This is a genomic window from Streptomyces sp. NBC_01217 (assembly GCF_035994185.1).
Lineage (GTDB): Bacteria > Actinomycetota > Actinomycetes > Streptomycetales > Streptomycetaceae > Streptomyces.
This window is the reverse complement of the sequence record NZ_CP108538.1, coordinates 7,615,608-7,846,293: the sequence shown is the minus strand read 5'-3', so window position 1 is coordinate 7,846,293 and position 230,686 is coordinate 7,615,608. Positions and strand designations below refer to the sequence as shown.

Below are 230,686 nucleotides of genomic sequence, written 5' to 3'. Positions count from 1 at the left end.
ACTGGCGATGAGTTCGGTGGCGAAGGCCGCCTCGTCCAGCGCCCATGAGCCGAGCTGCCGGGTGACGAGTGACCGGGCGGTGGAGACGACGGCCGGATCGCTCGGCAGGTCCCACGACGCGACCCGGCCGGGGCCCAGCGCGTGTGTCCGGACGACGAGCACCGCGGCGTCCTCGCGGGGGCGGGCGGGGACCAGGGCTTCGGTCAGCATGTGGCAGGTCTCGCGCACGGAGTCCGGCGGCCGGGCGAGCAGGCCGACGAGCCGGGCCCGGCCCGATTCGCCGGGCTGTTCCTGCAGCAGCCCGGCGGTGTAGAGCGCGAGCGTCGAACCCTCGGGCAGTTCGAGTTCCGTCTTTTCGAACGGGGGGCCGGGGTGGCCGAGCGGCCTGGATGCGGGCAGGTCCAGAGCCCTGGCCGTGCCGTCCGGCAGGGCGACCACCGGGTCCGGCGCTCCGGCTCCGGCGATGAAGCAGCACTGGGAGGTGGGGTCGTAGACGACGTACAGGCAGCTGCACCCGGTGTCGTCACCCGCCGGAGACAGCCCGGGCTCCTCTTCCCGCTCCGGCCCGTCGAGTGCGGTCTCGGGACTGCGGTCCCCCGCGGTGTCGTCCCTCGCGCCGTAGTCCCGCGCGTCGTAGTCCTTCGTACCTTCGCTCCCCACGAGGCGGTGTACCAGGTCGTCGAGGCGGGCGAGCAGTTCGTCGGGCTCCAGGTCCAGGTCCGACAGCGTGTGCACGGCGGCGCGGAGCCGTCCCATGGCCGCGGCGGTGTGCACGCCGCGACCGGGCACGCTGCCGGACACGAGCGCCACCCGCGCCCCGGAGAGCGGTACGACCTCGACCCAGTCGCCGCCCGCACCGGCGTGCACGTACTCGTGAGCCACCTCCACACCGTTGTGATGGGGCAGTTCCCGCGGAAGCAGACTGCGTTGCAGCGCCACGAGGGAGTTGCACTCGCGCAGGTACCGGCGGGCGTTGTCCATGCAGATGGCGGCGCGGCCGACGAGTTCCGTGGCCAGGATCAGATCGTTCCGGTCGAAGAGCGGCTGCTCGCCCCAGCGGTAGAAGGCCGCGAGACCCAGGGCGTGGTTCTGCGTGACCAGCGGCACGAACATCGCCGAGTGCACCTGCTCCTCCAGCATCCGCCGGCCGCGGACCGGGTCGCCGACCACCCATTCGCTGTCCGCCTGCACCTGACTGACCAGACGGGGCCGGAGATCGGTGAGCACCGGGACGCTCGGTCCGGCGAGCGGGAGCGTGCTCACCTCTCCGACCTCGTACACCCCGGGCGAGACATCGGGCCGGGAGGAACGGGAGGCCGCCCTGCGCAGCACCGCGCCAGGGGACACCGGCCCGGGCACGACCTCCTCCCCCGTGAGTACGGGTTCCAGGATCTCGACGGCCGCGCTGTCGGCCAGTCGCGGCACCACCACATCGACCAGTTCCTGCGCCGTACGCAACAGATCGAGCGTGGATCCGATCCTGGCTCCGCCTTCCGCGAGCAGAGCGAGGCGTTGCTGCGCCAGATGGCGCTCGGTGACGTCGACGACCGCGTCGGCGACCCCCAGGATCCGGCCGTGGCAGTCTTCGAGCCGGAACGCGGAGGCCGAGTAGACATGCTCGCGGCCGGGGTCGCCCGGTGGCCGCCCGCGCTTCTCGAATCCGATCACCGACTCCCCGGAGGCGAGCACCTCTCCCATCACCCGCTCGGTCAGTCGGGCGGTGAAGTCGGGCCATATTTCCGTCGGGCGCTTCCCCAGGGCCTCCGCCACCGGAACGCCGTGCATCCATTCGGCGGCGGTGTTGAACCGCCTGAACCGCATCTGTGGGTCGAGGACGAACAGGCCCACCGGGGACTGCGTGAACAGCGCCTCCAGGAGCGCCCGGTCGAGCTCCGGGTCCGGCTGCCGGTCCGTCAGGTCCGCCCGGGCCAGCAGCACCTCCCACCGCGGCGCGGCATCGGCTCCCGCACCGGTGCCGGGACTCTGCTCGGGGCGGATACCGACCCGGCAGGACACCGCCCTGCCGTCGCGATGGCGCACGGCGACCACCGCGCCGCACGGTCCGGCAGCCGATTGTTCCGCGGATGTCGCGGCCGTCGCAGAAGTCGCGGGAGTCACGGCAGTCGCCAGGAGCTCGGCCACCGGCCGGCCCAGCACCCGGTCGGCCGTGTGCCCGAGCAGTTGCTCGGCCGCGGCGCTCCATCCGGCCACCACACCGTGCATGTCGACCACGACACGGGCCCAGAACTGCGCCGGCGGGCCGCCCTGGCCGTCACTGCTGTACGTCACATCGGCTGTACCCATCGCCACCAGCCTCGTCCGGTCGAGCCGTGCCTGCTCCCAGTCTCCCGCGCGACAACGAGGCCACCACTCGGCAACGGACCGGGGCGACGGAACCGGGCCGGCGCACCTTCCCACGACGCGTACGAGCCCGCCGGGCAGCACGCGGACTACCCAAACTTCACCCCGCGAATTAGGTTAGGCTTACCTAAGTCATCGTATGGAGTCTCACCGCCCGCCTCTCTCCCTCTGGAGAACTTGGATGCGCCCCTTCCGCACCCGCGTCACGCAGTCGACCCCCGCCGAACGCGTACGGTCGATCCTGGCCTCGGCCCATTCGCTGACGGTGGTGAGCGACGGGCTCGAACCCACCGTTGTGCACCGCCTCGACAGCACCGGCCCGATGGGCCACTTCCACCTGCACGAGCCGTCGGCGACCGGCCCTTCCCAGTCGGCCACGCGTGTCCCGGTCCGGCTGGAGTTCACCGACATCGCACCGACGCCCGTACGCGACCGAGTGCGTGCCCGCGTCACGGTGACCGGGCTTCTGGCAGCCCCGTACAGCGCCCAGGCCACGAAGAGCACCTGCATGGAGTTCGGTCAGGCGGTCTTCGAAGACTCCGAAGGCCGTGCGTTCGTCACGCTGGATGCACTGCAGGCGGCGGACATCGATCCGGTCGCCGCGAGCGAGGCCGGCATGCTGACCCATCTCGTGGACAGCCACAGCGAACTCGTCCCCCTGCTCCTGCGCCTCGTGCGACCGCAGCCCGAACGGGGCATCGCGCGCGCCGTTCCGTTGGCGATGGACCGGTACGGCGTGACCCTGCGCCTGGAATACCCCCACGTCCACCGCGATGTCCGGCTGCCGTTCGCGACGCCCGTGACCGACATCGATGAGGCCGGCCCCCGGATCCACGCCCTCCTCGCCGCGGCCCATCGCGCTCCCCACCCCAACCACCTGCTCGCCTCGAGTGTCGGCCACGGGCCCTCGTCGAACGCCTTGCGGGCGGCGACGGCGGCGTCCACGTCCGCGGGGGCTGCCTGGGCGGCGCGGCCGACCAGGGAGTGGTCATGGGGTGAACGGACCTCTATGGGCTCGTCCAGAGAGGGGGCGGTCCAGCGGCCGCCGATGTACAGCCGGTCGTAGTTGATCATGGTGCCTTCTGTTGCTCGGGCCCTGGCTTCGATTGGCGGGGCGAGAAGCGGGATGAGGAGCGGGGCGCGACCCGGTGGCCGCCCCGTAGCCCTCATCCCGCATGCATGTAGGTGGTTACCTACGCGTGGACCATAAACCCGCCCTCACGTCTTTGCAAGTGGTCGCCTACTTACATAAGCTGCGGGTATGGCCCGCAACGCAGACGAGACCCGCCGCAAGATCCTGGAGGCCGCCACCGAGGAGTTCGCCCTTCATGGCATCGCCGGCGCCCGGGTCGACCGGATCACCAAGACCGCCGGAGTGAACAACGCCCTGCTCTACCGCTACTTCGGCAGCAAGGTTGAGCTGTTCGACACGGTCTACAGCCGCCTGGTGGTGGAGGTCGTGAACGCCGTTCCGATGGACGCCACCGACCTGCCCGGCTACGCGGGACGCCTCTACGACTACTACGAGGCCCGCCCCCAGGTGGTACGCCTGGCCGCCTGGCGGCAGCTGGAGCGCCCCGAGCACACCCTTCCCCAGGTGGTCTACGACGCCCAGCGGGAGAAGTCCGACAAGATCGCCGAGGCGCAGAAGGACGGCCTCGTTCCGGCGACGCTGCCCGCCGAGGAACTGCGGGACCTCATGATCCTGCTGTCCCTCAGCAACACACCGCTCGTACCGGCGATGGGCTCCGCCATCGACCGCGAGCAGCGCCGCGCCACCATCGTCGCCACGGCAACCGCCGCCCTGCGCGGCTGACCGCCGCTCCGGGCGGCCGCCCGGAGCGCGGACGCCCTCATTCGGTTACGCCATCGGCGTCCCCGGCCGGACCTGCCCTCATGCCCCGGCGGATGCCCCGTCCACGACGAGGACGATCTTGCCCGTGGTGCGGCCGGTCTCGCCGAGGGCATGGGCCTTGGCGGCGTCTGCAAGGGGGAAGACCGCCTCGACGTGGGCACGCAGCGCGCCGGACTCCACGAGGTCGGCAATGGCCGTCATCCCGGCGTGGTCGGCCTCCACGAGGAGGGTCTCCACGCGTACGCCCCTTGCGGCGGCCTTCGCCGGCTCGTCCGGGTCGGCGCCCGGGAGGAGGGAGACGAGAGTGCCTCCGGGGCGAAGAACGCCGAGGGAACGGCTGCGGGTGTCTCCGGAGAGCGGGTCGAGGACCATGTCGACGTCCCGGACGACCTCGGCGAAGTCGACCGAGCGGTAGTCGACGACCTCGTCCGCGCCGAGAGAGCGGACGAAGTCGTGCTTGGGGGCGCTCGCGGTGCCGATGACGTACGCGCCACGGGACTTGGCGATCTGGACGGCGAGGTGGCCGACTCCGCCCGCGGCCGCGTGGACGAGGACCCGCTGCCCGGGGCCGACCCCGGCGGTGTCGACGATCGCCTGGTAGGCGGTGAGGGCCGCGAGCGGCAGGGCGCCCGCCTGGACGTGGTCGATGCCGTCCGGCTTGTGCGTGAAGGCGCGGGCGGGGCCGGTCACGTACTCGGCGTGGGAGCCGGCGCCGTGAGGATAGGGCAGCATCCCGAAGACCTCGTCGCCCGGCTTGAACAGGGTCACGCCGAAGCCGACGGCCTCCACGACGCCGGAGACGTCCCAGCCGAGGACGAGCGGCAGGTGGCGGAGAAACAGACCGCTGGAGCGGTGCTTCCAGTCGGTCGGGTTGATACCCGCCGCGCGGACCGCGACAAGGATCTGGCTCGGGCCCGGTTCGGGCCGCGGCAGCACGACCTCATGGAGCACCTCGGGGGTGCCGTGGGTGTTCTGACTCATGGCGCGCATGGTGATGTGATCGGTCATGTCTCCAGCGTCGCCGCCCGCCCCGCCCCGTACCATGGCATGATTGCCATCTTTTGACAGGATCGTGCCATGGGAAACCTCCATCGTGTCGTCGTCCTCGCCCTGGACGGGGTGTATCCCTTCGAACTGGGAATCCCGAGCCGGGTGTTCGGTGCCGCGGCCGGGCTCTACGAGGTCCTGACCTGTTCGGTGGACGGCCGGCCCGTCCGTACCAACGCCGACTTCTCGGTGACCGTCGAGCACGGGCCGGAGGTGTTGCGCACGGCCGACACGGTTCTGCTGCCGCCCTTCGACACCTCCCTCCTCTCCCGCGAACTGCCCGCGGGGGTTGCCGAGGTGCTCGGGTCCGTACCCACGGGGGCCCGGCTGGTGTCCATCTGCACCGGCGCGTTCGTCCTCGCCGGAGCCGGACTGCTCGACGGCCGCTCCGCCACGACGCACTGGGCGCTCGCGGAGACCTTCCGCTCGTGGTTCCCGCAGGTCGTGCTGGACCCGGACGTGCTCTTCGTCGATGACGGCGACGTGCTGACCTCGGCCGGGGCCGCCGCCGGGGTGGACGTCTGTCTGCACCTCGTACGCAAGGACCACGGCGCCGCCGTCGCCAACCAGGTGGCGCGTGCATGCGTCGTGCCGCCCTGGCGGGACGGCGGGCAGGCCCAGTACATCGAACGGCCCGTGCCCGAGGCCACGTCGCACGGGACCTCGGCCACCCGGCAGTGGGCGCTGGAGAACCTTCACGATCCGCTCACCCTCGGCGAACTCGCCGATCACGCCCGGATGAGCCTGCGCACCTTCGCCCGGCGGTTCAGCGAGGAGGTCGGCCTGAGCCCGGGCCGCTGGCTGATCCAGCAGCGGGTGGCCCGGGCCCGGCATCTGCTGGAGTCCACCGACCTCGCGGTGGACGACATCGCCGGACAGGTCGGCTTCGCCACCGGAGCCTCGCTGCGCCAGCACATGCACACCGCGATCGGCGTCTCCCCGCTGGCCTACCGGCGCACCTTCCGCGGGACGGCGGCGGCGCCCCCCGAGGCAGCGAACGTCTGACTCCTTCCGCACGTCGGAGCAGTGCGTGTCTATTCCCGGGGATCCATTGGAGTTCCGATGGCACGCATTGGATTCCTCATTGGAAACCTGTCCGGGACGGGTCTACGTTCGAGGAAATCGCCGCACCGACGATCTGGATCCGCAGCGTCAGCGCTCGCAGAGCGTCCGGAGTGTGCGATCACCGTCCCTCGGGCCCGAAGCCAACCCGCACCCCTCGGAGACACACATGTCCAAGATCCTTTTCGTGATGACCGGCGTCGACCACTGGACGCTCGCCGACGGCACCAAGCACCCGACCGGCTTCTGGGCCGAGGAGGCCGTCGCCCCTTACGAGGCGTTCAAGGCCGCGGGCCACGAGATCGTCGTCGCCACCCCGGGCGGCGTCGTCCCCACTGTCGACAGGGGCAGCCTCGCCCCGGAGGTCAACGGAGGCCAGGAGGGCGCCGACAAGGTCACTGCCACGCTCGACTCCATCGCCGAGATCAAGAACCCGATCCGGCTGGAGGACGTGAACCCGGACGACTACGACGCCGTCTTCTACCCCGGCGGGCACGGCCCCATGGAGGACCTCGCCGTCGACGCGACCTCCGGCAAGCTGCTGATCGACACGCTCGACTCCGGCAAGCCGCTGGCCGTCGTCTGCCACGCCCCGGCCGCTCTCCTCGCCGCCACACGCGCCGACGGAACGAACGCCTTCGCCGGCTACAGGGTCGCCGCCTTCACCGACGCCGAGGAGGCCCAGGCCGGTTTCGCCGACAAGGCGAAGTGGCTGCTGGAGACCCGCCTCGTCGAGGCCGGTGTCGAGGTCCGGGCCGGCGAGCCGTGGGCCCCGAACGTGGTCGTCGACCGCAACCTGATCACCGGCCAGAACCCCTCCTCCTCCGCCCCTCTCGCGGCCGAGGTCCTCAAGAAACTGGCCTGACCGCCCCGATGACGTCCCCGTCGAAGTCGCTCATGCGCCCGTCGCCTCCCGGGTGATCCGGTCGAACTGGGCGCCCATGGCCTCGGACAGCGCCATGGCGGCGGACAGGGGGCGGACCATGACGGTGAAGTCGTCGATCTTCCCCTCCTCGTCGAAGTGGAGGAAGTCGCAGCCGTGGATCCGCTTGCCGTTGACGGTGGCGGTGAAGACGAAGGCGTGGTCGCGGCCGTCCGGGTTCGCGATCTCGCGTACGTATGTGAAGTCCTCGAAGACGCGCATCACGCCACGGAGGATCGCGGCGGTGATCGCCTTGCCCGGGTACGGCTTGAACGCCACCGGGCTGGTGAAGACCACGTTCTCGGCGAGCAGCGCCTCCACGGCGTCCGGATCACGGTTCTCGACTGCGTTGCGGAACGGATGCATGAATCCTCACTCACTCACTTAATCAATAAGTTGACTAGGCGAGTCGGAGATTATGACTCGCCGGTAGTGCTGTCCAGGCCTCCGACGGGGAGACATGGGCAACTTGTTCATTACTCAAGAGAGTGCCACGGTGGGGGGATGGCATTGCGCGACGCGGTGATGGCCGCGCTCCTGGAGGGGGAGGCGTCCGGCTACGACCTGGCCAAGGGCTTCGACGCCTCGGTGGCCAACTTCTGGACCGCCACGCCCCAGCAGCTCTACCGGGAACTCGACCGCATGGAACGGGAGGGCCTGGTCACCGCCCAGGTGATCCGCCAGGAGCGACGGCCCGACAAGCGGCTGTTCTCACTCACCGAGGCGGGGTACGCGGCCCTGCACGCCTACAGCGCCGAGCCGATCGGCCGGCCCGCCGCGATCCGGGACGGCCTCCTGGTGAAGGTCCAGTGCGCCGACGTGGGTGACATCGCCGCGGTACGCGCGGACGTCTCCGAGCGCATGGAATGGGCCCGGGCCAAGCTGGCCCGCTACGAGCGGCTGAGGCAACGGCTCCTCCAGGGGCGCACCGAGGACGAACACCTCGCCCACGCTGACCGGGTGGGCCCCTACCTCACCCTGCTGCGGGGCATCGCGTTCGAGGAGGAGAACATCCGATGGGGCGAGACAGCGCTGCGCGTCCTCACGGCGCGCAGCGCCCCCGCCACTCCCTGAGGCCCGCGCACCCGCACCCACCCACACCTACCTGCCATAGGAAATGGGTAGTGTTTCTTCGTGAGCCATAAGCATCCCAATGGAACCGTCGACGTGACGCAACCGGGTACGACGCCCGTGGCGGACCTGAATCTGCTGCGCACCTTCCTGGCGGTCCACCGCTCCGGCTCGTTCACCGCCGCCGCCGGGCTGCTGGGACTCTCGCAGCCCACGGTGACCACCCAGATCCGCGCCCTGGAGCGGCAGATGGGCCGCGAACTCTTCGAGCGCCTCCCGCGCGGCGTCGCCCCGACGAGCGTGGCCCACGACCTCGCGGTCCGCGTCGCCGCGCCGCTCGACGCGCTCGCCGCCGCGACCGGGCACGACACCGCACCCGACGAGCGGGCCGCCCCCGTCCATCTGGCGGGCCCCGCCGAGCTGCTCTGCACCCGCGTTCTGCCGTCCCTCGCCCCGCTGACCGCCACCGGCGTACGGCTGCGGGTGACCCCGGGCCTGACCGACCCGCTCCTCGACGAACTGCGCGCCGGACGCCACGACCTGGTCATCGCCACCTTCCGGCCTCGCGGGCGGGCCCTCACCTCCGTACCGCTGATGGACGAGGAGTTCGTCCTGGTCGCTGCCCCCTCCTGGGCCGACCGCGTCAAGGAGCGGCTGGCCGTGGAAGGGCCGTCCGTACTGCACACCGTCCCCCTGATCAGCTACGCGGAAGACCTGCCCATCGCCCGCCGCTACTGGCGCCACGTCTTCGGCACCCGGCTGTCCTGCCCCGCCGCCGTCACCGTCCCCGACCTGCGCGGCGTCCTCGCCATGGTCGCCGCCGGGGCCGGCTTCACCGTCCTGCCGCGCTACCTCTGCCAGGACGGACTGGCCTCCGGCGCCCTCGTGTCCCTGCACGAACCGGACGACCCGCCCATCAACACCGGCTACCTCGTCCAACGCCCCGGCCGCCCCGACAACCCCGACGTCACCCGGGTCCGGGATGCGCTGATCGAGGCGGGACGCGCCTGGTAACCGCACGGGGGATGCGGGTTCATCAGGGTGAACGTGCGGGAAGGACCGGCCGGGAGAAGGCAGTCGCAGGGACCGGCGGGAGTGGTCTCTTACGGGTCTTGCCGACCAGGTCTCCGTACCGGACGGCAGACCCACGCTGTCCGGCCCGGCCGGCGAACCCACCGTGCTGCGGGCGGAAATCCCGTGTGAACCGATGCCTCCGATTGTGGCCAACTAGGGCTGGTTGCGTGTGCGTTCCACATGGGACGCATGGTGACCCCGGGACTTGGGGGAGCCTTCCGCAGCGAGTCACCGCGCGTAGACCCGTACGACAGCACAGGCCGTCACCCTGATGGCGCTCCGTGCCACCGGGCACGGGGTACCCCACTGCCCTAATCCGGAGGCTATCCGCATGCGCAGTCGTCTGGCACTTCCGCTCGTCGCAGTCGTACTCACCCTCCCCGCAGCTCTATTGACGGCAGGTCAGGCCAGCGCGGCCCCCGCCGACAAGCCCCAGGTCCTCAGTAGCTGGACCCAGACCAGCGCGACCAGTTACAACGCCTGGGTCGCCGCACGGGCCAACCAGGGCGCCTGGTCCGCCTACGCCTTCGACTGGTCCACGGACTACTGCTCCAGCTCGCCCGACAACCCCTTCGGCTTCCCCTTCCAGACAGCCTGTGCCCGCCACGACTTCGGCTACCGCAACTACAAGCAGGCGGGCACCTTCAGCGCGAACAAGTCACGGCTGGACTCCGCCCTGTACGAAGACCTGAAGCGCGTGTGCAACAACTACTCCGGTGCCACGAAGGCATCCTGCGACGCGACGGCCTGGACGTACTACCACGCGGTGGACATCTTCGGCTTCTCGTCGGCGGTGGACGGCACCAAGTCCGTCGCCTGACGCTTCCGCGACCCCGCCGAAGTACGCAAGCGCGCGAGAAAGGGCCCCTCGAATTGGCGTTCACGAGGGGCCCTTTCCCTGTCTGCGCGCAGCCAAGGATTCGAACCATGCCCGGTTCGCCGACCGTTTCGGATCGTCCCACGGCGGCCGGCCCGTCACCATCCCCATACGGCACACACCACGGAATGCAGCCAACACCCCCGCAGCGTAAGGAACTTCTGCAGAGATCACTCCGACGAGCCGAAGTCAGTGATGCCCGTAGCGGGCGTGCCCTATGTGCCACACGTAGGAGGCTGCTACGGCTTCCACGGCGTGAGCGTGATCCCCGAGTGCGTTCTTGCTGTCGGCAGCGAGTTCGGTGATTCGAAGGCGTGCGGTGGAGGCTTGGTCTTCACACATGCGGGAGGCCAGGCGGAACGCCCCTTCGAGGTCGCACTCGCGGTGTCGGATCAGCAGTGCCGGCAGGCTCAGAGGAGTCGGGCCACCGCGATCTGCCTCCTTCGCGTACGAGGCAAGGTCGTTGATCCACCCGGCAAGGTCGGCAACGGCCTTCTCCAGTTCCCGCACTGCTGCCGAGGCTCGCTGATCCTCGGTGAGTTCGTATCCGAGCATGACTTCCGCGGTCGCCATGACGGTCCGGACGAAGACGGTGTGCGGGCGCATCGCGCAATAGTCGCTCAGGGTGACCTCGTCGGGCCTGTCGAGGTGATGGGCCTCCCAGAGGATGCCGAAAAGGTTGTCACGCAGGTGCGCGGTGAGCCGCAGGTACTGCGTGGGCGTGGCCCGTTCCCGGAACCGGCCAAGGAGGTCCCCAAGCGCAGCGGTGTAGACGCCGGCCTCGCCTGCCGGCTCGTCATGGCCGGCGAGGAGGTGGACACATTGACTGATGCGGCGGACCAGTCGCGCGGTGTCACGGGCTCCTTCGGTCTCGCCGTGTGTGTCGTCGAACGCGGTGAGCCACAGGAAGAGGTCGGCACAGAGGAAGACGCCGTCCCGGTCGGCCGCCGGGAGGACGCGGGCCACCCCCTGGGCCGTGATGTTGCAGAGGGTCTTCAGCTCGCTCGGTGAGCGGACCAGGGGGAAGCCGTGGAGCCAGTCGGCGGTGTGCTGCTCGATGGCTTCGGCATGCGGGCTGGTTGAGAAGGGACCGGGAAAGGAGTCTCGGAGGTCTGGCATCGGGAGGGGGGCAGTGGGCCAAGGAGCCGAAGCGCGGGAGGAGTCGTTCATACCGTGCTCTCCGCGACCGCATGCTTTCTGGGCTCGGCGATCATGTCGAGGGACGAGGGATGCACAGTGATCTCCGGCACCGGCCGGACGGTTGCGCCGGGTACCGGCCTCAGCCGCCAGCGTGACGCAATGAGCGCCGTAATGACGACGGCTTCCATCAGGGAGAACTGATCTCCGATGCACATCCGCTTTCCGACCCCGAATGGAATGAAAGCTCCCCTGGGTGGCTGAGGACGCTCGGGGAGCCAGCGGTCGGGGTCGAAACGCAGCGGGTCGGGGTACAGGTCCGGATCTCTGTGCATCGCGTACGGGCTCCACATCACGTCTGTCCCCACAGGCAGGCTGAACTGCCCGAGCTGCACGGGTGAGATGGTCCGTCGGGTCAGGATCCAGGCGGGGTTGTGCAGGCGCAGGGTCTCGTCGATGAGCCTGCGGGTGAAGGCGAGCCGGGGTATGTGTTCGGCGGCGAGCTCGTCTCCGGCGAGCACGGTGTCCACTTCTTCGTGGAGCCTGCGCTCCAGCTCCGGGTTGCGGGCGATCTCATGGAACAGCCATGCGAGGGTGACCGCGGTGGTCTCGGAGCCGGCGGCGAGCAGGGCGGTGATCTCCGCCGTGATCTCCTCGTCGCTCAGGATTCCGCCGGTCCCGTCCTGGACGGTCATGAGGAGCGAGATCAGGTCGTCGTACGCGTCAGGGCTCGCCCGGTGGTCGGCGATGATGTCCGCGATGGTCTTGTGCAGGACGGCGTTGGCGGCCCGGGCCCTGCGGTTGCCGGGGGTTGGCAGTCGCTCCAGTGCGGAGACGGGCACCATGGCGTGCATGAGGGCCGCCTTGAAGACCGTGTCGACGCTGTCGAGGATCGTCTGCGCCGCCCCGCGCTCAGGATTCGAGGAGAAGAGCGCCGCCATGACGACCCCCTGGGCCATGAGCTGCATCTCGTTGGACACGTGGAGGACTTCCTGATCGCGCCAGGCCGAGACCGAGGGTTCCGCCGTGGCCCGCATGGTCTCAATGTAACCCTTGACGTGTTCACGATGCAGGGCGGGTTGCATCAGACGGCGCCGCTTCAGGTGCGGTTTGCCTTCAGCGACCGGCAGGGGGTCTCCGCCGAAGATCTTGAGTTTGTCGAAGAGCAGTCCCTTGTTGAAGTGGTCGGACTTGCGGGTGAGCATCTCCTGGAGCAGCTCGAACGAGTTGATCACGGTGATCGTCTTCTTCGGGCCGATGACGAGTCGCACGATCGGCCCGTAGGTGCGCAGGCGTTGGACATAGGCCAGGCGGTCCCTGAGCAGAGGCGAGACGTGCCCGATGAGCGGTATCCGCCCGGGGGCGATCGGCGCAATACGTAGGTCGGCAGTCATGTGCCTGTCCCTTTCCCTCGCTTGTGGTTTGTGCGGTCCCTGGGCGCGATGACGGTCTGCTCAGCTACGACGGGTGCGCAGCCTCTCCCTCGCAGCGAGCACTTCCGCTTCGATCACTGCCGTGGGCGCGTACAGGGTTTTGTCATGCCACAGGGCGGGGTGCTGGTGGCTGGGGTGCGAGGCGGCGCGCAGGTATGTCTCGGCTCGGTCCAGGGCCCGGGTGTGCTGCGGCTGCGGTGTGGGTGTGGCCGCGCTCAGCAGGATCTTGACGGCGTATGCGGTCTCTTCGACCGTGCCGCCCCACACGCCCCAGGAGCCGTCGGCGCGCTGGGTGTCGGTTGTCCACTCGGCGGCCCTCTGGACGGCTTTGGAGGCGTGGTGGCCGCCGTACTGCGCGAGTGCGGTGACGCTCCGCTCGGTGGCGTAGTAGGGGGAGGCATGCCATTTGTCGGTCCAGTGCCCTTCGGGCTGCTGCTGGCCGGTCAGCCAGTCGCGCAGCTTCGCCGCGCGGGGGCCGTAGGTGTCGTATGCCGTCGGGCGGTGCCGCAGGTGGCTCACGAGGGCTTGCAGGGCGTGGGCGTTCGCGGTGACCGATCCGGTGTCCTCGCCGATGTAGCAGTCGTAGTGGCTGCCGTTGTGGAACAGGTCGAGCGGTGCCGGGTCGTGCGGCAGGCCGACGAGCGAGGCGACCAGTACCGCCATGGCGGTGTCGTCGGCATCGGTCATGAGGCCGGGCGCACCGCGCACGCCTTCAGGATCGTAGATCTCCCCGGCCCACCCGCGGACAGTGGGAAGAGCGGCAGCGGGCAGCTGGGCGCGCGCCAGCGCGACGGCGACCCACAGCCGTTCGACCACGCGGAAAGGCGCGGCCTCGGGGAAGAGACCGTCGTAGCGCTGCGCCACCGCAGTGAGGTCGGCGACGGCCCGAGCGGTAGCAGCGGGTGACCGTGCTGCCCGTGCCGCGGTGGCAGCCGGCGAACTGCCCAGCAGGCCTTCGACGTCAGGGACGAGATCCGGCGGTATGTACTCGTCTATGCCTTCGAACGTGTGGTGAAACTTGACGGGCAGGCTGCCCGCCGACTCGTACCGTCTGGCCACGTAGGCAGGTGCCGACCCGTCGAAGCCGCCCGGAACCGGCAGCGGGCGGCCGACGGAACCCGGCATGTCCTCGCCGGTGGTCAGGGAGCCCAGCTTCTCGTTGATCTTGGCTACCAGACTGGGAACGAGTATTTCTGCTGCAGCCGTGTCCGGCCACGGCAACACCGGTGGCAGTGACCGCAATACGTCGAGACCTCTGTCCACCGCGGTCGTGAGCCGGCCGGTGACCTCCGCGGTCGTGGTGCCCCTTCGCAGGACCGCCAGTGCTGCCTCCACCCCGCTGAGCGTCGGCAGGAGCCGGTAGGGCAGCGGCCCCTCCCCCCAACTGCCGTCGAGCGCCTGCTGTTCCAGCAGGTACTCGATCCGCCGTGGTTCCCCGGGCAGCCACGGCGCTGCGGAGAGGACACGGGCCGTCTCGTACAGGGAGGGGCGGACGCTTCCCCATCTGTCCTGGTCGGCCCTGGCCACCAGGCCGGCGGCTCGTTCGGCGTAAGACGTGCTGGTGGGCGTGCTGATGCTCATGGGGTGACTTCCTCCTCGGGGTTCTGAATCCGGTGTGCGACGACGCCTATGTCTGCCTGGCCGTTGCGTCCAGGGCGAGCCGGCGCAGGGCGGCTGTGGCACTTACCGGGAAGGGAGCGTTGTCCAGGGCGGCGAGGGCGGCCGCCCGTCGTGCGTTGATCATTTCCTCCACGGTCTGCCGGGCGCCGGTGGAGTTCAGGATCGTGCGGACCGCGGCGGCATGTTCCTCGTTGAGGTCGCTTCGGCCGACGAGCTCGCGCAGTGTTGTCAGTTCGGCGGTGGAGGCTCGCTGGACAGCGAGCGCCATCAGGACGGTGGCCTTGCCCTCGCGCAGATCGTCCAGTATCGGTTTGCCCGTCTTGGCGGGATCACCGAAGACCCCGAGCAGGTCGTCCCGCAGCTGAAAGGCTTCTCCCAGCGGAATGCCGAAGGCGGTGCAGGCGTCGAGTACGGGTGGGGTCGCTCCGGCCACGGCCGCCCCGATGTGCAGGGGCCGTTCTATGGTGTATTTGGCCGTCTTGTAGCGAATGACGTGCAGTGCCGCATCCACGTCGCCGGTAAGGCGGCCGGTGGTCTGCAGGTCCAGGAGTTGGCCGTACATGACCTCGCTCCGCATTTCGGCCACCAGGGGCAGCACCTGCGCCAGCCGTCCCGGACTGAGGTCCGCTGTGCGCAGGAGTTCGTCGGACCACACCAGGGCCAGGTCTCCGAGGAGGACGGCCGCGCCCAGACCGTGCGCCTCGGCCCTGCTGTGCGGGCCGCCGCTGTCGGTATACGCGGTGGCCAGGGCACGGTGGGCGGACGGCCGGCCGCGGCGGACGTCGCTGTCATCCATCACGTCGTCGTGCACCAGGGCGAAGACCTGGAAGAGTTCGAGGCTGGCGGCAGCGCGAAAGGCGGCGGTCATGTCGCCTGTTGCTCCGGCGGCTTGCCATCCGTACAGGCACAGCAGGGACCGCAGGCGTTTCCCGCCGGTCAGGAGTCCGCGCAGGGCGGTGGTCAGGTAGAGCAGCTCGGCTCCTGGCGCAGCACGTTCCTTGGCATCCAGGAATCCGGTCAGAGCCCCGCCCACCTCCTGTCGTAGGGAGGAGAGGTCGGGCAGTCCCGTGCGAAGGGTTTGTATCACCGGCGGTTGATCCTCTTTCGTTCGGGAACCGTCGTCGCGTACACGCGTCTCCTCCCTGGGGCTGTCGCGGTGGTGCCGGCCGGTTCCCGGGCGGCACCACCGCGACACGACGATCGACGGCAGGTGATACGGCTTCTACGCCTTGGTGCTGCCTGACGTCGGGGAGAATAGCGCGTCCCGCTCGGGGTGGGATGGGCTCCGGCTCCAGGGGGTGGCCCCGTTGGCGTCGGGGGTCAGCGGGGTGAATCGGGCCGGGAGTGCGGTGAGCGTCCGATGGACAGCACCAGGCCGGTAGGTCAGCTTTTCGGCGGGAATATCCAGTTCGATGTCCGGCAGATAGGTCAGGAGCCTCTCGATGGCGGCGGTGGCGATCAGCGTGGCGACGTCACGTGCGGGGCATTCATGGGGTCCTGCCGCGAAGGCCAGGTGCGCCTTGTTCCCGGAGCGATAGCCGTCCGCCGGCATGCCGGAGTGGGGGCAGGTGTTGGCGGCGGCGTAGGACACCATGACGGGCGAGCCTGCGGGGATGCGAGCGCCGTGGAAGGTCACGTCCTTCTTGGGGAAGTGCACGCTGTAGTTGGCCAGCGGTGCGTCGTGCCACAGCGCGTCATCGATGGCGTGCTGGATGGGCAGGCTCCCGGTGGTCAGGGTGCCGAAATAGCGGTCGTCGCTGAGCATGCGAACGAGTGTGTTGGCGATGAGGTTGCCCAGTGGCTCGTTCCCGGCCCCGAGGGTGATGAGGATCTGGTTGACGGCCTCTTCCTGGCTCAGCCCATTGGGATGATCGATGAACCAGGAGGTCAGGTCGTGGCCTCGCTGCGCCGCCTTGGTCCCGTAGAGGGTTTCGAGGTAGGCGCCGAACGACTGCCCGCCCGCTGCCTGCTTCTCCGGATCACTGTCCATCATCGCCTCGAGCGCCCACACAAGCCGCGGGCCCTCCTCGTCCGGCATGCCGAACAGAGCGTTGAAGACCATCAGGGGCAGCTGCTGCGCGTACTGGCGGACGAGGTCGACCGTTCCGGTATCAGCGAATTCCTGGAGAAGTGTGTCGGCGTAGCGGAATGTCAGGACACGCACATCATGGGGGTCCAGAAGACCGAAGCTGTCCGTGATGACACGTCGCAGGTGCGCGTGTGCCTCGCCGTCGGCGAAGAACAGGCTCGGCCGCCACTCGACCAGGGGACGGATAGGGCTGTCCTCCGGCACCTGCGGCAGCCAGTCCCGGGTGTCCTTGGTCCACGTGTCGGCGTCCTGCAGGAGGTCGAGGGCGGCCCGGTAATCGGTGACCAGGTGGACCATGAGGCCGGGGGCCACCTCGGCTACGCCGACCGGCCCCTGTCTGCGCAGCAGTTCATAGCTGCGCTGAGGGTTGGCGGCGTGTTCGGCCCCGTGCAGGGACACGGGGGCTTCGGCTGGTGTGAGCGTCACGAGGCTTCGACTCCGGCAACGGATATGGAATGGGCGGTCAGTTGGATGAGGGCGTTGAGGCCGCTGTTCTTCTCTCGTGCGTCACAGGTGACCAGTGGGGTCTCTGGGGCGAGGTCGAGCTTCGAACGGATGAGCGCCAGATCGTATTTGGGTGAGTCAGGGAAGATATTGACAGCGACGGCGTACGGCAAACCGCGCTCCTCGATGAGTTCCATCACCTCCCAGGAGTCCTTGAGCCGCCGGGTGTCGACCAGGACGAGGGCACCGAGTGCTCCGAACGCGATGCCTTCCCACAGAGGAAGGAAGCGGCGCTGCCCGGGAGTTCCGTACAGGTACAGAACGATCTTGTCGCCGGGCAGGGTCAGACGGCCGAAGTCGATGGCGACCGTGGTGGTGGATTTGTCACGCAGGACATCGTGGCTGAGGTCGTCGGTAGCGACCGCCGCGTTCGTCATGACCTCGTCGGTGTGCAGTGTCGGAATCTGCGACAGCGACTTGACCACAGTCGTCTTGCCGATGCCCAGCGGGCCGGCAACAAGGATCTTGATCCTTCGGTGTTCTCCCTCAGGCAGGTAGACAGGGGGCGAGCTAGGCGGCAAGGAGAGCGCGGAGTCCACTCAGAACCTCTTCCAGGACATCTTTCGACGGTCGGCCATCGTTCGACGCGCGCAGAGCGTCCGGAATCGGAACGCTGGCCTTTAACTGACCGTCACTGACAAGTTGTTCGGCGAGCACCAGGGTGACGCTGACCGGGAGGCCGAGATAGCCGGCCAGCTCGACGACGGTGAGAGACCCGTCGGTGAGCAGCTCGACCACGCGCTGGTGCACCGCCGTGTGGTACCTGGCCAGGGGCAGACCACTGGCACGCAGAGCGGCCAGCGAATCGAGGGTGCCCGAGAGGCCGGCACCGGGGCTGGTTCCGGTCGCAAGATAGGCCGGAAGCAGCCGTCGCTGTTCCTGGCCGCGGCTCATGACGCCCCGTCGCTGGTACGGGCGGGAACGGACATGATCTGTTCCCCGAGTTTCATTGCCTGGCGGGCCATCGTGGCCGCGACCACCCCCATGGGCATGTCCTCATCGCCCGCTGCTGCGATCAGGGTGTTGGTTCCTTCGCCGACCGGCATGACCATGTAGGTGCCCCGGTCGTTGTGTGAGGTGACGGTCGTGAGCGGAGTGCTTGGAGGCGCTCCCAGAACGGCGTTGGTGGCGGCGCGAGAGGCGGAGTGCAGCGCGGCGGTCATCGCACCGATGCCGTCTGCCTCGTCCTTGGTCAGGTTCTCGGAGATGACCTGGACCATCCCGTCGAGAGTCATGGTCAGAGCGTGCCGGACACCACGGATTTCGGTGATGGGCTTCAGGACCCAGGCGGACGGACCGGTCTCTTCGTGGGCTTCAGACATGGTCACAGTGTTTACTCCGAATCGGTGACGGACCGGCCGCTGGTGAGGCCACTTTGGAAATCGCTCCAGAGGGCGCCGGTGTCCTCCGGGTCCAAGGGGCGGGGCGCTACTACGGCGTCATCATCATGGATGGCTGTCGCCGAGAGACGACGACGGCGCTGCGGCAGCTCCTCCGCACCGGCCGGCGCGGAGGAGTGTGCGGGCGCGTCGACGGTGGGGGGACGCTTGTGGGCCTGAGGCGCCACGGCGGGTTGAGGAGCCATCACCGACGGAGGCGTGGCGTCTTCGTCGATCGAGGTCAGAAGGTTCTCGGGAACTGACACCACAGCGCGCACCCCGCCATAGGGAGAGGAAGTGTCGATGGAGACGTGGAGGCCGTAGTCGGCCACAAGGCGGCCGATGGCGGCGAATCCCATGGACGGCGGGTCACCGAGCTCAAGGAGCATCACCTCCTGCTGCTCACCCGATATCAGACCTCGGCCGCGGGTGAGCGCTTCCGAGGTCATGCCCTTGCCGGCGTCGTCGATCGTGATGCACACACTGCCGTTGCCGGTCTGGAACAGGCTGACGTCCACCATGAGGTCGTCACGGGAGTGCTCCAGCGCGTTGGCCATCAGCTCGGCGCAGACCACGGCAACGGGCTCGGCCGCGCGCCCGACCACGCCGATGTTGGAAAGTCCCAGCCGGGAAACAATGTTGATGCGGTCAAAGCCGCGCAGCCGGGAGGAGGCGCCACTGACGACCTCGCTCACATAGGTGTCCTTGCGGACGTGCCCCGGCCATCCTCCGCACACGATGGCGGATCTCTGCGTGAGGCGCAGGTTCTGCTCATTGAGGTGGTCGGACTCGAGCAGGCTCTGCGTCAGACTGGGCGGCGCGCTGAACTCGTGCTGCAGACCGACGATATTGGTCTGCAGACGGTAGGAAAGGGCCTGGGACTCCTGAGTCGCGCCGCGCAGGGCAGCCCGAGCAGCGGCGTCGATGCGGCGCCTTTCCTTGAGGACGATGCCAGAAACAACTTCGGGCAGGGCGTCAAGGAGCTGCGCGGCCTCGGACCCCGCGAGATCCTTGTGGAGCAGTCCGGGAACGGGGTGATGAGAGCTGATCAGGTGCAGTGCGAGAGCGGGAAGCCGCTCGGAGGCGAGGTGACGCACCTCGTCGAGAAGCTCCGCCTCCCGGGTGTTGGCTTTCTCCGTGCGGGACTCCGCGGTCTGCCTGTTCTGCACCTCGGCTCGGGCGCGGCCCTCGGCGGCCTGCACACGGGAATTGGCGGCCTGCACCTCCGCGGACAGATCCCTGCTTCGTCGTACGTGTTTGCGGCGCGAGCGCGCCAGGAGCAGCGCCCAGACTGCCAGGAAGAGGGACAAGGCGCCGAGCGAAAGGGCGATTTTTGAGGACAACGTCACGGATGGTGGTCCTAGGGTCGGGGTCGAGCCTTCGAAGAACGGCGCAGCAGTTCATTCCCGGGAGGGGGTGAGCGCCGGACTCCGGAGTACTGGCGGACAGGAGTAGCAATGCGGCAATCTGCGAATAGTGTGTAGAGAACTCGTGCAGGGCAAAGAAGTGACACTGCGGACAAACGCCCGCGAAGCCGGGACAGGTCCGGTAAACGGCCCGAGCCGGCCATGACTCCAACGGCGCGATCCCCCGGGCACCGTCGGCAGCCGTCCGGCCAGTCCTCATGCAACTCCCTGCCCCGGAACGGTCGCAGGGCGGAGCCCGCTGAACGCAAATGGATAAGTTCATCAGAGCTCCGTTAAGAACGGCGAACGCCGGCTACACCTGGTGCTTCCCGCCGTCGCACGTAGTCGACTCGCGGCTCTGCCACTTCCTAAAGCGCGGTCAGTTTACTGGAGTTGATCTGTACACGCAGCACTGATGGCCCGTGCAGTTGCGAACCGGACAATCTCTGACTGCCAGGTTCTCGACTCCGATGGCACGGCATGGACGTGACACTCTCCGCAACTCTCCGAGCGCACTTGGTCGGATCGCTCCGGGACTTTTGACCTGATCACGGACGCCACAGGCATCCCGCTCGCGGTCACTCCGACCGGCGGCAACCGCAACGATGTCACCCAGCTCATCCCACTGCTTCAAGCAGTACCGCCCGTGCGAGGCAAGCGCGGCCGACCTCGCCGCCGCCCGGACACCGTACTTGGGGACCGCGGTTACGACCACGACAAGCACCGTCGGCTCGTCCGGGACCTCGGCGTGAAGCCGGTCATCGCCCGCCGCGGCACCGAGCATGGTTCCGGCCTCGGTACCCAACGTTGGGTTGTCGAGCGCGCGTTCGCGCGCCTGCACTGGTTCCGCCGCCTGCGCATCCACTGGGAGATCCGCGATGACATCCACGCAGCCTTCCTCGCCCTGGGATGTGCGCTCATCTGCCGGCGGCGGCTTGTCTCCCTACTCTGACAGCATCGGAACCCAGTGATTCATCACCTGGTGCAGGCGTTGCCGGTGGTCAGCGATCCAGTCGTCCGGCGGTACGAGCGGCACCCGCACGGTGACCATGGACCCCGACTCGTCCTCCACGGTCACCTCCGGACAGTCACGCTCGCCGGTGAGTTGGATGGAGATGGACGGCCCTCTGTCCCACTCCATCCAGACGACGTCCTCGTCGGTGTCGAGCAGATTCAACGCAGTTGCCCAGCTTTCGAGCTTCGAGGTTGACAGCACCAGGTTGATACGGCCGGACACGAACGGTGTCCTGACCGTGATCTCGGCCTCCAGCCCGGCGGACCATCTGGGATCACGCCCCAGAACGTTGACGGTGACGCTGTTCCCCTCGTCATCGGCGAGGGAGATGAGCTCCCTCGGAGCGATGTCGCCCATAGCTGCCCCTTCATCGGCGAGTACCGAGCGATCGTCGCCCTGCGAGGAGTGCATCCGCCACTCCATTTCGTCGGGGGTTTTGAGCACCACCGGGGATCGTCAGGACTGTCGGTGGGTGCGTAAAGCCTGCCGGCCACCTTCCGGACTGCGAGCCGGCGCGCAGGACACGGATGCCGGTGCAGCCGGTCTCGACGGCGGTGGCCAGGGCCTCGCCGACGAATTTCGGGGCGGCGCGGGAGTCGGCTGCCCTGCCGCGGTGGAACGACCTGAGCGCGCGTCGTCGGGGGCGTTCTGGTGCGGGAGTTCGCCCTGCGCGGGCGGGAAGTGCGCGTAGGTGCTGACAACGACCCGTGTCCGTCGGAGGCGGCCGCAACACCTCAGGCCGAGGGTCAGTGGGCGCCGTGCCGTCGGTGGTGGTGCAGGCGCTGTTTCTGGTCAACCGCCTTCTGGCCGACGGATGCTGGGCCGCCTGCTTCAGCCGGGTAGCGCAGTCCGGCCAGGGTGACCGTGACGAGCCTCAGGGTCGCGGCCTCGGAGGGCAGGCTGCCGGCTGCGCCGAGGGCGTGGAGGCAGTAGTCGGCGAGTTCGTCGGGCGCGACATCGTTCCGCAGATCGCCGGCCTTGGCGCCCTCGGCCAGCAAATCGCTGATGAGTTCCCTGAGTTGCTGGTGCGCCCGGATGACGTGCTTGCCTTGATGCAGGAGTGCCGCGACCTCGGTGCCGTGGTGTCCGTGCCGCCCGTGGGTCATGAGCGCGTATGCCGTCAGCACGGCTTCGAGTCTCTCGCCCTCACTGTCGGCTCGGTCTCTCACGGCGGTGAGGTGTTCGAGGTGCTCGGCGATCTGGCGTTCGTGCCAGGCGGTCAGGATCGATTCGACGTCCGGGAAGTACTTGTACAGAGTCGCCCGCCCGATGCCGGTCTGCTGGGCGATTCGCGACATCGTCACGGAGAGCAGGCCGTGCTCGGCCACCAGCGTCGCGGCGGCGTCCAGGGTCGCTTCGCGCACTGTGTGGCGGTGTGCCTCGATCGTCTCGCTCCAGAGCTTCGGCATCCCCCAAATATACGCGACGACGACCCCATGACACTATGACTTGACAGAGACAGTCTGTATCGCAAAAGGTGACCGTCATGAAGGGCTCGGTAACCACGCGCGACAGCGAAGGACGCACTCATGGCCGACTTTTCCCCTGCTCCCCACTCAGGCGACGGGACGGACGCGGGGAGGCCGGGACCTACTCCGGCCACGGGTAGGCCGCGATGGGTGATCGTGTTCGCCGTCGTCGCTGTCGCCTTGGTCCTGGCGTTCGTGATCATGCACCTGGCCGGCGGCGGCATGGGGGGCCACCACTGATGGCCATGACGCCGCGCCCGCGCAAGGTCGCGCTCACCGCGCACATCACGGCCTCGGTGGGCTGGCTCGGTGCGGTCGCCGTCTTCCTTGCGCTCGCCGTCGCGGGCCTGACAAGCCAGGAGGCCCAGACGGCACGGTCCGCGTATATCGCGATGGACCTGACCGGCTGGTTCGTCATCGTCCCGCTGTGCTTCGCTTCGCTGCTGACCGGGGTTGTCTCGTCCCTGGGTACTGCCTGGGGCCTGGTCCGCTACTACTGGGTCGTGGTGAAACTCGTGATCACGACCCTGTCCACCATCGTCCTTTTGGTCCACATGCAGCCGGTCAGTTACATCGCCGGTATAGCGGCGGGAGCGGACTGGTCCAGTGGTGGACTCGACGGCTTGAGGACCCAGCTCGTGATCCAGTCCGGTGCTGCTGTGCTGGTGCTCCTCGTCGCGACGGCCCTGTCGGTGTACAAGCCGCAGGGCCGGACCCGTTACGGGCAGCGCAGGCAGTACGAGCAGCGCACCTCGTCACAGGCCACGGACGCAGCCGCGCCCACCCGGGCCCCGGGGCCGGCCCCGGCTCCGGGGCCCGGGGAATGCAATCGCGCCCTGATGTTTTGGTGTCCAGAGGGTGGAACGCCCGACTCGGCCAGGGCAATGTCGTTGCCCTGGCCGAGTCTTCCGCTTGTGTGGATCAGTGGCTGTCGCCGGCGGCGACCGTGAACCGCTTGGTGAAGGTCTTGCCGCCGTTCCGCGACTCGTACACGCCGTTCTGGGTGGCGGCCAGGATGTGCTCGGCGTCTACCGCCGTGAGCGCCTGGGCCTGTCCGCCGGGCACCGTGCCCGCCTTCTGCCAGGTGGCGCCACCGTCGGTGCTCCGGTTGAGCCCGCCCGAGTCGTCGATTCCGTACAACGTGCCGGGCTTTGGCCACGAGAGGAAGGCCATCGCCGGCTGCCGGCCTGCGGCGAAGGTTCTTCCGCCGTCGGTGCTCCTCGCGATGCCGTCGGCGGTGGTGGCCAGCATGGTGTCCGGGTCGTCGGGGCTGACGGCGATGTCCAGTGCCTGGAGGTGGGCCCGGTCGTCCCAGGCGGCTCCGTCCTTGCTGACGCGCAGCAGGGCATTGGTGCTGTCGTAGCCGTAAATGGTGTTGTGAACGTAGTTGAGGGCGTGGAAGTCGGCCTCGCCGGCCAGCGAGCGGGCCTTCCAGGTCTTCCCCGAATCGGTGCTCTCGATCAGCCCACGGTCGCTGGGGCCGGTACCGAGGGCGGGTTGTCCGCTGGCCAGGAACGTCTTGGCCTTGACCACGGTGAAGCCGATGAAATCGTCCTTGCTCCTGCCGACCCGCACGGCTTCGCCGCCCTTGCCCGTGGTGAAGATCCCGTCATGGGCGGCAACGTACAGCTGCTGATCGGCTGGGTCGATGCCGAGCCCGTGCACATGCCTGATCGGGGCGGAGGGCGTCTCTGGCGTGGCGGCGGAGGAGTCTGCACTGTTGTCGCCGCAGGCGGCGAGCAGCAGCGCGCTGCTGGCAATGGCTCCCACCGCCACCCGGCGGCGCAGCGGCCGGTTGACGGCACGCTTGAAGGCGGTCATGTCGTGTACCTCGTACGATCGATTCTGAACGAGCAGATGGGCAGGCGTCTGGCGGGCAGCCCGGGAGGGCGCACCCTGCGCAGGAGGACCGGCCTAGATCCGCAGAATCGACAGTTGCGCGAGATCGGGCGCCCCGGGCGGAGAGTTCGGACTTACGGCTGCGAGAACTCCGGTGACAAGCTTGGCGAACCAGTCGCGCCGGCCCATGAAGACTGCGCGCAGCAGTGCGGCCAGAGCCCACGTGCCGAGGACCGCCAGACACAGCGAGGCCATGTCCATGTCCGTACCGGGCTCATTCGACGATACGGCGGCACTGGTCCGCGCCGGGCCGGCATACGGGTTCGTGGCCGGCAGGTCATGGAGCGGGCCCGTATCCGTGACGGCATCCACCTGGCGTCCGTGCACGGATCTTTCGCCCATGCCGACCGTGTGCATGGAGGAGGACGTCCCCGCGCCGGATCCCTCGGCGGGGTGACCGACGGTGTGCATGACGAACACGCCGAGTGCCAGCACCACGACAAACAGAAGGCGCGCTGCCACGCCCACTACTCGTGTGTACTGATACATCATCGCGCCTACCTCCGCCGCCGACCATAACCGAGGGGCAAGGGCCCATGTCCTGGGGGCCGATCGGACTCTGTCGGTGGCTGTGGCCGTTCCTCCTCCTTCGGCGTCCTGACGTACTACGCGATCGCCGACGCCTCCGCCTGGACCCTGCCCCCGGAAGAAGGCCGCCCCGCACGGGTCATTCCCGTCCTCGGCCTGGTCGGCTGCCTGATCCTGGCCTTCGCCCTGCCCATCTCCTCGGTGATCTCCAAGGCCGCGGTACTGGCCCTCGGTGCCGTTGCCTACGGCATCACGCGCGGTCTCGCAGCCCGCGGCTGACCGTGTCCGGCCGCGCACGGATTCGCTGCGGTCAGCCGGCAGGCACGGTGCGGCGGGAACGGATCAGCGCCCGGCAACCGAGGACGATGGCGATCGCTCCCAACGGGATGGCCGCGACGGCTCCGACGAGCCCGTTGCCGGTGCCGGGACCGCCGCTGGAGGTGGCCAGGTGCAGCACCGCGAGGACCGTGCCGGCCAGCCCCACCGTCATGGCCGAGATGGCGCCGGTGCGCGCGCTGCCGGTGCGGATACGGCCGGCGATGCGGGCCAGCGTCAGCCAGCCGATGGCCACGCCGACCGCCCCTACCGCGAGGGCCAGGTTGGCACCGGTCCGCCCGTCGCCGATGACTCCGCCCTCGGCAGCCGCCATCACAACGTCTGATGCGTTCATGCCTCTCTCCATTCTTTTCGCTGGGCAGTCCCAGGGTTTCGCTGTGACTTGAGCATGTCTGCCGACCGCAGTGCCGGTCGTCCTTCAGGCGCAGGCACTTTGCGCTGCCGCTGATGCCGCAGACGCCTGCTGCGGATGCGGCAGGAGCCGCCCGGATACTGCGGGCGCGGTAGCCGACCGCTCGTCCACGAGCGGGACGTGCCCGCAGCGGCACCCGGTTAAGGTGCGCGCATGGACAAAGGTCGGTTCGGCGTTCCGGCCGGTGTCAGAGACTGGGCGATCGCCCTCGGTGTGGCGGCCCTGCTGCTGGGCACCGGGCTGTCCGGGGAGCCTCCCGGCACGGGCCCCGACATGCTCGGCTACGCGCTGCTGGCGGCCGGTGGCCTCGCGCTGGCCGCGCGTAGCCGCGCTCCGCTGACCGTCCTGGCCGTCACCGGGCTGTGTGCGGTGGGGTATCAGGCGGCGGGTTTCGACGTGCTCGCCGTCTCGTACCTGGTCGCGGTGTACGGCGCGGTGCGGGCCGGGCACCGGGCCGTCACCGTGACGGCTTCCGTCACGATGCTGGTCGTTCTTCTCCTCACTGCCCTGGTCTTCCACGATGGGCCTGCGGGTGAGGCGTTGGCGCAGGCCCGACATGTCCTGGAGATTGCCTGGTTGATCGCCGCGTTCGCCGCCGGGGAGGCGCTGCGGCAGGCCGAGCAGCGGGCGGACGAGGCCGAGCGCACCCGGGAGGAGACCGCGCGGCGCCGTGCGGATGAGGAGCGGCTGCACATCGCGCGGGAGCTGCATGATTCGCTCACCCACCAGATCTCGATCATCAAGGTCCAGTCGGAAGTCGCCGTCCACGTGGCCCGCAGGAGGGGTGAACAGGTACCCGAGACCCTGCTCGCGATCCAGGAGGCCGGACGTGAGGCGACCCGGGAGCTGCGCGCCACCCTGGAGGCGCTGCGCGATGACGACACCACCCCGCCCCGCGGCCTCGACCACATCCCGGAACTGGTGGAACAGGCAAGCAGGGCGGGCCTGGAGGCGACGCTGACGATCGAGGGGCAGCGGACCGATGTGCCGGCCGCGGTGGGCCGGACTGCTTACCGGATCGTTCAGGAGTCGCTGACCAACATCGCCCGGCATGCCGGTGCCGCAACGGCGTCGGTGCGCATCGTCTACCGGGCCGACTCACTGGCCATCCAGGTCGATGACGACGGCAAGGCCACGCCGACCGCAGTGCCGAAGCCCGGTCTGGGGCTGCTCGGCATGCGCGAACGCGTCACCGCCCTCGGCGGCCGGCTGCGCGCGCAGCCGCGCAGCGAGCGCGGCTTCACCGTCCAGGCCGAACTCCCCGTGGAGCGAGCGTCATGATCCGTGTCCTGCTCGTCGACGACCAGCCGCTCATCCGCAGCGGATTCCGTGCACTCCTCGATCTCGAAGACGACATCGAGGTGGTGGCCGAGGCAGCCGACGGCGAACAGGGCCTGGCGCTGACCAAACAGCACCTGCCCGATGTCGTGCTGATCGACATCCAGATGCCGGTCGTCGACGGCATCGAGGCCACCCGGCGCATCGCCGCGGACCCGGCCCTGGCCCCGGTGCACGTCGTCATCCTTACCAACTACGGCATGGACGAGTACGTCCTGGACGCGCTGCGCGCCGGCGCCGCCGGTTTCCTCGTCAAGGACATCGTGCCGGACGACTTCGTGCACGCTGTGCGTGTCGCTGCCCGCGGTGACGCGCTGCTCGCGCCGTCCATCACCCGCAAGCTGATCAACCAGTACGTCACCCAGCCGCTCCCCGCCGTCGCCGACACCGGGCTGGACGAGCTGACCGGCCGCGAACGCGAGGCCGTCACCTTGGTCGCGCAGGGTCTGTCCAACGACCAGATCGCCGGCCGCATGGTGATCAGTCCAGTGACGGCGAAGACCCACATCAACCGGGCCATGACCAAACTCCACGCCCGCGATCGCGCCCAACTCGTGGTACTCGCCTACGAATCCGGCCTGGTGACTCCGCGCAACTCCTGACGTCCAGGAACCCGGTCCAGCCGTGCACATCGAACGACAGCTCCGGCGGGTCGATCTTCGGAAGTACCTTCTCCACCCGCCCCGCAACCAAGCCGGCGAGTTCGGCTCGTCCAGCGCGCCGAGCTTGCCCACGCTCAGCTTCGCCCGGCCGCCCGGCGGGACCTCGATCGAAACCCTCGTGTCCTGGCCGGCCGCCTCCAGCTGCTCCGTCAACTGTCTGCACGGGGTCGAGGGGCCACTGGCCGACCTGACGGAGTCTCCAGTAGCGGGCTACCCTGCCGCTCAAATCTGCTCTGTCAACCCGGCCAGTCCTCGCCAGGAGTTACAGGGCCTTTCCAGCCATCCGAAGCGGTTACAGCCACCGCGCTGCCATCGCCAGTCCTCTGCGTGCACGAAGGACGCGAAGACACAAAGGTCTTCGCTCTGATCGAAGACAAGCACAGTGTTGGCAGGTAGGTCCATGCGAGGCATCCTCGCAGCTATCCCCCGCACTACCGCCAAAAGAAACCATGTCCAAAACCCTCCCTAGTAGCGTGTCGCCGCTTAGTTATGGTGCACCTGACTGGGAGGTTGGTGTCTGGCAGATTCCTTCCCCTTTGCCAGACAGGACTGTTGTCATGGGTTCGCAGAAGAAGCGGCCGGTCAGGTTGACCGCGCAGGATCGTGAAGAGCTGGTCCGGGTGACCACGACAGGTGTTCGTGGGGCCTCGATGATCATGCGTGCGCGGGTGCTGCTTGCGCTGGACAGCTCGGTGGGTGAGGTGGACACCAAGGAGGCGATCGCGGTCCGACTCGGCGTCTCCGGTGAGACGTTGCGGCTGGTCGCCAAGCGTTTCGCCGAGACCGGTGGTGATGTTCACGCCACGATTGCTCGGAAGAAGCGCGCCCTCCCGCCGGTGCCCTCGCCGGTGACCGGTGAGGTCGAAGCCCGGCTGATCGCGATGGCGTGCTCACAGCCACCCCAGGGCTATGCCCGATGGTCGCTGCGGCTGCTGGAGAAGCACGTCGCGCTGGTCGAGGACATCCCCGACCTGGACCACTCCACCATCGGGCGGATCTTAAAAAAACGCAACTGCGTCCTCATCTGAAGAAGTGCTGGACCATCCCACCGCGAGCGAACGCGGAGTTCGCGGCGCGGATGGAAGACGTGCTGGCCGTCTATGCCCGGCCCTATGACCCGGGACGTCCGGTGGTGTGCATGGACGAGAAGCCCTACCAGCTCCTCGACCATGCCCGCGACCCGCTCCCGGCCCGCCCTGGTCGCGATGCCTGCCAGGACAGCGAGTACATCCGCTGCGGCACGTGCTCAATCTTCGTGTGGACCGAACCCCTACGCGGGCGGCGTCGAGTTCAGGCACTGTCCCAGCGGACCCGGATCGACTGGGCCGGCCAGGTCAAGCAGCTGCTGAGCGTGGACTACCCCGACGCCGAGGCCGTGGTGCTGGTGATGGACAACCTCAACACCCACGGCATCGCCTCACTGTACGAGGCATTCGAACCAGAAGAAGCATTCGCCGGGATCTGTTTGTCCCGCAGGCGTACGACAGGCTCGGCGGTCGTGCCTCCGATGCCGCTCCAGCGGCATACAGGCTGCGTAGCCGCTCGGTACGAGCGCGCATTAAAGTGCGATGCGAGGTATGTGCGCGTCCATCCCACGTCGGAGCAACAGGCTCAGGATCCACGCCGCGCACTGGAAGGGAACGAAGCCGTGCATGGCGAGTACAAGGTGCCCGGCGGCAAGCTTGTCGTCGTAGACCTGGACGTCGAGGAAGGCGTACTACGCAACGTGCGCGTCGCCGGGGACTTCTTCCTGGAGCCCGACGAGGCAATCCTCGCGATCGACAGGGCCCTGGAGGGTGCCCCGTCCTCAACGGACGCCGCAGGCCTGGCGGCCCGGATCACGGCCGGGCTGCCGGAGTCGACCGTCATGCTCGGACTGACCGCGGAGGGCGTCGCCGTAGCCGTGCGCCGGGCCCTCGCGCACGCCACCGAGTGGAGCGACTACGACTGGCAGCTCATCCACGAAGCCCCGCAGTCCCCCGCCCTCCACATGGCCCTGGACGAGGTCATCACCGCCGAGGTCGCCGCGGGCCGCCGTCCGCCGACGCTGCGGGTCTGGGAGTGGGCCTCGCCCGCCGTGATCATCGGCAGCTTCCAGTCCCTGCGCAACGAGGTCGACCCGGCCGGCGCCGAACGCCACGGCATCACGGTCGTCCGCCGCGTGTCCGGCGGCGGGGCCATGTTCGTCGAGCCCGGCAACACCATCACGTACTCGCTCTCCGTTCCGGACGCCCTCGTCTCCGGCCTCTCGTTCGCCGACAGCTACGCCTACCTCGACGACTGGGTCCTCGAAGCTCTCGGCGACATGGGCATCAAGGCCTGGTACCAGCCGCTCAACGACATCGCCACGGAAGCCGGGAAGATCGCGGGCGCGGCCCAGAAGCGTGTGGTCGGCGGGGTGGGTGCCGTTCTGCACCACGTGACCATGGCGTACGACATCGACGCCGACAAGATGCTGGAGGTGCTCCGGATCGGCAGGGAGAAGCTCTCCGACAAGGGCACCAGGAGCGCGAAGAAGCGTGTCGACCCGCTGCGCCGCCAGACGGGGCTGGCGCGCGAGGCCGTCATCGAGCGGATGATCGAGTCCTTCCGCAACCGGCACGGCCTGACTCAGGGCAAGGTGACGGACGAGGAGATGGCCAGGGCCGAGGAGCTCGTACGTACGAAGTTCGGCACCACGGAATGGACCGCTCGGGTGCCGTAGAGCCGGTGCCGTAGAGCCGGTGCCGTGCAGAACGTCCGGTGCCCCTCATCCCTCCGTCGAGGGTAGTTCCTGCTCCGTCCAGATGATCTTGCCCTCGGGTGTGTACCGGGTGCCCCAGCGGCGGGTCAGCTGGGCTACGAGGAAGAGGCCGCGGCCGCCCTCGTCCGTGGTTCTGGCGTGACGCAGGCGGGGGGAGGTGTTACTGGTGTCGGAGACCTCGCAGATCAGGACGGACTGACGCAGCAGCCGCAGCCGGATCGGGCCGGTGGCGTAGCGCAGGGCGTTGGTGACCAGTTCGCTGACGATCAGTTCGGTCGTCATCTCCAGTTCCTCCAGGCCCCAGGTCCTCAGCACGCGGGCCGTCCGGGCCCGGGCGCCCGCGACGGCCGCCGGGTCGGAGGGCACGTCCCACGAGACGACGTGGTCGGCGCTGAGCTCATGGGTGCGGGCGAGCAGCAGGGCGACGTCGTCGGGCTGGGGCACGGGGAGCAGTTGCTCCACGACCTTGGCGCACAGTCTGTCCAGGGGCAGTCCGTTCTGGGCCAGGACGCTGCCCAGGTGGAACATCCCGAGTTCGGCGTCGCGGTCCCTGCCCTCGATGAGGCCGTTGGTGTAGAGGCCGATCAGGCTGCCTTCCGGCAGCTTGATCTCCGCTGTCTCGAAGGGCAGCGAGCCCAGCCCCAGCGGGGGGCCCGCGGGCAGTTCGGGGAAGCTGACGTGCCCGTCCGGGCGGACGACGACGGGGGGCGGGTGGCCGGCGCGCGCCATCGTGCAGAGCTGGGTGACCGGGTCGTAGACGGCGTACAGGCAGGTGGCGCCGAGCACGGTCGTACCGCTTGCCTCGTCATCGGGTTCCTCGTCGCTCAGGCGGAGTACGAGGTCGTCGAGGTGGGCCAGCAGTTCGTCGGGGGGAAGGTCCATGTCAGCGAGGGTGTGGACCGCGGTGCGGAGCCGGCCCATGGTCGCGGCGGCGCTGATGCCGTGTCCCACGACATCACCGACGACCAGAGCGACCCGGGCCCCGGACAGCGGGATCACATCGAACCAGTCGCCCCCGACCCCGTCCTTGGCGTCAGCCGGGAGATACGAGGAGGCCACGTCCAGGGCCATGCCTCCGAGGAGCATGTGCGGAAGCAGGCTGCGCTGCAGTGTGAGTGCCGCGGCGTGCTCGCGGGTGTAGCGGCGGGCGTTGTCCACGGAGACGGCGGCCCGTGCCACCAGTTCGCGGGCCAGCAGCACGTCGTCCGGTTCGAAAGGGACCAGATTCACCGATCGTACGAAGGTGGTCAGGCCGAGCACCGTGTCCCGGGCCCTCATGGGTACGGCGATGAGGGAGTGGAGACCGTAATCGCGGATCGTCGCCGCCCTGGCGGGTTGTTCGGCCTCCCACAGATCCTGGACGGACCTGAGGGCCGGGATCAGGACGGGTTCGCCTTCGCTGAGGAACCGGACGTCATGGGGCGGGGGCACGGAATCCACCACGTCCCCGACCTGGTAGATCGCCTCCGGACAGCCCTCCCGCACCGAACTCAGGCCTGCGCGGCGCAGATTCGGCCGGGGCGGCACGGCGCCGTCTCCGTCATCGGCTCCGGCACCGCGGCAGGCGGCTCCCCTACCGGAAGGCCTCGTACCGGGCCCGGTCTCGACGGGGCCCGTACCGGCGGGCCACGGGGCGGGCCCGTCGGGGCTGGCGACCGGCTCCAGAAGGTCGACGGTGACGAAGTCGGCGAACCGGGGCACCGCGAAGTCGGCCAGTTCCTGGGCCGTGCGCATCACGTCCAGGGTGCTGCCGATGCTGGTTCCGGAGTCGTTGACCAGGGCCAGGCGCTGCTGGGCCTTCCAGCGGTCGGTGACGTCCAGGACCATGTAGCAGATGCCGTTGACGGTGCCGTCGCCGTCGGTCAGGGGGAAGAACGACGTGGAGTAGGCGCGGGGGCGGTGCGGATCGGCCCAGCTCCAGCCCTGGTACTCGTAGTCCATGACGGGGACCCCGGATTCCAGCACGCCGCGCATCAGGGTCTCCAGGGCGTCGGCCTCCAGTCCCGGGAGCACTTCGCTCATCCGGTGGCCCACGCGCTGCTCGCGCGGGACGCCGCCGATTCGTTCCAGGGCGTCGTTCATCCAGACGTAGCGCAGCTGCGGGCTCATCACCGCCATACCGATCGGTGAGCTGGTCACAAAGGCGTCCAGCACCGACTGCCCGACCGTCCACTCCGGTCGCCGTTCGCGTCCGGAGACCAGGAAGCACTCCCGGCCGTCCAGGTTGAACGCGGCCGAGACCCGCAGGTCCACTTCGATGCGCCGGCCGTCGCGGCGCCGTACGTCGGCGGCGCCGCTCCACCCCGCGCCCGCACGGCAGCGCTCGGCGATCCCCGCCACCCGTACCGGGTCCTCGGGCATCGCGAGGAGGAAACCCGCGGAACGTCCTACCACCTCGGTGTCGCGGTATCCCAGCAGCTCCTGTGCGCTGTGCGTCCAGCCGACGACCGTTCCGCTGCCCGCGATCACCGCGGTCGCGTCGTTCGCCGTGTCGAAGGAGCTCGTGGGGGTGCTGGTGCTGGGCTGCGAAGGTTCGGCTCCGGGCGCCGACTGCGGGCCTGCGGACGCCATACTGGTCACCACCCATCCACTCCGTTGCGCTCCATGATCTCGCGTACGGCGCCCGGGGGCGAATGTCCACTGCCGTGGACGGGTGGTCAGGGCCCTTGCCGCAACGGATTCAGGGGCGGGGTTCCCGGGGTGCGACAAGGCCCGATTCGTAGGCGAAGACGACGAGCTGCGCCCGGTCGCGGGCGCCCAGCTTCGTCATGGCACGGCTGATGTGGGTTTTCGCGGTGAGGGGGCTGATCACCATGTGTGCGGCGATCTCCTCGTTGGTCAGTCCGCGGGCGGCGAGGGCGCTGACTTCGCGTTCCCTGCGGGTGAGGGTCTCGAAGCCGGGCGCAGTGCTCCGGTCGGGTGGTCTGGCGACAAATTCGCCGATCAGCCGCCGGGTCACGGCGGGCGAGAGCAGCGCGTCACCGCGGGCCGCGACGTGGATGGCCCTGAGGAGTTCGGCAGGCTCGGTGTCCTTCAGGAGGAAGCCGGCGGCTCCGGCACGCAGTGCGTCGAAGACGTACTCGTCGAGGCCGTAATTGGTGAGGATCACGACATGGACGTCGGCCAGCCGGGGGTCGGCCGCGATCTCGCGGGTAGCCTCGATGCCTCCCATGACGGGCATCTGTACGTCGACGAGGACGACGTCCGGGGTGTGCAGCCGGGCGAGCTCCAGGCCCTGGCGGCCGTCGGCGGCCTCGCCGATCACCTCGATGCCGTCCTCCGAGTCCAGCAGGGCCCGGAATCCGGCCCGCATCAGCGCCTGGTCGTCGACGATCAGGACCCGGATCGCCGGGGTGTCCGCGGCGGTCATCGGGCGGTTCCGGCCGGGTGCAGGGGAAGCGTCGCGCGCACGGAGAAGCCGCCGGCCGGACGGGGGGCGGCGTCGAGGGTGCCGCCGAGTGCGGTGACGCGCTCCCGCATGCCGGTGAGGCCGGTGCCCGCGGTGACGGTGTCCCCGGCGGCGCAGGGGCCATGGTCGTCGACGTGCACGGTCAGGGCCTGCTCGGTGTAGGTGAGGCGGACGGTGGTCCTGGCGCGGTCGGCGTGCCGGGCGACGTTGGTGAGGGCCTCCTGCACGATGCGGTACGCGGCCCGGTCGACGGCCGGGGACAGGGGGCGTTCGTCGCCGCTGACGGTGACGGCGAGCGCGATGCCCGCGGTACGGGCCCGCTCGGCAAGCTCGTCGATGCGGTCGAGGCCGGTGCCCGGTTCGACGACATCGGTTCGCAGCACCTCCAGCGTCGCGCGCAGTTCACGCATGGCCTCGCCGCTCGCCTCCTGGATGGCGAGCAGGGCGGGTTCCACCTCGGCGCCCCGTTTGCGGGCGAGGTGCACGGCGACTCCGGCCTGGAGTTTGACGATCGAGATGGAGTGGGTGAGCGAGTCGTGCAGCTCGCGGGCGATGCGGAGCCGTTCCTCGCCCGCCCGGCGCAGGGCCGTCTCGTCCCGGGTGCGTTCGGCGTCCAGGGCCCGCTGTTCGGTCTGGCGCAGATACGCCTGCCAGTTCTTGTCGATGAGTCCGGTGACCCCCGCGCAGAGGAACCAGCCGAGCAGCAGAAGGGTCCGCTCGACGGTGTCCTGGGGGGCGGGTGCGGTGGCGGCGAGGACCGTGAAGCAGCCGGTGAGGAAGAGGGCGCCCGCCGCGACGCCCCAGGCCCGGTGTCCGCTGCGGGCGGCCGCGTGCACGGCGGCCAGCACGGGGAACGCCGCCCAGCTTCCCGGCTGCGCGTGGATCACGTACCCGAGCATGCAGAGCGTGGTGACGGCGAGGACCGCGCGCGGGAACCTGTGGTGCCCGGCCAGTGCGAGTGAGCCGGCCGCGATGAGCAGCAGGTCGAGGGCGTCGGGCGTCGACGCGGCAAGGGCCGCGACGATGACCGCCGCCGCGATGACGGCGGCAAGTGCCGTGTGCAGCAGGCGAGTTCGCCGGTCGATACTCTTCGTGTCCCCCCGCATGTGCGGCACCCTAACCTCCGTACGGCCCCGGTGGCATCATCCGGAGGGACGGGGGCGTGGCTACTCCCCGGGGAGCAGCCACGGCCGCGACGCATCACGCCGGATCAGTGCCGGATGCCTCCGGGTGTACGACGACCGCGGGCCGGTGGGCGGGCGAGCATCGGTGCCATGACCGGACCTTTCCGTTACACCTCACCCGTTCCGCCGAAGTCGGCGACCGGCACGGTCGCCGACGTGTACACCCAGCTGTCCACCGATTTCGGCATCGACCGTGCCCCGACCTTTGCCGTCCTGTCCGTCGCACCGCCGCTGCTCGCCGGTGCCTGGGCCGTGATGCGGGAGTCCCTGCTGGCCGGGCGGGCGTCGCGCACCGAGAAGGAGGTGGTGGCTGCCGGGGTGTCGCTCGTCAACCGCTGCCCGTTCTGTGTGGACGCGCACACCATGCTGCTGCACGCCACCGGCGCCCACCGGCTGGCCGAGACGATCGCGCGCGGCGAGGAGCCGAAGGACCCCGTCCACCGCCGGCTGCTGGCCTGGGGCAAGGACATGAGCACCGAGCAGCCGTTCCCGGCCGGGCAGGCCGCGGAGTACATCGGGACGGCGTTCGCCTTCCATTTCATCAACCGGATCGTGTCGTCTCTGCTGACAAAGGACACGCTGCCCGGTGGCGTGCAGCGGTTCCACCTCGTACGGAGCGTGGCGGGCCGCACCATGGCCGGCACCGTGCGCCGCGAGCTGACACCCGGGACGAGCCTGGCGCTGCTGGAGACGGAGGGCGAGCCGCCGTGGTGGGCGGCGGGCACGGCGGTCGGTTTCGTCTCCAGGACGCCGGGGCTCGCCGTCTCCGATGCCACCCGGGCCTCGATGACGGATGTGCTGCTGCCGCACGAGACCCCGGAGGGTGTGCTGCTGCGGGCGGGGGTGTGGGTGGTCAGCGCCCGCCGCCCGGCCTGAGCTCGGGGGGCCGGTGTTCGTACCAGCGACGGTCGGCCTCCAGCTGGGCGGCGAGGGAGATCAGCCGTTCCTCGCTGCGGGAGGGGCCGAGCAGCTGGGCGCCGACGGGCAGCCCGTCGGCGGTGAACCCGGCCGGGACGTTGATGCCGGGCCAGCCCAGTACGTTCCAGGGCCAGGCGTACGGGCAGGCCTCGGCCATCGTCACATCGGTGCGCCAGGCGCTCAGCCCGTCGAACCTGCCGATCGGGGGCGGGGGCAGGGCGGTCGTCGGGGTGAGCAGCACGTCGTAGCCGGCGCGGGTCCGGGACGTGTGGAAGAACGCGCCGATCCTGCGGTGCTGGAGCACCTCCCGCTCCCTGGCCGCGCGCACCACCCGGCCGCCGAGCCGGGTGCCGGTGCGCAGGGCGCTGCGGGTGCGCGGGTCGAGAAGCGCGGGATCGGGGTGAAGGGCGGCGAGTTCGGCGATCCCGGCGGTGGCGCGGGGGACGAAGCCGAGGCCGATCAGCCCGTAGCGGGGCCTGGCCTCCTCGACGTCGTGGCCGAGGCGGGCGAGGACCTCGGCCAGCGCGGTGACGGCCCGTCGTACGTCGGGGTGGGGCGTGGAGCCGGTGAGGGTGAGCGGGGGGCGCCAGGCGAGGGCGATGCGCAGCCGGCCCGGGTCGCGGCGGGCGGCGGCCGCTGCCTCGACGGGCGGCGGGCGGTGCGGGTCGTCGGGGTGCGCTCCGGCGACGGCGTCGAGCAGCAGGGCCGCGTCGGCGACGGTCCGGGCCAGCGGGCCGTTGACGGTCAGGCCCTGGAAGGCGTCGTGGTGCGGGTGGACGGAGATCCGGCCGCGCTGCGGTTTGATGCCGACGAGATGGGTCCAGGCCGCGGGGATACGGACGGACCCGGCGCCGTCGGAGCCGAGCGCGGCGGGTACGAGCCCGGCCGCGACGGCCGCCGCGGAACCGCCGGACGAGCCGCCGGGGGTGTGCCCGGTGTTCCAGGGGTTGCGGGTGGCGCCGAAGGCGGGGCCCTCGGTGAACGGCCACTGGCCCAGCTCGCAGGAGTTGGTCTTGCCGACGATCACGGCGCCGGCGGCCCGCAGCCTGCGTACGGCCTCGCTGTCGGCGGTGGCGGGCGGCAGATCGCCGGCGCAGCCGAAGTAGGTCGGCATCCCGACGACATCGGTGTCGTCCTTGACGGCGACCGGAACCCCGAGCAGGGGCAGCCGCTCCCCCGCGGCGAGCCGGCGATCGGCCTCCGCGGCCTCGGCGAGCGCGGCCTCGGCGCGCAGGTGTCTGAAGGCGTTGAGGGTGCCCTGGCTCGCTTCGATACGGCTCAGGGCCGCGGACACCTGCTCGGCCGAGGTGGTACGGCCTTCGGCCAGTGCCTGTGCGCTGTCGGCCAGTCCGGGCGGGCCGGCCGGTTCGGTGGTTTCGACGGCTTCCGCTGAGGACATGGGCTGCCTGCCTTCCTCGTATCGGCAGGTGCGCGCGCCCGCACCTGTACGCCCGAACGAACTTACCGGAGGGTAACGAGTAGCGGGCGGTCTGCTCAACCGTTCGGTGGAGAGCGGCCGGAAACCGAGGCCGAGGACCGCGGCCGGAGACTGGCGGCATCGATGTCAGTGCCTCTTGCTACGTTCGCTGATGGGGGCCCGCGACGTGCGGGACTGGCTGGTGGACTGGGCCGCGTTCCACGCCGTTCATCCGTGGGTGGACGGCGATCCGGACCGGCTGCGGGAGCGGCTGGCGGGTGGGCTGGCACGGCTCCTGGACCGTGACGCCCCCTTGGCCTGAGGACCGGACCGGCCGCGCCGGGGAGGGGTGGGTCGCGTGACACCTTCCTCCGTCGCGCGGCCCCCCTGCCCCGGCGTACGCTCGAAAGGATCGGATCGCACACCTGAACAGGCCCCGACGGGCCCTTCGAGGGAGGCGCCGTGACCGGCCAACTCATCGGCACACGCCGGGCCGCCTGGGCGGCGGCCCTCGCACTGGGACTCACGGGCGGCAGCGTCATCGGCGGCGGTGCGGCACGAGCTGACGACGGCATCGACACGCTCACCGCCCAGCAGATCGTCGACCGCTCGCGTGACGCCCTGATGGGCGTACGTTCCCTGCACCTCAGCACGCACGGCGACCTCGACAGGGGCAACCCGTCGATGACCCTGGAGCTGACCCTGGACCGGGACGGCAACTGCAACGGTTCGGTGGATCTCGGCAACAAGCAGGGGTCGGTCCGGATCGTGAAGCGCGGCGACGACGTCTGGGTCAAGCCGGACGCGGACTTCTGGAAGAACCAGGTTCCGGGCGGTGGCGCGGCCTTCGCAGCGATCCTCGACGGGCGCTACATGAAGAGCTCGGCCACCGATCCGAGGTTGCGTCAGCTGGTGACCGGATGCGATCTGGACACGTTCCAGAAGATGGTGGGCGACAACGCGGACAACGACCGGGGAACGCTGAACAAGGGCAGGAAGACCACCCTCGACGGCGCCTCGGTGGTACCGCTGACCAGGCTCAGGGACGACCGGAAGCTGACGATGTACGTCGCGGCCACCGGCAGGCCGTACCCGCTGAGGATCACGATCGAGGACGGTGGGGCGCACGCGGTCATGGGCTTCTCGGCTTTCGACAAGCCGGTGCCCACGGCCACGCCGCCGCCGGACCGGACGTTCGACATCAATGCGATGCCGGGCCGTTCGACGCCACCGGTGTGACCGCGGACCGGCCGCTGAGCATCACGTACGGCACCAGCGACGAGGTCCGCCCGACCGCCCAGCCGTAGTCCGCGAGCGGCTTGAGGAACGGGATCAGACGCCGAGCGCCTGGCCGACGCCGCGATCCCCTCGCCGGCGCCGACCCGCGACGGCGTGCAGAGCAAGTCCTGCGACCTCGGCACGAACTCCTGCGAGGACAACCGGAATCAGTTCAAGGACATCCTCGTGCGGCACCTCGCCGACCTGGCGGACGCCACCGGGTCCGCCGCCCACCGGGCGTACGTCACGAAGCAGACCGATTCGATCCGGGCCACCGACCGTGACTCCCTCAACCGCCTCGGCCGGCGCTGGTCCGAAACGACTCCCGACCGGGCGGACCGGCGCTCCCAGGCCGGCCAGCCGGAGGCGCTGACGGCCGCGGAGCGGCTGCGGGGCTCGGACTGACGGCGGTGCGGCCCCGAGGCCATCCAACGGGACCAGGGGGTTGCCCGGCGAGAAATCGACGGCATCAACACCTGTCACCGCGGGCAGCATCCGGCGGTGCACACGCACACACTCGCCGGACCGCAGGCCAAACCGGCGGGCCGGCGCACATGGTTGCGGAGTATCCGTGGAGATGATGGACAGTCACGACCGTTCCCACCGTGCGGAGGAGTCGACGGGCCGCAGCCCCGAGGCGGCAGCCCCGCCCACACCCGGCAACCGTCTCCCCGCACCCCGCATCGCACGCACCATCCTCATCGCCGCACTCCTGGGCTACACGCTCCTCACCACCACCAGCATCCTCACCGCCGGAGTGTCCCCTACAGCCGAAGCAACCGGTCTGCTCCTGCTTCTGCCGATCACCGCCCTGCAACTCCTCCACTCCACACCCGGCAACAACCAGGCATCCCCGCCCCGCACACGCCTGACCCTCGTCCTCCAGGCACTCCTCACCTACCTGCCACTCGTCATCTTCCACGCCTACTGGGAAACCATGGCCGGCTACCTCGCCGGCTCCTTACTCCTTCTCCTGCCGCCCCGAGTGGCCTGGCCCCTCTACGCCACCGTGGGGCTCAGCATGCTCATCCCGCCACTGCTGACCGGCCATCCCCTGCTCCACGGCATCTACCTCACCCACACCACACTCCTCACCGGACTCGTCCTCTACGGACTCACCCGCCTGGCGCACCTCACCACACACCTCCACACCACCCGCGGTGAACTCGCCCGCCAGGCAGTCACCGGAGAGAGACTCCGCTTCGCCCGCGACCTCCACGACATCCTCGGCTTCAGCCTCTCCGCCATCACCCGCAAAAGCGAACTCATCGACCAGCTCATCCCCACCCACCCCGACCGCGCCATGCAGGAGGTCGACGAAGTCCTCGCCCTGGCCGGCCAGTCCCTCGCCGATGTCCGCAAAGCCGCCAGCGGCTACCGCGCCATCTCACTTCAGCAGGAGATCAGAACCGCACAATCCATGCTCCACGCCGCCGACATCCACGTACACATAGGAATCGAACTCCCAACAGTCGCCCCCCACATCGACACCGCACTCGCGACCACCCTGCGCGAAGCCGTCACCAACCTCCTCCGCCACGGCAACGCCACACGCTGCCGCATCACAGCCGTCCACCGCGACGGTGTCGTCCGACTCCTCATCGAAAACGACGGCGCCGATCCCGCCTACCACAACCCCGCATCCCACAGCGGCAATGGACTCGACAACCTTCAGGCGCGCATGACCGCCATAGGCGGACGCCTCGAAACCGGCCACGGAGGGGACGGCACATTCCGGCTCCTCGCCGAAGCACCCGCCAAACCGTCGGAATCACCCGCGGAACCCATGGGCGCCTCCGTGCCCGCCCCCGTCGGAAGGCCGCGCATGTCCTGAAGAGCCGACAGATCATTCTCCGTGACACCGAGTGAGGCCAGTGTCTGCCACGGCCATACGGTGCCGATCGCGCTGCCCAAGGTCGTGACATCGACATTCCTGGGCTCGCTCATGAGGGCCTCGCACTGAGTGGGGTGCGGGGTGTCGGCCGGGCGCGGCGGCGCGCGAAGCGCAGCCGCAGCAACTGGGAGAAGAGCCAGCGCCGCATCGCGCCGAGATGGGCGGGCGAACCGTGCACGTCGTCGAACGTCTTGAACCGGACGTCGTCGAGTGTGCGGCGCAACAGCTTCTGATCCGTGTCCGGGATGATCTCGTCGCGGCTGCTGGCGACGTACCGGACGGGTATCCGCACCTCCCGAAGCTGCTCCGGTGTGAGTGCGAACCGCGCCAGCCGGTGACGGAGTTCGGTGAGGTCCTCGCTGCCGGTGAGACGGCGCAGGGTGTCGGCCGTGATGCCGGGCACCCTGGGCCACCAGGCCTCGTCGGTGAAGAAGTCGGCGACGGGTGCACCCACGGTGAGGACGCGGCGGATGCGGGGGTCCTCTGCGGCGGCGCGCAGGGCGAGGTGGCCGCTGAAGCTGAGGGCGAGCATCGAGGTGTCGGAGACCAGGGCACGGTCGGCGAGCTGGTCGAGCAGGAAGCTGAGGGTGCGCCAGGAGTCGGGGCCGTAGGTGACGGTGTTCTCGCCGACGCCCGGCAGTTCGGTGACGACGGCGGCGAAGCCGAGTCTGCGCAGCAGGGGCAGCAGCGGCGCCCACTGTTCCTTGACGCTGACGATGCCGCCCATGACGACCAGCAGCGGGCGGGACCTGTCGAGCCCGGCGGCCCAGGCGGCCACGGTGCCGTCGGAGTGGTCGAACTCCAGGCGCTCGACACCGTCCTGGTCACGGCGCCACTGGTCGAAGGTGTCGACGCAGAGCCGCTGGGCGCGCAGGCGATCGGCGTCGGCGTGGTACGGAAAACGGGCGAGCGCGTAGTGCCGGCACGCGTCGAGGAGGTCGCCGTGGTCGGCGGCAGCCCGGCCCTCGGCGGTCCACACCGCGGCCCAGGAGTCCGGGTCCCCCGTGGTGTCGTTGGTGATACGGGCGAGGACACGCGTGGCGTGCTCGGCCGTCATGCCCTGGCCCCGGGCGTGCAGGCGGGCGAATTCCTTGAGCTCTTCCAGATGGTCCACGGCTGTCGGGTCACCGTCCCAAGTCAGTGGGTGGCGCCGTCGGGACGGCGCTGACCGAGGCCGGAGGCCCGGTCGACTGCGATGTGCGATGTCGTTCGGACGGCCCCGGACTTGACCGGGGCCGTCCGGCGTCGTACGGCCTGTGAGCGAGAGCCGTACGGCACCGGTGCGGGCCGGCCCGCGACATGGATCCGCGTCGCGGCGGCAGTGCTCAGCGCTGCTCGGCCAGGTACGCCTCGACGGCGTCGGCCGCGACGGCCGGACCGTTGACGGACCGCATCCGCTCCCGCATGGCCCGCACCCGGTCGGTCACGGACGCGTCGCCCGTGACCTGGTCCGCGACCTCGCGCAGGCGCTGCACCGTGACGTCCTCCTTGGCCAGAAGGAGGCCCAGGCCCAGCTCTTCCACCCGCAGGGCGTTGGCCCGCTGCTCGTTCGTCTGCGGCACGGCCACCATGGGCACGCCGTTGTGCAGCGACTCCATGGTGCTGTTCATACCGCCGTGGTTGATGAACAGCCGGGCGTGGCGGAGCACGTCGAGCTGCGGCGCGTACCGTCGTACGTCGACGTTCGCGGGCAGCGGTCCGAGGCCGGCGGGGTCGGTGTGCTCACCGACGGTGATGAGGACCTCCCACTCGGAGTCGCCGAAGGCCTCGATGGCCATCGTGAAGAACTCCGGCCAGCCCCTGGCCGAGGTGCCGAGCGAGATCAGCAGCACGGGCCGGTCCGCCGAGGCCGGCCGCCAGGTGCCCTGGTAGGGGCGTTCGGCGATGCAGGGACCGGTGAAGACGAATCGTTCGTCGAAGGTCTCACCGGCGTACTGGAAGTCACGCGGGAGGAAGATGATGCCGAGCTCCTCGATCTTCGAGAGGAAGCCCATCGGGTCGGCGGGCAGACCGAACTGGGGCAGCACGCCCGCCAGCTTCTTCACCGCGTCGATCATCCGCGGGTCGTTCAGCGCCGCCACCGGGAACTTCTCCCGGATCGAGAAGTGTTCGTTCGCCCCGAACACCGGATAGGTCCGGATCAGCGGGACGTCGTTCTTGGCGGCGAAGAAACGCGCGCCCCACGCCATGAAGTCATGGACGATCACATCCGGCCGGTTCTCCTCGTAGAACGGTGCGACCTGTTCCACGAGGGAGAGGCCCTCGTTCAGGCACCGCAGTCCCTCGCCCGCGTTCTCCTCGGCGGTCAGGGGGACGCGGTAGAAGCCGCCGAAGACCGAGTCGTACCTGACCGGTTCGGCACCGGCGGCCTTCACTACGGGGGCGAAATGGTCCGTCACGGTGCAGGTGACGCGATGTCCCCGTTTCACCAGTTCCTCGACCACGCCGACCGTGGGATTGACATGGCCCACGGCCGGAAAGTTGAAGAAAGCGATGTGGCGTTGCACGAATATCTCCTTCCATGTCCTGCCGGTGTCCTTCGGCCGGTCGTCGCCCAAAGGCCCGGGCAGCGGCCGCTCATACAGTTCTGACGGGTTCTCCGCGCGGGGCGGACCGGCGTGTGTCGTCGAGGAGTTCCGCCTGCCGCAGGGTGGCGCGGGGGTCCGGGAGGGGTCCGGTGCGCACCGCGGCGGCGAAGGCCGCGACGGTGGCCGCCACCTGATCATGCGGTTCGAGCCGGATCTCCTCGGTCTTCCCGCCGCGGTGCAGGCCGATCACGGGGACGTGGTCGGCGGGCGGAGTGAACGCCCGGTCGACGGTGATGCTGCCCTCGCTGCCCCACAGTTCGTACGCCGAGCGGTAGGCGTCGTCCATGCCGAAGGTGATCTGGGCCGTGACGGCGCCGGGAGTGCTCAGCAGTGCGGCGCCGGAGGTCTCGACCCGCCGTCCTGCGCCCCGGACGAAGCGGGCGCCGACGACGTCGAGTTCGAGGCCGAGGAAGTGCAGTGCGGCCCGGAGGGGGTAGACCCCGACGTCCGCCAGTGCCCCGCCGCCGAGTTCGGGGTCGTATCTGATGTCACCGTCCGGCAGCGGGGGGATGGTGAACGCCGCTCGGAACGACCGCAGTTCACCTATGGCGCCGTCGGCGACCAGGCGCCGCACAGCCCTGTGCCGGTGGTGATGGACGAACATGACGTTCTCCATGAGCACCAGGCCCTGGGCGCCGGCGAGTTCGAGCAGTTCCGCGGTGCGGCGCCGGTCCGTGGACAGGGGCTTCTCGGCGAGGACGTGCCGGCCGGTCTTCAGTGCCGCTTCGGTCCACTCGGCGTGCAGTGCGGCGGGCAGCGGCACGTACACGGCCTGGACGTCGTCCCGTTCGAGGAGCGCGTCGTATCCGTGGACGGGCCGGCAGCCGAAGCGCTCGGCGACCTGCCGTGCCTTGGCGGGGTCGCGGCTGGCCACAGCCGCGATCTCGATGCCGGGGTCAGCGGCGAAGGCGGGGAGCATGCGGCGCACCGCGATGCCCGCGCATCCGATCACCCCGACCCGCAGGGGGACGGTCATCGGGCCCTCACCGCGGTCGCGTTGAGGCAGGCGAGCATGGTGCGGGCCTGGACGTTGAGGTAGTGACCGTGCCGGACCAGCGTGGTGAGCTGCGCGAGGGTGACCCAGGCGTAGCCGGGCGGCGGGTCCAGCGGAGCGTCGGCCTCGTCCGCCTCGACGACGAGGTAGCGGCTCACCGCGTTGAGGAAGCGGCCGCCCTCCTCGGAGTGCACGGCCTCGTAGCGGATGCGGTCCGGGCCGGCGCGCAGCACCGTGTCCACGAACAGGGGGCGCTCGTTCTCGGGCAGGTGGGCGTAGTTGTCCGGCGAGCACTGCACGGTCGGCCCCAGTTCGACGGTGTCGAGGAAGCCGGCCTCGACCCGGGCGTTGACCAGGACGTGCGGGACACCGCCGAACTCCCGGGTGAGGAAAGCCGTGACCCCCGGGGCGACCGGCTCGAACAGGGGCTGGGTCCAGCCCGTCACCTCACGGTTACCCGCCTGCACGGACACGGCCACGACGTTGAAGTAGCGACCCACCTCGTGCTCGATCGTGCTCTCACGGCGCTTCCAGCCGGGCAGGCTGTCCAGCGGGACGCGCTCGGCGCGCACGCTGTGCCGGGTGCGCTCGCCGGTGATCCACGAGAACAGTTCGGTGTCGGAGAGCAGCGCGCCGCCGTCCCAGGCGTCACCGAACGGCAGGCAGGACAGCACCGTGCGGGAGTCCATGTTGACCACGTTGTCCCGGCGCATCAGGTCGGCGATCTGGCCGAGGGTGAGCCAGCAGAAGTCTTCGAGGAGCGGTACGTCGCCCACCGCCTCCACGACCATGTTGCGGTTGGACTTGTGGTAGAACCACGAGCCGTGCTCGGACTGGAGCACGTCGGCGACGATCCGGCCGCGGTCGGGCCCGACGAAGTACTCGAGGTACTTGACGTCCGCGCCCTTGTGGGCCTTGGTATAGTTGCTGCGGGTCGCCTGGACCGTGGGTGAGAGCTGGAGCAGGTTGGGGTTGCCCGGCTCCATCTTGGCCTGCATCAGGAAGTGCAGCACCCCGTCTACCTCCTTGACGAGGATCCCCAGGATGCCCACCTCGGGCTGTTTGATGATGGGCTGGTACCAGTCGGCGTGGGGACCGTCGCCGTGCGGTTGCCCCTCCTCCGTGACGTGCAGGCCCTCGACGGTGAAGAACCGGCCGCTGCGGTGAACCAGGTTCCCGGTCAACTCCTGGAACGACCAGCCGTCCAGCTCCGCGAACGGGATCCGCTCCACCCGGAAGGTGTTGGCCCTGCCCCGTTCGGCCAGCCAGCCGGCGAACTGCTCGGTGCGCAGGTGCGCTCCTTGGGTGGTGGCCGCCGACAGCGCGATGCGGTCCGGCAGGCTCGTGTTCTCACGCGTCTGGAGGGTGTGGGACAGCATCGGAGAGACTCCCTGTCTTTCTGGGGTTGAGAGTGCGGCCGGGTCAGGCATGGCCACCGGCCGCGATGAAGTCGTTCAGGACCCGGCGGTAGTAGTCGGAGTCGAAGCCCAGGTCCGCCACGTGCGGGACCAGGGCGTGCAACTTCTCGGTGGAGATGGCGTACCCGACACCCGTGTCCACGTACTTCTTGCGCGGCACGAGCCGCAGCGCGTGGGCGAGATGGTCGACGATGTCCTCCACCGGGGCGGCGAATCCGGAGGCGACGTTGACCGTGTCGGCCCGCACACCGGCGGCGAGCAGCCGGTCGGTGATCGTCAGCATGTCGCGGACGCCGATCAGGTCACGGGCCGCGCCCCGGTGCAGGGCCACCTCCCCTGCGCGGACCTGCCGCACGAGGGTGGGAATGAGCTGGTGGTGCCGCCCGTGCGGGCCCACCAGGTGCGCGAGGCGGAGGATGAGGTAGTCGACCCCGGAGTCGCGCAGTTGCTCCTCCAGCGCAAGTTTGTGTGCGCCGTAGGGGCTGGCGGGAGTCACCGGGGTGTCCTCCCTGCCGGGTCCCTCGGCGAGGCCGTACAGTCCGGTCGCGGCCGTCGAGAAGAACAGCAGCCGCTGCCCGTCGGCCGCGCACTGCTTCGCGACGTCGCGCAGCAGTGCGGCCTCTCGCGCGTAGTCCACGTCGGAGGCGCCGCTCGTCCTGGACTCCCCCGCGGCGAGGGCCACGATGCCCGGATGTCGTCCGGCCAGCGGACGCAGGCTGCGCGCCAGGAATCCGGTTCCCACTATGTCCATCGTCGTCCCGATCTCCCCCTGGGAGGTGGCCCGGCGCGCTCAGCCGCGCTGGGCCACGAACTCCTTGATCGTGGCGGTCATGTAGTCGAGCATTTCGTCGGTGAGACCCGGGTAGACGCCGATCCAGAAGGTGTGCTCGGTGATGACGTCGCTGTTGGTGAGGTCGCCGACGACGCGGTGGGGCTTGCCGATGTAGGCGGGCTGCCGGGTGAGGTTGCCGGCGAACAGCCGCCGGGTGCCGATCTTGTGCTCCTCCAGGTGGGAGACCAGTTCGGCACGGGAGAAGCGGGCTTCGGGGTCGACCGTGATGACGAAACCGAACCAGCTCGGATCGGACTTCGGGGTCGGCTCCGGCAGCAGCAGGCCCGGTACTCCGTCGAGCCCCTCGCGCAGTCGGCGCCAGTTGCGCCGCCGCGCCTCGATGAAACCGTCGAGCTTGGCGAGCTGCGCGAGGCCCAGCGCGGCCTGGATGTCGGTTCCCTTCAGGTTGTAACCGACGTGGGAGAAGATGTACTTGTGGTCGTATCCGGCGGGCAGGTCGCCCAGCTGGTACTCGAACCGCTTGAAGCAGGTGTTGTTCTTGCCGGGTTCGCACCAGCAGTCCCGGCCCCAGTCGCGCAGCGACTCCACGATGCGGGCCAGGCCCAGGTCCGAGGTGAGCAGGCAGCCGCCCTCGCCCATGGTGAGGTGGTGCGCGGGATAGAAGCTGACCGTGGTCATGTGGCCGAACGTGCCGGTGATCTGGCCGTCGTAGGTCGAGCCGACCGCGTCGCAGTTGTCCTCGATGAGGTAGAGGTCGTGCTCCTTGGCGAGCTGGGCCACCTCGGCGACCTCGAAGGGGTTGCCGAGCGCGTGGGCGATGATGATCGCCCGCGTCCTGGGCCCGATCGCCCGCGCCACCCGCTCCGCCGTGGTGTTGTACGTGGCGAGTTCGACGTCGACGAAGACCGGGACGAGCCCGTTCTGCAGGATCGGGTTGACGGTGGTGGGAAAGCCCGCCGCGACGGTGATCACCTCGTCGCCCGGCTTCAGCGCCCGGTCACCGAGTTCGGGCTGGGTGAGGGCCGAGACGGCCAGCAGGTTCGCCGATGAACCCGAGTTGGTCAGATGGGCCTTGCGGCGCTTCAGGCGCTTGGCGAAAGCGGACTCGAACTTCTTGGAGCTGGGTCCGGCGGCGATGCGCATGGTCAGCGCGGCCTCCACGAGGGCGACCCGGTCCGCCTCGTCCAGGACCGCGCCGGACGGCCAGATCTCGGTCACACCGGGCACGAACTCCCGGTCGGGTGCGGTCTCCTGGTGGTATTTGCGAACCTCGTCCAGCACCCGTTCCTTGGGGTCGCCGTGGTCGCCGTTGCCTGCGGGGTCGCTCATCGTCATGTCCTTCCGTTGACTGGTGCCGGCACCGCGGCCGCGAGCAGATCGCGCAGCGAGTCGTCGAGGGTGCGGCGCGGCTGCCATCCCAGGAGCCGCAGCGCCCGTGAGACGTCGAGTTGCTGCCACGCCACGTCGGTGCGCGGGGACGGGGTGGCGGCGGCCTCGACGACCGGGAGGTCCACGCCGCTGAGCTCGACCATGCGGTCGATCAGCGCGTGCATCGGGACGGCCTCGCCGCGGCCGACATTGATCACCTGGCCGCTCACGTCCGCCCTGGGCGCGGTGGCGGCGGCCCGTACGGCGTCGACGGCGTCGTACACGTCCACGAGGTCGCGATGGGCGCGCAGCGGCGGGAGCCTCAGCTCATCCGGCTTCTCGCCCGGGGACTGGAGTCGGGCGGCCTCGCCGAGGTGCGCGGCGACCCGGCCGAACAGGCTGCCGGCCGGCACCCCGGCACCGATCACGTTGGCGACGCGGAGGACCACGGCGTCCAGTCCGTCGTCCGCCGCGGCCTTCAGGACGGTCCGTGTGCCGAGGAGTTTGGTACGTCCGTACGGCGTGACGGGCGCGGGCTCCTGCTCCTCGCGGGTGCCGGCGCTCGGCGTACCGGCGCCGTACTCGTGGATGGTGCCCAGCTGGATCAGCCGCGGCGGGTGGGGCAGTCCGGCGAGTGCACGGGTGAGGCGGACAACCAGGTCGGCGTTGCCCGCGGTCATCTCGGCCTCGTCGCCCTGCCAGACACGGCCGGCGGCGTTGACCACCACGTCGGGCCGCAACTGGCGGAAGAACTCAGCGAGTTCCGCGGCGTCGGCCGTCAGCAGGTCCATGCGGACGTGGCACGCGTCCTTGGCCGGGCCCCGCGACACCAGGTGCACCTGGGCGCCGTCGGCGCGGAACGCCTCGCCGATACGGCGGCCCAGATAGCCGGTGCCGCCGAGCACCACGACGCGGAGCCCGGCCGCTCCGCCGCGCTCAGCCGTCCGCATGTTCGGCCCCGTACTTGACGGACTTCCACCAGTCGGGGTTGTCGCGGTACCAGGCCACTGTGGCGGCCAGGCCCTCCTCGAATCCGGTCAACGGCGCATAGCCCAGCTCTTCCCGGATCTTGGACTCGTCGATGGAGTACCGCAGGTCGTGTGCCTTGCGGTCGGCGACGTGCCGGATCATCTCCGGTCCCGAACCGGTCAGTTCGAGCAGCCGCTCGGTGATGGCGCGGTTGGTCCGCTCGTTGCCGCCGCCGATGTTGTAGATCTCACCGGCCCGGCCGCCTTCGAGCACGAGGTGGATGCCGCGGCAGTGGTCGTCCACATGCAGCCATTCGCGGATGTTGCGTCCGTCGCCGTACAGCGGCACCTGCCGTCCTTCCAACAGGTTGGTGACGAACAGCGGGACGAGCTTCTCGGGGTGCTGGTACGGCCCGTAGTTGTTGGAGCAGCGCGTGATGGAGAGGTTCACTCCGTGGGTGCGCCAATAGGTGCGGGCGACCAGGTCGGAACAGGCCTTGGACGCCGCGTAGGGGGTGTTGGGCAGCAGCGGCCGGTCCTCGGTCCAGGAGCCCGCCCCGATGGAGCCGTACACCTCGTCGGTGGAGACGTGCACGACCCGCTCGACACCGCTGTCCAGCACGGCGTCGAACAGCGTCTGGGTGCCCAGGACGTTGGTGCGGAAGAACTCCCCCGCGCCCTGCAGTGAGCGGTCCACGTGGGACTCCGCGGCGAAGTGCACCACGGCGTCGTGTCCGGGCAGCAGTTCGCGCAGCAGGCCCCGGTCGCAGATGTCGCCCCGGACGAACTCCAGGCGCGGGTGCGAGGCCGGCAGGTTGTCGCGGTTGCCCGCATAGGTCAGCTTGTCCAGGGCGGTGACCCCGGCGCCCTCCCACCCCGCGTAGGTGTCCGCGAGGAGGTTGCGGACGAAGTTGGACCCGATGAAACCGGCCGCTCCGGTGATGAGGATCCTCATGCCGCGACTTCCACTCGGGTGTGGTCTCCGACGACCAGGCGGTAACGGTCCGTGCTCTGTCCGGTGATGCCGACGGAGGCGGAGCGGCCGATGACGGAACTGCGCAGGCCCTGGACGCCGGCGACCGACGCTCCGTCCAGGGCTATGGAGTACTCCAGCCGGCTTCCGGTGACCGCGCAGCCGCGTCCGATGGACGTGTGCGGGCCGATGTGGCTGTCCTCCACGACCGTGCCGGCACCGATGATCGCCGGCCCCTCGATGCGGGAGCGCACGATGCGCGCCCCTTCTTCCACGACGACCGGTCCCGCGAGCACGCTGGCGTCGTCGACCTCACCGGCCACGGAGGGCCGCAGGCTCTCCAGGACGCGCTGGTTGCACTCCAGAACGTCCTCGACGTTCCCGGTGTCCTTCCAGTAGCCCTCGTACTGGCCGGCCCGCACATCCGCTCCCGCCGACACCAGCCACTGGATCGCGTCGGTGATCTCCAGTTCGCCGCGGGCGCTGGGCTCAATGGCCTGGACCGCCTCGTGGATGGCGGCGGTGAAGAAGTACACGCCGATCAGGGCCAGGTCGCTGCGCGGCTGCTGCGGCTTCTCCACCAGCCGCAGCACCTCGCCGCCGGGGCCCAGTTCGGCCACGCCGAAGGCCCGCGGATCCGGAACCTTGTACACCACGACATGGGCGGCAGGGCGGTGCGCGGCGAACTCCTCGGCGATGCCGGCGATTCCCTCGAGCAGCATGTTGTCGCCGAGGTACATCACGAAGTCGTCGTCACCGAGGAAGTCCCGGGCGATGGCGACGGTGTGGGCGAGGCCGAGCGGAGCCTCCTGCGGGATGTAGGTCAGCCGTGCCCCGAACCGCGATCCGTCGCCGAGCGCCTGGTGGATCTCGGGAGCGCGGTCGCCGACGATGACCCCGATCTCGGTCACGCCCACGTCCAGGATGTTCCTCAGGACGTGTTCCAGGACCGGCGTGTTCGCGATGGGGATGAGCTGTTTGGGCATCGAGTAGCTGAAGGGCCGTAGGCGGGTGCCCGATCCGCCGGCCAACACCAGAGCCTTCATGGCAGGTCCTCTCGATTCATGTGTTGATGCCTCTTCGGTCTGGTGCGAGGTTCGCGGCCGCTCGGCCGTGCACTCGTCGTCCCGGTGCGCCGACGGCCTGCAGGGCAGGGGTGTCGCCGCGTCAGGCGGTGTCGGAATCGGACAGCATGCCTGCCGCCAGGACCTCGGCCAGCGTGGGCGCCTTCGCGTCCTTGGCCGAGATCAGCGGTGTCCCGGCGCAGTCCCAGGGCAGGTCCAGGTCGGGGTCGAGCGGGTTGATGTCGATCTGTGTTCCGGGGACGTAGGTGCTGGAGACGACGTAACAGATGCAGCTGTCGTCGGTGAGCGCCAGGAATCCGTGGCCGACGCCCTCCGGGATGTACACGGACCGGCCTGTGGCGGCGTCCAGTTCGTTCACCTGGTGCCTGCCGAAGGTGGGCGAACCGACCCGCAGGTCGACGACGATGTCGCGCAGCACGCCCCGGACGCAGGTGACGAACTTGGCCTGCCCCGGAGGGATGCTCACGCTGTGGATGCCACGCAGGGTGTGGCGCCTGGAGACCGAGTAGTTGATCTGACGGGGCTGGAAGGCGATCCCCGCGGACCGCTCCAGTTCGTCGGACCGCATCGACTCGTAGAACACACCCCGGTCGTCGGATATGTGGTCCGGCTCGATCAGAAACGTGCCGGGGATGGTGGTTTCCTCGATGCGCACGGCTCGCTCGCCCTTTCGTCCTGAACTCGACTCATGCTGTGCAGGTGGAGGCCCGGCGGGTCCGGGCGCCCGCCCCGGGAGGGCCGCGGCCCGCAGTGGTGCGGCACGGGAGCCGTGCGACGGCGGACGCCGGCCGCTCAGCCGCGATGCTCCGCGGTCAGCCTCTCCAGGACCGGGACGACGTCCTTGGGCGCCGGGGCGGCCAGCATGTCCTCGTACAGACCGCGGGCCCCGAGCTGGAAGGACGGCTCCTCAAGCAGCCGGACGAGGTCCTTCTGCATGCTGTCGACGTCGGTCGTCGCCGGGTCGGCGACCAGTCCCGCGCCCCGGCGGACGACGTATCGCGCCGTGACCATCTCGTCCCACATCGGGAGCGGCACGACGAGCTGCGGCACCTTGAACGCGACGGCGGCGGCGAACGTCCCGCCGCCACCGTGATGGATGATCGCCGAGCTGGTGGGCAGCACCTGGTTGAGCGGTACGTACTCGATGGCGCGGACGTTGTCCGGGAGCGTGCCCACGGCGGTGAGCTGCTCGCTGTTCAGCGTCGCGACCAGTTCGAGGTCCAGGCCCGACACGGAGTCGAAGAACTCCCGCATCGGGAAGCCGCTGTGCCGACCGGCGAGCAGCCGGCGGCTCACACCCAGGGTGAGCACCGCGCGGGGCCGCTCGGGCTGGGAGTGCAGCCACTGGGGGAGCGTGGCGGCCCCGTTGTACGGGACCCGGCGGACCGGGACGTACAGCAGGTCCAACGGGTTGCGCATCCGGGACTGGGTCAGGTCCAGGGTCCACTGACCGATCAGCGTCTCCTCGGTGAAGTCGAGGCCGTAGCGCTCCAGCACCGGGCCCAGCCACGACATCCACGGGTCCTCGATCAGGCCCGAGGACGGATCGGCCAGCTCCTGCCGCGTCTTGGAACGGATCAGACCGATGTTGTCCATGCCGAACAGAAGACGCGCGTGGGCAGCACCGCAGGCGCGCGCGGCCACCGCCCCGGTCGGTGCCAGCGGGTCCCACAGCACCAGGTCAGGACGCCAGTCCTGGGCGAATTTCACCAGCTTGTCCAAGATCGGCCGAGGCCCGCCGCTCACCGGCTCCGGCGGGTAGTACGCGTTGAACATGCCCGCGAGGACGCCCCTGGCCTGACGCCAGGCGTTCTCGTCGGCGGGGTCGAGCGCCAGGACGGGCCGGTTGGGGCCCGCCCCGGCGACAAGGGGCGCCAGTGAAGCGGTGAGTTCCTCCTTGCCGCCCAGCGACACGGCGGTGAGGCCGGCCGAGGTGATGTTCGCGATCACCTTCGGGTCGACCACACCCTCGGGGCTCGCCACCACGACCTCGTGACCGGCGCTCTGCAGCGCCCATGCCAGCGGGATGACTGGATAGAGATGTGCCGATGTCGGAAAGATGGTGAAAAGAACGCGCATCGCTGACCTCTCCGAGACTGCCGGCCCGACGCCGACGCGTGCTGTTCGCTCGAATCCTGCGAGGGTGCTCTAAAGAGCCGCTTGTGCAGCGCGGGGAGGAAGTGGCCTCCCGTCGGCGGCCGGTATGATGGCCGGGTCTTCGTCCTCGCCCGGCGTTCCGCTTTCGCGGCGCGGGGTGACCGGCTCCCCGGGTGCCGCCCCGGGCTCCATCGGCCGGATCGGATCCGGCGCGACCGCAAACGCTTTCGGGGCGCCCGTATCCCCGACCACCGCGTCCCGGTTCCGCAAATTTGTGCCCACGAGACCCTGATCGCTGCAGAGTCTTCACCGCATTGACTTATCATCCCCGCAGGATGACGCACATGGTTGCGGGGAGACGGCGCAGATGATGGACAGTCACGACCGTTCCGGCAGTGCGGACGAGTCGAGGGCCCGCACACCCGAGGCAGTGGCCCCGCCCACACCCGGCAGCGGCCTTCCCGTCTCCCGGCCGGCACGCACCATCCTCATCACCGCGCTGCTGGGCTACGCGCTCCTCACCGCCATCCGCATCCTGAGCGCCGGAATGTCCCCGACGGCCGAGGCAACCAGCCTGCTCCTCCTCCTGATGATCCTCGCCCTGCAGCTCCTCCACTCCACACCGGGCATCAACCGGGTCCCCCTGTCCCGGAAATGCCTGACCCTCACCCTCCAGGCACTCCTGACCTACCTCCCCATCCTCGTGTTCCAGGCCTACTGGGAAACCATGGCCGGCTACCTGGCCGGCTCACTCGTGCTCCTCCTGCCGGCCCGCGTGGCCTGGCCGCTCTACGCCATCGTGGGCCTCAGCATGCTCATCCCACCACTCCTCGACGGCCGGCCTCTCATCGAGAGCATCCTCTTCTCCCAGACCACACTCCTCGCGGGACTCGTCCTCTACGGAGCCACCCGGCTGACGGAACTGATCACGCACTTACACACCACCCGCGGTGAACTCGCCCGCCAAGCCGTCACCGGAGAACGACTCCGCTTCGCCCGCGACCTCCACGACATCCTCGGCTTCAGCCTCTCCGCCATCACCCTCAAAAGCGAACTCGTCCACCAACTCATCCCCACCCACCCCGACCGCGCCGTGCAGGAGATCAACGAGGTCCTGGTCATCGCCGGCCAGTCCCTCACCGACGTCCGCAAAGCCGCCAGCGGTTACCGCACCATGTCACTCCAGCAGGAGATCAGAGCCGCGCAGACGATGCTCGACGCCGCCGACGTCGACGTACGGGTAAAGGTCGAACACGGCACGCTCTCCCCCCACGTCGAGACCGCACTCGCCACCACGCTGCGCGAAGCCGTCACCAACCTCCTGCGACACAGCAACGCCACACACTGCGGTATCAAAGCCGTCCAACAGGACGGTCTGGTCCGCCTCGTGGTCGAGAACGACGGGGTCGACCCCGCCTACCGCAACCTCGCGCCCCACAGCGGCAACGGACTCGACAACCTCCACGCGCGCATGACCGCCATAGGCGGACGCCTCGAATCAGGCCCCGGAAAAGACGGCACATTCCGCCTCCTCGCCGAAGCACCCGCGAGAAAGACATCGCAAACACCAGGCAAACTGTCCGCGGAACCAGGAGAGATCAGGTTCCCGCCCAATGGATCAGCCGCATGACCGCGCACCCTGCAGCAACGGTACGGACCACGACACCTCGCCATGATTCGGCCCCTCACGGACCGCAGACGGGAGCTCAGTGATACGGATACTGATCGCCGAGGACATGAACATGGTACGCGGCGCCCTGGTCGCTCTGCTGAATCTCCAGGACGATCTCGAAGTGGTCTGCGAGGTCGAACGCGGGGACGAGATCGTCGACATGGCACTCAGGCACCGGCCCGAGGTCGCCATCATCGACATCGATCTGCCCGGTGTCGACGGTCTTTCGGCCGCGACTCAGCTGCGCGAACGTCTCCCCCAGTGCCGCACCCTCATCCTCACCAGCCTCGGCAGGCCCGGCACCCTGCGCCGGGCTCTTGAGGCCCGGGTCTCCGGCTATCTCCTCAAGGACGCCCCGTCCGCCGAACTCGCCTCCGCCGTAAGGCGGGTGGCCGCAGGGCACCGAGCCATCGACCCGGAACTGGCGCTGGCTGCCTGGGGAGAGTTCGAGAGCCCTCTCACCGACCGGGAGGTCCAGGTACTGCGGCTCGCGGCGGAAGGCGCGGAGGCGCGGGAGATCGCCTCCATGCTGCGGTTGTCGGCGGGGACGGTGCGCAACTATCTGACCACGATCGTCACCAAGCTCAACGCACGTAACCGGATCGACGCGATCCGTATCGCCAGGGACGCGCACTGGCTGCCGTGACGGCATCCGCCGGTCGCGGTCAGCAGACTTTGGCCGGTCACAAGGGTCGCTCAATACCGTGCGGCGGCAGGCAGCCAGCTGCGTCGACGGGAAGGAGCGGCCGGTGGCCGTTGACACGACTCATACGAGTGGCACGAGCGCCCCCGGGGACACGGGCGGAACGACTCGTCCGGCCCACGGGGTCCGTCGCCTGGACCGGGTGATCATCCGGTTCGCGGGTGACTCCGGTGACGGTATACAGCTCACGGGTGACCGTTTCACCTCGGAAACGGCGTCCTTCGGCAATGATCTGTCGACCCTGCCGAACTTCCCCGCCGAGATCCGGGCGCCCGCGGGAACCCTGCCGGGTGTGTCCTCCTTCCAGTTGCACTTCGCCGACCACGACATCCTCACCCCCGGCGACGCCCCCGACGTGCTGGTGGCGATGAACCCGGCCGCGCTGAAGGCGAACCTGGCCGATGTGCCGCGCGGCGCGGAGATCATCGTCGACACCGACGAGTTCACCCGGCGCGCGCTGACGAAGGCCGGCTGGGCCACCTCACCGCTGGAGGACAGCTCGCTGGATGCCTACGCGGTGCATCCGGTGCCGCTGACGACACTGACGGTGGAGGCGCTGAAGGACTTCGGTCTGACCCGCAAGGAGGCCGAGCGCAGCAAGAACATGTTCGCGCTGGGGCTGCTGTCGTGGATGTACCACCGGCCGACCGAGGGCACCGAGGCCTTCCTGCGACGGAAGTTCGGCAAGAAGCCGCACATCGCCGAGGCCAACGTCGCCGCGTTCCGGGCCGGCTGGAACTTCGGCGAGACCACCGAGGACTTCGCGGTCTCCTACGAGGTCGCGCCCGCCGCCAAGGCGTTCCCCTCAGGCACGTACCGCAACGTCTCCGGGAACCTGGCGCTGTCCTACGGGCTGATCGCCGCGTCCCGGCAGGCGGACCTGCCGCTCTATCTCGGGTCGTATCCGATCACTCCGGCCTCCGACATCCTCCACGAACTCAGCAAGCACAAGAACTTCGGCGTGCGGACCTTCCAGGCCGAGGACGAGATCGCCGGCATCGGCGCCGCGCTGGGCGCGGCGTTCGGCGGTGCCCTCGCCGTGACCACCACCTCCGGCCCCGGCGTGGCACTGAAGTCCGAGACCATCGGCCTGGCGGTCTCACTGGAACTGCCGCTGCTGGTCGTGAACGTCCAGCGCGGCGGGCCCTCCACCGGCCTGCCCACCAAGACCGAACAGGCAGATCTGCTCCAGGCCATGTACGGCCGCAACGGCGAAGCCCCGGTACCCGTCATCGCCGCGCGGACGCCCGCCGACTGCTTCAACGCCGCCATCGAGGCCGCCCGGATCGCGCTGACCTACCGCACACCGGTCTTCCTGCTCTCCGACGGCTACCTCGCCAACGGCTCCGAGCCCTGGCGCATCCCCACCCTCGACGAACTGCCCGTCCTGCGCACGGAGTTCGCCACCAGCCCGAACCACACCCTGGACGACGGCACCGAAACGTTCTGGCCCTACAAACGCGACCCGCTGACCCTGGCCCGCCCGTGGGCCGTACCCGGCACCCCCGGCCTGGAACACCGCATCGGCGGCATCGAGAAACACAACGGCTCCGGGAACATCTCGTACGACCCGGCCAACCACGACCTCATGGTCCGCACCCGCCAGGCCAAGATCGACCACATCACCGTCCCCGACCTCACCGTCGACGACCCCCACCACGCCAGCACCCTCGTCCTGGGCTGGGGATCCACCTACGGAACCGTCACCGCCGCGGTCCGCAGACTGCGCGCGGCGCACGACACGGTCGCACAGGCCCACCTGCGCCATCTCAACCCGTTCCCCGCCAATCTCGGCGAGGTTCTCGGGCGTTACGGCAAGGTGATCGTCCCCGAGATGAACCTCGGGCAGCTCGCCGCCCTCATCCGCGCCAAGTACCTGGTCGACGTGGTCTCGTACAACCAGGTCGACGGAACGCCGTTCAAGGTCGAGCAGCTCGCCGCCGTTCTCAAGGAGGCCGTCCATGCCCGTTGAGGCACTGCCGCTGGTACCGAAGGCGGAAGTTCCGCTCTCGGTGCGCGACTTCAAGTCCGACCAGGAAGTGCGCTGGTGCCCCGGCTGCGGCGACTACGCGGTCCTCGCCGCCGTACAGGGCTTCATGCCCGAACTCGGCCTGGCGAAGGAGAACATCGTCTTCGTCTCGGGCATCGGCTGCTCCTCCCGCTTCCCGTACTACATGAACACCTACGGGATGCACTCCATCCACGGCCGCGCCCCCGCCATCGCCACCGGCCTGGCCACCTCACGCCGCGACCTGTCCGTCTGGGTCGTCACCGGCGACGGCGACGCCCTCTCCATCGGCGGCAACCACCTCATCCACGCCCTGCGCCGCAACGTCAACCTCAAGATCCTCCTCTTCAACAACCGCATCTACGGCCTCACCAAGGGCCAGTACTCGCCGACGAGCGAGGTCGGCAAAATCACCAAGTCGACACCCATGGGCTCCCTCGACGCCCCCTTCAACCCGGTCTCCCTCACCCTGGGCGCGGAAGCCTCCTTCGTGGCACGCACCATCGACTCCGACCGCAAACACCTCACCGACGTGCTGCGACAGGCCGCCGCCCACCCAGGTACCGCCCTGGTAGAGATCTACCAGAACTGCAACATCTTCAACGACGGCGCCTTCGAGGTCCTCAAGGACCGCCGGCGGGCCGAGGAAGCCGTCGTCCGCCTTGAGCACGGCCGGCAGATCCGCTTCGGCGCCGACCGTTCCCAGGGCGTCGTACGGGACTCGTCGACCGGCGACCTCAAAGCGGTCACGGTCACACCGGAGAACGAGGCACAGATCCTCGTCCATGACGCCCACCGCCCCAACCCCACCACGGCGTTCGCCCTGTCCCGCCTCGCCGACCCCGACACCCTGCACCGCACGCCCATCGGCGTCTTCCGGTCCGTCGCCTTGCCGGTCTACGACGCCCGGATGTCCGACCAGCTCGAAACCGCCGTCGAGCAGCACGGAAAAGGCGACCTCGCCACCCTCCTGACCGGCAACGACACCTGGACCGTGGAGACCACATGACGTACGTCATCGCCCAGCCCTGCGTGGATCTCAGGGACAAGGCCTGCGTCGACGAGTGTCCCGTCGACTGCATCTACGAAGGCCCGCGCAAGATGTACATCAACCCCGACGAATGCGTGGACTGCGGCGCCTGCGAACCCGCGTGCCCGGTCGAGGCGATCTTCTACGAGGACGCCCTGCCCGACGAGTGGTCCGGCTATCTCACCGCCGAACGAGAGGTCTTCGCCGCGACCGGAGCCCCCGGCGGTGCGAGCGGGGCGGAACCACTGACCCAGGACCACCCGATCGTCGAGGGGGAACCGGTCAGAGCGGGCTGAGCGTCCAGGGTGCGGGTGGCGCCGGCCCTCGCACTTCAGTGCGACTTCCCCGGTTCTTCAGCGGAGTCGGGCAACGTGCACCCCGTCAAACGCACGTACCCCGCAACCGCTTCTGCGGGGGCCGCCAGACACCGCAGCAAAGGAATCCCCCACCCCATGGACACCTTTACCGCACCCTCCCCCTCCCCATCCTTCCTCGGCGCGCACCATCTGGTCCACAGGCCGGCCAGCCCCGAGGCCTTTCTGCTCAAGGCGACCGAGCCGATACGGCAGAATTTCGCCTTCTCCGCAGAACTACCGGAGGAACACCCGCTGTTCGGCGGCTCCGTGTCGCGGTACCACGATCTTCTGTTCCCTCTGGAGTCACTGCGCCAGACCATGCTCTTCGCGGCACGCCGGTACTTCAGAGTGCCGGCGAGCCGGCACCCCGTGGTGGCCGCCGGCAGCGCCGAGATCACCCGTCTGGACGCTTGGCGCCGCGGCGACATGCGGGCCGGGATCGCTCTGAAGATCGGCATGACACCCCTCGACATCGTGGGCGGCGTGCCGCGCGGCCTGGAGTGCGAGGCCGCCGTCTCCATCGACGGCGAGCGCTGTGGCACCGCCTCGGCCCGGCTGGTCTTCCTCGCCCAGGGCGTCTACCACAGCCACCGCGAAGCCGGGCGACGGCAGAGCGAGGAGTCCATGGCGACCGGGCACGGTGATCCGGCATTTCCGGGCGTGCCGCTGCCCGAACAGGTGGGGCACCGGGACAGCCGTAACGTCCTGGTCGGGCTGCCCGAGCACACCGGAGCGGACGGCCATGACGAACTGGCCTTCTCCATCGACGCCAGGGCGGCCGCCGAGCTGCGGTTCGAGGCCGACGCACCGGACGACGTGCCGCCGATGCTGTTCCGGGAGGTGTCCCGCCAGGTGGGGCTCCTCGCCGCCGCGGAGCTGCGCGGCTTCGTCCCCTCGCACGCCGTACTGTCCCGATGGCAGGCCTCGTTCCGCAGCCTCGCGGAGCCCGGTCTGCCGCTGCACTGCACGGTGCGAGAGGGAGTGCGCCGCACGGACGGACGGGTGTGCCGGGACGCGGCGGGCCGACCGGTGGTGGAGCTGCGGCTGTCGTTCCTCCAGGGCAGCCGGGTCGTGGCGCGGGTCTCCGCGTCCGTGCTGCAGGACTGCTGAGCCGCGCGATGAGATACCGGGTACTCGGCCCCGTGCACATGACGCCTCGTACACCGTCCGCGGCCAAGCCGCGTGCGGTCCTCGCCACCCTGTTGGTGCAGAGCAACACGGTGGTGTCGACCCATACTCTGATCGACGAACTCTGGGGTGCGCAGCCACCGCGCACGGCCACCACCACCCTCCAGGTGTATGTGTCCCAGCTGCGCAAGGCCCTTCTGGAGGACACCGCCGGGGCCGCTGTGGAGACGGGCACGGTGCAGCCGCTGCTGACCCGGCCCCCCGGCTATCTGATGCGGGTCGCCCCGGAGGAACTGGACCTGGCCGTCTTCGAGGCGCTGCGGGCCGAGGGCCGGGCCGCGTACGGCCGGCGCGAGTACGAGGCCGCCTCGCGGGCGCTGAGCCGCGCGCTCGGGCTGTGGACGGGACCCGCGCTCTCGGGGATACCGCACGGACCATCGCTGGAAGCCTCCGCGATCCGACTGGACGAACTTCGCGCGGAGGTGCTGGAACAGCGGATCTCCGCTGATCTGCGGCTCGGACTGCACCACGAACTGGTCGGTGAGCTGATGGCCCTGGCACACGAACATCCGCTGCGCGAGACGCTGCACTGTGACCTGATGGTGGCGCTCTACCGGTCCGGCCGGCAGTCCGACGCCCTGCAGGTCTACCGCCGGGCTCGGCGCTCACTCGTCGACGAACTGGGGGTGGAGCCCGGGCCGGTGCTGAGCAGACTGCAGGAGCGCATCCTCGCCTCCGACCCCTCGCTGGCCTGGCACGGTGAGCCCGAGCGCCGGCTCGTTCCCGTCGGCGGATCCGACGACCGCCCGGCCGACGGGCCGGGCAACGGGCCGGGCAACGGGTTCGCGGGGTACGGCCGGGATGCGGGGCCCACGGTGTGGCTGCCGCCGGCCGTGGCGGACTTCACCGGCCGCGAGGACCAACTGGCCTTCGGTGAGCGGCTGCTGGCGGGCGATTTGCCCGGTCGGAACAAGGTGCTCGTGCTGTCGGGCCGGGCGGGCGCCGGAAAGACGGCGCTGGCCGTGCGACTCGCCCACGACGCCACCGACCGGTTCCCCGACGGACGAGTCCTGGTGACGATGCGGGACGACGACGGCCGAGCCGTCGAACCGAGGACTGCCATGGCGACTCTGCTGCGACGACTGCGCGGGCCGCAGGCAACGGGACTGGGAGCGGACTCGGGCCCGGGAGCGCTGCCGTCGTCCGAGACGGAACTCGCGGAACTGCTGCACGGACGTACCGAGGGCCGCAGGATGCTCGTCATCCTGGACGATGCCGTCTCGGAGGCACAGGTCCGGCCGGTGCTGTCGGCCGTACCCGACAGCGCGGTGATCCTGACGAGCCGTCATGTGCTCGGCGCGCTGGAGAGCGTGCGGCACCTGACCCTCGACGTGCTCTCCACGCGTGAGGCCGAGGCACTGCTCACGGCGTGCGGCGGCCGGCGGATGCGGGACGACCCGGAGGCGGCGGGAGAGATCGTCCGGCTCTGCGGCCGACTGCCGCTGGCCCTTCGGGTGGCGGCCGCCGGACTCGCGGCCCGCCCGCACTGGACCGCCGCCGGGCTCGCCCAGCGGCTGCGTGACAAGCGGACCCGGCTGGCCACGCTCGCACTGGGCGATCTCGACGTACGCAGCACTCTGCTGACCGCCTACCACGACGTGGACGAGGAGGCCAGGCGCGCCTTCCGGATCCTCGGGCTGGCCGCGCTGCCCGACTTCGCCCCCTGGAGTGGGACCGCACTGCTCGCCACTGACCCGGTGGAGGCCGAGCGGCTCACCGAAGAGCTGGTGCAGGCTCATCTGCTGGAGGCACGGCGGCAGCCGGGGCGGCTGGCACCCGTGCGCTACGGCTTCCACGCGCTGCTGCGCTCGCTGGCCCTTGAGGAGCTCGCCCAGGAGTCCCCGCAGGAAGGCCCCGCGGCCGTGGAACGGCTGTGCCGTGCCTTCCTGACCCTGGCCAGACACGCGGACGCGCAACTGGCGCCCGACAGAGAACGGCTCACGTACGAGGCCGAACCCCTGCCCGCGCTCTCCCCCGAGGAGGTGGTCGGCAATGCGCCGCTGCGGTGGTTCCAGGAGGAGTCCGCGGGCCTGTCGGAGGCTGTGCGGCAGGCCCACGCGGCCGGGTTGTGGAGTCTGTGCTGCTCCTTGGCCTCGGCCACGGCCGGCTACTACGAGGCGGGCGCCCTGTGGGACGAGTGGGAGGCGACGCACGACCTCGCGCTGGACGCGGCCCGGCAGTCCGGTGACGTCCATGCGGAGGCCGTGATCCTGCGCTCCCTCGGCGACCTGGCCTGGCAGCGACACCAGACGTCACTGGCGACCGACCGGTATCGCCTCGCCTGGCACCTGTTCACCCGCCACGGTGACCGGGTGGCAGCGGGCCGCTGTCTGTCCGCCGAGGCGGACGCGTTCCTCGCCATGGGACAGGTCGCGCGGGCCGGACGCGCCTATGCGCGCGCCCTGTCGGTGAGCCGGCTGGTCGACGACGCGCGTGGCTCGGCCGAGTCGCTGCGCGGGCTGGCCCTGGTGGCGCAGCGCGAGGGCCGCAACGAGGAGGCACTCGCCCGCCTGGAGGAGTGCGAGAGCGCCGCGCGCTCCGCCGGCGACCACCGCTGGACCGAGTATACGCGGCGCACGGCGTCCGCCCTCCGCGTGGCACTCGCGTCGGGCCAGTCGCCCGTGGCGTCCTCGGTCCCGCTCGAAGTCCGCCCCGGCGTCTGGCTCCTCCACCCGTCACGACCGGCCCAGCGGGTCGCGTGAGGTCCGCCCGCCCGGTGCCGGGGCGCTACCCCCGGCACCGGGCGGGTGCCTCCTGCTCCTCCTCGCCCAGTGCCGCCAGCAGGGTGTCGACGATTCCCGGGTCCAGTGCCGTGGCCGCCGCCAGGTCCGTCGATCGGCCGAAGCCGGCGTCGCCGACGGCAACGCCGAGGGTGTAGCGGCCGGCGAACGACAAGGTGTGGAAGGCCCACGCGCCGACCGTGCCGGGGGTGCCGTCGGGGCGCAGCACGTCCGTGGGCGCTCGGTCCGGGCTGAAGCCGAAGTCGGTGAAGCGGAACAGCATGCCGAGACCGATGGCCTTGCTGTAGGCCTCCTTCAGGGTCCACAGGCGGAGCATGGCGGGGTTGCGCTCCGCGACCGGCATGGCCTCGATCCGCTCCGCCTCGTACGGGGTGCACATGTGCCGGCCGAGACCGGAGCCGTACAGGACCCGGTCGCTGCACTCGGCGTCCACGCCGATGGCGCCGTCGGTGGCCAGGCCGACCAGCAGCAGGTCATCCGTGTGGCTGAGGCTGATGTGCACACCGTCGTAGCCGCGCAGGCAGGGGCGGCCGGTGAGGCCGTAGCCGAGTTCGACGGACTGGGGCCGTACGCCGAGCGCGGCCGCGGCGGCGAACTTCAGCAGGGCACGGGAGGCGGCGAACCGCGCACGGACCCGCGGCTGCGTCAGCTCCAGGTAACGCTCCCAGTCGTGGCCCAGGAGCGCGCGCAGCCGCGCGCCCGCCCCTTCCGGTCGCCAGTCGTCCTGGCGGGCACAGAGTACCGCGGCCCCGTGCCGGTCCAGGTCAGCGCGTACTCTGCTCCAGTCCGCCGAAGGGCCGGAGACCGCGATCGGCTCCCCGAGGGTCGGGCCCGGGGTCCGGCGCCCAGGTACCGTCATCAAAGCTCTCCATCGTGTGGTGAAGATCGGACAGCACGTCGGCCGCGATCGCGCCGTCGATCACCCGGTGGTCGAAGGTGAGGCCCAGTCGCATCATGGGTGCGGGCACCACGACGCCGTCGCGGACCACCGCACGGTCCACGATGCGGCCCGCGCAGAGAGTCACGGCGGTGCCGCCGGCCGAGTGGAAGCCGTCGACGTTCCGGTGGCCGAGCGAGCTGACCGAGACCGTGCCGAACACGCCTGCGCGCCTGTGCGGATTGCGCAGCGCCGCGGCGAAGGCGGCTCTGCCGAGCGGGACCGGAAGCCGGCCCAGCATCCGTACACCCTTGAACTCGGGCAGTTCCGCGGCCTGTTCGCCCCGGTAGCGGTCGATGCGTTCCTGGATCTCGCGCAGGTTCGCGGCCTCCAGGCCGGGAACGAGCGCCGAGAGCACGGTGCGCTCGCCCTCGACGGGCCGGTCCAGGGCGAGTTTGGCGGTGACGCCGTCGAAGCGGACGATTCTCGGGCGTCGCAGGAGTCCGGGCCAGCCGGGGGCCATGACGGCGTTGGCCTCCGGGTGACGGTCGAGGACCCGCCCTGCGGCGTACAGCAGATAGCCGACGACCGAATAGCGCCGGCCGCTGTCGCGGGCGGCGGCGCGGTGCGCCTGGATGCGCGTCATGTCGATGTCGGTGTCCAGGTGTACGGACCGCTGGGCCGCCGCCCACTCCAGGAAGTACAGAGTGTGGCGGCGGCGGCGTACGGCGGCGGCGGAGCTCACCCGGTCACCGCCAGTTCGTAGATCTCCTTGAGGCTGCGGGCCTCCAGGACCTTGCCGACCGGGACCTTGTGGCCGATGGCGGGTTCCAGGGTGGTGACGAGTTTGAGGAGATACAGCGAGTCCCAGTCGGGGAGTTCGTCGAAGGCGGCGGCCACCTGCTCGGGTGCGAGCGGCATGCCGATCTCGTCGTTGACGAGCCGGACGTAGTCGTCGAGGGTGAAGCCGCCCGCGGCGGGAACGGGCGTGGGGGCGGTGCTGTCGACGCTCATAGCTTCTCCAGGGCGAAGCCGGCCTTGATCCATTTGCTGGACTCGACGGCGACCGCGAGGGCCTTCTGGCCGTCGGACATCGACTCCAGCAACTTCTCGATCTGCAGGAAGGGCAGGGCGTTTCCGTTGTTGCCGGTGTCCGCGACGCAACTGATGTCCTTCGCGGTCGGCACGTCGAGTTCCTCGGTGATGCGACGGGTCATACGGCCGGACAGCTGCGGCGGCAGAAGGTAGTCCAACTGGTCGGCCTCCCACTCGAGTTCACCGAGCATCTCCCAGAGGATCTCGACCGCCATGACGGGCACGGACTCCTCGATGGCCTTGTAGTCCTCGGTGAGGGCCTGCCGGTCGTCGTACCGGTCGGCGAGCCCGAACCACTCGATGACCTGACCGGGCTTGCGGCCCAGCCCTGTGAAGCGGTTGAGGACATGGCGCAGCGCGACGCGCTGTCCGCGCGGCTCGTCGGTGACGACGGCCGCGCCGGCGCCGTCGCCGAACAGGACGTAGTTGACGAGGTCGCCGGGGGCGGCGCCGGACACGTCGCGCTGGAGGTCGAGGTGTTTGCTGCACACGTCGCCGCCGATGACGAGACCGCCGCGGTACTGACCGGAGGCGATCATCGTCCGGGCGACGCCGAGGGCCTGTACGGCGCCGGCACAGCCGGACTGGAGCTGGAAGGTGGGGACCTGGTCCAGGCCGAGCTGGTCGGCGACATGGTTGACGGTGGCGGGCATCAGGGTGTCCGGGGTGGCCGTGCCGAGGACGATGAACTCGATCTCGGACGGGTCGACACCGGGGGCGGCGAGTGCCTTCTCGGCGGCCTGCGCGCACAGGTCGGCGAGCGACCAGCGCACCACGCCGGTGCCGAGGTCCCGGGCGAAGTACCGCGTTCTGGTGCCGATGAAGACCTCGATCCACTCCTCGTTGATGCCGAGCACCTTGGACAGGGTGGCGTTGTCCACCGGGTCACCGGGCAGAGCGGTGCCGATGGAGGCCAGATGGGTCGTCGGAGTGGTCATGCCGTCCTCTCTTCTTCCATGAGCGCCCGGTTCTCCTCGATGCCGCCGGAGCTCACGGGACCGGGCACCGTCGCGCCGAGTTCGCGCAGAAAGGCAATGAGGTCGCCGACGGAGGAGAGCCGGGGCAGCAGGTCCTGGACCGTCAGGGTGCCGATGCCTGCGAGCCGGTCCTCCAGCCGGTTCTTCAGTTCCATGACCATGACGGAGTCGAAGCCGAGATCCTCGTAGAGCCGGTCGTGCGGGCCGATGTCGGCGTCGGTGTAGCCGCCGACCAGCCGGACGGCGCCGAGGACGGCGTCCGCGACCGGGTCCGCCGGGCCGCCGGGCCGGTCCGGAGCGTGGACGGCGGCGGGGACGGTCTCCGGCTGCGAGTGCGCCGCGGGCATCGGGGCGGCCGGCTCGGCGGCCGTTCCCCGGCTCCGCACCGGGTTCTTCGACCAGTAACGGTGTTCCGTCGAGAAGGTGTACGGCGGCAGCGGGTGCGCAACCCGCTCCTCGGGTGCGTACGCGGCGTCCCAGTCGGGGTCGACACCGCCCCGGTACAGCTCGGCAAGGGCCTCGGCGAGGTCCCGGCCGGCGGATTCGGGGCCGCGCACCGGCAGGACGTGCGCCGGGCCCGGGGCGCCGTGGCCGAGGCGGCGCACCATCTGGGAGAGCACCGGCTGGGGTCCTGTCTCCACCAGATGGGTCGGGCCGTCGGCGAGCAGCGCGCCGGCCGCGTCGCCGAACAGCACGGTGGCGCCGATGTGTTCGACCCAGTACGCGGCGTCCATCGCCTCGCTGTCGAGCACCCGTCCGCGCACCGTCGAGTACAGCGGGATCTCGGGCACCGACCCGCCGACCTCTTCGGCGATCTTCGCGAAGCGGTCCAGTACGGGCTCCATCAGCGGTGAGTGGAAGGCGTGCGAGACCTGGAGCGTGCGGGTGGTGACCCCCTCGGCCGCGAGTTCGGCACCGATCTTCTCCAGGGTCTCCAGGTCACCGGAGAGCACCGTGGACGTGGGGCCGTTGACCGCAGCGAGGCCGACCAGGGGTTCCCGCTCGATCCGCGCCGCCAGGTCTTCCCGGGCGGCCCGGGCGGACAGCATGCCGCCGCCCTCGGGGAGTTCCTGCATCAGGGCGCCGCGAGCGGCGATCAGCCGGGCGGCGCCGTCCAGCGGGAGCGCCCGGGCCAGGACGGCGGCGGCGAACTCGCCGACGCTGTGGCCGAGGAGCAGGCCGGGTTGCACGCCGAGTTCCGTCAGGCTCCGGCCGAGGGCGTAGCCGACGGCGAACAGGGCGGGCTGCGTCCACCGGGTGCTGTGCACCGCCTCGTCACCGCCGAGGACCAGGTCGCGCACGGACTTCCCCGTGTGCGGCAGCAGTGCGGCGTCGGCCTCGTCGAGGAAGTGCCGGTACAGCGGCGACTGTTCGTACAGTACGGCGGTCATCCGCGGGTACTGCGAGCCCTGCCCGGTGAACAGGAACGCGGTGCGGGGCCGCCCGTCGGGTCTGCCGGAGAGCCGGGCCAGCAGTTCGGGGTCGGCGGCCGACTCGCGGAGCCTGGCGACGAGTTCGGCGGTGTCGGTGGCGGCGGTCGCGAAGCGGTGGCGGTGGCCGGCCTTGACGCGGTTGCTCGACCTGGCCAGCGGTCCCAGCGATACCCGGCGGGCCGCCGCCGCGTCCGCCTGGGCCAGCAGGTTGCGGCGCAGCGCCTCGGCGTTCGGCGCGGTGAGGGTGAAGACGGCGGCGCCGATCCCGCCCGGCGCGGCGCCGTGCGCCGGTTCGGGGCGCGCCGCGTGGGCGGGCGCGGACTCCAGGACGGCGTGGGCGTTGGTGCCGCCCATGCCGAAGCTGCTGAGACCGGCGACGGTGGGTCCCGCGGGCAGCCGCAGCGGTGCCTTGAGGAGCCGCAGTCCGTGGTCGCGCAGTTTGAGCTGCTTGCTCTCCTTGGCCGCGAAACGGCTTGCGGGGACGGTGCGGTGGTGCAGGGACAGGGCGACCTTGATCAGTCCGGCGATGCCCGCGGCGCCCTCGGTGTGGCCGAGGTTGCCCTTGACCGAGCCGATCGCCATGGGCTTCGCGGCACGTCCCGCGTGGTGGTGGCCGAGGGCCTTGACCTCCATCATGTCGCCGAGAGCGGTGCCGGTGCCGTGCGCCTCGGTGAAGACGACGTCGGAGGGCTCGACGCCGGCCCTGCGGTAGGCGGCGGCGAGCACGTCCTGCTGGGACCAGCGGTTGGGTGCGGTGATGCCGTTGCTGCGGCCGTCCTGGTTGACGGCGGTGCCGCGGATGACGGCGTACACGCGCTGGCCGTCGGCGAGCGCGTCGCGCAGCCTGCGCAGCACGATCACGCCGACGCCCTCGCCGCGGCCGATGCCGTTCGCCTCGGCGCTGAAGGGCTTGCAGCGCCCGTCGGGGGCGGAAAGACCGGCCTGCGTGTAGAAGATCGACAGGGCTGGAGTGAGGGCCACGTTGACGCCGCCGACGAGCGCCGTGTCGCACTCCTCGGCGAGCAGTGCGTTCGCCGCGAGATGCGCGGCGACCAGCGAGGAGGAGCAGGCGGTGTCGACGGCGAGGCTGGGGCCCTTGAGGTCGAGGTGGTACGAGATCCGGTTGGCGGTCATGCAGTAGCCGTTGCCGGAGCCGGCCTGGGCGGTGACGTTGCCGTAGTCGGTGAGGTGCAGTTGCGCCCACTCGTTGCCCATGATGCCGACGAACACCCCGGTCCGGCTGCCGGACAGGGTCCGCGGCGCGATTCCCGCGTCCTCGACGGCGCGCCACGCGGACTGCAGCAGCAGCCGCTGCTGGGGGTCCATGGCGGCCGCCTCGCGCGGCGAGATGGTGAAGAACTCGTTGTCGAAGACGTCCGGGTCGGCGATGAAGCCGCCCTCGGTGGTGTTGGCGTGTCCTTCGTCCCCGGCCGCCGAGTGGAACTCCTTGGCGTCCCACCGCTGCCTGGGCACCTCCCCCACCCCGTCCGCGCCGCGCATCAGCAGGTCCCAGTAGGCGCCGGTGTCGGGCGCCCCCGGGAATCTGCAGTCGATGCCGACGATGGCTATGGGCTCCATCAGGCGCCGCCGTCCTTCGCGTCCCCGGCGGCGAGCTCCTGCATGAGATGGCCGGCGAGCGCGTGGACGGTCGGGTAGTCCCAGGCGGCCGTCGGCTCGATCACGAGGTCGAAGTCGTCCTCGATGTCTCCGCAGAGGCTGAGGGCGGCGACGGAGTCGAGGCCGTACTCGGCGAGGGGCACGTCCGGGTCGATCCCGGCGGGCTGCCGCTTGAGGTACAGGGCGATGCGCTCGGCCAACCACGTGGTCAGAGACTCGGTGGTGGGTCCGGTGGTCGGAACGGACATGGTGCACTCCTCGCTGGGGTGAGCGGTTGTCGCGTGCTGTCGTCGGGGGCCGTCGCGGACACGCCGTGGTCCGTGGGCGGCCGGCCGGTGTGCGTCAGCCGGCGAGCGGGGTGTCGTACAGGTCGTAGCTGGTGCGCGTGTGGAATCTGCGCAGTACTTCCTCGTGCATCCGGGCGTCCACCGAGGCCGGGAGCTCGGCGGGCCGCCGGCCGAGGCGCCGGACGAGCCGGTGCAGTGCGGCGGCGAGCCAGGCGGGGTCGGCGAGGAACGCGTCGCCGCCGTCGCGTGACGCCTGCTGCCACACGCCGATGGCCGAGGCGGCCGCGAGCAGGACGGCGTAGCGGTCGGCGAGGGCGAAGGTGGCGGGGCCGGCGAGGGCCGTACGGTCCCCGGGTGCGAGCGCGCGGCTCGCCTCCTGGACCTGCCGCAGCTCGTCCACCAGTTGGAGTGCGAGCATTTGGACGGCCCGTTCCTCGGGCGAGACGCCGGGCAGCCGGTCCACGGCGGCGACCAGGGTGGCGCTGAGGCCGTCGCGTCCGCTCGCCAGGGTGAGCCGGTCGTAGGGAAGGCCGGGCAGGTCCGTGCGCGGCTGGAAGAGCTCGGCGGGTGCCGGTTCGTCGCTGAACCAGGAGCGCCGGGCGAGCCGGGACAGCTGGGGGATGATCGTGGCCTGGCAGGCCGCGGAGCCGGCGTGGCCGAGGCTGAGCACCGGCATGTCGCGCAGGTGTTTCTGGAAGATGCCGTGTTCGCCGTCGCGGATGTAGAAGCGGGCCCCGAGCACGATGGACAGCTCGTGCATGGCGTCGGTGAGCACCTTCGGGACGAGGTACTTGGTGGCGGCGGCGAACACGCTGGTCTGCTCGGGGAGCAGGTGCACCGCCCGGGTCGCGGCCAGGGAGAGGCTGTCGCAGGTCAGCAGGTCGGCGAAGGCCCCGGAGAGGGTGCCCCTGGCGTGCGGGATCTCCATGACGGACTTGCGGTAGAGCTGCCGGCCGAGCGCGAAGCGTACGACGGTCCGCAGGGCGGTGTCGGTGGTGCCGACCGCCATGCCGGGGAGCGCGGACCGGGTGATCTGGAAGGCGCGCAGGGCGGTTTCGACCCCCTTGCCCTCCTCGCCGACGAGGGCCGAGGCGCGCACGGGGGTGTCGTCGAACCGGAGTCCGGACAGCAGGCAGCCGCGCACGCCGACGGCGTCGTAGCGGGGCAGCACCTGCCAGGAGCCGGTGTCGAGCCCGTCGCGCTCGACGAGAAGCACCGAGTGGCTGCGGCTGCCCGGTGCGGGACTGGTGCGGCCGAACAGGACCCAGGCGTCCGCGCGTTCGGCGTTGTTGATGACCTGCTTGGCGCCGTTCAGCAGATAACCGCCGCCCTCCGTGGGGCGGGCCTCGAACTCGTTGCGCACGAAGTCGTTGCCGTGCGCGAGTTCGTGGTAGGCGACCGAGACCTTGCCGCCGCGGTTGAGGATCTTCGCGAGGCGTGCGCGCTGCGCGGTGTCTCCGGAGGTCCAGACGTTGACGGCGGCCATGAAGGAGGTCACGCCGTAGCCGAGGCCGAGGGCGACGTCGCGGCGGAACACCTGCCGCATGACCCGGACCAGGGTGTCGAGCCGCTCCAGGCGGCCGCCCTCGGCGCGCGGCACGAAGTCGGCGCCCAGGCTCAGTTCGTCGAGGGCGCGCTCGCCGGGCTTGGAGAGTTCACCGGCCTCGTCCGCTTCGAGCAGCCGGGCGTAGGACAGTTCGTTGCTCTCGTCGGTGGGGTCGCCGAGCCGCCGGTCCAGTTCGGCGACGCGGGCCGCGGCCCGCGACTCCTGTCCGGGCGCCCGCACGGCGGCCTGGGCCTCTGTGCCGATCAGCATGACGTCCTCTCACTCTCACCGGCGGCCGCGCCGGGTGTCGCGGGCTGCCGCTCGGGGACCCGCTGCGGCAGCAGCGAGAACAGCCGGCCCGAGGAGCGGGCCGCCCGCAGCGCGCCGAGCAGTTCTTCGTACGTCCCCTCGCCGGCCGCCGGTGCTTCGCCGAGGCGGACCAGCAGCCGGTCCAGGGCGGTGTGCAGCCACCGGCCGTCGCGCCACAACTCCCCTGTGTACGGGTCGCCCTGGACGTGATCGGTGCTGCGCGTCCACAGGCCGAGGCAGGCCGCTCCCGCCCAGCACAGGGTGTAGCGGCGCGCGACCTCGAAGGCGGCGGGCGGGACCTCGGTGAGGACGCCCTGGTACTCCTCCATCTCGGCGTGCACCGCGGTGGTGACGGCGAGCAGCCGCCGCGCGGCCCCGGCCACCGGAGCGAGCGCGGGGTTCGTCTCCGCGCGCCGGGTGATCTCGTCGACGGAGCCGGCGAGGCCCGCCATGAGTCCGCTGCCGTGCCGGGCGACCAGCGTCAGCCGCGCGGGGTCCAGGGGCGGCAGCGGTGCGGCGAGGTCGCAGGCGGCGTCGGCCCCCGCCGTGTCGCCGGTGCCGCGCCGGAAGCCGCGTACCAGTGAACGGAACTGGTTGACCAGGGAGTTGAGGTTGACCAGGGTGTTGCCGTCGAAGAGTCCCACGATGCGGTGGTCGCGTACGACCTTCTGGAACCGGCCGTCGGCGTGGACGTCCTTGAGGAAGGCGCGGGCGCCGAGCAGCCCGGTCAGGTCGGCGAGGACCTGGTCGGTGCCGGTGGGCAGCAGGTACTTGGTGACGGCGGAGGCGACGCCGAGTTCGGCGGTCTGGGTCTGTACGGCGCGGGCGGCGACCAGGGCGACCGCCTCGTGCAGCAGGACGTCGGCGGCGGCGCCGGCCAGCACGTGGCGGGCCTGCGGGAGGTCGATCAGCCGCCGGCCGTACAGTTCGCGCTCCTCGGCGAAGTCCAGGCCGAGCCGCAGTCCGTGGTCGCCGGCGCCGAGCGACAGTGCCGCGCACATGGTGCGGGTGAGCTGGAGCGCCTTCAGCACGATCTCCAGGCCTGCGCCCTCGGCACCGACGAGGGCGCCTTGCGGCACCCGGGCCCCGTCGAAGGCGATGCCGGAGATGTCGGCGCCGCGGATGCCGTGGGTGCGGATCTTCGGGAGGTGGCGGTAGGTGTCCTCGTCGAGTTCGCGCTTGTCCACGAGAAGGACGCTGAAGCCGCGCGGGCCGCCGTCCGGGCGGGTGCGGGTCAGCAGGGACAGCACCGAGCCCCGGGTGGCGTTGTTGATCAGCCACTTCTCGCCGCTGACCAGCCAGTGGCCGTCGGCGTCCGGCGCCGTGTCGTCGGTGCGCACGTCACCGGCGAGCAGGTCGCTGCCGTGGGCGCGTTCGGTGAGCCCGAGGGAGACCGGGACCCCGGCCATGATGTCGGCGCCGAGCCGGGCGCCCTGCTCCGCGGAGCCCGCCACCCATACGCAGACCCCGCCGAGATAGGTCTTGCCGTGGCCGATGGCGCAGGTCAGATCGCGGCGGGCGACGGCGCGGACGAGCTGGAGCACCTGCTCGTAGTCGCGCAGCCTGCCGCCGTGCTCGACCGGTACGTACTGGTCGGGCAGGCCCCACTCCTGGAAGCGGCGGCAGATGTCGGCGGGGAACTCCTCCTTGTCGTCGAGTTCCGAGCAGTGCGCGTAGGAGAAGAGCTCGCCGGGGTCGTTGGGGTCACCGAGGAAGCGGTCGAACTCTTCCGCGAGCCGGTAGGGCAGGTGTTCCACGTCAGACCACCGATTCCAGGGACTCGGCGGCGCCGGTGGTGTCGCCGGCCCCGGCGGAAGTGATCAGTTCGCGGACGGCCGGCTCCAGGACCTCGTACAGCGCGGTGATCTGGCCCTCCAGGAACAGTTTGCGCATCAGGGTCCGCTGGATCTTGCCGCTGGTGGTCTTGCGGACGGTTCCGGGGCGCACCAGCAGGACGTTGCCGGCGGGGATGCTGAACTCCTTGCTGATGAAGCTCTGGACGCCGGAGGCGAGGGTGTGCAGGTCGGTGGAGACGCTGTGGGGGCGGACCTCCTGGACTGCCACCAGGTGCTCGCGGTCGGTCTCGACGGCGAAGACGGCGCCCGCGCCGGTACCGAAGACCTCGTCGCTGGCCTGGACGGCGCGTTCGACGTCCTGCGGGTAGAGGTTGCGGCCCGCCAGGATCACCATCTCCTTGAGCCGGCCGGTGACGTAGAGCTCTCCGTCCTGGAGTACACCCAGGTCGCCGGTGCGCAGCCAGCCGCCGCCGTCGTGTCCGCCCTTGCCGTCGCAGATCGCCGCGTCGAAGACCTCCTGGTTGGTCTGCGGCCGCTTCCAGTAGCCGGAGGCAACGCTGTCGCCCTTGAGCCAGATCTCGCCGACGTGTCCCCCCGGCTTCGCGACGTGGGTCTCCGGGCCGACGATGCGGACGTCGAAGTCCCGCGCGATCCCGCTGCTGACGAGGGAGCGGGTGGGTTCGTCCGCACGCGGGCCGGCCAGTTCTCCGCGTTCCAGTGCCTCGGCGTCGACGTCGAGCACGCGGGGGCCTGCGGTGCGCGGGATACCGGAGACCAGCAGGGTCGTCTCGGCCATGCCGTAGCAGGGGAAAAGGGTCTCGGGGCGGAATCCCGCGGGCGCGAAGCGCTCGGTGAAGGCACGGACCGTCTCGGCCCTGACCGGCTCGGCGCCGTTGCAGGCGGTCGTCCAGGAGGACAGGTCGAGCGTCTCCAGCTGCGCGTCGGTGACCCTGCGCACGCACAGGTCGTACGCGAAGTTGGGGCCGCCGCCGGTCGTGACTCCGTAGTCACCCATCATCTTCAGCCAGCGGTAGGGGCGCTTGAGGAAGGTGAAGGGTGCCATCAGGACGGCGGGGATGCCGAGGTAGAGCGGGTGGAGGATGTGCCCGATCAGGCCCATGTCGTGGTAGAAGGGCAGCCAGCCGCCGCACACGGTCTCCGGGCCGGTGCCGATCGACCGCTGGATCGCCGCCTCGTTGGCGAGCAGGTTGCGGTGCGAGACCACGACGCCCTTGGGGTCGCTCGTCGAGCCGGAGGTGTACTGCAGGAAGGCCAGGCTCTCAGGAGTGGGGGAGGGCGCGTGCCAGGCTCCCGCGTCGCCCTGGGCCGGATCGTCGGTGGCCAGGCACGGCACGTCGGAGAAGCCCTCCGCGGCCAGCCAGGCGGAGATCGCGGGGGCGTTGGCCGAGTCGGTGAGCACGGCGCACGCCTCGGCGTCGCGCAGAATGCCGAAGACCCGGGCGAAGTGCTGGCCCTGCTCGGTGGGCAGCGGTGCGGGGACGGCCACGGCACCGGCGTACAGGCAGGCGGTGAACGCCTTGATGAAGTCCAGGCCCGGCGGGTAGAGCAGGAGGACCTGGCGGTTCGCGGCTCCGTACTCCTGGAGCCATGATGCGATTCTGCGCGCCTCCCGATCGAGCCCGGCGGACGTGAGGTGCTGCGGCACCGAGCCACGGGCATCGTCGGGCAGGAAGATGAAGGCATCCGCGGCGCTGCGGGCTTCGGTGCGCTCCAGAACCAGTTCCGTGAAGGTTCGGAAGTTCGTCAACGTCTTTCTCCGACCTCTCCGAGTTCCGCTGGCGTGGCGCCGGCACGGGTTGTTCTGACTTCACGATCGTCGTCCGGGGCGCTAAGGAGACGCTTGTGCGTTCCCGGCACCCGGTGGGGCGGGGCAGCCCCGTGGACAGCACCGAGGTCCGCTGTCCGTCCTGGAGGGGCGGGGGGCTGCACCTGAGGGTGCGGCTCGGGTCATCCGGTGCCGCTGCGGATGGCCGCGTCGAGGGTCACATGCCCGGGTACTTCGGGCAGTCGGGTGAGCGGGTGCCTGAACTCGATCGTGCCGTCCGCCGATTCGGCGGCGTGCTCGAAGCCGAGCGACGGGTAGAACTCGCGCACCTTGTGGTTCTTGGCGGTGGGCCGGTAGCTCGCGCGAACCTCGGCCGCGCCCGAGTCCGTGGCCCACTCCAGCAGCGCGGCGATCGTGGCCTGCTCGATACCGCGGGCGAAGACCCGGCAGCTGAGCAGCATGTTGTCGATGCGCAGGGCCTCGTCCTCCCGGTACGCGAAGAGGGCGCCGACGACCCCGTTGTCGCCGAAGCGGTCGCGGGAGCGTACGGCCAGCACCAAGTGGCCGGGCGAGTCGCGCCGTTCACGGACATCGGGCGGCTGGAGCCGGCGGGTGGTGAGGTTGAACTGGTTGGTGCGCAGGGTGATCTGGGCGACCCGGACCACCTCGTGCTCGCGTACCGGGGAGACCTCGACGGTCACGTCGAGGTCGCGCAGGTACTCCTCCATCGAGCCGGTGACCCGCTGGAGGTCCTGCCGTTCCGCCTCCTGGCGGTACTGTCCGGCGCGGCCCCGGTCCTCGGTGGTCAGTTCCCGCACGTCGAACCAGCCGTCGGCGAGCAGCCGGTCGATGTGCAACGCCGGTTCCTCGTCGAGTCCGATCACGGCGATCTCGGGGAGCGCGGAGGCGACGAGGCCGCGCTCGAAGGGCGAGTCGTCGGCGAAGACGAAGCTGTCGGTACCGAGATTGAGCCGAGCGGCGATGTCCCGGATGTTGCCGTCCTTGGGTTCCCAGTCGGCACTGATCCGGACGAAGTCGGCCTCGTGCAGGGTCATGTCGGGGTGGTTGCGGAGCACGTCCAGCACCGGCTCGCGGTCGTTCTTGCTGCACACCGCGAGCAGCACGCCCTGGCCGCCGATCTGCTTGACCACCCGCTGGAACCGGCCGAAGGCCTCACCGCGGTAGGTGGTGGCGGCAGCGATGCCGTCGGGTCCGTCGTCGCCGAGGATGCCGTCCCAGAGGGTGTTGTCGAGGTCCAGGACGAGGACCTTCTTGGCCCGGCCGCGCAGCGTCCGCAGCAGATGGCCCGCCTCACGCGCGTACCGGGCGAGCACCTCCTCCCCCAGGTGCACCTTGGCGTACGCTGCGAGCCGCGGGTCGCGGACCGGGCCGCCCGCGGCGACCAGCGGCTCCAGGTCGACGACGTGCAGCCGCGGGTGCGCGGCGGCGAGTCGCAGCAGACCGACGTTGAACTCCCGCCAGATGACGGAGAGTTCGGTGCGGGACCGGTGATCGACCAGCTGCTGCATGTGCTGGGGCAGCAGCGGCAGGGTGTTGAGTACGAGCGTCCCGGTGCCGTGTTCGTCGTAGCGGGTGGCGAGCCCGTCGAGGAGGTCGAGTTTGCCGGTGGCGGTCCGGGCGACGTCCTCCGTCCCCCAGGGCAGCGGCAGTTCGTCGAAGACGATCTGGGCGTCGAGAAGGCAGAGGGCGAGTTCGGTGCCGGGGGCGTACAGGTCACTGCCGGTGTCCTGGAGGTCGCGCAGCCACGAGTCGTGATCGCCGATGCGTACGCGCAGCGGGATGCCGTGGCGGGCGAGTTCCGCGGTGAGCGGTCCGGTCAGCCCGTCGACGGTGCCGTGTCCCGTGACAGCGACGGTGGCGGGTACGACGCCGGGGTGGCGCTGCGCGATGTCCTCGGGAGCGACCTTGGCGAGCAGCCGGCCCGCGCGGGACAGCTGGGCGAGCCCGTCGTCCGGCTGCGCGAGTTCGGCGAGCAGTCCGGGCACCACCGGGTACTCGGCGGCGAGCCGTTGCTCGCCGTACAACGCGCGCAGCCGGTCGAGGGGGCCGGCGGGGCCGGTGCGCTCCGGGTCGGACGTCGTCACTGCTGTGCTCACGGTCGGTTCGCCTCTCTGCGGGGGCGGGCGGGCGCTTGGGAGCTTGAGCCCGGCCCCTAAAGACGGGCTTGCGCCCGGGTGCGCGGCCCGCCGTGCGGGCCGCCCGCAAGGGCTGCTTTAGGCGGGCTGCGGACCATCGGTGGAGGATGACTCCTTCTGAAAGGCAGCACTGACGATGACAACTGAGCTGACGGCAGAAGTGTGTGTGGTCGGAGGAGGCCCGGCGGGACTCACGCTGGCCGTCGAGCTCGCCAAGCGTTCGGTCTCGGTCGTGGTCCTGGAACAAAGCGGTCACTTCGACCGGTCGTTCCGGGGCGAGTCGGTCTCTCCCGACTCGGTGTGGCTGCTCGACCGGCTGGGGGTCCTCGGCCGACTGGACGGTGCCTACCAGCAGATGCACAGGATGGAGATCGTCGACTCCGGCAGCACGGTGCTGCGCGCCGACTTCCGCCGCTTCCCTTACCCGCATCCCTATCCGGTGGAGATGCCCCAGCCTGCGCTGCTCTCGGCCCTGGCGGGTCTCGGGCAGGAGGAGCACCCGGAGCACTTCACCCTGGTGCGCCGGGCGACGGCCACCCGTCTGCTGCGCGCGGGCGGCGAGAGCGGTCCGGTCACGGGGGTGACGGCGCGCACCCCGGAGGGGGAGCTGACCGTGCGCGCGGCGCTCACGGTGGCGGCGGACGGCCGGTTCAGCAAGGTCCGTGAGATGTCGGGCCTGCCGTACACGAAGCTGCCGCTGGACCGTGACGTGGTATGGCTGAAGCTGCCGTTCCCGCCCGGGTGGGACGATCGTACGTATCGCATCCGGATCCGCGGCGACCAGCACGGGCTGTTCATCCCGACCCACCCGGACAGTGTGCGCGTCGGTTTCAACATCCCCAAGGGCGGGCTGAAGGAACTGCGCGCCCAGGGTCTGCCCGCGCTGTACGAGCGGCTGGACCGGCTCGCTCCCGAGCTGGCCGGGTCGGTGCGCAGTGAGATCCGCTCCTGGTCCGACACCTCGATGCTGGACATCTTCACGACGCTGGTGCCGCGCTGGTCCATGCCGGGCCTGGTCCTGATCGGCGACGCGGCACACACGCTGACGCCGATCCTCGGGCAGGGCGTCAATCACGCGATCATCGACGCGGTGACGCTGGCCCCGCTGGTGCGTGACGCCGTCGACGCGGGCGGGGACGAGGCGGCGCTGCTGCGGGCGGGAGCGGAATTCCAGCGGGCGCGGGAGGGATCGGTCGCCACGTCACGCGGTCTGCAGCTGCGGCAGGAGCGGCTGTTCGCCCTGCACGGCGTCGGCGGTGTCGTCCGCCGCTCGCTGTACCGGGTGGTCGACCGGAGCCAGAAGCTGAAGGAGCGGGTACTGGGGGGCGCGTACTTCCAGCTGCAGAAGCCGGGGCCGCACGTCGTGGAGGCGCAGTCCCCCGCCACCCGGGTGTGACCGGTGTGTCCGCGGACCGGTGCGGGTCGGCGGACGGCACGAGGCCCCGGCCCGCACGGGAACGTGCGGGCCGGGGCCTTTGTCCTGCGCGACCCGCCGGGGCCGGCCGCTGTAGCGGGCAAGCGCGGTTGTACCGGACCGGCCGGTCGCGCCGCTGCCGGCCGTCAACCGGTGACGGCCGGCGGGCGTTCCGCCGGGTCCGTCACCAGGTGACGGGCAGCCGGGTCAGGCCATGCACCATCATCCCGGTCGTCAGTTCCAGGGCATCGACCTCCTCCGCGAGCCGCAGACCGGGGAAGCGGTTCAGCAGCGAGGAGATGACGATCTGCAGCTCCGCCCTGGCCAGCGCGGCGCCCACGCAGAAGTGCGGGCCGTGGCCGAACGCGACGTGGTGGACGGCCTCGGGCCGTGTGGGGTCGAACTCGTTCGCCTGCGCGCCGGGGAAGCGCGCGGGGTCCTGATTGGCGGAGCAGACCGCCGCCAGGACCGCGCTGCCCTTGGGGATGACGGTGCCGCCGACCTCGACGTCCTCCAGGGTGATCCGCAGCGGGCCTCCGTCACCGATCGGGTTGACGCGCAGCAGTTCCTCGATGGCGTGGTCGATCATCTCGGGGTGTTCGCGCAACCCGGCCATGTGCTCGGGGTGGCGCAGCAGGGTCAGGACGATCTTGCCGATCATGCTGACGGTGGTCTCGTGACCGGCGACGAGGATCGTCGCCGCCATGACGATCAGTTCGAACTCGTTGAGACTGCCCTCTTCGTCGTGGGCGGCGACGAGCGCGCCCATCAGGTCGTCCGTCGGCTCCTCCCGCTTGCGCTTGACCAGTGCCGCCAGGTACTCGATCATCTGCTGGCGCTGAGCGGCGGTCTCCTCCGGGGTGTGCGCGGTCAGCGAGACGAAGGCGTCCGACCACTCGCGGAAGCGGTCGCGGTCCTCGAAGGGCACACCGAGCAGTTCGCAGATCACCATCACCGGCAGCGGGAAGGCCAGTGCCGTGTTGAGGTCGACCGGTCCGTCGAGCTTCTCCATGTCGTCCAGAAGGCCGTCGGTGAGCTCCTGGATCCGAGGACGCATGTTCTGCACACGGCGGGCGGTGAACTCCCGGGAAACGAGCCTGCGCAACCGCGTGTGCTCGGGCGCGTCCGTGGTGAACAGGCTGCCCGGCACAGGAGGTGTGGCAGTGAGCTGCGGCGCGTCGGGGGCGATGGTGGCGGCCCGGCTGAACCTGGCGTCGGCGAGCACGGTGCGCACATCGTCGTAGCGGGTCACCACGTAGCCCTCGTCGCCGCTGGGCAGACGGACATGGGCGACGGGGCACTTGGCCCGCAATTCCTCGTAGACGGCAGGCACTTCGACGGCCGATGAGCGGTGGAACGGGTAGTCCAGTAGAGGTTGGCCGGTCTCCGGCCCGCCGTGCGTCGTGTCCGTCGTTTCCATGCGTCTCCTCCGGCAACAGATGCTCAGCGGTTACTTGTGTGCGGTGGTTCCAGTGACCGGCGCGCGGCGAGGGGCGCGGCCGGGGACCTGGATGAGCCTCGCAGCGAGGGCTTGTGCGGGGCCAAAGCGTCCCGGGGGGTATGTCAGCGCTGCCAGCCCTCGGCGGTGCGCAGGCCGAACCCGAAGGCCCGGTCGGAGGCGATGTGCACCAGCCAGGCCAGACCGAAGTTGAACAGGGGGACGGCGACGGCCGGGGAGTCGGGGACCAGGCAGGTGAGCATGAGGGCGATGGCGACGACGGGCCGGTGCAGAAGGTTGTAGACGGGAACGGCCCTGCGGGGCAGCCGGCCGTGCTGGTGCGGGCCGGAGATGCCGACGAAGAACGACAGGTCGGGTGCGATGAGACCGGCGACCGCCGCGACGATCACCCATCCGCCGTACTTCGCCGCCTCGAACACCGCCCAGATCAGCAGGAGGACGGACAGCAGCGCCCAGGCAGCGCGGACCTGCCGTGAGGCCGAGCTCCTGATGGCGCCTTCCGCGGCGTCGTGTGTCACGGGACTTGTTTCCTTTCGCGATGGATCCGTAAAGGCTCGGGAGGGGGCACGGCGGCGATGGTGGGCGGGCCCGGAAGGCCTGCCGTTCTCCGATCGACGTCGGCGTACCGGAAGCCGGCGGGAATGCCGCCATGGTTCGGCATGACACGGGAAGGACCGAAATATGAGATTCTCACGACCCCACCGCCGCGGTCGCGGTGCCGGCCGGTTACACCGCTACCCGCTCCGAGGCGTACCGGCGCGTCAGGGAAGCGAGTTCACGCAGGAAGGCGCCCTCGTCCGACCTGACGAAGAAGTGCCCGCCGGGCATCGTCCGCACATCGCAGCCGCGCCCTGCGTGCCGCCGCCAGGAGAGTACCTCGGACACGGTGACCAGCCGGTCCCCGCGTCCGGCGAACAGGTGCAGCGGTACCCGTAGCGGCTCGGTGTGCGCGGCGGTGCTGCCGAGGCACAGCCGGAGGTCGTCGCGGGCCACCGGAAGCAGCGCGGAGAGGAATTCGGGATGGTCGAGCAGCGCCTGCGGGATGCCGCCGAGTGCCACCAGGCCGGCGATGAGTTCCTCGTCCCCGGCGTCCGGGTCGGCGATCGCCGGGGCCGGCAGGTGCGGGGCGCGGTAGGCGCTCAGCACGAGTGCCCGGGGCAGGGCCGCGCCGCGCGACTGCCGCCGCCGGGCGAGCGAGTACGCGATGAGCGCTCCCATGCTGTGACCGTAGAGGATATGGGGCTCGGCCAGCTCCTCGTCGAGCTGTGCGTCCATGTCGTCGATGAGGGCTTCCAGATCGGTGAACCTGGGTTGGTCGAACCGTTCCTCGCGGCCGGGCAGTTGTACGGGCATCACCCGTACTCCGGCGTCATGGGCATCGAGGCCGCGCTGCCATCGCCGGTACGCCGAGGCGCCGCCGCCCGCGTACGGAAAGCAGAACAGCCGTGTCACGGGGTCCGGTTCGTAGCCCGGGAGCTTCCGGGACAGGTATCGCGTCATGTTGCTCCGTCTCGGTTCGGTCCAGGGTGTGCGGGTCGGCCGGGTCCGCGGTACGTCGACAGGTGGGGCAGGTCCGGCCAAGGCGGCCCCCACGGTGCCCGGGACCGCTAAAAGGCCGCCAAACTCGGCGCGGAGATGTCGAGCTGGGGGTCGGCAGCCAGGATTGCCCGATGCAGCCTCTGGACGCGCAGGGATGGCTCGATGCCCAGCTCCTGAGCGGTCGACGCGCGTAGCTTCCGAAAAGCTTCGAGCGCCTCCCACGAGCGTCCGCTTCGGTAGAGCGCCAGCATCAGCAGCCCGTGCAGCCTCTCCTGGAGCGGGAAGCGCTCGGTGAGCGCGAGGAGTTCGCCGATCACTTCGGCGTGTCTGCCGAGCCGCAGGTCTGCGGTGATCCGTCCCTCCAGCGCGGAGCGCCGTGCCTCCTCCAGCCGTGGCAGTTCGACGCGGAGCGCGGGTCCGATGCGTACGTCGGCGAGCGCCGGCCCGCGCCACATGGCGAGCGCCTCACCCAGCAGCTTCGAAGCGGTCCCGTCGTCGCCGCCGGCCAGGGCTCGCAACCCGCGACCGGTGAGCTGCTGGAAGAGGTCGGCCTCCATGACGGGCGCGGGCATGTTCAGCGCGTAGCCGGCATGGCTGCGGCTCAGCACCTCTTTCGGCGCACACTCGTGCTCCGGTCCCAGGGCGACGGCGATGGCCCGGCGCAGCTGCTTGACATAGGTCTGCACAACACCCGCGGGCCCGCTGGGGGGACGTGAGTCCCACAGCTCCTCCGTCAGCGTCGTCACATTCACATTCCAGCCCGCGTTCACCGCCAGCAACGCCAGCAGCTGCCGCGGCTTGGCCGCGCTCGGCACCACGGAGGTGCCGTCGATGCTCACCACGAGCGGCCCGAGAACTCCGATCTGCATGCCACTACTCCTTCCGCCTGCCGGAACACTGACACGTTGTCGCCTACAACGACACTTATCCGATCATGATTTCGGCCGGGAATCCGTCTGCTCCGGGGTGTGAAATTTTCATGGTCACGGCCTTCCGCGACGCGCTTTAAGCGATGCTTCAGGCCGAGCGGTGACCATGGGCGCCGATCGGGAGGCGTCTCAGGACGGCCTCGGGACCTGCTCGGGAGAAGAGGGGCGGCATGGGGCTGAGGTTCTGGCTCGGCAGGGCCGGCGCCGGCGCGTTCAACCTGCTCATCCAGTTCGGCGCCTTCACCGTAGGACCGCTGCCCGGTGTCCACTACCACGATCCCGACCCCGACCACACTCCGCAGGAAGACCGGCTGCCGGGTGCCACGCACGCCCCGCACGGGAGCGGCGGCCGGCCCCAGGGGCCCTCGGCCGGCCACCCGGAGCGGCGCTGTACGACGCCGCCGAGCCGGGTCGAGCAGGAGTTGTGGGCAGGACTCGGCATCGACGTGAAACGAACCGGAAGGTGACGAGCCGTCGCTTCACGTGCCCGGCACCGGGGTCGGCAGTGCTGGGGGCCCATGCGTGAGGCGCGCTCCGAAGAACACCACTCATCTGCGAGAACTCCCGGCATCCGCGTCGGGGTCGTACGGGAAGCAACCGGGTAATCGTCCACGGTCCCGGGCGCAGCCAGTCTCCGCCCACGTCCGTCTCCCGACCGGCACCGGTGCCGGTGCCAGGTCGTCGTTGGCGAACCGGGCGTCGCCCAGGACACCCCCCTCGGCGAGGGCGACACGGCCATCGGGGCAGGGTCAGGCGGACAGGGCGGGGATGATCTCGGAGCCGTAGGCGTCGATCGTCGCCTCGCGCGCATCGTGCATGTTGTAGACGGCGAACTGGTCGACGCCCAGGTCACGCAGTACCCGCAGCTTCTCGATGTGTGCCTCGGCAGGGCCCAGCAGGCAGAAGCGGTCGACGATCTCGTCCGGTACGAAGGTCGTGTCGGGGTTTCCGGCGCGGCCGTGGTGGCTGTAGTCGTAGCCGGAGCGCCCGGCGATGTACGCGGTCAGGGCCTCGGGGACGAGCCCGGAGTGCTCGCCGTACCGGGAGACCAGGTCCGCGACATGGTTGCCGACCATGCCGCCGAACCAGCGGCACTGCTCGCGGGCGTGATCGAGGTCGTCGCCCACATAGGCGGGGGCGGCGACGCAGATGGTCACCGAGTCCGGGTCGCGGCCCGCCTGCGCCGCCGCGTCCCGTACCGCCTTGATCATCCACTCGGTGAGGAACGGGTCGGCGAGCTGGAGGATGAAACCGTCGGCCTTCTGTCCGGCCAGGGCCAGTGCCTTCGGTCCGTACGCGGCCATCCAGACGGGCAGTCTGCCCTCCTTCACCCAGGGGATCTGGACCGGCTGCCCGTCGACGGTCGCCTCCCGTCCCTCGGCGAGGTCGCGGATGACGTCGATGGCCTCGCCGAGGCGGGCCAGCGTGTTGGGCCTGCGTCCGGCGACGCGCATCGCCGAGTCGCCCCGTCCGATGCCGCAGACGGTGCGGTTGCCGTGCATGTCGTTGAGGGTGGCGAAGGTGGAGGCGGTGACCTCCCAGGTGCGGGTGCCCGGGTTGGTGACCATGGGGCCGACGATGAGGCGTTCGGTGTGTTCGAGGATCTGGCTGTAGATGACGAACGGCTCCTGCCAGAGCACCGCCGAGTCGAAGGTCCAGCCGTAGCGGAAGCCGTTGCGTTCGGCGCGGCGCATCAGGCCGACGACGGCCGAGGCGGGCGGGTCGGTCTGGAGGACGAGTCCGAAGTCCATGACGGGTGCTCCTAGTCCAGGTACTGACAGGTGGCGCGCGAGGTGTACATGCCGTGGCCGGCCCGGCCGGTGAACTTCCGTCCGTCGATGACGACTTCACCGCGCGAGAGGACGGTCTCGACCTGGCCGGTGATCCGCTTTCCCTCGTACGCCGAGTAGTCGACGTTCATGTGATGGGTCTCGGCGGAGACGGTCTGTTCGGCCGCGGGGTCGTAGATGACGACGTCGGCGTCGGCGCCCGGGGCGATGGTGCCCTTCTTCGGGTAGAGGCCGAACATCCGGGCCGGGGAGGCGCAGGCGATCTCGATCCAGCGGCGGCGCGAGATGTGGCCGTCGACGACCGCCTGGTGAAGGAGGTCCATCCGGTTCTCCACGCCGGGCATGCCGTTGGGGATCTTCGAGAAGTCGCCGCGGCCCATCTCCTTCTGCCCGGAGAAGCAGAAGGGGCAGTGGTCGGTGGAGACGACCTGGAGCTCGTTGTTCCTGAGGCCCCGCCAGAGCGCTTCCTGGTGTTCCTTGGGGCGCAGGGGGGTGGAGCAGACGTATTTCGCGCCCTCGAAGTCCGGCTCGGCGAGATTGTCGGTGGAGAGGAAGAGGTACTGCGGACAGGTCTCGCCGAAGACCGGAAGTCCCTTGTGGCGGGCGGCCGCCAGTTCGGCGACGGCCTCGTCGGCGGAGACGTGCACGACGTACAGCGGGGATCCGGCGACGCGGGCGAGCTGGATGGCGCGGTGGGTCGCCTCGGCCTCCAGTGCCACCTTGCGGACGTCGCCGTGGTAGCGCGGGTCGGTGCGGCCCTCGGCGATGGCCTGTTCGACGAGGACGTCGATGGCGATGCCGTTCTCCGCGTGCATCATGATCAGCCCGCCGTTGCCGGCGGCTCGTTGCATGGCGCGCAGGATCTGGCCGTCGTCGCTGTAGAAGACGCCGGGGTAGGCCATGAACAGCTTGAAGGAGGTGACGCCCTCCGACACCAGCAGGTCCATCTCCTTGAGCGAGGACTCGTTCACATCGGAGAGGATCATGTGGAAGGCGTAGTCGATGGCACAGTTGCCGTCGGCCTTCGCGTACCAGGCGTCGAGCCCTTCGCGGACCGCGCGGCCCACGGACTGGATGGCGAAGTCGACGATCGTGGTGGTGCCGCCCCAGGCGGCCGCGCGGGTGCCGGTCTCGAAGGTGTCGGCGGCGTAGGTGCCGCCGAACGGCATCTCCATGTGCGTGTGCGCGTCGACACCGCCGGGGATGACGTACTTTCCGGTGGCGTCGATCCTCCGGTCGGCGCTCCAGCTCGCCGCGGCATCGGTGTCGTGCGCTGCCAGGGCGGCGATGCGGCCGCCCTCGATGAGTACGTCGGCATGGATTTCGTCGGACGCGGTGATGACGAGACCACCGTGGATGACGGTGCGGCTCATGTACCCCTCCTCACTCTGGCGGAATGGGTCTACGCACGTAGACAAGGTGCGTGGTGAAGAACGTAGAAGTGGGTTACCCACTGTGGCAATACCGTCGCGGCTAACCGCTGAAGACGTTTCTGTTTCATCCGCCCGGCACTCCACCGGCCCACAGCGCGACGCGGCGCGGCGCCGTTCCCGGGTGGGTAATGCCGCCGCACGACGTTGTATACGTGCGCGGGCCCGCGGCTTCGCGGTTGGTCCGGAGGGGAGGGTGTTGCGGCGTGGTGGTGCCCCTGGGCGGACACGCGGGGGCGTGATGGCGGCCACGCCGCACGGCCGCGTACCGGCCGTCGCCGACACGCCCCCGCCGCTCATGCCTCGTCGCTCACCCCACCGTTCGAAGCGCCCCGGCCAGGATCTCAGCGCCCTCCTCCGCCTCCGGGATGGTCAGCGAGAGCGGCGGTGCGATCCGCAGCACGCTGGTGTTGTGGCCGCCCCCCTTGCCGAGGAGCAGGCCGCCCTCCCGGGCTGCTTCGAGCACGGCGGCGGCCGCCTCCGGGTTCGCCTCGTCGGTGCCGGGCTTCACCAGCTCGATGCCGATCATCAGTCCACGGCCGCGCACCTCCCGTACGCACTCCGAGGCCGCGCCGATCGCGCGCAGCCGCTCGATCAGCAGTCCGCCGACGCGCCGGGCGTTGCCCTGCAGATCGTGTTCGAGGAGGTACGAGAGGTTGGCGAGGCCGGCCGCCATGGTGACCGGGGAGCCGCCGAAGGTCGAAATGGAGTTGGCGTCGAGGCAGTTCATGACATCGGCGCGGGCCACGACACCGCCGATCGACATGCCGTTGCCGATGCCCTTGGCGAAGGTGAGGATGTCCGGCGGCCCGTTCTCGCCGTGCGCCTGCCAGCCCCAGAAGTGTTCGCCGGAGCGGCCCCAGCCGGTCTGCACCTCGTCCGAGATCCACAGGATGCCGTGGCGGTCGAGCACCCGGCGGAAGGCCGCGTACAGACCGTCGGGCGGTGAGGTGAACCCGCCGACACCCTGGATGGGTTCGGCGATCAGGGCGGCGGGCGTGCGGGTGTGGCCGAGCAGGTCCTCCAGGTCGGCGACGCAGGCCGCGATGAACTCCCCGTCGCCGAGGTGCGCGTACGGCCCGCGGGTGCGGACGCCGCCGTGCACGTACAGCGTCTGCAGTGGCGACAGGTTCGTGGGCGACCAGGCGTTGTTGCCGGTGATGGAGACCGCCGAGAAGGACCGGCCGTGGTAGCTGTTGCGCATCGCGAGGATCTGGTTCGAGCCGCGGTACGCGGTGGCGAGCAGCAGGGCCGTGTCGTTCGCCTCGGTGCCGGAGGTGGTGAAGAAGACCCGGGCGTCCGGGATGCCGGAGAGCGTGGCGACGCGTTCGGCCAGCTCGACCATGGGCCGGTTGAGGTAGAGCGTGGAGGAGTGGATGATCCGCCCGGCCTGCTCACTGACCGCCTTGGTCACCTCGGGCAGGGCGTGGGCGGTCATCGTGGTGAGGATGCCGCCGAAGAAATCGAGATAGCGCCTGCCGTCGGCGTCCCAGACGTGACGGCCCTCGCCGTGGGTGATCTCCAGGGGATTCTTGTAGTAGAGCGCCAGCCAGTCGGGGCTGACGGCGAGATGGCGTCGATGCAGACTGCTCACGGCTCCACCAGTCCTTCGTACGCGTCGGGGCGGCGGTCCCGGTAGAACGCCCACTGCTGGCGGACTTCGTCGATGAGGCCGAAGTCGAGGTCCCTGACGACGAGTTCCTCCTCCTTGTCGCTCGCGACCTCGCCGACGAACTGGCCGCGGGGGTCGACGAAGTAGCTGGTTCCGTAGAAGTCGTTGTCGCCGTACTCCTCCTGGCCGACGCGGTTGATCGCGGCGACGAAGTACTCGTTGGCGACGGCGGACGCCGGCTGTTCCAGCTGCCAGAGATAGCTGGAGAGGCCCCGTGAGGTGGCCGACGGGTTGTACACCAACTGGGCTCCGTTGAGGCCGAGTTGGCGCCATCCCTCCGGGAAGTGCCGGTCGTAGCAGATATAGACGCCGACCTTGCCGACCGCGGTGTCGAAGACCGGCCAGCCGACGTTTCCGGGCTTGAAGTAGTACTTCTCCCAGAACCCCTTGACCTGGGGGATGTGGTGCTTGCGGTATTTGCCGAGATAAGAGCCGTCGGCGTCGATGACGGCGGCGGTGTTGAAGTAGAAGCCGGACTGCTCGATCTCGAAGACCGGCACGACGATCACCATGCCGGTCTCGCGGGCGAGGTCCTGCATCCGCCGGACGGTCGGCCCGTCCGGGACCGCCTCGGCCCAGCGGTAGTGCTCGGGTTCCTGCACCTGGCAGAAGTAGGGGGCGTTGAACACCTCCTGGAAGCCGATGATCTTCGCGCCCTGACGGGCGGCCTCGCGCGCATGCTCCTCATGCTTGGCGATCATGGATTCGGTGTCGCCGGTCCAGGTCGCCTGGACGAGTGCGGCGCGTACGACTTGGGACATGAGCTGCTCCTTCGACGCGGCGTCAGAGAGCCTCTACGCGTTTCTACGCCCGTAGACACGTGCGTAGAGGAGAACGTAAGCCCCGTCACACAGTGGAGCAAGACCATCGCCGTGAACCGGCGGAGTCGATCATGTTTCGCACCCGTGCGGTCCACATGCTCCTTCCCGGCGCTCCCCCGGACCGCACGCCTGCGAATCCGGAATGTTTGACAGCCTTTGTGCTCCAATATACGAAAAATCCGTGATAATCCCTTTCGTCAGGGGCAGGCCGCCTGCGTTCCCCAGCCTTCAGATCCCGGCCCCGCCCGGCCGTTGACCCATCACCAGCGAAAGGACACGCAGAATGTCGAATCACTTCACCGGTCTCAACCTCGGCGCACCGCTCGGGGACCAGAGGCTCGACCTCTGTGATCTCTACGCGTTTCAGTCCCCCGCCGACCCGGCGAAGACGGTGCTCATCCTCAACGCGAACCCGAATGCCGATGCCTTGCACCCTGATGCCATCTACCGTCTCAACATCGACAATGACGGGGACTGTCTCACCGACATGGCGATCAGTTACGTCTTCTCTCCACCGCAGGACGGCCGTCAGACATTCAGCGTCTTCATCGCAAAAGGCAACGAGGCCCGCTCGCCCGAAGCCGTCGGGGAAAAGGTCGTCACTGACGCCGAGGTGTCGTTCGGCACGATGGCGACCAGCGTCAGCTCCGGTCCCTACACGTTCTTCGCCGGCAGTCGTAGCGACGCCTTCTTCTTCGACTTCGACGGGATCAAGGATCTCTTCGACACCAGCGGCGGCAGGAACTTCACCGCGCCTCATCTCGGTGGCAAGTCCCCTTGGACCGGTGTGGACTCGAACACGGAAGCCAACGTGTTCTCGACGGTCGTGGAACTGCCGACGAGTGAGCTCGGGGCCGACCCCGACATTCGCGTCTGGGGCCGTTGCAGTGTGCGGGAGGACGGCCGGCTCGTCCATGCCGACCGTGCAGGCCACCCTTCAGTCAGCAGCTTCTTCAATACCGACGAGACGAAGCTGGAGTACAACGCCAGTGAGCCGGTGAACGATCGTGAGCGTTGGACCGATCAGTTCGTCCACCTCATGGGGCACACCGGAAACTACACACGAGAAGAGGCGATCGCGGCGATCGACGCCGACGCCATCCTGCCCGACATGCTGGTCTTCGACCCCTCGAAGCCCGCGCAGTATCCCAACGGCCGCATCTTCACCGACGACGTCATCGACCACCGGCTCTCATTCCTCTCGAAGGGCGACATCCCTCCCACCGGGCTCGAGCCACACACCGACCTTCTCAACGAGTTTCCCTACCTCGGCAACCCACACCCCAAGACGAAGTAGTGCCGCAGCAGGCAACGTTCGCCCGGTCGTGATGTGACGCACCGCTCGGATCCCCGGCAAGGCATGCCTGTGGCGAAGACGGCCGAGGTCGTCCTCGACACACTTCAGGGCGCGGCCACGATGCCCGCCACCCGCAGTGCGTGGACGACGTCCCACTCCCGTGCCGGTGATACCGCGCGGGCCGCGGCCAGCAAATACGGTACGAGCTGGTGCGGATCGCCTGCCGCGACGCGGGCCGCGTCCTGCGGAGTCCGTACGCGGATGAAGGCACCCAGCAGCGCCTGCGCCTGAGGCCCCCGACCCGCCCGGTCCAGCGCCACCACCGCATCGGCGATCTCCGCGGCCGGCCGCGCCACCCCCTGGCGCAGCAGGTGGTCGCAGTCGTCCGGGCGTCCCGCGGCGGCCAGCGCGCCCGCCGCCGCGGCGAGTTCGGCGGGCGGCAGCGAGGACACCTCCCACAGCAGGGTCACCCAGTCCGCGTCGAGGCCCGCCCGGTGCAGCTCGACGGCGAGCACCGGCAGCCGGTCCGCGGGCCACCCGGCCGCCTCGCAGAGCACGACGTGTGCCTCGCCGCTGCGGCCCTCGGCCCGGAGCCGGAGCAGCATCTCGACGGCGCGGGCGGCGGCACGGCGTGCCTCGGGGTCCGGGGCGGCGGCGGTCAGGTCCGGGGGTGCGTCGCCTCCGGCCTGGGCGGCGCCGAAGCGGGCGCCGCGCGGTACGGCGGCCGTCGTCGGCGGTACGGGCAGGACGGGTGCGGCCATGGCTCCGTCGTCATCGGCTTCGTCGATGTCCAGACCGGCGAACCGGGCACCGCGCGGCTTCTTGCGCTTGGGGGCGGCGGGCGGACGAGGAGTACGCGGGCCCTCATCGGGAACGCGCGCGGATTCGGCCTCCGGGGTGCGGGCAGGGGACGGAGCCGGGGTCCGGGACGCAGCCTGCGCCGGGTCCTCCGCGCGGAACCAGCCCTTCGGCACGGTCACCGCGGCCAGCCGTCCGCGCAGCTCCGTGCACCGGGCGGTGGCGCGTTCATGGTCGTCGCGCGCCCAGGCCAGCTCCTCCGCGTCCGGGGTCGTCGTTCCGCCCGCTCCGGCCGCCCGGAGCCGCTGGGCCGCGAACGTCTGCTCGCGCAGCATCAGCTCCAGCCGTTCGACGAGCACCTGCCGTCCACCGGGCCGCCGGTCATGGGCGGTCACCGAGGCGGAGTACAGCTCGGCGGCCCGTACCGATTCGCGCTGGGCGTACGCCGTGCCACGCACGGCCGCCAGGTCCTGGAAGAGCGATTCCATCACGTCCCAGGGCGGAATCTCGGCGCCGTCGAGACAGGCGCGCATTCCTTCTGGATCCCGTCGGCAGAAGACGCCGTACCAGCCGCTCCCGGGGTCGAGCAGCGTCACCACATTCCGTAGATACTGCGTGAACTCCCGTATTTCCCAAGCACCTTGATGCACCGTCATCGCAGCCCTCGCCAACGTCGACTGGAGCCTTCCAGTCCGCAGGCATTCGACCTCAGTCGTGTTACGGCACGGCTACGCGCGCTTTTCGACCACGGTGCGGTAGAAGCACGGTGCGGCGCGCGCCCCCCGTGAGCGCCCCCCTCGGGGAGACGCCACCGGGAGCCAGGCGGCGTTATCCGGCCAGCAGCACCACATCCGGCTCGGGGCCGCAGCGCGCGAGCAGCTCGTCCATCGAGAGTCCGAGCGTCCCGGCCAGTGCCGCGACGGTGAAGAAGGCGGGGGTCGGGGCGCGGCCCGTCTCGATCTTGCGCAGCGTCTCGGCGGAGATTCCGGCGCCGGCCGCGATCTCGACCATGCTGCGCCCGCCGCGCGCCTCGCGGAGCAGTGCTCCGAGGCGTTCGCCGCGGCGGCGTTCTTCCGGGGTCAGGGGCGTTCGTACCATGCCGTCATTCTAATACCGCTGCGACCGGTATAGTAATTGGTATGGTGCAGCTCAAGACAGACACATCCATCGAAGCGATGCGCGAGACCGGCCGGGTCGTGGCGCAGCTGCTGACGGCCGTACGGGAGGCGGCGGCGGTCGGCGTCTCGCCGCTCGAACTCGACGAGGTGGCCCGCGGGGTCCTCCGTGAGGCGGGAGCCGGTTCGCCGTTCCTGAACTACCGGCCGCACTTCGCCCCCACCCCCTTCCCCGCCGTGATGTGCGCGTCGGTCAACGACGCGATCGTGCACGGCATCCCGACCGGGCAGCGACTGCGCGACGGCGATCTGGTGAGCATCGACGCGGGCGCGACGCTCGGCGGCTGGGCGGGCGATTCGGCGATCAGTTTCACCGTCGGGCGCGCCAGGCCGGCGGACACCCGGCTGATCGACACCGCGTTCGCGGCGCTGGAGGCGGGGATCGCGGCGGCGGTCGTCGGCAATCGGATCGGTGACATCGCGCATGCGATCGGCTCGGTCTGCCGCGGTGCCGGTTACGGCATTCCGGAGGGGTTCGGCGGCCATGGCGTGGGCCGGTCGATGCACGAGGACCCGGGCGTCCCCAACGAGGGGCGACCGGGCCGGGGCATGCCGTTGCGGCACGGGATGGTGCTGGCGATCGAGCCGATGCTGATCGGCGGCGGCACGGACGCGTACCATGCGGACCGGGACGGCTGGACGCTGCGTACTCCGACGGCAGCCGGGCGGCACACGCCGAGCACACGGTGGCGATCACCGACGACGGTCCGCGCATTCTGACCGCCCTGTGATCAACTCCCGGTCGATGGGGCCTGGTTGTTCCGGATGAACTGCTCGGCAAGGGCCTCACCGGAAACTCTCCTTAACCGAAGCGGCGGCCAGGACGACCCCTGAGTCGCATCCCCGTCGAAACCGCGGGGCCGGTTCCTCGCGAAGCAACCGCGATGAACCAGCCTCGCAGAGACAATCATTGACGGATCGTCATGGGCGTCCGCTCGGTTTCACGACCATGGCCGAGCCCCCGCCCCGGCGCACCTTCTCCGCAGCCGCCAGCCACCGCCCGTCCGGCAGCCGCTGCACACCTGTCGCCGCCCCGATCTCCGGGTTCAGCTTGAACACATGCCCCAGCGACTCCAGTTGCGCCCGCACCGGACTGTTCCACAACCCCGGTTCGAGCTCCGTCGTCGCCGAATTGCGCTGGCTGGCGCGCGGCGCGGCGATGGCGTCGACCAGCGGCAGCCCCCGGTCGACCTGGCCGATGAGCGACTGCAGCACGGTCGTGATGATCGTGGCACCGCCCGGTGAGCCCAGGGCCAGCACCGGCTGACCGTGCTTCAGCACGATCGTCGGCGAGATGGACGAGCGCGGCCGCTTGCCCGGACCCGGCAGATTCGGGTCGTGGACCGCCGGATTGGCGGGCGCGAACGAGAAGTCCGTCAGTTCGTTGTTGAGCAGATAGCCACGCCCGGGCACGGTGATGCCGCTGCCGCCCGTCTGCTCGATCGTCAGGGTGTACGCGACGACGTTGCCCCACTTGTCGGCCGTCGTCAGATGCGTGGTGTTCTCCCCCTCGTACGTCGTCGGGGCGGCCGTTCCACCGGACTGACAGCCGGCCGGGTGGCTGGGGTCCCCCGGCGCGAGCGGGCTTGTCAGCACCGCGTCGTCCTTGATCAGGCACGCCCGCGAATCGGCGAACCGCCGGCTGAGCAGCCCCTGTGTCGGTACGTCCTCGAACGCCGGGTCGCCGACCCACCGCCCGCGGTCCGCGAACGCGATCCGGCTCGCCTCGATGTAGCGGTGCAGATACTGCGCCTCGCTCGCCTTCGAAAGGTCCGTGGATTCGAGGATGTTGAGCGCCTCGCCGACGCTCGTACCGCCGGACGAGGAGGGCGCCATGCCGTACACGTCGAGACCGCGGTAGCCGACCTTCGTCGGAGCCCGCCGCAGCGCCCGGTAGGACCGCAGGTCGCCGGCCGTGAGGTCGCCGGGGCGCACCACCCGGGTCGCCTTCGGGTCCACGGGCGGATTGCGTACGGTCCGTACGACGTCCTCGGCCAGCTCGCCCCGGTACAGCTCGTCGATGCCCTTGCGGCCCACCTGTTCGTATGTACGGGCGAGGTCAGGGTTCTTGAAGACCGTGCCGACCACCGGCAGTTGACCACCCGGCAGGAAGAGCTTGCTCGTCGCCGGGAAGTCGGCGAACCTGGCCCGGTTGCCCTCGGTCTGCGAGCGGAACGTGCTGTCGACGACGAACCCGTCCCTGGCGAGCCGCTCGGCCGGCTTCAGTACTTGCCGCAGCGGCTTGCTGCCCCAGGTGTCGAGTGCGGTGTCCCAGGTCGCCGGGGTGCCGGGGGTGCCCACACCCAGTCCGCTGGTGACGGCTTGATCGAAGGCGAGCGGCTTGCCGTTCTCCAGGAACAGGGAGGAGTCGGCGCTGCGCGGCGCGGTCTCCCGGCCGTCGATCGTCTCCACGGTGCGCTTCTCGGCGTTGTAGTAGACGAAATAGCCGCCACCGCCGAGACCTGCCGAGTACGGCTCGGTCACACCGAGCGCCGCGGCCGTCGCCACCGCGGCGTCCACCGCGTTGCCGCCCTTGCGGAGCACCTCGATGCCGGCGGCCGAGGCATCCGCGTCGACGCTGGCCACCGCCCCTCCGTAACCCACCGCCACGGGCGACTTGGGGGGTGGAGCGGCCGTTGGCACGGACGAGGACGGGGCGGCTGCCCCGACCGTGACGACAGCGGCGAGAACGACCGACAACGACATATTCCGTGCGACGGAACGTCGCATGCGCACCTCCAGTGAAGGATTGTCCGCCGCAGGGTAACTCCGTCCCGCCCGCCTCGTCAGGACCGCCCGCGAACACGAGTACGATCGCCCGCTAACATGCCCGCCCATGACACCTCGTCAACCACGACCATGTCGAAGGGCCGTGGGCGTACGTGCCGACGTGTGTCCAGCCTTTGTTCTGGATGTAGCGTGCGGTGCGCTTGCCGGTGTACGAGATGCCGTAGCCCTCGGTTTGCTCCTCCGTGGAGACCCGGAGGTAGTCCACGGCTCGCAATGTCGCCACTCGGGCGCGGAGCGCCGTTTCGACGGCGCGCGAGAGAGTTTTTCCCATGTCAGCCCCTTTCGGCTAGCCAGGCCCAGGGGTATTGCCATACCGCCGGGGTCACCCATGTAGTGGCATTCTTAGGTCGCAGAAGTGCCGATGCGGGGCCGAAAGAGGATCTCCAATATGCGGTGATAGGCGACGGGGTCGAGCTCCTCGTTTCGGAAGGTGATATCGATCCGCGGCGCCGGATCACCCTTAAAGTGTCCACGCAGCCACTCGCCGGCAGCCTCGGCCGCTATGGCTTCCCTGTTGTTCTGCATGGGCCCTCCCTTACGAGCCCTGGTGCTTCTCGGCCCACGGGCCGTGCTTCCATCGGGCGATCGACTCTGTGATGTGCTGCATGTCCGATGTCCTGTGCCATCGCGACGCAAGCGTGAATTCGTGTCAGCGAGCGGCGCTGCGGGATTTTTGGCGCAGCAGCGATAGCCTGCTTTCCGCCGTCTCGTTCCGAGAGCGCTCATGGAGTTTTCCGGTCGAGCCATTCATCGAGGTCCACTAGGCGGCAGCGAAGCGCGGTGCCGACTTCCCTAAAGGGAATCCCTTGGCCTCGCCATTTTCCGTATACCCAGCTTTTTTGGCTTAGAGGATGTCTCACGTGGTGATCTTGGCGAGTCTCTTGTAGCAGGTCAGGGCTGCGGCGAGGCCGAGGAAGGCGAGGAAGTGGCTGCCCTTTCGCTCATACCGGACGGTGAGGCGGCGGTAGCCGAAGAGCCAGGAGATCGACCGCTCGATCTTCCACCGGTGTCGGCCGAGGCGCTCGCCGGACTCGATGCCGGGACGGGCGATGCGTGGGACGAGGTTCCGGGCGCGGAGCCAGCGCAGGTGTTCCGCGGAGTAGTACGCCTTGTCCGCGCGGATCTTCACGGGCCGTCTCCGACGGGGCCCGCGCCGGGAGCGGACGGCGGGTATGCCGAGGATCAGCGGCTTGAACGCCTGGCTGTCGTGCAGGTTCGCACCCGAGACCGCCACGGCCAGCGGCAGGCCCTGGGCCTCGGACAGCACGTGCAGTTTGCTGCCCTTCTTGCCGCGATCGACCGGATTCGGCCCGGTCAGCGAGCCCCCTTTTCGCCCGCACCGACGCCGCATCGACGATCGCGGAGGTCCAGTCGAGCTCACCCCTGGCGCCGAGTTCATCCAGCACCGCCCGGTGCAATCGGCGCCACAACCCGGCCTCGGTCCACGCGGTGAACCGGCGGTGCGCCGTCGCGGGCGATACCCCGAACGTCTCCGGCAGGTGCCGCCAGGCGCACCCGCTGGTCAGCACGTACACCACCGCCGTGAACACGGCCCGCTCGTTCAGCGGCGCAGTCCCACCGCCCTGCGGACGGGAGCTGAACGACGGCAACAACGGGGCGACGAGTTCCCACAGACCGTCAGGAACCAGCCGCTGCGACAGATCGGCACTCACGAAGAGACATCATGCCGCAGCTCACACCATCACCACGTGAGACATCCTCTTAACCAGGTACGTCGCGACATCATCGAGAGACATGAGTACGAGCGAAGAATCGCTTCCTCTCACCTCTCCACTCGCCCCGGCGGGACCATTCGACCGAAACCGCATTACGTCACTCTCCATCCACAGAGGTGCCCTCGTGGCTCAGCGACGGGCACCGCGCTCATCTGGACAGCAGAAAGCGGCCGTCCCGGTGGCGAGTTCTCCGATGTCTCCCTCATCGTGGGCAGCCTTGGCCCTTCAGGGGCATTGCGTGATTGAGAATGGTGCGGTTCGCCGGTTTCATGAGTGACATGGCGTCATGCCCCTTGTGCGGCAGGGGACCCGGAGAGCAGAGCAGGCACGGTGCTGGTGATCACGTGGTTGTCGAGACCCATGAGAACGAGCGAGGCCGTGTCTGCCCGAACATCATCGCCCATCCTTTCCACACCGTTCGTCCCGACCGCGGAAGGGGGTCTCATGCGCGTTCGACGCCGTCTGGCCAGTGCGTACGCCAGTAGTGCACTGGCAGCCGGCGCAAGTGCGTGGCGGTGCCCGTGGGGAGATGGCCCGACGCGAGCGGCCCTGCCGCGAAGCACCCCTGCGCATGTAGCAAGATGAGCGAGCCCCGCCGGTGAACGACTCGTCGTTGCGGCGGGCCCCGCACATCCAGGACTCGAGCAGCAGGTGGCAGCAAGGTGACGACACATCACATATCGGGCGTACAACCCCTTCCCGGCACGACGGCAGGCAGCCGGTGAACCGGGACCTCACGCTTCACGACTGGATCGTCGCGGGCGTCTGGGTGGCCGTCGGGCTCGCGGCAGGCGTCCTGCTGCGCATCCTCCTGCGCTGGCTGAGCAAGCACGCGACCCGTACCCGGTGGAGCGGGGACGACGTCCTCGTCGACGCGCTGCGCGCGCTGGTGCCGATCGCGGCGCTCGCGGGCGGAGTGGCGGCCGCCGCGGCGGCGCTGCCGCTGACCGGCCGGGTCAACAACGCCGTCACCGAGACCCTGACGGTCCTGCTCATCCTCGCCGCGACCATCACCGCGGCACGCGTGATCACCGGCCTGGTGCGGGCGGTCACGCAGTCCCGTTCTGGTGTCGCCGGATCGGCCACGATCTTCGTCAACATCACCCGCGTCGTCGTCCTGGCCATAGGCTGCCTGGTCGTTCTACAGACCCTGGGCATCTCCATAGCTCCGCTGCTCACCGCCCTCGGTGTCGGCGGTCTCGCGGTCGCCCTGGCTCTCCAGGACACGCTCGCCAATCTCTTCGCGGGCATCCACATCCTCGCCTCGAAGACGATCCAGCCCGGCGACTACATCCGTCTCACCAGCGGGGAGGAAGGTTACGTCGTCGACATCAACTGGCGTAACACCGTCGTACGCAACCTCTCCAACAACCTCGTCATCATCCCGAACGACCAGCTCTCCAGCACCAACATGACCAACTTCAGCCGCCCGGAGCAGGAGATGACCCTCACCGTGCAGGTCGGCGTCGGCTATGACAGCGACCTGGAGCACGTGGAGCGCGTCACCTCCGAGATCGTGACCGAGGTCATGACGGAGGTCGAAGGCGCGGTACCCAAGCACGAACCCGCCGTCCGCTTCCACACGTTCGGGGACTCACGGATCAGCTTCACCGTAATCCTGGGCGTGGGTGAGTTCAGCGACCAATACCGGATCAAGCACGAGTTCATCAAGCGGCTGCACAAGCGCTACCGCGTGGAGGGCATCCGCATTCCCTCCCCGGCGCGTACCGTCGCCCTCCAGCAGAACGGCGTGGCGATTCCCCCGCAACGCGACGGATCCCTTTCGACCCTGTAGAACATCGTGGCGAGGCGGTCCTACCAAGGCCGCCCTCTGCCCAGGGTCATTACGTGATCGGGATCTCTCCGGGTTCATCACGTGAGGCCAAGGGTTCGTAGTGGCCGGAGGTAGTCGCGGCCTGTGCGGCGGAGTGCGGCGGCGATGTTGGTCTGGCCGTCCTGGCGGAAGACGCTGATGGCTAAGCGGCTTTGATGAAGTTCGCTGCTGATTCTTGGACGCGTGCGCGTCGACGGTTCAGGGCTCGGTCGACAGCGGTGCCGGCCGCGACGCAGTCTGGTACCCGGCGCCAGATCACGTGCCCGCAGACGCTCGCGCACCTCGCATTCCTGATCAGACGTCAACTCAGCGGGGCCTCCACACCGGCCCTTCCTCTATTCGACACGCTGCGACTTCACCCAACGGTCCACCTCACTGCGCCGATAGCGCACCTTGGCGGTACGACCACGGCCGAACTTGTACCGAGGAAGACCGAGCTGCGTCCCGTATTGATAGAGCCAGGAAGGCGATACATCCAGTTAGACCGCCAGCTCCTTCACCCCCATGAACTGCGAAGCCGCAGCATCCTCCGCACGACTCGCTGCCTGCGTCACCGCTCCTCCTGAACTACCTCGCCCGTTGAGAGGCGAAAAATGAACCACCGAGGTCTGACATTCGCGCGACCGCCCGGTTCCTGAGCCCGGATCCACCGGCTGATGTTTCCGAGGTCCGATTTCTCGCCGAGGGCTGATGGTGGTGTGGGGCTTGGGTTCGAGGGCGGGCGGCGCCCGCCGCGCTCGGGTCGCGGCCTGTCCGAGGTGTTTTGCGAGTCGGGGCTGGGGCGGTGGTGCCGGTGGCCGGTGCGGCCGTCAGGGTGCGGTGTCGATGGAGGCCGTCAGGGTGTCGACGGTGGGTGATGGACGGCCTCGAACAAGTCCTGGTAGGCGGCCTGCCAGGGCCAGTTGGCGGGCAGGTGGGCGGTCAGCTTGGTCCTCGCGGTGCGGGCGAGTCGGGCGGGGACGTGGATCAGGTGGGCGCGGAGTGTGGCGGTGGTGGCCTTGGCGTGGAAGGCCGAGGCCAGGGCGCCGGCGGCCCGCAGCAGGTTGTGCGACATGGCCCACAGGATCAGCCAGGCGGCGTTCGCCTGGAAGTTTCCCGAGGGCAGGTGGGCGAGCGCGGAGGACTTCCCGTCCGCGATCGCCTGTTCCACGACAGCGTGTTGCCGGTGGTGCAGTTCGGCCTGAAGCATGCCGAAGGGGCTGTTGGTGAAGATGGGATGGTAGCGCCAGGAGTCGAACAACTCGCCCTGCCCGGTGGCTGCTTGCGGGTTCAGGCGTCGCACCCGTCGCACGATCAGACGGGCGGTGACCTGCTCGGCCTTCTTGCGTCCGGTGAACGCGGTGTACTCGGTCTCGGCGACCTCGGCGTCGGAGACCATCTCGCCGGTGTCGGGATCCACGAACGCCTCGGGGTAGCGGATCGGGATCCAGGCGTCCTCGGTGATGCGGCCGATCGCGGCGGCGATGGAGGGGTTCATGCCCGTGGTGAGGGAGAAGTGGGCACCGGACCTGTGGCAGGCGGCGGCCACATCGGCGGTGTAGAACTTGCTGTCCGCCCGCACCATCCGGATTCCGGTTCCGCCCGCGTCCTTCGCGATGGCCAGGGCCTGGGCGACGAAGCTTTTCGCGCCGCGGACGTCGGCGGCCTTGCCGCGGCGCAGGCGGACCGCACCGATCACCGGCCGGGCGAGCGGGGTGGACAGGGTGGCCATGATCGGGTGCAGGGTGCGCTGCCCCTTCAGGCGCCCGTGCTCGGCGCCTTGCTTGGCCCGTCCGTAGACCCGGCGGTGGGTGGGGTCGATGTCGATGAACATCAGCTGCCCGGCGCCGGGCAGCAGCGGGGTACGGGTCGCGAGGCGGGCCAGGAATTCCCGGTGCACACGGTGGAGTTGCCGGTTGTGGCCGTGGGTGAAGGAGCGCAGGAAGGTGCCCAGCGTGGACGGGGCGCGTATCCCGGCGAAGGCCCGGTCCATTGCGCCGTGCCGCAGCCGGTCGGCATCATCGATGGAGTCGGCCCCCGAGCACATCGCGCCCAGCAGCGACATCACCTTGGCCGCCGGATGGGCGCCGCCGCTGTTGTCGGCCGCCTCGATGCGGACCTGGGCGGCCAGACCGGGCAGGCCGACCCGTTCGGCGAGCGCGATCAGCGGAAGCAGCCCCGCATCCGCGATCAGATTCGGCTCGTCGAAGAGTGCGGAGACATGGACGGCGGCATGGGAAGATTGCATCTCGGAAGAGCCTTGTCATCGTGCGTGCTGGAAGCCTCAAGAACTCCCATCATCGCAGGTCACAAGGCTCTTCCTCGTTCCCGGAGAAGTTGTCCACAGAGGTCAGCCGGTGGATCCGGGCTGAGATCAGGGATAGACGGACACGCATCCGCCTCGACGAGACCCTGCACATCTGCCTCAGCCTCAGCAAGACCCGGCGTGACCTTGGTCACGCTGCTTTTCGTTGTGTCCGTACGGAACAGCTTCAAGCCGACCACCCCCGTTATCGCATCGGAGATCGACAACGTCGGGCGAGCAGCGATTTGTTTCCGCGACGGCGGTTAAGCCTGTGAAGAACGTGTGCTGGGGGGCCGATCGACTGGGTCACTGCCTCCGACGCACGGCACGAGCGCCCCCGGCGCACGCGCGTTCCGTCGGCATCCAGCACGAATCCAGCACCTATCCAGCACGGTAAAAAATCAAGGGGCCTGACCCCGAAGAGTCAGACCCCATATGACCTGCATGTTTGCCAGTTCGGCGAAGTGGCGCTACGTCACCGGCTACACATTGAAGCGGAACTCCATCACACGCCCCCGCCGTGCGTGACGTACTCCTTGGCCTCCATATGGGCCGCACCGCCAGCCATGTATCAGCCTCTGGTGCGACAACCCGCAGGGGGCCGACCCGACGGTGGGACGCGTGACCAACGCGTGGCCAACAGCAGCCAGGAACAGGCAGAAACACCCAGACGGAGGCCGATCCAGGCGGCAATCGAGAACCTCCACCTGGACGACAAAGCGCCCGGTCAGATCCCCCTCATGCCGCAGCCGGGCCAGGGATGGCGGCCCTCACAGGACAGAGAACAGTTACAGCTCCAGGCGAGAACGGCTGCGAGCGCGATGACCACGACTGGGTAACCTCGGTTCAGACGACGAGGGCCGGGTACTGCCGCGCGGCCACAACGGTGCCACGCTGTACGCAGCTGACCCATATGGGGCTGCTGTCGGGTTCGGCGGCGATCCGTTCGACTCTGGCCTCGGACTCACTCCAGAGGTCGCCGGTCATAGTGGCCGGGCATTGAGAGCTTGCCGGCCGTGTTCCGACCGGCACGCGCATACTCCCTGCGTCCTCCGGGACCGGCGGCATACCGAACTCCTCGAAGGGTGGGTTCAATCTGGCGTACGTCTGCCCCTCAAGAGGAGGTACGACCTCGCCGACCAAAGCGCGTCCAGCGCCGAACGCTCCCTGTTATGCCCACCCAACGCCGCGCCCAGACACTCGCACAGTTCCCTCTCCTCGTTCCGCTTGTGGGACTGCTGCAGGAAGAGGCCGATCGCGGGCGGACCCAGCGTGAGCGGCCCCACACGACCACTGCCATGAAGCCCCCGGAAGTCCCCCGTCGCCACGGCCGTCTCGTCCGGACACCAGTCGCCTCACATCCCGCCGAAAGTGGGTCCGAAAGTTTCGAGACTTCGAAAGTTTCGGCGCCGCTGCATCGGCGACATTCCAGGCTCCCTCTCTCGATGCTTTACCCACACCCGTGTTGACCAGCGCGGCAGAGATCAATGGTGTCGCCAGAGTTTCGGAAAGGTTACGGAAACCGTTGACAACTCCCTTGCGAGGGCCGACTGTTGTGACGCTCCCCGGCCGTGCATGGGATACACACGACCGGGCTGTGCCACCTCATCGATGAACGCCGACGTGTGCTCGGCGTGTCTTTTGGTCACAGACCGCGCTATTCGCGAGGAGGAAACAACGCATGAGCGACACCTCCCACAACTCCGATCCACGTCAGGTCAGCCGCAGGAAACTCGTCCTCGGCGGTGCCGGGGCGCTGGTGGCGGCCGGGACAGCAGGGCTGCTGCTGCCCGGCACGGCGCGCGCCGCAACGGTCCTCACCAGCAACGCGACCGGTACGCACAACGGCTACTACTACTCCTTCTGGACCGACGACCCGGGCTCCGTCAGCATGACTCTGTCGGACACGGCCGGCTCGTACAGCAGCCAGTGGAGCAACACCAACAACTGGGTCGGCGGTCTCGGCTGGAGCAACGGCAGCCGCCGGGCCGTCACCTACTCCGGCTCGTTCAACCCGGGCAGCAACGGCTATCTGGCGCTGTACGGGTGGACCGCCAACCCGCTGGTCGAGTACTACATCGTGGAGAACTTCGGCCCGTACAACCCCGGTTCCGCCGGCACGAGGCGCGGCACGGTCACCGACGGCGGCGGTACGTACGACATCTACGAGTCCACCCGGACCAACCAGCCCTCCGTGGAAGGCACCAAGACCTTCCAGCAGTACTGGAGCATCCGGCAGAGCAAGCGCAGCAGCGGCACCATCAACACCGGCACGCACTTCGACGCCTGGCAAGCGGCCGGGATGCCGATGGGGGCGTTCAACTACTACATGATCATGGCCACAGAGGGCTATCAGAGCACCGGCAGCTCCAGCGTCAGCCTGGGCGGCGGCGGGACCACACCACCCACCACTCCGCCTCCGAGCGGGGGTACCACTCCCCCTCCGGGGACAGGTGCCTGCACCGCCACCTACCGCACCACCAGCTCGTGGAGCAACGGCTTCAACGGCGAGGTGACCATCAAGGCGGGCAGCAGCGGCGTCACAGACTGGAAGGTGCCGGTGACGCTGGCCAGCGGTCAGACGGTCACCTCGCTCTGGAACGGCACCTCGAGCCGGAACGGGAACGTTCTGACCGTGACCCCGGCCAGTCACAACCGCACCCTGAGCGCGGGGCAGTCGACGTCGTTCGGCTTCACCGTCAGCGGACCCAGCAGCCCGTCCCCGTCGGTCGGCAGCTGCAGCGTGGGCTGACCCCGGCGTTCCGCGTACCCACACGCTCCGGCGCGGTGCCCCATCGGGCACCGCGCCGTTGCCTGTCCTGGGGCTTGGCGAGCCGCTCGGACACGACTCCGGTCGCGAGCGGCCCTGTCGGCGACCGGGTCGCGGACGGCGGGGCGGCGGACGTCTTGAGCCGCGCAGCGTTCGGCGAGGCGCGGAGTATCTCTCGGCCGCTGGTCTCCGCCGATCGACATCTGGAGATGACCGCCAAGAGCAGGGCTGCCGCCCGGTATACGGCACCCTGCGCGAGGGCCGGGTCCGGATGGACGACGGAGTCACCAAGAGCTCCGCGTTCCGCTTCGACATCGAAGGTTCTCCGGCCGACGGTACCGGAGTTCCGCCGGGCGAATCAGTTCAGCGACCGGTACCCCACGGCCGAGGTCCAACCACCGGAGCCCGGACGGCACTCCGGCGGTCGCGTCCGGCCGATCCACCCACGTCTTGGCCGCGGTGCGCGACCTGACCCGCCTGGAGCTGATCACCGAGGCGGTGCGCGCCGTGTTGGAAGAAGTCGCCGGCACCGCTCCGTCGTCCGGCGCGCGGCTGGGCGCGCGCCCGAGGCGCCGGCACGCGAACTCGACACCGGCGAGCGGGCCCTGCGCCGCAGGTTGCGGGCCCTGTGCGACCTCCTCGACGTGGGACGCCGATCGAGGCGGTCGTCTGGGCGGTTCGCGGTGAGCACAGCTGAGATCGCCGCCGCCACGGCTCGACAATGTGTCGTTTCAATCAACGGTAAGCATGGGCTCGGTGGCGTGGTTGCGCACCTGGGCGCGGTCAAGTGCGGTGGCCGATGTTGTCCAAACCCTTGACATGTGACGGCCGCCACATCATTTTTGGAACGTTTCACCTCGCAGCGGGAACCGCGAGGGCCCCCTCTTGCCACGAAAGGCCCGTCGGCATGATGCCTGCCAGACCAGTTGCCGCACTCCCTGTCCCACCCGCCGCCCCAATGGGGCGCCGGTTCTTCGCGCTGCTTGCGGCCCTCGTCATGGTGGCCGCCGCCTTCCTGGTCGCGGACCCGGCGGCCGGTGCAACGAAGGGGCACGGCCTCGCGGTCGGCGCTCTCCAGACGAACGCCCGGACCGAGCCGCTCGGCATCGCGGGCAACGCCCCGACGTTCAGTTGGAAGTCGACTTCGGGCGCCCGTGGCGTGGTGCAGAGCGCGTACGAGGTCCGGGTCGGCACGAGAGCAGCCGCCGACGACGTGTGGTCCTCGGGGAAGGTCGAGTCGAGCGACCAGCTCGACGTGCGGTACGCCGGGCCGGACTTGGCCTCGCAGACCCGCTACTACTGGCAGGCCAGGGTCTGGGACGGTGACGACCAGGCCGGCGACTGGAGTGCTCCGAGCTGGTTCGAGACCGGCATCCTGGACGCCGCCGAGTGGACCGGCGACTGGATCGGCAAGTCCGCCGGTGGCGAGATGGACAAGTGGACCGACTACACCACAGACGTCGACTTCACCCTCGACAACCTGGCGTTGGGCGTCTACCTGCGTGCGTCGGACACCGCAAACGCGTACATGTGGCAGGTCAGCACCGCCGACGGGACCGCAGTCCCGAAGTTCCGGCCGCACAAGAAGGTCAACGGCGGCTACTCCCTGCTCGGGAACATCCCGATCACGACCCTGACATCCGCCCAACTGCTCACCGGCACACACCACCTGTCGATCACCGTCGACGGCCCCACGATCACCACGAGGCTCGATGGCGCCGAGATCGACAGCCGCACCGATGCCACGTTCGCCAAGGGCTTCATCGGTTTCCGCCAGGACCTCGCCAACGAGGGGCCCGAGACAGCGCACATCCACGCTGTCAAGGTCACCTCGAAGGCCGGCGACGTGCTGTTCCGGACCGACTTCTCCGGGCCCACCAACCCGTTCACCGGCGGCACCCTGACGCCGGACGGCCTGCTCGTGGAGAAGAAGCTCGACGCGATCCTGCGGACCAGCGACAGCAATCTGCCGCTTCTGCGCAAGGAGTTCACCACCGACCCCGACAAGACGGTCGCCCGGGCCAGGGTGTACGCCTCCGCGCACGGCACCTACGAGCTGGAGCTCAACGGCAAGAAGGTCGGCGACCAGTTCCTGGCCCCCGGCGACACCGACTACAGGAAGCGCATCCAGTACCAGACCTATGACATCACCGATCAGCTTGCCAACGGCCGGAACGCGATCGGCGCGGAGCTCGGTGACGGCTGGTGGGCCGGCAAGGTCGGCATGTGGGGCCCCGGCATGTTCGGCAACTCGGTCGGCCTGATCGCGCAGGTGCGCATCGACTACACCGACGGCACCCATCAGGTCATCAAGACCGACGGCACGTGGAAGAGCCATTCGGGTCCATACGTGGCTGCCGACAACATCGACGGTGAGACGTATGACGCAGGGGCCGAACAGCCCGGCTGGGACCGCCCCGCCTACGACGACGCGGCGTGGAACCCTGTCACGGTCGGCGCCTCCGACACCGCCAAGCTGGTGCCGCAGCCCGATGAGCCCGTGCGCGCGACCGGCGAGCTTCCGGCACTCACCAGGACCAGTCCTTCCGCCGGCACTTACGTCTACGACCTCGGCCAGAACATGGTCGGCGTCGCCCGGATGCGTCTGCAGGGCGTCACGGGACAGACCGTCAAGATCCGCTACGGCGAGGTCCTCAACAAGGACGGGAGCCTCTACACCGCCAACCTCCGCGCGGCCAAGGTCACCGACTACTACACGTTCAGCACGAGCGGCACGGTCGTCTACGAACCGAAGTTCACGCAGCACGGCTACCGCTACCTCGAGATCTCGAATGTCACGAGCGCACCCGAACTCGGCGATGTCACCGGCGTCGTCTGGGGTTCCGATCTCAAGGCGACCGGAACGCTGACGACCTCCAACGCGATGCTCAACCAGCTCCAGAGCAACATCTCGTGGGGACAGCGCGGCAACTTCCTGTCGATCCCGACCGACACCCCGGCCCGTGACGAGCGCCTCGGCTGGACCGGCGACATCAACGTCTTCTCGCCGACGGCGAGTTACCTGCGCGACACCCGCGCGTTCCTCGGCAAGTGGACGACCGACCTGCGTGACTCCGCCTATAGCGATGGCAACTACCCGGGCATCGCTCCATCGGTGCCGACGATCGACATGGGCAGTGGCCTCGGTTGGTCCGACTCGGCGGTCACGGTGCCGTACGCGGTATGGCACGCGCAGGGTGACAACGCCATCGTGCGGGACAACTACGCGTCGATGAAGAAGTTCCTCGGCTTCGTGAAGAACGGCGCGGGCGACGACCTCATCGACTCGGCGCGTGGCAACTGGAACGACTGGCTCAACCTCGACGACAACACCGGCACCGATGTCCTCGGCACCGCGTACTACGCCGAAGACGCGCGCATGCTTTCGGAGATGGCGAAGGCGATCGGTGAGGACGCCGACTCGGCGACCTATGCGAAGCTCTCAGCCGATGTGCGCGATGCCTTCACGTCGAAGCTCGTGGCGGCCGACGGCACGGTCCGAGGCGGGAGCCAGACGGCATACGCCATGGCGCTCGGCATGAACCTCGTGACCGATCCGGCGCTGCGCGAGAAGGTCGGCGAGAAGTTCGTCGCCAAGCTCAAGACCAGCGACTACCACCTCACGACCGGTTTCCTCGGAACGCCGTGGCTTCTGCCGGCGCTCAGCAGCATCGGGCGGTCCGACCTGGCCTACACGATGATCCTCAAGAAGGACTACCCGTCGTGGGGCTACGAGATCGAGCACGGTGCCACCACGATGTGGGAACGCTGGAACTCGATCAACCCCGATGGCAGTTTCGGCGATGTCAGCATGAACTCCTTCAACCACTACGCCTATGGCGCGGTCGGTGACTGGATGTATCAGAACATCGGCGGCATCTCGGCGATCAAGGCCGGCTACAAGGAGTCGAAGATCGCCCCGGCCATGGGCGGCGACCTGACCAGCGGCCATGGAACCTACGAATCCGTGTACGGGACGATCGGCTCGAACTGGGAGAAGACCGATCAGGGAATGTCCCTGGACATCACGGTCCCGGTCAACACGACCTCGAGAGTCAGCATCCCGGCCCGAAACATCGAGGCCGTGACCGAGGGCGGCACGCCGATCACGAAGGCCGAGGGTGTCAGCGATGTATCGGTCGGCAAGGGCGTCGTGACGTTCACCGTCGGCTCGGGTTCGTACTCGATCCACTCCGACACCAAGCGCGCCCTGTTCGGCGACATCGTCTCCGAAATCCACAAGACCGACGACCATGCCGACGACCTGGCAACGGCGGGTGACCTCGGTGCGGCGAGCCGCACCCACATCGGTGGGGCACTCGACACCGCGAGCGGCAAGGTCGAGGATGCCCTCGCGGCGGACGTCGCAGGCGATTCAGGTCAGGCGTCGCAGCGGCTGAGCGACGGCGTGGCGACAATCCGTACCCTCAAGTCCTGGCTGGCCGACTCGTCGGTCGACGGACCGGTCAAGAACGACCTGACGACCCGTCTGGAGTCGATCGAGGCGCTGTTCGGCAAGGCGGTCGCCGCGAATCTCGGAATCTCGGTGGTTGTCCCGCCCGTCGCCGAGCCGGGGCTGCCCGGAGCGAGCGTCCCCGGAACGATCGGGATCGCGAATGCCGGTGATGTCGCGATCAGCGATCTGAAGGCCGTCGTGACGGTCGACGACTGGAATGTCGACCCGACCAGCTCGACCAAGGACACGGTCGGAGCGGGCGACAGCGCACAACTGCCGTTCACGGTCAGTGTGCCGAAACACCAGAAGCCCGGCACGTATGACGCCTCGGTCAAGCTGACCTTCACCAGCCAGTACGGGACGTTCACCCTGAACGACTCGACGCCGTGGGTCTCGGTGACGTCGGGCGTTGACATCACCACCGTGACGTCGGCCAACCCGGTCGACGGCTCCGAGGAGAAGGCCACTCTGACCGCGACTGTCGAGAACAACAGCCGCTCCGCCGTGTCGGGCCAGGTCACGGCGGTCCTGCCGGAAGGGTGGAAGACCCCGCCCGCCTCCGACCGGGTCACGATCGAGCCCGGGGCGACCAAGGTCGTCGTACTCCCGCTGTTCCCCGGACTCGAGACCGTCGCGGGTGACCAGGACGCCGAGGTCGACTTCGTCGATGAGGGTGTGACGCTCGCCAGCAAGAACGCGACGATCAGGGTCAACCTCGCGGTACCGCCGACACAGGATGTCCTCGACTACGTCGACTTCGGCAACGCGGCTTCGGAGAATGCCCACGCAATCGTGGCCGCACCGGCCAGCGGGACGAACATCGAAGCCGGCCTCGACCGACGCTATGCGAACTCGGCCAACCCGGGCTCGTGGTACTCGGCCGTGGTGCATGTGACGCCGGGTAAGCCTTTCATGCTCCGCAACCGGGAGACGTTCGACGGCGCCAGGACGAAGAAGTACAACATCTACGTCGACGACACCCTGGTGAAGACGTACATGCTGAAGCGCACCGAGACCGGTATGGGCACGAAGACCTATCAGACGGTCATCGATGATCCCGCCGCGATCGACAACGACGGCACCGTACGGATCAAGTACGAGTTCCCGCTCGATTCCTCGGGCTACTTCGACCCGTCGATCGCTGACAGCTGGGTGCTGCCGGTGTCCGACGACAGCCTGGCTCCGCTGGCCTCCGCGACGGTGACCAGTGCCGCCGCGCCCGGCGACAACGGCTGGTACCGGGGTGACGCCTCCGTGGCCGTCACCGCCGTCGACAACCGGGACACCGCTCCCTCGGTCGAGGTCGGCCGGTCCGCCGGCTGGCAGGCGTACGTCGCTCCGGTCATGGTCAGCGGTGACGGCAAGCACTCGGTCCACTACCGGGCGAAGGACACGGCCGGCAACTCCACCGGTCAGCGGACCGCGCAAATATGGATCGACGGGACCGCTCCCGTCACCCAGCTCGCGGTCACCCGCGGGCCCGGGACGGCGGAGGCAGACCGGGCCACGGTCGGCTTCACCGCCCAGGACACGCTCAGCGGCGTCGCGACGACGACCTACCGGATCGACGGGAGCGCCTGGAAGGTGCTGGCCGGCGAGACTCCCGCGGTCGAGGGCTTCGGCCGGCACACGGTCGACTTCTTCTCCACCGACGTGGCCGGAAACCCGGAGCCGGTGCACTCGGTGGCCGTCGACCTGGCGGACGTGGACACCATCAAGGCCCTGGTCGCTCCCCAGATCGCCGGGACACCGAAGTACGGCTCGGTGCTGACCGCGACCACGGGTTCGTGGAACACCAAGGGCCTGTCGTTCGCCTACCAGTGGCGCCGCGACGGGCATCCGATCGGCGCCGCGAACGCCTCGACCTACCGGCTGGTCCGGGCCGACATGGGGCATCGGCTGTCGGTGACGGTGACCGCGTCCAAGGCCGGAAAGGCTCCGGCGTCGTCGACCTCGGCCGAGACCGCCAGGGTGACCGCGGCGAAGTCTCAGGTCGTCGTCGGCCTCTCCGCGACGTCGGTGAAGAAGAAGCAGTCGGTGACGCTCACGGTCACGGTCTCGACCACGGCGGGCACACCGGGCGGGAGCGTGCTGGTCTACGAGAACGGGCACCGGGTCAAGACCCTCACACTCTCGGCCGGCGGCACCGCCTCGACTGCGCTGACGATGAATCAACGGGGCCTGCGCACCCTGAAAGTGGTCTACGCCGGCGACGCGTCGGTCGAGGGATCCTCCTCCCAGGTGCACGTTCGCGTGCTCTGATCCACGAGCCCCGCCCGATCCACCGCCAGCCGACAGCCGAGCCGAGGAGTCCCCGTGAAGATCGCCCTGCGCGCCCGGTTCGTCACCTTCACTCTGGCAGCGGCCTTCGTCGTGGCGGTGCTTCCCGGCGTGACGCAAGTGGCGCAAGCCGCGTCCGCCGAGCCGACGTCCTGCGGGGACAACGCCGGCTCGGCGGGCTTCCAACGCCCAGCGTCGGATGCCGAAGGCGCTCGCCGTCACGGTGTTGTCGCCGACCGGGCTGAGCAACCACGACGGCTGCCACTTCGGCTGGTCGAACGGCTACAAGCTGTTCGTGGAGCAGGTGGCGGCGCCTCCTCCGCGGCGTATGACGCCGATGACGTGCCCTCGACTGGCGTGACGACTTCGGCGGCGCGCGTAATGGGCCCTCCCTTCATGACGAAGGCCGCCAAAATCGCGGCGGGTGATCAGCTTGTCGGGAGCGCACCGCTCATCCGCTCGCGCCGTACGCCAGGCAGGGGTACCTACCGCGGCACCAGCAATTGCCGCTGTTCCTGACGCCTCGTTCTCATGACGAAGGCTCCCACCGAAGCGGGAGCCTTACATTCCCGCAGGTCAGGGGGCTGATATGAAACTGAGTTCAAGGTGGGACTCTTGGAACACGCCTGAACCGGCGCATGGCCGCCCATCTGCACTCGCTGCTGCCGGGTGTGAAGGTGAACACCGATCCGGAGCCCGGGCCCGACCGGGGCGCCTTCCAGATCAGTTCGGAGCGCTACCGGGCGGAGAAGGGGATCGCCGAGTACGTGCTGCTGGCGCGGTTGACGGCAGGTCAGGAAGCGTGTCCGGTCTTTCTGTTCTGCGGGCAGCAGGCAATCACCAACCAGGCGGCCTCGCGCTATCTGGCCCGCAATTACGAGAAGCTGGCCCGCAAGCACGGCAACACCACCTTCTGTCTGTTGCTGAAGGTGGTCAACTCGCAGGCGTACGGCCCCGATGTGGTGGAGCTCGTCACCGATGTGACGCGGGCGGCGCAGACCCCCGCACCTGCACCGCGCACCTCGCACCTCGCACCGGGCGACGAGCTGAGCCAGGCCGCACAGGGCGGGGAGCCACCGGTCAGACGGTGCAGTGGGCCGGACCGATAACACCGTCGCTGCCGGTCACCTTCACCGCCGCGCTCCGGTCCGCCGTGCGGGCCTGCGCCACCGTGCAGATCAGCTGCTGCCGGGCGACCTCGGAGAGTTCCGTGACGGCGATGTTCACCCGGACCGACACCCCGCCAGGACCCAGGGTCAGACTCAACGCCGGGCGGGTGTCGGGGAGTTCGGTGCGCAGGCCCGTCTCTGCCTCGGCCTTGGTGGGCCCGTCGAAGAGCATGGTGATCGCCTTGTCCGAGACACTCCGCTCCTGGCCCGAGCCTGCGGAGCCGTCTTCCGACGTCAGGGCTATCGGCCGTACGACGGGCATCAGCAGGTTCGCGGACGACGAGGACACGAAATAGAGCAGCGTGCTCTGTTCGTCTCCCGGGGGCACCACCACGATCGCCGGTTCGCCGACCTCGACGACATCCGTCGCCTGTATCCCGCACCCGTTCGCCAGCAGTACGAAGGGAAGCAGGGCGCCCAGCGCGCGAATCCGCCTCACTGCCCCTCCAGTGGCAGCGTAACGGTCAGGACCGCGCCGCCACCGGGCCCGTTCGCCGCGTGCACGCTGCCGCCGTGCAGCCGTACGTTCTCCTGGGTGATCGCCAGGCCGAGTCCACTGCCCGCCGAGCGGGTGCGGGCCGCGTCGGCCTTGTAGAAGCGGTCGAAGATGTGCGGCAGCACGGCGGGGTCGATGCCCGGTCCGTTGTCCGCGACCTGGATCACCAGCCGCTCCGCCGCACCCGGCCGCTCGGTGCGCAGCCGTACGGTGACGGGCTGCGCGCCGTGCCGCAGGGCGTTGCCCACCAGGTTGGCGACGACGACGTCGAAGCGGCGTGGGTCAAGCATCGCCCGTACGCCGTCCGGGAGTTCGGTGCTGACCCGGTCCTCCCAGTGCCGGCCCTGGAGGGTCTTGCGGATCGTCTCGGCGACGTCGACCTCGTCGAGGTGGAGATCGGCGGCCTTCGCGTCGAAGCGGGAGATCTCCATCAGATCCTCGACGAGGGTGGCGAGCTTCCCGGTCTCGGCGCTGATCAGCCGGACGGCCGCCGCGGTGTCGGCGTTCAGCTGGGCGGCGTCCTCGTCGAGTACCTCGGTGACGGCGAGCATCCCGGCGAGCGGGGTGCGCAGCTCGTGCGAGACGTCCGAGGCGAAACGCCTGGCCCGCGCCTCCGCCCGCCGGAGCTCCTCCACCGACTCCTGGAGCTTGGTCGACGACTCGTTGAACGTCCAGGCGAGTTCGGCGAGTTCGTCGGAGCCCTTGACCTCGATACGGGTGTCCAGCTCGCCCCGGCCGATACCGGCCGCGGCCCTGCGCAGATCGCGTACCGGGCGCAGCACGCTGCGGGCGGCGAGCAGGGCCGGCACCAGGGCGACCAGGAGGGCGGGCACGGCGCCGTCGCGGGCCGCGGTGACCATCGCGTTGACATTGGCCTCCTCGGTGGAGAGCGGCATCACGGCGTACAGGACGAGTCCGGTGGGCTGGGGTCCGTCGCCCCGGTCGAAGAGTGCGGGCATCCCGACGGTGAGCCAGGGCTTGCCGCCCTTGACGACCCGCTGGAAGGAGCCGTGGGCGTTCGCCCGGACGGCGTTGCGCAGTGCCGGTGTGATCACGCCGGAGGTGGGCTGGTCCGTCGAGGAGACCTTGATGTTCCCGTATTCGGCGAAGACTCTCCAGGTGTGCGACTGGCCCTCCCTGGCCAGGGTCCGGCAGGTCCGCCGCAGCTGCTCGGTGTCCACCGGCAGGGTCACGGCCTGCTCGCCGATCCGGTCGCGGAACTGGGCGACGGCCGTGTCCTGGGCCTGCTGGAGGATCGCGGAGCGGGCCTCGCGGTAGGTCAGGGTCGCGGTGGTGACGGCGCTGATCGCCGCGACCAGGAGGAAGGCGGCTATGAGGCGGGTGCGCAGTCCGAACCGGGCGGCGAAGAGCTTCATGCGATCGGCCCGAAGCGGTAGCCGAAACCGCGCACGGTCTGGATGTAGCGCGGGCTGCCCGCCACGTCCTCGATCTTCTGCCGCAGCCGCCGCACACAGGCGTCCACCAGGCGTGCGTCTCCGTGGTAGCTGTGCTCCCAGACGTATTCGAGGAGCTGCTGCCTGCTGAAGACCTGCTCGGGCGAGGCCGAGAGGTGGAGCAGCAGCTTCAGTTCGGAGGGCGCGAGCAGGAGGCGCCGCCCCGACTTGGCGACCGAGAGCCCGGCGCGGTCGACGGCCAGTTCGCCGTGGAATTCGACGCCGCCGCGCCCCGCCGGTTCGGCGAGCCGGCGCAGCACGGCACGGATCCTGGCCTCGATCACTTCGGTGCGGGCGGGCTTGACGATGTAGTCGTCGGCACCGGCCTCAAGACCGACGACCACGTCGAAGTCGTCGCCGCGGGCCGTCAGCATGATGATCGGCAGCTGGCTGGTCTCCCGTATCCGCCGGCAGACCTGGACCCCGTTCATTCCGGGGAGCATCAGATCCAGGAGCACCAGATCGGGCCGGAACTCCCCCAGTGCGGCCAGCCCTTCCTCGCCGGTCTCGACGGCCCGCAGCTCATGACCGCGCCGCCGCAGCCCCAGCTCGACCCCTTCGCGTACGGAGGGGTCGTCTTCGATCAGCAACACGCGCGGCATGGCATCAGTATCCCAGCGATCAAGGAATGGATTCGGACCGGTGGCCGGAGTGCGTGCCGGGGGCTCAGGCCCGGCGCAGCCGCCCCCGGCCGGCCGCGATGGCGGCGCTGATCTCCCGCAGCCGCAGCGGCCGTGCCAGCAGCGCCACGGTGAGCAGGAGTACGACACCCCCCGCCCCCACGGCGGCGAAGTCCCCGGACCCCGAGCAGGCGCGAGCGGCCAGGTACCCCAGCAGTCCGGCGGGCGCACATGCCACGACCAGCCGGAACTGGGCCCACAGCCCTGGCGAGCGCAGCAGCGAGGGCCGGGCCGCGTCACTGCCGGACAGCCTGCGGTGCAGTACGTACGCGGTGACGCCGAAGCCCGCGAACAGTGCCACGGAGTAGGCCCCGGCCATGCCGGTCACGGCCCAGCGGACCGGGAGCAGCAGATACGCGGCCACACAGAGCCCGGCGTCGAGAGCGGCGATCACCAGGTTGAGGAAAAACGGGGTGCGGGTGTCGCTCATCGCATAGAACGCGCGGGAGAGCACGTACTGCCCGGAGTAGGCGATCAGTCCGGGCGCGAACGCCATCATCATCCCCGCCATGACCGCGATGTCCGCGTCGCCGGCGCGCCCGTATCCGTACACGGCTCCCATCACCCAGGGCGCGAGCGCGAACAGCAGGGCCACAGCGGGGACCACGGCCGCGGCCGAGGTGCGCAGGGCGTAGGAGACGTCGCGCCGCACTGCGGTCAGATCGTTGTCGGCGGCCGCCCGGCTCATCCGGGGCATCAGCGCGGTGACGAGCGAGACGGTCACGATGCCGTGCGGCACCACCCACAGCTGAAAGGCGTAGCTGTACGCGGTGTAGCCCACGCCGCCCGGCACATGCTGTTCGGCGGCGTGCTGGCCGGTGGCGGTGGAGAGCCGGGTGACCACCCAGTAGGCGAGCTGGTTGGTCAGCACGAGCATGACGAGCCAGCCGGCCGCGCGCAGCGGCCGGGTGAGTCCGCTGCCCCGCCAGTCGAACCGGGGCCGCCAGCGGAACTCCGCGGCGCGCAGCGCGGGCACCAGGGCGAGCGTCTGCACGGCGATCCCCGCGGTGGTCCCCCAGCCGAGCCATTGGGCCTGCGCGGGGGTCAACGTGCCGTCGGAGCCTGCCGCGACGGACAGATGGATCCCGAACACCGCGATGATGACGACGTTGTTGAGGACCGGTGTCCACATCATCGCGCCGAACCGGTCGCGGGCGTTGAGGACTTGGCCCAGGAGGGTGAACAGTCCGTAGAAGAGGATCTGCGGCAGGCAGTAGCGGGCCAGGGCGATGGTGAGTTCGGCCTGTTCGCCGTGGTAGTCGGGGGCGTAGACCGAGACGATCCATGGCGCCCCGAGGACCGTGAGCGCGGTGAGAGCGAGAAGTCCGATCGTGCAGAGGGTGAGCAGCCGGTCGGTGTACGCGGCTCCGCCGTCGGCGTGGTTCCTGGCGGCCCGCACCAGTTCGGGGACGAAGACGGCGTTGAGCGCACCGCCGATGAGCAGTGTGTAGAGGATGTTGGGCACGGTGTTGGCGACGTTGTACCCGTCGGCCTGGAGTCCGGTGCCGAGCGCGGCGACGACGACCGCCGAGCGTATGAAGCCGGTCGCCCGGGAGACGATGGAGCCGGACGCCATGACGGCGCCGCTGCGCAGCACCGAGCGCGGCCCCCGTTCCGCGGCCTTCGGGGCGGCCGCCTCGGTGGCCGTCATCGGCGCGCCAGGTACGCCTGGAACGCGCGGTACAAGGTGTTGTTGGCCGCTCCGCCCACCGATGTCTCCCACTCTCCGAGGGTCTCGACGACCTGACCTCCGGTGCCGAGCTTCCAGCGGAGCAGCCCGAAGGGGCGGTCGTCCGGGTCAAGGGTGGAGGGTACCCCGCGCATGTCGTACACATCGGCGCCGAGCGCATGGGCGTCCAGCATCATCTTCCATTGCAGCGCGTTGCTGGGACGGACCTCGCGGCGGTGGTCGGCGGAGGCGCCGGTCTGGTACCAAACCCGCCGACCGGTGCTGATCATGGTGTGGGCGGCCAGGATCTCGCCCTCGTGGACGGCGAGATACAGCTTCATCCGGCCGGGGTGTTCGGTGTTGAGCACGGCGTACTGCCGCTGGTAGTACGCCAGGGAGCGGCCGAGCCGGAAGCCGTCGCGTTCCTCCGTGATCCGCAGCAGGCGGTGGAATTGCGGCAGTTCGGCCGCACCGCCGACAATGATCCGCACCTCGGCCTTCCGGGCCCTTCGGACATTGCGGCGCCACTCCTGGTTGAGTCCCGACCACAGCTCCTCGGGGGTGCGTCCGGCGAGCGGCACCTGGAAGACATGGCGCGGCTGTGCGTCGGCGTCCCCTCCCCCGTCGCCGCCGCAGCGGCGCCAGCCGCGGGCCCTGAGCCGTTCGGCCACGGCGGTGCCGAGCGGGTCCACCTCGGTCGCGAGGACGTCACCGACCGTGCGGCCGGGGCCGGTGGCCGCCTTGAGCCGGGCCGCGTCCCAGCGGCGGTACGCCGGTGACGGACCGATCCGTACGGCGAAGGCCCCGGCCTTGCGCAGGTGCGCCATGAGCGGGCGCAGCCAGCGGTCGATGCCGGGGTCCGCCCAGTCGGCCACCGGGCCCTCGGGCAGATAGGCGAAGTACTTGCGGGTTCCCGGGAATTGCCGGTAGAGCACCAGCGCGGCCCCGGCCCAATCGCCCGAGCCGCTGTGCCAGCCGACCGTTTCGGAGGTCCACTGGTCCTTCACCGAGGCCCAGGACGGGTACTGCAGAAAGCTCGCCTCAGTGCGGGTGGAGACGAAGGCCCGGTGCTCGGCGGCGGTCAGGCTGCGTATCCGTAGCTCGTGGTCGTGGCTGTGGTCTCCGGTCGCGAGCAGCGCTGACATGGTCGTGGCCCTCCCTGGTCCGCCCCGTTGTCGGCTCCTCGGGGCTGCACAGGATGCTCACAGCGGTCCGTGACGGAGCCGAGCGGCGAATGTGACCGGACCATGACCGTTGCGCTGCGGTCCATGTCACACAGGAGATTTCCCGGTTTTCGGCCGATTTGCGGAACCTATCGTCGGGTGAACACCTCTCCACCGACGAGAAGCAATGCCTTGGAGGTTTTTCCGTTGATCTCTGCACGTCGGCGCATACGCCGTGCCGCCCCGGCCGTCCGCCCGGTCCGGCTCACCCTGATCGCCGGTACCGCGGTGCTCGGCGCCGCGCTCACCGCCTGTTCCGGCGCCCCGGCGTCGGACTCGGGCAAGGGTGCGGCCGGGGTCGCACCGGCGCACGACACCAAGATCTCGGTGAACCTCCAGGGCGCCGGCGCCACCCCCGGGAAGCCGGTGCAGGTGACGCTCGCCGCCGGAAGGCTCAGGGCGGTCACGGTGAGCGCGGCCGAGGGGGACGCGCTCACCGGCCGGATATCCGCCGACGGGAGGACCTGGACGTCGGACCGGGTGGCCGCGCCCGGCACCACGTACAGCGTCGAGGCGAAGGACACCGAGGGCGGCAGCGACAGGGCCGGATTCACCACCGCCGGGGCCGACAAGGTCAACAAGCTGACGCTCGCCCCCGGCAAGAACACCACGGTCGGCATCGCCCAGCCGCTGTCGGTCGTCTTCGACAACCCGGTGAAGGACAAGGCCGCGGTCGAGAAGGCCCTGAAGGTCTCCACCTCGAACAACACCGAGGGCTCCTGGGGCTGGCTGCAGGACTACTCCGGCAGGGACCGCGTCGACTGGCGGCCCGAGGAGTACTGGAAGCCCGGCACGAAGGTCACTCTCGACGCCGATCTCAACGGCATCGACTCGGGCCCCTCCGGCGGCTGGTTCGTCCGCGACTACACGACCACCTTCACGATCGGCGCGAACCAGGTGGTCAAGGTCGACCTCGACCGCCACCGGCTGGCGCTGAAGCGGGACGGGAAGACCGTCATGGACGTGCCCATGTCGGCCGGCACCCCCGGCGGCGAGAAGGCGTCGTGGCGCGGCACGGCCGTGCTGATGTCCAAGGAGGGCACGATCAACATGCGCTCCGAGACGGTCGGCCTGGGCGACGCCTACGACAAGATGGTCGACTCGTCGATGCGGCTGACCTGGTCGGGGATGTACGCACACGCGGCGCCCTGGAACGCCGCCTACTTCGGGGTGGCCAACCACAGTTCGGGCTGCGTCGGGATGAGCGATGCCAACGCCGCCGCGCTGTACCAGCGGGTGCGGGTCGGCGACCCCTTCGAGATCAGCGGCGCGGACGCCAAGGGCACGGTCGCGGAGGGCAATGGGTACGGGGCGTGGAATGTGACGTGGTCCGACTGGCAGGCGAAGAGCGCGCTGAAGTGAGTGGCAGTCCGAGAAGTACGCCTCGCCGCAGCACATCCGGGGCGGGGCCGGGTTCCACACCGCGCTGACCGGCAACAAGGAGAGCGGCACCTTCGTCGCACATCTCCACGACGAAGGGCCGCTCGGCCTCGGCAACCTGGTCAGCCACAAACCGACCGGCGCACAGCTGACCTTCTCCTCACGCACGGCGGACCCGTCGTACGTGTCCGTTGCCTTGCGCGAGAAGTGATCACCGGCTGCTGCCGGGCGGGCACTGCTCCTCGGGGGCCGCTTCGCAGCGGTCCCGGCTACTGCACTCCCGGCAGCAGCGTTCCTGGTCCGGCCGGTGCGACCTCCACGGCCTTCGTCTTCGGATTGCGCCGCTCCCGCTTGGCCACCCAGGTCGCGAACCAGGAGAGCAGCATGCACATCCCGATGTAGATCGGCGAGATCACCATCACCACGGGGATGAAGGGGAGATCGTAGTCGAGGTTGGAGGCGATGAGTTTGCCCGCGTGGAGGAATTCCTCGTAGGTGATCAGATAGCCGAGCGAGGTGTCCTTCAGCGCCACCACCAACTGGCTGATGATGGTGGGCAGCATGGCCCGCACCGCCTGAGGGGCCAGTACGAACGTGGTGACCTGCGTCTTGCGCATTCCCAGGGCGTACGCGGCCTCGCGCTGCCCGCGGTCCACCGAGTTGATCCCGGTACGGAACACCTCGGCGAGCACCGAGCCGTTGTACAGGGTCAGACCGGCGACCAGGGCCGGCAGCGGCTGCACCTTCAGGGCCACGAAGATGAAGAAGATCATCACCAGTACGGGCATGGCCCGGAAGAACTCGACCAGCAGCGTCGAGACCCAGCGCACGAACCGGTGGTCGGAGAGCCGCCCGACGGCGAGCACCGCCCCGAGCACCAGCGAGAGCACCGCGGCGTACGCGAACGCCTTGAGGGTGTTGCCCAGCCCGCGCAGCAGCAGCTCCTGGATGCCCTTGTACTCGAAGGGTGTCCACTTGGCGCTGGTGAACTGATCGGTGTCGAAGAGCAGATAGAGGACCCAGCCGATCAGGGCGAGGATCAGGGCCGTCGAGACGATCCCGTACACGCGGTGGCGTTTACGGGTGACGGGGCCCGGGATGTCGTAGAGCGCGGTGGCGGGCGGCGCGGTGCGGGTGGTCATCGGGCGACTCCCCAGCGCTTCTCCAGCACATTGAAGAGCGCACTGATGGACAGGGTGATGATCAGGTAGCCGACGGCGATCCAGACGAAGGTCCAGATGATGCTGTAGCCCAGCTCGTTGAGCGTCTTGTAGGTGCCGAGCAGCTCGGTGACGCTGAACGCCCCGGCGATCGCCGAGTTCTTGGCGAGGGCGATCAGCGTCGAGCCGATCGGCGGGATCACCGAGCGGAACGCCTGGGGCAGCACCACGGCGTTCAGTGTCTGGCCGAACGTCATGCCGAGGCTGCGGGCCGCCTCGCCCTGCCCCGTCGGCACGGTGTTGATACCGGAGCGCAGCACCTCGCAGATGAACGCAGAGGTGTAGCAGCCGAGCGCGAGGACCGCGAAGACCTTGAAGGGAAGCACCAGGCCGAAGCGCGGCAGTCCGAGGAGGACGGCGAAGAAGAGCAGTGTCAGCGGGGTGTTGCGCAGCACCGCCACCCAGACCGTACCGAGCGCCCGGAGCGAGCCGACGGGCGCCACCCGGAAGGAGGCCATGAGGAAGCCGAGGAGCAGGGCCAGGATCGAGGAGTAGACGGTCAGCTCGACCGTGCCGAGGAAGCCCTTGCCGTAGAGCGAGAAGTTCTCTGTGAGTACGTCCATGGTGCCCGCCCTCTCAGGTCGCCGGGTAGCGGTCGATGGGCGGCGGCGTCGGCGCGGGTACTCCGGACAGGCCGAGCGTGGCCTCGAACGCCCTCTTCCAGTTGCCGTTCTTCTCGTTGGCCTCCAGGGCGTCGTTGAGTGCGAACCGCAGCGCGTTGTCGCTGCGCGGGACGCCGATGCCGTATGGCTCCTCGGAGAACGGCTTGCCGACCACCTTCAGCTCCTTGGGTGCCTTGGCGGCGAAGCCCAGCAGGATCGCGTCGTCGGTGGTGACGGCGTCGACCTGGTAGGTCAGCAGGTTGTCGACGCAGATCGAGTACGTGTCGTAGGCGACCAGGACCGCCTTCGGGTAGTCGGCGGCGATCCGCTGGTACGGCGTCGATCCGGCCGCCGAGCAGACCGTCTTGCCGGCCAGGTCCTGCGGGCCGTTGATGTCGTGCTCGTCGGTGCGCACGAGCAGCGACTGCCCGGCCATGAAGTAGGGCCCGGCGAAGCCGACGAGCTTCTTGCGCATGGCGTTGATGGTGTAGGTGCCGACGTAGTAGTCGACCTGCCCGTTCTGCAGTGCCGTCTCGCGGTTGGCGGAGGCGATGGTCTTGAAGCGGATCGTCTTCGGGTCGAAGCCGAGCGAGGCCGCCATCATTCTGGCGATCTCGATGTCGAAGCCGGAGTAGACGCCCGTGGCCGGGTCCTTCTCACCGAGATAGGGCTGGTCCTCCTTGGCCCCGACCCGGAGGTATCCGCGCTTCTTGGCCTTCGCCCAGGTCGGTGATTCGGGCAGCCGGAAGCCGGTGTCGACCTTGTACACCGGCAGCTGCTCGGGCTTCGGGCCCTTCACCGGCGGGCTGCCCTCCTTGCCGCACCCGGCGGCGAGCACGGCCAGCAGGAGACCGGCGCAGGCGGCCAGAACTCTTCTCGTACGCAACACGGAAGTCCCCGTCAGTGCTTGAGGATCTTGGACAGGAAGTCCTTGGCGCGTTCGCTCTCCGGAGCCGTGAAGAACGACTCGGGAGTGCGGTCCTCGACGATGCGGCCGTCGGCCATGAAGACCACGCGGTTGGCGGCGGAGCGGGCGAAGCCCATCTCGTGCGTGACGACGACCATGGTCATGCCGTCCCGGGCGAGCTGTTGCATGACCTCCAGCACCTCGTTGATCATCTCCGGGTCGAGCGCCGAGGTGGGTTCGTCGAAGAGGAGCGCCTTGGGGTCCATGGCGAGGGCGCGGGCGATGGCGACCCGCTGCTGCTGGCCGCCGGAGAGCTGGGCGGGGAGCTTGTCGGCCTGCGAGGCGAGTCCGACCCGCTCCAGCAGCTCGCGCGAGCGCCGGTCGGCCTCGTCCTTCTTCCGTTTGCGGACCTTGAGCTGGGCGAGCGAGACATTGGCCAGTACGGTCTTGTGCGCGAACAGGTTGAACGACTGGAAGACCATGCCCACTTCGGCCCGCAGCTGGGCCAGCCCCTTCCCCTCCTCGGGAAGCGGTCTGCCGTCGATCGCGATGTGACCCGACTCGATCGTCTCCAGCCGGTTGATGGTCCGGCACAGCGTCGATTTCCCGGAGCCGGAGGGGCCGATGACCACCACCACCTCCCCGCGGCCGACGGTGAGATTGATGTCCCGCAGTACGTGCAACTGCCCGTAGAACTTGTTGACGTCCCGCAGCTCGATCAACGGATCGACGGCCATACGCTGCCCCACCCACTTGTCGCTATGTCGAGGTCAGCGCAAACTATCCAGCGCGAAAAGGGACTTCGCCGTCGACACGCACACGTGGGGCACAAGGCGTCTTATCTGGTTTTGGCGAAAGCCCTACCCCTCGGCCGACTCTGCATACACCTGTGAGAGCTCGGGGCTGCCGGCCATCGCCCAGTCCAGTCCGGCCTCGACGACATCGATCTCCCGCCCCGAGGAGAGCCGCACCACGGGCTGCCCGCTCGGCCAGATGTTCCAGACGGCACCGGGGACATTGCGCACCAGGACCGTGCCCAGGTACAGCCCCGCGTCGTTACCCAGCCAGGGCAGCTCCTCGGGGTCGTCGCGCCAGCGCGGCGGCAGCTGGTCGAGAGCCGCCAACGAGGCCGGGCTGTCGTCGAGTTCGAGCCCCCGCTGCCCCGCCCGGACCCGCAGCAGCTCGCACTCGGCAAGGAGCTGGGCCACGCCCTCGGGATCACCCGCGACGGCGGCGGCGAGCCCCGCCCCCCGCGTACCGTCGTGACGCTTACGCCAGTTGTCCAGGAAAGGGATGTTCATACCACTCAGGGTCGCATCCCAGGCGTGTTACGCACCATAGGGCGCGCGGCCTGTCGTTCGAGTGCTGAACCGGGCGCGAGCGGATCCGGGCTGGTAGGTTCGCGATCATGTCCAGCCCCGAGTCCGACAGAGGCTAGCCACCGGTCCGCCGGTGGCTGATCCGCTGTCGCACTGATCCCGCACGGCCGAGCGACGGCTGTGGGATCGATGCTGCCGGACCGCCGCCGCGGGACCACCGCGGTGTGGGCCGCGTTTTCCCGTATGCGCTCGTGCGCGAATTCTCCGGCTCGGGCGTCTGCCGGGGCGTCGAGTCGTCGAGCGCCCCGTGAGCTCCGTGAGTTCCGTAAGTTCCGTGAGTTCCGTCCGGGACACCCCGGACGTTCTTCCGTGTTGCCGCCCGCCATGACGGGCGGGCGCGGCCCACATCCCCTGTCCGGTCCACTCATCAGCCGTCCATGGGGTTCCTTCATGCCATTTGCTGTCTACGCGCTCGGGCTCGCCGTCTTCGCCCAGGGCACGTCCGAGTTCATGCTGTCCGGTCTGGTCTCGGACATCGCCGCCGACCTCCATGTGTCCATTCCGGCCGCGGGGCTGCTGACCTCGGCCTTCGCGGTCGGGATGGTCGTCGGGGCGCCGCTGATGGCACTCTTCAGCCGGAACTGGCCGCGCCGCCGTGCCCTGTGTTTCTTCCTCTGTGTCTTCAGCGCCGTCCATGTCGTCGGCGCGCTCACCCCAAGCTATGGAGTGCTTCTCGCGACGCGGGTCGTCGGGGCGCTGGCGAACGCCGGATTCTGGGCGGTGGCCCTGGTGACCGCGTTCTCCCTGGTCGGGCCCGGGGCCCGGGCACGCGCGACGTCCGTGGTGGTCGGGGGCGTCACCCTCGCCTGTGTGGCCGGGGTGCCCGCGGGGGCTGCGCTGGGCGGGCACTGGGGGTGGCGGTCGGCGTTCTGGGCCGTGGCCCTCGTCTGCGTACCGGCCGTCGTCGTGATCGCCAGGACGATTCCGGGGGCGCGGCCACGGTCCGTCCCCGCGCCCGCGCGCGAGGAGCTGCGGGCCCTGGCCCGTCCGCGGCTGCTGCTGACCCTGCTGACCAGCGCCCTCGTGCAGGGGGCCACGTTCTGCGCGTTGTCCTACGTCGAACCGCTGGCCACCCATGTCACCGGCCTCGGTGCCGCCTGGGTGCCCGCTCTGCTCGCGCTGTTCGGTCTCGGCTCGTTCGTCGGGGTCACCGTCACCGGCCGGATCATCGACGCACGGCCGGTCGCCCTCACCGCGGCCGGTCTGGTCGCGCTGGCCGCCGGGTGGACCGGGTTCGCGCTGACCGCAGGGAGCCCGGTCGCGACGGTCGTACTCGTACTCGTCCAGGGAATGCTCGCGTTCGGCACCGGTACGGCGCTGATCTCATGGGTGTTCCGGCTGGCGGCGGACGCACCGACCCTGTCCGGCTCGTTCGCCACGTCCGCGTTCAATGTGGGCGGCGCGCTCGGCCCCTGGTTGGGCGGGCTCTCGATCGGTGCGGGGTTCGGCTTCCGGTCGCCTCTGTGGGTGAGCGCGCTGCTGATGGTGCCGGCGCTGGGCGCTGCCGGGGCGTCATGGGCCGTGCACCGGGCCGCCGACCGGAGCGGGGACGGGGTCCTTGCGGTGTGACAGCCGGTGGATGGTGCCCCGCCCGGCGCTGAACGGGCGGGGCCGTCCTGGTCACAGCAAGCAGCCAGCAAGCGGGATAAGGACATGAACCACCGTAGCGGCGACCACTGACACCAGGATCTGCCCGCACACACGATGAGGGGGTCCGCAGTGGCCGAGGACCATGGCACGGTCGTCCACCGGCGGGGCGGCCGGGTGCCGGGGGCGACGGCTCGTCAGATGTCGAGGTCGACGACCACCGGGGCGTGGTCGGACGCGCCCTTGCCCTTGCGCTCCTCTCGGTCCACATAGCTGTCCCCGACCGCCGCGGCGAAGGGCGCGTTGCCGTAGACGAGGTCGATCCGCATGCCCTTGTTCTTCGGGAAGCGCAGCTCCCGGTAGTCCCAGAAGGTGTACGGGCGGTCGTACTTGAGCGGGCGCGGCATGACGTCGGACAGGCCCTCCTCGCGCAGTGCGGCAAGGGCGGCGCGCTCGGCGGTGGTGACGTGGGTCGCGCCCTCGAACAGCGCCGGATCCCAGACGTCCTCATCGGTCGGGGCGACATTGAAGTCGCCCAGGACCGCGAACGGCTGCGCGCCCGCGGCATCCGCGGCGACGGCCTTCTGCAGGGCCTCGAACCAGCGCAGCTTGTACGCGTAGTGCGGGTGCTCGATCTCGCGGCCGTTGGGCACGTACACCGACCAGACGCGGACCGGGCCGCAGGTCGCGGAGATCGCCCGGGGCTCCTGCACGCCTTCGTACTCGGGGCCGCCGGGCAGCCCCTTGACGACGTCGGACAGGCCGGCCCGGGAGACCAGCGCGACCCCGTTCCATCGGCCGGTGGCGTTGACCGCGGACTCGTAGCCCAGCTCACGGAGTTCATCCGCCGGGAACTGCTCCTGCGAGCACTTGGTCTCCTGGATGCACAGCACATCCGTGCCGGTGCTCTCCAGCCAGGCCAGCACCCTCGGGAGCCGGGCGGTGATCGAATTGACGTTCCAGGTGGCGATGCGCATGTACGTAAACCTAGCGGCTCCCACCGACAGTCGCCGGACCGGCGGCGGTCACAGGCCGGTCGAGTCCCCGGGCGTCAGCCGAGTGTGCTCGGCGCCGCCGAGGCTGCCGATCTGGTTGTCGTAGACCGGGCGGGCCAGATCGGCGAGCAGCGCGTCGTGGATGTCGATCGCGCGGCGCGGCTTGACCTCGCGTACGTAGTCGATGACCTCGGAGATCTTGTTCCAGGGGGCCATCACCGGGAGCATCAGGGTGTCGACCGGCCGGTCGGGGACCGTGAGCGCGTCGCCCGGGTGGAAGAGCGAATCGTCCACCAGGAAGCCGATATTGGTGATCCGCGGGATGTCCGGGTGGATCACCGCGTGCAGCTCGCCGTGCACCTGTACGTCGAAGCCCGCCGCCACGAAGGTGTCGCCGTGGCCGACGGTGTGGACGCGGCCGGGGAAGGCAGCGGAGAGCTGGTCGGCGACGCTGCGCAGGGTCCAGATCTCGGCGCCCGGATTGGCCTCCATACCGGAGCGCAGCCGCGCCTCGTCGAAGTGGTCGAAGTGCTCGTGCGTCACCAGGATCGCGTCGGCGCCGACGGCGGCGTCCTGCTCCGAGAGGCCGCCGGGGTCGATGACGAGCGTCCGGCCGTCCTTCTCCAGACGGACGCAGGAGTGTGTCTTCTTGGTCAGTGTCAGGTGCATGGGGTTCACGGTGTTCATGCGCCCCATCCTGCTACGGGCAGGGCGTCGTTTCTTCCTGAATCACCGTCCGGGCGATCGAGAAGGCGGCGCTCGCGGCCGGCACACCGCAGTACACGGCGGTCTGCATCAGCACCTCCTTGATCTCGGCCGGGGTGAGGCCGTTGCGCAGGGCGGCCCTGACGTGCGCGGCCAGGCTCTCCAGATGACCGGAGGTGACCAGCCCGGTGAGCGTGACACAGCTGCGGGTGCGGCGGTCCAGACCCTCCCTGGCCCACACCTCGCCCCAGGCGTAGCGCGTGACCAGTTCCTGGAAGTCGCCGGTGAATTCGTCGGAGGCGGCCATGACCCGGTCCACATGGGCATCGCCCAGCACCTCGCGGCGCACCTTCATGCCGAGCTCGTACGGGTCGGCGCGTCCGGTGGCGCCGGGCTCGGGCCGGGGCGCGGCGGCGGTGATCTCCGCGATGGGCAGCACGGGGGCGGAGAGCTGTGGGGCGAAGGGCGGGACGGGGATGGCGGCGAGGGTGTCCTGCCAGGCAGCGGAGAAGTGCGTGAGGAGCAGATCGGTGACGGCTGCGGGCTGCTCGACCGGGGCGAGGTGGGAGGCGCCGGGGACGAGGGCGAGCCGGGCGTCCGGTATGCCTGCGACCAGGGTACGGGCGTCACCCGGACCGGTGACCCGGTCCTCGGCGCCGACCAGGACGAGGGTCGGGACGGTGATGCGGCCGAGTTCGCCGCGGATGTCGAAGGCGGCGAGGGCCTCGCAGGCGGCTATGTAGCAGCCGGGGTCGGTGGTGCGGACCATCTGGACGGCCCACTCGACGATGGCGGGCTGAGCGGCGGCGAAGCCGGGGGTGAACCAGCGCTCCGGTGCGGTGCGGGCCATCGGCTCCAGGCCGTTGGTGCGGACGACGACCCCGCGCCGACGGAATTCGTCGGCGCTGGCGAACCGGGGCGAGGCGGCGACCAGGGCCAGCGAGGCGACCCGGTGCGGATGGCGCAGCGCGAGGTCGGCACCGATCGCGCCGCCGATGGAGCAGCCCGCGTAACCGAAGCGCTGGACGCCGTGCCCGTCCAGGGTGGCGAGCAGCCGGTCGGAGAGTTCACTGACGGCGGTCGCGGGGTGGGCGGGGGCGCCGCCGTGTCCGGGGAGGTCGAAGCGGAAGACTCTCCAGTGCTGGGTGAGCTCCGGTATCTGCCGGTCCCACATGTGCCAGGTGGTACCGAGATACGGGCCCAGAACCAGGGTCGGTGCGTCCTCTGGCCCGTCAAAGCGGTATTGCAGGGTGTTCGGTGGTGTCTCGCTCACCCGTCCGACCCTCTCATCTCTCACGAGATCTCACACGACCGACCCCAACCTAACGACTGCCGCTTGTCCCGCTTGCGTCAGGTTGGCACCGCTGGGGGCGCGAACGTTGCGATAGGAGACGTCCTGCGGCGGGCCCTGGCGTCCGTGTCGGCAGCCAGCCACCAGCCCGGACTACGGGTGGGCCGATGCGCTGCCCCGTCGGGCGGGCCGCACCGAGCGACCGGCGACGAGATCGTGGAGGCACCAGGTCGGCCGGGAAACTCCCCCAGAGCAGTGGGAGTCCGAACCGCGACGGGAGAGCCTCCTTGAACATCGCTGTGTCCATCGGCTTGATCTTCACGTCCCGCCGTTGCTCTCTTCAAGGTCCTGGCAGCAGGTGAAGGTCTCGAACCCGCACTCCCAGATCGTGGATGCGAGCTGCTCGTCGATCTGGACGCGGAGGCTGCCCAACCGGACGAGGACGGTGGGGTGCGAACCTGCGGATGGCGTCATTGCAGGCGCACGGAGGCGGGCTCGGAACGCCTGCACGATGGACGCGTGCCGGGCCGCCCGCAGGATGGCCTCCTCTGTCATCCGCCGATGTTCGCGACGTGAAGTGGGAGGCAGGGATGCGCTCGACCCAGCCACCCCCACCACGGGATCGGCACCTGCTCACATTGAGCAGGTGCCGATCGGACGGGTGCGCGGAATGCACTCCTTGTGCTGGGGCGGCGGTTCGGCGGAAGCGGCGTGGAGCTCCCGCAGCACTTGGCGTGAGCCGGGAGCGTCGGGCGGTCGGCATCGACGCGAGGCGGCACATTGGTGGTCGGCCCCGGCCCTGGCCTCCCTGCTTCCCTCCTCACCCTTGCGGGGAAGGCCGGGGATCCATCGTGCGAGAATCCCTCAGCCGGTTCCGGATGCACTGCTTCCGGCGGCCATCGCACTGGGAGAAAAGCACATGCGTACCACCGCAGTCAGAGTCAGACGGGCAGCGGCGGCCGCTGCATGGGTCGTTCTCATCTCCGGATGCGGTGGCGGCGTCGGGGGCTCCGCCCCGACCGCCGCTGTATCGTCCGCATCCTTCTGCCAGAAGGCGGTGCATGCGGATCTGGATGCGGCCATCAAGGCTGCTGGGCTGCCCGGAGGAAGGACAGAGACGGGATTCAAGGGCTCCCGTCCGACCCGCCCGGTAGCCACTGACAAGGATCGGAAGCTGGCCACCCTCGTGCCTCGACTGACACCGTGCGTGGCCTCTTGGACGTCCAATGCGACGTGGAGTTCCGCCGGGACCGACCCTGCCAAGCTACGCCGACAGCTCGACACCGTGCTCTCGGGCCTCGCGGCGCGAGGTTGGAAAGAGACGCGGCCTTCCGAGGAAGCGCCACTCAGAGGGGGCGGTACGTACTTCATGGCTACGTACAAGAAGCAGGGATGGATCCTCAACGCCCGGCACAGCAGGATGCAGTCCTTGAATCAGTCCAATGTCATGATCACAGAGGAAGCATGCTTCGGCAGGCTTACGGACGAGGAGCTGGCCCTCGTTGACGACGACTGACGAGCTCGTGCGCAGCCATTAGGTGGTCGGGGGCTTCGGTGCGGTGCGGCTCGGTGTTCACGTCTTTCGCGCCGAGTTCAGACCCATGGCGTGTGTGCCGCATGGGGCGACGTCCGCACGCACCGAGTGCCGGACCCGCGCCCGGCGGCGGGTGACTCCGCGGCCCGGGCCGAGTTGCCGGCCTCAGCGCGCCATAGGCTCCTCACTACCTGCCTGAGCAGCAACAGCAGCCTGCCTTGCGGCCGGTATGTGCTGGAGTGGCCCAGTTGGACCCACAGGCCCCGCCCGCCTCGAATCCGCGCTCACCTGCTCGTGGCACGGCACTGGCGCAAGCGCAGCGGCCAGCCCCTTTGTACGCAGGGGAGAGAGCGAGCTCAGTCGCTGGTTGCCCTGAGGTGCTTGGAGCCCTTGCGTCCGTCGGCGAGCGCATCGCAGAGTTCGGCAGGCTGCGGCCATACGCCGCGATTGAACCCAGCGGGCCTTGTCCCTCTCACGACGACAGGTCCGGCACTGCCGGAACCCTTGAGAGCCCAGGTACGTGTTCTCCGGCGTGTACTCGTGACCGTGTCGGCAGTGGGTCTTCCAGGCGCGCGCCCTCTCCCAGTCCCTACGAGCAAGAGCTTCCTCCTTGGTCACGGCTTCCAGGTGGTTCGGGTTGCAGCATCGCTTGTGGTGGCGCTGACGAGGCTCGGCATGACTCACCCCGAAGCCTTCCGGGATCTCGCCCACCAGCAGCCGGACTCCGAATCCAGCTCGATCTTGCTGGCCTACGGCTCGGCAAGTCGCTCGGCTGGTGGACCACGTGGCTCTTGCTCGCCCCTCCGTCGCTACCCGCACTGCCCCGCCCCGCCGGCTGACAACCCAACCCGTCCCGCCCGCCCACGACCCGAGGAACCCGGAGAACCCGGCCACCGCGACGGGACTCCGCCATACCCAGAAGCCGAAAGGGCCGCCACCGCCGACGTCACCCCACCACAACCGAAACGGCGAGGCCAGGGCGACAATGCCTTGGCGGGCCTCATTTGACCCCGGCCCCGGCTACAGCCGCACCCTCACACGCACGGGCCTTCGGAACGCCGGAAGGCAGGTCTTCTTCGGCCCAGACGACTTTGCCGCGCGATGCCGAGCGAGTGCCCCATCTGCGGGACAGTTGAGCGACCAGGAAGAGGCCGCGGCCGTTCTCGTCGATGGTGCGTGCGCGGCGCGGACGCGGGGAGTCGGTGTTGGTGTCGAACACTTCGCAGGTCAGGACTTGGTGCTTGATCAGACGCAGACCGATTGGGCCGGTGCTGTGACGGACGGCGTTGGTGATCAGTTCACTGACGATCAGCTTCGTGGCATCCTCGAGACCTTCCAGGCCCCATTCGGCGAGCTGACGGGCTGCCATGTGCCGGGCGCTGCGGACTGCGGTCTCGTCACTCGGCAGTGTCCAGGAGGCGACGTGGACCGGGCTGAGCGAGCGGGTGCGTACGAGGAGCAGGGTGACGTCGTCGCACGGTATCTGCGCCGGGATGGTTTCCATCGCGCGGGTGCAGAGGTCTTCCAGGGATCGGTGCGGTTGTGCCAGGGCGGTGCCCAGGCGGTGCATTCCCACATCGATGTCGTGGTCGCGGGTCTCGATCAGGCCGTCGGTGTACAGAGCGAGGAGACTTCCCTCGGGCAGTTCCAGCTCCACGGCCTCGAAGGGGACCCCGAGCCCGGTGCCGAGTGGGGTTCCTGTGGGAAGGTCGGGGAAGGTGATTCGGCCCTGCGGGTCGATGATCGCGGGCGGGGGGTGCCCGGCCCGTGCCATGGTGCACATCCGGGTGGCCGGGTCGTAGACGGCGTACAGACAGGTGGCGCCGACCACCGTGGGGGTCTGGTCCGGGCTGTCGGCGTCTTCCTCGGCCAGTCGCTGGACCGTGTCATCGAGGCGGGCCAGAAGTTCGTCGGGGGGCAGTTCCATGTCGGCGAGTGTGTGGACGGCGGTGCGGAGCCTGCCCATGGTCGCGGCGGCGTTGATGCCGTGTCCGACCACATCACCGACGACGAGGGCCACCCGGGCGCCGGACAGCGGGATCACATCGAACCAGTCGCCTCCGACGCCGCGGTCCATGTCGGCGGGCAGGTAGCGCGACGCGGCCTCGACCGCCGTACCGCCCCTCAAACGGTGCGGGAGCAGATTGCGTTGCAGCGCGAGGGCCGCGGTGTGTTCGCGCGCGTACTGCCGGGCGTTGTCCATCGACATCGCAGCGCGACTGACGAGTTCTTCGGCGAGGAGCAGGTCGAACTCCTGGAACGGCACCGGGTTCTCGGTGCGGATGAACAACGCCACGCCCAGCAGGGCGCGCCGCGCACGGATGGGTACGACCATCAGGGAGTGCATGCTGTTCTCACGGATCTTCTGCGCCCGTGCCGGGTCCTCGTCGATCCACGTGCCCGGAGCGGTGTCCAGGATCGCCTCCAGGTGGGACCTCCCGCTGCGCAGGACGTCGGTGACGGGTGAGGCGGGTGTCACGGGGACCGGCTCACCGCGTACCCACGGGGATTCCGGGACCCCTTGGTGGATCGAGGCCAGACCGGCACGCCGGAACACGGGGAGGCGCCCCTCCATCGGGCCGATGTGGACCGGGGGCCCCTCACCGAACGGGACCGACTGTTCCAGGTCGACGACGGCGTAGTCGGCGAGCAGGGGCACAGCGAGGTCGGCCAGTTCCTGGCTGGTCTGCATCACGTCCAGGGTGCTGCCAAGGCGCGTACTGGCCTCGCCGAGGATGGCGAGGCGCTCAAGCGCCCGCCGGCTCTCGGTGACATCGACGTTGATGGTGCACACCCCCAGCGCTTCGCCGTCGGCGTCCTGGAGGCAGAAGAACGAAGCCGCCATGGTGTGCTCCTGGCGCGGACTCGTCGGCGGCCACGTCCGGTACTGGTGGACCTTGGTGGTGCCGCTGTGGAGTACCTGCCGCATCACTGCCTCGACTGCTTCGGCCTTGACATCGGGCCGCGCATCGGTGAATCGCCGTCCGAGCCGTCGGTCACGGGAAATGCCGTCGTGGCGCTCCATCGTGTCGTTCACCCAGGTGCAGCGCAGTTGCGGGTCCCGAACGACGATGCCGATCGGTGCGCGGGTAAGCAGCGACTCCCGCACCGATCCGTTCATCGCCTCCACGGAGAGCGTGTCGATGTCGGTCACGGAGATGAGCCACCGGACCGTTCCGTCCTGCCCCCACAACATCGAGATCCTCAGGCTGACGTTGAGCACACGGCCGTCCCGGTGGCGCACTGCTGTCGTGCCCGACCAGCCATTCTGGGCACGGCACTGCTCGACGAACGCCGATATCGTCGGCGCTTCCTCGGAAAATGGCAGGACGAGTGCGGCAGACCGGCCCACCACGTCCCCGGCGGAGTACCCGACGAGCTGCTCGGCGGCCTGCGTCCATGCGACCACTGTCCCGAGCTCGTCGAACATCGCGACTGCCGACTCGGACGTCTCATGCCTGCCCGGTTGGTTACCGAGTGTTACCTTGCCAGTGCTGATCATCGTACTGCCGCCCTCGGATAGATGGGGGTGGTGGTGTGGGGTGCGGGAAGACGATGCGCGGACGACTGCGGCGACCGATACCGACGGGGTGGGGCAGAGAAAACAATCCGACCCGATTTGCACCTTTTGACCAAAGACCGGACAGCGCTCTGCTCTGTGACAGGACCGCAGCCGCGACTGACACCGGCTCGGTCACCAAGGTCGCTGTGGGGCCGCGAGGAACTGGATGCGCCCGCCGCGCCGCTGCGGCCGGACGGCCACGGGGAGTGGGTCGGCGAAGAGCGGCGGGAGACGGCCGCTCGTTGCCACGTACAGGGTCAGCTCGACTGTCCGGCTTCCCCTCGCGCGTCACCGAGGGGCAGTGCGCCGGTGGAGCGGGGTGGCGCATTTTGCTGAGGTGAGGTGATCCACGTCGCCACACTGCGTGGCAGCGCAGGCAAGGCCACCGTGAGCAGCCGGATGGACACCTTCCGCAGAGAATACTTGTCCCAGAGGTAACCCTGAGGGAGCTCTGTCCCGGTGAGTAAGGGTGGGCACACGTTGTGTTCCGCAGGAGCGAATGCGGCTGGACCTACGACGAACTCGCCCGCCGCACCGGCCCGGCCAGACGGACTCTCATCGAGATCGAGAAGGGCCGCACCATCGGATCCTCAAGACCTGGCTCGCACGCGCCAACCTCGTCACTTCCGCTTGGGCGACCGGCTCTCCGGCACGGTCCTGGGCAGGTCCGTCGCATGGCGGTGTCACAAACGGGGAGGCCGTCCTGTCCTTGCTGTGGACAGTCTTTGTCAGAGTGTCCACACCACCGGGGTCGCCTCACGTCGGGATGACCCCCGATACAGTCGCCGACATTGTGGGACGCACCGAGCCGGAGTGCGCCGAACTCGTCGACCGAGCGCGCCACGGCCTGCGGGCGCAGCGCTCACACCCCACGACGGCGGAACAGCACGAAACCTTCGCCCGGGCCGTCCGCCAAGCCTGCCTGACGGAGGATGCCGGGCTGCTTGCCTCGCTTCTCTGCCCGGACGCCACCGCGTTCTTCGACGGCGGCGCCAAGGTCCGGGCACTGGTCAGGCCCGTCCACGGCAACCGACAGGTCACGCACAGCCTCCTGACGCTCCTGGCCCGCCGCCCGCGCACCACACTCACCATCCAGTCCGTCAACGGCCGCACCGGCCTCGTCGCCCGCTACGGCCGCCAGGTCGCCGCCGTCATCAGCCTCGACATCGCCGACCAGCACATCGCGCAAGTCTGGGTCATGCTTATCCCCGACAAACTGCACTCCTGGAACCAGCCCACCACCCCCAACAGCCCGACATAGGCACGCTGGTTGGTACAGCGGCACCAAGGTGTGGTTCCACAACCCATACGGACGGAACACAACCCTCGACTGCCGCGCGACCGTGGTCGAGGCCGCCGTGCCCTCGCCCGCAGCGGTGTACGGCAGCAGCTACCCGGACAAGGGCGAATACCCCGCCGGGCTTTCGCCCTCCACCCAGGCTCCGCTGAGCTTCTACACCCTTCCCGCCAGTCAGGCGTACGTCGTGACCGGCGGCAAGAAAATGCACACCACTCAGCACAACCACCGCCTGCAGGGGCATTGCGCGATTGGGATTGGTCCGGTTCGCCGGTCTCGTGAGTGACGTGGCGTCATGTCCTTTGTGCGGCAGGGGATCCCGGAGAGCAGAGCAGGCACGGTGCTGGTGATCATGTGGTTGTCGAGACCCATGAGAACCGAGCGAGACCGTGCCTGCCCGTGCATCATCGCCCATCCCTTCCGCACTGGAGCAACTGGGCTCCCCGACTGATCCCCTCACCTCAAGCGATGTCGCTGACCTGCGGCGTTTCCTGATCCTGGTCGCCGATCCCCGCGATGCGGGAGGACTGCGGTATCCGGCCCTCGCGTTGCTGTGCGCGGCCGTCTCGGCGGTGCTGACCGGGGCTCGCTCGCTCATCGCGATCAGCGAGTGGATCACGGATGCCCCGCAGCATGTGCTGGGCATCCTCGGCTTCGCTGCCGATCCGCTTACCGGTCTGCGGCCGGTGCCGCACGCCGCGACCGTGCGCCGCCTGCTGCAGCGTGTGGACGGTGACGCGCTGGACGCGGCTATCAGCGCGTATCTGCAGGCCAGAACGCCGCCCCCGGTCGAGCCGGACGCGGAGAAAGGGCCGGTGCGACGGGTGATCGCGGTCGACGGCAAGGTCGTCCGCGGATCGCGAACCGCAACGGCCGCGGCGATCCAGCTGCTGGCGGCGATGGACCACCACGGCGTGGTCCTGGCTCAGCGGCAGGTCGCTTCCAAGAGCAACGAGATCCCCTCCTTCGCGCCGTTGCTGGACGGTCTCGAGCTGGAGAACACGGTGGTGACCGCCGACGCCCTGCACACCCAGCACGACCACGGGGCCTATCTGACCAGTCGCGGCGCGTACTACGTGGCCGTCGTGAAGAAGAACCATCCAGGCCTGTACGCGCAGGTCAGGAAGCTGCCCTGGCGGGACGTCCCACTCGGGCACCGCACTCGCGACCACGCCCACCACCGCGACGAGATCCGCCGGCTCAAGGTCGCCGCGTTCAGCCACCTCGACTACCCCGGCGCCCGCCAGGCGATCCAAGTCGTACGGTGGCGACGCGACTTGAGCATCGGGAAGCTGACCATCGAGCGCGTCTACCTGATCACCAGCCTGACCGTCTTCGACGCAACCTGCACCGAGCTCGCCACCTGGATCAGAGGCCACCGGGGCATCGAGAATCTCCTGCACCACGTCCGGGACCACACGTTCCGCGAGGACGACTCCAAGGTCCGCACCGGCACCCTGCCCCGCACCATGGCCTCCCTGCGCAACCTCGCCATCAGCGTCTTCCGCCAGGACGGCCAGACCAACATCGCCGCCGCCCTCCGCCACACCGGCCGCGACTACCACCGGCCCCTACGAACCCTCGGACTCAAGTGACGAACCCAGACAGATCTCGATCATGCAATGACCCTGCCACCGCCTGGGGCGGTGTACGAGTCCGACGTGATGACGGCGAACTGACCGGCCGACCGTGGACGTCCTGGCCGGCAAGGACCAATGAGCGACCATCCGGATACCGATCAGTCGCCACCGCTTCGTGCGGACACATGGTCGAGTCCGGTCCTTCGGGAGCACCTCCGGTTCTGGCCGACCTGTACATGCGGGCGCCTCGCCCGACACCACGACGAGTAGTACGCCTGACGTAAGAGCGCAAGCATCCGCTCGTGTGCCGCTTGCCGTTTCGGCAGAGCGGAGGCCAAGGTCTGCTTGCATTGTGTTGCCGGAGCATCCGTGAGCGGCGACACGCATCGTCACGATGCGGCCGGTCTTCAGGGGTGATCTCGTGCCGGTGGCGTGAAAACACTGCTGAGGGGCTTGCTCAGCCCTTGTCGGGACGCAGAACGACCCAACCACTGATCAACAACGTGTGAATGCTTTAGAGGATGTCTCACGTGGTGATCTTGGCGAGTCTCTTGTAGCAGGTCAGGGCTGCGGCGAGGCCGAGGAAGGCGAGGAAGTGGCTGCCCTTTCGCTCATACCGGACGGTGAGGCGGCGGTAGCCGAAGAGCCAGGAGATCGACCGCTCGATCTTCCACCGGTGTCGGCCGAGGCGCTCGCCGGACTCGATGCCGGGACGGGCGATGCGTGGGACGAGGTTCCGGGCGCGGAGCCAGCGCAGGTGTTCCGCGGAGTAGTACGCCTTGTCCGCGCGGATCTTCACGGGCCGTCTCCGACGGGGCCCGCGCCGGGAGCGGACGGCGGGTATGCCGAGGATCAGCGGCTTGAACGCCTGGCTGTCGTGCAGGTTCGCACCCGAGACCGCCACGGCCAGCGGCAGGCCCTGGGCCTCGGACAGCACGTGCAGTTTGCTGCCCTTCTTGCCGCGATCGACCGGATTCGGCCCGGTCAGCGAGCCCCCTTTTCGCCCGCACCGACGCCGCATCGACGATCGCGGAGGTCCAGTCGAGCTCACCCCTGGCGCCGAGTTCATCCAGCACCGCCCGGTGCAATCGGCGCCACAACCCGGCCTCGGTCCACGCGGTGAACCGGCGGTGCGCCGTCGCGGGCGATACCCCGAACGTCTCCGGCAGGTGCCGCCAGGCGCACCCGCTGGTCAGCACGTACACCACCGCCGTGAACACGGCCCGCTCGTTCAGCGGCGCAGTCCCACCGCCCTGCGGACGGGAGCTGAACGACGGCAACAACGGGGCGACGAGTTCCCACAGACCGTCAGGAACCAGCCGCTGCGAAAGATCGGCACTCACGAAGAGACATCATGCCGCAGCTCACACCATCACCACGTGAGACATCCTCTTAATGGCATCGCTGGGAACGGGACCACGACCCCGGGCTGAGAACTAGGCGCAGCCTGCTACCCATATTCGAAAACACTGTGTGTCTGCCTGCTGCCCCAGCCCTCTCACAGAAACGGGCCGATCCCGGCCTGTGGAAGAGATGCGATTGGAGCAGTGCCGTGGCTTTACTGACCACAGTTCCAACAGCACCCGAACAAACTATGCAGCGCGTAACACCCGGCAACACCACGGCTTCCAGGAGCGTGTCCCGGGACGGTTGCCGAAGCCGTCCCGGAACCACGCGGTCGTCGCGTGGTCCCGCCCATGGGCAGCCGCAGCCGGAGGAACGGAGACCGCAGGATCATGCATTTCGAACCGTCCCCCGCGACAAGTGGCCTTCAAGAGGCCGTTGCCGTCTTTGTGCAGCACCGGCCACGTCTCTTCGGAATCGCCTACCGTGTGCTCGGTAGCGTGGTCGAGGCCGAAGACGTGGTCCAGGAAGTGTGGCTGCGCTGGCAGAAGACCGACCGCTCCGTGGTGGTCAGCCCCGTGGCCTTCCTCTCGAGCACGACGACCCGCTTGGCGATCAACGTCGCGCAGTCTGCGCGGGTGCGTCGGGAAACCTACATCGGACCGTGGCTGCCCGAGCCCATCGACACAAGCTCGGACCCGGAGGTGGGCGCGCAGCGTGCGGAGGCCTTGGAGCTGGTTCTGCTGCTGCTGTTGGAGAAGTTGAATCCCACCGAGCGTGCCGCATACGTACTACGCGAGGCATTCGACTACGCCTATCCCGAGATCGCTGAAATCCTTCAACTCAGCGTCGTCAACGTGCGGAAGATCGTAAGCCGTGCTCGCATGCGTTTGTCGGCCGAGAGTCGAGAGAGCGTGGACACGGCGGAGCACCGACATCTCCTGAACGCCTTCGTCTCAGCGGCTCAAACGGGAGACGTGGCCTCGCTGGAAGCCTTCCTCACCTCCGATGCCGTGAGCCTGTCCGACGGCAATGGCATTCGGGGCGCCGCTCGCATACCCGTGCTGGGCCGTGCACGCGTGGCCAACCTGACCACCGCTTATTCGCGGTTCTGGCAGGGCGTGGACCTCAGGTGGGTCGATACCAACGGCCGTGCAGGCGTGATGATCTACCGAGATGGCGAGCCCGCCACGATCCTGACGATAGCCGCCTCGAAGGAAGGCATCTACAAGCTGATGTGGGTGTGGAACCCGAGCAAGATTGCCGCGTTCCTTGATTCGCGCTCCCGCTTCGCAGTGGCTCTCGGCTCTCCGCTGATGCTGTGATCCTGGCAGATGCCGGCGCGGTGAGCGCAAAGGGGCAGCCGATGAAGGCATGGGCTCTACGCGTCCTCGTCGGCCCCGGCGGCGGCCTCGGCCGGGGTCACCACGCGCAGGCCCTGCTCCTCGGCCTTGGCCTTGGACTTGGAGCCCTCGTGCAGACCGACGCGACCGTCGACACCCGAGTCACGCAACGACAGCGTGACCTGAAGCGAGTTGCGCGCCGGTCGCCCAGCATTGTGGAAAACACCGTGTGACTCGGTGGGACAGGGTTCATTGTCGGCTGAATTCACCACTGTCCGCCGTGTGCCCAGGTGGTCGGCTCACCCTTGTCGCCCTTGGGGCGGACCATTGGTGGTGCGGTGACCTGCCCTGTTTCGTGTCCCATCATTCAGTGCGGCTCATCTGTACGAAACACGTGTGGCCGTCTGGTTCGTCTTTTTTCCACGTGTACTACTGCATATGATGTTCGCGGGTACCCCTCCACACGTCCGGACCAAGCGGCACCGCAGATGGGCCGGGGATGGCGAGAAGGGGTTGAGGATGAGAGGAACACATGGTCTCTGTGACCCACACGGCGCGAAACATTGATCTCGCCGCTGGGAGCCTGCAGGAGGACTTGGTCCGCCTGCAGGCTCAGAAGCAGGCACTGGAGAGAGAACTGGCTGCCGTAGTAGCGCATCTCGGTTCGGTGCAGCGAGCGCTCAGTGCCCTCGAGAGCCTGATGCTCGACCCAGCTGCTGCGGCCGCTGCGGGCATCGTCGGTGATGCGAATGCGGAACAGGACCGGGCTTCGGCGCCCGTCGAGCCTCAGACCGACATCGCCGTCTCCACGGCCACGGACGTCACAGCGAAGGCCGAGGCTCAGGTTGCAGGGCCAAAGGGCCGCGAGGGCGCAGCACATGCCGTTTCAGGCGGCGCCAGTGCCGCCGCCGGCAGACAGAAGAAGTACGGAAAACTCACCGATCAGATCATGGAGTACGTCGCTGCGGTGGGCGACGCCGATGTGCGTGCCCGCGATGTGGCCGCGGCCCTTGGCCGCGACTCCGACAGCGGAAGCATCAACGCCGTCCGTAGCACACTCGATCGTCTTGTCGGCGCTTCCCGTGTCCAGCGAACAGGTCGAGGTCTCTACCGCGCCAAGCGTTCCTGAGGGCTTACCCGTAATCCCTGGTGGGCGCTCCGTATGGCGGCCGAGTGGCTCGGGCGGACGCGGAGAGCGCCGCCGGTTCCTGGCCTTCATCCGATGCCGTCAAGCCTGTGACGAACGAATTGCTCACTGTTCGTGTACCTCGGCAAACTTGTCACTGTCACGGGGGTTGCCCCGGGACACGAAGGCTTCCCTGGGGTGCTGCACCGAGGCCAGAGAGACGATGTCCCGCCCGAAGAGGGCCGCGGTGCACCAGACAGTGAGGACGCGGATTTTGCGTTCCCACGTGGGCACAGCGAGCACGTGGTAGCCGCGGTGCATGAGCCAGGCCGGCAAGCCCTTGATGACAAGGTGCCGGTACTGGAATATCCCTCGTCCCATGCCCAGTGTGGCCACCACTCCCAGGCTGCTGTGGACGTAGTTCTTGGTCGCCCGCCCATGCAAAGTCGCCACGATGTTCTTGGCCAGGCGTTTGCCCTGCCGTACAGCGTGCTGGGCGTTGGGCACGGCTTGTGCTCCAGGCCGTCCCGCCGCGAGGTCAGGCACAGCAGCGTCATCGCCCGCGGCCCACACGTCCGGTACCGCCTCCGTTTCCGTACCCACGCGAAGGTCGGCCCGCACGACGAGCAGACCACGCTCATCGACCGGTAGGTCCGTGTGGTTGTGAACGATGGGGTTCGACGCATTGCCGGCAGTCCACACGATCAGGCCCGAGTCGAACTCCTGCCCGTTCGAGAGCACCACGCGGCCGTCCTCGGCAGAGGCGAGCTGGGTGTTCAAGTGCACCTTCGCTCCTCGCCTCTCCAGAGACTGGACCACCCATGCACCAGGCTTGTCAGTGACCTCGGGCAGGATCCGGTCGCGCGCCTCGATCAGGTGGAAGTCGAGCTCCTGGGCGTCGAGTTCCGGATAACTCTTCAGCAGCGCAGCCGCCAGGGACAGCAGTTCCCCGAAACCCTCCACGCCGGAGAATCCGCCGCCGACGAAGGTGACCGTGAGAAGCTTCTTGCGCTCGGGCCCAGGCGGCAGTGCAGCTGCCTGGTCGAAGGAGGTCAGCAGCCGATCGCGGATGGCGACGGCCTCTTCGACGTGCTTCAGGCCAAACGCCTGTTCATTGATTCCCGGTATCGGGAACGTGCGGGTGACCGCCCCCGCTGTCACTACGAGCATGTCGTAGTTCAACTCATAGTCCGGCCCGCTCTCCGGTCGGACGGTGACGGTCCGGCTGCTGTTGCGGATATCCGTCACCGATCCTGCGATCACCCGGGTACGGCGCAGGTGCCGTCGTAGTGACACGGCAGCGTGACGGGCCTCCACGGACCCCGCCACGACCTCCGGCAGAAACGGCTGGTACGTCATGTACGGACGCGGGTCTACGACGGTGACCCGCGCTTCCCCGCGGCGCAGCCTTTTCTCAAGGCCCCTCGCGGCATAGAAGCCCGCGTAACCGCTGCCGACGATCAGGATCTCACGCACGCTGTCCTCTGTTCCTCTCGGTTCCACTCTCAAAGACAGGTCAGAACCGTCAGTTGTGACAGAGCCGCGTCCCGCAGCACGCCGGCCGCTCCATGACCCGCCTCACCTGAGCCGGTCGAAGGCCGTGGTGCGGCGCAGATCGTCCTCCGGTGGTTCACAATTCATGGTCAGTGGTGCGGGAGTGTCTGCTCGGCCCAGATGGGCTTGCCGTCCTGGTTGTAGCGAGTACCCCACTGGTTGGCGATCTGGGTGATGTTGAACAGCCCGCGACCGCCTTCGTCGACGACTCGTGCGTGCCGGACGTGGGGTGTGGAAGAGCCGGAGTCAGTCATCTCGCAACGACCTGGAACAGCACATACCGCAATACCTCCGGGTGGACGTGACAGCGGTGGCGGGCGGGAACCGGATCTTGAGAGGACACGGAGCAGCTGAGGACCGGCGCCCCTGCCGTCCGGCCGAAGTCAGTGTGTCGTTGCCCGTGTGCAGGACTTCGTAGACGCTTCGGGTCCGGAGGGACCCCGGCGCCGCGGTGCCGGCGGACACCTCCGCGACCTCTGCTCCGATCGCGTCGACGACATGCCGCAGTGAGGGTCCGGGCGTCTCGATGCGTACCGACGCGTCCTGAAAGGTCCGCCGGCGCGCTGCCGGGCCATGGCGGTGCCGGGGTCACATCGTCCTGGGATGTGCGCGGGAGCGGCGGGTTCACGGTGGCGGATGCGGAGCACACACCATGCGCGGGCCGGGTAGAAGGCGGCGTCCAGGGCGATTGCCCTGGCGGCGCTCAGTGCGGTGACCAGGAGTCCGCCCAGGTTGTTGCCGACCAGGTCTGCGAGCGAATTGGCGGCTCCCAACTTCGAGTTGCCCCCTTTGAGCTGGTCTCCGCGCCTGGGTCGCGAGATGTCGAAGTCGGCGGCGTCGGGTCCGCCAAGGCGTCACAGGCCCCGATATCGCGCCGGATTGCGCGTGGACGCCGTCTTGGACACGAACACCTACCCGCTGGGTGTGTCGGTCATGGTGACGGGTGTGCTTCGTCGAAGCGGCGTTCCGCTCTCAGCCAAGCCGGTCGCACCGGCGACGGTGCGGGCCACAGGATCGACACATGCAGCCGATCTTCGTTCTCGTGCACAGTCCGTCCGTAGGCCCCTCGACCTGGCACCCCGTGGCCGAACACCTGACAGCTGCGGGATACCAGGTGCGGGTCCCGTCGCTGCTGCACATAGGCGCCGGCGTTCCGCCATTTTGGCCCCGCATCACCGAGGCCGTCCGCGACGACCTTCGGCAGGTCCCGGCCGACAGCCCCGTCGCGGTGGTGGCACACAGCAACGCGGGCTTGTTCCTCCCGACGATCCGCTCGGGCCTCGACCATCCGGTGACCAGCTCGATCTTCGTCGATGCCGCACTGCCGGCCCGGACCGGTCCGACCCCGGTCGCTCCACCCGAACTGCTGGAATTTCTCCGCCCGATGGCTGTGAACGGCAGACTCCCGCGCTGGACCGATTGGTGGGATGAGGCCGACGTCGCCCCCATGTTCTCCGATCCGATGGTCCGGCAGAAAATCATCGAGGAGCAGCCCGCCCTGCCGCTGTCCTACTACGAGCAGCACATCCCGGTCCCCGAGGGCTGGGACGACCACCCCTGCTCCTACCTGTTGTTCGGCCCTCCCTATGACGACCTCGCCGCTGAGGCACGCGAACGCGGCTGGCATGTGGCACACCTGCCCGGCGCACACCTGCATCAGGTCGTCGACCCCGCCGCCACGGCCCGCCACCTCGTCAAACTCACCGCCACGACCTGATCCACTTCCGATACGCGCCCTGGACGGCGTGGGCGTCAGGCGCTGTGGGCCCGTTGTCTGAGCTTCCCCAGGTAGGCGGAGACGGCGTCCCTGTTGCGGGTGAGGACGTCGATGCGCTCGGTCAGCCGGTCGCGTTCGGCTTCCAGCGCCGTCACCGTTTCGGGCGTGACGCCGTCGAACACGATCGCGTCACGGGAGGATTCGATGCAGGGCAGGATGGCGCGGATCACTTCCGTCGACAGGCCGGCTTTCAGCAACTCACGGATCTGCTGGACGCGGCCCAGGGTCGTCTCGCTGTAGTCCCGGTAGTTGTTGGACTCGCGCGTGGAAGTGATCAGCCCCTTCGTCTCGTAGAACCGCACCTGCCGCGGGGTGGCCCCCGCCCGTGTGGCCAGCTCGCCGATACGCACGGCCGGAGATTACCACTTGACCCTGACACCAGTGTCAGGGTTTGAGGCTTAGGACATGACCGAACTGAACGGAACCGTCAACGCACCCTTCGAGCCCGTCCGCAACGCTGTTCTCGACCAATTGCTGAGCGGTGCCGAGGTAGGCCTGTCCCTCGTTGTCGACGTGGACGGCGAGAAGGTGGTGGACCTGTGGGGTGGCCACCGGGACGCGGCCCGCACGCAGCCCTGGCAGCGCGACACGATCACCAACGTGTGGTCCATCACCAAGACCGTGACCAGCCTCTTCGCCCTGCTGCTCGTCGACGCCGGCGAGCTGGACGTCCACGCCCCGGTGGCCCGCTACTGGCCTGAGTTCGCCGTGAACGGCAAGCAGCAGGTCGAGGTGCGGGACCTGCTGTCCCACACCTCGGGAGTGTCCGGCCTGGACCACCCTGCCCGGCTCGAGGATCTTTACGACGTTCGCGAGGCGGCGGCCCGGATGGCTTCCCAGGCGCCTTGGTGGCGGCCTGGCTCGGCCTCCGGATACCACGTCCTGAACTACGGCCACCTCGTCGGCGAGCTGGTGCTTCGCCTGACCGGTCTTTCGCTGCACGACTTCGTGCGTCAGCACATCGTCGAGCCGCTCGGTGCCGATTTCCGGATCGGCCTGGACGAGGCAGACCTCGGGCGGGTCGCCGACATCATTCCTCCGGCACTCGACTTCGACCCGTCGGTGCTCGACCACGACACCGCCGCGTACAAGACCTTCACGGGCCCTTCCTTCCGTGCGCCCACGGCCAACTCCGCGGCCTGGCGCGCCGCGGACCTGGGCGCGGCCAACGGGCACGGCAACGCCCTGTCCGTGGCCGATATTTTCGCGCCGCTGTCCCGCGAAGGCGCCGCCGCCCACGGCAGACTCCTGCGACCCGACACCGTCAAGCTCATCTTCGACGAGCAGTCGCGCGGGTCGGATCTCGTCAACGGCCTGCACCTCAGGTGGGGCATCGGATACGCACTGCCCGACCGGCACACCCTGCCGTGGATCCCTGACGGGCGCATTGCGTTCTGGGGCGGCTGGGGAGGCTCCATGGCCATCATGGACTTCGACCGGTGCATGACGATCAGTTATGTCATGAACAACATGGGGCCCGACGTCCTGGGCTCCCCACGGGCCTCCGCCTACGTCACCGCCGTCTACAGCGCTCTCGGAGTCGACGCTTCGTCCTGACGGCTGCCTCCCGGCCGTGTCGAGCAATGCTCAAGACCTTTGGATCGGGGCTCGGGTGGCACGCGAGGGGCGCACCTTCCCGGGTGATTGATTGAAGGCCACCGAGTAGGCCGGTGTTCACAGCGCCGGCCGGGAAGGCGCGCCCGTGCTCACGGTGGTCAATGCTGACGGTTCCCGCCGAACAGTTCCCTGATCGACGAGATCGTACGCGAGGCGGGTGTCGGCCGCCGCCCCCGGAGGCGGAAGTCAACGCCTACATAACCGAGTTGGCCGGTGGACGGGACGAGAGCGGTCACCGCCTGGTCGTGCGAAATGGCCATCACCAGCCGCGGAAGGTCACCACCCCCGCCGGAGTCATCGAGGTCAAGGCCCCGCGCGTGAACGACAAGCGCGGGCGCGGAAGTCCCCGAAGATCGGCGAGGTGCTGCCGCTGCTCTACCTGCACGCCCTGTCCTCCGGCGACTTCGTACCCGTGCTCAAGCAGTTCCTCGGCTCCTCGGCCCTCCTCTCGCCCGCCACCGACTACGTGTACGTCCGGGCTGGCGGCGTCCACCTGCGCATCCGCCCGGAGGGAGCGAAAGCCGCGGTCCTGGTGCTGATGGGCGTGCGGGCCGACGGCACGAAGGAACTGATCGCGATGACCGACGGATACCACGAGTCGCCCGAGGCATGGGCCGGGCTGCTGCGGGACGCGCCCCAACAACCCGACGTCCCCTGACGACACACGACGACAGGGTCGTTCCACAATGCTGGACTTGTCGAGGTGTCGCAATTTGCTGCTTCTCAGGCGCCGAGACTTACGGGCACCCACCCATTCCCATCCATCCGAGTGAAGTGCAGAGAAGCACCGACTGCTGGAAGGCGGCGCGCGACGCCGACACAGAGGCCAAGGACGAGTGGCTCGCCGCGTCGAGGGCTTCTCCGTCAAGTTCAGCGTGTTGTGGTCGGGGAAGCCCCAAGCCTGAGGAAGGCAAGACTGCCGCGCTGGCATCCTCCACTACTCGGTGATACCGTATAGTGGTACTCGGTACTACGCAGTACCACTGGGGCCGAGGAGGACTCGCGATGGACGACCTGACAGAGATGCTGAAGGGCACGCTCGAAGGGTGCGTGCTCGAAATCATCGGCAGCGAGGAAACCTACGGGTACGCCATCACCCGTCAGCTGAACGAGCTCGGCTTCGCCGACGTCGTCGAGGGGACGGTGTACACCATCTTGCTGCGACTGGAGAGGAACAAACTCGTCCAGGTGACGAAACGGCCATCCGGGGTCGGTCCGCCGCGCAAGTTCTACGCACTCAACGACGCCGGACGCGAGGAACTCGCGAAGTTCTGGGCGAAATGGCAGTACGTCTCATCACGCATCGACAGGCTCAAGGAGGGCGGGAGATGAACTTCTGGGAGACCATCACAGGCAGCGATCTCACCAGGGATTGGAAGGCTTTCGAAGCCCGGGCCGAGGCCCTGCCGGACGAGTACCGGGCGGCGTGGGAACAGATCAAGGGCCACCTCTTTCCCCATGGGGACTTCACCGGCCGCAACCTGATGCCGATCCTCGACGCCGCCCTGGGGCTGCTCGAAGAAACAGCGGCGGACGGGCAGAGCGTCCACGAGGTCTTCGGCGACGACATCCGAGGCTTTTGCACGGCGCTGGCCGGTGGAGAAGGGGCTCGAACCTATCGCGACCGGTGGCGCGAGCAGTTGAACAGGAACGTCGCAAGGAAATTGAACCGGCTGGGAGGCTGACGTGAGCATCCAAGACATCATCGAGGGCAAGAAGCAGTGGCGGGCGCACATGGCTCGGGTCAAGGCGCTCCCGCCGGACTACCAGATCGTCTACAAGGAGATGCAGAGGTACCTGTTCAAGGTCGGACCGGTCGACCTGCCTGACGGGCCCCTGCTCCCCGGGATCGTCGACTTCTTCGAGGAGGGCGCCGCCGCGGGCAAGGGGGTCTTGCAACTCATCGGCAACGACGTCGCCGCGTTCTGCGACGACCTGGTCAAGGACTCACGCACCTACGCGGACGTCTACCAGGAGTCCATCAACAGGGAACCCGGCACGGCCGAGAAGTAACACCCGTCGCCTCATGCCAGTGAGCGTAGCCCGCACGCGCGGTTCGTCCGCCTCGACGCAGCGCGAACAGGCATGGGCCGACCGGCCACCGGAAGCCGCCGCAGATCCTGTCCACCGAGGTGGTCGAGCAGGCCGGCGATACCTGGCTCAGTCCTGCCCACACCCCCGGCCAGCAGGTCTCCGGCGGCCGGTCGCTCGACACGATTCCCCAAGACGACACGACTGACGTGCAGCACGGACAGTCACTCGATCCGGGGTTCCGAAACAGCTTCCACTCCCCTGCGTCTCCAGCCTCCGAAAGGAAGCCGTCATGTCTTCATCTGTCATGCCCACATCCAGCCAAGGGGACGGTCATCCGTCGCCGACCGCCGTCTCCGCCGTCGGTCTGCGCAAGTCGTACGGCGACAAGCTCGTCCTCGACGGTATCGATCTGCGCATCCCGGCCGGGTCCGTGTTCGCACTGCTCGGCCCGAACGGCGCGGGCAAGACCACCGTCGTGAAGATCCTGTCCACGCTCATCACCGCCGACGCCGGTGACCTGCACGTCGGCGGGCACGACCTGGCCACCGACCCCCAGGCGGTCCGTGCCGCGATCGGCGTCACCGGCCAGTTCTCCGCGGTCGACGGGCTGATCACCGGTGAGGAGAACATGCTCCTCATGGCGGACCTGCACCACCTCTCCCGCAGCGAGGGGCGGCGCACCGCCGCCGAACTCCTGGAGCGCTTCGACCTGGTGGAGGCGGCGAAGAAGCCCGCCTCCACCTACTCCGGCGGCATGAAGCGCCGCCTCGACCTCGCCATGACGCTGGTCGGCAACCCGCGGATCATCTTCCTCGACGAGCCGACCACCGGCCTCGACCCGCGCAGCCGCCACAACATGTGGGGCATCATCCGCGGCCTCGTCTCCGACGGCGTCACCGTCTTCCTCACCACCCAGTACCTGGAGGAGGCCGACGAACTCGCCGACCGCATCGCTGTGTTGAACGACGGCAGGATCGCCGCCGAAGGGAGCGCCGAGGAGCTCAAGCGGCTCATCCCGGGCGGGCACGTGCGGCTGCGGTTCACCGACCCGGCCGCGTACCAGTCCGCCGCAGTCGCCCTGCGCGAGGTCACCCGGGACGACGAGGCACTGTCGCTGTCCGTCCCCAGCGACGGAAGCCAGCGCGAACTGCGCTCCCTCCTCGACCGGCTCGACTCCGCCGGCATCGAGGCGGACGAACTGACCGTCCACACCCCCGACCTCGACGACGTGTTCTTCGCCCTGACCGGCACCGCCGACATCCCCAACCAGCCCAGCCAGCCCGAGGAGACCGTCCGATGAGCTCTTTCTCCCTCGCCGTACGCGACTCGAACACGATGCTGCGCCGCAACCTCCTGCACACGTGGCGATACCCGTCCGGGACCCTGAACCTGCTGCTCACGCCGATCATGATGCTGCTGCTCTTCGTCTACATCTTCGGCGACGTGATGAGCGCGGGCATCAATGGCGGCGGCGCCGACCGCTCCGAATACATCGCCTACATCGTCCCGGGCCTGCTGCTGATGACCATCGGCAGCACCGTGATCGGGGCCGCGGTGTACGTCTCCATGGATATGACCGAGGGCCTCATCGCCCGCTTCCGCACGATGGCGATCCACCGCCCTTCGGTACTCATCGGGCACGTCGTCGGCAGCGTGCTGCAATCCGTCATGAGCGTGGTCCTCGTCGGCGCGGTCGCCGTGACCATCGGCTTCCGCTCCACGGACGCAACCGTCCTGGAGTGGCTGGCGGCATTCGGGCTCATCGTGCTCTTCGCCCTGGCGCTCACCTGGATCGCGGTCGGCATGGGCCTGGCCAGCCCGAACCCCGAGGCGGCCAGCAACATGGCCATGCCGCTGATCCTCCTCCCCCTCATCTCCAGCGCCTTCATCCCGGCCGACACCATGCCCGGCTGGTTCCGGCCGATCGCCGAGTACCAGCCCTTCACCCCCGCCATCGAAACCCTCCGCGGACTCCTCCTCGGCACCGAGATCGGCCACAACGGATGGATCGCCATCGCCTGGTGCGTCGGCCTGAGCGCGCTCGGCTACCGCTGGTCGACGACGCAGTTCAACCGCGACCCGAAGTAGACGAGTGCTTCGACGTCAGCTTCCAGTTGCCGGATCTGAGCGGATGGAGCCGGCGAAGTCCGGTGCCTGGGCTGCGGCCCGGATGGCACGGCGCGCGGCCGGTCCGGAAATCCCTGTACCTGCCGCGAGGCCCTGGTGGAGGGCAGTGAGGGTGTCGGCGGTGCCTTCACAGTGGAAGCCCGCAAACATGGCCGAACCGGACCTGAAGAGTGGCTCCGGTTCGGCCACGTCCGGAGCGTTCGGCGAGGGAGTGTTTCGAAGTACGGTGACGACCGTGCAGCCACAAGATGGGTGTCCCTGTCACGGGCAGCGCGTCGACCGGGTTCAGGATCCCGAGGTGTTGACCGAGATCATTCTCGCGAACGGCACTGTGGCCTGGAGGGGCTGGCATCGGCTTTATCCGGTGGGCTACGTTGTGCAGCCATGACCACCGGGACGGCATTGCGCCACACACGGATTGGTGACCCGGTGCTCTTCTGAGCGCCGTACGGGCCGGTGCCGGTCCGCTGTCGGATCGAGGATCTTGCGCTGCTGCACGGGCTCCGCCTCCGTCGTGTTGATCACAGGCTCGACACCGCAACCACGACAGGAGAATTCATGCCCACCAAGATGCTGCAGATTCCCACCGCGGACGGCCAGGCCGACGCGTTCGCCGCCTTCCCCGACGATGGCGGGCGGCACCCGGGGGTGCTGATGTACGCGGACGGCTTCGGAATCCGGCCCGTGCTGCGGGAGATGGCCCGCGAACTGGCCGGGCACGGGTACTACGTGCTCGTCCCCAACCTCTTCTACCGGCACGGCCCGGCACCGGTGATCGAGCTCCCCGAGCACATCGGAGAAGAGGTCCGGCCCGCGGTCTTCGCCCAACTGATGCCCTTGATCGAGGCACACACGCCCGAACGTGTCCTGAGCGACGCCGACGCCTACCTCAGCTTCCTCACCACCCAGCCCGAGGCCGGTGCCGGACCGGTCGCGGTGACCGGCTACTGCATAGGCGGCCTCCTGGCGATGCGCACCGCCGCGGCCCACCCCGGCCAGGTGGCCGCCGTCGCCGCATTCCACGGCCCCGTGGGCGCCGACGGGCCAGACCTCCTCTCCAAACTCACCGCCCAGGTCCACCTCGGCCACGCCGAAACCGACATGACACCCGAGGCCCTCGGCGAGCTCAACCAGACCCTCGATGCCGCAGGAGTCAACTACACCTCCGAGATCTACCCCGGCACCATTCACGGCTTCACCATGTCCGACACCGACGCCTACAACCCGGCCGCACTGCAGCGCCACTGGGACCGCCTGCTGCCCCTTCTCGGCCGCACCCTGGCCAACGGCTGAGGCTCCGGCCCGGAAACCACACCCGAAGTACACGTCTGCGGAGTCCTGGTGCCGCATCAAGCAACGTTTGCCCTGTCGATGCTGCTGCGAAAGAGCCCATCGGCGCCGGTTGGTCAAGGGATCTCTGCTCTTATCCTGTGACGCATGGCCGATGACATGGGGATGGAGCGCTACCGGCATCAGACCGTGGAGTTGACGGTGGGGGAGCTGCTCGAAGCCCTCAGCGGATTGCCTGCCGCGGCTCCGATACGTATCGACGTGCCGCTGCGTCCGAGGTCGGTCGAGATGAGGGACTCGGTCGACTCGGGCGCCGGCCACTTCGTGGTGAGCGGAGTCGTCCTTCATGACGCCGACTACCTCCACCGGGACGAAGTGGTCCTGCAGGCGGATTTCTGCTCGGAGTGGTACGTCCGCCCGGCCGAAACGGACGCAGAAGAGTGACCTGGCCCTGCCCGGGACGGCAGTTCAGGCGGTATCCGCAGTGATGACGATGCGTCGTCGGGGAGGGGGGCGGGACACCCGCCGGACCTCGGCGGTGTTCACGCCGGTCCCGTGATCAGTTCGGGCTCGGTGGCCGCGCGCACCTCGGCCTCGGTGACGCCCGGTGCGCACTCGGCCAGCCGCAGTCCGTGCTCGGTGACGTCGAGCACGGCCAGGTCGGTGATGATCCGATGGACCACGCGTCGGCCGGTCAGCGGCAGCGAGCAGTCCTTGACGATCTTGAATGCGCCGTCCCGGGCGACGTGCTCCATCAGGACGATCACCTTGCGGGCACCGTGGACCAGGTCCATCGCACCGCCCATGCCCTTGATCATCTTGCCGGGGATCATCCAGTTGGCGATGTCCCCCCGGGCCGAGACCTGCATCGCCCCGAGGATCGCCGCATCGATCTTGCCGGAGCGGATCATGCCGAAACTCGTGCTGGAGTCGAAGTAGCTGGCTCCCGGCCGGACCGTCACCGTCTCCTTCCCCGCGTTGATCAGGTCCGGATCCTCGTCGCCCTCGTACGGGTAGGGCCCGGTGCCGAGGATGCCGTTCTCGGACTGCAGCACCAGCTCGATGCCGTCGTCCACATGGTTGGGCACCAGGGTCGGCAGGCCGATGCCCAGGTTGACGTAGTCCCCGTCACGAAGCTCCCGTGCAGCGCGCTGTGCCATCTGTTCCCTGGTCAGTGCCATGGTTCACGCCTCCGGGTGCGCGGCCGGCCGGGGCCGGGTGATCAGTCGTTCGATGCCCTTGCCGACGGCCTGTTCGGCCGTCAGGGGCAGTACCCGGTCGATGTAGACGCCCGGGAGGTGGATCGAGTCGGGGTCGAGCTCGCCCGGCTCGACCAGGTGCTCGACCTCGGCGACGGCGATCCGGCCGGCCATGGCGCACACCGGGTTGAAGTTGCGGGCGGCCTTGCGGAACACCAGGTTTCCGTGCCGGTCGCCCTTCCAGGCGCGCACCAGCGCGAAGTCCGCCGGGAGCGCGTGTTCCAGCACGAAGGCCCTGCCCTCGAACTCCGCCGTCGGCTTGGGCGGCGAGGCGACGGCCACGGACCCGTCCGGCGCGTACCGCCAGGGCAGACCGCCCGCGGCGACCTGCGTCCCCGTCCCGGTCATCGTGTAGAAGGCGGGTATACCGACGCCCGCGGCCCGCAGGCGCTCCGCCAGGGTGCCCTGGGGGGTGAGTTCGACCTCCAGTTCACCGCTCAGGAACTGGCGGGCGAACTCCTTGTTCTCGCCCACGTACGAGGCGACGATCCGCCGGATCCTCCTGCGGTCGAGCAGTCGGCCCAGCCCGATGCCGTCGGTGCCGCAGTTGTTGGAGTAGATCTCCAGGTCCGTCGGGCCGGCGTCCACGATCGCGTCGACGAGAACGGCGGGGATCCCGCAGATGCCGAAGCCGCCGGAGGCGATCGACGCCCCGTCGGCGATGTCCGAGACGGCCTGCGCGGCAGTGGCGACAACCTTGTCCACAGTCCGGTCCTCCTTTCGGGTCAGGCGAGCTTGGCGAGTTGGGACAGGACGGTCTCGGGGACGGCGTCCGCGGGGATGTCGGCGACCAGGAAGTCGCCGGACGGAGCCTTCGCATCGTCACCGTGCCAGTACTCCGGCGGGATCCCGGCCCCGCTCAGCGGGGAGCCGGTGAGGGTGACACCGTCCGCGGTGCGCCGGCCCAGCGTCCACCGGTAGTGGTCGGTGATGTTGGAGAGCGGCAGGTGGGCCGCGTCGTCCACGGGCGGCAACCGGGATGTCGTGGGCCCGCGCTCGTCGAGCAGCAGCATCGACACCGGCAGGGCCGACAGCCGCCGGAGCCAGTCGGCGACGTACATGGCCACGTTCTCCGCGTGGTCGGCGGTCAGGTCGGCCACCGGGCCGGCGTTGCCGAGCTCGTGCGTCCGCGCCAGCCAGAGCATCGGCGACGGGATCTGCAGCACCAGTGGGGCACCCGAGGTCTGCGACACGACCTCCGCCAGCTCGACGGCACAGGCCGAGGTCGGGTCGTGGGCCAGCAGGGTCTTGAGGGCGTACCCGGTGCGCGTCCGGGCGGACAGGGCGGAGCGCAGCCCGTCCTGCTCGGCGAGGACGTGGTCGTAGAACGCGCCCAGGTCGAGCAGGGTCGTGTCCGGTCCGAGCAGGCCCTGGGCCTGCCCGGTGTACTGCGCATAGGCGACCGGGTCCGTCCAGGGGACGGGCCGGCCCTGGAGGATGACGGCCTGCGCGTACCGCTGGTGGTCGACGACCACCGCGGTCGGGCGGCCCGAGGGCGGGGCGGAGACGAGTGCGGTGAAGTCCATGGCCATGGGGGATCCTGGCGTTGAGAGGCGGCTCTGAGTACTGCGGGGTGCCGGACGGGGTGGCGCCCCCGGGCCGCTGTGCGATGCGGCCGGGGTGGCACCACGTGCGGCGGGTGGTGCGGTGATGCGATGCCGGGACGTGCTCGTACGGCCCGGATCGGTCAGCCGTTGAGGATGACCTTGAGGGCGTTGGTCTTCGCGGCGTCGGCGAAGGTGTCGTAGGCGTCGAGGACCTGTCCGAGTTCGAACCGGTGGGTGGCGAACCGGTCCACGGGCAGCATGCCGTCCCTGACCAGCCGGAGCAGCATCGGCAGGGTGTCGGTGTTCACCAGGCCCATGGAGATGTTGATGTTCTTGATCCACAGGTCCTGGAGGGCCAGTTCCACCGGCTTGCCGTGGACGCCGACGTTGGCGACGTTGCCGCCGGGACGGACGATGTCGATGGCCACCTGGAAGGTCTGCGGGATGCCGACCGCCTCCACGGCGACGTCCACGCCGTCGCCCTCGGTGAGCGCGAGCAGTTCCTCCTTCCAGCCGGTGCCGCCGGAGTTCACCCAGTGGGTGGCGCCGAACTCCAGGGCCTGCCGGGCGCGGTTGGCGTCGACGTCGACGGCGATCACGCGCGAGGCTCCCTGCAGGCCCGCGGTGGCCATCACGGCCAGTCCGACGGGACCGGCGCCGATGACCGCCACGGTGTCGCCGGGCTGCACCCGTCCGTAGCGGACGCCGATCTCGAAGCCGGTGGGCAGAATGTCAGAGAGCATGACGCCCTGCGCCGGGGTGACTCCCTCGGGCAGTCTGTGGAGCGACGTCTCCGCGTACGGCACCCGGACGTACTCCGCCTGCGTGCCGTGGATGAGATGGCCGAAGATCCAGCCCATGCCCGGTGCGCCCTCGCTCCCGCCGCAGTGCGAGTGCAGACCGCGCCGGCAGTAGTCGCACCGCCCGCAGTTCTTGATGCAGGCGATGATCACCTGGTCCCCGATCCCGAGGGTGGTGACGGCGCTGCCGGTCGCCACGACCGTCCCGACGCCCTCGTGACCGAGCACCCGGCCCTCGGCGACCGAGGGCACGTCGCCTTTGAGGATGTGCAGATCGCTGCCGCAGATGGTGGTGGCGTCGATCCTGACGATCACGTCGGTGGGCTGTTCGATGCCCGGGTCCGGGACGGTGTCCCAGGATTTCCGGCCGGCGCCGTGGTATACGAGTGCCTTCATTTCTCTGTCTCCTTGTACGCAGCGGTGGCGGCTCCGCCGGGCGGACCCGGCGGTCGGTGCCACCCCGGCCCGGCATCCGCTACTGCCGGGGCGGCACCACGGACGGCGGTCAGGACTTGCGGTGCACCTCTTCGCCGTGTTTGTCCTCCAGCTCGCGGACGCGCGCCTCCAGTTGAGCCACCTTCAGATCCCGGCGGTCCGGCAGCATGATGATCGGCAGCTGCCCGATCGGAGCCGTGACACGCTGCGGCCCGTCGATGCCGAACACCGTGGCGGTCAGCTCCTCGGTGTCGTCGCCCCAGGAGCCGTAGTAGTGCAGTTCGTCGGAGGGCTCGGAGGTGACGAACTCCTTGACGAACTCGGCGTACGGCTTGCCGCGCTCCAGACGGTCCTTGCGGGCCCGGGCGCGCAGGGCCCTGGTGCCCTCGACGTCCAGGACGAACGTCGCCGGGTCGTAGGCGACGGCGAAGATGTCCCGCGCGACCTTGTCGCTGATCCGCTTGAGTTCGACGTCCCGGACCACGGCCAGCGGGTCCCGCTCCAGGACGTCGCCGTACCCGCCGCCGGCGCCCTGGCTCATCATGTACAGCTCGCCGTCCTTGGCGACGTCGAACTGCAGCCCCATGTGGCCGGTCATGTAGCGGCCGCCCTCGAAGGGCTGCTCGTTCATGACCTTCTCGATCGACAGGTCGAACCGGCTCGGGTCATTGCGCAGGACGTCGTAGACGTTGACGCCCTTGACCCGGGCCAGCGGGTAGGTACCGCAGCCGTAGCCGCCGAACATGCCGTACACCGAGGAGAACTTGGCCCCGGAGGTGACGGTCATGAACCCCCACAGCGGGGTGCCCTCGCTGGCGACGATCATCTCGTAGCCCATGCCGCCGGTGTGCTTGCCGAAGCCCATGTTGTCGCGGACCAGGCGCTTGGAGACCAGTTGCATGAAGGGGACCTCCTCCTCCATGACCTCCTGCTCGGCCGTGTCGGCCATGGCGCAGAACAGCGGGGAGACCGCGTCCTCGCCGTCCAGGAAGGGCTTCGCCCCGCCGGGCATGCCGTTCAGGTCCGCGCAGAGGTTGCCGACCTGGTCGCCGTGCTGGGTGACGCCGCCCCACAGGAAGGTGTTGATCTGGTTGAACCAGGGGGCGATGACGTTGGAGAACTTCTCCGGGTTGGCGAACTGCATCTTCGCCCACGCCGACTGGAGCGCCGAGAACCCGCGGAAGGATGCCTGCAGGGACTGGCCCATCGGCGCGTCGTAGCCGGCGTCCGCCCAGGTGTGCTCGTCCGAGATGATCTCGATCGGGCTCATCGCCGAGGTGCACCGCGGCAGATCGGGCCACCAGAAGGCGAGGATCGCCTGCATGAACATCGACTTCACCGAGCACAACGGGGAGTTGATCGCCCGGTTGAGGATCTCCGGCCCTGTTCCCCGCAGGTCGACCGTCATCCTGTCGCCCTTGACGGTCACCTTGCAGGCGAACTTGATGAGGATGTTCTCCTTGAGGGTGGAGTCCATGAACTGGTTGAACCGGACGGTGCCGTCGGGCAGTTCGCGGATGCGCCGGCGGACCTCCTCCTCGACGTCCTCGACGGTGACCCGCAGGGCGGCCACGAAGGTCTCGACGCCGACCTCGTCGATCAGGAGGTCGATGCGCTCCATAATGCGCTGGACGGCGCCGATCTTGACCTTGAGGTCGGCCAGCTGCAGCTTGGGGTCGCGCACCGAGTGCTGGAGGAAGGTCAGCAGGTCCCGGCGCAGTTCGCCGCGTTCGACGATCTTGAAGGGACTCATCCGCAGCCCGTCGTCGAACGGGGTCTCCGAGCCGGAGGGCATACCGCCGGGCTCGCAGGCGCCGTTCTCGCCCTCGTGGATCGTCGCCGCGACCCAGGCGATGATCTCGCCGTCCCGGATGATCGGCATGATCATCGACTGGTCGGTGTTGTGGACGTTGCCGAACCGGGCGTCGTTGTGGATGAAGCCGTCACCGGGGTGGATCCCCACCGTCGGTTCGTCCTTCCAGTACTTCATGATGTACCGGATCGGGTGGTGCAGGATCGCCGAGAATGCGATCACACCGTGGCAGGACAGGTAGGTGACATCACCGGAGGCCGTGTAGACGGCGGTGGTCAGGTCGCCCCACTTGGCGCCGGGCGCCGCGCCCATCGCCTCGCACATCTCGTATCCCTCGTCGAGGGCGCCGGCCAGCCGCTTGCGGATCCGGTCGATCTGCAGCGGGTCGATGCCCCTGGCGATGCACTCCTCCTCCAGCACCGAGCGGGGCGCGGTGTGGTGGGATCGCATGATCTCCGGGTCGGGGCCGAGGAAGAGGGTGGTCTCGTCCATGAACTGGTCGACCCAATGCTGCTCCTGGGCCGTCAGCTCGTTGCGCGGGGGCTCGTGGACTGTGGTCATTTTCGCTACTCCTTGTCGTCGGCGGGCGTTCAGTCGCGCAGGAACCACACGGCGCCCTGAGGCGTGGGCTGCAGGCGCCACCCGGGTTCGACGAGGTAGGTGGTGTTCTCGGTGGTGACGATGGCGGGACCGACGATCCGGTGCTCGTGGGTCAGCGCGCCGGCGTCGTAGATCGGCGTGCTGACCGGCCCGTCGATGTCGAGGAAGTGGACGTCGCGGTGGCTGAGCGGCGCCGGGACCGTGCGCTCGCCGTCGGTGTCGAGGGAGTCGAACCGCACCACGTCGCCGTCGACGTACGAGGCGACCCTGACGGTCTGGACCCGGATGCCCGCCTCGGGGGCCTCGGAGCCCTTGCCGTAGCGCTGGCTGTAGATCTCGGAGAAGGTCCGGATCATGTGCAGGACGTCGCCGACGCCGTGCATCCGGTTGACGCCGAAGACCACGGCCGTGGTGACGAGCTGGTTGCCGTACCGCATGTCCATTTCGAGCCGGTAGCGGACGTCTTCGGGAGCGAAGCCCTGGCGGACCAGGTCCTCCAGCCCCTTGGCCTCCAGCTCGGCCACGATCGCGTTGAACTCCTCGTACTTGTCGTAGAGTTCGCGGGTGGTGGCGTTGTACATCACGACGTGCGCGCCGCGCTCGTGGATGTGCAGCTGCTTCATGTTCCCGGCGCCGCAGGCGGAGAACACCGAGGCGAAAGGCGGCGCGAGGATCTTCCTGATCCCGGCGTGGTCCGCGATGCCACAGGCGTGCAGCGGGCCGTTGCCGCCGTAGGCGAGCATCGTGAAGTCCTCGGGCAGGTAGCCCCGGACGCGCAGCTCCTTGCCGATGCCGATGGCCATCTGCTCGTCGACGCCGCGCTTGATCTCCTTGGCCACCTCGATGACGTCCATGCCGAGTTCGTCGCAGAGCGTCTCCTCGATCGCGAACACGGACCGCTTCGAGTTGAGCCGGATGAAGCCGTTGGCGTAGTTGTCCGGGTCGAGGTAGCCCAGCAGCAGGTCGGCGTCGGTGACAGTGGCACGCAGGCCGCCCCGGTCGTAGCAGGCCGGGCCCGGGTCCGATCCGGCCGACTCGGGACCGAGCTTGACGCCCTTGTGGATCCGGTCGTAGGACGCGATGGAGCCGCCGCCCGCGCCGAGGGTGAGCAGGTGGATCATCGGCACCGAGACCAGCCAGCGGTCGATCGTGGGCTGGAAGTCGTAGTGCTTGACCCCGCCCTCGGGCACCAGGCCGATATCGAAGGACGTACCGCCCATGTCGGTGGAGATGACGTGGCCGATCCCGGTCTCACCGGACAGGTGCTCCGCCGCGCCGACCCCGGCGATCGGGCCCGAGTGGATGGTCTGCAGGGCGTCCGTCGAGTTCATCTGCGCCATGCCACCGGAGTTGTGGATGACCAGCATCGGCTTGTCGTAGCCGGAATCGCGCAGGTTGTTCGCCAGCTGGCTCAGCGCGTGGAACATGATCTCGTGCAGGAAACCGTCCACGATGGTGGACATGGCGCGGACGTACTCGCCCTTGCGGCCGGACACCTGGTGCCCGAGCAGGACGGGGATGGCGCCGAGCTCGTGCGGCGGGTACTCCTCCAGGATGATCTCCTGGATGCGCAGCTCGTGCTCCGGGTTCTCGGTGGCGTTCGTCAGCGAGACGACCAGGGCTTCGGCGCCCGCGTCGACCAGCTCGCGCACCATGGTGCGCACGTCCTTCTCGTGCAGCGGAATGACGGTCCGGCCCGCCGAGTTGACCCGCTCCTTGACCGAGCGGATGAGCTCCCGGGGCACCAGCGGCTCCGGGCGCTCGGCCGCGGGGAGGTTCTGTTGCATCGACGGGTCGAGTCCCTCGCCGTAGCCGCGGCCGCGGGACAGCGGGATGGTGTCTTCGAACCCGTGGGTCACGATGGCGCCGACCCGGGGGCCCTTGCGCTCGATCAGCGCGTTGGTGCCCAGGGTGGTGGCATAGCGGACGGAGTCGACCTCGGAGAGGACCCGGTCGCGGTCGAGGCCGGCCCGGCCGCATGCCAGGTCGAGCGCCTCGTTGAAGCCGAGGGCCAGGTTGTGGTGTGTCGTCAGGGCCTTGGCCTCGACGTACTTCTCGTCCCAGACGAAGAAGCAGTCGGTGAACGTGCCGCCGATGTCGACGGAGATGCGCTTCATCGGACAGTCTCCTTTCGAGCTCGGCCGTCAGTGGGAGTCGGCGGCGTTCAGGTGTCGTTGGACGTCCTCGCCGGGGCCGTACGCGACGGCCGTCATCGGGTCCGTTGCGCGGGCTTCCCACTGGGCGCGGAGGGAGTCGATGTCCCAGAGCATGTCGACCGTCGGCGGGTGGCCCGGCGGCACGTACTCGGTCTCCAGCTGGGTGGCGCAGCCGGGGCAGTAGAACTCGAGGATGCGGCAGTACGCCGGGTCCGGGGAGAAGGTGAACTCGTAGCGCTCAGGGTCGATGATCGGCTGGTGGATCTCGCGGGGGTCGCGGTCGTGGACCAGCGTCCCCTCCTTGTAGTTGCCACGGGCGTCACCGAGGTCGTGGTCGCAGACCCTGCACGTCCACCGTTCGGTGTCCAGATCGATGAGCAGGTACTCGGTCATCGGAATTCGCATGGTGCGCTTGGCCTTTCGTGAGCGGGTGACCCGCGGTCAGCTGAGATCCGTGAGCATCAGGTCGCCCCCGGCGGTGACGTCGAGCCGCCAGCCCGACAGCACGCGCGCGGTGAAGAAGGGCCCCTCGACGATCGCCGGCCCCTCGGCCGTGGCACCGGGTTTCTGGTTCAGCAGGGAGTAGACGGGGACCTCGTCGGCCCGGCTCGCGCTCGATCGCACCCGGCGGGTTCCCGAGGCGACGGCCGGCCGGGGCGTGAGCGCCTCGTCGTCGGCCAGCTCGGCCTGCGGCAGCGGGGCGGTGACCTTGAGCTTCAGGGACCCGTGCCGGCCGGGGCCGACGGCGGGAGCGGCACCGAGGACGTAGGGCGTCTCCGACACCAGCGTGTCGTCCTCCTCGACGGCGACGCTCCAGGTCAGTTCGCACGCGGCCAGCTCGTGCCCCTCCTGGAACATGTCGCGTTCGGCCCGTTCCAGCAGGGCGTCGTGCACCGCCCGGGCGCCTTCGGCCGAGGCGTCGGGCAGGGCGACCTCGTAGTTCTGTCCGATGTCGGAGAAGCTGATCCCGAACGCGGAGAAGACCGCGGCGAGCCTGGGGACGAGCACGGTCCGCACGCCGGTGAGCCTTGCCGCGCCGCAGGCGCTCATCGGGCCGGCTCCGCCGAAGGCCGCGATGGCGGTCTCGTCCTCGACACTGTCGGCGAACGCGGCGGCCATCGTCTCGAAGTAGGCCGCCTCCATCCGGATCAGGGCCTCGTCCAGGCCGATGCCCAGCGGCTCGGCGACCGTGGCCGTGATGACGGCCTTCGAGCGCTCGGCGTCGAGCGTGAACCCGCCGTCGAGGTAGGTGTCCGGGTCGAGCACCCCCAGCAGGAGGTTGACGTCGGTGATGGTGGCGCTCTTGCCGCCGAAGCCGAAGCAGGCCGGGCCCGGCGCGGCACCGACGCTCTCCGGGCCGACGGCGATCCGGCCGCCGTCGACGCCGATGACCGAGCTGCCGCCGACGCCGGCGGAGCGGACGTCGCTCATCGGGAAGGAGATCGGGACGCCCCCGACCGAGCCGCGGCGCTGCACCGCGATCTCGAAGTCCTTGACCGATCCGACATCGGTGGTCGTCCCGCCCACGTCGATCATCAGCACATGGCTGAGGCCGTAGGCCTCGGCCAGCGCCCGGGTGCCCTCCAGACCGCCGCGGGGGCCCGAGGAGTAGGTCTTGAGCGCGACCGACTTGGCCACCCGTGAGGAGGCCCCGTCGTTGCGGTAGATGAGCAGCGGGTTGCGGACCCTGTGCGAGCGCAGGCGGTCCTCCGCGTTGTAGAGGAAGCGCTCCATCGTCGGGTGCAGGAAGGCGTTGATCACGCCCGACCAGATCCGCCGGGGCCGCAGGCGGTCGGCGGTGAGCTCCCACGCGTACAGGATCGGCACCGAACCCAGCAGGTGGCGGGGGAACTTGCGGAGCAGGATGCTGCGCAGCCGGGCCTCGTCGCGGCCGTCCGCAACACCGACCGCGACCACGATGCGCGCGGCGCCGTCGGTCGTCAGCCGGTTGACCCGCTGCACGAGATCGAAGGCGAGGCTCTCCTCGTCGGCGGCGCGGGGGTCGACGACCGCGACGCGCGCGCCGACGAGGTCGTCGAAGAGGGCGGCCTCGCTCCCGGTGGCCCGCATCTCGTCGACGACGGCCGGATCGTCCGTGATCAGGCCGATGCGCGGTCCTTTGCGCTCCACGAGGGCGTTGGTACCCTGGGTGGTCGAGTAACGGATGTGCTTGGTGCTGTGCAGCAGCGCCTCCAGGTCCGACTCGCCGAACTGGCTCACAGAGGCCTTGGCGATGCCGTCGAACAGGCACTTGGACAGATCGAACGGCGTGGTGAGCGTCTTCGTGTAGGTGAAGTCCTGCCCGTCCCAGACACAGATATCGGTGAGCGTCCCACCGTTATCGATGTTGATCAGACGTTCCATGGAGCGGTCCCTAACGTTTTCCGAGGGATGGTGGGTGGTTCAGCTCCTGTGCGGCTCAGGAGAACGTGTGGACCAATGTGCGCCGTGTCCCAGCGACGCGGGTGTCCCAGATTCGGACACCGCCGGCGGCACCCGATTCGGTGCCGCCTCTTCCCAGCGGTGGGGCCCGGCGAGACGATCTGTTCCCCCCGGAGCTGAAGGCCGGAACCGAAGGGCTGTCAGATGGACGTCGCAAATCAGAGGCTGCGGATAGCCGCGGCCCGGGCCGGGTTCCTCACCTCCGCCACGGAGGGTTCGGCCGTGGCGGACGCCGTTCCGGCCGTGGTCGCCGCCTCCTGGCGGCGTTCACGCAGTGCGGGCGTGGACGCGGAGACCGCCCAGGCGACGTACTTCGCCGATCTCGACACCTCCTCCCGGCTGGTCCGCTGCGCGCGGCCGATCATCGACCGGCTGAGCCAGGACACCGCGGACACCCCGCTGAGCATCGCCGTGACGGACTGGAAGGCCCGGGTGCTCACCCGGGTCGACACCTCGCGCACGATCGGGCTGCTCCTCGACAACGTGTCGTTCGCCCCCGGGTTCGAGTACGCGGAGGGCGGTATCGGCACGAACGGCGTCGGGACGGTCTTCGAGTCCGGCCTGCCGGTCCACATCGTCGGGCCGGAGCACTTCCACGAGCGCCTGCAGCCGTTCGCCTGCGCCGGAGCGCCCATCCGCGACCCGATCAGCCGCCGCATCGAAGGGGTCCTCGACATCAGCTGTCTGACCGAGCACTCCAGTCCGCTGATGCACTCACTGGTCAGGTCGGCCGCCCATGACATCGAGCGCAATCTGCTGCGCGACCGCAGCCACTGCCAGCAGGCCCTGTTCGAGGCCTTCATCCGCGTCGACACCCGCACCCGCACGGCGGTCATGGCCGTCGGCGGCACCGTGGTGATGGCCAACGCCGTCGCCCAGAGCCTGCTCACCCCGGCGGAGCAGCAGAGCGTCCAGGACCACACGCGCCACTTCATGGGCCGGCGCGACCGTGCCGTGGACCAGATCGAGCTGAGCACCGGCAAGGTCGTCCGCATCCGGGGCACCCGGGTCCTGGTCGGCAGCGATGTGGCCGGTCTGGTGGCGGAGGTCTCCCTGGTGTCGGAGCACGGCTCCACGCAGCCGGAGCCGCCGCCCGCGGAGCACGCCGTGCCCGCGCTGACCGTGGCGGCCGGGGACGACGGGCTGAGCGTGCCCCGGGCACTCGGCTCCGCCACGCTGAGCGGCAGCGGCCGGTCGCCGCTGTGGGTCCGTGCCTGCCGGGAGATCGCTTCGGCCCTGTCCCGCCACGAGCCGCTCCTCGTGATGGGAGAGACCGGAACCGGCAAGTTCTCGCTCGTCGCCGAGACCTACCACCGGGTCAACCCCGGCGGGCGGAGCCTGCTCATCGACGCCTCGGACCTGTCGCACGACACCGACGCGGAGGTCGCCCTGGAAGCGAGCACCCTCCCCACCCTGTACATCCTCAGGAACATCGACCAGTTGTCGACGGACTCGGCGGAGCGGCTGAACGCCTTCCTGCTGGCGCTGGCCGACAGCGACCGGCTGGTCTACCTGGCGGCCACCCTGTCCGAAGCCGGCCTGGACTCCGATCTGCCCTTCCACGACCTCCTGGTGCACTTCCAGCAGGCCGTGACGGTGCCAGCCCTGCGCCACCGGACCGAGGACATCCCCGCCGTCACCGCACAGGTGTGCCGGAAGAACACCGGGAATCGGGACGTCCGGGTAGGCCCCGCCGCCCTGCGGGTGATCGCCCGGTACTCCTGGCCCCGCAACATCACCCAGCTGGAGGAGGCCCTGTCCGCCGCGCTGCTGCGGCGTCCGGTCGGCGACATCCAGCCCGAGGACCTGCCCGGCTACTGCCACAACGCGGCCCGGCGCAGGCTCACCGGGATGGAGAGCATCGAGCGCGACGCGATCGTCAAAGCTCTCCACGAGGCCGACGGGAACCGCCTCCAGGCCGCCGCGGCCCTTGGTATCGCCCGCTCGTCGTTGTACCGCAAGCTCAAGAGCTTCGGTATCACGACCATCTGAGGCACCACCACGCCCCGTGCCCGACGACAGTTCTCCACGCCCCCCGGCGCGCGGTGTACCGGCCTGCGGTCAGGGGGTCGCCGCGGACACGACGTACACGACAGGGTTCATCGGATCGGTCATGTTCACGGTGATGTTCTGGGTGGGCCGCGGGTCCTTGTTGGTGTGTGTGGTGCCCGCCCACTCGACGCCGGGGCCGAAGCTCCAGCCCGTGATCTTCTGATCGCGGGTGCCGACGCTGACCTCGCCGGTCTCCAGGGCGGCGCGCCCGCTGCCCAGCCGGCTCAGGAACCGGTCGAGCCCGGCGGACGTGGTGCGGAACTCCACGTACAGCCGGCTGGCCTTCCAGTTGTTGGTCTCGTAGTACCGCATGTCCAGGGCGTTTCCGGGGATCGGCAGCTCGAAGATCCGGCGCTGCATCCGGGACGGCCAGCCCTCCCTGAGCCCCTGGGCGGAGGCCTCGGCCTCCTTGTTCTGGCCTGCGCGGCGGCTCTGCCCCGCGGAGATCAGCAGATAGCCGGCCGGAATGCCGATGAGCAGCACGATGATCGTCGCCGTGATCAGACGGCGGCGGATCACCCGGCGCCGGTCCTGCGTCGGCTTGTCGTCGTCGGGCGGCGAGGACTGGCGCGGCAGGACGGGGTGCTGGGCTGCGGTCATGTCTCTGGGGATCCCTAGGAGGTGCGGGTGTTGCGCGTGTTACGGATGGTGCTCGTGGCCTGGTCGTAGATCTGCGCGTACCGCTCGTACCGCTCGACGCGGCGGCGGTTGGTACGGCGGAATCTGCGGGCGACCAGCCGGGCGAGGTCGGCGGCGCCGACCATACCTGCCTCCGGGCCGAGCTGCGCCTTTGCGATCCGGGCCTCGGGGCGGTAGCCGCGGCCGGTGAGGTGGCGTTTGAAGGCGTCCCTGGCGGGGCCGATCAGCAGGTCGTCGGCGGCGCTGACGCCGCCTCCGATGACGAAGCAGGAGGGGTCGAGCGCGGCGGCCAGATTGGCGATGCCGACGCCGAGCCACTGCCCGATGTCCTGGAGGAGCTCGACGCACATCGCATCGCCCTCGCGGGCGAGTTCGGTGATGAGCGGTCCGGTGATGTCGGGGATGTTCCCCTTGACCCGCTCGATGATGCCGTGTGCCACCGGGGAGTCGGCCGCGGCCAGTTCCCTGGCCTCGCGGACCAGGGCGTTGCCGGAGCTGTACTGCTCCCAGCAGCCGCGGTTCCCGCAGGGGCAGCGGTGGCCGCCCGGCACCACCTGCATGTGGCCGAACTCACCGGCGACGCCGTACTTGCCGCGCTTGACCTGACCGTCCTCCAGGATCGCGCCGCCGATGCCGGTGCCGAGCGTGATCATGACGAGGTGGTCCTCGCCGCGGCCCGCTCCGAAGCGCCACTCCGCCCAGGCGGCGGTGTTGGCGTCGTTGTCGACCATGACGGGGACGACGAGGCGGGAGGCGAGGGCGTCGCGCAGCGGTTCGTCGCGCCAGGCGAGGTGCGGGGCGAACAGCACCTTGGAGCGGTCCGCGTCGACCCAGCCCGCCGCGCCGATGCCCACGGCGTGCACATCGTGCCGGTCGCAGAGGTCCAGGACCAGCTCCACGATGGTGTCCTCGACGACCTTGGGGCTCTTGGACTTGTCCGGCGTCTCGGCGCGCAGCTGCTCCAGGATGTTGCCGTCGGCGTCGACGACGCCGGCCATCACCTTCGTGCCCCCGATGTCGATGCCGACGGTGGGGACCCGTGGCGCCGTGAGGTGCGAGCGCCGCTCGCGGGTGCCTACGGTCCGCAGGACGGTGGCGCGGGCGGAGCCGCGGTGCGTGAAGTCGCGGTACGTGCTCATCGTCCCTGCGGGGTTGGAGGGCCGGGGCGGTGCTCCCGGCGGCGGACGGCGCCCGTCTGGCTCGATTCTGCCACTGCCGGGGCGCCGCGGCTGGCCGACCGGGTACGCGGGGGCCGGGACCGGCCGGGGCTACCGGGGGTCGTCGGTCACCGGGTGGCCGCCGAGGTGGGTCGGGCCGGGGGCCCGCTCCAGCTCGTGACTGAGCTCCTCCAGCTCGCTGCCACCCGCCATCTGGCGGGTCAGTTCGTCCAGGGTGATGCTCTCCCTGGTGTGGCTGCCGGCCATGGCGCCCCGCTTGAGCAGGACGAACCGGTCACCGACGAGATACGCGTGGTGCGGGTTGTGGGTGATGAGGACCACGCCGAGACCCGCGTCGCGGGCGGCCGCGACGTACTTGAGGACGACCCCGGACTGCTTGACGCCGAGCGCGGCGGTGGGCTCGTCCAGGACGAGGACCTTGGCGCCGAAGTAGACGGCCCGGGCGATGGCGACGCATTGGCGCTCACCGCCGGAGAGCGTGCCGATCGGCTGGTCGACGTCGCGCAGGTCGATGCCCATGCGCAGCAGCTCGGAGCGGGTCGTCTCGCGCATCAGCCGCACGTCGAGGCGCTTGAAGGGGCCCGCGCCGGTGGTCGGCTCGGAGCCGAGGAAGAAGTTCCGCCAGACCGGCATCAGGGGGACGACGGCCAGGTCCTGGTAGACCGTGGCGATGCCGCGGTCGAGGGCGTCGCGCGGGTTGGCGAGGGTGGTCTCCTCGCCCTCGATGCGGAAGGTCCCGGCGTCGTGCCGGTGGAGTCCCGCGATGATCTTGATCAGGGTGGACTTGCCGGCGCCGTTGTCGCCGAGCACACAGGAGATCTCCCCCGCGTGCACCTCCAGCGAGACGTCCGTCAGGGCCTTGATGTTGCCGTAGAACTTGCTGACGTGGTCCAGCTCGACGAGCGCCCGGTGGGGCGTCTCCGGGCCGGCCGGTGCCTGGGGGGCCGTCATTTCGTCGCCTCCGCGCGCTTGCGTACCCATGCGTTGAGCAGGGTGGCCAGGAGCAGCATGGCTCCGAGGAAGAACTTGAACCAGTCCGGGTTCCACTCCGCGTACACGATGCCCTTGCTGGTCATGCCGAAGATGAAGGCACCGACCGCGGAGCCGATGGCGGAGCCGTAACCACCGGTGATCAGACAGCCGCCGATGACGGCAGCGATGATGTAGATCAGCTCGTTGCCGACGCCCTCGCCGGACTGCACCACGTCGAACGAGAACAGCAGATGCTGCCCGGAGACCCAGGCGGCGAAGGCGACCCCGAGGTAGAGCCCGATCTTGGTGCGGATCACCGGGACGCCGACCGCGCGGGCCGCGCCGGCCTCGCCGCCGACCGCGAAGATCCAGTTGCCGAAGCGGGTGCGGAGCAGGATCCAGGTGGCGATCGCGACGAGCGCGGCCCACCACAGGATGGTGACCTTGAACTCGACGCCGCCGATGGTCCACTGCGAGGCGAAGACCCGACGGGCCGAGTCGAAGCCCTCCATGTCGGCGATGGTCTTCGTCGAGACGGTGTCGCTGATCAGCTTGGTGAAGCCCAGGTTGAGGCCGGTCAGCATCAGGAACGTACCGAGCGTGATGATGAAGCTGGGCAGTTTGGTACGGGTCAGCATGAAGCCGTTGAACGCCCCGATGGCCAGTGTGACCAGCAACGACACCAGGACGCCGACCCAGACGTTGGCCGTCATCTGGTAGCTGAACATCGACGAGATCAGCGCGGAGCTGGTGACCAGCACACCGGCGGAGAGGTCGAACTCGCCGCCGATCATCAGCAGCGCCACCGGCGCGGCCATGATCCCGATGGTGGAGGCCGCGTACAGCACCGTGCCGAGGCTGGAGGCGCGCAGGAAGCTGTCGGCGACGATCGAGAAGAAGATGAAGACGGCCGCGGCGCCGACGACCGAGCCCAGCTCGGGGCGGCCGAGGAGTCCGCGCAGCGTCGAGGTGCGCAGCAGCCGCTCGTCGGTCCCGGCCTGGGCGGGTGGTCCGGCGATCGTGCTCATCGGGTCCCCCGCTTCGTGTATTCCGCCAGCTCGGCGGCGTCCTTCGAGGTGATGATCTGCGGTCCGGTGAGGACCGGGCGGCCGCCGCCGAGCACATTGCCGTTGTAGCGGTAGAGCCAGAGCAGGTCCACGGCCTCGTACCCCTGGAGGTAGGGCTGCTGGTCGACGGCGAAGCCGAGGGTCTTGTCCTCAAGGGCCGTGGCGACCTTGGCGTTCAGGTCGAAGGTGTCGATCTCGGCCTTGCTGCCCGCGGTCCGCTTGGCCTTGACGGCGGCGTCGGCGAACGGCGCACCGAGGGTGACGACCGCGTCGATGTCCTTGTCGGCCTGGAGCTTGGCCTCGATGGACGCCTGGACGTCGGGCATGTTGGTGCCTTCGACGTACAGGTTCTGCATCTGTCCGTCGAACGTCTTCCCCGCTCCGGCGCAGCGCTGTTCGTGGCCCACGTTGCCCTGCTCGTGCAGGATGCACAGAGCCTTCTTGCGGCCCCGTGCGTTGAGCTCCTCGCCGACGGCCTCGCCCGCGATGGACTCGTCCTGGCCGATGTGGGTGAGCGCGCCGAACCGCTTGGACTCCGCGGAGCCCGAGTTCACCGTGATCACCGGGATTCCGGCCCTGGTGGCCTTGGCGACGACGTCCTTCATCGCGTCGGGCTTGGCGAGGGTGACGATCAGCCCGTCGACCTTCTGGTCGATGGCGGCCTGGACGAGCTGGGCCTGCTGCTGCGCCTCGTCGTTGTGCGAGTACAGGAACTTGATGTTGTCCTTGACGGCGGCCTGCTCGGCGCCCCGCTGGACGATGTCCCAGAAGGTGTCGCCGTCGCCCGAGTGGGTGACCATGGCGAAGGTCCAGCGGGGCGTGTCCACCGCGGACCGGCCCTCGGCGGCGGCCCGGGCCGCGCGCTCCTCCGCCCGCTTGCCGCCGGTGCTGCTGCATCCCACGAGGGAAGCCCCGAGCACCGCCGCAAGCACGGCGCCCATCGCACGTACCCCTGTCCGAACCCTTGCCACGACGCCGTGCCCTTCTTGTGCTGCTCGCTGTGCTGCCTGGTGGGGCCGGGGACTGTTCACACCCTGCCCGGCTGGCCAAGTATCCCCGAGCCGCCGACGGCCCCGCCCGGCAGGGGCGGGGCACGTGTGCCGGCACCGGGTGTGCGCAGCGGTGCGCGGGGCGGTCATCGGGTGCCGCGCGCGGTGTATTCCTCCAGCTGTGGTACGTCGTCGGCGGTGACGATCGCCGGGCCTGTGAGCACCGGCTTTCCGCCGCCGATGACGTTTCCGTTGGTCTTGTTCAGCCACAGTTCGTCGATGGCGAGATAGCCCTGGAGGTAGGGCTGCTGGTCGACGGCGAAGCCGACCTCCTTCGCCTTCAGCCGCCTGACGACCTCGGCGTTCAGATCGAAGGTGTCGACCTCCGCCGTGCTGCCCGAGCCCTCCTTGGCCTTCACGGACGCGGCGGCGAAGGGCGCGCCGAGGGTGACGACGGCGTCGATGCCCCGGTCCGCCTGGAGCTTCGCCTCGATCGAGGAGGTGGAGGCGGGCATGTTGGTGCCCTCGACGTTGAGGTTCTCGACGGTGCCCCTGAAGGTCTTGCGCACCCCGGCGCAGCGCTCCTCCAGCGACACGTTGCCCTGCTCGTGGATGACGCAGACGGCCTTCTTGCGGCCCCGCTCGTTGAGCTCCTCGCCGACGGCCTCGCCCGCGACCTTCTCGTCCTGCCCGATGTGTCCGAGCGCACCGGCCTCCTTGGAGAACTGCGCGCCCGAGTTGATGGTCACGACGGGTATGCCGGCCTTCACGGCCTTGGCGACGACGTCCTTGACCGCTTCCGGCTTGGCGAGGGTGACGACGATGCCGTCGACCTTCTGGTCGATGGCGGCCTGGACGAGCTGGGCCTGTTCCTTGCCCTCCTTGTTCGCCGAGTACAGGAACTCGACGTTGTCCTTGGCCGCCGCCTGTTTCGCGCCGCTCTGCACGATGTCCCAGAAGGTGTCGCCCTCCCCCGAGTGCGTGACCATCGCGATCTTCAGGCGGGGTGTGGAGGCCGCCTTGCCTCCGCCGCTCGCCCCCTGGGGCTTCTCCTCGGAGCTCTTGCCCCCGGAGCCGCTGCATCCGGTGACGGTGAGGCCGATGCCGATGGCGGCCGCGGTGATCAGGGTTGCTGTCCTGCGACTGGTACGCATTGGTGGATCCGCCCTCTCTCCCCGCCGCCCGAATGCGGCTGGGGGAGTTCTAGCGGTGGGCGTACGAGACGTCAACGGGGCCGTGCGGCCGTCGTCACCGTACGAGCAGCTGGAAATCGAAGGAGTAGCGCGAGGCCCGGTAGATGTGGGAGCCGAATTCGACCGCCCGCCCGGTGTCGTCGAAGGTGGTGCGCTCCATGGTCAGCAGGGCTGCTCCCTCGGCCTCGGCGAGTGCGGCCGCCTCGTCGGCGGTGGCGAGCCGGGCGCCGACGGTCTGGCGGGCGCTGTGCAGGGTGATGCCCACGCCGCGCATCACCCGGTAGAGGCCGGTGGTCTCCAGCCGCTCGGTGGTCAGGTCGACGATCCCGAGCGGCAGGTGGTTGCGCAGGAGTGCCAGCGGCTCGTCGTGCGCGTAGCGCAGCCGCTCGACGAGGTGTACGTCGGTGCCCTCCGCGACTCCGAGGGCGTCGGCGACCAGGACATCGGCGGGCTCGACGGTGTTGCGCAGGACGCGGGTCGTGGGGTGCCCGCCCGCGGCCTCCAGGTCGTCGTACAGGCTGCTCAGTTCGAGCGGGCGCCTGACCCTGCTGTGCACGACCTGGGTGCCGACGCCGCGGCGACGGACCATCAGCCCCTTGTCGACCAGTGACTGGATGGCCTGGCGGACGGTGGGCCGGGAGAGGCCGAGCCGGGCCGCGAGCTCGATCTCGTTGCCGAGGAGGCTGCCGGGGGCGAGCCTGCCCTGTTCGACGGCCGCCTCCAGCTGCTGGGCCAGCTGGTAGTAGAGAGGAACCGGGCTGGAGCGGTCCACACCGAGTTCGAGTGCGGCGGGGTCGGTGGTGGGTTTGGGCACGCGTGGAGGGTAACCCTCACATCAAGACCTCCGGTAGTCAGGTCGTTCTGTTGTCCGGACAGCCGGACAGCATGACCGGCGAACGGACTCGGTTTGTCAGGACATATAGTTGACAGCGCAGTCGGCGGGCGGCACGTTGGGTCCATGCGTATCGGACTCATCGGCACCGGCCGGATCGGTTCCTTCCACGCGGGCGTGCTGGCCCGCCATCCCGCGGTGGACTCCCTGGTGGTCACGGACACCGACCGGGCGCGGGCGGCCGGGGTCGCGGAGCGTCTCGGCGCGACGGCCGCGGACAGCGCCGGTGAGCTGTTCGGCGCGGGGGTGGACGCGGTGGTGATCGCCTCGGCCACATCGGCCCACGCGGAACTGATCGGCCGGGCCGCGCGTGCGGGGCTGCCCGCGTTCTGCGAGAAACCGATCGCCCTGGACCTGCCGGGAACGCTGAGCGCGCTGTGCGAGGTCGACCGGGCGGGGAGCGTGCTCCAGCTGGGCTTCATGCGCAGGTTCGACGCGGGATACACGGCGGCGCGTACCGCCGTGCGGGCCGGGGCCCTGGGCAGGCTGCACACCGTACGGGCGATGACCATGGACCCCGCGCCGCCGCCCGCCGCGTATCTGCCGCTCTCCGGCGGGCTGTACCGGGACTGTCTGGTCCATGACTTCGACATGCTGCGGTGGGTGACGGGCCGTGAAGTGACGGAGGTGTACGCCACCGGGTCGGATGCCGGGCCCGCGATGTTCCGGGCCGCGGGCGACGTCGACACGGCGGCGGCCCTGCTGACGCTGGACGACGGCACCCTCGCCACGGCGACGGCCACCCGCTGCAACGGCGCCGGTTACGACGTACGGATGGAACTGGCGGGCGAGCTCGACCAGATCACGGTCGGCCTGGACGACCGTACGCCGCTCACCTCAGCGGAACCGCGGGGCCCCGCCGCACCGCTCAGCCCCTGGCCGGGCTTCCTGGACCGGTTCGCCCCGGCGTACGAGGCGGAACTGGACGCGTTCGTACGGGTGGTGCGGGGCGAGCTGGCCAATCCGTGCGACGGGCGCGAGGCGTGGTACGCGCTGCTGATCGCGGAGGCGTGCGAGGTGTCCCGCCGGGAGCGGCGCCCCGTGGAGATCGCGGAGATCGCGGAGATCGCCGACGGGGCGGCCGCCCGGTCCGGCGCCCGCGCCGCGGGGTGAACCGAACCGGAGCCGGGCCGGGAGTTCAGGACGGCGTGGCGGACAGTACGGTCCCCTGGGCGACCGCGCAGAGCGTCTTCGCCCCGTCCTCCGCCACGGCGAACAGCTCGCAGCGGACCACGGCCTGGCGGCGGCCGGAGTGCACGACTTCGGCGTGGGCGACGAGCGTGCGCCCGGTGGCGGGCCGTATGTACTGGATGGAGAAGCCCCCGGTCAGTACGGCCGGTCCGAGGGTGGTCCCGGCGGCGAAGGTGATCGAGTTGTCGGCCGCGTAGGCCAGGACTCCGCCGTGCAGAAAGCCGTTCTGCTGCTGGAGTTCTTGGCGGATGTCCACTTCGAGGGTGGCGGCGCCGTCCCCGAAGGCGGTGATCCGCGCCCCGACGAGCCCGCTGAACGGCTGGCTGCCGAGGACCTTCCGCGCCGTCTGCACATCAAGTCCGGTCATGACAGAGCTTCTTACCTCACCAGCGGACGGGCAGCGCGCGCACCCCTCGGATCAGCATTCCCGGGAGCCAGTCCGGCTCCCCGGCGTCCGCGTCCGGTGCGAGACCGGGGCACCGCTCCAGCAGCGTACGGATCGCGATCCGGCCCTCCATCCGGGCCAGCGGCGCGCCCAGGCAGAAGTGCACGCCGTGCCCGAAGGCCAGGTGCCCCTGGGTCTCGCGGCGGATGTCGAAGCGGTCCGGTTCCGGGTAGCGGCCGGGGTCCCGGTCGGCGCCCGCCAGGGAGACCAGCACCGGATCGCCCGCCGGAATGACCCTCCGGCCGATCTCGACCGGTTCGCGGGCGAAGCGGAACGTGGCGGTCTCCACCGGCCCGTCGTAGCGCAGCATCTCCTCGACAGCCCCGTCGATCAGACCGAAGTCCGCGCGGAGCGCGGCCAGTTGGTCCGGGTGGCGGAGCAGGGCCCGTACCCCGTTGGAGATCAGGTTGACCGTGGTCTCGTGGCCCGCGACGAGCAGCAGGAACGCCATGCCAACGAGTTCGTCGGGCGAGAGCCCGTCGCCCTCCTCGTCACGCGCCCTCACCAGTGCGCTCAGCAGGTCGTCACCGGGCGAGCAGCGCTTGTCCTCGATGAGTTCGGTGAGGTAGGCGCCCATGGCGACCACTGCCTCGCCGTCCTGCAGCGGCGTGGCCGGGGTGACGATGTCGTTCGTCAGCCGGCGAAAGGTCCTGCGGTCCAGGTCCGGCACGCCGATCAGTTCGCAGATGACGGTCATGGGCAGCGGGAAGGCGAGCGCGTCCACGAGATCGGCGCGCCCGGCGGGCACCATCGCGTCGAGGAGTTCATCGGTGATCTGCTGGACGCGTGGGCGCAGGGACTCGACCCGGCGTGCGGTGAACTCCCGGGTGATGAGCTTGCGCAGCCGGGTGTGGTGCGGTGCGTCCAGCTCCAGCATGTTGGCGAAGATCGGCTGGTTCTCGACGGGCCGGTCCATCAGCCCCCGCCACTCCTTGCCGAGGCGCTGGTCGGCGAGGGCGGCGCGGGCCTCGCCGTACCCCACCACGAGCCAGATCCGGTCGAACTCGTCGGTACGGACGGTGTGCACGGGACCTGCCGCGCGCAGTTTCTCGTAGTACGGATAGGGATTCGCGGTGAAGTCCTCGACCCCGCGCAGATCGACGTCGACATCGGCACGGCCACTGGCATCGGACATGGGATCGCCCTCCCGGTCTGATCGGCTCGATCGCATGCGATCAACCGCTTCAGCCTATGTCGCCGGGTCGCTGCCGTCGTCGTCGAGCAGGCCCGCGTCGTGCACCAGCAGCGCGATCTGGACACGGTTGTTGAAGTCGAATCTGGCCAGGATCCGGGACACCTGTGTCTTCACGGTCGCGACGCTCAGGTAGAGCGAGGCGGCGATCTCGGCGTTGGAGCGTCCGCGTCCGACGGCGATCGCGACCTCGCGTTCCCGTTCGCCGAGCGCGGCGATCCGCTGGCGCGCCCGCTCGGCGCGGTCCACCCGGTCGCCCCGGCCGTTCCCGGTCCCGGCGACGCGGGCCATGAGCCGGCGGGTCACCGCGGGCGACAGCACCGGGTCACCGGCCGCCACCCGCCGCACCGAGTCGACGATCTCGGCCGGAGGGGTGTCCTTCAGGACGAAGCCGGCGGCTCCGGCGCGGATGGCCCGCAGCACCTGCTCGTCGGCGTGGAACGTCGTCAGGACGATGACCTCCGGAGCTTCGGGACGGGCCCGCAGTTCCTCCGCCGCCGTCAGCCCGTCCACGGTCGGCATCCGGATGTCCATCAGCACCACATCGGGGCGGAGCCGGTCGACGAGATCCGCGACCTCGGAGCCGTCGGCCCCCTCCCCCACGACGTCGATGTCGTCGGCGCCGCCGAGCATGAGGGCGAGCCCGGCCCGTACGAGCGGGTCGTCGTCGACGATGAGCAGCCGGACGGGCTGCGCCACTGGGTCCATGGGGGTCGGGGTGGTCATGACGACCACCGTAACCAGGCTGGTATGCCCTTGTCGGGCCCGTGTACCGAACTCGGCGGGGATTGTCGTGGCCGCCCGGAACCGTCCGGCGGTCAGGCCGGCCATGGCAGCCGGGCGCGGATGAGGAAGCCGCCGTCCGGCTCCGGCCCGTGGTCGAGGTGACCTCCGGCGAGCGTGGCGCGTTCCGTGAGGCCGATGAGCCCCTGGCCGGAGCCGGGGACCTGTTCGAACGGTTCGGTGGGCGCCGGATTGCGCACCTCGATGGTGAGCCCGTCGCCGGGGCCGCCGGTGACCGTGACGGTGACCTCGGCGCCGGGGGCGTGTTTACGGGCGTTGGTCAGGCCCTCCTGGGCGATGCGGTAGACCGTGCGGCCGGTGGCGGCGGGAGCCTCGGCGGGGTCGGCGACGCGGTTGTCGAGGGTGACCTTCATGCCGGCCTGACGGGATTCGGCGATCAGTGCGTCCAGCGTCGCGAGGGTGGGTTGCGGTCGGTTGCCGTCGCTCTCGTCGGGGCTGCGCAGGACGCCGACGATCTCGCGGAGGTCCTGGAGCGCCTCGTGTGCGCTGTCCCGGATGACCCCGGCGGCCCGTGCCACCTCGGCCGGGGGTGCGTCGGGGCGGAATTCGAGGGCTCCGGCGTGGACGCTGAGCAGGGTGAGCCGGTGGGCGAGGACGTCGTGCATCTCGCGGGCCATGGCCTCGCGGGCCAGCCGCTGCGCCTGCTCGGCGCGGAGCCCGGCCTCGGTCTCGGCCCGGCGGGCCCGCTCGCGCAGTGTGACGACGAGCTGGCGCCTGGACCGTACGACCATGCCGCAGCTGAGCACCAGCAGGGACAGCAGCGCACCGATGACCGTCGACGTGATGAACGAGGTGCCCGGGTCAGGGCGCAGATACGGCTGTACGGGAGCGACGGCGAGGGCGAGCGCCCCGACGGCCGCGACGGGCCGGAACGGACGGTGCACGGCGAGGCTGAACAGGGCCACGAGCGTGGCTCCGGCGGCGACCGGTTCGACGGTGGAGAGCAGGACCAGGGCCACCGCGAGGCCGACCGGCCACCGCCGCCGCACCCACAGGGCGCAGCAGGCGGCGGCCCCGATCAAGGAGTCGATGAAGACGACGCCGTCGGCGGTGGTGTGGTCGGCGTCGATCGCCGACGCCGAAAGCAGTCCGATTCCGGCCGCGACGAGGAAGGCGGTGATGTCGACGGCCCAGTCCCGCACGGTACGTCGCCTGCGGCCGCCCTGGTCGCCGGGCAGCTCGGGGTCTGCCATCGCCGAGGGCAGCAGCCAGCGGTACTCCGTACGCGTCATACGACGAAACTACCCAGGTCAGGCGCAGGCCCCGGCCATTCGGGCGCGGGGAGCGACCAAAGTCGCGCGACGCGGGACTTTCGGCCCACCGGACGGTGGTGCGGCGGCCGAGCGGCTCAAGCGGTCGCCGGAGCCATCGCCCGGCTCAAGGAGCGGCTCGGGTCACCGACCGGCGGCCCCAGGCGGTGCCCACGAGCACCAGGACCCCGCCCACCATGCCGAGGACAGCGAGCCGTTCACCGCCGATCGCGATGCCCACGGCCGCGGCCCACAGCGGTTCCGTACCGAGCAGCAGGCTGACCCGGGACGGCGAGGTGCGGCGTACCGACCACATCTGCACGAAGAAGGCGAAGAGCGTGCAGAAGACGGAGAGGAAGAGCAGCCCGCCCCATTCCCGGACGCCGAACCCGGCGGCCACCGTCCATGGCGGCTCGCCGGTTCCGGGCACGGCGGCGAGCACGGCGAAGACGGCGACCGCGCTGCCGAGCTGGACCGTGGTCAGCGACAGCGAGTCCGCGCCCTGCACCGACTTGATGCGGGCCATCAGCAGCACATGGACGGTACGGGCGAGTGCGGCCACCAGCATCAGCAGATCGCCCGCCGAAGGGCTGGTGAATCCGCCGCCCTGGGTCAGCAGCGCCACCCCGGCCACCGAGAGCCCGGCGGCGGCGAGAAAGGCCCTGGGCGGCCGGACGCGGGTGACGGCGGCCTCGGCGAGCGGGGTGAAGATCATCGTGAGGCTGATGATGAGCCCGGCGTTGGTCGCGGAGGTGTGCACGACGCCGTACGTCTCCACCAGGAAGATCGCGCTGAGGACCAGGCCCAGCAGACCGGCCCCCCGCCACTGCGCCGTGCTGAGCGCCCGCAGCCTGCGCCGCCCTGCCACGGCCAGCACGGGCAGCACGACGACGAAACGCAGTACGAGGACGGCGACGACGGTCTGCGCGGTGGTGATGCCCTTCGCCGCGAGATAGCTGGAACCCCAGACGACCGCCACGAGCAGCACCGGCAGATCGGTGAGCCAGGCACGGCGCGGCGGGGCGAGGGCGGGTACGGCGATCGAGGACACCTGGCTGGTTCTCCTGGTTCTCCACGGCGGAAAGGATGTGGGAAACGCTGTGGAGACCTCGACGGCTCACACGCGGAACGATCACCGTACCGGCACCGCCATGACCGGCAGCACCGGTACCCGCCCGGCGCCCCGGTCCGTCCTACCCTGGCCCCGAAGGTTTCCGAACGAAAAGGGAGATCATGACCGAGACCCCTGCTCACCCGCTGAACGACGGCCGCACCATTCCGGCCGTCGGGCTCGGCACCTGGCCGTTGGACGACGACGCAGCGGAGAAGGCCGTCGCCGGGGCGCTGGGCCTCGGCTACCGGCTCGTCGACACCGCGCTGAACTACGGCAACGAGACCGGCACCGGCCGCGGGATCGCCCGCAGCGGCGTGCCGAGACAGGACGTCTTCGTCACCACCAAGGTCCTGGGCCGGCATCACGGTTACGAGCCGACGCTGGCCTCGTTCGAGGAGTCCCGGCGCAATCTCGGGCTGGAGTACGTGGATCTGTATCTCATCCACTGGCCGTTGCCCCGGCTCGATCTGTACGTCGACACGTGGAAGGCGCTGATCCGGCTCCGCGAGGACGGTCTGGTGCGCTCGATCGGTGTCTCCAACTTCACCGCGGCCCAGATCGGCCGGCTGGAGCAGGAGACGGGGGTGCTGCCCGCCGTCAACCAGATCGAGATGCACCCGCGCCTCCCGCAGGACGAACTGCGGTCCGTGCACACCGCCAAGGGCATCGTCACGGAGAGCTGGAGCCCGCTCGGCCGCGGCCACGCCCTGCTGGCCGATCCCGAGCTGGTCGCCATCGCCGATGCGCACGGTGTGACGCCCGCTCAGGCGGTGCTCCGCTGGCACACGCAGCTCGGTGCCGTACCGATCCCGAAGTCGGCCGATCAGGGACGGCAGCGCGAGAACCTGGACCTGTTCGGGTTCGAGCTGACGGCGGACGAGCTGGCGCGCATCTCGGCGGGGCCGCAGGAGCGGTTCGGCGGGGACCCCGAGGTCCACGAGGAGTTCTGAGCGGCTGTCACATCGCGGCGTCCGCCGTGGGTACGTGGGTGTGTTCGCCTCGCCCGGCGCGGACACACCCGCGTACGGCTCACTGCGAGCGCGGGGTGAGCTCCGTCATCCGTGACCAACCCTCGCCCGGCACCTCGACGTTGATGATCTCCGGCGCCTCGGCGACGAGATCCGCCATGCGGTCCATCGCCGCCGCGAAGTGCTCCGACTTCACATGGGCCTCTCCGGCCTCGGGCGAGGCGAAGGCTTCCAGCAGGACGTACTGGTCGGGGTTCTCGACGCTGTACGACCACTCGAAGAAGAGATTCCCGGGCTCCATCCGGGTGGCGAGGGTGAAGTCCTCCACGGCCGGGAGCCAGTTGTCGCGTTCGGCGCTGTGGACGGTGAATTTGACGGCGATGAAGATCATGCCTCCAGGATCCCATATGCCATGGACGCGGACTCATCGGGCACACCGTGACCGGTGTGCCACCGAGGGCTCAGCCGGCCGACTCGCGGTGACGCGCGACCAGCCGTGCGGCTCCCTCCCGCGTCGGTGAGCCGAACAGCCGCAGTCGTGAGATGCCGCCGTCCGGGAAGATGTCGATCCGGACGTGCGTGGCCCGTACCGCCTCCGGCAGGACGAAGCGGTGGTTCGTGTCGGGCTGCAACCGTGTCCTGGGCAGCACCTCGGTCCAGTCGCCGCCCTCCCCGTCGCGGGCACAAAGGCTCGCCCAGCCCGCCGAGTTGCCCTTCAGATACGCGGTGTCGATCTCGACTGCGCGGATCTCCGCCTGCTCGACGAGGCGGTAGCGGATCCAGTCGTTGCCCCTGTCCCGTCGGCGGCGGGTCTCCCAGCCGTCGTCCATCTTGCGGGACCTGCCGGGCCGGATGGTGTTGGTGGCCGGGGAGTAGAAGCGGTCGGAGGCGTCCTCGACCGTGCCGCCGTTCTCCAGGGCGACCAGGTCGAAGGTGCCGAGGGCGGCCAGCCAGGCGGGGTCGGGGACGATCTCGCCGTACACCCGCAGGCGGGCGATCCCGCCGTCGGGATGCTGGTTCACCCGCAGATGGGTGACGCGCTGCTCGGCCGCGACGACGAAGCCATTGGCCGCGTGCCCGCCAACGGCCGTACGCGGCAGAAGCGTTGTCCACTTCACGCCGGGCGCGAGGAGTTCCTCGGGCGACGGGGAGCCGGGGACGCAGGCCGCTTCGACGGAGACCGCCTGCGGGTAGTTGCCTCGGAAGTGGGCGGTGTCGACGACGATGCCGCGTACGACTCCGGGCGCGCCGAGCCGTACCAGCGCCCAGTCGTGGTCCTCGTCCGTGGGGTGCGGCCGGCCGGCGCCCGTGCCGCGACGGCGGCGGGTCTCCCAGCCGTCCATGATCTTGCCCTTGTGACCGAAGCGCTCGGGGTCGAACTCGGCGGGCTCCGGCTTCAGCAGGTTCTCGCGCTCGGCGAAGAACTCGTCGTTGGCGGCGATCACGCCCGCGCCGAGGCGGCGGTCGGCGAGGTCGACGAGATCGGTGAAGGGGAGGTCGGCGGTGCGGTAGTCGGCATAGGGGTCGCCGCCGCCGTACGGATTCGCGTCGCCGGTGAAACGGGCTGTCGCCGTCATGGTCAGTGGTTCCTTTCGAGGAGGCGTCCGGTGGGTTCGGCGACGGCGTTGTCCGCCGCGATCCGTACGCCGCGCAGCCAGGTCGATCGCACGACGCCGTGCAGGGTCTTCCCGGCGTAGGCGGTGACCCGGTTGCGGTGGAGGAGTTCGGCGGGGTCGACGGTGAAGGTCTCGTCGGGGGCGAGGACGGCGAAGTCGGCGTCGCGACCGGCCTCGATGGCCCCCTTGCGGCTCAGTCCGGCCAGTGCCGCGGGGGCGACCGACATCCAGCGGGCGACGTCGTCGAGGGAGTGGCCGCGCCTGCGGGCCTCGGTCCAGATGGCGGGAAGACCCAGCTGGAGGGAGGAGATGCCGCCCCAGGCGGAGGCGAAGTCCGGTGTCTTGAGGTCGGTGGTGCACGGCGAGTGGTCGGAGACGATGCAGTCGATCGTCCCGTCGGCCAGTCCGTCCCACAGCGCGTCCTGGTTGGCGGCCTCCCGGATCGGCGGGCAGCACTTGAACTCCGTGGCGCCGTCGGGGACTTCCTCGGCGGTGAGGGTGAGGAAGTGCGGACAGGACTCGACGGTGATCCGTACGCCCTCGCGCCTGGCGGCGGCGATCATCGCCAGCGCGTCTGCGGAGGAGAGGTGCAGCACATGGACCCGGGCGTTCAGCCGCCTGGCGTGCGCGATGAGTCCCTCGATCGCGGCATTCTCGGCGTCCCGGGGCCGGGAGGCGAGGAAGTCGGCGTACGCGGGCCCGCCGCGCTGCGGGGCGGCGGCCAGACGGCGCGGGTCCTCGGCGTGCACGATCAGCAGTCCGCCGAAACCGGCGATCTCGGCCATGGACCGGGCCAGCTGCTCCTGGTCGAGCTCCGGGAACTCGTCGACGCCGGAGGGCGAGAGAAAGCACTTGAAGCCGAACACCCCGGCCTCGTACAGCGGCCGCAGGTCTTTGACGTTGGACGGGATCGCCCCGCCCCAGAACCCGGTGTCGATGTGCGCCTTGGGGGCGGCCACCTGCTGCTTGGTGCGCAGATGGGCGACGGTGGTGGTCGGCGGGAGGGAGTTGAGCGGCATGTCGAGCAGGGTGGTGATGCCGCCCGCCGCCGCAGCGCGGGTGGCGGTGAAGAAGCCCTCCCACTCGGTGCGGCCGGGGTCGTTCACATGGACATGGGTGTCGACGAGGCCGGGCAGCAGGACGTCGTCACCGAAGTCCTCCGACCGGGCACCGGCCGGCAGCCCGGTGTCGTACGGCAGGACGGCGTCGATTCTCCCGTCGGCGACGGCGACCGCTGCGGGGCGCGTCCCGTCCGGGGTGACGACACGCGTCGAGCGCAGTACCAGATTCACGTCCGCACCGGACACCCGTGCTCCTCACTTCGGACCTTTGGCCACTGGTTGACGGCTGACAGATTCAACGAACTGTTGAAGGAGTCTTCACTCGGGATCCGGAGCCGTCAAGGCCCCACTTTCCCCGCCGGGCGGCCGGCGGACCACCCGCACCCGAAACCAAAGATTTCCACAGGGTAAAAGAACGATTTCGCAGAGCGGAACGTAAGATGGGACCAATGCGGCACCGCAGAACTGCCCCACCGACCGCAGACACCGGGACAAGCATGCCCTGACCGGCCAGGACGCCGCGCCCGGAGCAGTGGGCCGATCGGGAACCGCCCGGTAGGCTGCTGGGTGCCTCGCCGGGCGGGGCACCCGCTCTTCCGCCTCGAAAGGACCGTTGACGTGCCGCCGTCCCACGCCAGCACTTCCGACTCCAAGCCCGCCGCTTCCAGCGGTGGTGTGCAGTCCCTTGAGCGCGCCTTCGATCTGCTGGAACGGATGGCGGACGCGGGGGGCGAGGTCGGGCTGAGCGAGCTCTCCGCGAGCAGCGGTCTCCCGCTGCCCACCATTCACCGTCTGATGCGCACACTGGTGGTCTGCGGGTATGTGCGCCAGCAGCCGAACCGGCGCTATGCGCTCGGCCCGCGCCTGATCCGGCTTGGCGAGTCCGCCTCCCGGCTGCTCGGCACCTGGGCCCGCCCGTATCTCGCGCGCCTGGTCGAGGAGACCGGCGAGACCGCGAACATGGCGCTGCTCGACGGCGACGAGATCGTGTACGTGGCGCAGGTGCCGTCCAAGCATTCGATGCGCATGTTCACCGAGGTGGGCCGCCGGGTGCTCCCCCACTCCACGGGCGTCGGCAAGGCGCTGCTGGCGCACACGCCCCCGGAGGAGGTGCGGGCACTGCTCGCCCGTACCGGAATGCCGGCCGCCACCGAGAAGACGATCACCACGCCCGACGGCTTTCTCGACGCACTGGAGCAGGTCCGCAGGCTCGGCTATGCGGTGGACGACAACGAGCAGGAGGTCGGGGTGCGCTGCCTGGCGGTCTCCGTCCCCAACTCCCCCAACTCGGCCGCGATTTCGATCTCGGGTCCGGCGGGCCGGGTGACGGAGGCGGCGACGGAGCGGATCGTGCCGATCCTGCAGCAGGCCGCGAAGGAGCTGTCCGACGCACTGGCCGGCAGCGGCACCACCGGCTGAGCGCGTCGAACGGCGCCGCCGGGGCCCGTTCGCCGGGGCCCGGCTCAGCTGCCGTACGTCAGCGGCGTGGCGGCTCGCCGAAGAGGTCCACGGCCACCCGTACGTCCCTGAGCGCGGAGGCCAGTGCGCTGACCGAGCCGATCGCCCCCGCGATCAGCAGCAGCGAACGGCGCAGCCGCGGAATCTCGGGGACGCCGCTCATCGCCATCGCGTCGAGCGCGGCCAGCTCGTCCTCGGCGATGCCCCGGTCCGGAAACTCCCGGGGATGCCCCGCCAGCTCACGACGGAGTCGGGAGACGGCCGTACGCAGCTCCGTCACCCTCGGATCCTCACCACTGCTGGTCACCAGCGTCTGCCCCACGCTTCGCAACAAAGCACTCCCCCTCGCACATCCTTGTGCCAGTGTTTCGACCGGGCCCCGGACCGCGGTCAAGTGTCCCGGGACGCGGGCAAGTTAACGCCATGACAGGTGTCGAGCGCCACTCCGGGGACAGAATTCAGGGCCTCCCGCAAGGGTGACGTACAGGTGTCCCGACGGAAGGCGCCGCCGCCGACCGCCTTCGCCCACTTGCGCAAAGTGGGTGTGTCCGGGGTATCCAGTGCGCATGACTCGAACCACACGAATCCCGGTGGTCGCCGGACTCCTGCTCGCCGCGGGCGGTGGGCGACGACTGGGCGGGCGGCCCAAGGCACTGCTGGAACACCGCGGCCGGCCGCTGGTGGAGCACGCGGTACGCGTGCTGCGGGAGGGCGGCTGCGACGGCATCCACGTGGTCCTGGGCGCCGCGGCGCAGGAGGTACGCGCCCGCGCCGACCTCTCCGGCTGCACGGTGACCGTCAACCCCGAGTGGACCGAGGGCATGGGCTCGTCACTGCGGGCGGGACTCGGGGCACTCGCCGGTACCGGGGCCGACGCGGCGCTCGTCCTCCTGGTCGACCAGCCGGGCATCGGCGCGGACGCGGTGGCGCGGGTGCGATCGGCGTATCGCTCCCGGACGAGTCTCGCGGCCGCCTCGTACGACGGGGAACGCGGCCATCCGGTGCTGTTCGGGGCCGACCGGTGGGCGGACATCACGGCGGAAGCGGTGGGTGACCAGGGCGCTCGGGTGTATCTGCGGGCGCACCACGATGCGATCACGCTCGTCGAGTGTTCCGATGTGGCTCAGGCGTACGACATCGACACGGTGGAGGACCTGAAGCACCTTGAATGAACGCACCGGCACTGCGCGCCAGTGCCGCACGACTTCTGTCGACCCGGAGAATCTCGACATCAACAAACCATTGAACTTCCACTATGAGGAAACTACTATCCACTGGTCAGAAGCCCTCTGCATGCCGGACGGCGCCCACCGCCGTATCCCGGAGCCCTGGCACGCCGTGCCGTTTCAGGCGACCCGGCGGCCGTGAGACGCCGCCCGCACCGCCCGCTGAAGGAGTGACAGCTCATGTCCGCACCAGCGCCGTCCCCGCTGGCCATCGTCGATGCCGAGCCCCTGCCCCGGCAGGACGAGGTCCTCAACCACGCGGCACTCGCGTTCGTGGCCGAGCTGCACCGGCGGTTCACGCCCCGCCGTGACGAGCTGCTCGCCCGCCGGGGTGAGCGCCGCGCGGAGATCGCCCGTACCTCCACGCTGGACTTCCTGCCCGAGACGGCGGCCATCCGCGCGGACGACTCCTGGCAGGTCGCGCCGGCCCCGGCCGCGCTGAACGACCGCCGGGTGGAGATCACCGGTCCGACCGACCGCAAGATGACCATCAACGCCCTGAACTCGGGCGCCAGGGTCTGGCTCGCCGACTTCGAGGACGCCTCCGCCCCCACGTGGGAGAACGTGATCCTCGGCCAGCTGAATCTGATCGACGCGTACAGCCGCACCATCGACTTCACGGACCCCGGCTCCGGCAAGTCGTACGCCCTCAGGCCCGCCGACGAGCTCGCGACGGTCGTCACCCGCCCGCGCGGCTGGCACCTGAACGAGCGTCACCTCCAGCTCGACGGCACCCCGGTGCCGGGCGCCCTGGTCGACTTCGGCCTCTACTTCTTCCACAACGCCCAGCGCCTCATCGACCTCGGCAAGGGCCCGTACTTCTATCTCCCGAAGACGGAGTCGCACCTGGAGGCCCGCCTCTGGAACGACATCTTCGTCTTCGCCCAGGACTACGTCGGCATCCCGCAGGGCACCGTCCGCGCGACCGTCCTCATCGAGACGATCACCGCCGCGTACGAGATGGAGGAGATCCTCTACGAACTCCGCGACCACGCCTCCGGACTGAACGCGGGCCGCTGGGACTACCTCTTCTCCATCGTCAAGAACTTCCGTGACGGCGGAGCCAAGTTCGTCCTCCCGGACCGCAACGCGGTGACGATGACCGCCCCGTTCATGCGCGCGTACACCGAACTCCTCGTCCGCACCTGCCACAAGCGCGGCGCGCACGCGATCGGCGGCATGGCGGCCTTCATCCCGTCCCGCCGCGACGCCGAGGTCAACAAGGTCGCGTTCGAGAAGGTCAAGGCCGACAAGGACCGCGAGGCCCACGACGGCTTCGACGGCTCCTGGGTCGCCCACCCCGACCTGGTCCCGATCGCCATGGCCTCCTTCGACGCGGTGCTCGGCGAGAAGCCGAACCAGAAGGAGCGCCTGCGCGAGGACGTCTCCGTGGCAGCGGGCGACCTGATCGCCATCGACACCCTGGATGCCAAGCCCACGTACGACGGCCTGCGCAACGCCGTCGCGGTCGGCATCCGCTACATCGAGGCGTGGCTGCGCGGCATGGGAGCCGTCGCCATCTTCAACCTGATGGAGGACGCGGCCACCGCGGAGATCTCGCGCTCGCAGATCTGGCAGTGGATCAACGCCGACGTGGTCTTCGAGAACGGCGCACACGCCACGGCGGACCTGGCCCGCAAGGTCGCGGCCGAGGAACTCGCCGCGATCCGGGCGGAGGTCGGCGAGGATGCCTTCGCCTCCGGCAAGTGGCAGCAGGCCCACGACCTGCTGCTCCAGGTGTCGCTGGACCAGGACTACGCGGACTTCCTGACGCTTCCGGCGTACGAGCAACTGGCCTGAGCCACGCGGCTACGATCAGCTGAGCTTCGGCCGCAGCCGCTGCCGTGTCCCGCACGCCGATTCCGGGGGTCCGTCAGCCGCCGAGCACGACCGTGCGCTGGGCGGAGAAGTCTCCCCACTTCCCGTCCGGCAGTTTGGCGCGGATCTTCATCGAGTAGCGGGTACCGCGTGGGTCGCTGACGGTAAGCCGGTAGTGCGCCCGGCCTGCGGGCGGGGTGGAGCCCCACACGATCGTGGTGGTCAGCCGGCCGTCCATGAAGAGCTGGTACGCCGGAATCCCGCCGCCCGTCTCGGGCTGCTTCCAGTCCAGGTCGATGGCGTACTCCTTGCCCTGGACCCGGTTGCTGATCCGCAGGTCGGTGGGGGCGGTACTGGCCGGTGCGCCCGGGGCGGACACGGTGGTGAGATCCAGGGCGTTGCTGTCCGGCGAGGAGGTGTCGGCGGCGTCGCGCGCGCGGACGGTGAAGGTGTAGACGGTGCCGGGGCGCAGTCCGGTCAGATGCGCCGTGGTCTGCGTGCCGGGCACGCTGTGGATCCGGGAGTCCTCCTGGTAGATGTCGTAGGAGGTGACGCCGACGTCGTCCGTCGAGCCGCCCCAGGAGAGGTCCGCCGCCCGGCTGCCGTCCGCCGCGCCGCGCAGTTTCACCGGGCGGGTCGGCGGTTCATGGTCGGCGGGGGTCGGGGCGGGCGTGGTGACGGCGGCGGCGGCGCTCGGCGCGGAGAGGTTCCCGGCGGCGTCACGGGCCCGGACGGTGAAGGCGTACGCGGTCGAGGCGGTCAGCCCGTCGACGTCGATCATCACCTTGGCCGCCGGGACGGACTTGACCCTCTCGCCCTCGCGGTAGACCTCGTAACCGGCGACCGCCTTGTTGTCGGAGGCCTGCTCCCACATGACGTGTACAGAGGTGGCGCTGCTGGCCTGCGCCGTCACATGGCCCGGCGTCGTGGGTTTCCGGGTGTCCGCCTCGGGGGTGGAGTCACAGGCGGTGAGCGCGGCGAGAAGCAGGGCGGCGGAACAGGCCAACGCGGCGGTTGCGTGGGGGCGTTGCACGGGCGTGCCTTCCATCCGGCAGCAATGGTCCAGACCTGTATCGCATGGTGTCGGGGTCACCGGCAAGAGGGTGGAGCGGAACGTTCCGCAATGTGCCGGTGTGCGCCGCCGCTCGTGTGCCGGCCCTCCGTCGGCGGGGTGTCGGATGTGACGTACGGTCGGCTGATGCTGTGCATACGCGGGATTGTTCTGCCGGACCGCGAGGAGCGCGAGTTCTGGATCGACGGCGAGGTGCTCCGCACCGGCGGGCCCCCGGGCGAGCTTGCGGGCCGGGACGCGGAGATGATCGTCGACGGCGGCTGGCTGCTGCCCGGACTCGTCGACGTACACACGCATCCCGGGGCACTGGAGCCCGGCTCGCCCTTCGACGAGGAGCTGCTGCGCAGGCAGTTGGGCGAGCACCGAGATGCCGGAGTGCTCGCAGTGCGTACCCCTGGCACCTCGCAACGAATGCCCGCGTGGGTGGACAAGGACCCCGAACTGCCGCGTGTGACATCGGCGGGGCGGTGGCTGGCCACGCCCGGCCGGTTCTTCCCCGGCTTCGGACGGGATGTGAGCGAGGCCGAGTTGGTGCGGGCGGCCGTGGAGGAGGCGGCCGCTTCGTCCGGGTGGTGCAAGGTCATCGGTGACTGGGCCGCCGACGAACCCGCCCTGCCGCTGCCGTTGTTGACCTCGGTGGTGGAGGCGGTGCACGCGGCCGGTGGCAGGGTGGCGGTGCACTGCCAGACCGCCGAGGGCACGCGCAATGCCGTACTGGCGGGCGCCGACAGCCTGGAGCACGGCATGCATCTGGACCCGGCGCTTCTGGACCGGATGGCCGCCCAGGGCACGGCGTTCGTCCCGACGCTGAGCGTCTTCGGCGCGAAGGCGGACGCGATGCGGGCGCGGGAGCAGGGCGTGCGCCGCGATCTGTGGCTGGCCGGCTGGGACACCATGCTCAGCAATGTGCGCGCGGCCCACGAGGCGGATGTGACGGTGCTGGCGGGGACGGACTCCTTCCCGTGCGGGACGGTCGCGGGCGAGATGAGCTGGCTGGTACGGGCCGGGCTGTCGGCCGAGGCGGCGCTGGGCGCGGCATCCTGGACCGCGAGGGCCTGGCTCGGTCTGCCGGGTCTCGTGGAAGGCGCACCCGCCGACGTCGTCGCGTACGCCACCGACCCGGCCCTGGACCCTGCCGCGCTGGATCACCCGAGCCGGATCGTGCTCCGGGGGCGCGTCGTGCGATGAGCGATGAGTTCCGGGCGTCGGAGCGGTCTGCCCTGTATGGATACGCACACGGAGACGACACCCACGGTCGATCTGGCGCCCGCGGCCCGGCAGATCGCCGACCTGCTCGGCGGTATCGACGAACGGCAGCTGGCCGGCCCGACGCCCTGTCCCCACTACACGGTACGAGAGCTGCTCGCCCATGTGGCCGGGCTGAGCGCGGCCTTCCGCGACGCGGCACGCAAGGATCTCGGACGGACGACCGACACCTCCCCGGACACCGCGCTTCCGGTCCTCGGTGACGACTGGCGCGCAGCGCTGCCGCCGCTGCTGGACGAGCTGGTGACGGCCTGGCGCGACCCCGCTGCCCGGCAGGGGATGACGAGGGTCGGCGGTGTGGACCTGCCGGGCGAGGCGGCCGCGGTCGTCGCACTGGACGAGCTGGTCATCCACGGCTGGGACCTGGCCCGCTCGACCGGCCAGAAATTCGAGGCGGACGAGGCGAGCCTGCGCGTCTCGCTGGCCATGCTGACGCCCGGCGACGCCGGCCCCCGGCCCGATATCTTCGGCCCGCCGGTTCCGGTCCCGGCCGACGCGTCCCTGCTCGACCGGACCGTCGCCATGAGCGGCCGCCGCCCGGACTGGCAGCCGGGCGACTGACCGCGACGAGGCGGCGGGCGGGGCAGGACGGAGCAGTCGCGTGTCCGGCCCGGGACGGCCGGTGGTCGGCCGGGCCCGGCCCCCCGCCCCTCAGCCGCCGCGCTCAGCTGGTGAAGAACTCCGTGATCTGCTGCGCAACCTGGTCGGCGTGGATCTCATGCACCCGGTGGCCGCCCCCGATCGTGATCAGCCGGCAGTCCGGGATCAGCGAGGCCATGTCCTGCAGACGCCCCTGGGGCATGGTGGACTCCGGGCCACCGGCGATCATCAGCGTCGGCGCGACGATCTCGCCGAGGCCGGACGCCCACTCGGGGTCGGGGTCGGCCATCTCGGCCCGGATGGGGGCCACGACGGCCCAGTCGTAGTCCACCGGCCCCTCCGGTTCGGCGACCGGCTTCAGCTGGCTCGGGAACGGCGGAGGGGTCTCCACCAGCACCAGCCGCTCCACCCGGTCCGCGTGCTCCTGGGCGAGCAGATGGGCGACGACACCACCCATCGAGTGGCCGGCCAGTCCCACCCGGTCGAGCTCGCACTCGTCGAGGAAGCCGAGGACGTCGTCCCGCATCAGCTCGACGGAGTACTCGTCCGGCCAGTCGCTCTCGCCGTGACCCCGCAGGTCGATGGCGTACACCCGCCACTCCTCGCCGAGCAGCCTCCCGGCCGCCTCCCAGCTCGCGGCGGAGCCGCCGAGGCCGTGCAGCAGGACCACGGGCGAGCCGAAGGGGTCGCCCCAGGTCCGATACGCCAGCCGTACATCGCCGACATCCACAACAGACTGATCTTCCATACCCATGACGCTACAGCCGAATGAACGAAGTCCTTTCCCCGATGCACGGCAGGGGTCGCCGCGGAAGTCGCCCGATCGTGGAGCAGGGCCTCATGGCAGGATCAACGGGTGGTGAAAACACCTGGCGCCGAGATCCTGCGGGCCCCGAAGATCGTGGACGGCGTGGTCGCGGCGACGCGCACGCTCGCACAGCCGCTGCGCCGCGGTCCGATCGCCGCGCACGATTAGGAGCACCACGATGCCCCGGCCCCGGCGCCTGCTCGCCGCCGTCACTGCCGCCGTCACGACCGTGGCCCTGCTCTCCGGATGCTCGACGAGCGAGTCCGCCAAGGGTGGGTCCGGGGCCGGGCTCGACGATCCGGCGAAGAAGGAGATCGCCATGCAACTGGTCTCCAGCGCGGAGAACTCCACGCTGGACTGGAAGGCCCAGTACGACTACATCGAGGACATCGACGACGGCCGCGGCTACACCGCGGGCATCATCGGCTTCTGCTCCGGCACCGGCGACATGCTGAAGGTCGTCGAGCGGTACGCGGCGGCGCGTCCCGGCAATCCGCTGGAACGGTTCCTCCCCGCCCTGCGCGCCGTGCGGGGCAGCGATGCGCACGACGGGCTCGGCCGGCCGTTCACCGAGGCGTGGGCCGAGGCGGCCGCCGACCCCGCCTTCCGGTCGGCGCAGGACACCGAGCTCGACCGGTCGTACTTCGCCCCGGCGGTCGCCCGGGCCGAGGCGGACGGCCTCGGCGCCCTGGGGCAGTTCATCTACTACGACGCCTACGTCATGCACGGTTACGGCGACGCGGCCGGCACGGTCGGCTTCCGTACGATCCGCCGATGGGCGGTCGCCGCGGCCGCTCCCCCGGCGCACGGCGGGAACGAGGCGGCCTATCTGAACGCCTTTCTCGACGCCCGCGTCGCCGCGATGCGGAAGGAGCCCGCCCACTCCGACACCAGCCGTGTCGAGACGGCCCAGCGGGTGTTCGTGAAGCAGGGCAGGTTCGGTCTTGAGACACCGCTGCGGTGGCGGGTGTACGGCGACAGCTACCGGATCGACGCCCCCTAAACCCATGATCGACGGGCGCGGGAAGTGTCCGCTCCGCCGACTGCGTACGCCGATGCACACACCCGGATGACCTGCGCTTTCACTGCTGCGTGAGAGGTGATCCGGACCCGTGAGCCGACGGTCGGCCGCTCCGTCGGGGCTGACGAGCGGCCCGGCCCCGCACCGCGCCCTTTGCGCGGTGCGGGGCCTTGCTGCATTCCGGGGACATCCCCAACTCCCGTGCGTCGAAGGGGTGTACGACACTCGCTCCACTCTGATAGGAAAGCTTCCTAACAGAGCGAAGGAACGACGAACTCCCTTTGGAGGACTGGTGCACGCTCCCCACAAGCGCACTGCACGTCGCAACACCCGTTCCGCACGCATCGCGGTCATCGCGGTCGGACTGACCCTCACGGCCATCCCGGTCACCGCCTACGCCGGTGCCCCCACTCACCCCGCGGTACATCAGCAGACGGCGATCGCCCAGCAGACCGCCGCCGCGACCGGGCTCGACGATCCGGCGAAGAAGGAGATCGCCATGCAACTGGTCTCCAGCGCGGAGAACTCCACGCTGGACTGGAAGGCCCAGTACAAGTACATCGAGGACATCGACGACGGCCGCGGCTACACCGCGGGCATCATCGGCTTCTGCTCCGGCACCGGCGACATGCTCGACCTCGTCGAGCTGTACACCCAGCGCAAGCCGGGCAACGTCCTCGCGAAGTACCTCCCCGCGCTGCGGGAGGTGGACGGCACCGACTCGCACGACGGTCTCGACCCGAACTTCACCAGGGACTGGGCGACCGCCGCGTCCGACTCGGTGTTCAAGCAGGCACAGAACGACGAGCGGGACCGGGTGTACTTCAACCCGGCGGTGAGCCGGGGCAAGGCCGACGGCATCGGCACGCTGGGTCAGTTCGCGTACTACGACGCCATCGTCATGCACGGCGGCGGCGACGACAGCACCAGCTTCGGCGCCATCCGCGAGCGGGCCCTCGCGACGGCGAGGACGCCGGCGCAGGGCGGCGACGAAGTCACGTATCTCAACGCCTTCCTCGACGCCCGGGTGTGGGCGATGCGCCAGGAGGAGGCCCACTCCGACACCAGCCGGGTGGACACCGCCCAGCGGGTCTTCCTGCAGAACCGCAATCTCAACCTGGATCCGCCGCTCGACTGGAAGGTGTACGGCGACAGCTTCCACATCGGCTGAGCCCTGCCGTGACACACCGGTGGCGCGTACGGCCCTCGCCGTACGCGCCACTGCCCGGTACCGGAAGCGCTCAGTGCGCACCCACCGGATCCGGCTTCCTGCCGAGGTGGTTGAAGGCCAGGTTGAGCACGATCGCGACAACGCATCCGGTCGAGATCCCGGAGTCGAGCACGACGAGCGCGTCCTTCGGGAACGCGTGGTAGAAATCCGGCGCGGCGATCGGGATCAGGCCGATGCCCACGGCCGCCGCCACGATCAGCGCGTTCTCACCCTTCTCCAGCGCGGCGGTCGCCAGCGTCTGGATGCCGCTCGCGGCGACCGAGCCGAAGAGCATGATGCCCGCGCCGCCGAGGACCGGCAGCGGGACGAGCGCGATGACGGATGCGGCCACGGGGACCAGCCCGAGCACGATCAGGATGCCACCGCCCGCCGCGACCACGAACCGGCTGCGGACCTTGGTCATCGCGACGAGCCCGATGTTCTGGGCGAAGGCGCTGCACATGAAGCCGTTGAAGAGTGGACTGATGGCGCTGCCCAGAGTGTCGGCGCGCAGACCGCCCTCGATGGTCCGCTCGTCCGCCGGACGGTCGACGATCCTGCCGAGAGCGAGCATGTCAGCAGTGGACTCGGTCATGCAGACCAGCATCACGATGCACATGGAGACGATCGCGGCGACCTCGAACTGCGGTGCGCCGAAGTGGAACGGCGTCGGGAAGCCGATGAGGTCGGCGCCCTTGATGGCGCCGAAGTCGGTGATGCCGACCGGGATCGCGATCAGCGTGCCGATGACCAGCCCCAGCAGGATGGCGATCTGCTGGAGGAAGCCGCGCAGCAGTCTGCGCAGCGCGATGACGATCACCAGTGTGACCGCGGCCATGATGATGTTGGTCGTCGAACCGTAGTCGTCGGCCGTGGCGTTGCCGCCCTGGGACCAGTTGAAGGCGACCGGCAGCAGCGAGACGCCGATCAGGGTGATGACGGTGCCGGTGACGACGGGCGGGAAGAACCGGACCAGCTTGCAGAAGTACGGGGCGAGCAGGAAGCCGAGCAGACCGGCGACGATGATCGCGCCGAATATGACGGCGATGCCCTCGTGTCCGCGGTCCTTTCCGATCGCCACCATCGGGGTGACCCCGGCGAACGAGACACCGTTGACGAACGGCAGCCGGGCGCCGATGCGCCAGAGGCCGAGGGTCTGGAGCAGGGTGGCCAGGCCTGCGGTGAAGAGGCTCGCCCCCATCAGGAAGGCGGTCTCCTTGGGCGTGAGACCCACGGCGGGTCCCAGGATCATCGGCGGGGCCACCACGCCCGCGTACATCGCGGCGACGTGCTGGAGGCCGCTGGTGAACATCCTCAGCGGCGGGAGCGTCTCGTCGACCGGATGTTTTCGGTCGGCGGAGGCCGGATCGGGGGCGGGGTGCGAGGCGATGGAGTGGGGGGCGGTGTCGGGTGCTGCGACTGCGTCGTTGCGAAACCTGGGCGTGGCTGCCACGGCGGTTCCTCCGGTCGGTTACACGTCTGCGGCGACGTGGATGTCAGGGAGGTGGTGCAAGTGGTGAGTTGGTGCAGGTGGGGCAGGTCGTGCAGCTGGTGCGGGCAGCTTTCGTCGCCGGTACGGGGGACACGTACGTACGCGTACGCGTCCCCTGCACCGGTTGCCGTGGGCCCCGCTCGGTGCCACGACGGCCGGCCGAGGGCCGTCCCCCTCGGCCGGCCGGTATCGGGGGAGTGCCCCGGAGCGTCAGGCTCCGGCGGCGATCCGCGCGAGGCGGCGGGCCTCGTCGCGGGTGGCGCGGGCGATGGCGTCCTCGTCCGCGGTGATCAGGTGGTTGCCCTCGACGACCGGCCTGCCGTTGACGAGGGAGAGGGTGACGGGGGCCGCGGCGCCGAAGACGAGTGCGGTCACCGGGTCCGCGATGGAGGCGTGGGCGAGGGTGTCCAGCTTCCAGAGCACCAGGTCGGCGAGCTTGCCGGGCTCCAGGGAGCCGATCTGGTCGGCGCGGCCGAGCACCTGGGCGCCGCCGTACGTTCCCAGGCGCAGGGCCTGACGGGCGTTCAGGGCCTTCTCGCGGTGGGCGCCGAGGCGGTTGATGAGGAGGGCGTTGCGCAGTTCGGTGTGGAGTTCGCCGGACTCGTTGGAGGCGGTGCCGTCGACGCCGAGGCCGACCGGGACGCCCGCGGCGAGCATGTCGGGCACCCGGGCGATGCCCGCGGCGAGCCGGGCGTTGGAAGAGGGGCAGTGCGCGACGCCCGTACCGGTGCGGGCGAAGGCGGCGATGTCGGAGTCGTTCATATGGACGCAGTGCGCCATCCACACGTCGTCGCCGAGCCAGCCGGTCGACTCGAAGTAGTCGGTCGGGCCCATCCCGAACAGCTCGTGGCAGAACTTCTCCTCCTCCACGGTCTCCGAGCCGTGGGTGTGCATGCGCACTCCCTTGCGACGCGCCAGCTCGGCGCCCTGTCGCAGCAGTTCGGTGGAGATGGAGAACGGGGAGCAGGGCGCGACGGCGATCTGGGTCATCGCGTCGAACGAGGCGTCGTGGTGTGCGTCGACGGTCGCCTCGGTGGCGGCGAGCGCACCGTCGAGGCTCTCCACGGCGAAGTCCGGCGGCAGCCCGCCGTCCTTGACGCTGCGGTCCATGGAACCGCGGGCGAGGGTGAACCGTACGCCCATGTCACGGGCGGCCCCGATGATGGCGCCGGACAGATCGCCGGCCCCCTGCGGGTAGACGTAGTGGTGGTCCATGGCGGTGGTGACGCCGCCGCGGGCCATCATGGCGAGCGAGCCCTGCGCGGCGGCGCGGACCATCGGCTCGTCGATGCGCGCCCACGTCGGATACAGCGCGACCAGCCAGTCGAAGAGGTTGTGGTCGGTGGCGAGGCCCCGGGTGATCCACTGGTAGAAGTGGTGGTGGGTGTTGATCAGGCCGGGGGTGGCCAGATGGCCGGTGCCGTCGATGCGGCGTACGACGTTCTCCAGGCCCTCGGGCGCCCGGCCCGCGCCGACGGATTCGATGCGGTTTCCCGCGACGACGACATGGCCCGAGGCGTACTCGGTGTCGTCGGCGTCGACGGTCGCGATCGAACAGTTCTCGATGACGATGCGTTCCACGGGCTCAGGGGCTGCCATGGTGCTTCCTTTTCTGTTGGGGCGATGTGGGCACGGCAGGACCCCCAGGAGGATTTGAGTGCCACGGCCGGGCGGCTGTGGGTGCCGAGATGGTGGACGTACGGATCGATGGCGGTGACGGTGACGACGCCGGTGTCATGGAAACTCCCTCCGGCCCGGCCGGTCCCGGCCCGGCGGCACGCGGGCGGGGACCGGCTCGGCGCCGCGTCAGAGGTTGGTCATGTCGACCGGGATCTGTGGCTCGACACCGTCCCGTATCACGGTGGCCTCGATCAGGCCGTACGGACGGTCCGCCGCGAAGTAGACCTCGTTGTCGTTCTTGAGTCCGAACGGCTCCAGGTCCACGAGGAAGTGATGCTTGTTCGGCAGCGAGAAGCGGATCTCGTCGATCTCGCTGCGGCTGTTGATGATGCGCGAGCCCATCTGGTACAGCGTCTGCTGCAGGGAGAGGGAGTACGTCTCGGCGAAGGCCTGGAGCAGGTGCTTGCGCGTCTGCTCGTAGGACTTCTCCCAGTTCGGCATCCGCACGTCGTCGCTGGTCCAGTTGTACCGCCACTTGGCGGACACCTCGGTCGCGAGGATGCGGTCGTACGCCTCCTTGAGCGTCGTGTACTTGTCCTTGACGTAGCCCCAGAACTCGGAGTTGGTGGAGTTCATCACCACCAGGTCCTTGAGGCCCGAGATGATCTGCCACTTCTCGCCGTCGAAGGTGATCTGGGTGGTGCGCGTCTCCTGGCCCTTGCGTACGAAGGAGTGCTTGACCTCGTCGGCGCCGATGAACTGCGAGTTGCCTTCGGAGGTGGCGATGCGCTCCCAGGCGTACTCCTCGATCCGGATCCGCGCGGTCCTGATCGGCTCCTGCGAGGTCACGAAGTGACGGGCGAGGTGGATGCCGAACTGCTCGGCGGACTCGATGCCGTGCTCCTTGGCGAACGCGTACACCGTGTTCTTCGTGGTGTCGGTCGGCAGGACGTGGGCGTTGGAGCCGGAGTAGTGGACGTCGTCCATGTCACCGGAGAGGGCGACCGAGACGTTCAGGTCCTTGATGTGGTGGGTGTCGCCGTCGCGGGTGATCCTGACGACGCGGTTCTCCGCTTTGCCGTACTGGTTCTGGCCGAGGATCACAGGGCGGGGGCGGTGGGAATCGGCGGTCATGTAGGTGCTAGCTCCCTCGGTAAACGGAGTAGCCGAACGGGTTGAGCAGCAGCGGTACGTGATAGTGCTCGCCCGGCTCGACGGCGAAGGTGATCGCCACTTCCGGGAAGAACGCACCGCTGTCCCTTACGCGGGGGGCGTCCTGCTGCGCCTCGGCTTGATTCTTGGAGAAGTACGTCTCGACGTCGAAGTCGAGTCGCACATGAGTCGTGCCTTCCGGCAGGGACGGCAGGTCCTTGCAGCGCCCGTCCGCGTCGGTCACGGAGCCGCCGAGCGCCGCCCACGCGCCTTCGCGGCCCGAGCGGGCGGCCAGCGAGACGGCGACACCCCCGGCGGGGCGTCCGACGCTGGTGTCCAGGATGTGCGTGGACACCGATGCGGTGGTTTCGGTGCTCATCAGTCCTTGAGGTCCTCTCCTACGAGCCGGGTGAGCCGGATGCGGTTGATCTTGCCCAGTTCGGTGCGCACGATGTCGCGCTCCTGCTCGGGCGAGTTCCCGGTCCGGGACTTCACCGCGTCGCGCATCTGCTCACCGGTGGCTCCGGTGGCGCAGATCAGGAAGACATGTCCGAACCGCTCCTGGTAGGCCAGGTTCAGTTCGAGCATCTCTGCCTTGAGTTCCTCGGTGGCACCGGCCATCCCCCGCTGTTCGCGGGAGGAGGTCGGGTCTCCGGGCTTCGGGCGGCCGATCGGCGGGTGTCCGGCCATAGCCTCGGCCAGATCCTGTGGGGTCAGCGCTGCCGTGGCGGCGTCACTGGCGAGGAGGAGGGCTTCCGCGGTGGCGTACGGGCGTCGGGAGAGGATCACTCTTCCCCATGCCGCACTGGCGCACACCTCGTGCAGCGCGGTGGTGGCCTCGTCGTCCGCCAGGGTGTTGAACCGGGCGAGGCCCGGTGTGGAACTCGAAGTCACGGGAGCCTCCGTGGCTGTTTTCGCTGCGCGTTTCTTCGCTCCGCGTCGGTCGGGCTGCGGACAGCTAACGCCTTCCACAACACCACGTCAACACTTTGTTGAAATTACGCGGATGTAAAAAGCCGTCGCCCGATGCTCCGGACGACGGCCTTCCGTGATCCTCCACGGCCTTCGCTCGCCTACGGCCTCAACTACTCGCCCTTGGCGGCATTTTCCCTGTTGAGGTAGTTGTAAACGGTGAAGCGGCTGACCCCCAGCGCACCCGCCACCGTCTCCACACCGTGCCGTACGGAGAAGGCACCGCGTGCCTCCAGGGTCCGCACCACCGACTGCTTGGCCTTGCGGTCGAGCTCGGCGAGCGGCTTGCCGTGGCGGCGCTCCATGGCCGCCAGGATGTGGTCCAGCGATTCCGAGAGCTGGGGCAGCCGGACCGCTATGACGTCCTCGCCCTCCCAGGCCAGCACGACGTCGTCGGCCTGCGCCAGCTCGGGCCCGAGCAGCTCGGCGCCGATGGCGTCGACGAGCGGCTTGACCGCGGTGACGAGCGGGTGGTCCGCCGGTTCGGTCACTTCGCCTCCTCCCCGATGACGTTGACCTGGAGCGACACCCGGGTGGCACCGGATACCAGGGCTCTGCGCAGCAGGGAGTCCACCGCGGTGAGCACCTCGTCGGCGCCGCCCTCCGCCGTGTTGCCGAAGGGGCCGACGTCCACGGCGTCCAGGTCGGCGGTCTGGATTACCTCGCGGGCCACGACCGCATGGGCGGGCGCCTCGTCGAGATCGAAGGGCTCGGTGGTGAACTCCACCCTCAAGCGCACTGTGCCTCCCTCATGCTTCGCCACGTCCGGGTGAACCCGCGGCTCGGGCCCGACCCTAACGGACGGGCGCCCGGGCCGTCCGGCGCCCGCTTCGCCCTCGGCCTCAGGCCGGGTCCGTGCCGCGGTACGGGAGCACGCAGACGGCGACCGGGGCGGGGAAGGCGTCACCGGTGCGGGTCAGGCCGCCGCTGCGGGCATCGACCCGGAAGACCGTCACCGTGCTCGACCTCTGGTTGGCCGCGAAGAGCAGTTTCCCGTCCGGCGAGAAGGCGGTCTGCCGGGGGAAGTCGCCGCCGACCGGGACGGTGTCGAGCAGCCGCAGTGCGGCCCCGTCGTCCTCGACGGCGTAGCGCGTCAGGCTGTTGCGGCCCCGGTTGGCGAGGTAGGCGAACCGGCCGTCTCCGGTGACCAGGAACTGCGCGGGATAGCTGGTGCCCGACCCGGTACCGGTGGACTGCGGGGCGCCCGGGGACAGGGTGCCGGTGCCCGGGTCGTAGCCGCAGACGACCGCGGTGTTGTCGACCTCGCAGGCCAGGTAGGCGAACCGGCCGCCCGGGTGAAAGGTGAGGTGGCGCGGCCCGGCCCCGGGGCGCAGGGCGGCGTGGGAGACCTGGCCGAGCGTGCCCCGGTTCTCGTCGAGCCGGTAGGTGTACACGGAGTCGTTGCCGAGGTCCACGGCGAGGATGTGGTTGCCGTCGGGGGCGGTGATGATCTGGTGGGCGTGCGGCCCGTCCTGGCCGGGGCCGGGCGGCGGTGCGGTGTGGGCGACCAGGTCCGTGCGCTCCCCCAGCGAGCCGTCGTCCCGGATGGGGTGCACCGCGACGCTGCCGGAGGTGTAGTTCGCGGTGAGCAGCCACCTTCCCGTGGGGTGGACGGAGAGATGGGTGGGCCCCGCCCCGCCGGTGTCGCGCGTTCCGAGCACGCGGTGGCTGCCGTCCGGTGACAGGGCGATGGCCGTCACCGCGCCACGGGCCTGTTCGTCGACCGCGTAGAAGGTGGCGCCCGAGGGATGCATGGCCAGGTACGAGGGGTTGTCGACGCCCCTGATCACGGGTCCGGCGGAGATCTTCCCGGTGGCGGTGTCGTACGAGGCCGTGCCGATCCCTCTGCCGCCGCCCTCGGCCGAGGTGTACGTACCGAGCAGCAGCCGCCCCGTGGTGCGCGGGCGCGGGCCGACCGCGGGCGCGGATTCGGGCGCGGGCCCGGCGGGGCGGGAGGAGCCGGGCGGGGCGGGGGCCACGCAGAGTGCGGCACCGGCGAACAGGGCTCCGAGGACGGCGCGCCGGCTGGTGGCGTGGTTCATGCGAGGCACCTCATGTGGGGGGTCGGTCGGCTGCATCGGCCGCGGTGGCGGCTGCATCGATGCGGCGGTCGGTCGCACCGGTTGCACCAGCCACCCTGACCCGCCCCGCACCCCCTCAGCAACCGGCGCAATCCGGCCGCACCTCACACAACCCGCACGAAGGCCCCCGGCCCGAATTCGGGACGCCCCCTTGACAGCTCTCCCCGCTCCGGGCAATCTTCCGTTACGTAGAAACTAACTTCCGCAATACGGAAGGAGCGCCGAAACCCTCATGGGCTACCCGGACCAGCGCTTCGATGTGAACCTTTCAATCCTCTTCACGGAACTCCCGCTCCTGGAGCGCCCCGCGGCCGCCGCCGCGGCCGGCTTCACCGCGGTCGAGCTGTGGTGGCCATGGACCGAGACCCCCACTCCGCCACAGGTCGAACTCGACGCCCTCAAGAAGGCGCTCGACGACGCGGGCACGCGGTTGGTGGGGCTGAACTTCTACGCCGGAGCGCTGCCCGGCCCCGACCGCGGTGCGCTCTCCGTGCCCGGCACGGAGTCGGACCGCTTCCGCGCCAACATCGAGGTGGCGGCCGGCTTCGCCGCCTCGGTCGGCTGCAAGGCGCTCAACGCGCTCTACGGCAACCGCGTCGACGGCGTGGACCCGGCCGTGCAGGACGAACTCGCCCTGGAGAACCTGGTCGTCGCCGCCCGAGCGGCCGACCGGATCGGGGCGGTCCTGCTGATCGAGACCCTCAATCAGCCGGAATCGCCGCGCTATCCGCTGGTGAGCGCACCGGCCGGGATCGAGATCGTCGACAAGGTCAACGCGGCGACGGGCCTCGGGAACGCGAAGTTCCTGCTGGACCTCTACCACCTGTCGATGAACGGCGAGGACCTCGGCCGGGTCATCACGGCGTACGCCGGCAGGACCGGCCATGTGCAGATCGCCGACAACCCGGGGCGCGGCGCGCCCGGCACCGGCTCGCTCCCGCTGGAGCAGCTCCTCGACGAGCTGACGAAGGCCGGTTACGACGGCTGGGTCGGCCTGGAGTACAAGCCGGGCGACCGGTCGAGCGCCGAGTCCTTCGAGTGGCTCCCGGCCGCCGCGCGGGCCGCCCGCTGAGGGCGGCGAACCCCCCTCGTACACACGCTTATCGGAAGGCACCCTCATGAGCAACGACCTCCCCAAGGTCGCGTGGATCGGGCTCGGCATCATGGGCTCCCCCATGTCCGAGAACCTGATCAAGGCCGGGTACGACGTCACCGGTCACACCCTGGAGCAGGAGAAGATCGACCGGCTGGTCGCCGCAGGCGGCACGGGCGCGGGCTCGATCGCCGAGGCGGTCCGGGACGCCGATGTCGTCATCACGATGGTGCCCGCCTCCCCCCAGGTCGAGGCCATCGCGTACGGCCCCGGCGGCATCCTGGAGAACGCCAGGCGCGGCGCACTGCTGATCGACATGTCATCGATCACACCGCAGACCTCCGTGGACCTCGCGAAGAACGCGAAGGAGATGGGCATCCGGGTGCTGGACGCCCCGGTGTCCGGCGGTGAGGCCGGAGCGATCGAGGCCGTGCTGTCGATCATGGTCGGCGGCGAGCAGAGCGACTTCGATGCCGCGCAGCCGGTCCTCCAGGCGCTCGGAAGGACCATTGTGCTGTGCGGTCCGCACGGCTCCGGCCAGACGGTGAAGGCCGCCAACCAGCTGATCGTCGCGGTCAACATCCAGGCCTGCGCCGAGGCCGTCGTCTTCCTGGAGAAGTCCGGCGTCGACCTCGCCGCCGCGCTCGACGTCCTGAACGGCGGGCTGGCCGGTTCGACGGTCCTGACCCGCAAGAAGGACAACTTCCTCAAGCGGGACTTCGCGCCCGGCTTCCGGATCGACCTGCACCACAAGGACATGGGCATCGTCACGGACGCCGCCCGCAATGTCGGTGCCGCGCTGCCCGTCGGCACCGTGGTCGCCCAGCTCGTCGCCTCGCTGCGCGCACAGGGCGACGGTGGCCTGGACCACTCGGCCCTGCTGCGCTCGGTCGAGCGCCTCTCGGGCCGGCCCGCCCAGGCCTGATCCGCCCGGCCCGAGCGGCCCGGCCATCCAAGACTTCCGGACGGCGTCGGCGCTGACACCTGTCCTGTCGCGCCCAGGCGTCGGCGCCGTCCGGAACACCAGACACTCAATTTCAACAAACTGTTGACGATGGGTTCGGGGCGTATTTACGCTCCTGGAGCCCCAGGCCGTCGCAGTTTCAGCAGCTCAGCAGCTCCCGTACGGAAGGTCGCCCCGACACCATGACGCAGCGCGTGCTTACGACCGAGTCAGGCGCCCCGGTCGCCGACAACCAGAACTCCGCCACCGCAGGCGTCGGTGGCCCGGTCCTCCTCCAGGACCAGCACCTGCTGGAGAAGCTGGCCCGCTTCAACCGGGAGCGCATACCGGAGCGCGTGGTCCACGCCCGCGGCTCCGGCGCGTACGGATACTTCGAGGTGACCGACGACGTCACCGGCTTCACCCGCGCCGACTTCCTCTCCGCCGTCGGCAAGCGCACCGAGACGTTCATCCGCTTCTCGACCGTCGCCGACTCGCTGGGCGGCGCGGACGCCGTACGCGACCCCCGCGGCTTCGCCCTCAAGTTCTATACGGACGAAGGCAATTACGACCTGGTCGGCAACAACACCCCGGTGTTCTTCGTCAAGGACCCGGTCAAGTTCCCCGACTTCATCCACTCGCAGAAGCGCGACCCGTTCACGGGCCGTCAGGAGCCTGACAACGTCTGGGACTTCTGGGCCCAGCGACGCACCAGGTCACCTGGCTGATGGGCGACCGCGGCATCCCGGCCTCGTACCGCCACATGAACGGCTACGGCTCGCACACCTACCAGTGGACGAACGCCGCCGGTGAGGCCTTCTTCGTCAAGTACCACTTCAAGACGAACCAGGGTGTGCGCTCCCTCTCCAGCGAGCAGGCCGCCGAACTCGCGGGCCGGGACGGCAATTCGCACCAGACGGACCTGCTGCAGGCCATCGAGCGCGGGGTGAACCCGTCCTGGACGCTGTACGTGCAGGTCATGCCGGCCGCCGAGGCCGCCGACTACCGCTTCAACCCGTTCGACCTGACCAAGGTGTGGCCGCACAGCGACCATCCGCTGCAGCGGGTGGGGCGGCTGGTGCTCGACCGCAACCCGGACAACGTCTTCGCCGAGGTCGAGCAGGCCGCGTTCTCCCCGAACAACTTCGTGCCCGGCATCGGCCCGTCCCCGGACAAGATGCTCCAGGGCCGGCTGTTCGCCTACGCGGACGCGCACCGCTACCGGCTGGGCGTCAACCACACCCGGCTCCCGGTGAACGCGCCGCGCACCGCGGTCGTCGACAACTACGGCCGCGACGGGCTGCACGCCACGCGCAACGGTTCCCGCCACGACAAGAACTACGAGCCCAACTCGTACGCGGGCCCCGCCCAGACCGACGCGGCGCTCTCCGCCCCGCTCGCGGTCCACGGCTGGACCGGCACCCACGAGGCGCCCGCCCACACCAAGGACGACGACTTCTTCCAGGCGGGCGAGCTGTACCGGCTGATGTCCGAGGACGAGAAGGGCCGCCTGGTCGCCAACATCGCCGGAGGGCTCTCCCGGGTGACCCGCGACGACGTGATCGAGAAGAACCTCGCCCACTTCCACGCAGCCGACGCCGACTACGGCAGGCGCGTGGAGGAGGCCGTCCGCGCCCTGCGCGAGGACTGAGCCTCCCGCTGAGCCCTGCTCGCGCCGTGTACCCGGATGAGGGGTGTCATGCGGCGCGGGCAGGACGAGGTCGCGGCGGCTGTGCGATGCCAGTGCGCTGGTGGGGCCGGAGTGCCTCCCTCGTCCCGTGACCTGAACGGGGCGAGGGCCTGCGGCCCGTTCGCCACCGCCGCGACCCCTGTTCGCGGCGTCTCCCGTGCCAGGGCGCGGAGTACGGATACGGTCCCGTACTCCGCGCCCTTCTTCGCGCTCCCGGCCCCCGCAGCAAGGGTCTTGTCCTCGAACGCCGGACGGGCTGGAAAGCGGCTGTGGCCCCCGCCCCCGGATCCTTCGGGGGCGGGGGCCACAGGTGGACCGGATGGGCGTCAGGGCGTGATGAGCGGGCGGATCGCGGTCGGGGCGTGGGACGGGTCCGTCGCGATGTCCTCGAACTCGTTGACGGACGCGATGTCCGTACCGCTCATCGCGATGTTCGTCACGCGCTCCAGAATCGCCTCGACCACCACCGGGACCCTGAACTCCGCGGCCAGCTTCTTGGCCTCCTCGAAGGCCGGCAGCAGCCGGTCCGGCTCGGTGACGCGGATCGCCTTGCAGCCCAGGCCCTCGACGACCTTGACGTGGTCGACGCCGTAGGCGCCGATCTCCGGCGAGTTGAGGTTCTCGAACTCCAGGTTGACCTGGAAGTCCATGTCGAAGTTGCGCTGGGCCTGGCGGATCAGCCCCAGGTAGGAGTTGTTCACCAGGACGTGGACGTACGGGATGCGGTGCTGCGCGCCGACGGCCAGCTCCTCCAGCATGAACTGGAAGTCGTAGTCGCCGGAGAGCGCGACGACGGAGCCGTCCGGATCGGCCGTGGCGACGCCCAGCGCGGCCGGGATGGTCCAGCCCAGCGGGCCCGCCTGACCGCAGTTGATCCAGTGACGCGGCCGGTAGACGTGCAGCATCTGCGCACCGGCGATCTGGGAGAGGCCGATCGTGGTGACGTACCGGGTCTCGGGTCCGAAGGCCCGGTTCATCTCCTCGTACACCCGCTGCGGCTTCAGCGGCACGTTGTCGAAGTGCGTACGGCGCTGCAGCGTGGCCCGGCGCTCCTGGGTGGACGCGGCCCACTGCGAGCGGTCCTTGAGCTTTCCCGCCGCCTTCAGCTCACGGGCCACCTCGACGAACAGCTCCAGCGCGGCCCTGGCGTCGGAGGCGATGCCGAGGTCGGGGGCGAAGATCCTGCCGAGCTGGGTGGGCTCGATGTCCACGTGGACAAAGGTGCGGCCCCGGGTGTAGACGTCCAGCTTGCCGGTGTGGCGGTTGGCCCAGCGGTTGCCGATGCCGAGGACGAAGTCGGACTCCAGGAAGTTCGCGTTGCCGTAGCGGTGCGAGGTCTGCAGGCCGACCATGCCCGCGTTCAGCGCGTGGTCGTCGGCGATGATGCCCCAGCCCATCAGGGTCGGGACGACCGGAACGCCCGTCAGCTCGGCGAATTCCACCAGGAGTTCGCAGGCGTCGGCGTTGATGATGCCGCCGCCCGCGACGAGCAGCGGGCGCTCGGAGGCGTTCAGCATCTCCAGGGCCCGCTCGATCTGCTTGCGGCTCGCGGCGGGCTTGTGCACCGGCAACGGCTCGTACAGCTCGGGGTCGAACTCGATCTCGGTGAGCTGGACGTCGATGGGCAGGTCGATGAGGACCGGTCCCGGACGGCCGGTGCGCATCAGGTGGAAGGCCTGCTGGAAGACGCCCGGGACCTGAGCGGCTTCGAGGACGGTCGTGGCGGCCTTGGTGACGGGCCTCGCGATCGAGGCGATGTCGACCGCCTGGAAGTCCTCCTTGTGGAGCACGGCGGTCGGGGCCTGTCCGGTGATGCAGAGGATCGGGACGGAGTCGGCGATGGCGGAGTAGAGGCCGGTGATCATGTCGGTGCCGGCCGGCCCCGACGTACCGATGCAGACACCGATGTTGCCCGGGCGCGCCCGGGTGTAGCCCTCCGCCATGTGGGAGGCGCCCTCGACGTGGCGGGCGAGCGTGTGATGAACCCCGCCGGAGGCCTTGAGGGCCGCGTAGAAGGGGTTGATCGCCGCGCCCGGCACACCGAACGCGTTGCTGACGCCTTCGCGCTTGAGGATCTCAACTGCCGCTCGGGCAGCGGTCATTCGAGGCATTGAGTGCTCCTGCTCGGACCTGGTGGAGTCGGGCTCTGTCGCGCCACCTGAGAGCACCAATTCCGCATTACGGAAACTCGATTCTGTTATACGGAAGTCAATCTAAAGTGCGGCCGGTCGACCGTCAAGAGAGCGCACAAGGGGCGGCCGCTGCGCTCACCGGTCCACGAAGTGGCCGAAGTCGCTCCCCGGGATCTCGCTCTTGGTGGACCATGGGGGTACGGAGCGGAGTCGGCCCGTATCGGTCGGCGCCGGCGCGTTCCGGTGCGCCGAGGCGGCCCCGTCCCCGGGGCGCGCGCCCGGAACCGGAGGGAGTTCATGGTGGAGTCGGTGCCGGTACGCTGCCCGGCCTGCCGCCGCGACCACACGTACAGCACGCCGGTCTATCCCTGCCCGTGCGGTGCGCCGACCGCCCCGCACGTGCTGCGCGGCGCCCCGGTCGTACCGATCACGCACCGCACCTGGAACGACGACTGGGTGACGGTGCGCTGTCGCGTCTGCGGGCGCCGCGACCAGTGGCCGCAGCCGGAGCTGTGCTGCCCGTGCGGAACGGTGCTGCGGATACCGGTCCTGCCGGTGACGGAGACCGACGACGCCCCGGGACCAGCCGACGACGCCCGGCCCGAGCGGCCGTCCCACATCCCGCTGCCGCGTACGGCTCCGTCGCCCCGGCCGGTGTTCCGGCCCCTGCCGATCCGTACCGCGCGCGACGCGGTCGACGGAGCCGCGCTGTATCTGAGGTGGCTGGGCTACCGAGATGTCGTGCAGCCGGCGCAGCCCACCCCCGCCCGGATCGATCTGCGGGCCACCGGGCTGATCGCCCAGGTCGACACGGCCGCCCGCCCGACCGCGCTGCGCGATGTCGAGTGCCTCTGGCTGAACGCGCTGAGCGCGTCGGTCATGAGTGTGTACTTCTCGCTCGCGGGGTACACGCAGGACGCCGAGGCACGCGCGGACGGCCTCGGCATCCCGCTCTTCGTCATGGACCCCACGGGAACGCCGCGGCCGCTCAACAGCCCGGCGGACGAGCTGATCAGCACCGGTGCCTGAGCCCCGCCCCGGGGCGCCATACTGGCCGCATGCGTATCCGTACCGCCCGCCGCTCCGATCTTCCGCTGCTTCAGGACATCGAGTGCGCCGCCGGTGAACCGTTCCGCGCGCTGGGTATGTCCGCCATCGCGGACGACGATCCTCCGCCGCTCGACCTGCTGGACGACTACCGCCGGTCCGGCCGCGCCTGGGTGGTCGCGGGCCCCGACGACCGCCCCCTCGGCTACTTGATCGCCGATCCGGTCGACGGCGCGGCCCACATCGAACAGGTCTCCGTCCATCCGTCCGCCGCACGGCGCGGCCTGGGCAGCACGCTCATCGACCACCTCGCCGGGTGGGCGCGCGAACGGCATCTGGGCGCGCTGACGCTGACGACCTTCTCCCATGTGCCGTGGAACGCCCCGTACTACGCCCGCCTCGGCTTTCGCACGCTGGGCGACGACGAACTCGGCGACGGGCTGCGGAAAATCAGGGCGGAGGAGGCGGAACACGGCCTGGACCGCTGGCCGAGGGTCTGCATGCGGCGCGAGATCCCGGACGCCGGGACCGGCCCGCACCTCAGCGGAACCGAACGGCGACGGTGAGTGCAATCGGTCACGTTCGGGCCGGGGGCCACATATGTTCGGTCCGTTGTCAGTGGTGGGCCTTAAGGTGGGTACATGGTCTTAACTCCACGACACACACCGCCTGTCGGCCCGTCGCACACGCCCGGGCCGACGCCCCCGTCCGCCGCCGAGGCGAACGAGGCGATACGGGCCCTGGTCGACGCGCGCGCCGGTCAGGACTGGTCCTCCGTGGAGTCCGCCGCCTACGAGGTGCTGCTGATCAAGTGGGCGGCCGCGACCCGGGGCGTCGCCGGCGACATCATCGAGGCCGCCTGACGGCGCCCGGGGCGATCCGGTCCTACTGTCCGTAGCCCTCCCGCAGTTCGATCTTCCGGACCTTCCCGCTGACCGTCATCGGGAAGGTCTCCAGGATCTGCAGCCGTCGCGGGATCTTGTAGTGCGCCAGCTGTTCGCGGCAGTAGTCCGCCACCTCCTCCAGGGTCGGCGGGTCCGCCGGGTCCCTGGGGATGACACAGGCCAGGATCTCCTCGCCGTAGGTCTCGTCCGGTACGCCCACCACCTGCACGTCCGCGATCTTCGGGTGGCCGTAGAGGAACTCCTCGATCTCCCGCGGATACACGTTCTCACCACCGCGGATGATCATGTCCTTGATCCGGCCGACGATCTGTACGTAGCCGTCCTCCCGCATCACCGCGAGGTCGCCGGTGTGCATCCAGCGCCCCGCGTCGATGACCTCCGCGGTGCGCTCGGGCTGCTCCCAGTAGCCGAGCATCACGCTGTAGCCGCGGGTGCAGAGTTCGCCCGCCGCGCCGCGCTCCAGGGTCACACCGGTCACCGGGTCGACGACCTTGACCTCGATGTGCGGCATGACGCGGCCGACGGTGCCGGTGCGGCGCTCCAGGTCGTCGTCGCGGCGGGTCTGGGTGGAGACCGGCGAGGTCTCCGTCATGCCGTAGCAGATGGACACCTCGTCCATGTGCATCTCGGCGACGACCCGCTTCATCACCTCGACCGGGCAGGGCGATCCGGCCATGATGCCGGTGCGCAGAGAGGAGAGGTCGTACGAGGCGAAGTCGGGGAGGTTCAGCTCCGCGATGAACATGGTGGGGACACCGTAGAGCGAGGTGCAGCGCTCCTGCTGGACGGCGGCGAGCACCGCGGCGGCCTCGAAGGCGGGGGCCGGGATCACGATGCAGGCGCCGTGCGAGGTGATGCCGAGGTTGCCCATGACCATGCCGAACGATCGGTACACCTTGGGGGTACCATGCCATTCATGCAACGCCGCGGGTCAGGGCAGGATGTCGAGTGCGACATCTACGTCCGCATCAGCCAGGATGTCACGGGCGAAGAACAGGGCGTCCAGCGGCAGGAGGAGCGCTGCCGGGCACTCTGCGCTCAGCTCGGGCTGAAGGTCCGGCACGTCTGGGTCGACAACGATCTGAGCGCCACGAAGAAGAACGTCATCCGGCCCGACTTCGAGGCCATGCTCCAGAGCAAGCCGCAGGCGATCGTGTGCTGGCACACCGACCGCCTCATCCGCGTAACGCGGGATCTGGAGCGAGTGATTGAGCTCGGCGTGAACGTCTACGCGGTCGAGGCCGGCCACCTGGATCTGTCCACGCCGGCCGGTCGAGCTGTCGCCCGCACGGTGACAGCCTGGGCCACGTACGAGGGCGAACAGAAGGCGATCCGCCAGAAACTGGCCAACCAGCAGGCCGCACAGCAGGGCCGCCCGTACACGGCGGGCATCCGACCCTTCGGGTACGCGGACGACCACATGACGATCATGGCGCAGGAGGCTGCGGCCATCGTCGAGGGTGCGCAGATGATCCTCGCCGGGGAGTCCCTGTCGGCCGTCGCGCGCAAGTGGACGGAAGCCAAGCTCTTGTCCCCTCGCAGCAAGGCCGCAGGCGCGCAGGCATGGACCCTGCGCGGAGTGAAGAAAGTGCTCACGTCCCCGCGCTACATCGGGCAGTCCACGTACCACGGCGAGGTGATGGGCGAGGGGCAGTGGCCCCCAATCCTTGACCCAGAGATCCACTACGGGGTCGTGGCCATCCTGAACAACCCGGAGCGGTTCTCGGGCGGCAAGCGGACTGGTCGGACGCCGGACAATCTACTCTCGGGCATCGGGCTGTGCGGATACGACGGCTGCACCGACACGGTAGGAGGTCGCGGCTACCGTGGCGTGCCGGTGTACGGCTGCACGGCTACGCACACGCGTACTCCTCGGAGCATCGCTGACGACCGTGCGAGCAAGGCGACTCTGGCCCGGCTGATGTTCCCCGACTTCCTGGGCCAGATCCTGGAGGCCCAGAACGCCCAGGACGGCGCCTCGGGGGCTCAGCTTCAAAGCCAGACCCAGGAACTGCGGCAGCGCCTCGACGGGCTGGCCCTGGCCTACGCAGAGGGCTCGATCAGCTTGTCTCAGATGACCGCTGGGTCGGCTGCGCTCCAGAAGAAGCTCGAAGCCATCGAGTCGGAGATGGTCAGCTCGGCCGGCATCCCCCCGCTCGACCCGGTGAAGGGCGTGGCTGGCCTGATCCAGGGGTGGCCCACTCTGCCGCTCCCGGCGGTCACCTCTACGGGACAGTCGAGGGCCAACTCCACCAATACCTGGTGTCACGAAAAGACCGGCCCCGAGCGGGCGGTTACTGCCACCGCCGGGGCCGGGACATGAGGAAGGGCAAAACTGCGCGGTCGGGTGACCAGCGGCTCAGCCGGCCTGCCTGTCGTCCTGCATGCCATAGATTCGGCGCAGCCTGCGCGCGGTGGTCGTCTCCTTGAACGGCCGGCGGCCGTGGAGCATCCGCCCGTTGTCCCACAGCAGGCCGACGCCGCGTTCGAGCAGTACGTCCCCCGCGTGCACCGCCGCGTCGGAGGAAACCTCATCGAAGGCGTCCATAGCGGCGACGAGCTCGGGCGGCACCGGCGTGCCCTCGGCAGCGAAACCCTGCTCGATGTACATGCGGACGTAGCGCAGCACGTAACCGCCCGCCGTCGGGGTGAGCACGGACTGCCGTTTGATCCTGATCCCGTCCATCTGGTCCTTCACGTCGAAGGGCACGGGTCGGCTCAGTTCGGCGACATGCGCCGGGTCGACCCGGGCGAGGTGCTCGACAAGGCCGTTGACGTCCATCAGCAGTGTCTCGCCACCTGTCGCGGCCGACAGGCCGAAGAGGAACGCGACGTCGGGCAGCTCCGGCAGCAGGGTGCCGTCCGTATGGTAGCCGCCCGCCTTGCTCGAATTCGAGTAGTGGCTGGTCTGCGCGGCGCCGGCCTTGACTTCGACGGGGTAGATGAGCTCGCCGGAGGCGTATTGCGGCACCGGACGGAAGAGCGTGGTGAAGAAGTTCCAGTAGAGGGTGCACAGGTCCTGGTCGCCGAGCCCGTCCGCAGCCACCCGTACAGTCACGCCGCCCGCGTCCCCGCGGACGGCCGCCAGGATGCCGTCACGCAGCGCCTTGACCTCGTCGCTGCCCGTGCGGAACGCCTCTGTCGGCCACTTGTCCAGAGGTGTGTCCTCGTTTATATCCCGTGCCAGCAGCGCTGGGATCGCCGCGCTGGGAATCGTGAATTCCGGGATCGTCGGTTCATCTGCCATGTTGGGCATCCACTTTCGTAAGGGGATCGGTTCCGAGAGTTCCAGCCGCGATCAACGCGGCCGGCGACGTGAAAGGGTTCGTTGAGTGCCGGGACACGGCTCATCCATCAAGCGGCCATCTGCGATAACGGCCCGACGGTACGCGCAGCACGTCGCGTTCGACGAGTTGCCATTCGCTTCGCACGGGGGGCTGCTCGGTCCTGCGACGCTCGCTCATCCGGCTCCGGTGGAACTCGACGACGTCGGAGCTGAACCTGAGCCGGCCCGTGTTCAGGTACCGCACCGCACCGCTGACGTCGCGAGCCGTCAGCACCTCGCCGCGGTTGTATACGCTGGGCGAGAACGGAACGTCCAGGTAACCGAGCGCGAACGCCTTGACCACGCCGTCCGTGAGGCTGCCGTCGCCGGCCAGCAGGACACTCTCCAGTATCTGGTCCACCTCCGCCCGCAGGACAGTCGTCTCCTCGCGTACGGTTCGCTCGTCCACCTCGATGCCGTCGGCCTCGATCGCGCCCGTCCGGCTCAGTTGCAGCCCCTCCTGGTTGTCGGTCACCGACGGAATGGTGGTCGCCTCGACCGGCGTCTTCACGATCAGCCGCGAGGCACCGGACAGCCGGCCGGTGGCGGCCGAAGCCATGATCAACTGGGTCGCCCGCGCCCGGTCCGCCGGGAACGCCGCCATGTGCTGGTGGAACACCGTGTTGACCTGAATCCCTGGATATCCGAGATTTGCCAGGTACTTCTGGCCGAGTTCGCTGAGGACCCTGATCGCCGCGATGTCCTGGGACCGGTTGCCCTGTTCGGCGTATCCGAGGGAGACCGAGCCCACCCCCTGGCTCGCCGCCAGCATCGCCTCGATCAAGTTGACGACGATGGCCAGGCTCGGTGGGACCAGGACTGCGGTGAGGGTGCCGAAGAACTCACGGTCGATCACCACACCGAACTTCTCCCGGTACAAGCCGACAAGTCGATCGACGTATTGCCACCGTCTGAGCGACTGGGCCAGCGAGTAGTCCTTGAAGTAGGGGATGTTGTACGTGATCGCGCCGCCCTCGAAACCGGTGACCCCGCCGGCGCACGAGATCTCCGCGAGGAGTCGTGGGTCGCGTGTGCTGTGGCGGGTCTGCAGGGGCGTCCGCACCTCCGCAATGATCTGCCGGAGAGCGTCGACCCCGTGGTTCACCATGGGGAATCCGTTGAGCGCGGAGGCTCTGCGCTCAACGCTCTCCGCGATTGCGTCGCTGGCTTGCCGGTAGTCGTTGTTCCTCGTCAGGGAATCGATCTGGTAGGACAGCACGTCCGCGCCGGCCCGACGTAGGGCCACGAACGCCGCTCGCTGCTTCGCAGCGAGCGCCACGCCGGAGCGCGGCTGCACCAGGAAGGGCGGTCGTTGCGCCCGGGCCCGCGGCAGGTGCGCGTGGGCGAAGGACGGCTGCCGCAGGAGGAACGCCGCGTTGTCCTCCAGGTTCCTTGCACCGGCGCCAGTCGGCCAGGATTCCAGGACGCCTGGCCGCTGCCGTTCCAGGTCGGCCACGGTGAGCCGTTGGTCAGGCGGGGCCGTGCCCGGGTGCACGGGCTCGGCGGGGGCGGCCGGCCTGCCGCGTACGGCATGCGGCCGGATCGTGAGATCCTCGGCCAGGGCGGTCAGGACCGTCGGGATGTCAACGTATGTGGGAAAGACCCGCCGGAAGCCCATGCGGCGTGCTTCGGCGCGTATCCGTTCGGAACTGCCTACGTCGAGGTTCCCACCGGCATACCAGAATGCGTCGATGCCCGGGCACTTGAGCACCAGGTCGGGAAATCGCTTCAGGTAGTGACGCAGATGACCGTCCATGCAGGAGATCATCACGATGTCCGCATCGGCCGCGCGCCTGAAGAAGTCGTCGAGGTTGTTCTGCGTACCCATGAAGTGGACCACGTGACCCGCCTCGGTGATGGCGTGTTTCAGCAGAGTGAGACCGACCGAATGAGCATCGGCGCCAATTCCGCCGAGCACGATCGTTCCTGGCGTCGGCAACCCCATGCTTTTCTCCATTGGCTTCTGCTCGCGTATCAGCCTCGAACTCCTCGGGACACCGCCGTGGTGCGGCACGGCCGGCGACGCCTCCCGCATTCCATGCTCATGCGGAGGAGGGCAAGACAAGTACCGTTGGAACACTACCCAAGAAGTGCACGTCCGGGCAGCGGCAGAAGCCCGGCAGATAATCTCAGTTCGGGCCGTCTAAATTGCCTCTCCGTACGGCTGGGCATGTCTTGCGGCCGACGACAGCAACCGGTACGAATTGAATGCATAAGAAACTGCCGGACCACAAGGTCTGTGCTCGGAAGGGTTTCTGAATGGGAAACACACTCAGCCAGGGGATCGACCGGGTGATGGGAGCCTCGCATGCCGCGCACAGTTGATCTCTCCCGTCCGCTGGAGCCGGGCATGCCGCACGCGCGCGGGATTCAGGCTCCCGAGTTCACGCCCGCCAGCACGTGGGCGGAACACCGGATGCGGGTCATGCGCCTGAACCTGCCGACCCACATCGGCACCCATGTCGACGCCCCGTCACACTTCGTCGAAGACGGCGCCACGCTCGACCAATTGCCGCCGTCGGCGCTGGTCGGCCGGGCATACTGCCTGCAGGTGCTGCGGGACGGTCCCGAGCCAATCACCGCGGCCCATCTGAAAGCCGCCGTTGGCCTCGAACCCGGCGACGCACTCCTGATCCGCACCGGCTGGGACGATCGCTACACCGATCCCGCCTATGTGGACAGGCACCCGTATCTTTCGGTCGACGCCGCCGAGTGGGCGGTGAGCGCCGGACTCCGCTTCATTGGCATGGACACGATCAGTCCTGATCTGCCGATGAGCATGCGTCCGCCGAACTTCCCGTACGACGTGCACCGCACGCTGCTGGGTGCCGGCACGCTGATCCTAGAAAACCTCGTGCTGCGGGAGATCGCGGACCAGTGGTGCACGCTGTTCGTCGGCGTCCTCAACGTGCACGGCGGCGACGGCGCGCCCGCGCGTGCGCTGGCCGTGCTGGATTGAGTCGGACGGCTCCGGACGCAGGAGTCACCTGCTGTGCCCGGCCGTGCGCTGGCACGAGCTCCGACGGCGCCCACGCCACCGCCTCGCCGGTTCCCTCGATGGACGAACCGGTTGCGGAGCGTCGTCGGCCACGGCCGGGCGCGGGAAACCGCGCCCGGCCGTTCGGTGCGGGACGGCCCGAACGGAGTCACCGCAGCTCCGTCGCATCGCCGACGCTCACGCCGAGCGACTCCCTGCCGTGCGGACCGCTCGGCAGGGAACCTCGCCGAGGCGGACGAACCGGTTCCCGAGCCGTGACGGAGGGTCCGCAGACCGCGGTCGGACGGGCCGGGCCAGGGTCTCAACAGGGAACCACCGCATACGTGCGAGCGTCTCGAACCCCGCACCGCTCCCAAGGCACCCGCGCCGCAAGCCATGTTCTGGCACAGGGATCATCCGAATTCGCTCGCCTGGGAGCGGACCGGCCTGTCGGGCCTGCCGCTGGCGTGGGCCGTGCCGACCCTAGTAGCGTGTCGCCGCTTAGTTATGGTGCACCTGACTGGGAGGTTGGTGTCTGGCAGATTCCTTCCCCTTTGCCAGACAGGACTGTTGTCATGGGTTCGCAGAAGAAGCGGCCGGTCAGGTTGACCGCGCAGGATCGTGAAGAGCTGGTCCGGGTGACCACGACAGGTGTTCGTGGGGCCTCGATGATCATGCGTGCGCGGGTGCTGCTTGCGCTGGACAGCTCGGTGGGTGAGGTGGACACCAAGGAGGCGATCGCGGTCCGACTCGGCGTCTCCGGTGAGACGTTGCGGCTGGTCGCCAAGCGTTTCGCCGAGACCGGTGGTGATGTTCACGCCACGATTGCTCGGAAGAAGCGCGCCCTCCCGCCGGTGCCCTCGCCGGTGACCGGTGAGGTCGAAGCCCGGCTGATCGCGATGGCGTGCTCACAGCCACCCCAGGGCTATGCCCGATGGTCGCTGCGGCTGCTGGAGAAGCACGTCGCGCTGGTCGAGGACATCCCCGACCTGGACCACTCCACCATCGGGCGGATCTTAAAAAAACGCAACTGCGTCCTCATCTGAAGAAGTGCTGGACCATCCCACCGCGAGCGAACGCGGAGTTCGCGGCGCGGATGGAAGACGTGCTGGCCGTCTATGCCCGGCCCTATGACCCGGGACGTCCGGTGGTGTGCATGGACGAGAAGCCCTACCAGCTCCTCGACCATGCCCGCGACCCGCTCCCGGCCCGCCCTGGTCGCGATGCCTGCCAGGACAGCGAGTACATCCGCTGCGGCACGTGCTCAATCTTCGTGTGGACCGAACCCCTACGCGGGCGGCGTCGAGTTCAGGCACTGTCCCAGCGGACCCGGATCGACTGGGCCGGCCAGGTCAAGCAGCTGCTGAGCGTGGACTACCCCGACGCCGAGGCCGTGGTGCTGGTGATGGACAACCTCAACACCCACGGCATCGCCTCACTGTACGAGGCATTCGAACCAGAAGAAGCATTCGCCCTGGCCCAACGCCTCGAGATCCACCACACACCCAAACACGGGTCATGGCTCAACATCGCCGAGATCGAACTCTCCGCGCTGACCCGGCAATGCCTCGACCGCCGGATCAGCAACCTCGACAACCTCAACACCGAACTCTCGGCCTGGCAGAACGCCACCAACACCAACCAACGTCAGGTGAACTGGCAGTTCACCACCCACGACGCACGCATCAAACTGCGCCACCTCTATCCCAAAAATTAGCCGCGACGGTCTACTAGGTCCCCGTCGGTACGGCCGTTGCCGTTCACCCGAGTGGTTGCCCGGCACCCAGCGCTCGCCGTCCGGCTCGTGTTCGGAGCGGCCCCGGGCTCCGCGACGTGTCCGGCGATCCGGCATCACCCCGGACGCGGCGACTCGCGTACCGCGCACAGCCGCTGCGACGGGGCGGCCCGCCACCGGACCGAGCCGGTGGCGGGCCGCCGGTCAGGGGGAGGCGCTCGCGGTGGTCATGGACCCGGCTCCTCCCCGCCGCCTCACCCTCCGAGGACGCTCGCTACGCACTCGTCGATGATCTGCAGGCCCTCGTCCAGTTCGTCGGCGCCGGTAGTCAACGGCGGTAGCAGTTTAACCACTTCGCCCTGGGCGCCCGAGGTCTCCACCAGCAGGCCCCGGTCGAACGCTGCGGCGCAGACCTTCGCGGCGGTTCCGGGTTCGCTGGCCGCGCCGAGGTCCAGGCCCCAGACGAGGCCGCGGCCCCTGACCTCCAGGCCGGCCGAGGGGAAGGCGTCCGCCGTGCGCCGGAGGGCGGCGCCGACGCGTTCGCCCTTGGAGCGAGTGGACGTCTCCAGCGTGTCGTCGCTCCAGTAGGTGCGCAGCGCCTGCGCGCCGGTCAGGAACGCGAGCGACACCCCGCGGAAGGTCCCGCTGTGGTCGCCGGGCTTCCAGACGTCCAGTTCGGGACGGATCAGCGTGAGCGCCAGCGGGATGCCGAAGCCGCCGACGGACTTCGACAGGCAGACCATGTCCGGGATGATCCCGGCGTCCTCGAAGCTGAAGAACGCGCCGGTCCGTCCGCACCCCATCTGGACATCGTCCACGATCAGCAGGATCGCGTGTCGCCGGCACAGCTCGGAGAGCCCGCGCAGCCACTCGATGCTGGCGACGTTGATCCCGCCCTCGCCCTGGACCGTCTCGACGATCATCGCCGCGGGCTTGTCCAGACCGCTCGCCGGGTCCGACAGGAGATGGTCGAGGTACTCCAGGTCCGGCCGATCGTCCTGGAAACCGCTGTCGATGTATCCGTCGTAGGGCATAGACACGGCGTGGGTCATCGGCAACCCGGTGGCGGCCCGCTTGCGGGTGTTGCCGCTGACGGCCAGCGCGCCCAGGGTCATGCCGTGGAACCCGCGCGTGAAGCTGACGACGAGCTGGCGGCCCGTCACCCTGCGGGCGAGTTTGAGGGCGGCCTCGACGGCGTTGGTGCCGCCGGGGCCGGGGAAGACGACCTTGTAGTGGGCTCCGCGAGGCCGGAGGATCAGTTCGTCGAGCGTCTCAAGGAAGTCGCGCTTCGCCGTCGTGAACATGTCCAGGGAGTGCGTGACACCGTCGTCGGCGATGTAATCCAGCAGCGCCTGTTTCTGCGCGGGGTCGTTGTGCCCGTAGTTCAGGGCGCCCGCGCCGGCGAAGAAGTCCAGGTACGGTCGGCCCTGCTCCGTGTACAGGCGAGCGCCCCGGCCGCGGGCGAACACGACCGGCCAGGCCCGGCTGTAACTGCGGACGTTGGACTCCAGGGCTTCGAAGATGTTCACCGGTCCCCCCGTCGGGCGTGCAGCACGAACCAGTGCCGGTCCATGAGGATGCCGCGCTCCTCGGAGGCCGCCTCGACATACCGGTCGAACGGCTCCCGGTCGCGCTCCTGATCGTAGTCCTCGAAGATCGGCACCGCCTGGAGGAAACGGTCCAGTTCGGCGGCCGAGTGGAAGTATTCCAGGTACGGGACGGACTGCTCGCGCAGCACGGTGAATCCCGCCCGCTCCAGCCGCGCCCGCTCTTCCTGAGAGACGGGGGCGCCCTCCCAGCGGCGGTAGAGCTGACCGCGCCCGAACAACTCCTTGAGCGCGCGGACGTCCTGCTCACCGATTCCGAGATGGACCACGGCTCCGCCGGGCCGCAGCAGACGGTGGAACTCCTCGGGGAACAGCGGACCGCGGCGCGAGGTGATCACGTCGAAAGAACCGTCGGGAAAGCCGGTGGCGGAGGCGTCACGCAGCGAGAACTCCACGTGGTGCAGTCCCGACGCGGCGAGCGAGAGCTCCGCCGACTCGAGCATCTGCGGTGCGAGGTCGATGGCGTGGACGTGGGCGAACGACGGAGCGATCGCGAGCAGGTTGCGCCCGTCGGCACACCCCACGTCCAGCAGCCTCGCTTCCGACCCACCGAGCCCCGTTGTGATCTGGTCGAACAGGGCCTCCGGGTCCCCCTCGGGATAGAGCGTCGTGCGTTTCGCTCCACTGGAATAGCCGCCGAACCTTGTGGCGACCTTGGAGTAGAACTCCGGATTCATTGGACCGTCTTCTCCTCTGCATGGTGCGGGCGATCCCGGTCCGCGCGATGACCAGGACCACGGCCGTCACGCCGGCGATCTCGGTGAGCCGGGGAAATGCGCCGCTGAACTCCCGGGTGGGGGCGGGCAGCAACTCCGCGCCGATCCTCATGACGTGTATGCGAAAGAGGACGACCACGCCTGTATTCGTCCTGCGAAGGAAGTTCGGCAGCGGAGACCGCACGGTATCGCGGGCTCGTCCAACAATGGCGGAACTCCCCTTCCCCGACGGCTGCCTATCGAGCGTAGGCGTCACTCGGGCGTCCATTCCACGAGCCCGGGTCGAACTGCCTCCTCCTTTCCCGTTCTGCCTGTTGCTGCCGCTGCCACCGATGTGGAGCGCCGGCTTCGCCTGGGGCATCATCGAGTCGGCGCGTCCGAGGCGCGTTCCGCCCGGCCGGCGCATCCACTCCCGACGAGGGGGGACGCCTCTTCTCCTTGGAGGGTGAACGAAATTGATGGATCTCGGCTTGCAGGGACGAGTCGCCGTGGTCTGCGCGTCGACCACGGGCCTCGGGGCGGCGGTCGCTGAGGCGCTGGGCGCGGCGGGGGCCAAAGTGGTGGTCACCGGACGGCGTGGCGACGTGGCGAGCGAGGTCGCGTCCCGGCTCCCGGCAGCCGCCGGTGTCGGGGTGGACCTCCTCGCACCGGGCGGGACCGACCGGCTGGTCGACTTCGCCGAGACAGTTTTCGGGCCGGTCGACATCATGGTCCTCAACGGCCCAGGTCCCCGCGCTGGCCGGATCATCGAGGTCGGGGAGGAGGAACTCGGCGAGGCGGTCGACTCGCTGGTCACCGTTCACCACCGGCTGCTCGCCCGCGTCCTGCCGCACATGCGGGGTCAGGGCTGGGGTCGGGTGCTCGCCATCGGATCCAGCGCGGTGGTCGCGCCGATCAGCGACCTAGCGTTGTCCGGCATCGGCCGGGCGGCACTGGCGTCGTACCTCAAGATGCTGGCCACAGAGGTCGCGCCGGACGGGGTGACGGTGAACATGCTGCTGCCCGGGCGTATCCGGACCGAGCGGGTCGAGCGCATCGACGCCGAGAGGGCGCTTCGGTCGGGGCGCCCGCTCGCCGCTGAGCGGGCGGCATCGGCGGAGGCGATCCCGGCACGGCGCTACGGCGCCCCCGCCGAGTTCGGCGCAGTGGCGGCGTTCCTCTGCGGTGCTCCGGCCTCCTACGTCACCGGTAGCGCGGTGCGCTGCGACGGTGGCGCCTCACCGGTATTGTGACCGTCACTCGGGTCTGGTCCGAAAATAACGCCTGAACGTGGGCGGGGCGGGTGAGCTCAAGCGGTCTCGATGGGTTCGAAGCGGACGGTGAGCCCGAGGGCGTTGGCCTGTCGGGTGATTCTGCGGAGGGCGCGTTCGGGGTCGTGTTTGGCGTAGTAGTCGCCGCCGAGGTCGTGGAAGGGGATGCCTTCGGTGTGAGGCGACCCCGGTGGTGTGGACACTCTGACAATGGATCTTGCAGATCCGAGGAAGGGTGTTTTGGTGGGACGGAAGTCTCCGTATCCGGCGGAGTTCAGGAACGATGCCGTCGCGCTGTACCGCGCGGCGGGTGGGAAGCGCACGTATGCGGCGGTGGCGGCGGATGTTGGGGTGACCGGCGAGACGCTGCGCAGTTGGGTGCGCCAGGCCGATGAGCAGGCGGGCCGCGGCAACCGCGACGAGCCGGTCGCCGAGGGCAGGGATGAGGAACTGGCCCGGCTGCGGGCGGAGAACGGCCGGCTACGCAGGGCTGAGAAGGAGTGGGAACTCGAGCGGGAGATCCTGCGCCGGGCGGCCCAGTATTTCGCGAAGGAGATGAGGGCATGACCCTCCGCTGGGGCTTCATCTCCGCCAACCGGGCCGACTTCGGCGTGCAGCGGATATGCCGGGTGCTTCAGGTCTCGCGCTCGGGCTTCTACCGGTGGATCGCCGGCGCGAAGGCCCGCGAGGTGCGGCAGGCCGCCGACGATGCCCTGGCCGCGGAAATCCGCGAGATCCACACCGACCACAAGGGAACGTACGGAGTGCGGCGTGTCCATGCTGAGCTGCGGGGCTTCGGACACACGGTGAACCGCAAGCGCGTCGAGCGGCTCATGCGCAAGCACGGGCTGGAGGGCCTCCATCTGCGGCGCCGTAAACGCACCACGGTCCCGGACCGCCTCGCACCGCCTGCCCCGGACCTCGTCCAACGTGACTTCTCCGCCAGGCAGCTGGACGAGAAGTGGTGCGGTGACATCACGTATGTGCAGGTCGGCGGGGCGTGGCTGTATCTCGCCTGCGTCCTGGACATCTGCTCACGCCGGGTGCTCGGCTACTCGATGGCCACCCATATGCGGGCCGAGCTGGTCATCGACGCCCTCAAGATGGCGGTGGCGGCCCGCGGCGGGCACGTGGACGGCGTGATCTTTCATGCGGACAGGGGCTCGCAGTACACCGCTGCCGCGTTCGCACAGGTCTGCGACGGTTTCGGGATCCGCAGGAGCATGGGCCGGGTCGGCTCGAGTTACGACTGTCATTCTCTTCGTACCGGATCCCGCAAGGATCGGGTAGTCCCGGCCGCGACGGTCTGACTCTTGCTTACGACCGACCCCGCGGGTGTCCTGGCGTTGATCTGTCGACCGTCCGGCCGGGCACGCAGCAAGCGCTGCCGCCGGACGGACGTGACCTCATAGGAGCCTGGAGCCAACTCGTCAAAGCGTCCCCGTGACAGTCCTGTCCGTCCGGCCGGCGACAGCGTGCACCCACGCTACCGGCCGGAAGGAACGCGGTGACCTCCAACGAGCAGCACAGGTCCGGGCACGTCGTGATCGGCGTCGACACTCACAAGCACGTGCACGTCGCAGCCGTGATGGACACCATCGGCGGGATCCTGGCTACCTTGACGATTCCCACCGACACCGGTGGATTCCAGCAACTCCTGGACTGGGCAGGCTCATACGGCAGGATTCTGGCCTTCGGAATCGAGGGCACCGGCTCCTACGGCGCCACCCTGGCCTCGTTCCTTCGACGGGCCGGGCACAAGGTGGTCGAGGCCGGCCGCCCGGACCGGCGACTGCGACGGATGAACGGAAAGTCCGACACCCTGGACGCCGAGAACGCCGCCCGAGCCGTCCTGGCCGGGTTCGCGACGGCCACCCCCAAGAGCGCAGACGGCGAAGCCGAGATGATCCGGCAGCTCAAGATCGCCCACGACCAGGCCGTCGGACAGCGCACAGCGGCGATGGTCACCATGAAAGCGATGCTTGTCCACGCTCCCGATCCCCTGCGCAACGAGACCGCGGGGAAAACGCAGATCGCCCTGGCCCGCCACCTGGCGGCCTTGCGCCCGCGCCAGCTGGAGGGCCCCGAGGACGCACTGCGTCATGCCCTGCGCACACTGGCCAAACGGTGGCAGTACCTCGACGCCGAGGCCAAGGACCTGACGAAAATGATCGCCGATCTGGTCCACCGCGCGGCCCCACAGCTGCTTGAACCCTTCGGCATCGGCGTCGATACTGCTGCCGAGATCCTCGTCGTGACCGGCGACAACCCCGAACGCATCAAGTCCGAAGCCGCCCTCGCCAAGCTCGCCGGCATCGCGCCCGTGCCGACCGGCTCCGGCATGACCAGCGGCAGGCACCGCATCAACCACGGCGGCCACCGACAGCTCAACGCCGCGATCTACCGCACCGTCATCGTCCGCATGCGATTCCACCAGCCCACCATCGACTACGTCGCCCGCCGCACCGCCGAAGGCAAGACGAAACGCGAGATCATCCGCTGCCTCAAGCGCTACGTCATCCGCGAGGTCTACCACCTGATCCGACCCGCCCCACGAACGACCGCCGCCGCGAGTTGACAACTATAGGAGCGTCAACGCCCTCGCCGAGTCATTCTGGCAGGGGCTCAAGAGGGAGACGATGCACCAGAGGCTGTTCTCGACGATGCGTCAGGCGAGGCAGGAAATCTTCCAGTGGCTGACCTACTACAACGCCCGCAGACGCCACAGTGCCCTCAACTACCTCTCACCGGTGGAGTTCGAACAGCAGCATCTGCGAGCAGCTAAACTCTCAATCGCGGCATGAGCCCCTGTGTCCACACCCCGGGGGACGCCTCACCGACGAACACCCCCGGACCCGGCGACACCACCCCCCAGGTCATGCCTTCGACAGGGGGCAACAGTCATACCGGGCCCGGAGGCCAGCGGCCCCGTTGCAGGACCGCGAAAAAGATAACGGGGCAAAAAAGAATCCTGGGCTTTGGCGACGCCAACAACGTCCACTACGACCTGCTGATGGCGGGAGCATGATCGCCAACGTGCCCGTCCTGCTGCAGTATGTCGTGGGCCGAGCGCTGGGTGATCGAGAGTGTCTTCCGGTCGGGTCTTAAGGAGTAGTGGCGCCCGCCTGCCACGACGGTTACCGCGTGCCAGTCGACCGGAGACCGCGGACGAACCTGTCGAAGCGTGAGCGGTACGAGCGGAAGCGCACCTCGGTCATGTGATGGTCACCCTGGGTGGTGCCGCCGTCGACCTCGATCTCGGAGAACCACCATTGCCCTCCGGCGTAGAGAAAGTCGACGCAAAGGTAGGGAAGTTCGATGTCGTCGGCCACCGCCCTGGCCGGATCGACCAGTGCATCGGGGATGGTTGTCCACCCTGCCACACCGCCCTGGCCCACGTTGCCCGCGAGCGCGTCGCCTCTCGGTTGACGCGTCAGCACGCGGTACGGCTCACCGTCGACGTAGAACACCCGGTAGTCGACTACGTCCCGTCCGAGCCACGGCTGTACCACGACCGTCATCTCGGCAGCGGCCATCCAGGTGAACACGGTGTCGAGTTCTCCGGCGTCGGAGGCGACGAACACGCTGTTCCCGCCTCCCCAGCTGGAGGGCTTCACGACCACCGGGAAATCGATGTCGTTTGCGCGCATCTCGGCGGTACACCAGTCAAGATGGTCCGGGCCGTACCCACGGGTGCCCAGGCGCACCGTCGGCAGCCGCCGGACCGCACTGCCGAACCGCCGAAGCCCGGTGAGCAGCTTCTCGTTATTGATCAGGCTCAGTCCGACAGGGACCGTGGTGAAGAAACCGGCCGCTGACAGGGCGGCGTAGGTCGTCAGGTGCCGCCAGTAATCGAACCGGTCGACGGGCCACGTGACCAGCTTCGTATGGAAGAACGCCGAGTCAGGTGCGATGAGGTCGCCGCGCACGCGGACCGAGGCCTCGCCCTTCGTGGTGCCCACGACGACGTCGTCGACACTGATCCGTGACAGCAGTACGCCGGCTTTGCGCGTGGCGGCGTCGTAGCGCGAGTTGATCTCGGCGTCGAAGGGATTCGGTGACTTGCTCTCGCGCTCGGAGCGAATCCAGAACATCGTGACGGGGTCGGGAGCAATGATCATGCTCCTCCTCCCAGTGCCGAGGCCGAAACCGCGTCACTCTCGGCACGGAACCGATGGAACGCTTCGCGGTAGGCGGCCAACTGGACTCCGACGGCGTCGGCGTCGAGGTCGGACGCGAAGCCCGTGCAGTCCACGTGGGACAGCCAGAACCGATCGGCGTCCTCCACGAACCCGATTCGGACGTAGGCGAGCCCAAGTTCGGCCGCGACCGATCGCGCAGGGAGGGACAGCCGCTCCCCCAGCTTCCCCTCTAGACCGGTCGGCTCCCCGTCGATGCACACCACGACGTGCTCGACGACGTGCTCGCCGAGCCACGGCTGCACGAGGACTGTCAGCTCGGAAGCGCCCACCAACTGGAGGAGGGTGGTCAGCCTGCGTTCACTCTCCGCGATGAAGACTCGATCACCGGGCCGGCGGACCGCCGGGCGCACGGTCACTGGGAATTGCAGTCCCCAGTCAGCGATGCGCAGCCGGTCGCGATGGACCTCGATCTCACGGGTGCACAGCCGCACCGACGGCAGGGTGCGCACCTCGCCGAGGTCGAACCGGATAAGCGGCACGATCGCGTCGGTCCAGTTGATCGCGTGCACGGCAGGCACGGTGACCATGAACCCGGCAGCTTCGAGAATCCCCATGGTGCTCAGGAGCCGCCAGGCTTCCGGTGCCTGGGCGGGCCTGCCGAGCGAGCCGGGGTGGAAGAACACGCCGCGCGAGTCCACGCGGTCGCCCTGCACACGTACGAGGGCTGTCTCTCCCACCTGGGTCACCACCACGTCGTCGACCGTGGCCGTGTGAAAGTCGAGACCGAGGTTCGCCGCGGCTGCGGTCAAGGCTGCTGTGCGCGCCTCCTCGGCCGCCGCGACTGAGGTGTAGTCGCGTTCCGAGCGCAGCCAGAAGAGTCTGGGGGGAGATGGGGAGAGCATGAATCTCGCTCCTGGATCGAGGGGCGTCGGGCAGGAGGGGCTGGTGAGCAGCCGCCGAAGTCGCGCGCGCTGGCGCCGGGAAACGGGTGATCAAGCACCGGAAGGGCAACAGATGGTGCTGGGCCGGCCAGGCATCGAGCGTAATGGCCTGTTGGGCATCAGCCCTAGTGGGACTGCGAAGCTGCCTCGCATCCTCCTGTTCTGCCTATTTTCGCCGCCGACCAAGACAGCGGGCATTGTCGAGGACGGCGCTCAGGACCGGGAACAACAGGGTTGTTGCTCTGCATCGAGGGGGAGTTCTGACTCGGGAGGCCGATCACACCGGGGTCATGGACACAACCATCTCGTCCTTAACCTCGGCGAGCCGGTCGACCACCTCACGTGAGTCCTTGCCGCAGACGGACGCGACCGCGATCGCGTCTTTGGCCTGCCTGGGGCGCCTGACGAGTTCACCCGGGCGGTAAGGCGTCGTGAGCTGGATCAGCCACTCAGCCCGCGGAAGCGCGTCGAACCCGTCGAAGCGCCCCAGTCTCGGCGGGTAGATCATGACCCAACCGGTCGCCGGCTGGTCCGCAGGCGCCTGACGGACACGGTCTGGGACAGGGCGCCCGATCTGGGGCAAGATGCTGGAGAAGTACAGGGAGACCCCGTGACGGTAGCGGAACGTGGTGTCGATTCCAGCGCCGCCGGGGCGGCCGCCCAACTCGCAGAACACCGGCCTGCCGCGGTCATCGAGGAATACTTCGAGGTGTGCGGCGCCGCTGAACCAGTCGATGCACCCGAGTACCGTGCGGTTGAACTCCAGCAGAACGTCGAGGTCCGGCCCGTCGTCGATGGTGTGCGACCGCACCTGCCCGTTCAGCGGGAACGATTCGTGTGAATCCAGGTACTGCGATACGGAGACGGCAACCGGCACTCCGTTCTTGACAACGCTGTCGACGTGGAACTGGCGACCCTCGATGAACTCCTCGGCCTCGTACCGGTCCGAACTGGCGAACCCCTGCCGCTGCAAGCGCATCAGCTCGCTCAGATCACGCACGATGTGCACGTCCAGAGAGGAGGAGCCGAGGACGGGTTTGATGACGATGCGGCCGAACTTGTCGAGCAGCGCTTCCGCCTCGTGGGGTTCGGAGATTGGAGTGAACTCCGGAACCCGGATGCCACAAGACGAGAAGTGACGCTTCATCGCCACCTTGTCACGGAGCAACAGCGTGTGCTCCGTGCCCATGCCACCTACGCCGAGGGTTTCGCGCAGTCGCGCTGCCGGCAGCAGGAGCCGCTCCTGGGTCGCCACCACCCAGTCGAATTTGAGGTCGCCGACCAGTGCTGGCAGTGGCACCGCGACCTCGCCGGAAGGGTGGAGGTCCATAGGAATGGAGCGGCTCACACGTCCGGGCGCCAACTGGGCGACGTCGCGGGGCCGCGCGAACAGGGTGATGTCGTATTCATCCGGAGGGAAGAAAGGGCTGCCATCATCGTGGCGGTAGGCGTCGTAACCAACGTGGCTCAAAAGAGCCACCCGCTGACGAGTCACTGTGTCCCCATATTCATGGTGCTCTGGGTATCGGCTCCCGACACCTGTTCCCCTGTTTCCGAATTGTTCTTGATGGCTTGGTACGCCACCCAGGACGCGATGGCCAGGGACACCGCCGCGAACGCCATCAACGCCCCGGGGCCTAGTGCCTGGATGATCACGCCGCTGACCGCTGCTCCGGCGGCTCCGCCCAACGACACGGACGTACTGAGCCACGACTGCGTTTCCGCGGCCATGTTCGCCGGCGACAGGTCGCCGACCGTCGCGTACAGGCCCACGAAACTCGGCCCCACCGCAACGCCCATGAACGCCGCGGCAACGACCACGACCGCCGTCCAGGTAAAGCTGGCCGCCGTGACGAGCACGGTTCCCACACACAGCACGGCCAGCGTGACAGGGAAGGTCGCCCAGACCTTTCGCTGCGCTGGCAACGCACCTAGGACGAGGCCGCCCACTACGCTGCCCACCGACATACAACTGAGGAGGACTCCGCCCATCAGTGGCGAATCACGCTGCTGAGCCCAGGCGGGATAGGCCAATTCGATCGCCCGGACTGCCATGAAGAAGCACATCACGGCTGTCATCGTCCCGCGCAACGCCCGATTGTTCAGCGGTCCCAGCAGATTTCGCTGCCGCTGTGCGGATCGTGGCGTTCTGCGCTGGTGGGGCAGACCTCGGGAGAGGAGCAGGAGGGTAGCGCTGGTGGTGAGCAGGGCGGAGGCGGCCAGTCCGGCCCAGGGTGCGACCGCCACCACCAGAAAGGCAGCGATGGTCGGGCCCACAATATACCCCACGTCGGTCAACACCGCATCCAACGCCAGAGCGGTCGCGCGGAGTTCGCCAGTGGTCATCGCCCGCCACATCAGCCGGGTCACGATCTGGATGGGTGGAATGAACGCCGATGCGGCGAACGCGCAGATCGCCGTAATGGCGAACGGTCCCCGTGCGCTTTCGTTCAGCACCAGGGCAGCCAGCGCACCCAGATACGCCACGAGAGACGGACACATCACCAAGGCGTAACCGTAGCGGTCCATGAGCCTGCCCCTCAGCGGAACGGTGACTCCGGCCAGCGCCGACACGGAGACCACGACGGCCGCCTGATCGAAACCCCGATAATGCGCGACCTCGAGCAGGAGGGCGACCGAGGAGATTCCGATCTTCAGCTTGCTCGCGGCGGCCGCGAACAAGGACAAGCCGAATCGTGGCAGTGAAAAGAGCCGCTGATAGGAGGCAAAGAACTTCAGCATTCCGCAACTTTCGCCGGACAGGCCTCTGACGTCGGTGGAGACGGCGTTCGCCCCCGCGGCATCGCCCTCGTTGTCGGCCACTGCGACGGAACGGGAGGCCGCTGGGGAAGAACGACTGTGATCAGCCGACCGGTTCGATCACGAGTTCCACAGTGTTGCGGACCGCGGCCATGCGGCGGAGCAGTTCCTGGCGGTCCGGTGCGGACACGCTCACCCTGAGAGGAATGGTCGGGATACTGGCGGTCGTCGGCACCAGGTCGCCCGCCTGATAGCGCACCACCAGCTTGTCCACGCCGGGCAGTCGCTCCACCCTGTCCAGGCCGCGGATCTCCACCAGCCGGCCGGGCGGTCCGTCGTGGCGAATGGCGTTGGCGCCGCAGAAGCTGTCGAACTTCACTGGCTCGGCCGCGATTCTCGGTACCTCGCCCAGCCGGCTGGCCAGGACCTGGCGGTGAGGGTCGAGGTCGCTGTGCTCGATCCACGCGTCAATCATGGGGTAGGCGGGCAGACGAGTGCCCAGTTCGATGAGGTAGGCCCTGCCATCCATGATCTTGATCTCGGTGTGACTGGGGCCGAGCCGCACGCCAAATGTGTCGAGCACCTGCTGAACGTAGTCGACGGCGGTGTGCCAGTCAGGGTCGTCCTGGGTGATCTGCGCCCACTCCCAGTAGGGGAACGAGTAGTTCTGGTCGTCCGGTTGCCGGTATTCCCAGACGTCTAGTACGTGGTGCTCGCCGTCGTGCGAGAAGAGGTTCACGCCCAGTTCGCGGCCGCGCACGTACTGCTCGACCAACCAGGCTTCGACCCGGCGTCCGAAGTGGTCGGTCAGCTGCAGGGCCGAGAGGTCCTGGGCGTCCTGGGGCTCGTTCAGCAGCCGGATACCGTGCGACCCGGCCCCGGCCGTGTGCTTGGCGATAGCGGGAAAGCCCACCTCGCGGGCGGCACTGCCGATGTCGGCCGCGTCCTCGACCATCACGTAACGGGGGATGCGAAGTCCCGCCCGCGCGGCGGTCTCCCGCATCGCGGACTTGTCCCGGCGGGCAGGGGCCAGCCTCGCGCCGTTGCCGGGCAGGCTGAACTCTTCGGCCAGCGTGTCCGCCTTGTCCACGGCCACGTCGGAGGCGGGGACCACAGCGCGGATGTCGGCGCCCAGCTCGGCGAGCTTCGCCCGAATCTCGCCGAGTTCCGCGCTGTAGAGGCTGACCGTGTCACCCACCGCGTGGTCGGGATACCGGGTTTGGAGGTGATCGGGGGGCATCGTGTAAATGGAGATCACGGCCATTCCCCGCTCGGTCACCTGGGGTTTGAAACCCATGCTCGGCCCGCAGGGGTCCATCAGCACGACGGCAGGCGTTCCGTTAAGTGAGCCGGTCATGATGCTCCTTGGCCTTCTGGTCCGGGTCGGTGATGCTCCACGGCCCGCGCGGCCGGACTCACCCACTGATGGTTGTTTTCCGGCGTGCGGCCGGCCAGGTCCTTGCCGGAGGCCCGGCCATGTCGACGGCGGCCGGGGTCGCCGGCTCACATCGAGGCGGCCACGGCGCCCTTCGGGTCGGCCTCGTGCGAGAAGTACCCGGTCGACGACTTGGTCCCGTCACCGACGTGGGAGCCTTCCTGGACCTGGTACAGGGAGTTGAACTCCGCCGCCGCGATCGGGAGCCGCCACTGGCCAGCCTCGCTGCGTACAGACCTGGAGGCCCTGCCGCGGACGAGCTTCGCCGTGGGCTCGTTGTGTGCGGCATGTGGACCGTAGTAGATGGGAAGGGCGTCGGCCGCGCGGTAGGACGGAATGAAGACGCGGCGGTACAGCTCCGAGAGATTCTTCTCCGACGAGTGCAGGAGCAGGGGGTGGATAAACACCACCGATCCCGCGGAACCCTCACAGTCGACGACCGCCGACTCGTCCAGACCCACGTCCGCCGGCGACGAGACCTTGCCCACAAAATGCCCCTCCGACTCATGGTCGAGCAGGCCGTTCCGGTGTGAGCAGGGAAGAACCCGCAGACAGGCGTTCTCCCGGGTCGCCTCGTCCAGATAGATCAGCGTGGCGACCAGGTCGGTGTTCGTGTGAGGGTAGAACGCGAAGTCCTGGTGCCACTCGACCACGCTGCCCACGCGTGGCGGCTTCACGTTGAGCTTCGAGTACTGCAGCACGATGTCGGGGCCGATCAGCTGCTCCACCGCGTCGAGGAGCCGGGGGTCCTCCGCGATGGCCGCGAAGAGCTCGTCCCGCGAGGTCGGAGCCCAGATACGGCGCGCCTTGGTGCCGTCCTCCGGTTCAGCCTCGGCCACACTGGCGAGGTCGGCGGAGGAGAGCAGGCCGTCAACGACGGCACGCGCCCTATCTATCAGTTCGGTGTCGAATATCCCATCGACGACGCAGAACCCGTTCTCACGGTAGAAATCAACCTGCGACTGAGTGAGGATCTTTGCCACTGGGACACCCTTTCGCGTAGCAACGTGGAAGCTGTCGAAGAATATTGCCTGTTCAATTACTACATGTCACAGCCGCCTGTTGCAAGGCATTCCATCCTTTCCAGAGAGGAAGTTGAGTCAATGCAGGGTGGCCATTCTGCCGCGCTTCTGCCGCTGTTCTGCCGGGTTTCTGCCGCTGGTGTGCGTGCATTTCCTGGCTAATGTCGAGACACCTGTTCACGCCCATACTCCGCCGCTTGAGGTGTTCAATGCCAAAGACAGCGCTGACGGTCGCCGAGGACCAGCGGTCACCCGACGTCGACATACTGGACTGCACACTCCGCGACGGCAGTTACTCCGTGGACTTCCAGTTCACCGAAGACACGATCAGGAAGGTCCTGAGCGGTCTCGAAGAATCAGGCGTCCGCTTCATCGAGTTGGGCCACGGCCTGGGCCTCAACGCCGCCGAACGCACGCCTCACCCCACCCTCGTCTCCGACGCCCGGTGCTTCGACATCGCCTCCCACACGCTGACCACCGCGAGCTGGGGCATGTTCTGCATCCCGGGCATCGCCGATCCGGATCACCTCCGGCAGGCCGTGGCCGCCGGCATGCAGTTCGTCCGCATCGGCGTGGACATCAACGCCGTCGCAGCCGCCAGGCAATTCGTCGCACTCGCCAAAGAGCTCGGCATCACCGCGTTCACCAACCTCATGAAAACGAACGTCCTCGACGCCGACGGCGTCGCGGAAGCGGTCCGACAGTGCGAGGAATACGGCGCCGACGTCGTCTACCTCGTGGACTCGGTCGGCGGCTACCTGCCCTCCCAGGTCACCGAACTGTTCGAGAAGGTCGGCCAGTCCGCGACGGCCCCCCTCGGCTTCCACGGACACGACAAACTTAGCCTGGCCAACGCCAACTCCCTCGCGGCGGCGACAAGCGGAGCACGCTTCGTGGACACCACGCTCGACGGCATCGGCCGCGGAGCCGGCAACACCGTCACCGAAGCGTTCGCGGCCACCCTCTACGCCCAGGGAGACCACAGCACGTACGACTTCCGCGCCCTCGCCGAACTGAGCGAGGCCGTCGTCCGCCCCCTGGAACGCCTGCACGACGACCGCACCTACCAGCTCGTCGGCGGCATCACCCGAACGCACTCAAGCTTCTTCCCCCTCATCAGCCGATGCGCCGAAACCGCCAACGTCGACGTCTTCGACCTCATGGCCGCGGTCGCCGACATCGACCGCGTCCACCCCGCCGAGGACACGGTGCTTCAAGCCGCCCACGCCATGACCGCACGCTGAACTGCCCGCCCTCACTCGCCCGCCCCACCGCTACCACGCCTGACAGGAGATAAGTTCCTGTGGAGCCAAGAGACCCCGTGATCCTGCTGATCGACCCAGCCAACAGCAGGAACGGACGCAGGTACAAGACCGCCGTACACGATCTGGGATTCGGTGTGGTTTCGGTGTCCACGAACGCGTCCTCCAGCGTCGCGACCGTGCCCGCCCACACCGACGGCGAGATGTCGTTCCGGGTCAGCGACGTGGACGACGCCGTCCGGCAGGTCGGTGAGGCCGGGCTCAACCCGAGGGCCGTCGTACCCGCCCGTGGGTCGACCGTTCATGTGGCCGACGAGATCGCTGCGCGGCTCGGTCTGCCTGGCAACGATCCCGCCCTGGGCTGGGCGCGGCGGAACAAGGCGGCGATGCGGGCCAGGGCCGTGCAGACGGGGGTCCGCGTTCCGGAGTTCCGGATGGTCCGCTCTCCCGGTGCGGTCGTGGAGGCCGCCCGGGACATCGGTTTTCCCGTCATCCTGAAGCAGACGATGGGTTCGGGGTCCTACGGTGTCACGGTCGTCAGTGACGCGGCGGCGCTGAACGAGGCGACCGAGGCACTGAAGGTGGACCGACACGACCAGCCGATCACCGAATGGCTGGTGGAACGCTACGTGCGCGGGCGCGAGTACGCGGTGAACGTGTTCAGCGCCGGCGGTGAGCACCGACTGGTCGACATCTGGGAGTACCGGCAGCCCGACGGCCGCGACTACGACTTTCCCCTGTGGGACATCATCCAGATCGACGGCGACCATCCCGACTACCTGCCGGTTGAGCAATTCGTCAAGCAGGCGCTCGACGCTTTCGGGATCCGTCACGGACCCAGCCATATCGAGGTCAAGTGTGGTGACGACGGAGACGACGTCTACCTGATCGAGCTCGCGCCCCGGTTCTCGGGCGGGCCTGCGGTGCCGATGTGGACCAGGCACTCCGACCTGCGGCCGTTCCACGACGCGGTGGAGTGCTACCTCGGCCGCCGTCCGCGCATGATCGACGGGGATCACGGATTCAGGGCTGTGCTCGGCTCCGTCGTCATCCGCAACGACGAGGCGCCCGGCACGCTGGTGGCCATGCGGGGGCTGGACGAACTGCGCGCCCTGCCCGGTGTCGCTGACGTGCTCGTTGAGTTCCAGCCCGGGGACCACGTGCCGATCACCAACCACAACATGTGCATTCCCGTCAGCGCCTCGGTGTACGGACCGGACCGGGCGACCGTGCTCCGCACCATAGCCGCCGCACGAGAGGCGGTCCGGGTGGAGATCGCGCCAGACGCTGCCTGCCTGGCCACATAGCGCGGGAGTGTGAAATGAGGATCCCCTCGTATCGTGAAGGGAGGGACTTAAGGGGAGTCAGTTGCCTGAAAAGCGGCGGCAGTACGATGCGGAGTTCCGCGCCGGGGCGGTGAGGATCGTCCAGGAGACGGGTAAGCCGATGGCTCAGGTGGCCCGTGACCTGGGTGTGAACGAGGGCACATTGGTCAACTGGGTGACGCGAGCCCGGCGGGCAGCCGATGCGGCCGCCACCGGCAAGCTCTCGGAGCCGGAGCGTGAGGAGTTGCGCCGGCTGCGTGAAGAGAATGCCCGGTTGCGCAAGGACAACGTCGAGCTCGGGATGGAGCGTGAAGTCCTCAAGCGATCCGTGGTCCTCTGGGTGAAGGAGCCGATGAAGTGAGCGTGGCGGGCTTCATCGGCGACCAGCGGACCGAGCACGGCGTCCCGCACGCGGTGACCTGCCGGGCCTTGGAAGTGTCCGAGTCCTGGTTCTACAAGTGGAGGCGCCGACCTCAGGAGCCGACGAAACGCGAGGTCAGGCGGACTGTGCTGGCCGAACGGATCACGGTGCTGTTCGAGAACTCGAAGCGGACCTACGGCTCGCCGAGGATCACGCTGGACCTGTGGGCCGAGGGCTGGCAGGTCAGCAAAAACACGGTGGCGCAGATCATGGCCGAACTCGGTCTGGAGGGGCGCAAGCGCCGCAAGCCGCACTCACTGACGAAGCAGGGCAAACGGAAGGCCGCCCCTGACCTGGTAGGACGCCGCTTCAACGCGGTCGCACCGGACGTCTTGTGGTGTGGTGACATGACCGAGATCGAGACCGGCGAGGGCAAGCTGTACCTCTCCACGGTGCTGGACCTGTTCTCACGCCGGATGCTGGGTTACGCCATGAGCGACCACCACGACACCGAGCTGATCACGGGCTCGCTGCATATGGCCGTTGCCACCCGGGGTGGCAACGTAAACGGGGTGATCTTCCACAGCGACCGCGGCAGCGAGTACACCTCGGCCGCGTTCAACGAGAGTTGCCGCACTTTGGGTGTGGTCCAGTCGATGGGACGAGTGGGATCGGCCCTCGACAACGCCGCCGCGGAATCGGTCAACTCGACCCTCAAGGTCGAGTACGTGCACTGGAGCTCACCGCCCAGCAGAGATCACTGAACCGGGCGCACGCACGGCTTCGGTATCCCGTCGAACGCGGCATGGCCACCCTCAAGTGCTCGTGCATCCTCCGTCACACCCGCTGCCGTCCCAACCGCCTGTCGTCAGCAGCCAAAGCCATCCTCACCCTGGCGAAGCAACGTTGAAAAGGGGCTTCATGTGGTCATCTCGGGCCGCTGCGGTACGTCGCCGGTTCCTCCCTCTCTTGCAGCAGCAACTCGCGGGCCACATCACGCATCAGCAGTGGCTGACGGTATACACGGCCGCCCTCATGGAGAGATTGAGCGACATGCACCAGATACGCATGGACCAACGAGTCGAGTGCGAACTGGACGTCGGCCGGTGAGGCGTCCATCGCCTGCGTCAACGCCTCCTCATCAGCTCCGGACGACGCAAGCAGGGCCATGCGGCGGAAGAGAAGCTGGCCGTCGGGGTTAAGGCGGGCATAGCTGCTACGTATTCGGGCAGCCAGGTCACGCTCCCCGACCCGAAACTCGGCAAGCCGTCGCTGGTCGTCGCGGAGCCACTCGGCCATCTCGGACAGGCGCAGATCCGGGCGCAGCGTGAGCCTGGCAGCCAGGATGCGCAGGGCGAGCGGGAGGCCCTCGCACCACCGCACGATTTCTCCAGCGGCTTGATTCTCCGCGGCGATCCGCTGTGGGCCGAGGGCCATCTCCAGCATGCTCAGCCCCAAACGACTGTCGAGGGCGGGGACCACGACCGTGTGGATCGGGTGGAAGTACTCTGGGCCCTCATCCGAGACCAACGCACCTTCACCACCGAGCCACCCCAACGCGGACTCACCGCAGCGTGACGTGATCACCAAGCGCCACTGAAGCCCTTGACAAACACCATTGGGAATCACTGACTCGCTTCGGGACATCCCCGACGGCGTACGCCACGGTCGTCAGGGCGGACGGGAAGCCCGCCGCCCGCCGCCGAACCGACCGTGGCCTCACGCATGGGGCAGAGTACGAAGGACGCTGTACCAGGCTCCCGCCCGGTACAGCGTCCGTTCCTCACACGCTTCCGCTCAGCGAGACCTGATCGCGCTGCCTGGCGTACTGCGGCACGCCCATGAAGTGCACGATCTCCTCGTGGTTGGTGGAGAGCACGGCGTTGAGCGCCCCCCTGCGGTAGTGGACGTCCACCTCGGTCGGAGCGGGGGACACATCGACCTGCCGGCCCGCTCGCAGTTCGGGAAGCAGCGACGGCAGGTCGAAGCCCAACATGACGCCCCGGCGTACGTAGAGATCTTGGTCCGGTAGTTCCTCCGCGTCGGGGAAGAACGGGTCGGCGGCGGGCCGGCTGCCAGTGTCGGCCGCCGGGCAGACCGGCTGGGTGAGCAGGTCGTACCGGAACACCTCACCCAGGAACGCACGGTACTCGGGGGGCAGTTGCGGGCTCACCGCCTCCGCCCACCAGTGCCGCAGGGCGCTGCGGCCAGCCGGGCTGGTGAACAGATATCCGATGGCGGTCGCGTACGCGGGTGCCCCCCCACCGTGTGCCCGGGCGGCCGCCTCCCGCAGCGGCACGGCCTCCGGCCTGGGGGACGTGTCGGCCCAGTCGGCGAGGCTACCAAGGACCTGGGACTGCTGCCAGCCGGCGAACTCCCTCAGCGGCAACCAGCAGTGCCGCAGTACCGCGTTCTCCGCCACCACCCGGGCCCAGAACAGGAAGCGCTGCATGTGGGCGTTATCCGCGAAGGACATCGTCCGATGGGCGAGCACGTATTCGAAATCATCGTGATCACCGCGCAGCGCGATGATCCCGTGTACCTCCTTTTGGTCCGAGTAGTCGGTGTTGGGCAGCAACATGATCGGATAAACCGCGATCCGTGAGACATGACGGGCGAGTTCGTCGTACCCGGCGATGAAGGAATCGACCGTCTCGCCCGGAGCCCCCCAGATCAGCTCCGCATAGCAGTCCATCCCCTCCGTCCCGAGCCACTGCACGAGGTCCTGCCACGCGTTGACCTTCATGTTGCGCCGGTTCATCGTGTCGAGCGCATCGGGGTTCAGGCTCTGTAGTGCGAGAGTGAACGAACTCCGCAGCTCCGCTTCCTTCATACGGTGGACGATCTCGTAGAAGACCGTGGACTTGTTCTTCGCCCAGGACGTCTCGAAGGCGCGCGGGAAGCCGTGCTTCTCCTTGATGTCGATCAGAT

Annotated in this window: 195 protein-coding genes and 14 pseudogenes (2 of these 209 only partly in view); 83 read left to right on the top strand and 126 right to left on the bottom strand. The window is 69.3% G+C overall.

Annotated features, from left to right (window positions below; genetic code table 11):
- Positions 1–2,304 carry the 5' portion of a SpoIIE family protein phosphatase gene (locus OG507_RS35110; RefSeq protein ID WP_327371125.1) on the bottom strand. The gene continues 249 nt to the left of window position 1, outside the view, so only the first 2,304 of its 2,553 coding nucleotides appear in the window; it begins with the start codon at positions 2,302–2,304; its stop codon lies beyond the left edge, outside the window.
- A gap of 238 nt (positions 2,305–2,542) precedes the next feature.
- On the opposite strand from OG507_RS35110, the pseudogene OG507_RS35105 reads away from it, so the two are divergent.
- Positions 2,543–3,247, top strand: a pseudogene (locus tag OG507_RS35105) (DUF2470 domain-containing protein); the annotation flags it as partial.
- A gap of 375 nt (positions 3,248–3,622) precedes the next feature.
- Positions 3,623–4,177 (top strand): TetR family transcriptional regulator, encoded by a 555-nt coding sequence (locus tag OG507_RS35095; protein WP_327371124.1) that lies wholly within the window; start codon positions 3,623–3,625, stop codon positions 4,175–4,177.
- A gap of 78 nt (positions 4,178–4,255) precedes the next feature.
- Here OG507_RS35095 and OG507_RS35090 read toward each other — a convergent pair whose 3' ends face one another.
- A complete protein-coding gene (locus OG507_RS35090; protein ID WP_327372205.1) occupies positions 4,256–5,206 on the bottom strand; it encodes an NADP-dependent oxidoreductase in 951 nt (316 codons plus the stop codon).
- Positions 5,207–5,293: 87 nt separating this feature from the next.
- Between OG507_RS35090 and OG507_RS40560 the strand changes: the two genes are divergently transcribed.
- Both OG507_RS40560 and OG507_RS35070 read left to right on the top strand, forming a co-directional pair.
- The gene (locus tag OG507_RS40560) at positions 5,294–6,268 is read left to right on the top strand and encodes a GlxA family transcriptional regulator (RefSeq protein ID WP_442811067.1); all 975 of its coding nucleotides are present in this window, start codon (positions 5,294–5,296) and stop codon (positions 6,266–6,268) included.
- 226 nt (positions 6,269–6,494) lie between these two features.
- Positions 6,495–7,190: a type 1 glutamine amidotransferase domain-containing protein gene (locus OG507_RS35070; protein WP_327371123.1), complete on the top strand. Its 696-nt coding sequence runs from the start codon at positions 6,495–6,497 to the stop codon at positions 7,188–7,190.
- A 30-nt stretch (positions 7,191–7,220) separates the two neighbouring features.
- On the opposite strand, the gene OG507_RS35065 is transcribed toward OG507_RS35070, so the two are convergent.
- Positions 7,221–7,613 (bottom strand): nuclear transport factor 2 family protein, encoded by a 393-nt coding sequence (locus tag OG507_RS35065; protein ID WP_327371122.1) that lies wholly within the window; start codon positions 7,611–7,613, stop codon positions 7,221–7,223.
- Positions 7,614–7,751: 138 nt separating this feature from the next.
- Here OG507_RS35065 and OG507_RS35060 point away from each other — a divergent pair, with 138 nt between their 5' ends.
- The 3 genes from OG507_RS35060 (at position 7,752) to OG507_RS35050 (ending at position 10,212) form a co-directional block, all read left to right on the top strand.
- Complete coding sequence (locus tag OG507_RS35060) at positions 7,752–8,321, top strand: PadR family transcriptional regulator (RefSeq protein WP_327371121.1); 570 nt, start codon at positions 7,752–7,754, stop codon at positions 8,319–8,321.
- A gap of 60 nt (positions 8,322–8,381) precedes the next feature.
- Positions 8,382–9,332 carry a LysR family transcriptional regulator gene (locus OG507_RS35055; RefSeq protein WP_442811066.1) on the top strand — a complete coding sequence of 317 codons (951 nt, stop codon included), beginning with the start codon at positions 8,382–8,384 and terminating at the stop codon, positions 9,330–9,332.
- A 391-nt stretch (positions 9,333–9,723) separates the two neighbouring features.
- Positions 9,724–10,212, top strand: coding sequence for a phospholipase (locus tag OG507_RS35050; RefSeq protein WP_327371120.1), 489 nt, complete (start codon positions 9,724–9,726; stop codon positions 10,210–10,212).
- A 246-nt stretch (positions 10,213–10,458) separates the two neighbouring features.
- Here OG507_RS35050 and OG507_RS35045 read toward each other — a convergent pair whose 3' ends face one another.
- From OG507_RS35045 to OG507_RS35005, 9 genes are all read right to left on the bottom strand, one after another.
- Complete coding sequence (locus tag OG507_RS35045; RefSeq protein ID WP_327371119.1) at positions 10,459–11,388, bottom strand: terpene synthase family protein; 930 nt, start codon at positions 11,386–11,388, stop codon at positions 10,459–10,461.
- Positions 11,389–11,435: 47 nt separating this feature from the next.
- Positions 11,436–12,800 carry a cytochrome P450 gene (locus tag OG507_RS35040; protein ID WP_327371118.1) on the bottom strand — a complete coding sequence of 455 codons (1,365 nt, stop codon included), beginning with the start codon at positions 12,798–12,800 and terminating at the stop codon, positions 11,436–11,438.
- Between the two features lie 60 nt (positions 12,801–12,860).
- A complete protein-coding gene (locus tag OG507_RS35035) occupies positions 12,861–14,420 on the bottom strand; it encodes a prenyltransferase/squalene oxidase repeat-containing protein (RefSeq protein ID WP_327371117.1) in 1,560 nt (519 codons plus the stop codon).
- Between the two features lie 46 nt (positions 14,421–14,466).
- Positions 14,467–15,546, bottom strand: coding sequence for a polyprenyl synthetase family protein (locus tag OG507_RS35030; protein ID WP_327371116.1), 1,080 nt, complete (start codon positions 15,544–15,546; stop codon positions 14,467–14,469).
- 135 nt (positions 15,547–15,681) lie between these two features.
- Positions 15,682–16,974 (bottom strand): cytochrome P450, encoded by a 1,293-nt coding sequence (locus OG507_RS35025; RefSeq protein WP_327371115.1) that lies wholly within the window; start codon positions 16,972–16,974, stop codon positions 15,682–15,684.
- A complete protein-coding gene (locus tag OG507_RS35020) occupies positions 16,971–17,591 on the bottom strand; it encodes a GTP-binding protein (RefSeq protein WP_442811065.1) in 621 nt (206 codons plus the stop codon). The genes OG507_RS35025 and OG507_RS35020 overlap by 4 nt, the downstream gene beginning before the upstream one ends.
- Entirely contained in the window at positions 17,563–17,946 is a 384-nt protein-coding gene (locus tag OG507_RS35015; protein WP_327371114.1) for a DUF742 domain-containing protein, read from the bottom strand. Before OG507_RS35015 ends, OG507_RS35020 begins: the two co-directional genes overlap by 29 nt.
- A complete protein-coding gene (locus OG507_RS35010) occupies positions 17,943–18,374 on the bottom strand; it encodes a roadblock/LC7 domain-containing protein (RefSeq protein WP_327371113.1) in 432 nt (143 codons plus the stop codon). Before OG507_RS35010 ends, OG507_RS35015 begins: the two co-directional genes overlap by 4 nt.
- Before the next feature lie 11 nt (positions 18,375–18,385).
- Entirely contained in the window at positions 18,386–19,780 is a 1,395-nt protein-coding gene (locus tag OG507_RS35005) for an ATP-binding protein (protein WP_327371112.1), read from the bottom strand.
- A gap of 601 nt (positions 19,781–20,381) precedes the next feature.
- Here OG507_RS35005 and OG507_RS35000 point away from each other — a divergent pair.
- A pseudogene (locus OG507_RS35000) lies at positions 20,382–20,789 on the top strand (IS5 family transposase); the annotation flags it as partial.
- On the opposite strand, the gene OG507_RS34995 reads toward OG507_RS35000, so the two are convergent.
- Together OG507_RS34995 and OG507_RS34990 are read right to left on the bottom strand one after the other, a co-directional pair.
- On the bottom strand, positions 20,781–21,296 hold the full coding sequence (locus OG507_RS34995; protein WP_327371111.1) for a DUF5959 family protein: 516 nt from the start codon (positions 21,294–21,296) through the stop codon (positions 20,781–20,783). The pseudogene OG507_RS35000 and the gene OG507_RS34995 overlap by 9 nt on opposite strands.
- Before the next feature lie 302 nt (positions 21,297–21,598).
- A complete protein-coding gene (locus tag OG507_RS34990; protein WP_327371110.1) occupies positions 21,599–22,261 on the bottom strand; it encodes a TetR/AcrR family transcriptional regulator in 663 nt (220 codons plus the stop codon).
- A 305-nt stretch (positions 22,262–22,566) separates the two neighbouring features.
- On the opposite strand from OG507_RS34990, the gene OG507_RS34985 reads away from it, so the two are divergent.
- Positions 22,567–23,271, top strand: coding sequence for a hypothetical protein (locus OG507_RS34985; RefSeq protein ID WP_327371109.1), 705 nt, complete (start codon positions 22,567–22,569; stop codon positions 23,269–23,271).
- Here OG507_RS34985 and OG507_RS34980 read toward each other — a convergent pair.
- On the bottom strand, positions 23,243–24,142 hold the full coding sequence (locus OG507_RS34980) for a F510_1955 family glycosylhydrolase (protein WP_327371108.1): 900 nt from the start codon (positions 24,140–24,142) through the stop codon (positions 23,243–23,245). The two genes, OG507_RS34985 and OG507_RS34980, sit on opposite strands and share 29 nt — an antisense overlap.
- Positions 24,143–24,235: 93 nt before the next feature.
- Positions 24,236–24,682 carry a hypothetical protein gene (locus OG507_RS34975; RefSeq protein WP_327371107.1) on the bottom strand — a complete coding sequence of 149 codons (447 nt, stop codon included), beginning with the start codon at positions 24,680–24,682 and terminating at the stop codon, positions 24,236–24,238.
- Positions 24,683–24,802: 120 nt separating this feature from the next.
- On the opposite strand from OG507_RS34975, the pseudogene OG507_RS34970 reads away from it, so the two are divergent.
- Positions 24,803–25,027, top strand: a pseudogene (locus tag OG507_RS34970) (amino acid permease); the annotation flags it as partial.
- A gap of 31 nt (positions 25,028–25,058) precedes the next feature.
- On the opposite strand, the gene OG507_RS34965 reads toward OG507_RS34970, so the two are convergent.
- Positions 25,059–25,418 carry a DUF6223 family protein gene (locus OG507_RS34965; RefSeq protein ID WP_327371106.1) on the bottom strand — a complete coding sequence of 120 codons (360 nt, stop codon included), beginning with the start codon at positions 25,416–25,418 and terminating at the stop codon, positions 25,059–25,061.
- 231 nt (positions 25,419–25,649) lie between these two features.
- Here OG507_RS34965 and OG507_RS34960 point away from each other — a divergent pair, with 231 nt between their 5' ends.
- The 5 genes and pseudogenes from OG507_RS34960 to OG507_RS34940 all read left to right on the top strand — a co-directional run bounded on the left by OG507_RS34960 (position 25,650) and on the right by OG507_RS34940 (position 30,200).
- A complete protein-coding gene (locus OG507_RS34960) occupies positions 25,650–26,777 on the top strand; it encodes a sensor histidine kinase (RefSeq protein ID WP_327371105.1) in 1,128 nt (375 codons plus the stop codon).
- Positions 26,774–27,436: a response regulator transcription factor gene (locus OG507_RS34955; protein WP_327371104.1), complete on the top strand. Its 663-nt coding sequence runs from the start codon at positions 26,774–26,776 to the stop codon at positions 27,434–27,436. Before OG507_RS34960 ends, OG507_RS34955 begins: the two co-directional genes overlap by 4 nt.
- A 617-nt stretch (positions 27,437–28,053) precedes the next feature.
- On the top strand, positions 28,054–28,524 hold the full coding sequence (locus tag OG507_RS34950) for a helix-turn-helix domain-containing protein (RefSeq protein WP_327365253.1): 471 nt from the start codon (positions 28,054–28,056) through the stop codon (positions 28,522–28,524).
- A pseudogene (locus OG507_RS34945) lies at positions 28,413–28,928 on the top strand (transposase); the annotation flags it as partial. The gene OG507_RS34950 and the pseudogene OG507_RS34945, both read left to right, overlap by 112 nt.
- Positions 28,929–29,144: 216 nt before the next feature.
- Entirely contained in the window at positions 29,145–30,200 is a 1,056-nt protein-coding gene (locus tag OG507_RS34940) for a lipoate--protein ligase family protein (protein WP_327372201.1), read from the top strand.
- A gap of 45 nt (positions 30,201–30,245) precedes the next feature.
- Here OG507_RS34940 and OG507_RS34935 read toward each other — a convergent pair whose 3' ends face one another.
- The 3 genes from OG507_RS34935 to OG507_RS34925 form a co-directional block, all read right to left on the bottom strand.
- On the bottom strand, positions 30,246–32,810 hold the full coding sequence (locus OG507_RS34935) for a SpoIIE family protein phosphatase (RefSeq protein WP_327372200.1): 2,565 nt from the start codon (positions 32,808–32,810) through the stop codon (positions 30,246–30,248).
- A gap of 109 nt (positions 32,811–32,919) precedes the next feature.
- Positions 32,920–33,609 (bottom strand): response regulator transcription factor, encoded by a 690-nt coding sequence (locus tag OG507_RS34930; RefSeq protein ID WP_327371103.1) that lies wholly within the window; start codon positions 33,607–33,609, stop codon positions 32,920–32,922.
- Positions 33,606–34,754: a sensor histidine kinase gene (locus OG507_RS34925; protein WP_327371102.1), complete on the bottom strand. Its 1,149-nt coding sequence runs from the start codon at positions 34,752–34,754 to the stop codon at positions 33,606–33,608. Before OG507_RS34925 ends, OG507_RS34930 begins: the two co-directional genes overlap by 4 nt.
- A gap of 168 nt (positions 34,755–34,922) precedes the next feature.
- Between OG507_RS34925 and OG507_RS34920 the strand changes: the two are divergent.
- Positions 34,923–35,567: pseudogene (locus OG507_RS34920) on the top strand (carboxymuconolactone decarboxylase family protein); the annotation flags it as partial.
- 118 nt (positions 35,568–35,685) lie between these two features.
- Here the strand turns inward: OG507_RS34920 and OG507_RS34915 are convergent.
- Positions 35,686–37,149, bottom strand: coding sequence for an amidase (locus tag OG507_RS34915; RefSeq protein ID WP_327371100.1), 1,464 nt, complete (start codon positions 37,147–37,149; stop codon positions 35,686–35,688).
- A gap of 190 nt (positions 37,150–37,339) precedes the next feature.
- Here OG507_RS34915 and OG507_RS34910 point away from each other — a divergent pair, with 190 nt between their 5' ends.
- Positions 37,340–37,489 carry a hypothetical protein gene (locus OG507_RS34910; RefSeq protein ID WP_327371099.1) on the top strand — a complete coding sequence of 50 codons (150 nt, stop codon included), beginning with the start codon at positions 37,340–37,342 and terminating at the stop codon, positions 37,487–37,489.
- A gap of 140 nt (positions 37,490–37,629) precedes the next feature.
- Positions 37,630–38,406, top strand: a complete 777-nt coding sequence (locus OG507_RS34905; RefSeq protein WP_327371098.1) for a hypothetical protein — start codon at positions 37,630–37,632, stop codon at positions 38,404–38,406.
- Here the strand turns inward: OG507_RS34905 and OG507_RS40555 are convergent.
- Positions 38,369–38,548 (bottom strand): annotated as a pseudogene (locus tag OG507_RS40555) (hypothetical protein); the annotation flags it as partial. The gene OG507_RS34905 and the pseudogene OG507_RS40555 overlap by 38 nt on opposite strands.
- Positions 38,549–38,559: 11 nt before the next feature.
- On the opposite strand from OG507_RS40555, the gene OG507_RS34900 reads away from it, so the two are divergent.
- Together OG507_RS34900 and OG507_RS34895 are read left to right on the top strand one after the other, a co-directional pair.
- A complete protein-coding gene (locus OG507_RS34900) occupies positions 38,560–38,850 on the top strand; it encodes a hypothetical protein (RefSeq protein ID WP_327371097.1) in 291 nt (96 codons plus the stop codon).
- Between the two features lie 172 nt (positions 38,851–39,022).
- Positions 39,023–40,279, top strand: coding sequence for a sensor histidine kinase (locus OG507_RS34895; protein ID WP_327372199.1), 1,257 nt, complete (start codon positions 39,023–39,025; stop codon positions 40,277–40,279).
- 109 nt (positions 40,280–40,388) lie between these two features.
- Here OG507_RS34895 and OG507_RS34890 read toward each other — a convergent pair whose 3' ends face one another.
- From OG507_RS34890 to OG507_RS34840, 11 genes are all read right to left on the bottom strand, one after another.
- Positions 40,389–41,453: an alpha/beta hydrolase gene (locus OG507_RS34890; protein WP_327371096.1), complete on the bottom strand. Its 1,065-nt coding sequence runs from the start codon at positions 41,451–41,453 to the stop codon at positions 40,389–40,391.
- Between the two features lie 211 nt (positions 41,454–41,664).
- The gene (locus OG507_RS34885; protein ID WP_327371095.1) at positions 41,665–42,846 is read right to left on the bottom strand and encodes a macrolide family glycosyltransferase; all 1,182 of its coding nucleotides are present in this window, start codon (positions 42,844–42,846) and stop codon (positions 41,665–41,667) included.
- Positions 42,847–42,916: 70 nt separating this feature from the next.
- Entirely contained in the window at positions 42,917–43,903 is a 987-nt protein-coding gene (locus OG507_RS34880) for a Gfo/Idh/MocA family protein (protein ID WP_327371094.1), read from the bottom strand.
- Positions 43,900–45,300 (bottom strand): NDP-hexose 2,3-dehydratase family protein, encoded by a 1,401-nt coding sequence (locus tag OG507_RS34875; RefSeq protein WP_327371093.1) that lies wholly within the window; start codon positions 45,298–45,300, stop codon positions 43,900–43,902. The genes OG507_RS34880 and OG507_RS34875 overlap by 4 nt, the downstream gene beginning before the upstream one ends.
- Positions 45,301–45,343: 43 nt before the next feature.
- Positions 45,344–46,090, bottom strand: coding sequence for an NAD-dependent epimerase/dehydratase family protein (locus OG507_RS34870; protein ID WP_327371092.1), 747 nt, complete (start codon positions 46,088–46,090; stop codon positions 45,344–45,346).
- Positions 46,091–46,129: 39 nt separating this feature from the next.
- Entirely contained in the window at positions 46,130–47,461 is a 1,332-nt protein-coding gene (gene rfbH, locus OG507_RS34865; RefSeq protein ID WP_327371091.1) for a lipopolysaccharide biosynthesis protein RfbH, read from the bottom strand.
- Between the two features lie 2 nt (positions 47,462–47,463).
- Positions 47,464–48,450: an NAD-dependent epimerase/dehydratase family protein gene (locus OG507_RS34860; RefSeq protein WP_327371090.1), complete on the bottom strand. Its 987-nt coding sequence runs from the start codon at positions 48,448–48,450 to the stop codon at positions 47,464–47,466.
- On the bottom strand, positions 48,437–49,423 hold the full coding sequence (gene rfbB / locus OG507_RS34855) for a dTDP-glucose 4,6-dehydratase (RefSeq protein ID WP_327371089.1): 987 nt from the start codon (positions 49,421–49,423) through the stop codon (positions 48,437–48,439). Before rfbB ends, OG507_RS34860 begins: the two co-directional genes overlap by 14 nt.
- Entirely contained in the window at positions 49,420–50,487 is a 1,068-nt protein-coding gene (locus OG507_RS34850) for a glucose-1-phosphate thymidylyltransferase (protein ID WP_327371088.1), read from the bottom strand. The genes rfbB and OG507_RS34850 overlap by 4 nt, the downstream gene beginning before the upstream one ends.
- Before the next feature lie 121 nt (positions 50,488–50,608).
- The gene (locus tag OG507_RS34845; protein ID WP_327371087.1) at positions 50,609–51,181 is read right to left on the bottom strand and encodes a dTDP-4-dehydrorhamnose 3,5-epimerase family protein; all 573 of its coding nucleotides are present in this window, start codon (positions 51,179–51,181) and stop codon (positions 50,609–50,611) included.
- Between the two features lie 137 nt (positions 51,182–51,318).
- Positions 51,319–52,605, bottom strand: a complete 1,287-nt coding sequence (locus tag OG507_RS34840; RefSeq protein WP_327371086.1) for an activator-dependent family glycosyltransferase — start codon at positions 52,603–52,605, stop codon at positions 51,319–51,321.
- Positions 52,606–52,990: 385 nt separating this feature from the next.
- On the opposite strand from OG507_RS34840, the gene OG507_RS34835 reads away from it, so the two are divergent.
- From OG507_RS34835 to OG507_RS34805, 7 genes are all read left to right on the top strand, one after another.
- Positions 52,991–54,253: a sensor histidine kinase gene (locus OG507_RS34835; RefSeq protein ID WP_327371085.1), complete on the top strand. Its 1,263-nt coding sequence runs from the start codon at positions 52,991–52,993 to the stop codon at positions 54,251–54,253.
- A 79-nt stretch (positions 54,254–54,332) separates the two neighbouring features.
- Entirely contained in the window at positions 54,333–54,941 is a 609-nt protein-coding gene (locus tag OG507_RS34830) for a response regulator transcription factor (RefSeq protein WP_327371084.1), read from the top strand.
- Between the two features lie 190 nt (positions 54,942–55,131).
- Positions 55,132–56,970, top strand: a complete 1,839-nt coding sequence (locus OG507_RS34825) for a 2-oxoacid:acceptor oxidoreductase subunit alpha (protein ID WP_327372198.1) — start codon at positions 55,132–55,134, stop codon at positions 56,968–56,970.
- Positions 56,960–58,015: a 2-oxoacid:ferredoxin oxidoreductase subunit beta gene (locus OG507_RS34820; protein WP_327371083.1), complete on the top strand. Its 1,056-nt coding sequence runs from the start codon at positions 56,960–56,962 to the stop codon at positions 58,013–58,015. The genes OG507_RS34825 and OG507_RS34820 overlap by 11 nt, the downstream gene beginning before the upstream one ends.
- Positions 58,012–58,332 (top strand): ferredoxin, encoded by a 321-nt coding sequence (fdxA, locus tag OG507_RS34815; protein ID WP_327371082.1) that lies wholly within the window; start codon positions 58,012–58,014, stop codon positions 58,330–58,332. Before OG507_RS34820 ends, fdxA begins: the two co-directional genes overlap by 4 nt.
- Positions 58,333–58,488: 156 nt before the next feature.
- The gene (locus OG507_RS34810; RefSeq protein WP_327371081.1) at positions 58,489–59,502 is read left to right on the top strand and encodes an AfsA-related hotdog domain-containing protein; all 1,014 of its coding nucleotides are present in this window, start codon (positions 58,489–58,491) and stop codon (positions 59,500–59,502) included.
- A gap of 8 nt (positions 59,503–59,510) precedes the next feature.
- Positions 59,511–62,282, top strand: a complete 2,772-nt coding sequence (locus tag OG507_RS34805) for an AfsR/SARP family transcriptional regulator (RefSeq protein WP_327371080.1) — start codon at positions 59,511–59,513, stop codon at positions 62,280–62,282.
- Between the two features lie 25 nt (positions 62,283–62,307).
- Here OG507_RS34805 and OG507_RS34800 read toward each other — a convergent pair whose 3' ends face one another.
- The 10 genes from OG507_RS34800 to OG507_RS34755 form a co-directional block, all read right to left on the bottom strand.
- A complete protein-coding gene (locus OG507_RS34800; protein ID WP_327371079.1) occupies positions 62,308–63,180 on the bottom strand; it encodes a 4'-phosphopantetheinyl transferase family protein in 873 nt (290 codons plus the stop codon).
- On the bottom strand, positions 63,086–63,943 hold the full coding sequence (locus OG507_RS34795) for a 2-oxo acid dehydrogenase subunit E2 (protein ID WP_327371078.1): 858 nt from the start codon (positions 63,941–63,943) through the stop codon (positions 63,086–63,088). Before OG507_RS34795 ends, OG507_RS34800 begins: the two co-directional genes overlap by 95 nt.
- Positions 63,940–64,212 carry an acyl carrier protein gene (locus OG507_RS34790; RefSeq protein ID WP_327371077.1) on the bottom strand — a complete coding sequence of 91 codons (273 nt, stop codon included), beginning with the start codon at positions 64,210–64,212 and terminating at the stop codon, positions 63,940–63,942. The genes OG507_RS34795 and OG507_RS34790 overlap by 4 nt, the downstream gene beginning before the upstream one ends.
- A complete protein-coding gene (locus OG507_RS34785; RefSeq protein WP_327371076.1) occupies positions 64,209–65,231 on the bottom strand; it encodes a 3-oxoacyl-ACP synthase III family protein in 1,023 nt (340 codons plus the stop codon). The genes OG507_RS34790 and OG507_RS34785 overlap by 4 nt, the downstream gene beginning before the upstream one ends.
- Complete coding sequence (locus OG507_RS34780) at positions 65,228–68,281, bottom strand: type I polyketide synthase (protein WP_327371075.1); 3,054 nt, start codon at positions 68,279–68,281, stop codon at positions 65,228–65,230. The genes OG507_RS34785 and OG507_RS34780 overlap by 4 nt, the downstream gene beginning before the upstream one ends.
- Complete coding sequence (locus tag OG507_RS34775; protein WP_327371074.1) at positions 68,281–68,568, bottom strand: acyl carrier protein; 288 nt, start codon at positions 68,566–68,568, stop codon at positions 68,281–68,283. The genes OG507_RS34780 and OG507_RS34775 overlap by 1 nt, the downstream gene beginning before the upstream one ends.
- A gap of 94 nt (positions 68,569–68,662) precedes the next feature.
- Positions 68,663–70,423 carry an acyl-CoA dehydrogenase gene (locus OG507_RS34770; RefSeq protein WP_327371073.1) on the bottom strand — a complete coding sequence of 587 codons (1,761 nt, stop codon included), beginning with the start codon at positions 70,421–70,423 and terminating at the stop codon, positions 68,663–68,665.
- Positions 70,417–72,219, bottom strand: a complete 1,803-nt coding sequence (locus tag OG507_RS34765) for an acyl-CoA dehydrogenase family protein (RefSeq protein WP_327371072.1) — start codon at positions 72,217–72,219, stop codon at positions 70,417–70,419. Before OG507_RS34765 ends, OG507_RS34770 begins: the two co-directional genes overlap by 7 nt.
- 1 nt (position 72,220) lies before the next feature.
- The gene (locus OG507_RS34760; protein ID WP_327371071.1) at positions 72,221–74,026 is read right to left on the bottom strand and encodes a fatty acyl-AMP ligase; all 1,806 of its coding nucleotides are present in this window, start codon (positions 74,024–74,026) and stop codon (positions 72,221–72,223) included.
- Between the two features lie 200 nt (positions 74,027–74,226).
- Entirely contained in the window at positions 74,227–76,161 is a 1,935-nt protein-coding gene (locus tag OG507_RS34755) for an HAD-IIIC family phosphatase (protein WP_327371070.1), read from the bottom strand.
- A 175-nt stretch (positions 76,162–76,336) separates the two neighbouring features.
- On the opposite strand from OG507_RS34755, the gene OG507_RS34750 reads away from it, so the two are divergent.
- Positions 76,337–77,596: an FAD-dependent oxidoreductase gene (locus OG507_RS34750; RefSeq protein WP_327371069.1), complete on the top strand. Its 1,260-nt coding sequence runs from the start codon at positions 76,337–76,339 to the stop codon at positions 77,594–77,596.
- A 202-nt stretch (positions 77,597–77,798) separates the two neighbouring features.
- Here the strand turns inward: OG507_RS34750 and OG507_RS34745 are convergent, their stop codons facing one another.
- From OG507_RS34745 to OG507_RS34730, 4 genes are all read right to left on the bottom strand, one after another.
- Entirely contained in the window at positions 77,799–79,034 is a 1,236-nt protein-coding gene (locus OG507_RS34745) for a cytochrome P450 (protein WP_327371068.1), read from the bottom strand.
- 143 nt (positions 79,035–79,177) lie between these two features.
- A complete protein-coding gene (locus OG507_RS34740) occupies positions 79,178–79,591 on the bottom strand; it encodes a DUF4260 family protein (protein ID WP_327371067.1) in 414 nt (137 codons plus the stop codon).
- A gap of 208 nt (positions 79,592–79,799) precedes the next feature.
- Positions 79,800–80,573, bottom strand: a complete 774-nt coding sequence (locus OG507_RS34735; RefSeq protein WP_327371066.1) for a thioesterase II family protein — start codon at positions 80,571–80,573, stop codon at positions 79,800–79,802.
- 107 nt (positions 80,574–80,680) lie between these two features.
- Positions 80,681–81,481, bottom strand: a complete 801-nt coding sequence (locus tag OG507_RS34730) for an AfsR/SARP family transcriptional regulator (protein WP_327371065.1) — start codon at positions 81,479–81,481, stop codon at positions 80,681–80,683.
- A gap of 230 nt (positions 81,482–81,711) precedes the next feature.
- On the opposite strand from OG507_RS34730, the gene OG507_RS34725 reads away from it, so the two are divergent.
- The gene (locus tag OG507_RS34725; protein ID WP_327371064.1) at positions 81,712–82,008 is read left to right on the top strand and encodes a DUF6059 family protein; all 297 of its coding nucleotides are present in this window, start codon (positions 81,712–81,714) and stop codon (positions 82,006–82,008) included.
- Positions 82,009–82,290: 282 nt separating this feature from the next.
- On the opposite strand, the gene OG507_RS34720 is transcribed toward OG507_RS34725, so the two are convergent.
- The 4 genes from OG507_RS34720 to OG507_RS34705 all read right to left on the bottom strand — a co-directional run bounded on the left by OG507_RS34720 (position 82,291) and on the right by OG507_RS34705 (position 87,194).
- On the bottom strand, positions 82,291–83,292 hold the full coding sequence (locus OG507_RS34720) for a TIGR03842 family LLM class F420-dependent oxidoreductase (protein WP_327371063.1): 1,002 nt from the start codon (positions 83,290–83,292) through the stop codon (positions 82,291–82,293).
- 11 nt (positions 83,293–83,303) lie between these two features.
- The gene (gene hydA / locus OG507_RS34715; protein ID WP_327371062.1) at positions 83,304–84,704 is read right to left on the bottom strand and encodes a dihydropyrimidinase; all 1,401 of its coding nucleotides are present in this window, start codon (positions 84,702–84,704) and stop codon (positions 83,304–83,306) included.
- Positions 84,705–85,071: 367 nt separating this feature from the next.
- Positions 85,072–86,355 carry an aspartate aminotransferase family protein gene (locus tag OG507_RS34710; RefSeq protein ID WP_327371061.1) on the bottom strand — a complete coding sequence of 428 codons (1,284 nt, stop codon included), beginning with the start codon at positions 86,353–86,355 and terminating at the stop codon, positions 85,072–85,074.
- Complete coding sequence (locus OG507_RS34705; protein ID WP_327371060.1) at positions 86,352–87,194, bottom strand: nitrilase-related carbon-nitrogen hydrolase; 843 nt, start codon at positions 87,192–87,194, stop codon at positions 86,352–86,354. The genes OG507_RS34710 and OG507_RS34705 overlap by 4 nt, the downstream gene beginning before the upstream one ends.
- Positions 87,195–87,537: 343 nt before the next feature.
- Here OG507_RS34705 and OG507_RS34700 point away from each other — a divergent pair, with 343 nt between their 5' ends.
- The gene (locus tag OG507_RS34700) at positions 87,538–88,551 is read left to right on the top strand and encodes a DUF4331 family protein (protein ID WP_327371059.1); all 1,014 of its coding nucleotides are present in this window, start codon (positions 87,538–87,540) and stop codon (positions 88,549–88,551) included.
- Positions 88,552–88,655: 104 nt separating this feature from the next.
- Here OG507_RS34700 and OG507_RS34695 read toward each other — a convergent pair whose 3' ends face one another.
- On the bottom strand, positions 88,656–90,005 hold the full coding sequence (locus OG507_RS34695) for a hypothetical protein (protein WP_327371058.1): 1,350 nt from the start codon (positions 90,003–90,005) through the stop codon (positions 88,656–88,658).
- 172 nt (positions 90,006–90,177) lie between these two features.
- The gene (locus OG507_RS34690; protein ID WP_327371057.1) at positions 90,178–90,447 is read right to left on the bottom strand and encodes a helix-turn-helix domain-containing protein; all 270 of its coding nucleotides are present in this window, start codon (positions 90,445–90,447) and stop codon (positions 90,178–90,180) included.
- A 41-nt stretch (positions 90,448–90,488) separates the two neighbouring features.
- Between OG507_RS34690 and map the strand changes: the two are divergent.
- Positions 90,489–91,255 (top strand): annotated as a pseudogene (gene map / locus OG507_RS34685) (type I methionyl aminopeptidase).
- Positions 91,256–91,445: 190 nt separating this feature from the next.
- Here the strand turns inward: map and ggt are convergent.
- From ggt to OG507_RS34670, 3 genes are all read right to left on the bottom strand, one after another.
- Positions 91,446–93,254, bottom strand: coding sequence for a gamma-glutamyltransferase (ggt, locus tag OG507_RS34680; protein ID WP_327371056.1), 1,809 nt, complete (start codon positions 93,252–93,254; stop codon positions 91,446–91,448).
- Positions 93,255–93,656: 402 nt separating this feature from the next.
- Entirely contained in the window at positions 93,657–93,839 is a 183-nt protein-coding gene (locus tag OG507_RS34675; protein WP_327371055.1) for a hypothetical protein, read from the bottom strand.
- Between the two features lie 331 nt (positions 93,840–94,170).
- A protein-coding gene (locus tag OG507_RS34670; protein ID WP_327369860.1) for an IS5 family transposase occupies positions 94,171–94,987 on the bottom strand; the annotation gives its coding sequence in 2 pieces (ribosomal slippage) (positions 94,171–94,638 and positions 94,640–94,987; 816 coding nt in all).
- 784 nt (positions 94,988–95,771) lie between these two features.
- Between OG507_RS34670 and OG507_RS34665 the strand changes: the two genes are divergently transcribed.
- On the top strand, positions 95,772–96,845 hold the full coding sequence (locus OG507_RS34665) for a mechanosensitive ion channel family protein (RefSeq protein ID WP_327371054.1): 1,074 nt from the start codon (positions 95,772–95,774) through the stop codon (positions 96,843–96,845).
- An 874-nt stretch (positions 96,846–97,719) separates the two neighbouring features.
- On the opposite strand, the gene OG507_RS34660 is transcribed toward OG507_RS34665, so the two are convergent.
- Complete coding sequence (locus tag OG507_RS34660; RefSeq protein ID WP_327366649.1) at positions 97,720–99,111, bottom strand: IS1380 family transposase; 1,392 nt, start codon at positions 99,109–99,111, stop codon at positions 97,720–97,722.
- Between the two features lie 1,738 nt (positions 99,112–100,849).
- Here OG507_RS34660 and OG507_RS34655 point away from each other — a divergent pair.
- The 4 genes and pseudogenes from OG507_RS34655 to OG507_RS34640 form a co-directional block, all read left to right on the top strand.
- Complete coding sequence (locus OG507_RS34655) at positions 100,850–101,920, top strand: glycoside hydrolase family 11 protein (RefSeq protein ID WP_327371053.1); 1,071 nt, start codon at positions 100,850–100,852, stop codon at positions 101,918–101,920.
- 976 nt (positions 101,921–102,896) lie between these two features.
- Positions 102,897–108,656: a family 78 glycoside hydrolase catalytic domain gene (locus OG507_RS34650; RefSeq protein ID WP_327371052.1), complete on the top strand. Its 5,760-nt coding sequence runs from the start codon at positions 102,897–102,899 to the stop codon at positions 108,654–108,656.
- A 54-nt stretch (positions 108,657–108,710) separates the two neighbouring features.
- Positions 108,711–109,193: a hypothetical protein gene (locus tag OG507_RS34645; protein ID WP_327371051.1), complete on the top strand. Its 483-nt coding sequence runs from the start codon at positions 108,711–108,713 to the stop codon at positions 109,191–109,193.
- 110 nt (positions 109,194–109,303) lie between these two features.
- A pseudogene (locus OG507_RS34640) lies at positions 109,304–109,711 on the top strand (hypothetical protein); the annotation flags it as partial.
- A gap of 43 nt (positions 109,712–109,754) precedes the next feature.
- Here the strand turns inward: OG507_RS34640 and OG507_RS34635 are convergent.
- From OG507_RS34635 to OG507_RS34615, 5 genes are all read right to left on the bottom strand, one after another.
- On the bottom strand, positions 109,755–110,282 hold the full coding sequence (locus tag OG507_RS34635; RefSeq protein ID WP_327371050.1) for a hypothetical protein: 528 nt from the start codon (positions 110,280–110,282) through the stop codon (positions 109,755–109,757).
- Positions 110,279–111,715: a HAMP domain-containing sensor histidine kinase gene (locus OG507_RS34630; protein ID WP_327371049.1), complete on the bottom strand. Its 1,437-nt coding sequence runs from the start codon at positions 111,713–111,715 to the stop codon at positions 110,279–110,281. Before OG507_RS34630 ends, OG507_RS34635 begins: the two co-directional genes overlap by 4 nt.
- Positions 111,712–112,395, bottom strand: a complete 684-nt coding sequence (locus OG507_RS34625) for a response regulator transcription factor (RefSeq protein WP_327371048.1) — start codon at positions 112,393–112,395, stop codon at positions 111,712–111,714. The genes OG507_RS34630 and OG507_RS34625 overlap by 4 nt, the downstream gene beginning before the upstream one ends.
- A 64-nt stretch (positions 112,396–112,459) precedes the next feature.
- Entirely contained in the window at positions 112,460–114,124 is a 1,665-nt protein-coding gene (gene murJ / locus OG507_RS34620) for a murein biosynthesis integral membrane protein MurJ (protein ID WP_327371047.1), read from the bottom strand.
- The gene (locus OG507_RS34615; protein WP_327371046.1) at positions 114,121–115,287 is read right to left on the bottom strand and encodes a lipid II:glycine glycyltransferase FemX; all 1,167 of its coding nucleotides are present in this window, start codon (positions 115,285–115,287) and stop codon (positions 114,121–114,123) included. Before OG507_RS34615 ends, murJ begins: the two co-directional genes overlap by 4 nt.
- Positions 115,288–115,512: 225 nt before the next feature.
- Here OG507_RS34615 and OG507_RS34610 point away from each other — a divergent pair, with 225 nt between their 5' ends.
- A complete protein-coding gene (locus OG507_RS34610) occupies positions 115,513–116,727 on the top strand; it encodes a L,D-transpeptidase (RefSeq protein WP_327371045.1) in 1,215 nt (404 codons plus the stop codon).
- A 287-nt stretch (positions 116,728–117,014) separates the two neighbouring features.
- Here the strand turns inward: OG507_RS34610 and OG507_RS34600 are convergent, their stop codons facing one another.
- The 5 genes from OG507_RS34600 to OG507_RS34580 form a co-directional block, all read right to left on the bottom strand.
- Positions 117,015–117,887: an amino acid ABC transporter permease gene (locus tag OG507_RS34600; protein WP_327371044.1), complete on the bottom strand. Its 873-nt coding sequence runs from the start codon at positions 117,885–117,887 to the stop codon at positions 117,015–117,017.
- The gene (locus OG507_RS34595; RefSeq protein ID WP_327371043.1) at positions 117,884–118,528 is read right to left on the bottom strand and encodes an amino acid ABC transporter permease; all 645 of its coding nucleotides are present in this window, start codon (positions 118,526–118,528) and stop codon (positions 117,884–117,886) included. Before OG507_RS34595 ends, OG507_RS34600 begins: the two co-directional genes overlap by 4 nt.
- A 13-nt stretch (positions 118,529–118,541) precedes the next feature.
- The gene (locus OG507_RS34590) at positions 118,542–119,453 is read right to left on the bottom strand and encodes a glutamate ABC transporter substrate-binding protein (RefSeq protein WP_327371042.1); all 912 of its coding nucleotides are present in this window, start codon (positions 119,451–119,453) and stop codon (positions 118,542–118,544) included.
- A 14-nt stretch (positions 119,454–119,467) separates the two neighbouring features.
- Positions 119,468–120,211, bottom strand: coding sequence for an amino acid ABC transporter ATP-binding protein (locus OG507_RS34585; RefSeq protein ID WP_327372197.1), 744 nt, complete (start codon positions 120,209–120,211; stop codon positions 119,468–119,470).
- A 123-nt stretch (positions 120,212–120,334) separates the two neighbouring features.
- A complete protein-coding gene (locus OG507_RS34580; protein WP_327371041.1) occupies positions 120,335–120,775 on the bottom strand; it encodes a DUF6278 family protein in 441 nt (146 codons plus the stop codon).
- A 468-nt stretch (positions 120,776–121,243) separates the two neighbouring features.
- On the opposite strand from OG507_RS34580, the gene OG507_RS34575 reads away from it, so the two are divergent.
- Entirely contained in the window at positions 121,244–122,422 is a 1,179-nt protein-coding gene (locus OG507_RS34575) for a Cmx/CmrA family chloramphenicol efflux MFS transporter (RefSeq protein WP_327371040.1), read from the top strand.
- A gap of 215 nt (positions 122,423–122,637) precedes the next feature.
- On the opposite strand, the gene OG507_RS34570 is transcribed toward OG507_RS34575, so the two are convergent.
- From OG507_RS34570 to OG507_RS34555, 4 genes are all read right to left on the bottom strand, one after another.
- Positions 122,638–123,417 carry an exodeoxyribonuclease III gene (locus tag OG507_RS34570; RefSeq protein ID WP_327371039.1) on the bottom strand — a complete coding sequence of 260 codons (780 nt, stop codon included), beginning with the start codon at positions 123,415–123,417 and terminating at the stop codon, positions 122,638–122,640.
- Positions 123,418–123,465: 48 nt separating this feature from the next.
- Complete coding sequence (locus OG507_RS34565; protein ID WP_327371038.1) at positions 123,466–124,122, bottom strand: MBL fold metallo-hydrolase; 657 nt, start codon at positions 124,120–124,122, stop codon at positions 123,466–123,468.
- A 13-nt stretch (positions 124,123–124,135) separates the two neighbouring features.
- Positions 124,136–125,413 (bottom strand): bifunctional 3-oxoadipate enol-lactonase/4-carboxymuconolactone decarboxylase PcaDC, encoded by a 1,278-nt coding sequence (gene pcaDC / locus OG507_RS34560; RefSeq protein WP_327371037.1) that lies wholly within the window; start codon positions 125,411–125,413, stop codon positions 124,136–124,138.
- 336 nt (positions 125,414–125,749) lie between these two features.
- Positions 125,750–125,986: a hypothetical protein gene (locus tag OG507_RS34555; protein WP_327371036.1), complete on the bottom strand. Its 237-nt coding sequence runs from the start codon at positions 125,984–125,986 to the stop codon at positions 125,750–125,752.
- A 364-nt stretch (positions 125,987–126,350) separates the two neighbouring features.
- Between OG507_RS34555 and OG507_RS34550 the strand changes: the two genes are divergently transcribed.
- Entirely contained in the window at positions 126,351–126,947 is a 597-nt protein-coding gene (locus tag OG507_RS34550) for a hypothetical protein (RefSeq protein ID WP_327371035.1), read from the top strand.
- A 1,018-nt stretch (positions 126,948–127,965) separates the two neighbouring features.
- Here OG507_RS34550 and OG507_RS34545 read toward each other — a convergent pair.
- Positions 127,966–130,395 (bottom strand): SpoIIE family protein phosphatase, encoded by a 2,430-nt coding sequence (locus OG507_RS34545; protein ID WP_442811064.1) that lies wholly within the window; start codon positions 130,393–130,395, stop codon positions 127,966–127,968.
- A gap of 925 nt (positions 130,396–131,320) precedes the next feature.
- Here OG507_RS34545 and OG507_RS34540 point away from each other — a divergent pair.
- From OG507_RS34540 to OG507_RS34530, 3 genes are all read left to right on the top strand, one after another.
- Positions 131,321–131,788 carry a hypothetical protein gene (locus OG507_RS34540; RefSeq protein ID WP_327371033.1) on the top strand — a complete coding sequence of 156 codons (468 nt, stop codon included), beginning with the start codon at positions 131,321–131,323 and terminating at the stop codon, positions 131,786–131,788.
- An 82-nt stretch (positions 131,789–131,870) separates the two neighbouring features.
- A complete protein-coding gene (locus OG507_RS34535) occupies positions 131,871–132,110 on the top strand; it encodes a hypothetical protein (RefSeq protein ID WP_327371032.1) in 240 nt (79 codons plus the stop codon).
- A gap of 103 nt (positions 132,111–132,213) precedes the next feature.
- On the top strand, positions 132,214–133,419 hold the full coding sequence (locus OG507_RS34530; RefSeq protein ID WP_327371031.1) for an ISAs1 family transposase: 1,206 nt from the start codon (positions 132,214–132,216) through the stop codon (positions 133,417–133,419).
- 511 nt (positions 133,420–133,930) lie between these two features.
- On the opposite strand, the gene OG507_RS34525 is transcribed toward OG507_RS34530, so the two are convergent.
- Positions 133,931–134,747, bottom strand: a protein-coding gene (locus OG507_RS34525; protein WP_327369860.1) for an IS5 family transposase whose coding sequence is annotated in 2 segments (ribosomal slippage) — positions 133,931–134,398 and positions 134,400–134,747 — 816 coding nt in all. Because the reading frame shifts where the segments join, the coding sequence is not laid out codon by codon here.
- A gap of 393 nt (positions 134,748–135,140) precedes the next feature.
- On the opposite strand from OG507_RS34525, the gene OG507_RS34520 reads away from it, so the two are divergent.
- Entirely contained in the window at positions 135,141–136,073 is a 933-nt protein-coding gene (locus OG507_RS34520; protein WP_327371030.1) for an RNA polymerase sigma-70 factor, read from the top strand.
- Positions 136,074–136,141: 68 nt separating this feature from the next.
- Here OG507_RS34520 and OG507_RS34515 read toward each other — a convergent pair.
- Positions 136,142–136,267, bottom strand: a pseudogene (locus OG507_RS34515) (ketol-acid reductoisomerase); the annotation flags it as partial.
- Positions 136,268–136,623: 356 nt separating this feature from the next.
- Here OG507_RS34515 and OG507_RS34510 point away from each other — a divergent pair.
- On the top strand, positions 136,624–137,220 hold the full coding sequence (locus OG507_RS34510) for a hypothetical protein (RefSeq protein ID WP_327371029.1): 597 nt from the start codon (positions 136,624–136,626) through the stop codon (positions 137,218–137,220).
- 123 nt (positions 137,221–137,343) lie between these two features.
- Here OG507_RS34510 and OG507_RS34505 read toward each other — a convergent pair whose 3' ends face one another.
- Positions 137,344–138,693, bottom strand: coding sequence for an NAD(P)/FAD-dependent oxidoreductase (locus tag OG507_RS34505; RefSeq protein ID WP_327371028.1), 1,350 nt, complete (start codon positions 138,691–138,693; stop codon positions 137,344–137,346).
- Between the two features lie 167 nt (positions 138,694–138,860).
- Positions 138,861–139,025 (bottom strand): hypothetical protein, encoded by a 165-nt coding sequence (locus tag OG507_RS34500; protein ID WP_327371027.1) that lies wholly within the window; start codon positions 139,023–139,025, stop codon positions 138,861–138,863.
- Between the two features lie 767 nt (positions 139,026–139,792).
- On the opposite strand from OG507_RS34500, the gene OG507_RS34495 reads away from it, so the two are divergent.
- Positions 139,793–140,488, top strand: coding sequence for an alpha/beta hydrolase (locus OG507_RS34495; protein ID WP_327371026.1), 696 nt, complete (start codon positions 139,793–139,795; stop codon positions 140,486–140,488).
- A 35-nt stretch (positions 140,489–140,523) separates the two neighbouring features.
- Here the strand turns inward: OG507_RS34495 and OG507_RS34490 are convergent, their stop codons facing one another.
- Entirely contained in the window at positions 140,524–140,898 is a 375-nt protein-coding gene (locus OG507_RS34490; RefSeq protein WP_327371025.1) for a MerR family transcriptional regulator, read from the bottom strand.
- 55 nt (positions 140,899–140,953) lie between these two features.
- Here OG507_RS34490 and OG507_RS34485 point away from each other — a divergent pair, with 55 nt between their 5' ends.
- The 9 genes and pseudogenes from OG507_RS34485 to OG507_RS34445 all read left to right on the top strand — a co-directional run bounded on the left by OG507_RS34485 (position 140,954) and on the right by OG507_RS34445 (position 148,060).
- Positions 140,954–142,105 carry a serine hydrolase domain-containing protein gene (locus OG507_RS34485; RefSeq protein ID WP_327371024.1) on the top strand — a complete coding sequence of 384 codons (1,152 nt, stop codon included), beginning with the start codon at positions 140,954–140,956 and terminating at the stop codon, positions 142,103–142,105.
- A 145-nt stretch (positions 142,106–142,250) separates the two neighbouring features.
- A pseudogene (locus tag OG507_RS34480) lies at positions 142,251–142,793 on the top strand (transposase); the annotation flags it as partial.
- Between the two features lie 377 nt (positions 142,794–143,170).
- Complete coding sequence (locus OG507_RS34475; RefSeq protein WP_248511387.1) at positions 143,171–143,497, top strand: PadR family transcriptional regulator; 327 nt, start codon at positions 143,171–143,173, stop codon at positions 143,495–143,497.
- Positions 143,494–143,850, top strand: a complete 357-nt coding sequence (locus OG507_RS34470; RefSeq protein ID WP_327371023.1) for a DUF1048 domain-containing protein — start codon at positions 143,494–143,496, stop codon at positions 143,848–143,850. Before OG507_RS34475 ends, OG507_RS34470 begins: the two co-directional genes overlap by 4 nt.
- Position 143,851: 1 nt before the next feature.
- Positions 143,852–144,178 (top strand): DUF1048 domain-containing protein, encoded by a 327-nt coding sequence (locus OG507_RS34465; protein ID WP_327371022.1) that lies wholly within the window; start codon positions 143,852–143,854, stop codon positions 144,176–144,178.
- A gap of 310 nt (positions 144,179–144,488) precedes the next feature.
- On the top strand, positions 144,489–145,499 hold the full coding sequence (locus OG507_RS34460; protein ID WP_442811063.1) for an ATP-binding cassette domain-containing protein: 1,011 nt from the start codon (positions 144,489–144,491) through the stop codon (positions 145,497–145,499).
- The gene (locus tag OG507_RS34455; protein WP_327371021.1) at positions 145,496–146,287 is read left to right on the top strand and encodes an ABC transporter permease; all 792 of its coding nucleotides are present in this window, start codon (positions 145,496–145,498) and stop codon (positions 146,285–146,287) included. The genes OG507_RS34460 and OG507_RS34455 overlap by 4 nt, the downstream gene beginning before the upstream one ends.
- A gap of 597 nt (positions 146,288–146,884) precedes the next feature.
- A complete protein-coding gene (locus OG507_RS34450; protein WP_327371020.1) occupies positions 146,885–147,619 on the top strand; it encodes a dienelactone hydrolase family protein in 735 nt (244 codons plus the stop codon).
- Positions 147,620–147,763: 144 nt separating this feature from the next.
- Positions 147,764–148,060 carry a hypothetical protein gene (locus OG507_RS34445; RefSeq protein WP_327371019.1) on the top strand — a complete coding sequence of 99 codons (297 nt, stop codon included), beginning with the start codon at positions 147,764–147,766 and terminating at the stop codon, positions 148,058–148,060.
- 98 nt (positions 148,061–148,158) lie between these two features.
- Here the strand turns inward: OG507_RS34445 and OG507_RS34440 are convergent, their stop codons facing one another.
- The 8 genes from OG507_RS34440 to OG507_RS34405 all read right to left on the bottom strand — a co-directional run bounded on the left by OG507_RS34440 (position 148,159) and on the right by OG507_RS34405 (position 158,590).
- Positions 148,159–148,797, bottom strand: coding sequence for a CoA transferase subunit B (locus OG507_RS34440; RefSeq protein WP_327371018.1), 639 nt, complete (start codon positions 148,795–148,797; stop codon positions 148,159–148,161).
- Positions 148,798–148,800: 3 nt separating this feature from the next.
- Positions 148,801–149,580, bottom strand: a complete 780-nt coding sequence (locus OG507_RS34435) for a CoA transferase subunit A (RefSeq protein ID WP_327371017.1) — start codon at positions 149,578–149,580, stop codon at positions 148,801–148,803.
- A gap of 20 nt (positions 149,581–149,600) precedes the next feature.
- Positions 149,601–150,407 (bottom strand): hypothetical protein, encoded by an 807-nt coding sequence (locus OG507_RS34430; protein ID WP_327371016.1) that lies wholly within the window; start codon positions 150,405–150,407, stop codon positions 149,601–149,603.
- A 155-nt stretch (positions 150,408–150,562) separates the two neighbouring features.
- Positions 150,563–151,618 carry a zinc-dependent alcohol dehydrogenase family protein gene (locus tag OG507_RS34425; RefSeq protein ID WP_327371015.1) on the bottom strand — a complete coding sequence of 352 codons (1,056 nt, stop codon included), beginning with the start codon at positions 151,616–151,618 and terminating at the stop codon, positions 150,563–150,565.
- Positions 151,619–151,727: 109 nt separating this feature from the next.
- On the bottom strand, positions 151,728–154,031 hold the full coding sequence (locus OG507_RS34420; RefSeq protein WP_327371014.1) for a hydantoinase B/oxoprolinase family protein: 2,304 nt from the start codon (positions 154,029–154,031) through the stop codon (positions 151,728–151,730).
- Positions 154,032–154,060: 29 nt separating this feature from the next.
- On the bottom strand, positions 154,061–156,187 hold the full coding sequence (locus OG507_RS34415; protein WP_327371013.1) for a hydantoinase/oxoprolinase family protein: 2,127 nt from the start codon (positions 156,185–156,187) through the stop codon (positions 154,061–154,063).
- Between the two features lie 27 nt (positions 156,188–156,214).
- Positions 156,215–156,619: an acetone carboxylase subunit gamma gene (locus OG507_RS34410; protein WP_327371012.1), complete on the bottom strand. Its 405-nt coding sequence runs from the start codon at positions 156,617–156,619 to the stop codon at positions 156,215–156,217.
- Positions 156,620–156,667: 48 nt separating this feature from the next.
- Positions 156,668–158,590, bottom strand: coding sequence for a hydantoinase/oxoprolinase family protein (locus OG507_RS34405; RefSeq protein WP_327371011.1), 1,923 nt, complete (start codon positions 158,588–158,590; stop codon positions 156,668–156,670).
- Between the two features lie 222 nt (positions 158,591–158,812).
- On the opposite strand from OG507_RS34405, the gene OG507_RS34400 reads away from it, so the two are divergent.
- The gene (locus OG507_RS34400; RefSeq protein ID WP_327371010.1) at positions 158,813–160,660 is read left to right on the top strand and encodes a sigma-54-dependent Fis family transcriptional regulator; all 1,848 of its coding nucleotides are present in this window, start codon (positions 158,813–158,815) and stop codon (positions 160,658–160,660) included.
- Positions 160,661–160,729: 69 nt separating this feature from the next.
- Here the strand turns inward: OG507_RS34400 and OG507_RS34395 are convergent, their stop codons facing one another.
- The 7 genes from OG507_RS34395 to OG507_RS34365 all read right to left on the bottom strand — a co-directional run bounded on the left by OG507_RS34395 (position 160,730) and on the right by OG507_RS34365 (position 167,572).
- Positions 160,730–161,320, bottom strand: a complete 591-nt coding sequence (locus OG507_RS34395; protein ID WP_327371009.1) for a hypothetical protein — start codon at positions 161,318–161,320, stop codon at positions 160,730–160,732.
- Positions 161,321–161,334: 14 nt separating this feature from the next.
- On the bottom strand, positions 161,335–162,498 hold the full coding sequence (locus OG507_RS34390) for an ROK family glucokinase (RefSeq protein WP_327371008.1): 1,164 nt from the start codon (positions 162,496–162,498) through the stop codon (positions 161,335–161,337).
- A 129-nt stretch (positions 162,499–162,627) separates the two neighbouring features.
- The gene (locus OG507_RS34385; RefSeq protein ID WP_327371007.1) at positions 162,628–163,488 is read right to left on the bottom strand and encodes an ATP-binding cassette domain-containing protein; all 861 of its coding nucleotides are present in this window, start codon (positions 163,486–163,488) and stop codon (positions 162,628–162,630) included.
- Positions 163,485–164,537 (bottom strand): ABC transporter permease, encoded by a 1,053-nt coding sequence (locus OG507_RS34380; RefSeq protein WP_327371006.1) that lies wholly within the window; start codon positions 164,535–164,537, stop codon positions 163,485–163,487. The genes OG507_RS34385 and OG507_RS34380 overlap by 4 nt, the downstream gene beginning before the upstream one ends.
- Positions 164,534–165,547, bottom strand: a complete 1,014-nt coding sequence (locus tag OG507_RS34375; protein ID WP_442811062.1) for a sugar ABC transporter substrate-binding protein — start codon at positions 165,545–165,547, stop codon at positions 164,534–164,536. The genes OG507_RS34380 and OG507_RS34375 overlap by 4 nt, the downstream gene beginning before the upstream one ends.
- Positions 165,548–165,711: 164 nt before the next feature.
- Complete coding sequence (locus tag OG507_RS34370) at positions 165,712–166,719, bottom strand: sugar ABC transporter substrate-binding protein (protein WP_327371004.1); 1,008 nt, start codon at positions 166,717–166,719, stop codon at positions 165,712–165,714.
- Positions 166,720–166,813: 94 nt separating this feature from the next.
- A complete protein-coding gene (locus OG507_RS34365; protein WP_327371003.1) occupies positions 166,814–167,572 on the bottom strand; it encodes a GntR family transcriptional regulator in 759 nt (252 codons plus the stop codon).
- 144 nt (positions 167,573–167,716) lie between these two features.
- On the opposite strand from OG507_RS34365, the gene OG507_RS34360 reads away from it, so the two are divergent.
- Complete coding sequence (locus OG507_RS34360; protein ID WP_327371002.1) at positions 167,717–168,763, top strand: Gfo/Idh/MocA family protein; 1,047 nt, start codon at positions 167,717–167,719, stop codon at positions 168,761–168,763.
- A gap of 25 nt (positions 168,764–168,788) precedes the next feature.
- Here the strand turns inward: OG507_RS34360 and OG507_RS34355 are convergent, their stop codons facing one another.
- From OG507_RS34355 to OG507_RS34335, 5 genes are all read right to left on the bottom strand, one after another.
- Positions 168,789–169,208, bottom strand: coding sequence for a PaaI family thioesterase (locus OG507_RS34355; RefSeq protein ID WP_327371001.1), 420 nt, complete (start codon positions 169,206–169,208; stop codon positions 168,789–168,791).
- Positions 169,209–169,224: 16 nt separating this feature from the next.
- A complete protein-coding gene (locus tag OG507_RS34350) occupies positions 169,225–170,421 on the bottom strand; it encodes a cytochrome P450 family protein (RefSeq protein ID WP_327371000.1) in 1,197 nt (398 codons plus the stop codon).
- A gap of 54 nt (positions 170,422–170,475) precedes the next feature.
- On the bottom strand, positions 170,476–171,204 hold the full coding sequence (locus tag OG507_RS34345; protein WP_327370999.1) for a response regulator transcription factor: 729 nt from the start codon (positions 171,202–171,204) through the stop codon (positions 170,476–170,478).
- A 92-nt stretch (positions 171,205–171,296) separates the two neighbouring features.
- Positions 171,297–172,514: a sensor histidine kinase gene (locus OG507_RS34340; RefSeq protein WP_327370998.1), complete on the bottom strand. Its 1,218-nt coding sequence runs from the start codon at positions 172,512–172,514 to the stop codon at positions 171,297–171,299.
- A gap of 145 nt (positions 172,515–172,659) precedes the next feature.
- A complete protein-coding gene (locus OG507_RS34335) occupies positions 172,660–173,583 on the bottom strand; it encodes a DMT family transporter (protein WP_327370997.1) in 924 nt (307 codons plus the stop codon).
- A gap of 182 nt (positions 173,584–173,765) precedes the next feature.
- Between OG507_RS34335 and OG507_RS34330 the strand changes: the two genes are divergently transcribed.
- Positions 173,766–174,596, top strand: a complete 831-nt coding sequence (locus OG507_RS34330; RefSeq protein ID WP_327370996.1) for an aldo/keto reductase — start codon at positions 173,766–173,768, stop codon at positions 174,594–174,596.
- A gap of 79 nt (positions 174,597–174,675) precedes the next feature.
- Here OG507_RS34330 and OG507_RS34325 read toward each other — a convergent pair whose 3' ends face one another.
- The 3 genes from OG507_RS34325 to allB form a co-directional block, all read right to left on the bottom strand.
- On the bottom strand, positions 174,676–175,005 hold the full coding sequence (locus tag OG507_RS34325; RefSeq protein WP_327370995.1) for a putative quinol monooxygenase: 330 nt from the start codon (positions 175,003–175,005) through the stop codon (positions 174,676–174,678).
- Between the two features lie 70 nt (positions 175,006–175,075).
- A complete protein-coding gene (gene alc / locus OG507_RS34320; protein ID WP_327370994.1) occupies positions 175,076–176,191 on the bottom strand; it encodes an allantoicase in 1,116 nt (371 codons plus the stop codon).
- A 2-nt stretch (positions 176,192–176,193) separates the two neighbouring features.
- A complete protein-coding gene (gene allB, locus OG507_RS34315) occupies positions 176,194–177,537 on the bottom strand; it encodes an allantoinase AllB (RefSeq protein ID WP_327370993.1) in 1,344 nt (447 codons plus the stop codon).
- A 372-nt stretch (positions 177,538–177,909) separates the two neighbouring features.
- On the opposite strand from allB, the gene OG507_RS34310 reads away from it, so the two are divergent.
- Positions 177,910–178,710, top strand: a complete 801-nt coding sequence (locus OG507_RS34310; protein WP_327370992.1) for an IclR family transcriptional regulator — start codon at positions 177,910–177,912, stop codon at positions 178,708–178,710.
- A gap of 58 nt (positions 178,711–178,768) precedes the next feature.
- On the opposite strand, the gene OG507_RS34305 is transcribed toward OG507_RS34310, so the two are convergent.
- The gene (locus OG507_RS34305) at positions 178,769–179,071 is read right to left on the bottom strand and encodes a DUF5955 family protein (protein ID WP_327370991.1); all 303 of its coding nucleotides are present in this window, start codon (positions 179,069–179,071) and stop codon (positions 178,769–178,771) included.
- Positions 179,072–179,315: 244 nt separating this feature from the next.
- On the opposite strand from OG507_RS34305, the gene OG507_RS34300 reads away from it, so the two are divergent.
- From OG507_RS34300 to aceB, 3 genes are read left to right on the top strand one after another with little or no spacing between them, the layout of a single operon-like run.
- Positions 179,316–179,921 carry a nucleotidyltransferase family protein gene (locus tag OG507_RS34300; RefSeq protein ID WP_327370990.1) on the top strand — a complete coding sequence of 202 codons (606 nt, stop codon included), beginning with the start codon at positions 179,316–179,318 and terminating at the stop codon, positions 179,919–179,921.
- On the top strand, positions 179,914–180,117 hold the full coding sequence (locus OG507_RS34295) for a hypothetical protein (protein WP_327370989.1): 204 nt from the start codon (positions 179,914–179,916) through the stop codon (positions 180,115–180,117). Before OG507_RS34300 ends, OG507_RS34295 begins: the two co-directional genes overlap by 8 nt.
- A gap of 38 nt (positions 180,118–180,155) precedes the next feature.
- Positions 180,156–181,775 (top strand): malate synthase A, encoded by a 1,620-nt coding sequence (aceB, locus tag OG507_RS34290; RefSeq protein WP_327370988.1) that lies wholly within the window; start codon positions 180,156–180,158, stop codon positions 181,773–181,775.
- 73 nt (positions 181,776–181,848) lie between these two features.
- On the opposite strand, the gene OG507_RS34285 is transcribed toward aceB, so the two are convergent.
- Positions 181,849–182,841 carry a fibronectin type III domain-containing protein gene (locus OG507_RS34285; RefSeq protein WP_327370987.1) on the bottom strand — a complete coding sequence of 331 codons (993 nt, stop codon included), beginning with the start codon at positions 182,839–182,841 and terminating at the stop codon, positions 181,849–181,851.
- A 150-nt stretch (positions 182,842–182,991) separates the two neighbouring features.
- Between OG507_RS34285 and OG507_RS34280 the strand changes: the two genes are divergently transcribed.
- Positions 182,992–184,053 (top strand): amidohydrolase family protein, encoded by a 1,062-nt coding sequence (locus tag OG507_RS34280; RefSeq protein ID WP_327370986.1) that lies wholly within the window; start codon positions 182,992–182,994, stop codon positions 184,051–184,053.
- Positions 184,054–184,089: 36 nt separating this feature from the next.
- Positions 184,090–184,692, top strand: coding sequence for a TIGR03086 family metal-binding protein (locus tag OG507_RS34275; RefSeq protein WP_327370985.1), 603 nt, complete (start codon positions 184,090–184,092; stop codon positions 184,690–184,692).
- Positions 184,693–184,795: 103 nt separating this feature from the next.
- Here the strand turns inward: OG507_RS34275 and OG507_RS34270 are convergent, their stop codons facing one another.
- A complete protein-coding gene (locus OG507_RS34270) occupies positions 184,796–185,479 on the bottom strand; it encodes an alpha/beta fold hydrolase (protein ID WP_327370984.1) in 684 nt (227 codons plus the stop codon).
- A 238-nt stretch (positions 185,480–185,717) separates the two neighbouring features.
- Between OG507_RS34270 and OG507_RS34265 the strand changes: the two genes are divergently transcribed.
- Both OG507_RS34265 and OG507_RS34260 read left to right on the top strand, forming a co-directional pair.
- The gene (locus OG507_RS34265) at positions 185,718–186,542 is read left to right on the top strand and encodes a chitosanase (RefSeq protein ID WP_327370983.1); all 825 of its coding nucleotides are present in this window, start codon (positions 185,718–185,720) and stop codon (positions 186,540–186,542) included.
- Positions 186,543–186,852: 310 nt separating this feature from the next.
- Positions 186,853–187,731, top strand: coding sequence for a chitosanase (locus OG507_RS34260; RefSeq protein WP_327370982.1), 879 nt, complete (start codon positions 186,853–186,855; stop codon positions 187,729–187,731).
- A gap of 70 nt (positions 187,732–187,801) precedes the next feature.
- Here OG507_RS34260 and OG507_RS34255 read toward each other — a convergent pair whose 3' ends face one another.
- The 8 genes from OG507_RS34255 to OG507_RS34220 form a co-directional block, all read right to left on the bottom strand.
- Positions 187,802–189,223 (bottom strand): nucleobase:cation symporter-2 family protein, encoded by a 1,422-nt coding sequence (locus OG507_RS34255; RefSeq protein ID WP_327370981.1) that lies wholly within the window; start codon positions 189,221–189,223, stop codon positions 187,802–187,804.
- 249 nt (positions 189,224–189,472) lie between these two features.
- Positions 189,473–190,861 (bottom strand): 8-oxoguanine deaminase, encoded by a 1,389-nt coding sequence (locus OG507_RS34250; protein WP_327370980.1) that lies wholly within the window; start codon positions 190,859–190,861, stop codon positions 189,473–189,475.
- Positions 190,862–191,068: 207 nt separating this feature from the next.
- The gene (gene pucL, locus OG507_RS34245; RefSeq protein ID WP_327370979.1) at positions 191,069–192,016 is read right to left on the bottom strand and encodes a factor-independent urate hydroxylase; all 948 of its coding nucleotides are present in this window, start codon (positions 192,014–192,016) and stop codon (positions 191,069–191,071) included.
- Between the two features lie 7 nt (positions 192,017–192,023).
- Positions 192,024–192,413, bottom strand: a complete 390-nt coding sequence (uraH, locus tag OG507_RS34240; protein WP_327370978.1) for a hydroxyisourate hydrolase — start codon at positions 192,411–192,413, stop codon at positions 192,024–192,026.
- Complete coding sequence (gene uraD / locus OG507_RS34235; RefSeq protein WP_327370977.1) at positions 192,413–192,928, bottom strand: 2-oxo-4-hydroxy-4-carboxy-5-ureidoimidazoline decarboxylase; 516 nt, start codon at positions 192,926–192,928, stop codon at positions 192,413–192,415. The genes uraH and uraD overlap by 1 nt, the downstream gene beginning before the upstream one ends.
- A gap of 191 nt (positions 192,929–193,119) precedes the next feature.
- Positions 193,120–193,497 (bottom strand): helix-turn-helix domain-containing protein, encoded by a 378-nt coding sequence (locus OG507_RS34230; protein ID WP_327370976.1) that lies wholly within the window; start codon positions 193,495–193,497, stop codon positions 193,120–193,122.
- Positions 193,494–193,745: a hypothetical protein gene (locus OG507_RS34225; protein WP_327370975.1), complete on the bottom strand. Its 252-nt coding sequence runs from the start codon at positions 193,743–193,745 to the stop codon at positions 193,494–193,496. Before OG507_RS34225 ends, OG507_RS34230 begins: the two co-directional genes overlap by 4 nt.
- A 103-nt stretch (positions 193,746–193,848) precedes the next feature.
- On the bottom strand, positions 193,849–195,048 hold the full coding sequence (locus tag OG507_RS34220; RefSeq protein ID WP_327370974.1) for a lactonase family protein: 1,200 nt from the start codon (positions 195,046–195,048) through the stop codon (positions 193,849–193,851).
- A 271-nt stretch (positions 195,049–195,319) separates the two neighbouring features.
- Between OG507_RS34220 and OG507_RS34215 the strand changes: the two genes are divergently transcribed.
- From OG507_RS34215 to OG507_RS34205, 3 genes and pseudogenes are all read left to right on the top strand, one after another.
- Entirely contained in the window at positions 195,320–196,159 is an 840-nt protein-coding gene (locus tag OG507_RS34215; protein ID WP_327370973.1) for a TIM barrel protein, read from the top strand.
- A 46-nt stretch (positions 196,160–196,205) separates the two neighbouring features.
- Positions 196,206–197,105, top strand: a complete 900-nt coding sequence (locus tag OG507_RS34210; protein ID WP_327370972.1) for a 2-hydroxy-3-oxopropionate reductase — start codon at positions 196,206–196,208, stop codon at positions 197,103–197,105.
- A 221-nt stretch (positions 197,106–197,326) separates the two neighbouring features.
- Positions 197,327–198,774, top strand: a pseudogene (locus tag OG507_RS34205) (catalase).
- A 365-nt stretch (positions 198,775–199,139) separates the two neighbouring features.
- On the opposite strand, the gene gcl reads toward OG507_RS34205, so the two are convergent.
- Entirely contained in the window at positions 199,140–200,915 is a 1,776-nt protein-coding gene (gene gcl, locus OG507_RS34200; RefSeq protein ID WP_327370971.1) for a glyoxylate carboligase, read from the bottom strand.
- 330 nt (positions 200,916–201,245) lie between these two features.
- On the opposite strand from gcl, the gene OG507_RS34195 reads away from it, so the two are divergent.
- The 3 genes from OG507_RS34195 to OG507_RS34185 all read left to right on the top strand — a co-directional run bounded on the left by OG507_RS34195 (position 201,246) and on the right by OG507_RS34185 (position 202,855).
- The gene (locus OG507_RS34195) at positions 201,246–201,974 is read left to right on the top strand and encodes a hypothetical protein (RefSeq protein WP_327372194.1); all 729 of its coding nucleotides are present in this window, start codon (positions 201,246–201,248) and stop codon (positions 201,972–201,974) included.
- A gap of 29 nt (positions 201,975–202,003) precedes the next feature.
- Positions 202,004–202,558, top strand: a complete 555-nt coding sequence (locus OG507_RS34190; protein ID WP_327370970.1) for a GNAT family N-acetyltransferase — start codon at positions 202,004–202,006, stop codon at positions 202,556–202,558.
- A gap of 75 nt (positions 202,559–202,633) precedes the next feature.
- A complete protein-coding gene (locus OG507_RS34185) occupies positions 202,634–202,855 on the top strand; it encodes a hypothetical protein (RefSeq protein ID WP_327370969.1) in 222 nt (73 codons plus the stop codon).
- A 22-nt stretch (positions 202,856–202,877) separates the two neighbouring features.
- On the opposite strand, the pseudogene OG507_RS34180 reads toward OG507_RS34185, so the two are convergent.
- Positions 202,878–203,789: pseudogene (locus OG507_RS34180) on the bottom strand (AMP-binding protein); the annotation flags it as partial.
- A 24-nt stretch (positions 203,790–203,813) separates the two neighbouring features.
- On the opposite strand from OG507_RS34180, the gene OG507_RS34175 reads away from it, so the two are divergent.
- Positions 203,814–205,220, top strand: a complete 1,407-nt coding sequence (locus tag OG507_RS34175; protein ID WP_327370968.1) for a recombinase family protein — start codon at positions 203,814–203,816, stop codon at positions 205,218–205,220.
- A gap of 36 nt (positions 205,221–205,256) precedes the next feature.
- Here OG507_RS34175 and OG507_RS34170 read toward each other — a convergent pair whose 3' ends face one another.
- Together OG507_RS34170 and OG507_RS34165 are read right to left on the bottom strand one after the other, a co-directional pair.
- Positions 205,257–206,144: a TauD/TfdA family dioxygenase gene (locus tag OG507_RS34170; protein ID WP_327370967.1), complete on the bottom strand. Its 888-nt coding sequence runs from the start codon at positions 206,142–206,144 to the stop codon at positions 205,257–205,259.
- A 100-nt stretch (positions 206,145–206,244) separates the two neighbouring features.
- Positions 206,245–208,167, bottom strand: a complete 1,923-nt coding sequence (locus tag OG507_RS34165; RefSeq protein ID WP_327370966.1) for a methylaspartate mutase subunit E — start codon at positions 208,165–208,167, stop codon at positions 206,245–206,247.
- A gap of 363 nt (positions 208,168–208,530) precedes the next feature.
- Here OG507_RS34165 and OG507_RS34160 point away from each other — a divergent pair, with 363 nt between their 5' ends.
- The 3 genes from OG507_RS34160 (at position 208,531) to OG507_RS34150 (ending at position 210,916) form a co-directional block, all read left to right on the top strand.
- The gene (locus OG507_RS34160; protein ID WP_327370965.1) at positions 208,531–209,181 is read left to right on the top strand and encodes a cyclase family protein; all 651 of its coding nucleotides are present in this window, start codon (positions 208,531–208,533) and stop codon (positions 209,179–209,181) included.
- Between the two features lie 593 nt (positions 209,182–209,774).
- Positions 209,775–210,245: a helix-turn-helix domain-containing protein gene (locus OG507_RS34155; protein ID WP_327365253.1), complete on the top strand. Its 471-nt coding sequence runs from the start codon at positions 209,775–209,777 to the stop codon at positions 210,243–210,245.
- A complete protein-coding gene (locus OG507_RS34150) occupies positions 210,134–210,916 on the top strand; it encodes an IS630 family transposase (protein ID WP_327370964.1) in 783 nt (260 codons plus the stop codon). Before OG507_RS34155 ends, OG507_RS34150 begins: the two co-directional genes overlap by 112 nt.
- A gap of 272 nt (positions 210,917–211,188) precedes the next feature.
- On the opposite strand, the gene ectB is transcribed toward OG507_RS34150, so the two are convergent.
- Together ectB and OG507_RS34140 are read right to left on the bottom strand one after the other, a co-directional pair.
- The gene (gene ectB, locus OG507_RS34145; protein ID WP_327370963.1) at positions 211,189–212,463 is read right to left on the bottom strand and encodes a diaminobutyrate--2-oxoglutarate transaminase; all 1,275 of its coding nucleotides are present in this window, start codon (positions 212,461–212,463) and stop codon (positions 211,189–211,191) included.
- Positions 212,460–213,218 carry a class I SAM-dependent methyltransferase gene (locus OG507_RS34140; protein ID WP_327370962.1) on the bottom strand — a complete coding sequence of 253 codons (759 nt, stop codon included), beginning with the start codon at positions 213,216–213,218 and terminating at the stop codon, positions 212,460–212,462. Before OG507_RS34140 ends, ectB begins: the two co-directional genes overlap by 4 nt.
- A 509-nt stretch (positions 213,219–213,727) precedes the next feature.
- Here OG507_RS34140 and OG507_RS34135 point away from each other — a divergent pair.
- Entirely contained in the window at positions 213,728–214,489 is a 762-nt protein-coding gene (locus OG507_RS34135) for an SDR family oxidoreductase (RefSeq protein ID WP_327370961.1), read from the top strand.
- Positions 214,490–214,545: 56 nt separating this feature from the next.
- On the opposite strand, the gene OG507_RS34130 is transcribed toward OG507_RS34135, so the two are convergent.
- Complete coding sequence (locus OG507_RS34130) at positions 214,546–214,710, bottom strand: hypothetical protein (RefSeq protein WP_327370960.1); 165 nt, start codon at positions 214,708–214,710, stop codon at positions 214,546–214,548.
- 40 nt (positions 214,711–214,750) lie between these two features.
- On the opposite strand from OG507_RS34130, the pseudogene OG507_RS34125 reads away from it, so the two are divergent.
- The 3 genes and pseudogenes from OG507_RS34125 to OG507_RS34115 all read left to right on the top strand — a co-directional run.
- Positions 214,751–215,757, top strand: a pseudogene (locus OG507_RS34125) (IS3 family transposase); the annotation flags it as partial.
- 257 nt (positions 215,758–216,014) lie between these two features.
- A complete protein-coding gene (locus tag OG507_RS34120) occupies positions 216,015–217,085 on the top strand; it encodes an IS110 family transposase (RefSeq protein WP_327367225.1) in 1,071 nt (356 codons plus the stop codon).
- A 16-nt stretch (positions 217,086–217,101) separates the two neighbouring features.
- Positions 217,102–217,311: pseudogene (locus tag OG507_RS34115) on the top strand (integrase core domain-containing protein); the annotation flags it as partial.
- A 333-nt stretch (positions 217,312–217,644) separates the two neighbouring features.
- Here the strand turns inward: OG507_RS34115 and OG507_RS34110 are convergent.
- From OG507_RS34110 to OG507_RS34085, 6 genes are all read right to left on the bottom strand, one after another.
- Complete coding sequence (locus OG507_RS34110) at positions 217,645–218,628, bottom strand: ATP-grasp domain-containing protein (protein WP_327370959.1); 984 nt, start codon at positions 218,626–218,628, stop codon at positions 217,645–217,647.
- Positions 218,625–219,551 carry a hypothetical protein gene (locus OG507_RS34105; protein ID WP_327370958.1) on the bottom strand — a complete coding sequence of 309 codons (927 nt, stop codon included), beginning with the start codon at positions 219,549–219,551 and terminating at the stop codon, positions 218,625–218,627. Before OG507_RS34105 ends, OG507_RS34110 begins: the two co-directional genes overlap by 4 nt.
- A gap of 316 nt (positions 219,552–219,867) precedes the next feature.
- Complete coding sequence (locus tag OG507_RS34100; protein ID WP_327370957.1) at positions 219,868–221,085, bottom strand: ATP-grasp domain-containing protein; 1,218 nt, start codon at positions 221,083–221,085, stop codon at positions 219,868–219,870.
- Positions 221,082–222,413, bottom strand: coding sequence for an MFS transporter (locus tag OG507_RS34095; protein WP_327370956.1), 1,332 nt, complete (start codon positions 222,411–222,413; stop codon positions 221,082–221,084). Before OG507_RS34095 ends, OG507_RS34100 begins: the two co-directional genes overlap by 4 nt.
- Positions 222,414–222,453: 40 nt before the next feature.
- Positions 222,454–223,707, bottom strand: a complete 1,254-nt coding sequence (locus OG507_RS34090) for an ATP-grasp domain-containing protein (RefSeq protein WP_327370955.1) — start codon at positions 223,705–223,707, stop codon at positions 222,454–222,456.
- A gap of 146 nt (positions 223,708–223,853) precedes the next feature.
- Positions 223,854–224,768, bottom strand: a complete 915-nt coding sequence (locus OG507_RS34085; protein ID WP_327370954.1) for a phytanoyl-CoA dioxygenase family protein — start codon at positions 224,766–224,768, stop codon at positions 223,854–223,856.
- Between the two features lie 248 nt (positions 224,769–225,016).
- Between OG507_RS34085 and OG507_RS34080 the strand changes: the two genes are divergently transcribed.
- From OG507_RS34080 to OG507_RS34065, 4 genes are all read left to right on the top strand, one after another.
- Complete coding sequence (locus OG507_RS34080; protein ID WP_327370953.1) at positions 225,017–226,051, top strand: hypothetical protein; 1,035 nt, start codon at positions 225,017–225,019, stop codon at positions 226,049–226,051.
- Positions 226,052–226,110: 59 nt separating this feature from the next.
- A complete protein-coding gene (locus tag OG507_RS34075) occupies positions 226,111–227,376 on the top strand; it encodes an ATP-grasp domain-containing protein (RefSeq protein WP_327370952.1) in 1,266 nt (421 codons plus the stop codon).
- A 61-nt stretch (positions 227,377–227,437) separates the two neighbouring features.
- Positions 227,438–227,755, top strand: a complete 318-nt coding sequence (locus OG507_RS34070) for a transposase (RefSeq protein WP_327370951.1) — start codon at positions 227,438–227,440, stop codon at positions 227,753–227,755.
- Positions 227,752–228,519, top strand: a complete 768-nt coding sequence (locus OG507_RS34065) for an IS3 family transposase (RefSeq protein ID WP_327370950.1) — start codon at positions 227,752–227,754, stop codon at positions 228,517–228,519. Before OG507_RS34070 ends, OG507_RS34065 begins: the two co-directional genes overlap by 4 nt.
- Before the next feature lie 163 nt (positions 228,520–228,682).
- Here the strand turns inward: OG507_RS34065 and OG507_RS34060 are convergent, their stop codons facing one another.
- Both OG507_RS34060 and OG507_RS34055 read right to left on the bottom strand, forming a co-directional pair.
- On the bottom strand, positions 228,683–229,201 hold the full coding sequence (locus OG507_RS34060; protein WP_327370949.1) for a hypothetical protein: 519 nt from the start codon (positions 229,199–229,201) through the stop codon (positions 228,683–228,685).
- A 337-nt stretch (positions 229,202–229,538) separates the two neighbouring features.
- Positions 229,539–230,686: the 3' portion of a KedN5 family methylcobalamin-dependent radical SAM C-methyltransferase gene (locus tag OG507_RS34055; RefSeq protein ID WP_327370948.1), read on the bottom strand. Its footprint extends 784 nt past the window's final position; 1,148 of the gene's 1,932 nt are visible here — the last part of the coding sequence; its start codon lies off the right edge, out of view; it ends in the stop codon at positions 229,539–229,541.

Excerpts from the sequence above, each read along its gene's own strand:
- OG507_RS35095 (WP_327371124.1), top strand. The coding sequence starts at position 3,623 with ATGGCCCGCAACGCAGACGAGACCCGCCGCAAGATCCTGGAGGCCGCC.
- OG507_RS35090 (WP_327372205.1), bottom strand. The coding sequence starts at position 5,206 with ATGCGCGCCATGAGTCAGAACACCCACGGCACCCCCGAGGTGCTCCAT.
- OG507_RS40560 (WP_442811067.1), top strand. The coding sequence starts at position 5,294 with ATGGGAAACCTCCATCGTGTCGTCGTCCTCGCCCTGGACGGGGTGTAT.
- OG507_RS35070 (WP_327371123.1), top strand. The coding sequence starts at position 6,495 with ATGTCCAAGATCCTTTTCGTGATGACCGGCGTCGACCACTGGACGCTC.
- OG507_RS35065 (WP_327371122.1), bottom strand. The coding sequence starts at position 7,613 with ATGCATCCGTTCCGCAACGCAGTCGAGAACCGTGATCCGGACGCCGTG.
- OG507_RS35060 (WP_327371121.1), top strand. The coding sequence starts at position 7,752 with ATGGCATTGCGCGACGCGGTGATGGCCGCGCTCCTGGAGGGGGAGGCG.
- OG507_RS35050 (WP_327371120.1), top strand. The coding sequence starts at position 9,724 with ATGCGCAGTCGTCTGGCACTTCCGCTCGTCGCAGTCGTACTCACCCTC.
- OG507_RS35045 (WP_327371119.1), bottom strand. The coding sequence starts at position 11,388 with ATGCCAGACCTCCGAGACTCCTTTCCCGGTCCCTTCTCAACCAGCCCG.
- OG507_RS35040 (WP_327371118.1), bottom strand. The coding sequence starts at position 12,800 with ATGACTGCCGACCTACGTATTGCGCCGATCGCCCCCGGGCGGATACCG.
- OG507_RS35035 (WP_327371117.1), bottom strand. The coding sequence starts at position 14,420 with ATGAGCATCAGCACGCCCACCAGCACGTCTTACGCCGAACGAGCCGCC.
- OG507_RS35015 (WP_327371114.1), bottom strand. The coding sequence starts at position 17,946 with ATGAGCCGCGGCCAGGAACAGCGACGGCTGCTTCCGGCCTATCTTGCG.
- OG507_RS35010 (WP_327371113.1), bottom strand. The coding sequence starts at position 18,374 with ATGTCTGAAGCCCACGAAGAGACCGGTCCGTCCGCCTGGGTCCTGAAG.
- OG507_RS34990 (WP_327371110.1), bottom strand. The coding sequence starts at position 22,261 with ATGCCGAAGCTCTGGAGCGAGACGATCGAGGCACACCGCCACACAGTG.
- OG507_RS34985 (WP_327371109.1), top strand. The coding sequence starts at position 22,567 with ATGACGCCGCGCCCGCGCAAGGTCGCGCTCACCGCGCACATCACGGCC.
- OG507_RS34980 (WP_327371108.1), bottom strand. The coding sequence starts at position 24,142 with ATGACCGCCTTCAAGCGTGCCGTCAACCGGCCGCTGCGCCGCCGGGTG.
- OG507_RS34965 (WP_327371106.1), bottom strand. The coding sequence starts at position 25,418 with ATGAACGCATCAGACGTTGTGATGGCGGCTGCCGAGGGCGGAGTCATC.
- OG507_RS34960 (WP_327371105.1), top strand. The coding sequence starts at position 25,650 with ATGGACAAAGGTCGGTTCGGCGTTCCGGCCGGTGTCAGAGACTGGGCG.
- OG507_RS34955 (WP_327371104.1), top strand. The coding sequence starts at position 26,774 with ATGATCCGTGTCCTGCTCGTCGACGACCAGCCGCTCATCCGCAGCGGA.
- OG507_RS34950 (WP_327365253.1), top strand. The coding sequence starts at position 28,054 with ATGGGTTCGCAGAAGAAGCGGCCGGTCAGGTTGACCGCGCAGGATCGT.
- OG507_RS34935 (WP_327372200.1), bottom strand. The coding sequence starts at position 32,810 with ATGGCGTCCGCAGGCCCGCAGTCGGCGCCCGGAGCCGAACCTTCGCAG.
- OG507_RS34930 (WP_327371103.1), bottom strand. The coding sequence starts at position 33,609 with ATGACCGCCGCGGACACCCCGGCGATCCGGGTCCTGATCGTCGACGAC.
- OG507_RS34925 (WP_327371102.1), bottom strand. The coding sequence starts at position 34,754 with ATGCGGGGGGACACGAAGAGTATCGACCGGCGAACTCGCCTGCTGCAC.
- OG507_RS34915 (WP_327371100.1), bottom strand. The coding sequence starts at position 37,149 with ATGTCCTCAGCGGAAGCCGTCGAAACCACCGAACCGGCCGGCCCGCCC.
- OG507_RS34910 (WP_327371099.1), top strand. The coding sequence starts at position 37,340 with ATGGGGGCCCGCGACGTGCGGGACTGGCTGGTGGACTGGGCCGCGTTC.
- OG507_RS34895 (WP_327372199.1), top strand. The coding sequence starts at position 39,023 with ATGATGGACAGTCACGACCGTTCCCACCGTGCGGAGGAGTCGACGGGC.
- OG507_RS34880 (WP_327371094.1), bottom strand. The coding sequence starts at position 43,903 with ATGACCGTCCCCCTGCGGGTCGGGGTGATCGGATGCGCGGGCATCGCG.
- OG507_RS34875 (WP_327371093.1), bottom strand. The coding sequence starts at position 45,300 with ATGCTGTCCCACACCCTCCAGACGCGTGAGAACACGAGCCTGCCGGAC.
- OG507_RS34870 (WP_327371092.1), bottom strand. The coding sequence starts at position 46,090 with ATGGACATAGTGGGAACCGGATTCCTGGCGCGCAGCCTGCGTCCGCTG.
- rfbH (WP_327371091.1), bottom strand. The coding sequence starts at position 47,461 with ATGAGCGACCCCGCAGGCAACGGCGACCACGGCGACCCCAAGGAACGG.
- OG507_RS34860 (WP_327371090.1), bottom strand. The coding sequence starts at position 48,450 with ATGCGGACGGCTGAGCGCGGCGGAGCGGCCGGGCTCCGCGTCGTGGTG.
- rfbB (WP_327371089.1), bottom strand. The coding sequence starts at position 49,423 with ATGAGGATCCTCATCACCGGAGCGGCCGGTTTCATCGGGTCCAACTTC.
- OG507_RS34850 (WP_327371088.1), bottom strand. The coding sequence starts at position 50,487 with ATGAAGGCTCTGGTGTTGGCCGGCGGATCGGGCACCCGCCTACGGCCC.
- OG507_RS34840 (WP_327371086.1), bottom strand. The coding sequence starts at position 52,605 with ATGCGCGTTCTTTTCACCATCTTTCCGACATCGGCACATCTCTATCCA.
- OG507_RS34835 (WP_327371085.1), top strand. The coding sequence starts at position 52,991 with ATGATGGACAGTCACGACCGTTCCGGCAGTGCGGACGAGTCGAGGGCC.
- OG507_RS34820 (WP_327371083.1), top strand. The coding sequence starts at position 56,960 with ATGCCCGTTGAGGCACTGCCGCTGGTACCGAAGGCGGAAGTTCCGCTC.
- fdxA (WP_327371082.1), top strand. The coding sequence starts at position 58,012 with ATGACGTACGTCATCGCCCAGCCCTGCGTGGATCTCAGGGACAAGGCC.
- OG507_RS34810 (WP_327371081.1), top strand. The coding sequence starts at position 58,489 with ATGGACACCTTTACCGCACCCTCCCCCTCCCCATCCTTCCTCGGCGCG.
- OG507_RS34805 (WP_327371080.1), top strand. The coding sequence starts at position 59,511 with ATGAGATACCGGGTACTCGGCCCCGTGCACATGACGCCTCGTACACCG.
- OG507_RS34800 (WP_327371079.1), bottom strand. The coding sequence starts at position 63,180 with ATGACGGTACCTGGGCGCCGGACCCCGGGCCCGACCCTCGGGGAGCCG.
- OG507_RS34790 (WP_327371077.1), bottom strand. The coding sequence starts at position 64,212 with ATGAGCGTCGACAGCACCGCCCCCACGCCCGTTCCCGCCGCGGGCGGC.
- OG507_RS34785 (WP_327371076.1), bottom strand. The coding sequence starts at position 65,231 with ATGACCACTCCGACGACCCATCTGGCCTCCATCGGCACCGCTCTGCCC.
- OG507_RS34780 (WP_327371075.1), bottom strand. The coding sequence starts at position 68,281 with ATGGAGCCCATAGCCATCGTCGGCATCGACTGCAGATTCCCGGGGGCG.
- OG507_RS34775 (WP_327371074.1), bottom strand. The coding sequence starts at position 68,568 with ATGTCCGTTCCGACCACCGGACCCACCACCGAGTCTCTGACCACGTGG.
- OG507_RS34770 (WP_327371073.1), bottom strand. The coding sequence starts at position 70,423 with ATGCTGATCGGCACAGAGGCCCAGGCCGCCGTGCGGGCGCCCGGACAG.
- OG507_RS34750 (WP_327371069.1), top strand. The coding sequence starts at position 76,337 with ATGACAACTGAGCTGACGGCAGAAGTGTGTGTGGTCGGAGGAGGCCCG.
- OG507_RS34745 (WP_327371068.1), bottom strand. The coding sequence starts at position 79,034 with ATGGAAACGACGGACACGACGCACGGCGGGCCGGAGACCGGCCAACCT.
- OG507_RS34735 (WP_327371066.1), bottom strand. The coding sequence starts at position 80,573 with ATGACGCGATACCTGTCCCGGAAGCTCCCGGGCTACGAACCGGACCCC.
- OG507_RS34730 (WP_327371065.1), bottom strand. The coding sequence starts at position 81,481 with ATGCAGATCGGAGTTCTCGGGCCGCTCGTGGTGAGCATCGACGGCACC.
- OG507_RS34725 (WP_327371064.1), top strand. The coding sequence starts at position 81,712 with ATGGGGCTGAGGTTCTGGCTCGGCAGGGCCGGCGCCGGCGCGTTCAAC.
- OG507_RS34720 (WP_327371063.1), bottom strand. The coding sequence starts at position 83,292 with ATGGACTTCGGACTCGTCCTCCAGACCGACCCGCCCGCCTCGGCCGTC.
- hydA (WP_327371062.1), bottom strand. The coding sequence starts at position 84,704 with ATGAGCCGCACCGTCATCCACGGTGGTCTCGTCATCACCGCGTCCGAC.
- OG507_RS34705 (WP_327371060.1), bottom strand. The coding sequence starts at position 87,194 with ATGTCCCAAGTCGTACGCGCCGCACTCGTCCAGGCGACCTGGACCGGC.
- OG507_RS34700 (WP_327371059.1), top strand. The coding sequence starts at position 87,538 with ATGTCGAATCACTTCACCGGTCTCAACCTCGGCGCACCGCTCGGGGAC.
- OG507_RS34695 (WP_327371058.1), bottom strand. The coding sequence starts at position 90,005 with ATGACGGTGCATCAAGGTGCTTGGGAAATACGGGAGTTCACGCAGTAT.
- OG507_RS34690 (WP_327371057.1), bottom strand. The coding sequence starts at position 90,447 with ATGGTACGAACGCCCCTGACCCCGGAAGAACGCCGCCGCGGCGAACGC.
- ggt (WP_327371056.1), bottom strand. The coding sequence starts at position 93,254 with ATGCGACGTTCCGTCGCACGGAATATGTCGTTGTCGGTCGTTCTCGCC.
- OG507_RS34675 (WP_327371055.1), bottom strand. The coding sequence starts at position 93,839 with ATGCAGAACAACAGGGAAGCCATAGCGGCCGAGGCTGCCGGCGAGTGG.
- OG507_RS34660 (WP_327366649.1), bottom strand. The coding sequence starts at position 99,111 with ATGCAATCTTCCCATGCCGCCGTCCATGTCTCCGCACTCTTCGACGAG.
- OG507_RS34655 (WP_327371053.1), top strand. The coding sequence starts at position 100,850 with ATGAGCGACACCTCCCACAACTCCGATCCACGTCAGGTCAGCCGCAGG.
- OG507_RS34650 (WP_327371052.1), top strand. The coding sequence starts at position 102,897 with ATGGGGCGCCGGTTCTTCGCGCTGCTTGCGGCCCTCGTCATGGTGGCC.
- OG507_RS34630 (WP_327371049.1), bottom strand. The coding sequence starts at position 111,715 with ATGAAGCTCTTCGCCGCCCGGTTCGGACTGCGCACCCGCCTCATAGCC.
- OG507_RS34625 (WP_327371048.1), bottom strand. The coding sequence starts at position 112,395 with ATGCCGCGCGTGTTGCTGATCGAAGACGACCCCTCCGTACGCGAAGGG.
- murJ (WP_327371047.1), bottom strand. The coding sequence starts at position 114,124 with ATGACGGCCACCGAGGCGGCCGCCCCGAAGGCCGCGGAACGGGGGCCG.
- OG507_RS34615 (WP_327371046.1), bottom strand. The coding sequence starts at position 115,287 with ATGTCAGCGCTGCTCGCGACCGGAGACCACAGCCACGACCACGAGCTA.
- OG507_RS34600 (WP_327371044.1), bottom strand. The coding sequence starts at position 117,887 with ATGACCACCCGCACCGCGCCGCCCGCCACCGCGCTCTACGACATCCCG.
- OG507_RS34595 (WP_327371043.1), bottom strand. The coding sequence starts at position 118,528 with ATGGACGTACTCACAGAGAACTTCTCGCTCTACGGCAAGGGCTTCCTC.
- OG507_RS34585 (WP_327372197.1), bottom strand. The coding sequence starts at position 120,211 with ATGGCCGTCGATCCGTTGATCGAGCTGCGGGACGTCAACAAGTTCTAC.
- OG507_RS34580 (WP_327371041.1), bottom strand. The coding sequence starts at position 120,775 with ATGAACATCCCTTTCCTGGACAACTGGCGTAAGCGTCACGACGGTACG.
- OG507_RS34575 (WP_327371040.1), top strand. The coding sequence starts at position 121,244 with ATGCCATTTGCTGTCTACGCGCTCGGGCTCGCCGTCTTCGCCCAGGGC.
- OG507_RS34570 (WP_327371039.1), bottom strand. The coding sequence starts at position 123,417 with ATGCGCATCGCCACCTGGAACGTCAATTCGATCACCGCCCGGCTCCCG.
- OG507_RS34565 (WP_327371038.1), bottom strand. The coding sequence starts at position 124,122 with ATGAACACCGTGAACCCCATGCACCTGACACTGACCAAGAAGACACAC.
- OG507_RS34555 (WP_327371036.1), bottom strand. The coding sequence starts at position 125,986 with ATGACAGAGGAGGCCATCCTGCGGGCGGCCCGGCACGCGTCCATCGTG.
- OG507_RS34550 (WP_327371035.1), top strand. The coding sequence starts at position 126,351 with ATGCGTACCACCGCAGTCAGAGTCAGACGGGCAGCGGCGGCCGCTGCA.
- OG507_RS34545 (WP_442811064.1), bottom strand. The coding sequence starts at position 130,395 with ATGTTCGACGAGCTCGGGACAGTGGTCGCATGGACGCAGGCCGCCGAG.
- OG507_RS34520 (WP_327371030.1), top strand. The coding sequence starts at position 135,141 with ATGCATTTCGAACCGTCCCCCGCGACAAGTGGCCTTCAAGAGGCCGTT.
- OG507_RS34510 (WP_327371029.1), top strand. The coding sequence starts at position 136,624 with ATGGTCTCTGTGACCCACACGGCGCGAAACATTGATCTCGCCGCTGGG.
- OG507_RS34500 (WP_327371027.1), bottom strand. The coding sequence starts at position 139,025 with ATGACTGACTCCGGCTCTTCCACACCCCACGTCCGGCACGCACGAGTC.
- OG507_RS34495 (WP_327371026.1), top strand. The coding sequence starts at position 139,793 with ATGCAGCCGATCTTCGTTCTCGTGCACAGTCCGTCCGTAGGCCCCTCG.
- OG507_RS34485 (WP_327371024.1), top strand. The coding sequence starts at position 140,954 with ATGACCGAACTGAACGGAACCGTCAACGCACCCTTCGAGCCCGTCCGC.
- OG507_RS34475 (WP_248511387.1), top strand. The coding sequence starts at position 143,171 with ATGGACGACCTGACAGAGATGCTGAAGGGCACGCTCGAAGGGTGCGTG.
- OG507_RS34470 (WP_327371023.1), top strand. The coding sequence starts at position 143,494 with ATGAACTTCTGGGAGACCATCACAGGCAGCGATCTCACCAGGGATTGG.
- OG507_RS34460 (WP_442811063.1), top strand. The coding sequence starts at position 144,489 with ATGTCTTCATCTGTCATGCCCACATCCAGCCAAGGGGACGGTCATCCG.
- OG507_RS34455 (WP_327371021.1), top strand. The coding sequence starts at position 145,496 with ATGAGCTCTTTCTCCCTCGCCGTACGCGACTCGAACACGATGCTGCGC.
- OG507_RS34450 (WP_327371020.1), top strand. The coding sequence starts at position 146,885 with ATGCCCACCAAGATGCTGCAGATTCCCACCGCGGACGGCCAGGCCGAC.
- OG507_RS34445 (WP_327371019.1), top strand. The coding sequence starts at position 147,764 with ATGGCCGATGACATGGGGATGGAGCGCTACCGGCATCAGACCGTGGAG.
- OG507_RS34440 (WP_327371018.1), bottom strand. The coding sequence starts at position 148,797 with ATGGCACTGACCAGGGAACAGATGGCACAGCGCGCTGCACGGGAGCTT.
- OG507_RS34430 (WP_327371016.1), bottom strand. The coding sequence starts at position 150,407 with ATGGCCATGGACTTCACCGCACTCGTCTCCGCCCCGCCCTCGGGCCGC.
- OG507_RS34425 (WP_327371015.1), bottom strand. The coding sequence starts at position 151,618 with ATGAAGGCACTCGTATACCACGGCGCCGGCCGGAAATCCTGGGACACC.
- OG507_RS34420 (WP_327371014.1), bottom strand. The coding sequence starts at position 154,031 with ATGACCACAGTCCACGAGCCCCCGCGCAACGAGCTGACGGCCCAGGAG.
- OG507_RS34415 (WP_327371013.1), bottom strand. The coding sequence starts at position 156,187 with ATGAAGCGCATCTCCGTCGACATCGGCGGCACGTTCACCGACTGCTTC.
- OG507_RS34410 (WP_327371012.1), bottom strand. The coding sequence starts at position 156,619 with ATGACCGAGTACCTGCTCATCGATCTGGACACCGAACGGTGGACGTGC.
- OG507_RS34405 (WP_327371011.1), bottom strand. The coding sequence starts at position 158,590 with ATGGAACGTCTGATCAACATCGATAACGGTGGGACGCTCACCGATATC.
- OG507_RS34400 (WP_327371010.1), top strand. The coding sequence starts at position 158,813 with ATGGACGTCGCAAATCAGAGGCTGCGGATAGCCGCGGCCCGGGCCGGG.
- OG507_RS34395 (WP_327371009.1), bottom strand. The coding sequence starts at position 161,320 with ATGACCGCAGCCCAGCACCCCGTCCTGCCGCGCCAGTCCTCGCCGCCC.
- OG507_RS34390 (WP_327371008.1), bottom strand. The coding sequence starts at position 162,498 with ATGAGCACGTACCGCGACTTCACGCACCGCGGCTCCGCCCGCGCCACC.
- OG507_RS34385 (WP_327371007.1), bottom strand. The coding sequence starts at position 163,488 with ATGACGGCCCCCCAGGCACCGGCCGGCCCGGAGACGCCCCACCGGGCG.
- OG507_RS34380 (WP_327371006.1), bottom strand. The coding sequence starts at position 164,537 with ATGAGCACGATCGCCGGACCACCCGCCCAGGCCGGGACCGACGAGCGG.
- OG507_RS34370 (WP_327371004.1), bottom strand. The coding sequence starts at position 166,719 with ATGCGTACCAGTCGCAGGACAGCAACCCTGATCACCGCGGCCGCCATC.
- OG507_RS34360 (WP_327371002.1), top strand. The coding sequence starts at position 167,717 with ATGCGTATCGGACTCATCGGCACCGGCCGGATCGGTTCCTTCCACGCG.
- OG507_RS34355 (WP_327371001.1), bottom strand. The coding sequence starts at position 169,208 with ATGACCGGACTTGATGTGCAGACGGCGCGGAAGGTCCTCGGCAGCCAG.
- OG507_RS34350 (WP_327371000.1), bottom strand. The coding sequence starts at position 170,421 with ATGTCCGATGCCAGTGGCCGTGCCGATGTCGACGTCGATCTGCGCGGG.
- OG507_RS34345 (WP_327370999.1), bottom strand. The coding sequence starts at position 171,204 with ATGACCACCCCGACCCCCATGGACCCAGTGGCGCAGCCCGTCCGGCTG.
- OG507_RS34340 (WP_327370998.1), bottom strand. The coding sequence starts at position 172,514 with ATGACGCGTACGGAGTACCGCTGGCTGCTGCCCTCGGCGATGGCAGAC.
- OG507_RS34330 (WP_327370996.1), top strand. The coding sequence starts at position 173,766 with ATGACCGAGACCCCTGCTCACCCGCTGAACGACGGCCGCACCATTCCG.
- OG507_RS34325 (WP_327370995.1), bottom strand. The coding sequence starts at position 175,005 with ATGATCTTCATCGCCGTCAAATTCACCGTCCACAGCGCCGAACGCGAC.
- alc (WP_327370994.1), bottom strand. The coding sequence starts at position 176,191 with ATGACGGCGACAGCCCGTTTCACCGGCGACGCGAATCCGTACGGCGGC.
- OG507_RS34300 (WP_327370990.1), top strand. The coding sequence starts at position 179,316 with ATGACTCGAACCACACGAATCCCGGTGGTCGCCGGACTCCTGCTCGCC.
- aceB (WP_327370988.1), top strand. The coding sequence starts at position 180,156 with ATGTCCGCACCAGCGCCGTCCCCGCTGGCCATCGTCGATGCCGAGCCC.
- OG507_RS34285 (WP_327370987.1), bottom strand. The coding sequence starts at position 182,841 with ATGGAAGGCACGCCCGTGCAACGCCCCCACGCAACCGCCGCGTTGGCC.
- OG507_RS34280 (WP_327370986.1), top strand. The coding sequence starts at position 182,992 with ATGCTGTGCATACGCGGGATTGTTCTGCCGGACCGCGAGGAGCGCGAG.
- OG507_RS34275 (WP_327370985.1), top strand. The coding sequence starts at position 184,090 with ATGGATACGCACACGGAGACGACACCCACGGTCGATCTGGCGCCCGCG.
- OG507_RS34270 (WP_327370984.1), bottom strand. The coding sequence starts at position 185,479 with ATGGAAGATCAGTCTGTTGTGGATGTCGGCGATGTACGGCTGGCGTAT.
- OG507_RS34265 (WP_327370983.1), top strand. The coding sequence starts at position 185,718 with ATGCCCCGGCCCCGGCGCCTGCTCGCCGCCGTCACTGCCGCCGTCACG.
- OG507_RS34250 (WP_327370980.1), bottom strand. The coding sequence starts at position 190,861 with ATGGCAGCCCCTGAGCCCGTGGAACGCATCGTCATCGAGAACTGTTCG.
- pucL (WP_327370979.1), bottom strand. The coding sequence starts at position 192,016 with ATGACCGCCGATTCCCACCGCCCCCGCCCTGTGATCCTCGGCCAGAAC.
- uraH (WP_327370978.1), bottom strand. The coding sequence starts at position 192,413 with ATGAGCACCGAAACCACCGCATCGGTGTCCACGCACATCCTGGACACC.
- OG507_RS34220 (WP_327370974.1), bottom strand. The coding sequence starts at position 195,048 with ATGAACCACGCCACCAGCCGGCGCGCCGTCCTCGGAGCCCTGTTCGCC.
- OG507_RS34215 (WP_327370973.1), top strand. The coding sequence starts at position 195,320 with ATGGGCTACCCGGACCAGCGCTTCGATGTGAACCTTTCAATCCTCTTC.
- OG507_RS34210 (WP_327370972.1), top strand. The coding sequence starts at position 196,206 with ATGAGCAACGACCTCCCCAAGGTCGCGTGGATCGGGCTCGGCATCATG.
- gcl (WP_327370971.1), bottom strand. The coding sequence starts at position 200,915 with ATGACCGCTGCCCGAGCGGCAGTTGAGATCCTCAAGCGCGAAGGCGTC.
- OG507_RS34190 (WP_327370970.1), top strand. The coding sequence starts at position 202,004 with ATGCGTATCCGTACCGCCCGCCGCTCCGATCTTCCGCTGCTTCAGGAC.
- OG507_RS34185 (WP_327370969.1), top strand. The coding sequence starts at position 202,634 with ATGGTCTTAACTCCACGACACACACCGCCTGTCGGCCCGTCGCACACG.
- OG507_RS34175 (WP_327370968.1), top strand. The coding sequence starts at position 203,814 with ATGCAACGCCGCGGGTCAGGGCAGGATGTCGAGTGCGACATCTACGTC.
- OG507_RS34170 (WP_327370967.1), bottom strand. The coding sequence starts at position 206,144 with ATGGCAGATGAACCGACGATCCCGGAATTCACGATTCCCAGCGCGGCG.
- OG507_RS34165 (WP_327370966.1), bottom strand. The coding sequence starts at position 208,167 with ATGGGGTTGCCGACGCCAGGAACGATCGTGCTCGGCGGAATTGGCGCC.
- OG507_RS34160 (WP_327370965.1), top strand. The coding sequence starts at position 208,531 with ATGCCGCGCACAGTTGATCTCTCCCGTCCGCTGGAGCCGGGCATGCCG.
- OG507_RS34155 (WP_327365253.1), top strand. The coding sequence starts at position 209,775 with ATGGGTTCGCAGAAGAAGCGGCCGGTCAGGTTGACCGCGCAGGATCGT.
- OG507_RS34150 (WP_327370964.1), top strand. The coding sequence starts at position 210,134 with ATGGTCGCTGCGGCTGCTGGAGAAGCACGTCGCGCTGGTCGAGGACAT.
- OG507_RS34140 (WP_327370962.1), bottom strand. The coding sequence starts at position 213,218 with ATGAATCCGGAGTTCTACTCCAAGGTCGCCACAAGGTTCGGCGGCTAT.
- OG507_RS34110 (WP_327370959.1), bottom strand. The coding sequence starts at position 218,628 with ATGATCATTGCTCCCGACCCCGTCACGATGTTCTGGATTCGCTCCGAG.
- OG507_RS34105 (WP_327370958.1), bottom strand. The coding sequence starts at position 219,551 with ATGCTCTCCCCATCTCCCCCCAGACTCTTCTGGCTGCGCTCGGAACGC.
- OG507_RS34090 (WP_327370955.1), bottom strand. The coding sequence starts at position 223,707 with ATGACCGGCTCACTTAACGGAACGCCTGCCGTCGTGCTGATGGACCCC.
- OG507_RS34080 (WP_327370953.1), top strand. The coding sequence starts at position 225,017 with ATGCCAAAGACAGCGCTGACGGTCGCCGAGGACCAGCGGTCACCCGAC.
- OG507_RS34060 (WP_327370949.1), bottom strand. The coding sequence starts at position 229,201 with ATGCTGGAGATGGCCCTCGGCCCACAGCGGATCGCCGCGGAGAATCAA.